The sequence below is a fragment of the Paenibacillus prosopidis genome, from assembly GCF_003337375.1.
In the GTDB taxonomy this organism is placed as follows: domain Bacteria; phylum Bacillota; class Bacilli; order Paenibacillales; family Paenibacillaceae; genus Pristimantibacillus; species Pristimantibacillus prosopidis.
Genome location: NZ_QPJD01000012.1, coordinates 1 through 230,686, shown reverse-complemented (window position 1 = coordinate 230,686; position 230,686 = coordinate 1). Strand labels below are relative to the sequence as shown.

At 47.6% G+C, this 230,686-nt stretch carries 232 protein-coding genes, 3 tRNA genes, 1 rRNA gene, 1 pseudogene and 1 other annotated feature (1 of these 238 cut by a window edge); of the genes and pseudogenes, 204 read left to right on the top strand and 33 right to left on the bottom strand.

Annotated features, from left to right (window positions below):
* The 4 genes from DFP97_RS19800 to DFP97_RS19785 form a co-directional block, all read left to right on the top strand.
* A tRNA-Asp gene (locus DFP97_RS19800) sits at positions 1–48 on the top strand (it extends 29 nt beyond the left edge of the window).
* A gap of 31 nt (positions 49–79) precedes the next feature.
* A tRNA-Gln gene (locus DFP97_RS19795) sits at positions 80–154 on the top strand.
* Between the two features lie 9 nt (positions 155–163).
* Positions 164–238: transfer RNA gene (locus DFP97_RS19790), tRNA-Gly, on the top strand.
* Positions 239–308: 70 nt separating this feature from the next.
* Positions 309–902 (top strand): P-loop nucleotide/nucleoside kinase family protein, encoded by a 594-nt coding sequence (locus DFP97_RS19785; RefSeq protein WP_114381912.1) that lies wholly within the window; start codon positions 309–311, stop codon positions 900–902.
* 30 nt (positions 903–932) lie between these two features.
* On the opposite strand, the gene DFP97_RS19780 is transcribed toward DFP97_RS19785, so the two are convergent.
* Entirely contained in the window at positions 933–2,318 is a 1,386-nt protein-coding gene (locus tag DFP97_RS19780) for a DUF5808 domain-containing protein (protein ID WP_114381911.1), read from the bottom strand.
* A 198-nt stretch (positions 2,319–2,516) separates the two neighbouring features.
* Here DFP97_RS19780 and DFP97_RS19775 point away from each other — a divergent pair, with 198 nt between their 5' ends.
* From DFP97_RS19775 to DFP97_RS19755, 5 genes are all read left to right on the top strand, one after another.
* Complete coding sequence (locus DFP97_RS19775) at positions 2,517–3,512, top strand: Gfo/Idh/MocA family protein (RefSeq protein WP_114381910.1); 996 nt, start codon at positions 2,517–2,519, stop codon at positions 3,510–3,512.
* Positions 3,513–3,665: 153 nt separating this feature from the next.
* Positions 3,666–4,448 carry a nucleotidyltransferase domain-containing protein gene (locus DFP97_RS19770; protein ID WP_114381909.1) on the top strand — a complete coding sequence of 261 codons (783 nt, stop codon included), beginning with the start codon at positions 3,666–3,668 and terminating at the stop codon, positions 4,446–4,448.
* Positions 4,449–4,512: 64 nt separating this feature from the next.
* Complete coding sequence (locus tag DFP97_RS19765) at positions 4,513–4,785, top strand: hypothetical protein (RefSeq protein WP_114381908.1); 273 nt, start codon at positions 4,513–4,515, stop codon at positions 4,783–4,785.
* 133 nt (positions 4,786–4,918) lie between these two features.
* Positions 4,919–5,728 (top strand): adenosylmethionine decarboxylase, encoded by an 810-nt coding sequence (speD, locus tag DFP97_RS19760; RefSeq protein WP_114381907.1) that lies wholly within the window; start codon positions 4,919–4,921, stop codon positions 5,726–5,728.
* Positions 5,729–5,735: 7 nt separating this feature from the next.
* The gene (locus DFP97_RS19755) at positions 5,736–6,605 is read left to right on the top strand and encodes an SDR family oxidoreductase (protein WP_114381906.1); all 870 of its coding nucleotides are present in this window, start codon (positions 5,736–5,738) and stop codon (positions 6,603–6,605) included.
* 52 nt (positions 6,606–6,657) lie between these two features.
* Here the strand turns inward: DFP97_RS19755 and DFP97_RS19750 are convergent, their stop codons facing one another.
* Positions 6,658–7,542 (bottom strand): SDR family oxidoreductase, encoded by an 885-nt coding sequence (locus tag DFP97_RS19750; protein WP_114381905.1) that lies wholly within the window; start codon positions 7,540–7,542, stop codon positions 6,658–6,660.
* 132 nt (positions 7,543–7,674) lie between these two features.
* On the opposite strand from DFP97_RS19750, the gene DFP97_RS19745 reads away from it, so the two are divergent.
* From DFP97_RS19745 to DFP97_RS19685, 13 genes are all read left to right on the top strand, one after another.
* Complete coding sequence (locus tag DFP97_RS19745) at positions 7,675–8,631, top strand: helix-turn-helix transcriptional regulator (protein WP_114381904.1); 957 nt, start codon at positions 7,675–7,677, stop codon at positions 8,629–8,631.
* An 88-nt stretch (positions 8,632–8,719) separates the two neighbouring features.
* On the top strand, positions 8,720–9,457 hold the full coding sequence (locus DFP97_RS19740; protein WP_114381903.1) for a YceI family protein: 738 nt from the start codon (positions 8,720–8,722) through the stop codon (positions 9,455–9,457).
* 219 nt (positions 9,458–9,676) lie between these two features.
* On the top strand, positions 9,677–10,900 hold the full coding sequence (locus tag DFP97_RS19735) for an NCS2 family permease (protein WP_245976452.1): 1,224 nt from the start codon (positions 9,677–9,679) through the stop codon (positions 10,898–10,900).
* A 147-nt stretch (positions 10,901–11,047) separates the two neighbouring features.
* On the top strand, positions 11,048–12,277 hold the full coding sequence (locus DFP97_RS19730; protein ID WP_114381902.1) for an aminopeptidase: 1,230 nt from the start codon (positions 11,048–11,050) through the stop codon (positions 12,275–12,277).
* 248 nt (positions 12,278–12,525) lie between these two features.
* Positions 12,526–13,581: a Delta(5) desaturase DesA gene (gene desA / locus DFP97_RS19725; protein WP_114381901.1), complete on the top strand. Its 1,056-nt coding sequence runs from the start codon at positions 12,526–12,528 to the stop codon at positions 13,579–13,581.
* Positions 13,582–13,669: 88 nt separating this feature from the next.
* The gene (locus DFP97_RS19720) at positions 13,670–14,788 is read left to right on the top strand and encodes a sensor histidine kinase (protein ID WP_114381900.1); all 1,119 of its coding nucleotides are present in this window, start codon (positions 13,670–13,672) and stop codon (positions 14,786–14,788) included.
* Between the two features lie 28 nt (positions 14,789–14,816).
* Complete coding sequence (locus DFP97_RS19715) at positions 14,817–15,416, top strand: response regulator transcription factor (RefSeq protein ID WP_114381899.1); 600 nt, start codon at positions 14,817–14,819, stop codon at positions 15,414–15,416.
* Positions 15,416–15,886, top strand: coding sequence for a YdeI/OmpD-associated family protein (locus tag DFP97_RS19710; RefSeq protein WP_114381898.1), 471 nt, complete (start codon positions 15,416–15,418; stop codon positions 15,884–15,886). Before DFP97_RS19715 ends, DFP97_RS19710 begins: the two co-directional genes overlap by 1 nt.
* Positions 15,887–16,099: 213 nt before the next feature.
* On the top strand, positions 16,100–16,657 hold the full coding sequence (locus DFP97_RS19705; protein WP_342773289.1) for an RNA polymerase sigma factor: 558 nt from the start codon (positions 16,100–16,102) through the stop codon (positions 16,655–16,657).
* The gene (locus DFP97_RS19700; protein ID WP_114381897.1) at positions 16,644–17,780 is read left to right on the top strand and encodes a hypothetical protein; all 1,137 of its coding nucleotides are present in this window, start codon (positions 16,644–16,646) and stop codon (positions 17,778–17,780) included. Before DFP97_RS19705 ends, DFP97_RS19700 begins: the two co-directional genes overlap by 14 nt.
* Positions 17,781–18,089: 309 nt before the next feature.
* Complete coding sequence (locus DFP97_RS19695; RefSeq protein ID WP_220271173.1) at positions 18,090–18,854, top strand: DUF4846 domain-containing protein; 765 nt, start codon at positions 18,090–18,092, stop codon at positions 18,852–18,854.
* Positions 18,855–18,909: 55 nt separating this feature from the next.
* Positions 18,910–19,113, top strand: a complete 204-nt coding sequence (locus DFP97_RS19690) for a hypothetical protein (RefSeq protein WP_114381896.1) — start codon at positions 18,910–18,912, stop codon at positions 19,111–19,113.
* A 6-nt stretch (positions 19,114–19,119) separates the two neighbouring features.
* The gene (locus DFP97_RS19685; protein WP_147275072.1) at positions 19,120–19,722 is read left to right on the top strand and encodes a hypothetical protein; all 603 of its coding nucleotides are present in this window, start codon (positions 19,120–19,122) and stop codon (positions 19,720–19,722) included.
* Between the two features lie 182 nt (positions 19,723–19,904).
* Here DFP97_RS19685 and DFP97_RS19680 read toward each other — a convergent pair whose 3' ends face one another.
* The gene (locus tag DFP97_RS19680; RefSeq protein ID WP_114381894.1) at positions 19,905–20,288 is read right to left on the bottom strand and encodes a DoxX family protein; all 384 of its coding nucleotides are present in this window, start codon (positions 20,286–20,288) and stop codon (positions 19,905–19,907) included.
* A 347-nt stretch (positions 20,289–20,635) separates the two neighbouring features.
* On the opposite strand from DFP97_RS19680, the gene DFP97_RS32135 reads away from it, so the two are divergent.
* From DFP97_RS32135 to DFP97_RS19645, 7 genes are all read left to right on the top strand, one after another.
* Entirely contained in the window at positions 20,636–20,845 is a 210-nt protein-coding gene (locus DFP97_RS32135) for a VOC family protein (protein WP_342773288.1), read from the top strand.
* 487 nt (positions 20,846–21,332) lie between these two features.
* Entirely contained in the window at positions 21,333–22,295 is a 963-nt protein-coding gene (locus DFP97_RS19670) for a sialidase family protein (RefSeq protein ID WP_114381893.1), read from the top strand.
* A complete protein-coding gene (locus tag DFP97_RS19665) occupies positions 22,295–24,046 on the top strand; it encodes a glycoside hydrolase family 35 protein (RefSeq protein WP_114381892.1) in 1,752 nt (583 codons plus the stop codon). Before DFP97_RS19670 ends, DFP97_RS19665 begins: the two co-directional genes overlap by 1 nt.
* A 28-nt stretch (positions 24,047–24,074) precedes the next feature.
* Entirely contained in the window at positions 24,075–27,212 is a 3,138-nt protein-coding gene (locus DFP97_RS19660; RefSeq protein ID WP_181873593.1) for a beta-galactosidase, read from the top strand.
* Between the two features lie 33 nt (positions 27,213–27,245).
* The gene (locus tag DFP97_RS19655) at positions 27,246–28,478 is read left to right on the top strand and encodes an alpha-L-fucosidase (protein WP_245976439.1); all 1,233 of its coding nucleotides are present in this window, start codon (positions 27,246–27,248) and stop codon (positions 28,476–28,478) included.
* Between the two features lie 28 nt (positions 28,479–28,506).
* Positions 28,507–29,817 carry a glycoside hydrolase family 125 protein gene (locus DFP97_RS19650; protein WP_114381889.1) on the top strand — a complete coding sequence of 437 codons (1,311 nt, stop codon included), beginning with the start codon at positions 28,507–28,509 and terminating at the stop codon, positions 29,815–29,817.
* Position 29,818: 1 nt separating this feature from the next.
* Positions 29,819–30,832 (top strand): asparaginase, encoded by a 1,014-nt coding sequence (locus DFP97_RS19645; protein ID WP_114381888.1) that lies wholly within the window; start codon positions 29,819–29,821, stop codon positions 30,830–30,832.
* A 238-nt stretch (positions 30,833–31,070) separates the two neighbouring features.
* Here the strand turns inward: DFP97_RS19645 and spoVB are convergent, their stop codons facing one another.
* A complete protein-coding gene (gene spoVB, locus DFP97_RS19640) occupies positions 31,071–32,633 on the bottom strand; it encodes a stage V sporulation protein B (RefSeq protein WP_114381887.1) in 1,563 nt (520 codons plus the stop codon).
* Between the two features lie 366 nt (positions 32,634–32,999).
* Here spoVB and DFP97_RS19635 point away from each other — a divergent pair, with 366 nt between their 5' ends.
* From DFP97_RS19635 to gcvH, 8 genes are all read left to right on the top strand, one after another.
* Positions 33,000–34,415 carry an alpha-L-fucosidase gene (locus DFP97_RS19635; protein WP_114381886.1) on the top strand — a complete coding sequence of 472 codons (1,416 nt, stop codon included), beginning with the start codon at positions 33,000–33,002 and terminating at the stop codon, positions 34,413–34,415.
* Positions 34,416–34,672: 257 nt separating this feature from the next.
* Positions 34,673–36,880, top strand: coding sequence for a helix-turn-helix domain-containing protein (locus tag DFP97_RS19630; protein WP_245976450.1), 2,208 nt, complete (start codon positions 34,673–34,675; stop codon positions 36,878–36,880).
* A 280-nt stretch (positions 36,881–37,160) separates the two neighbouring features.
* Positions 37,161–38,129, top strand: a complete 969-nt coding sequence (locus tag DFP97_RS19625) for an ABC transporter permease (protein ID WP_114381884.1) — start codon at positions 37,161–37,163, stop codon at positions 38,127–38,129.
* A 13-nt stretch (positions 38,130–38,142) separates the two neighbouring features.
* Positions 38,143–39,042: a carbohydrate ABC transporter permease gene (locus DFP97_RS19620; RefSeq protein ID WP_114381883.1), complete on the top strand. Its 900-nt coding sequence runs from the start codon at positions 38,143–38,145 to the stop codon at positions 39,040–39,042.
* A gap of 110 nt (positions 39,043–39,152) precedes the next feature.
* Positions 39,153–40,808 (top strand): type 2 periplasmic-binding domain-containing protein, encoded by a 1,656-nt coding sequence (locus DFP97_RS19615; RefSeq protein WP_342773287.1) that lies wholly within the window; start codon positions 39,153–39,155, stop codon positions 40,806–40,808.
* Positions 40,809–40,888: 80 nt separating this feature from the next.
* A complete protein-coding gene (locus DFP97_RS19610) occupies positions 40,889–43,204 on the top strand; it encodes a glycoside hydrolase family 3 N-terminal domain-containing protein (RefSeq protein ID WP_114381882.1) in 2,316 nt (771 codons plus the stop codon).
* Positions 43,197–46,352 (top strand): alpha-mannosidase, encoded by a 3,156-nt coding sequence (locus DFP97_RS19605; RefSeq protein WP_114381881.1) that lies wholly within the window; start codon positions 43,197–43,199, stop codon positions 46,350–46,352. The genes DFP97_RS19610 and DFP97_RS19605 overlap by 8 nt, the downstream gene beginning before the upstream one ends.
* 264 nt (positions 46,353–46,616) lie before the next feature.
* A complete protein-coding gene (gcvH, locus tag DFP97_RS19600) occupies positions 46,617–47,006 on the top strand; it encodes a glycine cleavage system protein GcvH (protein WP_114381880.1) in 390 nt (129 codons plus the stop codon).
* A gap of 112 nt (positions 47,007–47,118) precedes the next feature.
* Here the strand turns inward: gcvH and DFP97_RS19595 are convergent, their stop codons facing one another.
* Both DFP97_RS19595 and DFP97_RS19590 read right to left on the bottom strand, forming a co-directional pair.
* Positions 47,119–49,515, bottom strand: coding sequence for a beta-propeller domain-containing protein (locus DFP97_RS19595; protein WP_114381879.1), 2,397 nt, complete (start codon positions 49,513–49,515; stop codon positions 47,119–47,121).
* Between the two features lie 150 nt (positions 49,516–49,665).
* Complete coding sequence (locus tag DFP97_RS19590; RefSeq protein ID WP_114381878.1) at positions 49,666–50,055, bottom strand: (deoxy)nucleoside triphosphate pyrophosphohydrolase; 390 nt, start codon at positions 50,053–50,055, stop codon at positions 49,666–49,668.
* A 218-nt stretch (positions 50,056–50,273) separates the two neighbouring features.
* On the opposite strand from DFP97_RS19590, the gene DFP97_RS19585 reads away from it, so the two are divergent.
* Entirely contained in the window at positions 50,274–52,175 is a 1,902-nt protein-coding gene (locus tag DFP97_RS19585) for a sensor histidine kinase (protein WP_114381877.1), read from the top strand.
* Between the two features lie 49 nt (positions 52,176–52,224).
* On the opposite strand, the gene DFP97_RS19580 is transcribed toward DFP97_RS19585, so the two are convergent.
* Both DFP97_RS19580 and DFP97_RS19575 read right to left on the bottom strand, forming a co-directional pair.
* Positions 52,225–52,467, bottom strand: coding sequence for an NHLP leader peptide family RiPP precursor (locus DFP97_RS19580; RefSeq protein WP_114381876.1), 243 nt, complete (start codon positions 52,465–52,467; stop codon positions 52,225–52,227).
* Between the two features lie 114 nt (positions 52,468–52,581).
* On the bottom strand, positions 52,582–53,526 hold the full coding sequence (locus tag DFP97_RS19575) for a class 1 isoprenoid biosynthesis enzyme (RefSeq protein WP_114381875.1): 945 nt from the start codon (positions 53,524–53,526) through the stop codon (positions 52,582–52,584).
* Between the two features lie 373 nt (positions 53,527–53,899).
* Between DFP97_RS19575 and DFP97_RS19570 the strand changes: the two genes are divergently transcribed.
* The 13 genes from DFP97_RS19570 to trhA all read left to right on the top strand — a co-directional run bounded on the left by DFP97_RS19570 (position 53,900) and on the right by trhA (position 67,179).
* Positions 53,900–54,466 (top strand): hypothetical protein, encoded by a 567-nt coding sequence (locus DFP97_RS19570; protein ID WP_114381874.1) that lies wholly within the window; start codon positions 53,900–53,902, stop codon positions 54,464–54,466.
* 50 nt (positions 54,467–54,516) lie between these two features.
* On the top strand, positions 54,517–55,593 hold the full coding sequence (locus tag DFP97_RS19565; protein WP_114381930.1) for a Gfo/Idh/MocA family oxidoreductase: 1,077 nt from the start codon (positions 54,517–54,519) through the stop codon (positions 55,591–55,593).
* 102 nt (positions 55,594–55,695) lie between these two features.
* Positions 55,696–56,709 (top strand): substrate-binding domain-containing protein, encoded by a 1,014-nt coding sequence (locus DFP97_RS19560; protein WP_114381873.1) that lies wholly within the window; start codon positions 55,696–55,698, stop codon positions 56,707–56,709.
* A 90-nt stretch (positions 56,710–56,799) separates the two neighbouring features.
* Positions 56,800–58,593 carry a cache domain-containing sensor histidine kinase gene (locus tag DFP97_RS19555; RefSeq protein WP_114381929.1) on the top strand — a complete coding sequence of 598 codons (1,794 nt, stop codon included), beginning with the start codon at positions 56,800–56,802 and terminating at the stop codon, positions 58,591–58,593.
* A 15-nt stretch (positions 58,594–58,608) separates the two neighbouring features.
* Positions 58,609–59,829, top strand: a complete 1,221-nt coding sequence (locus DFP97_RS19550; RefSeq protein ID WP_114381872.1) for a response regulator transcription factor — start codon at positions 58,609–58,611, stop codon at positions 59,827–59,829.
* A 198-nt stretch (positions 59,830–60,027) separates the two neighbouring features.
* Positions 60,028–61,107: a multiple monosaccharide ABC transporter substrate-binding protein gene (gene chvE, locus DFP97_RS19545; RefSeq protein ID WP_114381871.1), complete on the top strand. Its 1,080-nt coding sequence runs from the start codon at positions 60,028–60,030 to the stop codon at positions 61,105–61,107.
* 91 nt (positions 61,108–61,198) lie between these two features.
* Positions 61,199–62,731, top strand: coding sequence for a multiple monosaccharide ABC transporter ATP-binding protein (gene mmsA, locus DFP97_RS19540; protein WP_114381870.1), 1,533 nt, complete (start codon positions 61,199–61,201; stop codon positions 62,729–62,731).
* A 5-nt stretch (positions 62,732–62,736) separates the two neighbouring features.
* A complete protein-coding gene (mmsB, locus tag DFP97_RS19535) occupies positions 62,737–63,900 on the top strand; it encodes a multiple monosaccharide ABC transporter permease (RefSeq protein ID WP_114381869.1) in 1,164 nt (387 codons plus the stop codon).
* 99 nt (positions 63,901–63,999) lie between these two features.
* On the top strand, positions 64,000–64,326 hold the full coding sequence (locus DFP97_RS19530; protein WP_114381868.1) for a LapA family protein: 327 nt from the start codon (positions 64,000–64,002) through the stop codon (positions 64,324–64,326).
* 26 nt (positions 64,327–64,352) lie between these two features.
* Entirely contained in the window at positions 64,353–65,270 is a 918-nt protein-coding gene (locus DFP97_RS19525) for a TRM11 family SAM-dependent methyltransferase (RefSeq protein WP_114381867.1), read from the top strand.
* A 32-nt stretch (positions 65,271–65,302) separates the two neighbouring features.
* On the top strand, positions 65,303–65,506 hold the full coding sequence (locus tag DFP97_RS19520) for a hypothetical protein (RefSeq protein ID WP_181873592.1): 204 nt from the start codon (positions 65,303–65,305) through the stop codon (positions 65,504–65,506).
* A gap of 253 nt (positions 65,507–65,759) precedes the next feature.
* The gene (locus DFP97_RS19515) at positions 65,760–66,455 is read left to right on the top strand and encodes a hypothetical protein (RefSeq protein WP_114381865.1); all 696 of its coding nucleotides are present in this window, start codon (positions 65,760–65,762) and stop codon (positions 66,453–66,455) included.
* Positions 66,456–66,534: 79 nt separating this feature from the next.
* On the top strand, positions 66,535–67,179 hold the full coding sequence (gene trhA, locus DFP97_RS19510) for a PAQR family membrane homeostasis protein TrhA (RefSeq protein ID WP_114381928.1): 645 nt from the start codon (positions 66,535–66,537) through the stop codon (positions 67,177–67,179).
* Between the two features lie 119 nt (positions 67,180–67,298).
* Here trhA and DFP97_RS19505 read toward each other — a convergent pair whose 3' ends face one another.
* Positions 67,299–68,114 (bottom strand): lipase family protein, encoded by an 816-nt coding sequence (locus DFP97_RS19505; RefSeq protein ID WP_245976436.1) that lies wholly within the window; start codon positions 68,112–68,114, stop codon positions 67,299–67,301.
* 151 nt (positions 68,115–68,265) lie between these two features.
* Between DFP97_RS19505 and DFP97_RS19500 the strand changes: the two genes are divergently transcribed.
* On the top strand, positions 68,266–69,234 hold the full coding sequence (locus DFP97_RS19500; protein ID WP_114381864.1) for a Gfo/Idh/MocA family protein: 969 nt from the start codon (positions 68,266–68,268) through the stop codon (positions 69,232–69,234).
* A gap of 90 nt (positions 69,235–69,324) precedes the next feature.
* On the opposite strand, the gene DFP97_RS19495 is transcribed toward DFP97_RS19500, so the two are convergent.
* Positions 69,325–70,512, bottom strand: coding sequence for a magnesium transporter CorA family protein (locus DFP97_RS19495; RefSeq protein ID WP_114381863.1), 1,188 nt, complete (start codon positions 70,510–70,512; stop codon positions 69,325–69,327).
* A gap of 190 nt (positions 70,513–70,702) precedes the next feature.
* On the opposite strand from DFP97_RS19495, the gene DFP97_RS19490 reads away from it, so the two are divergent.
* The gene (locus tag DFP97_RS19490; RefSeq protein WP_114381862.1) at positions 70,703–71,260 is read left to right on the top strand and encodes a general stress protein; all 558 of its coding nucleotides are present in this window, start codon (positions 70,703–70,705) and stop codon (positions 71,258–71,260) included.
* A gap of 92 nt (positions 71,261–71,352) precedes the next feature.
* Here DFP97_RS19490 and DFP97_RS19485 read toward each other — a convergent pair whose 3' ends face one another.
* On the bottom strand, positions 71,353–72,582 hold the full coding sequence (locus DFP97_RS19485; protein WP_114381861.1) for an NAD(P)/FAD-dependent oxidoreductase: 1,230 nt from the start codon (positions 72,580–72,582) through the stop codon (positions 71,353–71,355).
* A 110-nt stretch (positions 72,583–72,692) separates the two neighbouring features.
* Complete coding sequence (locus DFP97_RS19480) at positions 72,693–73,562, bottom strand: AraC family transcriptional regulator (RefSeq protein ID WP_114381860.1); 870 nt, start codon at positions 73,560–73,562, stop codon at positions 72,693–72,695.
* A gap of 204 nt (positions 73,563–73,766) precedes the next feature.
* Between DFP97_RS19480 and DFP97_RS19475 the strand changes: the two genes are divergently transcribed.
* From DFP97_RS19475 to DFP97_RS19460, 4 genes are all read left to right on the top strand, one after another.
* Positions 73,767–74,939: a galactokinase gene (locus DFP97_RS19475; RefSeq protein ID WP_114381859.1), complete on the top strand. Its 1,173-nt coding sequence runs from the start codon at positions 73,767–73,769 to the stop codon at positions 74,937–74,939.
* Between the two features lie 46 nt (positions 74,940–74,985).
* A complete protein-coding gene (galE, locus tag DFP97_RS19470; RefSeq protein ID WP_114381858.1) occupies positions 74,986–75,975 on the top strand; it encodes a UDP-glucose 4-epimerase GalE in 990 nt (329 codons plus the stop codon).
* A 32-nt stretch (positions 75,976–76,007) separates the two neighbouring features.
* Positions 76,008–77,594: a UDP-glucose--hexose-1-phosphate uridylyltransferase gene (locus tag DFP97_RS19465; protein ID WP_114381857.1), complete on the top strand. Its 1,587-nt coding sequence runs from the start codon at positions 76,008–76,010 to the stop codon at positions 77,592–77,594.
* Positions 77,595–77,901: 307 nt separating this feature from the next.
* The gene (locus tag DFP97_RS19460) at positions 77,902–78,354 is read left to right on the top strand and encodes a hypothetical protein (protein WP_114381856.1); all 453 of its coding nucleotides are present in this window, start codon (positions 77,902–77,904) and stop codon (positions 78,352–78,354) included.
* A gap of 120 nt (positions 78,355–78,474) precedes the next feature.
* Here DFP97_RS19460 and DFP97_RS19455 read toward each other — a convergent pair whose 3' ends face one another.
* Entirely contained in the window at positions 78,475–78,702 is a 228-nt protein-coding gene (locus DFP97_RS19455; RefSeq protein WP_114381855.1) for a DUF1128 domain-containing protein, read from the bottom strand.
* A 210-nt stretch (positions 78,703–78,912) separates the two neighbouring features.
* On the opposite strand from DFP97_RS19455, the gene yyaC reads away from it, so the two are divergent.
* From yyaC to DFP97_RS19355, 21 genes are all read left to right on the top strand, one after another.
* Positions 78,913–79,449: a spore protease YyaC gene (gene yyaC, locus DFP97_RS19450; RefSeq protein ID WP_114381854.1), complete on the top strand. Its 537-nt coding sequence runs from the start codon at positions 78,913–78,915 to the stop codon at positions 79,447–79,449.
* 15 nt (positions 79,450–79,464) lie between these two features.
* Positions 79,465–80,328: an alpha/beta fold hydrolase gene (locus DFP97_RS19445; RefSeq protein ID WP_114381853.1), complete on the top strand. Its 864-nt coding sequence runs from the start codon at positions 79,465–79,467 to the stop codon at positions 80,326–80,328.
* 61 nt (positions 80,329–80,389) lie between these two features.
* Positions 80,390–81,043, top strand: coding sequence for a DUF6483 family protein (locus DFP97_RS19440; RefSeq protein WP_114381852.1), 654 nt, complete (start codon positions 80,390–80,392; stop codon positions 81,041–81,043).
* A 10-nt stretch (positions 81,044–81,053) separates the two neighbouring features.
* On the top strand, positions 81,054–82,241 hold the full coding sequence (locus tag DFP97_RS19435; protein ID WP_114381851.1) for a class I SAM-dependent methyltransferase: 1,188 nt from the start codon (positions 81,054–81,056) through the stop codon (positions 82,239–82,241).
* A gap of 79 nt (positions 82,242–82,320) precedes the next feature.
* Positions 82,321–83,997, top strand: a complete 1,677-nt coding sequence (locus DFP97_RS19430) for a histidine kinase N-terminal 7TM domain-containing diguanylate cyclase (protein WP_245976447.1) — start codon at positions 82,321–82,323, stop codon at positions 83,995–83,997.
* Between the two features lie 57 nt (positions 83,998–84,054).
* The gene (locus DFP97_RS19425) at positions 84,055–85,137 is read left to right on the top strand and encodes an HD-GYP domain-containing protein (protein WP_114381849.1); all 1,083 of its coding nucleotides are present in this window, start codon (positions 84,055–84,057) and stop codon (positions 85,135–85,137) included.
* Positions 85,138–85,429: 292 nt separating this feature from the next.
* Positions 85,430–86,299, top strand: a complete 870-nt coding sequence (locus DFP97_RS19420; RefSeq protein ID WP_114381848.1) for a YitT family protein — start codon at positions 85,430–85,432, stop codon at positions 86,297–86,299.
* 76 nt (positions 86,300–86,375) lie between these two features.
* Positions 86,376–87,431: a thiamine-phosphate kinase gene (thiL, locus tag DFP97_RS19415; protein WP_114381847.1), complete on the top strand. Its 1,056-nt coding sequence runs from the start codon at positions 86,376–86,378 to the stop codon at positions 87,429–87,431.
* Positions 87,432–87,444: 13 nt separating this feature from the next.
* Positions 87,445–87,933, top strand: coding sequence for a tRNA (adenosine(37)-N6)-threonylcarbamoyltransferase complex ATPase subunit type 1 TsaE (tsaE, locus tag DFP97_RS19410; protein ID WP_114381846.1), 489 nt, complete (start codon positions 87,445–87,447; stop codon positions 87,931–87,933).
* Positions 87,930–88,748: a tRNA (adenosine(37)-N6)-threonylcarbamoyltransferase complex dimerization subunit type 1 TsaB gene (tsaB, locus tag DFP97_RS19405; RefSeq protein ID WP_114381845.1), complete on the top strand. Its 819-nt coding sequence runs from the start codon at positions 87,930–87,932 to the stop codon at positions 88,746–88,748. Before tsaE ends, tsaB begins: the two co-directional genes overlap by 4 nt.
* Positions 88,745–89,230: a ribosomal protein S18-alanine N-acetyltransferase gene (rimI, locus tag DFP97_RS19400; RefSeq protein ID WP_114381844.1), complete on the top strand. Its 486-nt coding sequence runs from the start codon at positions 88,745–88,747 to the stop codon at positions 89,228–89,230. Before tsaB ends, rimI begins: the two co-directional genes overlap by 4 nt.
* Positions 89,231–89,232: 2 nt before the next feature.
* Positions 89,233–90,291 (top strand): tRNA (adenosine(37)-N6)-threonylcarbamoyltransferase complex transferase subunit TsaD, encoded by a 1,059-nt coding sequence (gene tsaD, locus DFP97_RS19395; protein WP_245976433.1) that lies wholly within the window; start codon positions 89,233–89,235, stop codon positions 90,289–90,291.
* Between the two features lie 560 nt (positions 90,292–90,851).
* On the top strand, positions 90,852–90,998 hold the full coding sequence (locus tag DFP97_RS30850) for a hypothetical protein (RefSeq protein ID WP_181873591.1): 147 nt from the start codon (positions 90,852–90,854) through the stop codon (positions 90,996–90,998).
* 659 nt (positions 90,999–91,657) lie between these two features.
* Positions 91,658–93,211: a 2-isopropylmalate synthase gene (locus DFP97_RS19385; RefSeq protein ID WP_114381926.1), complete on the top strand. Its 1,554-nt coding sequence runs from the start codon at positions 91,658–91,660 to the stop codon at positions 93,209–93,211.
* 58 nt (positions 93,212–93,269) lie between these two features.
* A complete protein-coding gene (locus DFP97_RS19380) occupies positions 93,270–94,082 on the top strand; it encodes a class I SAM-dependent methyltransferase (RefSeq protein WP_114381841.1) in 813 nt (270 codons plus the stop codon).
* A gap of 538 nt (positions 94,083–94,620) precedes the next feature.
* On the top strand, positions 94,621–95,364 hold the full coding sequence (locus DFP97_RS19375; RefSeq protein ID WP_114381840.1) for an ABC transporter ATP-binding protein: 744 nt from the start codon (positions 94,621–94,623) through the stop codon (positions 95,362–95,364).
* A 45-nt stretch (positions 95,365–95,409) separates the two neighbouring features.
* Positions 95,410–95,637: a hypothetical protein gene (locus tag DFP97_RS19370; protein WP_114381839.1), complete on the top strand. Its 228-nt coding sequence runs from the start codon at positions 95,410–95,412 to the stop codon at positions 95,635–95,637.
* A gap of 48 nt (positions 95,638–95,685) precedes the next feature.
* Positions 95,686–96,615, top strand: coding sequence for a polyprenyl synthetase family protein (locus tag DFP97_RS19365; protein WP_114381838.1), 930 nt, complete (start codon positions 95,686–95,688; stop codon positions 96,613–96,615).
* Between the two features lie 127 nt (positions 96,616–96,742).
* Entirely contained in the window at positions 96,743–96,913 is a 171-nt protein-coding gene (comX, locus tag DFP97_RS30845; protein WP_181873590.1) for a competence pheromone ComX, read from the top strand.
* A 33-nt stretch (positions 96,914–96,946) separates the two neighbouring features.
* Positions 96,947–99,343 carry an ATP-binding protein gene (locus DFP97_RS19360; RefSeq protein WP_114381837.1) on the top strand — a complete coding sequence of 799 codons (2,397 nt, stop codon included), beginning with the start codon at positions 96,947–96,949 and terminating at the stop codon, positions 99,341–99,343.
* Positions 99,321–99,971, top strand: coding sequence for a response regulator transcription factor (locus DFP97_RS19355; RefSeq protein ID WP_114381836.1), 651 nt, complete (start codon positions 99,321–99,323; stop codon positions 99,969–99,971). The genes DFP97_RS19360 and DFP97_RS19355 overlap by 23 nt, the downstream gene beginning before the upstream one ends.
* A 98-nt stretch (positions 99,972–100,069) precedes the next feature.
* Here DFP97_RS19355 and DFP97_RS19350 read toward each other — a convergent pair whose 3' ends face one another.
* Together DFP97_RS19350 and DFP97_RS19345 are read right to left on the bottom strand one after the other, a co-directional pair.
* Positions 100,070–101,005, bottom strand: coding sequence for a phosphotransferase family protein (locus DFP97_RS19350; RefSeq protein WP_114381835.1), 936 nt, complete (start codon positions 101,003–101,005; stop codon positions 100,070–100,072).
* A 37-nt stretch (positions 101,006–101,042) separates the two neighbouring features.
* Positions 101,043–102,980, bottom strand: coding sequence for an ABC-F family ATP-binding cassette domain-containing protein (locus DFP97_RS19345; protein ID WP_114381834.1), 1,938 nt, complete (start codon positions 102,978–102,980; stop codon positions 101,043–101,045).
* Between the two features lie 152 nt (positions 102,981–103,132).
* Between DFP97_RS19345 and DFP97_RS19340 the strand changes: the two genes are divergently transcribed.
* The 18 genes from DFP97_RS19340 (at position 103,133) to groL (ending at position 122,538) form a co-directional block, all read left to right on the top strand.
* On the top strand, positions 103,133–103,741 hold the full coding sequence (locus DFP97_RS19340) for a 5-formyltetrahydrofolate cyclo-ligase (RefSeq protein WP_245976428.1): 609 nt from the start codon (positions 103,133–103,135) through the stop codon (positions 103,739–103,741).
* Positions 103,742–103,778: 37 nt separating this feature from the next.
* Entirely contained in the window at positions 103,779–104,258 is a 480-nt protein-coding gene (gene moaC, locus DFP97_RS19335) for a cyclic pyranopterin monophosphate synthase MoaC (RefSeq protein WP_114381833.1), read from the top strand.
* A gap of 27 nt (positions 104,259–104,285) precedes the next feature.
* Positions 104,286–104,780: a MogA/MoaB family molybdenum cofactor biosynthesis protein gene (locus DFP97_RS19330; protein ID WP_114381832.1), complete on the top strand. Its 495-nt coding sequence runs from the start codon at positions 104,286–104,288 to the stop codon at positions 104,778–104,780.
* Entirely contained in the window at positions 104,777–105,832 is a 1,056-nt protein-coding gene (locus DFP97_RS19325; protein ID WP_114381831.1) for a molybdopterin-binding protein, read from the top strand. The genes DFP97_RS19330 and DFP97_RS19325 overlap by 4 nt, the downstream gene beginning before the upstream one ends.
* Positions 105,833–105,888: 56 nt before the next feature.
* Positions 105,889–106,122 (top strand): twin-arginine translocase TatA/TatE family subunit, encoded by a 234-nt coding sequence (locus tag DFP97_RS19320; protein ID WP_114381830.1) that lies wholly within the window; start codon positions 105,889–105,891, stop codon positions 106,120–106,122.
* Between the two features lie 131 nt (positions 106,123–106,253).
* On the top strand, positions 106,254–107,006 hold the full coding sequence (gene tatC / locus DFP97_RS19315) for a twin-arginine translocase subunit TatC (RefSeq protein ID WP_114381924.1): 753 nt from the start codon (positions 106,254–106,256) through the stop codon (positions 107,004–107,006).
* Positions 107,007–107,120: 114 nt separating this feature from the next.
* Entirely contained in the window at positions 107,121–108,284 is a 1,164-nt protein-coding gene (locus tag DFP97_RS19310) for a YhgE/Pip domain-containing protein (protein WP_114381829.1), read from the top strand.
* Between the two features lie 71 nt (positions 108,285–108,355).
* Positions 108,356–108,946, top strand: a complete 591-nt coding sequence (locus tag DFP97_RS19305; RefSeq protein ID WP_114381828.1) for a TetR family transcriptional regulator — start codon at positions 108,356–108,358, stop codon at positions 108,944–108,946.
* Positions 108,947–109,104: 158 nt separating this feature from the next.
* A complete protein-coding gene (locus tag DFP97_RS19300; RefSeq protein WP_114381827.1) occupies positions 109,105–110,043 on the top strand; it encodes a carbohydrate ABC transporter permease in 939 nt (312 codons plus the stop codon).
* A gap of 15 nt (positions 110,044–110,058) precedes the next feature.
* Positions 110,059–110,898 carry a carbohydrate ABC transporter permease gene (locus DFP97_RS19295; protein ID WP_114381826.1) on the top strand — a complete coding sequence of 280 codons (840 nt, stop codon included), beginning with the start codon at positions 110,059–110,061 and terminating at the stop codon, positions 110,896–110,898.
* 170 nt (positions 110,899–111,068) lie between these two features.
* Positions 111,069–112,475 carry an ABC transporter substrate-binding protein gene (locus tag DFP97_RS19290; protein ID WP_181873589.1) on the top strand — a complete coding sequence of 469 codons (1,407 nt, stop codon included), beginning with the start codon at positions 111,069–111,071 and terminating at the stop codon, positions 112,473–112,475.
* Between the two features lie 106 nt (positions 112,476–112,581).
* Positions 112,582–114,405, top strand: coding sequence for a cache domain-containing sensor histidine kinase (locus tag DFP97_RS19285; protein ID WP_114381825.1), 1,824 nt, complete (start codon positions 112,582–112,584; stop codon positions 114,403–114,405).
* Positions 114,398–116,017 carry a helix-turn-helix domain-containing protein gene (locus tag DFP97_RS19280; protein WP_114381824.1) on the top strand — a complete coding sequence of 540 codons (1,620 nt, stop codon included), beginning with the start codon at positions 114,398–114,400 and terminating at the stop codon, positions 116,015–116,017. Before DFP97_RS19285 ends, DFP97_RS19280 begins: the two co-directional genes overlap by 8 nt.
* A gap of 20 nt (positions 116,018–116,037) precedes the next feature.
* Positions 116,038–117,870, top strand: coding sequence for a heparinase II/III family protein (locus DFP97_RS19275; protein WP_114381823.1), 1,833 nt, complete (start codon positions 116,038–116,040; stop codon positions 117,868–117,870).
* Between the two features lie 27 nt (positions 117,871–117,897).
* Positions 117,898–119,034, top strand: a complete 1,137-nt coding sequence (locus DFP97_RS19270; protein WP_114381822.1) for a glycoside hydrolase family 88 protein — start codon at positions 117,898–117,900, stop codon at positions 119,032–119,034.
* A gap of 45 nt (positions 119,035–119,079) precedes the next feature.
* Positions 119,080–120,267 (top strand): DUF2264 domain-containing protein, encoded by a 1,188-nt coding sequence (locus tag DFP97_RS19265; RefSeq protein ID WP_114381821.1) that lies wholly within the window; start codon positions 119,080–119,082, stop codon positions 120,265–120,267.
* A gap of 282 nt (positions 120,268–120,549) precedes the next feature.
* Positions 120,550–120,831, top strand: coding sequence for a co-chaperone GroES (gene groES, locus DFP97_RS19260; RefSeq protein ID WP_028609403.1), 282 nt, complete (start codon positions 120,550–120,552; stop codon positions 120,829–120,831).
* Between the two features lie 78 nt (positions 120,832–120,909).
* Positions 120,910–122,538 (top strand): chaperonin GroEL, encoded by a 1,629-nt coding sequence (gene groL / locus DFP97_RS19255; RefSeq protein ID WP_114381820.1) that lies wholly within the window; start codon positions 120,910–120,912, stop codon positions 122,536–122,538.
* Positions 122,539–122,622: 84 nt separating this feature from the next.
* On the opposite strand, the gene DFP97_RS19250 is transcribed toward groL, so the two are convergent.
* The 3 genes from DFP97_RS19250 to DFP97_RS31955 all read right to left on the bottom strand — a co-directional run bounded on the left by DFP97_RS19250 (position 122,623) and on the right by DFP97_RS31955 (position 125,365).
* Positions 122,623–123,798 carry a tyrosine-type recombinase/integrase gene (locus tag DFP97_RS19250; RefSeq protein ID WP_114381819.1) on the bottom strand — a complete coding sequence of 392 codons (1,176 nt, stop codon included), beginning with the start codon at positions 123,796–123,798 and terminating at the stop codon, positions 122,623–122,625.
* A gap of 84 nt (positions 123,799–123,882) precedes the next feature.
* A complete protein-coding gene (locus DFP97_RS19245) occupies positions 123,883–124,224 on the bottom strand; it encodes a LytTR family transcriptional regulator DNA-binding domain-containing protein (RefSeq protein ID WP_114381818.1) in 342 nt (113 codons plus the stop codon).
* Between the two features lie 790 nt (positions 124,225–125,014).
* Positions 125,015–125,365: a helix-turn-helix domain-containing protein gene (locus DFP97_RS31955; protein WP_114381816.1), complete on the bottom strand. Its 351-nt coding sequence runs from the start codon at positions 125,363–125,365 to the stop codon at positions 125,015–125,017.
* A 159-nt stretch (positions 125,366–125,524) separates the two neighbouring features.
* Here DFP97_RS31955 and DFP97_RS19230 point away from each other — a divergent pair, with 159 nt between their 5' ends.
* From DFP97_RS19230 to DFP97_RS19155, 16 genes are all read left to right on the top strand, one after another.
* A complete protein-coding gene (locus DFP97_RS19230) occupies positions 125,525–125,758 on the top strand; it encodes a helix-turn-helix domain-containing protein (protein WP_114381815.1) in 234 nt (77 codons plus the stop codon).
* Between the two features lie 51 nt (positions 125,759–125,809).
* On the top strand, positions 125,810–125,989 hold the full coding sequence (locus DFP97_RS30835) for a hypothetical protein (RefSeq protein WP_181873588.1): 180 nt from the start codon (positions 125,810–125,812) through the stop codon (positions 125,987–125,989).
* A gap of 13 nt (positions 125,990–126,002) precedes the next feature.
* Positions 126,003–126,743: a Rha family transcriptional regulator gene (locus tag DFP97_RS19225; RefSeq protein WP_181873587.1), complete on the top strand. Its 741-nt coding sequence runs from the start codon at positions 126,003–126,005 to the stop codon at positions 126,741–126,743.
* Positions 126,744–127,133: 390 nt separating this feature from the next.
* On the top strand, positions 127,134–127,310 hold the full coding sequence (locus DFP97_RS30830; protein WP_181873586.1) for a hypothetical protein: 177 nt from the start codon (positions 127,134–127,136) through the stop codon (positions 127,308–127,310).
* A gap of 5 nt (positions 127,311–127,315) precedes the next feature.
* Positions 127,316–127,516 carry a hypothetical protein gene (locus tag DFP97_RS19210; RefSeq protein WP_114381811.1) on the top strand — a complete coding sequence of 67 codons (201 nt, stop codon included), beginning with the start codon at positions 127,316–127,318 and terminating at the stop codon, positions 127,514–127,516.
* A gap of 1 nt (position 127,517) precedes the next feature.
* Positions 127,518–127,697: a hypothetical protein gene (locus tag DFP97_RS19205; RefSeq protein ID WP_114381810.1), complete on the top strand. Its 180-nt coding sequence runs from the start codon at positions 127,518–127,520 to the stop codon at positions 127,695–127,697.
* An 88-nt stretch (positions 127,698–127,785) separates the two neighbouring features.
* Entirely contained in the window at positions 127,786–128,034 is a 249-nt protein-coding gene (locus tag DFP97_RS19200; protein ID WP_114381809.1) for a hypothetical protein, read from the top strand.
* Positions 128,031–128,321, top strand: coding sequence for a hypothetical protein (locus tag DFP97_RS19195; protein WP_114381808.1), 291 nt, complete (start codon positions 128,031–128,033; stop codon positions 128,319–128,321). The genes DFP97_RS19200 and DFP97_RS19195 overlap by 4 nt, the downstream gene beginning before the upstream one ends.
* Before the next feature lie 166 nt (positions 128,322–128,487).
* Positions 128,488–128,793 carry a hypothetical protein gene (locus DFP97_RS19190; RefSeq protein WP_114381807.1) on the top strand — a complete coding sequence of 102 codons (306 nt, stop codon included), beginning with the start codon at positions 128,488–128,490 and terminating at the stop codon, positions 128,791–128,793.
* 155 nt (positions 128,794–128,948) lie between these two features.
* A complete protein-coding gene (locus DFP97_RS19185) occupies positions 128,949–129,149 on the top strand; it encodes a hypothetical protein (RefSeq protein WP_114381806.1) in 201 nt (66 codons plus the stop codon).
* A 3-nt stretch (positions 129,150–129,152) separates the two neighbouring features.
* Complete coding sequence (locus DFP97_RS19180) at positions 129,153–129,368, top strand: hypothetical protein (RefSeq protein ID WP_114381805.1); 216 nt, start codon at positions 129,153–129,155, stop codon at positions 129,366–129,368.
* Positions 129,361–130,011 (top strand): Rad52/Rad22 family DNA repair protein, encoded by a 651-nt coding sequence (locus tag DFP97_RS19175; RefSeq protein ID WP_220271172.1) that lies wholly within the window; start codon positions 129,361–129,363, stop codon positions 130,009–130,011. Before DFP97_RS19180 ends, DFP97_RS19175 begins: the two co-directional genes overlap by 8 nt.
* Positions 130,012–130,428 carry a single-stranded DNA-binding protein gene (ssb, locus tag DFP97_RS19170; RefSeq protein WP_114381804.1) on the top strand — a complete coding sequence of 139 codons (417 nt, stop codon included), beginning with the start codon at positions 130,012–130,014 and terminating at the stop codon, positions 130,426–130,428. It abuts the gene before it with no gap.
* Between the two features lie 12 nt (positions 130,429–130,440).
* On the top strand, positions 130,441–130,863 hold the full coding sequence (locus tag DFP97_RS19165; RefSeq protein WP_114381803.1) for a hypothetical protein: 423 nt from the start codon (positions 130,441–130,443) through the stop codon (positions 130,861–130,863).
* Between the two features lie 270 nt (positions 130,864–131,133).
* Positions 131,134–131,349: a hypothetical protein gene (locus tag DFP97_RS19160; RefSeq protein WP_114381802.1), complete on the top strand. Its 216-nt coding sequence runs from the start codon at positions 131,134–131,136 to the stop codon at positions 131,347–131,349.
* Positions 131,346–131,570, top strand: coding sequence for a hypothetical protein (locus DFP97_RS19155; RefSeq protein WP_114381801.1), 225 nt, complete (start codon positions 131,346–131,348; stop codon positions 131,568–131,570). Before DFP97_RS19160 ends, DFP97_RS19155 begins: the two co-directional genes overlap by 4 nt.
* Positions 131,571–131,704: 134 nt before the next feature.
* Here DFP97_RS19155 and DFP97_RS19150 read toward each other — a convergent pair whose 3' ends face one another.
* The gene (locus tag DFP97_RS19150) at positions 131,705–131,869 is read right to left on the bottom strand and encodes a toxin-antitoxin system protein (protein ID WP_114381921.1); all 165 of its coding nucleotides are present in this window, start codon (positions 131,867–131,869) and stop codon (positions 131,705–131,707) included.
* 116 nt (positions 131,870–131,985) lie between these two features.
* On the opposite strand from DFP97_RS19150, the gene DFP97_RS30825 reads away from it, so the two are divergent.
* From DFP97_RS30825 to DFP97_RS19015, 30 genes are all read left to right on the top strand, one after another.
* On the top strand, positions 131,986–132,135 hold the full coding sequence (locus tag DFP97_RS30825; RefSeq protein ID WP_181873585.1) for a ribbon-helix-helix domain-containing protein: 150 nt from the start codon (positions 131,986–131,988) through the stop codon (positions 132,133–132,135).
* 2 nt (positions 132,136–132,137) lie between these two features.
* On the top strand, positions 132,138–133,001 hold the full coding sequence (locus tag DFP97_RS19145) for a hypothetical protein (RefSeq protein WP_114381800.1): 864 nt from the start codon (positions 132,138–132,140) through the stop codon (positions 132,999–133,001).
* Positions 132,892–133,719, top strand: a complete 828-nt coding sequence (locus DFP97_RS19140; RefSeq protein ID WP_342773286.1) for a DnaA ATPase domain-containing protein — start codon at positions 132,892–132,894, stop codon at positions 133,717–133,719. Before DFP97_RS19145 ends, DFP97_RS19140 begins: the two co-directional genes overlap by 110 nt.
* Before the next feature lie 21 nt (positions 133,720–133,740).
* Complete coding sequence (locus DFP97_RS19135; protein WP_114381798.1) at positions 133,741–134,934, top strand: phosphoadenosine phosphosulfate reductase domain-containing protein; 1,194 nt, start codon at positions 133,741–133,743, stop codon at positions 134,932–134,934.
* Entirely contained in the window at positions 134,931–135,062 is a 132-nt protein-coding gene (locus DFP97_RS31950) for a hypothetical protein (RefSeq protein ID WP_281270985.1), read from the top strand. The genes DFP97_RS19135 and DFP97_RS31950 overlap by 4 nt, the downstream gene beginning before the upstream one ends.
* A complete protein-coding gene (locus DFP97_RS19130) occupies positions 135,055–135,354 on the top strand; it encodes a YopX family protein (protein ID WP_181873584.1) in 300 nt (99 codons plus the stop codon). Before DFP97_RS31950 ends, DFP97_RS19130 begins: the two co-directional genes overlap by 8 nt.
* 126 nt (positions 135,355–135,480) lie before the next feature.
* Entirely contained in the window at positions 135,481–135,699 is a 219-nt protein-coding gene (locus DFP97_RS19125; RefSeq protein ID WP_114381796.1) for a DNA cytosine methyltransferase, read from the top strand.
* Between the two features lie 150 nt (positions 135,700–135,849).
* Complete coding sequence (locus tag DFP97_RS19120; RefSeq protein WP_114381795.1) at positions 135,850–136,251, top strand: RusA family crossover junction endodeoxyribonuclease; 402 nt, start codon at positions 135,850–135,852, stop codon at positions 136,249–136,251.
* Positions 136,248–136,439 (top strand): hypothetical protein, encoded by a 192-nt coding sequence (locus tag DFP97_RS19115; RefSeq protein ID WP_114381794.1) that lies wholly within the window; start codon positions 136,248–136,250, stop codon positions 136,437–136,439. Before DFP97_RS19120 ends, DFP97_RS19115 begins: the two co-directional genes overlap by 4 nt.
* Positions 136,436–136,591, top strand: coding sequence for a hypothetical protein (locus DFP97_RS30820; protein WP_181873583.1), 156 nt, complete (start codon positions 136,436–136,438; stop codon positions 136,589–136,591). Before DFP97_RS19115 ends, DFP97_RS30820 begins: the two co-directional genes overlap by 4 nt.
* A gap of 243 nt (positions 136,592–136,834) precedes the next feature.
* Entirely contained in the window at positions 136,835–137,038 is a 204-nt protein-coding gene (locus DFP97_RS19110) for a hypothetical protein (protein WP_114381793.1), read from the top strand.
* A 192-nt stretch (positions 137,039–137,230) separates the two neighbouring features.
* The gene (locus tag DFP97_RS19105; protein WP_147275071.1) at positions 137,231–138,298 is read left to right on the top strand and encodes a hypothetical protein; all 1,068 of its coding nucleotides are present in this window, start codon (positions 137,231–137,233) and stop codon (positions 138,296–138,298) included.
* A 52-nt stretch (positions 138,299–138,350) separates the two neighbouring features.
* Entirely contained in the window at positions 138,351–138,704 is a 354-nt protein-coding gene (locus DFP97_RS19100; RefSeq protein ID WP_114381791.1) for an Acb2/Tad1 domain-containing protein, read from the top strand.
* 28 nt (positions 138,705–138,732) lie between these two features.
* Complete coding sequence (locus tag DFP97_RS19095; protein ID WP_114381790.1) at positions 138,733–139,188, top strand: hypothetical protein; 456 nt, start codon at positions 138,733–138,735, stop codon at positions 139,186–139,188.
* Positions 139,189–139,647: 459 nt separating this feature from the next.
* On the top strand, positions 139,648–140,079 hold the full coding sequence (locus DFP97_RS19090; protein ID WP_114381789.1) for a terminase small subunit: 432 nt from the start codon (positions 139,648–139,650) through the stop codon (positions 140,077–140,079).
* Positions 140,076–141,380, top strand: coding sequence for a PBSX family phage terminase large subunit (locus DFP97_RS19085; protein ID WP_114381788.1), 1,305 nt, complete (start codon positions 140,076–140,078; stop codon positions 141,378–141,380). The genes DFP97_RS19090 and DFP97_RS19085 overlap by 4 nt, the downstream gene beginning before the upstream one ends.
* An 11-nt stretch (positions 141,381–141,391) precedes the next feature.
* Positions 141,392–141,595: a hypothetical protein gene (locus tag DFP97_RS19080; RefSeq protein ID WP_114381787.1), complete on the top strand. Its 204-nt coding sequence runs from the start codon at positions 141,392–141,394 to the stop codon at positions 141,593–141,595.
* 3 nt (positions 141,596–141,598) lie between these two features.
* Complete coding sequence (locus tag DFP97_RS19075) at positions 141,599–143,329, top strand: portal protein (RefSeq protein ID WP_114381786.1); 1,731 nt, start codon at positions 141,599–141,601, stop codon at positions 143,327–143,329.
* A gap of 69 nt (positions 143,330–143,398) precedes the next feature.
* Complete coding sequence (locus tag DFP97_RS19070) at positions 143,399–144,250, top strand: hypothetical protein (RefSeq protein WP_114381785.1); 852 nt, start codon at positions 143,399–143,401, stop codon at positions 144,248–144,250.
* Positions 144,251–144,275: 25 nt separating this feature from the next.
* Positions 144,276–145,103, top strand: coding sequence for a major capsid protein (locus DFP97_RS19065; protein WP_114381784.1), 828 nt, complete (start codon positions 144,276–144,278; stop codon positions 145,101–145,103).
* 59 nt (positions 145,104–145,162) lie between these two features.
* Positions 145,163–145,591, top strand: a complete 429-nt coding sequence (locus DFP97_RS19060; RefSeq protein ID WP_114381783.1) for a hypothetical protein — start codon at positions 145,163–145,165, stop codon at positions 145,589–145,591.
* 13 nt (positions 145,592–145,604) lie between these two features.
* A complete protein-coding gene (locus DFP97_RS19055) occupies positions 145,605–145,793 on the top strand; it encodes a hypothetical protein (protein ID WP_114381782.1) in 189 nt (62 codons plus the stop codon).
* A 6-nt stretch (positions 145,794–145,799) separates the two neighbouring features.
* Positions 145,800–146,399 (top strand): phage adaptor protein, encoded by a 600-nt coding sequence (locus tag DFP97_RS19050; RefSeq protein ID WP_114381781.1) that lies wholly within the window; start codon positions 145,800–145,802, stop codon positions 146,397–146,399.
* Positions 146,384–148,000 (top strand): glycosyl hydrolase family 28-related protein, encoded by a 1,617-nt coding sequence (locus tag DFP97_RS19045; RefSeq protein ID WP_181873582.1) that lies wholly within the window; start codon positions 146,384–146,386, stop codon positions 147,998–148,000. Before DFP97_RS19050 ends, DFP97_RS19045 begins: the two co-directional genes overlap by 16 nt.
* A gap of 62 nt (positions 148,001–148,062) precedes the next feature.
* Entirely contained in the window at positions 148,063–149,367 is a 1,305-nt protein-coding gene (locus DFP97_RS19040; protein ID WP_114381779.1) for an O-antigen ligase family protein, read from the top strand.
* Between the two features lie 242 nt (positions 149,368–149,609).
* A complete protein-coding gene (locus tag DFP97_RS19035; RefSeq protein ID WP_147275070.1) occupies positions 149,610–150,962 on the top strand; it encodes a hypothetical protein in 1,353 nt (450 codons plus the stop codon).
* A complete protein-coding gene (locus DFP97_RS19030) occupies positions 150,963–151,787 on the top strand; it encodes a hypothetical protein (RefSeq protein WP_114381777.1) in 825 nt (274 codons plus the stop codon).
* Between the two features lie 22 nt (positions 151,788–151,809).
* A complete protein-coding gene (locus tag DFP97_RS19025; protein ID WP_114381776.1) occupies positions 151,810–152,013 on the top strand; it encodes a hypothetical protein in 204 nt (67 codons plus the stop codon).
* A gap of 13 nt (positions 152,014–152,026) precedes the next feature.
* Positions 152,027–153,322 (top strand): hypothetical protein, encoded by a 1,296-nt coding sequence (locus tag DFP97_RS19020; RefSeq protein WP_114381775.1) that lies wholly within the window; start codon positions 152,027–152,029, stop codon positions 153,320–153,322.
* An 11-nt stretch (positions 153,323–153,333) separates the two neighbouring features.
* Entirely contained in the window at positions 153,334–156,759 is a 3,426-nt protein-coding gene (locus DFP97_RS19015) for a hypothetical protein (RefSeq protein ID WP_114381774.1), read from the top strand.
* A 4-nt stretch (positions 156,760–156,763) separates the two neighbouring features.
* Here DFP97_RS19015 and DFP97_RS19010 read toward each other — a convergent pair whose 3' ends face one another.
* Entirely contained in the window at positions 156,764–156,964 is a 201-nt protein-coding gene (locus DFP97_RS19010) for a hypothetical protein (protein ID WP_114381773.1), read from the bottom strand.
* 226 nt (positions 156,965–157,190) lie between these two features.
* Between DFP97_RS19010 and DFP97_RS31195 the strand changes: the two genes are divergently transcribed.
* From DFP97_RS31195 to DFP97_RS18990, 4 genes are all read left to right on the top strand, one after another.
* On the top strand, positions 157,191–157,778 hold the full coding sequence (locus DFP97_RS31195; protein ID WP_220271171.1) for a hypothetical protein: 588 nt from the start codon (positions 157,191–157,193) through the stop codon (positions 157,776–157,778).
* Complete coding sequence (locus DFP97_RS19000; protein ID WP_181873581.1) at positions 157,741–158,493, top strand: peptidoglycan recognition protein family protein; 753 nt, start codon at positions 157,741–157,743, stop codon at positions 158,491–158,493. Before DFP97_RS31195 ends, DFP97_RS19000 begins: the two co-directional genes overlap by 38 nt.
* Positions 158,494–158,556: 63 nt before the next feature.
* A complete protein-coding gene (locus DFP97_RS18995; RefSeq protein ID WP_114381771.1) occupies positions 158,557–158,880 on the top strand; it encodes a hypothetical protein in 324 nt (107 codons plus the stop codon).
* 632 nt (positions 158,881–159,512) lie between these two features.
* A complete protein-coding gene (locus DFP97_RS18990; RefSeq protein ID WP_245976426.1) occupies positions 159,513–160,292 on the top strand; it encodes a TIM barrel protein in 780 nt (259 codons plus the stop codon).
* Between the two features lie 197 nt (positions 160,293–160,489).
* On the opposite strand, the gene DFP97_RS18985 is transcribed toward DFP97_RS18990, so the two are convergent.
* Positions 160,490–161,158: a FadR/GntR family transcriptional regulator gene (locus DFP97_RS18985; RefSeq protein WP_114381770.1), complete on the bottom strand. Its 669-nt coding sequence runs from the start codon at positions 161,156–161,158 to the stop codon at positions 160,490–160,492.
* 295 nt (positions 161,159–161,453) lie between these two features.
* Here DFP97_RS18985 and dgoD point away from each other — a divergent pair, with 295 nt between their 5' ends.
* From dgoD to DFP97_RS18965, 4 genes are all read left to right on the top strand, one after another.
* The gene (dgoD, locus tag DFP97_RS18980; protein WP_114381769.1) at positions 161,454–162,605 is read left to right on the top strand and encodes a galactonate dehydratase; all 1,152 of its coding nucleotides are present in this window, start codon (positions 161,454–161,456) and stop codon (positions 162,603–162,605) included.
* 424 nt (positions 162,606–163,029) lie between these two features.
* Positions 163,030–163,992, top strand: coding sequence for an ABC transporter permease (locus DFP97_RS18975; RefSeq protein ID WP_114381768.1), 963 nt, complete (start codon positions 163,030–163,032; stop codon positions 163,990–163,992).
* Positions 163,993–164,010: 18 nt separating this feature from the next.
* On the top strand, positions 164,011–164,919 hold the full coding sequence (locus DFP97_RS18970; protein WP_114381767.1) for a carbohydrate ABC transporter permease: 909 nt from the start codon (positions 164,011–164,013) through the stop codon (positions 164,917–164,919).
* 40 nt (positions 164,920–164,959) lie between these two features.
* Positions 164,960–166,573 (top strand): extracellular solute-binding protein, encoded by a 1,614-nt coding sequence (locus DFP97_RS18965; RefSeq protein WP_114381766.1) that lies wholly within the window; start codon positions 164,960–164,962, stop codon positions 166,571–166,573.
* 84 nt (positions 166,574–166,657) lie between these two features.
* On the opposite strand, the gene DFP97_RS18960 is transcribed toward DFP97_RS18965, so the two are convergent.
* Complete coding sequence (locus tag DFP97_RS18960; RefSeq protein ID WP_114381765.1) at positions 166,658–168,955, bottom strand: helix-turn-helix domain-containing protein; 2,298 nt, start codon at positions 168,953–168,955, stop codon at positions 166,658–166,660.
* A gap of 148 nt (positions 168,956–169,103) precedes the next feature.
* Here DFP97_RS18960 and DFP97_RS18955 point away from each other — a divergent pair, with 148 nt between their 5' ends.
* The 5 genes from DFP97_RS18955 to DFP97_RS18935 are packed head-to-tail and all read left to right on the top strand — an operon-like array spanning position 169,104 to position 176,053.
* Entirely contained in the window at positions 169,104–170,390 is a 1,287-nt protein-coding gene (locus tag DFP97_RS18955; protein ID WP_114381764.1) for an alpha-L-fucosidase, read from the top strand.
* Between the two features lie 33 nt (positions 170,391–170,423).
* Positions 170,424–171,302 carry a sugar phosphate isomerase/epimerase family protein gene (locus tag DFP97_RS18950; RefSeq protein WP_114381763.1) on the top strand — a complete coding sequence of 293 codons (879 nt, stop codon included), beginning with the start codon at positions 170,424–170,426 and terminating at the stop codon, positions 171,300–171,302.
* A gap of 41 nt (positions 171,303–171,343) precedes the next feature.
* Positions 171,344–172,369 (top strand): carbohydrate-binding family 9-like protein, encoded by a 1,026-nt coding sequence (locus tag DFP97_RS18945; RefSeq protein ID WP_114381762.1) that lies wholly within the window; start codon positions 171,344–171,346, stop codon positions 172,367–172,369.
* A gap of 6 nt (positions 172,370–172,375) precedes the next feature.
* The gene (locus DFP97_RS18940; RefSeq protein WP_114381761.1) at positions 172,376–175,000 is read left to right on the top strand and encodes a transglutaminase domain-containing protein; all 2,625 of its coding nucleotides are present in this window, start codon (positions 172,376–172,378) and stop codon (positions 174,998–175,000) included.
* A gap of 15 nt (positions 175,001–175,015) precedes the next feature.
* Positions 175,016–176,053, top strand: a complete 1,038-nt coding sequence (locus DFP97_RS18935; RefSeq protein ID WP_114381760.1) for a glycoside hydrolase family 18 protein — start codon at positions 175,016–175,018, stop codon at positions 176,051–176,053.
* A gap of 137 nt (positions 176,054–176,190) precedes the next feature.
* Here the strand turns inward: DFP97_RS18935 and DFP97_RS18930 are convergent, their stop codons facing one another.
* Positions 176,191–176,445 (bottom strand): hypothetical protein, encoded by a 255-nt coding sequence (locus DFP97_RS18930; RefSeq protein WP_147275069.1) that lies wholly within the window; start codon positions 176,443–176,445, stop codon positions 176,191–176,193.
* A gap of 212 nt (positions 176,446–176,657) precedes the next feature.
* Positions 176,658–176,880 (top strand) — a binding site (T-box leader).
* A 68-nt stretch (positions 176,881–176,948) separates the two neighbouring features.
* Between DFP97_RS18930 and tyrS the strand changes: the two genes are divergently transcribed.
* Complete coding sequence (gene tyrS, locus DFP97_RS18925) at positions 176,949–178,208, top strand: tyrosine--tRNA ligase (RefSeq protein WP_114381758.1); 1,260 nt, start codon at positions 176,949–176,951, stop codon at positions 178,206–178,208.
* A gap of 168 nt (positions 178,209–178,376) precedes the next feature.
* Positions 178,377–178,619, top strand: a complete 243-nt coding sequence (locus tag DFP97_RS18920) for a YolD-like family protein (RefSeq protein ID WP_114381757.1) — start codon at positions 178,377–178,379, stop codon at positions 178,617–178,619.
* A gap of 121 nt (positions 178,620–178,740) precedes the next feature.
* Here DFP97_RS18920 and DFP97_RS18915 read toward each other — a convergent pair whose 3' ends face one another.
* Positions 178,741–179,151: an ImmA/IrrE family metallo-endopeptidase gene (locus DFP97_RS18915; RefSeq protein ID WP_114381756.1), complete on the bottom strand. Its 411-nt coding sequence runs from the start codon at positions 179,149–179,151 to the stop codon at positions 178,741–178,743.
* An 8-nt stretch (positions 179,152–179,159) separates the two neighbouring features.
* Positions 179,160–179,585: a helix-turn-helix domain-containing protein gene (locus DFP97_RS18910; protein ID WP_114381755.1), complete on the bottom strand. Its 426-nt coding sequence runs from the start codon at positions 179,583–179,585 to the stop codon at positions 179,160–179,162.
* A gap of 321 nt (positions 179,586–179,906) precedes the next feature.
* Here DFP97_RS18910 and DFP97_RS18905 point away from each other — a divergent pair, with 321 nt between their 5' ends.
* From DFP97_RS18905 to DFP97_RS18900, 3 genes are all read left to right on the top strand, one after another.
* Positions 179,907–180,389, top strand: a complete 483-nt coding sequence (locus tag DFP97_RS18905) for a phage holin family protein (protein WP_181873580.1) — start codon at positions 179,907–179,909, stop codon at positions 180,387–180,389.
* Positions 180,390–180,509: 120 nt separating this feature from the next.
* Positions 180,510–180,674: a hypothetical protein gene (locus tag DFP97_RS30815; RefSeq protein ID WP_181873597.1), complete on the top strand. Its 165-nt coding sequence runs from the start codon at positions 180,510–180,512 to the stop codon at positions 180,672–180,674.
* 203 nt (positions 180,675–180,877) lie between these two features.
* On the top strand, positions 180,878–181,081 hold the full coding sequence (locus tag DFP97_RS18900; protein ID WP_114381753.1) for a hypothetical protein: 204 nt from the start codon (positions 180,878–180,880) through the stop codon (positions 181,079–181,081).
* A gap of 119 nt (positions 181,082–181,200) precedes the next feature.
* Here the strand turns inward: DFP97_RS18900 and DFP97_RS18895 are convergent, their stop codons facing one another.
* The 4 genes from DFP97_RS18895 to DFP97_RS18880 are packed head-to-tail and all read right to left on the bottom strand — an operon-like array spanning position 181,201 to position 185,112.
* Complete coding sequence (locus DFP97_RS18895) at positions 181,201–181,665, bottom strand: RidA family protein (RefSeq protein ID WP_114381752.1); 465 nt, start codon at positions 181,663–181,665, stop codon at positions 181,201–181,203.
* 20 nt (positions 181,666–181,685) lie between these two features.
* Positions 181,686–183,290 carry an N-acyl-D-amino-acid deacylase family protein gene (locus DFP97_RS18890; RefSeq protein ID WP_114381751.1) on the bottom strand — a complete coding sequence of 535 codons (1,605 nt, stop codon included), beginning with the start codon at positions 183,288–183,290 and terminating at the stop codon, positions 181,686–181,688.
* A gap of 23 nt (positions 183,291–183,313) precedes the next feature.
* Positions 183,314–184,456, bottom strand: coding sequence for an alanine racemase (locus DFP97_RS18885; RefSeq protein WP_114381750.1), 1,143 nt, complete (start codon positions 184,454–184,456; stop codon positions 183,314–183,316).
* On the bottom strand, positions 184,453–185,112 hold the full coding sequence (locus DFP97_RS18880) for a helix-turn-helix transcriptional regulator (RefSeq protein ID WP_114381749.1): 660 nt from the start codon (positions 185,110–185,112) through the stop codon (positions 184,453–184,455). Before DFP97_RS18880 ends, DFP97_RS18885 begins: the two co-directional genes overlap by 4 nt.
* Positions 185,113–185,346: 234 nt before the next feature.
* Here DFP97_RS18880 and DFP97_RS18875 point away from each other — a divergent pair, with 234 nt between their 5' ends.
* From DFP97_RS18875 to DFP97_RS18845, 7 genes are all read left to right on the top strand, one after another.
* The gene (locus DFP97_RS18875) at positions 185,347–186,411 is read left to right on the top strand and encodes a CobW family GTP-binding protein (protein WP_114381748.1); all 1,065 of its coding nucleotides are present in this window, start codon (positions 185,347–185,349) and stop codon (positions 186,409–186,411) included.
* A 142-nt stretch (positions 186,412–186,553) separates the two neighbouring features.
* Positions 186,554–187,093, top strand: coding sequence for a hypothetical protein (locus DFP97_RS18870; RefSeq protein ID WP_114381747.1), 540 nt, complete (start codon positions 186,554–186,556; stop codon positions 187,091–187,093).
* 297 nt (positions 187,094–187,390) lie between these two features.
* Positions 187,391–189,883, top strand: a complete 2,493-nt coding sequence (locus tag DFP97_RS18865; protein WP_114381746.1) for a bifunctional diguanylate cyclase/phosphodiesterase — start codon at positions 187,391–187,393, stop codon at positions 189,881–189,883.
* A gap of 161 nt (positions 189,884–190,044) precedes the next feature.
* Positions 190,045–190,572: a sigma-70 family RNA polymerase sigma factor gene (locus DFP97_RS18860; RefSeq protein WP_114381745.1), complete on the top strand. Its 528-nt coding sequence runs from the start codon at positions 190,045–190,047 to the stop codon at positions 190,570–190,572.
* A gap of 20 nt (positions 190,573–190,592) precedes the next feature.
* Entirely contained in the window at positions 190,593–191,726 is a 1,134-nt protein-coding gene (locus tag DFP97_RS18855; RefSeq protein ID WP_114381744.1) for a hypothetical protein, read from the top strand.
* Positions 191,723–192,679, top strand: coding sequence for an ABC transporter ATP-binding protein (locus DFP97_RS18850; protein ID WP_114381743.1), 957 nt, complete (start codon positions 191,723–191,725; stop codon positions 192,677–192,679). The genes DFP97_RS18855 and DFP97_RS18850 overlap by 4 nt, the downstream gene beginning before the upstream one ends.
* Positions 192,676–193,551 (top strand): ABC transporter permease subunit, encoded by an 876-nt coding sequence (locus DFP97_RS18845; RefSeq protein WP_114381742.1) that lies wholly within the window; start codon positions 192,676–192,678, stop codon positions 193,549–193,551. The genes DFP97_RS18850 and DFP97_RS18845 overlap by 4 nt, the downstream gene beginning before the upstream one ends.
* 68 nt (positions 193,552–193,619) lie before the next feature.
* Here DFP97_RS18845 and DFP97_RS18840 read toward each other — a convergent pair whose 3' ends face one another.
* On the bottom strand, positions 193,620–194,318 hold the full coding sequence (locus tag DFP97_RS18840; RefSeq protein ID WP_114381741.1) for a hypothetical protein: 699 nt from the start codon (positions 194,316–194,318) through the stop codon (positions 193,620–193,622).
* Between the two features lie 157 nt (positions 194,319–194,475).
* On the opposite strand from DFP97_RS18840, the gene DFP97_RS18835 reads away from it, so the two are divergent.
* Both DFP97_RS18835 and DFP97_RS18830 read left to right on the top strand, forming a co-directional pair.
* Entirely contained in the window at positions 194,476–195,513 is a 1,038-nt protein-coding gene (locus DFP97_RS18835; RefSeq protein ID WP_114381740.1) for a LacI family DNA-binding transcriptional regulator, read from the top strand.
* 33 nt (positions 195,514–195,546) lie between these two features.
* Positions 195,547–197,739 carry an alpha-galactosidase gene (locus DFP97_RS18830; RefSeq protein WP_114381739.1) on the top strand — a complete coding sequence of 731 codons (2,193 nt, stop codon included), beginning with the start codon at positions 195,547–195,549 and terminating at the stop codon, positions 197,737–197,739.
* 77 nt (positions 197,740–197,816) lie between these two features.
* Here the strand turns inward: DFP97_RS18830 and DFP97_RS18825 are convergent, their stop codons facing one another.
* Positions 197,817–198,110 carry a hypothetical protein gene (locus tag DFP97_RS18825; protein ID WP_245976423.1) on the bottom strand — a complete coding sequence of 98 codons (294 nt, stop codon included), beginning with the start codon at positions 198,108–198,110 and terminating at the stop codon, positions 197,817–197,819.
* A gap of 546 nt (positions 198,111–198,656) precedes the next feature.
* Here DFP97_RS18825 and DFP97_RS18820 point away from each other — a divergent pair.
* Positions 198,657–199,190, top strand: coding sequence for a type 1 glutamine amidotransferase domain-containing protein (locus DFP97_RS18820; RefSeq protein WP_114381738.1), 534 nt, complete (start codon positions 198,657–198,659; stop codon positions 199,188–199,190).
* Between the two features lie 93 nt (positions 199,191–199,283).
* Here DFP97_RS18820 and DFP97_RS18815 read toward each other — a convergent pair.
* A pseudogene (locus DFP97_RS18815) lies at positions 199,284–199,522 on the bottom strand (GMC oxidoreductase); the annotation flags it as partial.
* Positions 199,523–199,879: 357 nt separating this feature from the next.
* On the opposite strand from DFP97_RS18815, the gene DFP97_RS18810 reads away from it, so the two are divergent.
* The 32 genes from DFP97_RS18810 to DFP97_RS18665 all read left to right on the top strand — a co-directional run bounded on the left by DFP97_RS18810 (position 199,880) and on the right by DFP97_RS18665 (position 228,657).
* A complete protein-coding gene (locus DFP97_RS18810; RefSeq protein WP_425453538.1) occupies positions 199,880–200,932 on the top strand; it encodes an ABC transporter substrate-binding protein in 1,053 nt (350 codons plus the stop codon).
* A gap of 35 nt (positions 200,933–200,967) precedes the next feature.
* Positions 200,968–201,843, top strand: coding sequence for an ABC transporter ATP-binding protein (locus DFP97_RS18805; RefSeq protein ID WP_114381737.1), 876 nt, complete (start codon positions 200,968–200,970; stop codon positions 201,841–201,843).
* Positions 201,836–202,696 carry an ABC transporter permease gene (locus DFP97_RS18800; RefSeq protein ID WP_114381736.1) on the top strand — a complete coding sequence of 287 codons (861 nt, stop codon included), beginning with the start codon at positions 201,836–201,838 and terminating at the stop codon, positions 202,694–202,696. The genes DFP97_RS18805 and DFP97_RS18800 overlap by 8 nt, the downstream gene beginning before the upstream one ends.
* A gap of 40 nt (positions 202,697–202,736) precedes the next feature.
* A complete protein-coding gene (locus DFP97_RS18795; protein WP_114381735.1) occupies positions 202,737–204,095 on the top strand; it encodes an LLM class flavin-dependent oxidoreductase in 1,359 nt (452 codons plus the stop codon).
* Positions 204,092–205,042, top strand: a complete 951-nt coding sequence (locus tag DFP97_RS18790) for a TauD/TfdA dioxygenase family protein (protein ID WP_114381734.1) — start codon at positions 204,092–204,094, stop codon at positions 205,040–205,042. The genes DFP97_RS18795 and DFP97_RS18790 overlap by 4 nt, the downstream gene beginning before the upstream one ends.
* A gap of 266 nt (positions 205,043–205,308) precedes the next feature.
* A complete protein-coding gene (locus tag DFP97_RS18785; RefSeq protein WP_114381733.1) occupies positions 205,309–206,550 on the top strand; it encodes a DUF4367 domain-containing protein in 1,242 nt (413 codons plus the stop codon).
* 148 nt (positions 206,551–206,698) lie between these two features.
* On the top strand, positions 206,699–207,886 hold the full coding sequence (gene alr, locus DFP97_RS18780) for an alanine racemase (protein ID WP_114381732.1): 1,188 nt from the start codon (positions 206,699–206,701) through the stop codon (positions 207,884–207,886).
* A 227-nt stretch (positions 207,887–208,113) separates the two neighbouring features.
* Positions 208,114–208,395: a CopG family ribbon-helix-helix protein gene (locus DFP97_RS18775; protein ID WP_028609437.1), complete on the top strand. Its 282-nt coding sequence runs from the start codon at positions 208,114–208,116 to the stop codon at positions 208,393–208,395.
* A gap of 3 nt (positions 208,396–208,398) precedes the next feature.
* On the top strand, positions 208,399–208,749 hold the full coding sequence (locus tag DFP97_RS18770) for a type II toxin-antitoxin system PemK/MazF family toxin (RefSeq protein WP_028609438.1): 351 nt from the start codon (positions 208,399–208,401) through the stop codon (positions 208,747–208,749).
* A gap of 248 nt (positions 208,750–208,997) precedes the next feature.
* Complete coding sequence (locus tag DFP97_RS18765; protein ID WP_114381731.1) at positions 208,998–209,723, top strand: SAF domain-containing protein; 726 nt, start codon at positions 208,998–209,000, stop codon at positions 209,721–209,723.
* The gene (locus DFP97_RS18760) at positions 209,720–210,568 is read left to right on the top strand and encodes a CpaE/TadZ family protein (protein ID WP_114381730.1); all 849 of its coding nucleotides are present in this window, start codon (positions 209,720–209,722) and stop codon (positions 210,566–210,568) included. Before DFP97_RS18765 ends, DFP97_RS18760 begins: the two co-directional genes overlap by 4 nt.
* Before the next feature lie 44 nt (positions 210,569–210,612).
* The gene (locus DFP97_RS18755; RefSeq protein ID WP_245976422.1) at positions 210,613–211,944 is read left to right on the top strand and encodes an ATPase, T2SS/T4P/T4SS family; all 1,332 of its coding nucleotides are present in this window, start codon (positions 210,613–210,615) and stop codon (positions 211,942–211,944) included.
* Positions 211,937–212,872: a type II secretion system F family protein gene (locus DFP97_RS18750; protein WP_114381728.1), complete on the top strand. Its 936-nt coding sequence runs from the start codon at positions 211,937–211,939 to the stop codon at positions 212,870–212,872. The genes DFP97_RS18755 and DFP97_RS18750 overlap by 8 nt, the downstream gene beginning before the upstream one ends.
* Before the next feature lie 13 nt (positions 212,873–212,885).
* Positions 212,886–213,776, top strand: coding sequence for a hypothetical protein (locus DFP97_RS18745; protein WP_245976420.1), 891 nt, complete (start codon positions 212,886–212,888; stop codon positions 213,774–213,776).
* A gap of 40 nt (positions 213,777–213,816) precedes the next feature.
* Positions 213,817–213,966, top strand: coding sequence for a hypothetical protein (locus DFP97_RS30810; protein WP_181873579.1), 150 nt, complete (start codon positions 213,817–213,819; stop codon positions 213,964–213,966).
* A gap of 22 nt (positions 213,967–213,988) precedes the next feature.
* On the top strand, positions 213,989–214,156 hold the full coding sequence (locus DFP97_RS30805) for a hypothetical protein (RefSeq protein ID WP_220271169.1): 168 nt from the start codon (positions 213,989–213,991) through the stop codon (positions 214,154–214,156).
* Entirely contained in the window at positions 214,153–214,578 is a 426-nt protein-coding gene (locus DFP97_RS18740; protein ID WP_114381727.1) for a hypothetical protein, read from the top strand. The genes DFP97_RS30805 and DFP97_RS18740 overlap by 4 nt, the downstream gene beginning before the upstream one ends.
* A gap of 21 nt (positions 214,579–214,599) precedes the next feature.
* The gene (locus DFP97_RS18735; RefSeq protein WP_114381726.1) at positions 214,600–215,085 is read left to right on the top strand and encodes a hypothetical protein; all 486 of its coding nucleotides are present in this window, start codon (positions 214,600–214,602) and stop codon (positions 215,083–215,085) included.
* Between the two features lie 67 nt (positions 215,086–215,152).
* Positions 215,153–216,373: a M24 family metallopeptidase gene (locus tag DFP97_RS18730; protein ID WP_114381725.1), complete on the top strand. Its 1,221-nt coding sequence runs from the start codon at positions 215,153–215,155 to the stop codon at positions 216,371–216,373.
* Positions 216,374–216,394: 21 nt separating this feature from the next.
* Positions 216,395–216,874, top strand: coding sequence for a PH domain-containing protein (locus DFP97_RS18725; RefSeq protein ID WP_114381724.1), 480 nt, complete (start codon positions 216,395–216,397; stop codon positions 216,872–216,874).
* Entirely contained in the window at positions 216,867–218,384 is a 1,518-nt protein-coding gene (locus tag DFP97_RS18720) for a PH domain-containing protein (RefSeq protein ID WP_181873577.1), read from the top strand. Before DFP97_RS18725 ends, DFP97_RS18720 begins: the two co-directional genes overlap by 8 nt.
* On the top strand, positions 218,308–219,072 hold the full coding sequence (gene sigY / locus DFP97_RS18715; RefSeq protein ID WP_245976418.1) for an RNA polymerase sigma factor SigY: 765 nt from the start codon (positions 218,308–218,310) through the stop codon (positions 219,070–219,072). Before DFP97_RS18720 ends, sigY begins: the two co-directional genes overlap by 77 nt.
* Positions 219,059–219,397: a YxlC family protein gene (locus tag DFP97_RS18710; RefSeq protein ID WP_114381722.1), complete on the top strand. Its 339-nt coding sequence runs from the start codon at positions 219,059–219,061 to the stop codon at positions 219,395–219,397. Before sigY ends, DFP97_RS18710 begins: the two co-directional genes overlap by 14 nt.
* Positions 219,385–219,594 (top strand): sigmaY antisigma factor component, encoded by a 210-nt coding sequence (locus tag DFP97_RS18705; protein WP_114381721.1) that lies wholly within the window; start codon positions 219,385–219,387, stop codon positions 219,592–219,594. Before DFP97_RS18710 ends, DFP97_RS18705 begins: the two co-directional genes overlap by 13 nt.
* Positions 219,595–219,726: 132 nt before the next feature.
* Positions 219,727–220,107: an ATPase gene (locus DFP97_RS18700; RefSeq protein ID WP_114381720.1), complete on the top strand. Its 381-nt coding sequence runs from the start codon at positions 219,727–219,729 to the stop codon at positions 220,105–220,107.
* Between the two features lie 226 nt (positions 220,108–220,333).
* A complete protein-coding gene (gatC, locus tag DFP97_RS18695; protein WP_114381914.1) occupies positions 220,334–220,621 on the top strand; it encodes an Asp-tRNA(Asn)/Glu-tRNA(Gln) amidotransferase subunit GatC in 288 nt (95 codons plus the stop codon).
* 35 nt (positions 220,622–220,656) lie between these two features.
* A complete protein-coding gene (gene gatA, locus DFP97_RS18690) occupies positions 220,657–222,114 on the top strand; it encodes an Asp-tRNA(Asn)/Glu-tRNA(Gln) amidotransferase subunit GatA (protein ID WP_114381719.1) in 1,458 nt (485 codons plus the stop codon).
* 34 nt (positions 222,115–222,148) lie between these two features.
* Positions 222,149–223,588, top strand: coding sequence for an Asp-tRNA(Asn)/Glu-tRNA(Gln) amidotransferase subunit GatB (gatB, locus tag DFP97_RS18685; protein WP_114381718.1), 1,440 nt, complete (start codon positions 222,149–222,151; stop codon positions 223,586–223,588).
* Positions 223,589–223,736: 148 nt separating this feature from the next.
* Positions 223,737–224,444 carry an MgtC/SapB family protein gene (locus tag DFP97_RS18680; RefSeq protein ID WP_245976445.1) on the top strand — a complete coding sequence of 236 codons (708 nt, stop codon included), beginning with the start codon at positions 223,737–223,739 and terminating at the stop codon, positions 224,442–224,444.
* Positions 224,426–226,312 carry a DUF4097 family beta strand repeat-containing protein gene (locus DFP97_RS18675; RefSeq protein WP_114381717.1) on the top strand — a complete coding sequence of 629 codons (1,887 nt, stop codon included), beginning with the start codon at positions 224,426–224,428 and terminating at the stop codon, positions 226,310–226,312. Before DFP97_RS18680 ends, DFP97_RS18675 begins: the two co-directional genes overlap by 19 nt.
* 74 nt (positions 226,313–226,386) lie before the next feature.
* The gene (perR, locus tag DFP97_RS18670) at positions 226,387–226,818 is read left to right on the top strand and encodes a peroxide-responsive transcriptional repressor PerR (protein WP_114381716.1); all 432 of its coding nucleotides are present in this window, start codon (positions 226,387–226,389) and stop codon (positions 226,816–226,818) included.
* A gap of 114 nt (positions 226,819–226,932) precedes the next feature.
* Positions 226,933–228,657 carry a glycosyl hydrolase family 18 protein gene (locus tag DFP97_RS18665; RefSeq protein WP_245976443.1) on the top strand — a complete coding sequence of 575 codons (1,725 nt, stop codon included), beginning with the start codon at positions 226,933–226,935 and terminating at the stop codon, positions 228,655–228,657.
* Positions 228,658–228,750: 93 nt separating this feature from the next.
* On the opposite strand, the gene DFP97_RS18660 is transcribed toward DFP97_RS18665, so the two are convergent.
* A complete protein-coding gene (locus DFP97_RS18660; RefSeq protein WP_181873594.1) occupies positions 228,751–229,092 on the bottom strand; it encodes a YgzB family protein in 342 nt (113 codons plus the stop codon).
* Positions 229,093–229,253: 161 nt separating this feature from the next.
* Here DFP97_RS18660 and DFP97_RS18655 point away from each other — a divergent pair, with 161 nt between their 5' ends.
* Together DFP97_RS18655 and DFP97_RS18650 are read left to right on the top strand one after the other, a co-directional pair.
* A complete protein-coding gene (locus DFP97_RS18655) occupies positions 229,254–230,129 on the top strand; it encodes a nucleotidyltransferase-like protein (RefSeq protein WP_245976411.1) in 876 nt (291 codons plus the stop codon).
* A gap of 372 nt (positions 230,130–230,501) precedes the next feature.
* A 16S ribosomal RNA gene (locus tag DFP97_RS18650) occupies positions 230,502–230,686 on the top strand; the annotation flags it as partial.

The window sequence follows — 230,686 nt, the reverse complement described above, 5'->3', positions numbered from 1 at the left end:
TGCCTGTCACGCAGGAGACCGCGGGTTCGAATCCCGTCAGCTCCGCCATTTATCTAACGGTATGGCTAATAAAGTATGTTGGGGATTAGCCAAGCGGTAAGGCAACGGACTTTGACTCCGTCATTCTCAGGTTCGATCCCTGAATCCCCAGCCATTTATATATGCGGAAGTGGCTCAGCGGTAGAGCATCGCCTTGCCAAGGCGAGGGTCGCGGGTTCGATTCCCGTCTTCCGCTCCATCATTTCAAATTCAAGCATCTTGCGAAGCAAGGTGCTTTTTTGTATATATTAATACGGAGGGATTAGCGTATGAGAAAATTAGTGTTTGTTGTAGGTGGAGCCGGTGCGGGTAAGACGACGCTGGCGAAGGCTTTGGCGGGAAGGCGGGGTGCGGCTTTGCTGGATATGGATACGCTGCTCCGTCCGGCTGCAGTCGCGTTAATGATGCAGGCGGGACATGATCCCAATGATCGTGATTCTGCCGTTTACAAATCGCTTTGTCGTGATTTGGGTTATCGCATTACGATGGATGCGGCGCTTGAAAATGTCGCTATCGGAACCGATGTGCTCGTAGTAGGTCCTTTTACGAAAGAAACAGAGACCCCGGATTGGATCGAGCAGGAGCTCCTGGCAATCGGGGCCTCATTACGAGACGTAGAGGTTAAGGTCATATTCGTTTCATTACAAGACGAGCAGCATTACTATAACCGAATAGTGCACAGAGGGTCAGAGCTCGACCAGTGGAAGTTGGATAATTGGACTGATTTCAGCAGTTCACTTACGAAGAGAGAGCTGAAATGGAACATTCCAGCGTCTTCCGTGCTTTATTATGACAATTCCAAAGCATTAGATGATGAAGCACTAGAAGTACTTGAGAAGTTTATTTACGGAAAAATTGAATAACGTTATTATTTTCCGTTTATTATTTTCCGGTTATTTTGTTTTCAATGCATTCAGCTCATCATAGATAGCTTTCGTCGAGGCCGGATCTTGGTCATTAAAAATAACATACAAGCCATCTAGCTTAATAAAAATGTACGGCGGCGAGTTTTTAAAAATATAGAGCTTGGCGTCTCCCAGATTTTCAAGTGAGAAATGGCCTCGGGCATATTCGGCCGTCGCCGTGCCGTTCGTTCTAAAGCCTGTCGGCAGGGATTCCTCTAACGTTATTTCCTGTACATCGCTGATTGGAAAGCTGAAATCATACATAGGATAGTCAATCTTGACTACGCTATTTTCTTCGACATACAAGTAGGGCGATGTGTTATCGGACTGCACCGCAAATGCGGTAAGCGGCAATATGATAGCAATAGCAAGAACGATACCGCCGTATTTAATCCATTTTCCCGCCCGGGTTGCCATATTCACGGTTGTTCCTATTCCAATGCGGTTCGGTACCATGACTGATTGATCATTCGGATTATAGTAGGTCGAGCCATTGATCCAGTACTCATCATCATCCGTAATGATACCCAGGCCATTGGATATTGCAAGGCTTTCCTCGAGTGAACGCACCTTGTTATGTACGAAAAAGATGGCACCGAGCGGTACTAGCGAAACCATCACAATACCGATTATCCATAAGGTAAAGTCGGACGAGCTGCCTCCTGTCAAAATCGTATAAGCAACGATGGCGTTGAAGCTTTCGAAAATAGCCATGCTTAACCATAGGATAGACCAGTAACGTCTGCCAGCCTGGTTGATAGCTGCATTGATATCGTTATGTTCGCTATATACTTTCGGTTTCATTTTACGGAAGGCGTAATAAAAGACGAATAAAACGACGGTCATGATAAGCGAAGCGATTCCTGTCATTTTTAACAGTATGTTTTCATCCTGTATGGAAGCAATAATTAGGCTGACGGATATAAGGGCGGGAATCAAAAACCAGTAAGGAGAAAGAACCATCTTATTTTTTAAAATATTTACCTTGGTATCGATGCGAATGATTCGTTTTTGTCCGACAAACCAATCCTTTTCTCTTTTGAGCACGGCTGTTTGATGATGAAATCTTTTGAATGGAAGCTTTGATGTATAAATGAATGCTGTGAACCAAATAAACAAATAAATGAGAGCCATCGAGAAGTAGTCAGATAAAAAGAAGAGCGGTGTTAGTGAAAATAACGAAATAATGCCGAATATCGTGTATGATTTTTTGTAATTGATTTGAAGTTGCTTAATTGCTGAATCATTAAAGGCTTGCGCAGGAAGCGTTACTCCAAACAAGATATTATTGCCCGCCTTCGCTTGTTTCAAAAACATAACAAGAACAAACGTGTAAGCTAATAGCGCTGGTACGATCAAAAAAAGTGTGTTCATGAAATGCCTCCTATTCAGTTAAGGGATAAATCGAAAGCTGCATTTGTATCACAGATAGTAATACACATGCATGGGATTGTCAAAGAAAATGCTGGCAGTTTTGGACAAGGTATCCCCTGGAAGGCTATAATAAGGGAAGTACGTCATTCATTTGATCATAATAAATACCAAATAAATAACTTCAAGGAGCAACTACTTATGATACGATTTGGCATCATCGGAACGAACTGGATTACGGAGCAATTTATCGATGCGGCGCGCGAGGTTGAAGGCTTCACCTTAACTTCTGTCTACTCGCGTACGGCAGATACCGCAAGTGCATTTGCGGCGAAGCACGGTATCAATCATATTTTTACCAATATAGAAGAGATGGCTGCAAGCGGTGAGATCGATGCCGTGTATATCGCGAGCCCTAACTCCTTCCATGCGGCTCATGCCATTACTTGTATGAATAAAGGTATTCATGTGCTGTGCGAGAAGCCAATTGCTTCGAATGCGAAAGAATTAAGTCAAATGATCGCGGCGGCGAAGGAGAATGGCGTACTACTGATGGAGGCTCTCAAGTCAACGCTGCTTCCGAACTTTAAGGCAATTCAAGAGAATGTACATCGTTTAGGTACGAGCCGTCGTTATTTTGCAAACTATTGCCAATATTCCTCCAGATATGATGCTTACAAAGCAGGTACCGTGTTAAACGCATTTAATCCGATATTCTCTAATGGAGCGCTTATGGATCTTGGAATTTACTGCATATATCCGTTGGTGGTGCTATTCGGAAAGCCTGATGTCGTTAAAGCAACCGGCGTTATGCTTGAATCGGGCGTTGATGGCGAGGGCAGTATCGTACTGCAATACGCGAATATGGATGCGGTTATCATGTATTCAAAAATAACTCATTCGTCTCTCCCGTCCGAAATCCAGGGGGAAAACGGAAGTATCGTGATCGATAAGATCAACGATTCTGGGAAAGTGGAAATACAGTATCGCAACGGAACGGTAGAAGATATATCGCAGCCTACGGGAAGCAATTTGATGTATTACGAGGCCAAGGAGTTTATTGAACTTTTACAGGCGGGACGGACTGAGTCAGCCGTTAATTCCTTTGAGAATTCGTTGACGACCATGGAGATCATGGACGAAGCGAGAAAGCAGATCGGCCTTGTTTATCCGGCGGATACTGCTGGGAATAATTAAAGTAGGGATCATCCAGCCAAAATTACTACTAGCCACCACCATATTGTTTGATAAAAAGTTGATCAAATGATCGACTTTTTTACTTTTTTTGAAACAAAATAAATTTGAAAGCATTACTGCCCAGGCTGTGCTAACTCGGGAGGAGTGAAAGCCGTGTTTGAATTACAAGATGAAATAGTGAAAGAGCTGCATAACATCGAACAGGAGGAGCAGGTTCGTATCCTTTATGCATGCGAGTCCGGAAGCCGGGCGTGGGGATTCCCGTCCAAGGACAGTGATTATGACGTCCGCTTCTTGTACGTTCGTCCGGTGGAATGGTATGTATCGATCTTTGATAAACGAGACGTTATCGAGCGGCCAATTAGCAATCTGTTAGACATTAACGGCTGGGATCTGAGGAAAGCACTTCAACTGTTCCGTAAGTCGAACCCGCCGCTGCTTGAATGGCTGCAATCGCCGATTCCTTATTACACGAAGTATACAGTGGCGGAGCAAATCCGAAGTATATCTCCATTAACGTTCTCACCGAAATCTTGTATGTACCACTATCTCAATATGGCGAAGGGTAACTATAGAGATTATCTGCATGGGGAGCAGGTGAAAATTAAGAAATACTTCTATGTGTTAAGACCTATTCTGGCATGCGGCTGGATTGAGAAGTTCAATACAATGCCGCCGATCGAGTTTGACCTTTTGGTTGAAGCACTCGTTCCAAAGGTTGGCGAGCTGCACGCCATGATCGAGCAGCTGCTGATTCGCAAGAAAGCAGGCGAAGAACTGGATTATGAGCCAAAGCTCCACACCATTAATGAATATTTAGAGGAGCGAATAGCCCACTTTGAGCAGACTGCAACAGCGCTTAAGCAAGCTGATGGCGGGCAGGATAAGCAGCTCGACGAGCTGTTTCGGAAGGCGTTAAAAGAGGTGTGGGGTTAACGGTTAACGACGCTATTTTAATAATGTTTCGTATATGCAAAATTAAAGCAGGGGAGTGGCTAATATGAAGGATATCGTTAATAACTTTTGTGTAAAAACCTTTGGTTCGAGCAACTTGGTGACGGAGATCGGCAAAGTGACGAAGGTTGCCAGCAGAACGATTCATGTCGACTGGGGCATGAAAACATGGGTATATCAAAACAAAGATTTTAAATGGATTCCGCTTACGAAAGAGGAAGTGGAGAAGAAATACCCGAAATCGAAATTTACCGAGGATTCACTCAAGCGGGCGCTTGCTTTCGGTTTGGAAATCAAAGGAACGGAGCGCTTAACTTAATATTTCTTACGAACAAAGCATTTCGCATTCGGCAGTCGCCGAGTCCGAAATGCTTGTTTTTTGTAGAAAAAGGTTTAGTCGCATCGGTCGGCGGGTATTAGGAAATAGTAGTAATTGAAAGGGGTGATGCGCGTTGAAGTTAACGCCAGAACAGCGAATCCAACTACATGGCTTCAACAACCTAACGAAGTCGCTAAGCTTTAATATGTATGACATTTGCTATACGAGAACGAGGGAAGAGCGCGAAGCCTATATCGCCTATATCGATGAGCAGTATAATTCGGACAGGCTGACGAAAATTTTAAATCACGTGTCGGATATTATCGGGGCGCACGTTCTGAATATTGCGAAACAAGATTACGTTCCTCAAGGCGCGAGCGTTACTTTGCTTGTGTCAGAAGGGCCGGTTGTCGAGAACCCAACGGAGTCGTTCGAGGAGTCCCCGGGTCCTTTGCCCGAAGCTGTTGTCATGCATTTGGATAAGAGCCATATAACCGTGCACACGTATCCGGAATATCACCCGAATGAAGGGATCAGCACCTTTCGTGCTGACATAGACGTGTCCACGTGCGGTGAAATTTCGCCGCTTAAAGCGCTCAACTATTTAATTCATTCGTTTGATACGGACATTATGACGATCGATTACCGGGTGAGAGGGTTCACTCGCGATATTGTCGGCCACAAGCTGTTTATTGATCACGATATCAATTCGATTCAAAATTACATACCGAAGGAAGAGAGCCTTTTGTATGACATGATTGATGTCAATATTTATCAAGAGAATATATTTCACACAAAATGCAAACTGAAGCAATTTGATTTGAACAATTATTTGTTCGGCTACACGAAGGATGCACTGACTGCAAGGGAACAAGAGGAAATAACGCGCAGCTTGAAGACAGAGATGGATGAGATTTTTTATGGAAAAAACATAAGGAGCTGATTGATGTATGTCTAATTCATCCCAGAAGAAACCGGTATTTCCGCCCCAGAATCAAAACCGGCAGCCAGGAATTGAAGCGGAGATGAACCCTTTGCCGGTATTCGAATCGGGATCGTACAAAGCGGCCGGCAAGCTGAAGGGGAAAGTTGCGATTATAACCGGGGGAGACAGCGGCATTGGCCGTGCCGTTGCGGTCGCCTACGCGAAGGAAGGCTGTGACCTTTGCATCGTTTATTTGAATGAGCATGAGGATGCCAAAGCGACACAATCGGCCGTAGAGAAGGCGGGTGTGAAATGCCTGCTGCTCTCAGGTGATATTGGAGATGAGGCGTTTTGCAAAAATATTGTGAAGCAAACCATTGAGACGTTTGGAAAGCTGGACATCGTCGTCAACAACGCGGCTGAGCAGCATGTCCGCAAGAAATTGGAGGATATTACAGCTGAGCAATTGACAGCCACGTTCCGGACAAACGTGTTCGGCATGTTTTATTTAACGATTGCCGCGATGCCTCATTTAAAGGTATCCAGTACGATTATTAATACGGCATCCATTACCGCTTATAAAGGCAATCCAACCTTGATTGATTACTCGTCGACGAAGGGAGCGATCGTTTCATTCACGCGCGCGCTCGCCGCGAATTTGGCCGGACAAGGCATCCGGGTGAACGGCGTAGCGCCCGGCCCAATATGGACACCGCTCATTCCTGCTTCATTCGATGCGCAGTCTGTATCGACGTTCGGCTCCGATACCCCGATGCAGCGGGCCGGCCAGCCTTATGAGCTGGCGGCCGCATACGTCTATTTGGCCTGCGACGACTCAAGCTACATGACAGGGCAAATGCTGCATATCAATGGCGGGGAAATCGTCAACGGGTAGAGGCGTACGATGCTCGTCGTATCCCGGGGCGGCGGGGGTTGCTGTGGAAGTCTTACAGAAAGCCGTGCTGCTTGGCGTAATTTCCCCAATGGGGACGTCTGCCGTCGATGTCGGAGAAGCCGAATTCATCGGAGAGCTGCCAGCTAGGCAGTACCCGGCCGGTTTTCTCCGGCAAGCTTGTGCTCGCAGCTAATGCGGCGATACCGCGCCCGAGAAAATACGGCGTTTCCGATTGTCCGAAATGCTCGGCATGCGGCTTGCCGCTATGAACCGCATCCTGCCAATTGGCCTCCGTTACTCCGAAATGCTCGAGCATCTCTTCCGAACGGAGGAAGCCCGGCGTTACCGCGAGCGCCATGACACTGTGGGGACGTAATTCTTCAGCCATAGCAGAGGCCAGATGAATAGGTGAAATTTTCGCCAGACTGTAAAATAAATTGCCGCGATAACGATAATCGATGCCATCTGTCACTTCAATAATTAAGCCTTCTTTCCTCTTCACCATCATCGGCGCCCCGAAATAACTCGTTATCAGATGTGCCTTTACGGCACGCTCCTGTATGATCAGTCCGTTACGCAAGGAATGCTCCCAGAACGGAGTATCCCATTCCGTCAGCTTTTCTCCACCCCAGATATTGTTGACCAACACATCGAGACGCCCATTTTGTTCCCGGTTTACCCGCTTGAATAACGATTTTACGTCTTCCTCTACTGTATGGTCTACCCGTACCGGAATGCCCACGCCGCCAAGCGAGGTAACAAGCTCCGCCGTTTCCTCAATCGTCTCTGTCCGGTTCAAATCGGACGGATTACCGCGAACGCTTCTTCCCGTACAATAGACCGTCGCCCCTGCCTCTCCTAAGCTTGCTGCAATTCCTCTGCCTGCACCGCGTGTTGAGCCTGCTACTACAGCTATTTTTCCTTGTAATGGCTTCATCTGATCACTCCATTTCGATTTGTGGGTTTACTCTTGTAAGTTTAGCAAACGATATACGACATCTATTGACATATATTCATGTTACAATGAAAAAAAATGGAGCAGATTAGACCGGTTAAGGCGGTGAGGAGATTGAGAGCAGGACGATTAATAGCCATTGTGTTATTGATGCAAAACAACGGAAAGATGACCTCGAAGGCGCTTGCGGAGAAGCTGGAGGTGTCCGAACGGACGATTATCCGTGACATGGAGTCGTTAAGCGAAGCCGGCGTTCCGGTGTATGCGGAGAGAGGGCTGCACGGGGGCTGGAAGCTGTCAGAAGGGTACCGGACGAACTTAACGGGCATACATGCCGAGGAGCTGGCATCCTTGCTGATGTCCAATCATCCCGATTTGCTTGGTGATTTGGGCATCCAAAAGCATTTCGATGCTGCGTTCCAGAAGCTGCTGGCAGCTTCACCTGCGGAAGTCCGTTTAAGTGCTGCTGCGGCAAGGCAAAAAATTCATATCGACGGAGCAGGCTGGCATGCAACGAATGAATCCGTACCCTGCTTGTCGATTGTTCAAGAAGCCGTATGGGAGGAGCGAATATTGCGGATAAGCTACCAGCGTGACAATGGCGTTTTGGATCGAATAGTTCATCCGCTCGGTCTTGTAGCCAAGCGGAATGTCTGGTACTTCGTCGCAGAGGTTGAAGGTGAGCTCCGTACTTACCGCATTTCGCGTTTATTAGAAGCGGAGCAATTGGAGGATTCGTTCGTACGTCCGCCCGGTTTTGATCTGGCCAGCTATTGGGAGCAGTCAACCGAGGAATTTAAGCAAAGGCTGCCTCGATACCCGGCCAAAGTAAAGGTGCTTGAATCGTTGATTTCGAGATTATCTAAAGAGCGCTACATTAAAATCGGTCATCGCGAAGAACCAGCCAAAAACGGATGGATAGAGGTGGAAATCGAATTCGAAACTTTGGAATCGGCTTGCGAATTGGTGTTGAGCTTCGGGCCGCGCATCGAGGTGCTCGCGCCAGCGGAACTCAGAACGAGAGTCATGGCTGAAGTAAAGGCAATGAGCATGCTATACGCTCCCTTATAATTAATTTTCAGCAAACATTCAGCTAGAATTAATCTACTCCTCATTTCTCTCCTATAAACTGCAAATAGTTAATAGAGGAGGTTGGATTATGAAAATCGGAAAAGTAAAAGCAATGATTGCCGCGGCTGTTATTGTATTAGGTTTTGGAGCTTATTGGATGTACGAGGAAATGACCGGGAATCATGTGGAAATCGAAAGCGTAATTAACCAGTCGCCTGCAGAAGAGACAAGCGCCGAGGTTGCGGAAGAAGTAAGCGCTGACGCTTCAGAAGAAGCAGACGCTGATGCTGGCAATGCGGGAGAAGCTGCTTCGATCGATGGATTATGGAACATTTCTTCGGATTCAAAAGTTTATTTCTCGGTGACGACCTCGAAGGAGACAGTCAATTATGAAGTGAGTCAGGTAACCGGCTCATGGACCGTGAACGGGGCCGATCCGGCGCAGAACCAGGCTGAGGGGGTCGTCCAAATGGCGAGCATGGATTCAGGAAACTCCCAAAGGGACGGCCATATTTCAGGCGCTCAATATTTGGACATCGAACAATTCCCAACCGCAACCTTCAAAGCAACATCGTTTGAAGGCCTGCCAAGCGAATGGACGGATGGACAGATATATACGGTGAATATCAAAGGAGACTTGACGGTCAAGGGTGTGACGAAAGAGGTTGCATTCACCGGTCAAACGACCTATGACGGGGGCTTGCTAATGCTTGAAGCAAGTACGGTAGTTACGTTTGCCGATTTCGGCATGAAGAGCCCGCACAACATTGTAATGGATTCTGAAAATAACCTTAACGTTACATTGCGCTTAGTATTAAATAAATAAAATAGCTGATGAAGCACAAAGCATCTCACATTCGTTTAACCACGGATGGAGGTGCTTTTTTAGTTTATTTCGCAGCAAAACAAAGAAGGAGGTATAAAGATGGACATGTTTGCTAATCTTCTTAACGGGAGATTAGAAAGTAATGAGGTGCTGGTATTGCTTACTCGTTTGCAACATATTTTCGCTTTGGGCGGCCAAGCGGAAACGATTCGTACCGAAATGCTGGCAGGACTGACTTCCTTCATTACGGTTGCTTATATTATTGCAGTGAATGGCGCGATATTAAGCACGGTGGGAATGCCGTATGAGGCGGTAACCATAGCCACGGTCATCTGTTCCTTTATCGGCTGCATGCTGATGGCCTTCTGGGCGAACTCTCCAATCATTATCGTGCCGGGAATGGGGGATAACGCGTTTTTCGTCTATACCCTCGTCCTATCGCTCGGATTGACGTGGCAGCAGGCGCTTGCCGCCGTCCTTGCCGCAGGCATTGTATTCACGCTAACGGCGGTTACGAAAGGAGCGGCATATTTATCGCAGTCAATCCCAAAGTCCATTATTCATTCGATGACAGCGGGAATCGGTTTTTTTATCGCATTTCTCGGATTGAAAAACGGGGGGCTAATCACAGCCAGCGAGTCGACCTTCGTCCAATTGGCGAACTTAAAGGATCCTGCCGCATTAACGACTTTATGTACGCTGTTGATTATGGTGCCGTTATTCCTGCGTAACGTCAAGGGTAATTTCTTGATCGGAATCATTGGAGGCACCTGCATTGGAGCGTTATTAGGCATCGTCAATTTTTCCGGCTTACGCGATTACAGCTTCTCATTCGGCGGATTCGGCGAAGTGTTTCTAGCCTTTGACTTTAGCGGGATAGGGACCCTTCAGTATTGGATAGCCGTGTTCTCCTTATCGATCGTTATCATTTTTCAAAATATGGGAGCACAGCTTGGTCTGCTTCCCGATAAATCGAAGTTTAGAAAATCGTTTCAGGCGAATTCCTTTTCCGTCATTGCTGCGGGCCTATTCGGATGCAGTCCGATGACAACGGCGGCAGAGACCGCGACAGGAATCGCGGCGGGCGGCCGTACCGGACTCACCTCGTTGACGACAGGCTTTCTGTTTATTCCAGCCATTTTCCTCATTCCTATGCTGAAGATGATTCCAAACAGCGCGATTGCGGCCGTACTGATTATTGTCGGATGCTTGATGATTCAAAGCATAAAGGAGATTCCGCTTCAAGATTTTACCGAAGCGTTCCCCGCCTACTTGATGATGGCAATTATGCCGCTGTCCTTCAGTGTGGCGGATGGAATGGCGTTTGGATTTATCGCGTTTCCGATTCTAAAGCTGGCCACAGGCAGGCGCAAAGAGGTTTCAGCTGCCATGTATGTCATTGCCGCGTGTTTCCTGCTTTATTTTTTATTAGGCTCGCTATAAAAATAAGAAGGATCGCTCACCATTTTGGCGTTGATGGCGATTCTTTTGTTACGATGCAGCCATTTGACTATCGGCTTGTTAATTCGATACAATGCAAACAACAGCAAGGACTTACAGGACGTTTATTTAGAAGGGAGAGGACGATTAATGAGTGAATTTGAACATCATTTGGATAAGTATGCAGAACTAATCGTAAAAGTTGGCGTTAACGTACAGCAGGGGCAAGAGGTATTCATTACGGGCGCAGTCGATAATGCAACGCTAGTCAGGCTCGTAGCCAGCAACGCTTATGCAGCCGGAGCCAGCAACGTTCACGTCGATTGGACGGATGACTCGTTGTCCAGGCTGAAATATGAGAAGGCGGCGGATGACATCTTTACTCGTTACCCGGAATGGGAGACGGCGAAGCGCAATTCCTTCGTTGAGCGCGGCGCGGCGTTTATATCGATCGTTTCATCCAGCCCTGATTTGCTGAAAGGGATTGATTCGGGACGGATTTCAAACTTCCAAAAAGCATCCGGGCAAGGCCTGAAGGAATTCCGCAGAGCGATTCAAGCCGATAAAGTAAGCTGGACGGTCGTAGCGGCAGCCAGCAAGCAGTGGGCGGCTAAAGTGTTCCCTGAAGCCGGAGAAGAAGCAGTAGAGCTGCTGTGGAAAGCGATTTTCGACTCCGTAAGATTGCATGCGGAGGATCCGGTAAAGGCCTGGGAAGAGCATAACGCAACTTTACATACCAAAGGCGAGATACTGAATAAGAACCGTTTTAAAAAATTGCATTATACCGCTCCAGGTACCGATCTGACGATCGAATTGCCGGAGAATCATATTTGGGTCGCCGCTGGCAGCACGAACGTTAGCAATGTACCGTTCATGGCTAATATGCCTACGGAGGAAGTATTTACGGTACCGCTGAAGACCGGCGTGAACGGTTATGTATCGAGCACGAAGCCGCTTAGCTATGGCGGCAATATTATTGACCGCTTCAAGCTTACGTTCGAGAATGGGCGTATCGTCAAGGTAGAGGCAGAGGAAGGGCAAGAAATTCTTCAGCAGCTGGTAGATATCGATGAAGGCTCGCATTATTTAGGAGAGGTCGCCCTCGTGCCGCACGAGTCTCCGATTTCCCAGTCCAATATTTTGTTCTACAACACGTTGTTTGATGAAAATGCCTCAAATCACCTTGCGATCGGCAGCGGCTATGCGTTCAACATTGAGGGCGGTAAGAACATGTCGCCGGAAGAGCTTGAAGCGAGCGGCGTTAACGCGAGCATCACGCATAACGATTTTATGATCGGATCCGCTGAGATGGATATAGACGGTATACTTAGCGACGGTACGGTCGTGCCGGTATTCCGCAAAGGCAACTGGGCTATATAATATAGGAAACTTGGAAGAAGGGCTATCTTAAAGAGGCACATGCTTCTTTTAGACAGCTCTTTTTGTTGTTTTTTGGGAAACATTACATATTCAAGGACACTTTCCAGAACGCCATATGACATTTGTCATACTCCCGTATTGACGTTTATGACTACTATGACCTGACGCTTTTCTTTACAATAACATTAGAATACTGAGGTAGACGTCTAGATTACACTCTAAGCGTCATTTTGAGGAGGAACAATGCAATGACAGAGCCGAAACAAGCTCACTTGAAAAAAACGGTTGCCCCATTCGAGAAAACAGATTTGAAATCGAGTATCAGACAGCTTATAAACACCTTAGTGCCACTCGTTTTGCTCTGGTATGCCGCATACTTTAGTCTTTCGATATCGTATTGGCTTACAATTCCTCTGGCGCTGCTTACTTCGGGGTTCGTCATTCGGACGTTCATTATATTTCATGACTGCTGTCATGGATCGTTCTTCAAGAGTAAAAAAGCAAATGACATCATAGGAACCATTACAGGCGTTCTTACGCTTGTTCCTTATAGACAGTGGAAAAATTCGCATTCTATTCATCATGCGACGAGCAGTAACCTTGATAAGCGCGGCGTTGGCGATTTGTGGATTCTTACAGTAGAAGAATATGCTGCATCGCCTATGTTGCGCCGTATTGCATACCGTATGTACCGTCATCCGCTCGTTATGTTCGGACTAGGTCCGGTTGGCGTTTTCCTAATTCAATACCGCTTTAATGTTAAAGGCGCTAAACGCAAGGAACGGATGAATACGTATTTGACGAATGCATTGATTGTAGGCTTGTATGCATTACTCGTGTGGGCCATTGGTTGGCAAGCCTTCCTTTTGGTTCAAGGACCTGTATTCTTCATCTCGGGTCTGCTCGGCATTTGGCTGTTCTATGTACAGCACCAATTCGAGGATTCTTACTTTGAAAATGAAGATGAGTGGAGCTACGTGAAAGCTGCCGTGGATGGAAGCTCATACTATAAATTGCCTAAAGTTTTGCAATGGATTACGGGCAACATCGGATTCCATCACGTGCATCATTTGAGCCCTAAAGTACCTAATTACTACTTGGAGCAAGCGCATAATGCAAATCCGCCGCTTCATAAAGCGACGACCATCACGATTAAGGAAAGCCTGGAGTCTTTGCAATTTCGCCTATGGGACGAGACAGACAAAAAGTTTGTCAGCTTCAAAGGCATCAAGCACAGGCTTCGCAAGGTAGAGACAGCCGCAGAACAGCTGAAGACAACCCGTCCCAGTTTAAAATTTAAGTAAATAGAAGTTTCACCTTCGGTCTATGCTAAAATAAAATATAAACTTCATTAAGATTCAATCGAGCTAACGGGAAAAAGGGTGGACGACCATGAATAAGTGGTATCAGATTTTTCATAAAAACACAGGTCTAAGCCCTTACGTTTGGGTCGTCTTTTGTATCCTCCCTTTTTATTTCATCTTCCGGTCCTCCTCGCCGTACCAGGTGGTGTCCGGATTCATCATGATTATCCTCTTCTTCATTTGTTACCGGCTTTCCTTTGTTTCCAAAGGCTGGCTCGTATACTTCTGGACAAGTGTGCAAATTGCCATATCAATCGCGATGACCTTGCTGTTCAGCTACGTCTATTTCTCGATTTTTCTGGCTTTTTTTATCGGAAATATTCAAAATCGCGCCGGTTTTTTCACGCTGTACGCGATTCACCTTACAAGCACATTCGTCACCGTCAATTATGGCTTTGCAACGCGAAACACATTGTTTTTCACGCAGTTCCCGTTCATTCTTATTAGTCTGATCGTTGTTATTCTTCTTCCTTTCAATACGTATATTCGAAATAAGCAGGGTCAATTGGAAGGGCAGCTTGAGCATGCGAACAAGCGGATATCCGAGCTAGTGAAGCTGGAAGAGCGGCAGCGCATTGCGCGTGACCTGCATGATACGCTGGGACAGAAGCTTTCACTAATAGGTTTAAAGAGTGATTTGGCGGGAAAATTAATGATTAATAACCCTGCGCAGGCGCAAGCCGAAATGAACGACGTCCGTCAAACGGCAAGAACGGCGCTAAAGGAAGTACGGGAAATGGTTACGCAGATGCGCGGTACGAGACTCGAGGATGAACTGTTCCGCGTAAAGCAGATTTTAAAAGCGGCTCAAATTGAATTCGAGTTCGATGGCGATTTAAAGCTGGAAAACACGAACCTGTTAACTGAAAATGTGCTCAGCATGTGCCTCAAGGAAGCGGTGACGAACGTCGTTAAGCATAGCGGAGCAACTGCATGCTCCGTTGTTATCGAGCCCTCCCGAACCGAGCTCGTGCTCAGAGTGAAGGACAATGGCGTCGGAATTGCAGAGCAGGCAAGCCGCTACAGAGGACATGGTCTGCAAGGTATGAGGGAGCGGCTCGAATTCGTGAACGGGAGCCTCGAAATTGTATCGGATGAAGGAGCCATGCTCATCATCAGAGTACCGAATGTGTTAAGGCAGGTCTAACGTGAAGTTTACGAAGGGAGTGAGGGGTATGATTCGAATTGTCATTGCCGAGGATCAGCGCATGCTGCTGGGCGCCCTCGCTTCCCTGCTTGACTTGGAAGAGGACATGAAGGTCGTCGGAAGAGCAAGCAATGGCGAAGACGCGATAAAGCTCGTTCATCAGCATAATCCTGATATTTGTATTATGGATATAGAGATGCCGGCAAAGACAGGTCTTGATGCCGCTGAGGAGCTTAAGGGACATGGCTGTAAGGTGATGATTTTAACGACGTTTGCCCGTTCCGGTTACTTTGAACGTGCGCTTAAGGCAGGCGTAAGCGGCTATTTACTGAAGGATAGCCCAAGCGAGGAGCTGGCAAATTCGATTCGCAGCGTCATGGCGGGTCGGCGCATCTTTGCATCAGAGCTTGTCGATGAGGCGTACGGCCAAGAAAATCCGTTAACCGAGCGGGAGAAGGAAGTATTGAATCTTGTTGCCGACGGCAAAAATACGAAAGAAATCGCAAATGAGCTGTTCATTACGACAGGCACAGTCCGGAATTATATTTCCGTCATTCTCGATAAGCTTGACGTGAGCAACAGGATTGAAGCGATTACCCGGTTTAAGGAGAAGGGCTGGTTTAAATAATGGTGCATGAATTTGAAGCATTGCTAATAAAACCGGATGCCGTTGGAGCCTGGACGTATATTACGGTACCCTTCGATGTGGAGCAGCATTTTGGAAGCAAGTCCCGCGTCATGGTTAAGGGAACATTCAACGGGATCGCCTACAAAGGCACGCTAATGCCGCATGGTAATGGCGAGCATTATATGGTTGTAAATAAGTCGCTGCGCGAAGCGGCGCAGGTTACGGCGGGAAGTATGGCTAGCGTTACGATGGAACGGGATGCGGAGGCTCGCACAGTGCTGGTCCCGGAAGATTTGGTCCAGGAGTTAACGGCTAACCCGGAAGCCGAAGCTATTTTCAACCAATTTTCTTATTCCTGTCAGAAGGAATACGTGGACTGGATCGACACTGCCAAGAAAGCGGAAACCAGACAAAGTCGCATTCAAAAATCAATCGAGAAAATAACAGCAGGACAGAAGCTAAAATCCTAATACGCTGGCGAGACGTGCATTTTGCTCTCGACAGCGTATTTTTGTGTTTTGGAGTCAGGGGCTGCAACAATCCGTGAACCCTCTTTTGCAATTTTCCGTCGGGGTAGGTTAGTTTGTAATCAGACGTATCATGTTCAGGTATGTATATTCCCTACCGCATTTTTTTTCGAAAAATGGAACCAGAGCGGGAAGCGCATTGTCTAATCATAGGAGGTGGAGAGGTTGGAGGAATCCCATTGGAAACACTTGACGGGCATGGATGCCGGACTGCTGCGCGAGCTCATGGTCAAGTACGGGCAGGAAGTTTGGAACTTGGCCTATATCCTAACGAAGCGGTATGACATGGCTGATGACATCACGCAAGAAGTGTTCTTGAGTGCCTACCGGAATATCGGGCTGTTCCGCGGCGAATCTTCCATCAAAACATGGCTGCTGTCCATTGCGCGCAACACGTCCGTGAATTACTTGCGAACCGCGTTTATGCGCAAAGTGACCCTCATGGCATGGGTCAGCAGCAAGGAGACGAGTCCGTCTGCCGAACATGAGGCGCTGGAGCAATCCTTATCCGATGATATTTGGAGAATCGTCATGAAGCTGCCGCTTAAGTTTAGAGAGGTCCTCATTTTATCCGGAAAATATGATATGTCGATGAAAGAGATTGCGGGTGTGCTCGGCGTATCGGAAGGTACGGTGAAGTCAAGATTAGCCCGGGCACGGCACAAGGTTAAGGCTTATTGGAAGGAGGAGGGTACTGCATATGAACGACTTTGATCCTGAATGGATGCAAAAATTGAAAACAACTGACCCGTTGCGAGATAAAACCTTCACCCTTGAAAAAATGTCGGTGATCGAGAAGGCGGTCGAAAATAAGAACAAACCATCGAGAGGACGCAAGGGGAAGGTATGGATTCCGGGCTTCGCTGCAGTTGTCGCGGCCGTAATCTTCGTAAGCGGCATCCTGCCAAGCGGCCCTTATACGGGATGGCTTTCGGATCTATTCGAGAGTGAACAGATTGACGGCACTACGGCCAAACCGAATCCGACCCCTCCGGATCAGGCGGATCCGCAGCCGGAGATCGAGCCTCAGCCACCGGCAGAAAGCGTACCGTTGACCGGAAAACTGAAGGAACAGCTCCAATTCAGCACGGAGAGTGAGATGACTATTTCGATCCATGACGCGCAGAGCGGGAAAGACTTCGAAATTCCCGCCGATCGCGAGTATGTTATTCTGCAAAGCCTGAACGGAACCGACTTAACTGCGGCTAAAGCTCCGGAGGCCGCTTCATCCGGTTCTGAAAAGAGCGTGTTCCTCCGTTTTTCGGTAGACGGGAAAATCTATCAAATTCCTTATCGCCTGAAGACGAACACGATCGAATGGAAGGGACAATCGTTCTATGTGGACGACGGGACCATGCTGCTGATCCACGGACTGCTGCTGCCGGAGACGGAGCTCGCCAAGATCGACAGGGTCTTTGAGCAGGCACGTAAGGAACAGGCAAATGGCCAGGTGATCGAGCATGAAAAACTTTATGAGGGGGAAAGGCTGCAGATTGACGGGAAAGACTATGCAGCTTGGGGGAAAGAACTGAAGAACCTGCCGCTTGTCAGCGAGAAAATATACTATAATTATTTTACCGAGAAGATGGATAGTATCAGGCAGTACGAGCCAGGCATCACCGCGTTGAATCTAGCCATCCTTTTTGAAGATCCGAAGTATGGGACGAAAGACGGCATCCGTGTCGGACTGACCGAAGCGGAGGTTATTGGGAAGCTTGGCGAGCCGAACAAAAAGTCGGCTACAGAGTGGAGCTATAAGGACGGCGATTATTCCAAATTTCATCTCTATTTCGAAGATGGAAAGGTCCTTTATATTGTAATCACGATGCCGTTGTAAGCGGGAGTCTGTAAGCATAGGAGTAAGCAAAACATTCTTTGCTCAACGGAAACGCTAAGGCTGTCGGATCGTTCGACAGCCTTGACGCGTCAGTACCAGCGTAGTTGTTACCAAATACATATATATGGATAAAAATCTAAGGAGCAACCAAAGATGATCTTACCCGGCAAACGAATGATTTTTGCAGCGATATTCACAGTTTTGGCGGTCGGATTGGCGGCATGTAGCCCGGAACCTGACACTAAATCACAGGTGAACCCCCCTTCACTACCGGAACCCAACACCAAATTACAGGTGAGATCCCCCTCAATGCTGAACGAAACAGGCGATACGATCATCGAGCGATTCACTCTCCCGGAAGGATACGAGCGCACCGAACCGGAACCGGATTCGGAAAAAGGCACGTTCGCGGACTACCTACGTGATCTGCCGTTAAAGCCTCATGGCTCCAAGGTTTTTCACTACGACGGCACGGTCAAACAGAATACCCGAGCCTACACAGCCGTGATTGACATGGAAATCGGGAAGAAAGATTTGCAGCAATGCGCCGACGCGGTGATGAGGTTGAGAGGTGAGTACCTGTATAAAAGCGGACATTTTGATCTCATTCGTTTTCATTTGACGAACGGTTTTCTCGTTGATTATAGTAAATGGATGCAAGGGTACCGGGTGGCGGTGGAAGGGAATGAGACGGAATGGGTTAAGAAGGCCGGGGCATCGAACACTTATGAGAATTTCCGCAAATATATGGAGTTTGTGTTCATTTATGCGGGATCGCTGTCTTTGTCGCAGGAGATGAAATCCGTCCCGGTCAAGGATATGCGCATCGGCGATGTGTTTGTCCAAGGAGGGACTCCCGGCCACGCGGTCATTGTCGTTGACATGGCCGTCCACAAGGAGACCGGGAAGAAGCTGTACATGTTGGCCCAAAGCTACATGCCGGCGCAAAACATTCAAGTTTTGGCGAATCAGAACGACAAGGGATTAAGCCCGTGGTACGTGCTGGACGATCAACAAGAGGAAATCCGCACACCGGAATGGACGTTTACTATTCACGATCTTAAGCGGTTTTGATATACGCGCCACAGATGAAGGGGGAGAGCTTTGCATACGAACCAAAAGATGAGGCTTGGCAGTAAATTCAACCGCCGGGGATCAGCTGACGTTCAACTACAAATGGACCATACCGGAAGAAACGCCGGCAGCTTTCGAGGTGTATAAAGCGTACATTTTGCTTACCTTCAAGACAGAGGACGGAAGAACGGTAAACGATCGCATTCCTATAAATTTCAATCTTTATTTGAGCGAAGTGGATGGTCCACTCCGGAGGTGAGCTTTTTTGAACCCTTCCATGCGAAGCACATTAAGGAGGCTCGGCTGGGGTCTTGTGTTTCCGCTCGTTGATCTTCATTTGGGATCCTTCGATGTTCTCCCGGACATGATCGGATATATTATGATCCTTATGTCTTTAGCCCGGCTTGGAGCCGGGGATGGCGGCTTCAAGCTGGCAAGCTGGCTGGCTGCTGTCCTCATCTTCTTATCTTTGCCGCAGCTCGTTATCAAAACGAGCATTGAAATCAAGCAGTTAACCGCCACTCCGCTTGGCATGCACGCTTACGTGCAAGGAACGGCCATTCTGCATGCTCTGCTTGCCTATCTAATTTTTCGAGGGCTTTATACGATAGCAAGACCGATAGCCCCGCCGGAGCTACTGGATGCCATTGTCACCAGGCGGAAGCTCTACATGGACGTGTTTGCTGTACAGCTTATTTTTTATCCGTTTCTGATTAATTTGGACGAAAGCTGGCCGGCTCTACTCCTTATCATCGGGATTCTAATATTTGTTGCGGAGCTGCTGATGATCCGGATACCGTTTCGTTTATCGCATATAAGAAACACTCCTATCGATCATGACGATAATCCGGGAGCGGCACCGCTATAACGAAAAAAGAACGAACCGTCAGGAGCTGGCTCCCGGCGGTTCGTTTTAACTTTCAAACAAGAAGTATGATATAGTGTGCCTAGCGCACTTTTCCCTTTTCTTTGATTTGGGCTGCTTTTTTTTCAAAGAAAGAAGCGACTCTGTAAATTCGGTTACGGCGAAGCTAATCTTTTGCACCCATATTAATTTTTTGCTTTCAAAAGCGGTTTATAACTCTCAATATAACCAAAAAGAAGATATACATTTAGAAAACCGATCACCAGTGTAGGAAGAATGGATTTGATATCCAGAAATGCATGAAATAACACCATATTCACTGAAATAGACATGAATACTACAAGCGCTAATGGCACAAAGCGATTGATCAACATTGATACACCCACAAGGACTTTCAGGGAGCTTATGATTACTATCATATATCCTGTGTCTACAAGAGCTATCATAAATTTATTAGCAGGTTCAGGATATTGCATAGGAGGCATCGAACCTAATAAACCGGTTAAACCAGCTCCTAACAGCAAAATTCCAAATACAATACGTGCAATCATTCTGATTTTTTTCTTCAACACTTTTCACTCCTTGATTTGTTTTTTCTCTCCTTATGATCCATTTGCCCATTGCCAAAACCATTGTTAGTTTTAAAAAGGGACATAGGTTCCGGGATTCTACGGATGAATATATCAAAGGGCAAGGATTCACACTGAATATTGTATGTGAAACTGACAAATCTAAGACTATAAGGGGCAGCGCCAGGACTGGACCCCTTATTGTGCTTTTCTATCTGTTAACGTAATAGGCAGCCTCGCTGAGCTAACGAGCAGATTAACGCAGTAACAGAAAAAGGAAATTTGACAAATAAAACGAATAAATGGGGAAGTAAGATCTTTCACTAGTCTTAAATGAGGTGCTCACAATGAATCGAGTTGTATTGTTTGAACTAAGTAGTCAGAACCCTGAATTGCAAGCAAAGTTTTTCTCAACAGTATTTGGTTGGGAAGTATCGGAACCACAGTGGGCATATAGCACAGCTAAAACAGGCTCCGATGAAAAGCCAGGATTAGATGGTGGTATTGCCCAAGGTCCTGCAGAATTTCAGCAAGGCACTCGCATAAAATCCAAGTAAATTCAATTGACGAATCCATTGAAAAAGCAATTGAAAACGGAGCAAACGTTATACAAGCGAAAATGGATCTTGGGGATTTCTACCTTGCATATATTGCCGATCCAACAGGAGTGCACTTAGGCCTCATCCAATACAAATAAACTTGGAAGTTTTTAATTGAGCCGTATGAGGAAGCACCTCTGCGGCTTTTTTTGTTGGAAGCAGTCACTGGAAGGAATCAATACTTTCCTTAAGCCGTACTCCACCTTTTTCACCATTGTATTCGCCTTTAGAAAATAGAGAGGTAACATATTCGCAGATATGCGCCCGCAAAGGCCGAATCGTCTGGAAAAAGGAGAAAAGGTTGAAAATTTCCCGTTGAGTGCAGCGCAAAAACCGATTATGGTCAGAACAATCCGACGGATCTGTTTCGTTGGAATTCACTGCGAGCCGATGCAGCGCCGGGAAAGACGGCGTAATTCTTGTCTGCTTGCAAGGAGGTTGCGAATTGGCTGCACTAACGGGCACTAAGAGCTATATTTTTGAACAAAATGTTCCATTTTCAAGCTGCCATGCTTCAACGCTCGCTCTATTGTCTAATGGAGACCGGATAGCGGCATGGTTCGGCGGCACCTGCGAAGGCGATCCGGATGTGGATATATGGATATCCCGCTGCCATAAGGACGCTTGGTCTGGGCCTGTAAAAGTCGCGGAAGAAGAAGGATTGCCGCATTGGAATCCGGTTTTTTTCAAGGCGGATAACGGAATTGTTTATTTGTTTTATAAGGTCGGACATACATTTTCAGAATGGTATACGCGAGTGATCGTATCCGATGACGATGGGCATACGTGGTCACCCCCGAAGGAGCTCGTTCATGGAGATCGCGGCGGCAGAGGACCTGTACGGAATAAACCGGTTATTTTGCAAAACGGAGCTTGGGTGGCGCCGGCTTCGCTCGAACGGGAAGCGTGGGAAGCTTTTGTCGACATTTCCTTGGACCAGGGTGAGACATGGAAGAGCAGCGAAATGGTGCCTTCCCGAATTACGCGGGAGCCGGGAAAAGGCGTTATCCAGCCGACGCTTTGGGAATCGGCGCCGAATCATGTTCATATGCTGCTGCGCAGTACGGAAGGGTTCGTCTATCGCAGCGACTCAAGCGACGGAGGCAAAAGCTGGTGCGAGGCTTATGCGACCTCTCTGCCTAACAATAACAGCGGCATTGATCTTGCGCGGACAGCTGAGGGTGCGCTGGCGCTCGTTCATAATCCGGTCGGGGACAATTGGGGACCGAGAACTCCGCTTGTCGTCAGCCTCTCGGAGAATGAGGGAATAACGTGGAAGCAGGCATTGGTGCTGGAAGAGGGCGAAGGTGAGTTTTCGTACCCGGCAATTATTTCGGCCAACGGAAAGCTTTATATTACCTATACGTGGAATCGGAAGACTATCGCCTATTGGGAGCTGACAATGTGATGGGCAGGTTCAATTATAACGGAAGCGACTTTACGTATGAGGATAAGCCGGTGCGCATTATATCAGGCGCCGTTCATTATTTCCGGGTAGTTCCCGAATACTGGAAGGATCGGCTATTGAAGCTTAAGGCATGCGGATTTAATGCGGTGGAGACGTATGTTCCGTGGAATTTGCACGAGCCGCAGCCAGGCCGGTATTGCTTTAAAGGAATGGCCGATATCGAGAAGTTTATCGGTATTGCCGCGGAGCTGGAGCTGTTTGTTATCGTTCGCCCCAGTCCTTACATTTGCGCGGAGTGGGAGTTTGGAGGCCTGCCGGCATGGTTGCTGGCGGATTCGGATATGCAGCTCCGCTGCAGCTATAAGCCTTATCTGAAAAAAGTAGATGCTTATTTTGACGAATTGCTGCCGAGGCTGGCGCCTTTTCTTTGCACGAAGGGCGGTCCGGTTATAGCCATGCAGATTGAGAATGAATATGGCAGCTACGGTAATGACCACAAGTATTTAGAATACCTGAAGGAAGGGATGCGCCAGCGGGGAATAGATGTGCTGCTGTTCACCTCGGACGGTCCGACCGATGCTTTGCTGCAGGGAGGCTCCATTCCGGGCATCCTCTCGACGGTCAATTTCGGTTCAAAACCGGATTCGTCCTTTGCCAAGCTGCGCGAGTATCAAGCCGACCGTCCGCTGATGTGTATGGAATATTGGAATGGATGGTTCGATCATTGGGGAGAGCAGCACCATACGAGGGATGCTGCGGATGTGGCTGCCGTATTTGAAGAGATGCTGCAAGCGAATGCGTCCGTGAACTTTTACTTGTTCCATGGCGGGACGAACTTCGGCTTCTTTAACGGCGCGAATTGCCAGCTTTACAATCAATACGAACCGACGATTACGAGCTATGATTATCATGCATTGCTCGATGAATCCGGGCAGCCGACAGACAGCTATTATGCCGTCCGCGAGGTGCTTTCCAGGTACAAGGAGCTGGGTGAGCTGAAGCTTCCTGAGCCTGCGCCGAGGAAAGCTTATGGAAGGGTTCCTATAACCGGGCAAGCGGATTTATTCGGGCATTTGGATGCTTTATCCGCTGCGATTGCTTCGCCAACGCCGCTTCCAATGGAAAAGCTCGGACAAAGCTATGGTTTTATCGCGTACACAACCTGGATATCCGGGCCGAGGCCGATGGAGCAGCTTCATCTGCAGGATGTGCGGGACAGAGCCTTAATTTTCGTGAATAACGAATATATCGGAGTCATTGAACGTACGGGGGAGGAGCAAACCGTTTCCTTTGAAGTTCCGGCAGGCGGGGCCGAGCTCCGCATCGTGGTCGAGAACATGGGGCGAATCAATTACGGCCCCTATTTGAAGGACCGCAAAGGAATTACGGAGGGCGTTCGGCTTGGCTTTCAATTTTTATTTAATTGGTCGATCCACCCGCTGCCGATGGAGGATCTCTCCCCGCTTATTTATGATGCATTATCTGCACAGAAGCACCCTGCTTTTTATAAGGCCGGTCTTTTCGTCGATCGGCCGGAGGATACGTTTATCCATATGGGCGGTTGGACGAAGGGAGTCGTGTTTTTGAACGGGTTCAACTTAGGGCGCTATTGGAAAAAAGGACCTCAGCAAACGCTTTATGTACCGGCTCCGTTACTGCGTCAAGGAAATAACGAAATTGTCGTATTCGAGCTGCATGGAACGGAAGAAGCCGCGATTACATTCACGGATACGCCGGCGCTTAATAGCTGAGAAATAGAACAACCAGGAGAGTATGCGGATGAATAAAATAGTTATCTTTTACGATAAATCGTTTCCTTATGAGGGTGTTCGTCCGAACGCAAAGCAGCTGGCGGATCTTGCCGATTTCGGTTCGGTTACGGATGCGCAAGGATTGGCGGATGCGCTTCGAACGGCACAAGGATTGGTGCATTTGCACGGCCGTTATTTTCCGAAAGAAGCTTGGCCTGCTTTGCTCGATTACTTCAAGCAGGGTAGAGCCTTGCTGCACATGGGAGGAGCGCCGTATCGCGTTCCCGTCTACTTAGAGTCAGGACACTGGCGTGCAGAGCCGGAGCAAACCGCCTATCACCAGCAGCTGAATATCCATGAGATGCTGACCGTGGATGCGGGCCCCATCAAGGAATATGCGGCGAATCCGGACATTCCGCTGTTCGAAGACAAGCAGGCGATGTTCTCGGTACAGCCGACAGTAGGCTTTGTGCTTCATGCGACGAAGGCTGACGATCAACCCGGTCAAGGCGGCTCAAGCGGGCCGATGGATGCGCATATTTACCCGCTTCTGAAGGGCATTTCCGCTTCCGGGCGCGAGGTAGCCGCACCATGCGTGCTGCTGGAAAATACGAAGGGAGCTTTTGCCGGCGGCCGGTGGCTGTTCATCAACCAAACGCTGGAGGACCGTTTTTGGAGCGGGGGAGGGGCGGATGCTATCCGGGAGTGGAGCGCCTATTGCGCAAATGGCGTAACCGAAATTTGGTTTAAGCCGAACTATGGCTGCTACGATCCGGGCGATCGGCCGACACTGACGCTGCAGCTGCAGGAGCTGGGCGGGAGGAGAGCGGCAGCTACTGACTCGGGCGACAGCGAACGGCCGGCGGAATGGCGTTTCCATATCAAAGTGAACAAAGAAACAGCAAGCGGGTTTCATTCGATATGGAGCGGGGAATCGGAGCTTCAAAGCTCGCGTGAGCTGACATTTTTGCGAATTCCTGTGCCAATAGCTGTGGAGCAAGGGTTTTACGAGGCTGTTTGCGTCGCCGTATCGGACCGCGGTGAAACGCGCACCTACCGTCAAGGCTTTTGGGGCTTTGACGAGCAGCTGCTGCATGAGGGTGAAATGCTGACGTGCGATCGCGATTATTTCCGGAAAAACGGCCGGCCGCTGCCGATTGTCGGAATGACCTACATGACCTCCGATGCTGCGCGCAAGTTTCTGTTCATGCCGAACGTGTCAACGTGGGACCGGGATATGGCTCAAATGAAACGGGCTGGCATTAATTATATAAGAACCGGCATTTGGACTGCTTGGCGGCAGGTCATGTTCGTTGACGGACATCCGTCCGAGGAGGTGCTGCGCGCGATCGATGCCTTCTTATTGACAGCCAAAAAGCATGATTTGGAGGTCACCTTTACTTTTTTCGCTTTTACGCCGGAAGCTTGGGAGGGTGTTAATCCATACCTTGACCCGAGAAGCGTCGAAGCTCAAAAAAGATTTGTTGCGGCAATCGTATCGCGTCACGCCAATTCCACGCATGTTCATTGGGATCTCATTAACGAACCGTCAATGTTCCACCCGGACAAAACGTTCAGCGGGCCGCAAACCTGCGGCGATCCTTATGAGCAGGAACGGTTTATCGAATGGCTGCGGCTGAGACATAACGGTGACATTCGGCTGCTTCAGGAGCGCTGGAATATGACTCCGGCCGAACTTCCCTCCTTTCGAGCGGTAAAGCCGCCCCGCAAGGAGGATATCAATTTCAATACGACTGCCATTCATCCGAAAAAGAACGGACCGTTGCTGGATTACTGCTTGTTTACGATGGATATGCATAATCAATGGGCGCGGGAGCTCAGCGCAACGATTCGGCGCATACAGCCAAAGCAGCTCATTACGGTCGGGCAAGATGAAGCGCTTGCCGGTCAGAGGCCCTCTCCATTCTTTTATGAGGAGGCGGTTGACTATACGAATGTCCATTCCTGGTGGCTTATGGATGATCTTGTGTGGGACACCGTGTTCACCAAGTCACCGAATAAACCTAACTTAGTGCAGGAAACGGGCATGATGTACGTCGAAACGCCGGATGGCAAGGCGAAACGATCGGAGCTTGAGCTTAGAAATATTTTGGAACGGAAATATGCTTATGCTTTCGCTACAGGAGCGGCAGGAGCAGTGCAATGGATTTGGAATATTAACTTTTATATGCATAACGTGAACGAATCGAATATCGGTGCCCGAGCGGACGGTACCGAGAAGCCTGAGGCGGACGTTTCTTATAATTTCGGCCGCTTTATCGGCGCAATCGGTCATTTGTTTGAAAACCGGCGCTTGGAGGAGACCGCCGTCATCTATCCGTATTCGAATGACTTCTCCGCACGCGGTATGGCGCAGGCTGCAACGACAAAGCTGACAAGGACGATGGCTTATGAGCTGAAGCAGCCTTTCCGCGCACTCGGCGAGTATCAGCTTGAAGAGCTTGCCGAGCAGACTCCGAAGCTGATCCTTGTGCCAAGCGCGCATAATTTCAGCGGTGAGGCGCTTAACAAGCTGCTGAGCCATATCAGTCAGCATGGAGGTACGCTCCTGTTTACGGGACCGATCAGTATAGACGAGTATTGGCGGACGACAGACCGGATGGTTGGCATGATTGGCGAAACCCGGGTTGGCAACGTGCTTCGGGAGGAAGTATTGGAATTGGAAGGACGGCTCATTCCGGTATCTTTTGCAAATAACCGGATTGCAGAGGCAGCCAAAGAAACGGTTGTAACTGCTTCCATTACATCATCCTCTGCGCCGCTTACCTCCAGGAAGCTCGGAAAAGGCACCCTTCTTTGGTGCCCGCTTCCAATCGAATTAAACGACCGTTCGGATGCACTTACTCAGGTATACGACTATGCGATAGGCCTGGCCGGGGTAGCCGCTGAGCTTTTATGGCTCAAAGGCGGGGAGCTACCGGGCGTTTACGGACGCAAACTCTCTTTCGGAGAAGGGGCGCTGTTCATTTTTGTTTCTGAATATGCGGTAAAGGCTGAAGTGGAAATCACGGATCCCGAGTCCAGCATTTCATATAGCTTCGCATTGGAGCCAGAGAGAACGGTTATGTTCGCGACCGATCAAAGCGGAAAGCTGCTTGCCGTGTATCGTCCGGACGAGGTTGCGGTTACGATAAACGAACGATAAGGATAACGAAAGCTGCGAATGGAGGCAAATATATTGACGGAGCATACTTTAGCGAGGCCAAGCAAGCAGCAGTTGGCGTGGCAGGATTTGGAGCTGGGTTTGTTTTGCCACTTCGGCTTGAATACGTTTTGCGACCGCGAATGGGGAGAGGGGAGCGATTCCCCGGCGGCGTTCAATCCGGCTGCGCTTGATGCCAGGCAGTGGGTAACGACGGCTAAGCGGGCAGGCTTCAACTATTTCATGCTGACAGCCAAGCATCATGACGGCTTTTGCTTGTGGCCGACGGAGACAACCGATTATTCGGTCAAGTCGAGTCCATGGAAAAGCGGGCAAGGAGATGTCGTACGTGAGTGCGCCGATGCTTGCCGTGAGGAAGGGATGCGCTTTGGCCTCTATATTTCTCCTTGGGACCGGCATGATCCGCGTTATCCGGATGAGGCTGCGTATAATGATGTCTATTGCGCGCAGTTAACGGAGCTTCTTACCGGATACGGACCGTTGGTAGAAGTATGGTTCGATGGCGCAGGCTCCGAAGGAAGGCAATACGATTGGCCGCGTATTATGGGTCTCGTTAAGCAGTATCAGCCGGATGCCATGGTGTTTAATATGGGCGCGCCGACGGTGCGCTGGGTAGGCAATGAGGACGGCATAGCTCCTTATCCATGTTGGAATGCGGCGGAAGCGGCGCGAGTGAGCATGTTCACGAACGACATGACGGCGTGGCTGCCTGATACGCCGGAATGGGTGCCGGCTGAATGTCCGGTTCCGATACGGGGCAATCATTGGTTCTGGCATCCTAACGATGAGACGCCGCTTCGTTCCCTGGAAGAGCTGATCGGCATATACGAACGCTCCGTCGGCCACGGCGCGACGCTGCTGCTCAATGTTGCGCCGGATAACAGAGGCCTGTTCCTTGAAGAAGAGGTCCAGCGCGTGATCGAGCTGGGAGATGAAATAAAAAGAAGATATGCGGTCGCTCTCGCGGAGAGCAGCGGCGGCGGACGTTCAATAAGGATTCAGTTGAATCGGGAAGAAGACATTCACCGAATGGTCATGATGGAGCAGATCGAGCACGGCGAAAGAGTGCGGAGCTATGTTGTGGAAGCGGAGAGCGGAGGAGATTGGATCGAGATTGCGAGAGGCAGTGCAATCGGACATAAGAAGATTGACTCGCTGACCGTGCCGATTCGCACCTCGCACATTCGCCTAACGGTATTGGAAAGCGTCGGCGAGCCGCATATTCGTTCATTTTCCGTTTATAAATAACTACTAATTTAATGCTGAGGTGACTAATATGCAATTACCAAAGACTGTTCAAAAATGTATTGAGCAAGCAGAAACCGAGCTTGCCTATAACCCGAAGCTGCTGCGTATGTTCAAGCAATGCTTTCCGAATACGCTGGAGACGACGACCCGCTTGATGGACGACGGCTCAACCTTTGTTTTTACCGGTGACATTCCGGCGATGTGGCTGCGCGATTCCAGTGCCCAAGTAAGGCATTACCTGCCGCTTGCCGCGCAGGATCAGGAGCTGCAGCGCATGATCGAAGGATTGGTCAAACGTCAGCTTAAGTATATCCAAATTGATCCGTATGCGAATGCCTTTAATGAAGAGGACAATGACAACCGTTATGAGGACGATTTAACGGAGCTGAACCCTTGGGTTTGGGAGCGGAAGTACGAAATCGATTCGCTTTGCTACCCGATTCAGCTCAGCTACTTATATTGGCAGCAGACGGGAATAACCTCACTGTTCGATGAAACGTTTTTGGAGACCATGAAGACGATTATCAGCTTGTGGCGTACGGAGCAAAGGCATTTTGAGCAATCGCCTTACCGCTTCGCAAGGACGACAGGTCCGAAAACCGATACGCTGCGCAACAATAGAATGGGCATGCCGGTCAATTATACGGGTATGACCTGGTCCGGTTTCCGGCCAAGTGACGACGCCTGTACGTTCGGCTATTTAATTCCGGCTAACATGTTCGCTTGCGTCGTGCTCGGTTACATGGAGGAAATTGCGGACCGGATTTACGGCGATGAGCAGGTGAAGAAAGAGGCGGCGATTTTAAGAGAAGAGATCGATTACGGCATCCGGACGTACGGCATTTACCGGCATCCGGAATTCGGCGAAATGTTTGCTTATGAAACCGACGGCTTCGGCAATTACAACCTGATGGACGACGCGAACGTACCGAGCCTGCTTTCGATCCCCTATCTGGGTTACGCGGACAAGGATGATCCTATTTATATCAATACGAGAAAATTTATTTTGAGCAAGCACAATCCTTATTATTACGAGGGGAGTCATGCTAAGGGTATCGGCAGTCCGCACACGCCGAAATCATATATTTGGCACATCAGCCTATCGATGCAAGCATTAACGTCGTCCGATAACGAGGAAATCGCTGAAATTATCCGGACCTTGACAAGTACCGATGCAGATACCGGATATATGCACGAGGGCTTCCATGTTAATGATCCGAACGAATACACGAGACCATGGTTTGCGTGGGCTAACAGTCTGTTCGGCGAATTGATCTATAAATTAATGCAAGAGCAGCGTATGAAGGAGCTAGCCCTGGCAGATAAAGGGGAACGGTAGCATGGAATCTGCTGTTAGGCTGGCCGAACAATACCGCGGGGGACAGCTGGAAAATATTCATTTTGGCCATATTTGCGGAGTGGACGAAAGAGGCGGGATTATTTATCGGGCCGGGGATCCGGAATGGGTCGCTTTCATGCGGTCTGCAGCCAAGCCGTTTCAAGCGATTCCCGCGTTTATTCATGGCGTTCCCGAGACCTATGGCTTTACCGATAAAGAAAAGGCTGTCATGACGGCTTCCCACCGCGCGGAAGCTTATCATGTGGAAGCGTTAGAATCGATGCTGAGCAAGATCGGTGTGAGCGAGGAACAGCTTATTTGCTCGCATACATACCCGCTCAGCCCGGCAGCGCGTGATGAACTAATCATAGGAGATAAGCCGAAGAGGCGCATCTACCATAATTGCTCCGGGAAGCATCTCGGCGTTCTTGCGTGGAGCAAGGAGAAGGGGTATGCGCTGGAAGGCTATGCAGAGCCTGAACATCCGGCCCAAGCGGAAATAATGGACATCGTCTCTTATTTGTCAGACTGTTCTGTGGAAAGCATTCAGACCGGCATCGACGGCTGCGGGCTCCCGGTGTACGCTCTGCCTTTGCAAAATATCGCTCGCATGTATCTAAAGCTGGCTTGCCCCGATTTGATCGAAAGGCCTGAGGTCAGGGGTGCCGCGAGCGAGGTTTCCCGTTTAATGAATGACCATTACGAAATGGTTTCCGCTCCATGGTTCATTTGCTCGACTCTGCTGAGAGATCCGAACATCGTAGCCAAAGGCGGGGCGAAAGGCATTTATTGCTTCGGTCTGCGAAAGGAACGGATCGCATTCGCTTTAAAGGTGCTCGACGGCTCTGAAGAGGCTTGGCCGATCATCATTGCTTCGATTCTGGAGCAGATCGGTTATGACAATCAGGCTACGATCGACCGCATGTACGCCCTGACGCCGAAGGAGCTTCGCAACGACAGTGGCCAAGCGGTGGGAGAAAACAAAGCGGTATTCGAGCTGCATAGAAACAGTTGATATAAAACGGTAATAGAAGCCGGGAGTTGAACTACTCATTAATGCAGCTTGCATTGAGCCGTCCCAAAAGGCTGAACTGTGACCCGAAAGATAGACACTTTGCAAAAAGCGCCGTCGTTCGGGTCACAGTTCAGTCAAAGACTAGGGGCGGCTCTTTGTGCCTCAAAGTAACCTTGGAGGCACAGTTAGGTGCATAAATGGTAAGCGTGAAACTCAGCCAGTCGTCAATGAGATGCGGTTAACGAAGGGGATGAATCCCCGAACGCCGACTGCGAAGCGGACTTTTCCAATTCAAAGCACCCGTCAGGACGAGGGCAACGAAGTAGAGAAGCAAAGAAACGGCGATTGAAGCAATTACGCTCCATAACAGCGGCAGACCTTGGACGGTAAGATAGTCAAAGGTCCAGCGCCCGCATAACGCCATCAATACCATGCAGATACCGACCTTGATATACGGACGGATACTCCAATAAAATCCAATCGAGCTTGAGATCGAAAAAAAGTTGAGAAGCGTTTGCATGACAATGCCGATGCCGATGCCGTACGCGACGCCGGCAATGCCGAATTGGCTGCCGAACACGAAGATGGCAATAGCCTTGAATATCGTAGCCACCACGTAGTTCCAAAGCGTAGCTTTCGCGCGGCCAAGCCCGAGCAGGATCGCATGCAGCGGCGCGTCAAAATAATGCAGGAAAAACATCGGCGCCAATATTTTCAGCAGCAATCCCGCTTCCGGTGCGTTGTAGACAAGCGTCGTTAGCGGAGTTGCCCACTCGAACAGAATAACGGTCGCCGGCGCGCCAATCAGAAGACCCAAGCCCATCGCCTGATTCATCCGTTCATGCATAAGCAGGCCATTCTTGTTCGCCGCTGCCTCGCCGATTGCAGGAACAAGTGCGGTGGACAAGGATTGCGTAATAAAGCTCGGCATGAAAAGCAGCGGAAACGCATAGCCGGCCAGCATGCCGAATTGCTTCGTGGCTAACGCCGTGCTGATGCCGGCCAGCGCCAGGCTGGTTGTAATGAGAAGCGGCTGAAATGTGCTGTATAAGGATTGAATAACGCCGTGTCCGGTCGTCGGCAGGCCGATCTGCAGCAGCTCGGAGAGCGTGCTTCTTCCTTGTTTCAGGTGGCTCGCCCATGTCTCGCCTTTAATCTTCGATTCCCCGTACAGCTTGTAGCTTGCCACCAGAAATAAGAGACTGATCGCTTCGCTGACGACAGAGGCAGCCATTGCGCCCGCAGCCGCATACGCGACGCCGTAAGGCAGCAATAGGTGCACCAGCGCAAGTACACAGGCGATCTGCACCGTATGCTCCAGCACATCGGAAACGGCGATGGTCTTCATCTGCTGCATGCCGCGGAAGTACCCCTTTAACACCGCGGAGACGGCGACAATCGGCGCGATCGGCGTAATCGCGAGCATCGCGTAATAGGCGCGCGGATCACTCAGCAGGATGGATGCAATCCACTCGGATCCCAGCAGCGAGACGGTCGTAAGGGTTACGCTCAAGACACCTGTGACGGCGAGCGAGACGTGCAGGATGCGCCTTACTTTCACCCGGTCGCCGCGAGCGCAGGCTTCCGCTACCAGCTTCGAAATCGCCACAGGCAAGCCCAACTCCGTTATCGTAATGACGAGCGGCACGAGCGGATGCGCCATCATTAAGAGGCCGATTCCCTCCGCGCCCAGTACGCGAGCGATATACATGCCGCTGATAAAGCCGAGAATACGGTTGATGAAAGCGGCGGCAGACAAGACCAGCGTTCCCCTCATGAACGATTGCCCGTGTTGTGGCATAGCTTGGTTCCTCCTGTTTATCGAATACTTTTAATTGTATTCATTATTTGGAAAAGCATGCGAACAAGCTTGAGTAATAACATGACTAAGGCTCAACAAGGTACGGAATGACCTTATTCTACTTTGAACCCCTTCATAGTACCAAAACCGCCAAATAACCGCGCTTTTTCGAAAATGGAGAGCTTGGAGAAAAAAGAGTACTTTATCGCTCTAGTGTTTACAAGGCATTAATGAAAAAGGAGATTTTCGTGGAAAGATGGCAATTGCGGGCATTTGAGATTTCGTATTATACATGAATTAGTTAAGTGCGTCGCCCTAGCGGCTGCGCATATGAATATCCGCGATTAATAAGGAGGAACTGGCTGAATGAGCAACCAGGAGACGCATCTAATTGAGGAGCATCAGACGGAACAGGAAGCAAACGAAGTGGAGAATGGCGTTCATAATTTCAGCAGCGAAGAAGATTGGGTAAAGCCGGAGGATCCGCTTATTCTTGAACGGCTCGAATGGTTTAAGGACCAGAAGCTCGGCATCATGATGCACTGGGGCCCTTATTCGCAGCTCGGTCTCGTAGAATCGTGGGCGCTCAGCGATGAAGACGGCGACTGGTCCCGTGACGGAATTGACTGGGGCGTAGACAGCGAGGAGCTGAAGCGTCAATATTTCGATTTGAACAAAACGTTTAATCCTGTCCGGCTGCAGCCGGAACTATGGGCAGAGTTAGCCGCGGAGGGCGGCTTCAAATATTTAATTTTTACGACGAAGCATCATGACGGATTTTGCATGTGGGACACGCATACAACGGACTATCGGATTACCGGTTCGGAGACGCCCTTCCACACGCATAAGTACGCGGATATTTGCAAAAATGTGTTTGATGCCTTCCGGGACAAGGGACTGGCAATCTCGGCTTACTTCTCCAAGGCCGATTGGCATACGCCTTATTATTGGGCCAAAGGGATGGCGCGCGGCAATGAAACATGGCGCGGTCCTTCCTATGATCCGAAGCAGTATCCATGGCTGTGGGAGAAGTTCGTGCAATTCACGCATAAGCAAATGATGGAGCTTCTGACGAAGTATGGACGTATCGATGTGCTTTGGCTGGATGCCGGCTGGGTGAGAGACGGCGGAAGAGTGCCGCAAGATATTCGCTTGGGCGAATTGGTCGATCGTGCGCGCCGGATACAGCCTTGGCTGCTTTCGGCAGACCGGACGGTCGGCGGTCCTTATGAAAATATCGTGACGCCGGAGCAGACGATTCCGGACGGACCGATGAGTGTGCCTTGGGAAAGCTGCATAACGCTGGGGACTTCCTTCTCCTTCCGCTATGAAGACAAATACAAATCGCTGCGCCAAGTGGTCCGCATTCTGATGGAGGTCGTCGCCAAAGGAGGCAACTTAGCGCTAAATGTCGGACCTCAGCCTGACGGACGGCTTCCGGAGGGAGCGATCGCGACAATAAAGGAATTAGGCGCTTGGATGAAAACATACGGCGAGGCCGTTTACGGTACGAGAATTTGCGCCCCTTACTTTACGGACGGCTTTGCCTTCACTTCCAAAGAAGACAACGTATACGCAACACGCTTATATCCGTCTGAGCAAACGCCGGTCGCGGGGTCTATCACAATACCATATAAGGGACAGGTTGCAAGCGTCGAGCTGATCGGTTCAGGCGAAAGCTTGCCATTTGAACGGACGGAAGCGGGACTAAACGTAGAGCTGCCGTTATCCGAGCGGTCAGGCAAAGCGCCGGTGGCGCATGTTTTCCGGTTGCTTAAGTAATTAAATAATATCTCCGGCAGCTGGAGTGAAACTGACGTCTTCCTAAGACGTCAGTTTTTTAAAATACAAAAATTTATAACGGCGACAGCCGTTTAAGATTGGATACCCGCAATAAACCAATTATAGTCATTCGTCATTTAAAGTATAGTGGTGTATGATTAATGAGATACCCTATACATCTTATCGTACAGAAAAAACAAAACTAACGCTAACAGATAGATAAGCAAAAGGGGAAGGGGATACAAGGATTGAACAAAATGTGGTTTCGCCGTTTGTTGTTATCGTATCTGCCTGTCTTTTTTATCGTTACCATGATTTTGTTTGTTGTTTTTTTCCAAACCTTGAATGAGCAAACCCGGAGAGAAGCTATAAAAGCGAATGAATATTTGGCGCAGCAGGTCATTCTCTTTACGGATAATTCATTAAAGTCAATCGATCATCAAGTTGTCCGGGAAATATTGACGAATTCCGATGTAAGCCGTTTTTTTAGCAGAGACAGCGTAGACGTCATGACGAATATTCAAGCGATTAAGGTAATCGATGATTTGAAATTCAATTATCCCATTATTGACTCGATTTATTTTGTCCGCTTAAAGGATAGATTTATTTTTGGCGACGCGCCAAGATCGTTTGACGATTTTCATGATAAGGCTTTCATTAAACAGTATGAAGAACAAGAGATTTCGACAAAATGGACAGGCGAACGAACGTACAAAGCGTATTCCAATTCCGATGCCGCAAATGTGATCACCTTAGTCAGGGAAGCACCCTACAATATGCGTGTGAAGCAGGGCTATTTCGTAGTAAACGTCAGTCTGGCAAAGCTGAAGTATGCCATAGGCCAAATGTATAATTCGGATATCAGTTTTGTAAGAATGATCGATAAGGAAGGTCATAATTTGCTCGGGGACGAACTCGATCATTCCGGCACCGACACGATTTTATCCAAATACACTTCTCCCTATACCGGATGGGATATCAACAGCGGGATTCTTGACAAAAAGGGCATGAAATTTGCACTGACCTTTTATAACGTATGGGTCGTTTTTGCGTTAGCCGTTGTTATTTTCGGTATTGTATGGGTTATTTATGTAACGAAACGAAATTATAAGCCGATTCATCAGCTCGTGTCGCTCATTCAAGCTTATTCGTTGAAAAGTGACGGTACGGGATCAGCCAAGGAAGGCGAATTTGGCTTTATTCAAAATACGCTCGAAAGCTTAATGAGCGAGACGAAGCAGTACCAGCAGCAGTATCGGGAAAAGCTCATTTTGCAAAAAAAATATCATTTTCATCAGGTGCTTGAAGGCAACGTTCAGATAAGCGATGAAGAGTGGATTTCTGAGCTTAGAAATTATGATTTGGATGTGGCCGATAAAATATCGAATGTTTACGTTATGGAAATCGATTCCTATCTGGCATTTGCAGAAGCTTACAGTAACCGTGACCAATCTTTATTGAAATTTACCTTATACAGCGTTATTCATGAGATGGCCAAAAATAACGGCGCCGTCGTCTGGGCGGAATGGACGACCGATCGTCGGGTGTCCTTCATCCTATGGCTGCCGACATCGGCAGATGCTGCGGAGAAGAACGAATCCATTATTCAAGCTTGCCGCCTTTGGATTGAACAAAATGTCAGCTTTAATATAACGATTGGGCAAGGGGAACCGGCTTCTACGCTGGATGAGCTGCGCCGGTCCTACGAAATGGCGAACCATTGCTTGCAGTATAAGGCTGTACTAGGAAGTAACCGGATCATTACGGTAGAAGATACGGTAAGACCGCAGAAAGAGATTCAGGAATATTTCAAAACGATTTATTTGCTTTCCCAGTCGCTCCGCCTTGCAGAAGGTGATTGGACGAAGCATTTGACCGTGTTTTTTGATCAGATCAGGGAGTCATTGCTGCCGCGTAAAGAAATAGAAAGTCTGATGCAATTTTTCATCCACCATTTGGAGGGCGAATTACTGGAGTTGTCCAAAGAATACCGCAACATTTGGCGCAACATTCAAGCGGAGCTGCATGAACTCGCTAAACGGTGGGATAACGTGGACGAGCTTCAGCAAGGGTGCAGCGTCATCTTCGAAATGATGAACGAGAAAATGCAGTCGCAGCGGGATTCACACAGCAACAAGGCGCTCATTATCGAAATACGCTCGTATATCGAAGAAAATTACGCCAATTCAGAGCTGTCGCTCGATTATTTAAGCGCAAAATTTCAGTTGAATGCCAAGTATTTAAGTAAAATGTTCAAAGAGGAGTTCGGAGAGAATTTCGTCGATTTTCTGATCGGTCTTCGTATCAACAATGCGAAGCAAATGCTTCTTGAAACGCAAAAGTCGATGCAAGCGATAAGCAACGAGGTAGGTTATTATAATTACAACTCGTTCAATCGTGCTTTTAAAAATGTCGTCGGCCTTTCTCCGCGGGATTTTCGCAAGCAGCTTGGAGATGTGAACTAAATGAAAAAGCTTTATCGCTAAAAAAGCTTTGAGAGCGCGGTTTGCCGCATTCTCAAGGCTTTTTTGTATGTCATCTATCGAAGCGGGAATTATGAAGGAATAGTGAAAAAAGCAATAATCGGCTTATATCCTTTTAATAGCACAGGCTAGAAAAAGGATAGAAACACGAATCTTACGAATTGATGAAGATTTAGTAAACAGGCTAGAATCGAATTGTGGATCAGGACAAAATGGATAACGCAATAACGTTTCGTTAAATCGCTGCAAAGGAGAACTGCGAATGGGTCGTGCACAAGTGAATGTGTTAGAACAGTCAGTCATTCCCGAGAAATACTCAAAAAGTAAATTATCAGCAGGGAAGAAGATAGCGAGACATTGGGAATTGTATCTTTTGGTTCTTCTACCCGTCCTCTACTTAATTATTTTTAAATACGTGCCGATGTTCGGCGTCCAAATCGCATTTAAGGATTTTAACGTCGTGCAAGGTATCTGGGGCAGTCAATGGGTCGGACTTAAGCATTTTGAAACATTTTTCACCTCTCCGAATTTCTATCTGATCATTAAAAACACGATCGTAATCAGCTTCTATTCGCTGCTTGCAGGCTTTCCGATTCCGATATTTCTTGCTCTTGCTTTAAATGAAGTGCGAACGGGCAAATTTAAGAAATCGGTGCAAATGGTTACTTACGCGCCGCATTTTATTTCTACCGTCGTTATGGTTTCGATCATCATGCTGATGCTTACGCCGCATGTCGGCGTCATCGACAGAGTGTTTTCTTTCTTAGGCTGGGAAATGACCAACTTCATGGGCGTTCCGGAATTTTTTAAATCGATTTACGTATGGTCGGGGGTTTGGCAGGAAATGGGCTATGCTTCCATTATATATATTGCGGCACTCGCCAGCGTCGATCCTTCGCTGTATGAGGCTGCAAGAGTAGACGGCGCTTCCCGATGGAAGAAGATTATTCATATCGATCTGCCGTCGCTTCTCCCGATCGTGGTTATCATGCTGATTCTCAGCTTGGGAAATATCATGGGCGTCGGCTTTGAAAAAATATATTTGATGCAAAATCCGCTTAACCTAAGCTCCTCTGAAGTCATTTCTACTTACGTTTACAAAGTGGGACTCGTCGGCGCGAATTTCAGCTTCTCATCGGCGGTCGGCTTGTTCAACTCCGTCATCAATTTGATTTTACTATTGGCGGTAAATTTCTTCGCGAAGAAAGTTTCGGAAACAAGTTTATGGTAGGGGAGGGATGAACATGATAGCGGCAAAAAAAATTAAGGAACCTTTTGGAGACCGACTGTTTTTGTTAGGTATTTATATCTTTTTGACTCTGCTTATGCTAGCCGTTCTATATCCGCTCCTTTATATTGTAAGTTCATCATTTAGCTCACCTAGAGCAGTCGTATCGGGACAAGTATGGCTACTGCCCGTTGAGTTCAGCCTAAAGGCATATAAGTCGATCTTTAATAGCACCCAGCTTATGTATGGATACTACAATACAATCATTTACACGGTTTTCGGAACGCTGATCAATTTGGTGTTCACCGTACTGCTTGCTTATCCGTTGTCGGTCAAAAGTTTTTACGGTCGAAATCTTGTCATGATTCTAATGATGATTACGATGTTCTTCAGCGGCGGACTCATTCCAACCTATCTGCTCGTCAAAGATTTGGATATGCTCGACACCCGCTGGGCGATGTGGCTGCCGGGAGCTTTCTCAGTATTCCAGGTCATCGTGGCGAGAACGTTTTTCCAATCATCCATTCCAAGCGAATTATCTGAAGCGGCGCAAATTGACGGCTGCAGAGATACAAGGTATCTGGTCAGCATCGTGCTGCCTCTGTCTAAACCGATTCTCGCCGTTATGACCTTAATGTATGCGGTAGGCCACTGGAACGCGTACTTTGACGCTCTTATTTATTTAAGATCGGAGAAGCTGTTCCCGCTGCAATACGTACTGCGAAACTTACTTATTCTGAATGCGACAGATCCGGAAATGCTGGCCAACACCGCCCAGAAGATACGGGAGCAAGGGTTCGAGCAGGCGCTGAAATACGCCTTGATCGTCGTCGCTTCGGTACCGGTGCTCATTATGTATCCTTTCGTACAGAAGCATTTCGTTAAAGGCGTCATGATCGGATCATTAAAAGGTTAAGCGGATTTTCAATTATACTAAAGGAGGTGATGCGGCGGACTAGAAGCGCACGGATAGGTTTATTTGCAGGAAGTGCTGTTTGTTAAACAACCATTTTAGGAGGGGTCACATTGAAAAAAACGTTTTTCACCATGCTTGCACTCGTATTAAGCCTTACACTGGTATTGTCAGCTTGTGGAAAAAGCAATGAGGGTAATAATTCAAATTCTACAACTAACACCGGAGAGAAAAATGCAACCGAAGAAGCAGGACCGGTTACGATGACGTTTTTCGCTCCTCAAGGCAAAGCTCCCTTGGAAGACAACAGCTATACGAAGCACGTAGAGGAAAAATTCAATGTCAAAATAAAATGGGATCTCGCTCCTGCTGACGCGCTGGTAGACCGCCGTCAATTGCTGCTTGCAAGCGGCGATTATCCGGAAGTATTCCTGGAAGGCAAATTCTCGCATACGGATTTGCTGACTTACGGCAAACAAGGCGTGTTCCTGCCGTTAAATGATTTGATTGAAAAACATGCGCCGAACATTAAAGCAATGATGGAAAAGAAATCGTATTTTAAAGATGCGATTACGGCAACAGACGGCAACATTTACGCTCTTCCGCGTGTAAATGAATGCTACCACTGCACGTTCTCGCAAAAGTTTTGGATGAACAAAGAATGGCTTGATAAGGTTGGCTTAGCGGTTCCTACTACGACAGACGAGCTTTATACCGTATTGAAAGCTTTCAAAGAGAAGGATCCGAACGGCAACGGCAAAGCCGATGAGATCCCTCTTACTGGCGCACCGAACAAAAACGTATGGAACGGAAACATCGACGCTTATTTAATGAACTCCTTCATCTATAACGATAATGGCAAATACTTGACTTTAACCGACGGCAAGGTAGACTTTGCTCCTAATAAAGAAGGCTGGAAGCAAGGGTTGATCTATATGAACAAGCTGTACAAGGAAGGCTTAATCGATCCGGCTTCGTTCACGCAAAACGATCAGGCCATCGGTCAGCTCGGAAACCGCGAAGGCGACGAAATCGTAGGCTCGATTACGACAGCGCTCGTCAGCTACCTGGTCAATCCGTACGATGCTAAGCTTACGAGACACAAGCACTGGGTAATCGTGCCGCCGCTCAAAGGACCTGAAGGCGTGCAGCTCGCAGGCGCTTCGCAAGGCATTGGCGAATTCCAGTTTGCTCTAACGAACAAAGCATCCGAGGCGCAGCAAATCGCAGCGATCAAAATGATGGACTATGCTTTCAGCGAAGAAGGTGCAATTAAGAGCGAGTACGGCGCGGAAGAAGGCGTCGGCTACAAAACGGCAGAAGCTGGCGAGAAAAATATCGACGGCCAGCCAGCCAAATACAGCTTCAAAGGTTTGCCGGAAGCTGATCCGGACGTCATCCGCAACGACAGCTGGTCCTTGATGGGACCGAAGGATTTGACGAAGGAGTTCCGCGACCTGTTTGCAGTAGGACAGGATCCGCTCGCTGCAGATGGCTACGAAACGCGTCTTTCACAAGCGACTAACGCATATGCACCTTATTCGCCTAAAGAAATTTACCCGTCCGGCGTCTTTATCCGTCCGGAGGACACCGATGCCGCATCGCAGCTGACGACAGCGATTCAAGACTATGTAACAACCAACATGGCTCAATTCATTATCGGCAGCAAAGACGTTCAGAAGGATTGGGATGCTTACGTGAAAGGCTTTGACGGCTTGAACCTAGCTAAATATATTGAGATTTACAGTAATGCGATCAAAAAAGAATAGTGTTAACTAAATGCGAGCAGGAAGCATAGCCTTGGGGCTAGCTTCCTGCTGCTTATCTTTGAACCTGGAGGAGACTATCCATGAGCTATAAGGATTCATCGCGGCCTACCTTCGAGCGGGTAGAAGATTTGTTGAAGAAAATGACGTTAAATGAGAAAATCGGCCAGCTGCTGCAACCGTTTGGCTGGAAAACATATATGAAGGAAAATGGAAAGGTCTCGCTATCTGAAGCGTTCCAGGAGCAAGTGAAAAACGGCGGCGTCGGTTCGCTTTATGGCGTGCTTCGCGCCGATCCATGGACCGAGGTTACGCTGGAGAACGGCCTTTCGCCCGAAGAAGGAGCAAAGGCTATAAATGATATCCAGCGCTACGTCATCGAAAATTCCCGCTTGGGCATTCCCATTTTGTTCGGGGAGGAGTGCTCGCACGGGCATATGGCGATCGGTGCGACTGTTTTTCCGGTGCCGTTATCGGTAGGAAGCACATGGAATGTCGATTTGTACCGCGACATGTGCCGGGCAATTGCTCTTGAGACGAGAAGCCAGGGAGGGGCGGCAACCTATTCGCCTGTGCTCGACGTTGTGCGCGATCCGCGATGGGGCCGTACGGAGGAATGCTTTGCCGAGGACCCTTACTTGATCGGTGAGTTAGCGGTTGCGGCAGTGGAAGGGCTTCAGGGTGACCGCTTGGATGCTCATGACAGCGTTATCGCAACGTTAAAGCACTTTGTTGCTTACGGCAGCTCCGAGGGAGGAAGAAACGCAGGTCCTGTTCATATGGGCATGCGCGAGCTTCACGAATCGGATTTACTTCCGTTCCGGAAGGGCATAGAAGCGGGTGCGCTTTCAGTCATGACCGCTTACAACGAAATTGACGGCGTTCCGTGCACATCCAATCATTATTTGCTGCAGGAGCTTCTGCGTGAACAGTGGGGCTTTGACGGGTTTGTCATAACGGATTGCGGCGCCATTAACATGCTGGCATGGGGGCATGATATAGCCGAGAACGGCGAGCATGCGTCCGTACTCGCCTTAGAAGCCGGCGTTGACATGGAGATGTCGGGCGAAATGTTCGGCAAGCATCTGGAGTCGGCGGTAAACAAAAAGCTGCTTGACGAAAGCCTATTGGACGCTGCCGTAAAACGCGTATTAAACATTAAATTTAAGCTGGGATTATTTGAGAACCCGTATGTCGATCCGGCGAAAGCGGCTGAGGTTATCGGGTGCAGTAAGCATGTGGAGCTTGCGAGACAAGTGGCACAGGAAAGCATCGTATTATTAAAAAATGACGGGCGGACGCTGCCGCTAAGTAAAGAGACGCGGAAAATAGCCGTAATCGGGCCAAATGCCAACCATATGTACAACCAATTGGGTGACTATACGTCCCCTCAAAAGCGTGGTCAGATCGTTACGCTGCTCGATGGCATCCGCAATAAGCTGGGCAGCGGCGCGGAGGAGCAATTGCTCTATGCGCTTGGCTGCCGGATTAAGGGTGATTCGAGAGAAGGCTTCGAGCGTGCGCTTGCTTGCGCAGAGCAAGTGGACGTTATCATCATGGCCATCGGCGGATCCAGCGCGCGGGACTTCGGCGAAGGCACGATCGATTTGAGGACGGGGGCATCTGTCGTTACGGAACACGCATGGAGCGATATGGAATGCGGCGAAGGCATTGACCGCGCAAGCCTCAGTCTGCTTGGGGTTCAGCTTGAGCTCGTTCAGGAGATCCATAAGCTGGGGAAGCCGGTCATTGTCGTATATATCAACGGCCGTCCCATCGCCGAGCCATGGATTGACGAGCATGCCCATGCGATCGTGGAGGCCTGGTATCCCGGACAAGAAGGAGGAAATGCGATTGCCGATATTTTATTCGGCGATACGAATCCTTCCGGCCGCTTAACGGTTTCCGTTCCTAAGCATGTAGGGCAGCTACCTGTCTACTATAACGGTAAAAGAAGCAGAGGAAAGCGGTATTTGGAAATGGACAATAAGCCGCAGTATCCGTTTGGATACGGGCTAAGCTATACCGAATTTCAATACGACGGCTTGCGGGTCTCACCGCAGCATATTACGCCGGATGGCGAGGCAACCGTACAAATTGAGGTTACGAATGTCGGAAGCGTCGCAGGAGCAGATGTCGTACAGCTGTACATTATGGATAAAGTCAGCTCCGTTACTAGGCCTAATAAAGAATTGAAAGGATTCTGCAAAGTGCATTTAGCGCCGGGAGAGACGAAGACGGTTACATTTACGGTGACGGGAGAACATTTGCAATTGATCGATCGAAATTATGAGCCGATTGTTGAAGAGGGGGAATTCACTCTGATGGTAGGAAGAAATGCCGAGGAGTTCGTCAGCACTAATTTATTTGTTTTCAAAGAGGTGGTAAAGCATGCATAGAATTAATCGTTTTTTGAAAAAGCTGGCAAGCATGCAATGGCGGGAGGCAATCGAGCTTCCCGATTGGGAAATGAGAAAAGCCCGTTATATCCTGCCGGGCGTTTATGAATATGAGTCGGAAGAGTTTTCGCTGCAGTCGCTGGATCCTTTGAACAGTACGCAAGGGGTTACCTATTTTTTGCGGAAGCAGCTTGAAATTCCTTGCTCCTGGTGGTCCGATCCTATCGGTCTTATTGTAGATGGCGGGGGCGAGGGCCTGCTTAAGGTCGATGGCATTCCGTATCACGGCGTTGACCGCAATCATTCCTTCGTTCCGCTTCATCTTGGCGGCGTAGGATCCAGTCCGCTCATTGAAATCGAGCTGTATGATCCGATTCCGGAGCCGGCTGATCCGTTAAATGCGCAAGCAACGATAAATCCGCCTATTACATTTCTTCGAATGAAGCTCGTTCGCGTCAATAAATCCCTGCAAAGCCTGTTGTATAGCGCCCAAGCGGCTTACGAATCTATTTTGCTGCTCCCCGAACAGGATTTAAAGCGGCTGCGGATCAGGGATGCGCTGTATGAAATGATGGATGAGACGGAGCGGCAACTGAGCATCGAGTGTGTCGAAGGTGATTGGCCGCGCATATTGGAGGATAGGCTTGCAAAAGTCATAAAATCGGTTGCGCCTGCTTCAGGCTTGAACGGAACGATGCATTTGGTTGGACAGTCTCATATTGACATCGCCTGGCTGTGGCCGGTTCGGGAAACCGTTCGTAAGGTGAGTCGGACGTTCTCGACCATGAACACGCTGATGAAGGAATATCCGGATTTTGTTTATACGCAGAGCCAGCCGCTGCTGTATGCTTTTGCGAAGGAGCATTATCCTGAATTATATGAACAAATTAAACAAAGAGTAGCCGAAGGCCGTTGGGAATTGGTTGGCGGCATGTGGGTGGAGCCGGATTTAAATATTCCAAGCGGTGAATCGTTGGTACGGCAAATTTTGTACGGACAGCTGTTTTATAAGGAAGAGTTCGGCAAAACCTCTAACATTGAATGGCTGCCCGATACGTTCGGTTACTGCGCTTCACTGCCGCAGCTATTAAAGCTTGCGGGCGTCGATTATTTCATGACGACGAAATTAAATTGGAACGACACGAACGTATTTCCCTACGATTTATTCCATTGGGTCGGTATTGACGGCTCATCCGTCGTTTCGTATTTGAACCACGGCTTGAACGAGCATACGAGGCCGAAGGATATTCATGAGCATTGGCAATCTTACCGGCAAAAAGACAAGCTGGACGAGCTTATGCTGCTTTACGGTCATGGAGACGGCGGCGGCGGAGTTACAAGGGAGATGGTAGAGCTCGCCCGGCGCTCCTCGCTGATGGCGGATTTGCCGAACAGCCGTTTGAGTACGGCCGCCGAGTTTTTTAGAAGTGTTGGGGAGAAGAAGAAAGCATTGCCTGAATGGCATGGCGATTTGTATTTGGAGCTTCACCGGGGAACGTATACGACACATGCCCGCAATAAACGAAGCAATCGAAAAGCGGAAGTGCTATATCGCGAGGCGGAAGTGTGGAGTCGCTTGGCCTTGGCCGGAGGGGGGGTTGCTCTTGACCAAGGGGAGAGAGTGGATGCTAAGCTTCGCGAAGGCTGGAAGCTTATTTTGCTCAATCAGTTCCATGATATTATTCCAGGTACTGCTATTCCGGAAACGTACGTTACGTCTGCTGCCGAATATGAACAGGTGTTTCAGCTGGGGCGCGAATGCCTGGAGCAATCACTTGAAGCATTGGCAGGGCGAATTTCCGTACAAGGAGAAGGGGTTCCTTACTTCGTATTCAATAGCTTGGGCTGGGAAAGAGATGAAGTCGTTTATATTGAAGTAGATGAGGCGATGCAGGATTTCGCCGCATTCGATCAGAACGGTGCACGGTTGGAAAGCGATATCGTGCGGGAGGGGACCGCTACCGGTAAAGTGGCTTTGGCAGTAAGCGTGAAGAGCATTCCTGCTTTTGGTTATACAACGGTTTGGCTGCGCGCTTCTGAGCAGACAGCGCCGGAAACGACGGAGCTTACGGCGAAGCTGGAGAATACATGGGATACGGGGTATTACCGTATTGAATTTAATGCGGCAGGCGAGATTGTGCGCTGGTACGATAAATCAGCAGAACGTGAGTTGATTGCGGCAGGGAAAAAAGCTAATGAGCTTCAGCTTTTTCACGATAAGCCGCTTTATTGGGATGCCTGGGATATCGATCCCCGGTTTGATTCGCAGCGTGCAGGTTCTGCAAGGCTGCTTAGCAAGGAAGTGGTGCTTCAAGGGAACTCGCAGGACGTTCTCCGCTTTCAGTGGCAGCTTAACCGCTCTCTCGTTATTCAAGATATCGTTTTTTACCATGATCAGAAACGGGTTGATTTTAAGACCCGGGTGGATTGGAAGGAAGAGCATAAGCTGCTGAAGGTCGCTTTCCCTGTCGATATCGTTGCAAGCAAAGCGACTTATGAAATTCCGTTCGGCGCGCTGGAAAGGCCGACGCATTCGAATACGAGCTGGGAGAAGGCTCAATATGAGGTTTGCGGCCACCGTTTCGCGGATTTGTCCGAAGGTAATTACGGGGTAAGCTTATTAAACGATTGCAAATACGGCTACGATATTAAAGGAAGCACGATCAGGCTCTCTTTATTGCGTGCCCCAAGATGGCCTGATTTGACTGCGGATCAAGGAGAACACGAATTTACGTATTCGCTATATCCGCACGAGCAAGATTGGCGCGGCGCTCACGTCGTCCGCAGAGCGGCGGAGCTTAACCATCCGGTCCGGGTAGCGGCAGGCAGAAACGATACTGCAGATGCAGCGGGACGTGGAGGCAGCGATAATCTCCCTGTTCAGCTCGAAATGATGCCGTTTGAAAGCAAACATGTCATTTTGGATACGATGAAAGCTGCCGAGCGGGGAGAGGGAACGATTTTCCGCTTTTATGAATCTGCCGGAGGACGGGAGAAGATCACCATTCATCTGCCGTTTGCTGCGAGGGAGGCGTTCGTCGTCAATTTGCTGGAGGAGGAGCTGTACCGGTTGGACATTCAGGATGGGGCCGTGCAGCTGGACTTTAAACCGTTTGAAATTAAAAGCATTCGTATTTTCACGCTTTAATGTGAAGCTGTGATGGGCAGGTTGGTAAGGATATAAAAAGCGGGGTTAGCTGATGATGCTAATCTCGCTTTTTTTTAGGTAATTATCTCGCCGGCGCTATCGAGGAACGTTTGAGGGGGGTACAGGTGCACATTGAATCAAACTTTTTTCATTTTCAGAAGGTGTTAAGCATAGAGTTTGTTACTGAAACACACTGATAGATGCAGCACAAATTCCTTCCCGTTAATGCCAAACGAATATATCAAATGAAAAGAGGCGTTTGTAATGAGTGAAATCAGAGAGCAGCTGGTATACAGCGAAGAGCATGAATGGGTGTCGAAGGTAGAGGGGCAAACCGTACGAATCGGCATTACCGATTATGCGCAAAGCCAGCTGGGCGATATTGTATTCGTCGAATTTCCGGAGGCGGGAGCGGTGGTGACAGCGGGCGACAGCGTGGGCACGATCGAATCGGTAAAGACGGTATCCGAGCTTTACAGTCCGGTAACGGGAACGGTTACCAAGGTAAATGAGTCGCTCATCGGCCAGCCGGAGCTTTTAAACGAAGAGCCGTATGATGGCGGCTGGATTTTCGAGGTGGAGGTGGACGGAAGCGTGGAGGAAGCATTCGGCAAGCTGCTAACGGCAGATGCTTACCGCGCTCTTATCGATTAGAATTGCGAAAGATGTGTTTAGAAGGAAGAAGGTGAGCGAAGCCCGCTCACCTTTTTTCGCGTCCAATATAAAACTTTAACATCACAAGCAGCTCGTTACCCAGTAGGTTATATCATAATGGTTGGGCTGGATACTTTAATGCACCGCGTTCCTTCAAGCTGGATAGATCGTTTGCTTTTAGCATGTGTTCGGACAACGTGTAAAGAGTGTTACCCGCATACAGGATGCGCCGTACCGATTTTGTATAATCGAAGCCGTATTGTCCGCTCTTTGCCAGATCATCAGCAGTCAAATGTGTAATTTTGCCGCGCAGCGTGAAGCCCTTCTGCAGATCAACGTGATACACGTACGCTCCTTGATAAGCGAATTCCCCATAAGCTGGGATGTTATTAGAGTCCAGCTTCTCCTTGTTTTTAATTTCCATCACTTCGACAGGGAACGCTAGTAGCCCTTTGTCCTTCGAAAACAGCAGCGCCTTATGATCATACAGTAAAGCGGAATGTGTACCGCGGTCTCCGATAACCTCTTTAAATTTCTCTTTCGGATGGCTGACGTCCGAGACGTCGAACAGAGCTATTTTCATCCCTTGATAAAAGGCCATTGTTTCATCTGTGCTCATCCCCTTTGAAGGGAGCTCGATCGTTTCCTTACCGAAGCCAATAATGTGATTCTCGTCATAAGGATGCAAATAGTCGCTATAGCCGGGAATTTTCAGCTGTCCGAGGACAGCGGGCTTCGCCGGGTTACGCAAATCGATTGCGAACAATGGATCGACATTACGGAACGTAACCATATACGCGCGGCTTCCCATGAAACGGACCGAATAAATACGCTCACCCGGAGCAAGCCCTTCCAGCTTATCGATTGTACTTAGCTTCTCATCCAGCACATACAGGTTGTTCGTGGAGCTGGCTTCGCCGCTTGCCCACATGTCGCCTTTCGTAACGGCGATACGGAAAAAACCGTCATGCTCATCCATCGAGAATTGGTTCAAAATAGCACCGGGAACCAAGCCTGCGCCAATATAGACAACCCGTCCTTGATCGAGGCGGAATTTGTGAATTTGTGTTTCTTGCCGGTAAGTGTCACCAGTCGCCACATATTTCGGAATTGCCACGTATAAATGCTTCTCGGAAGCGTAGATCGTCTGACCGGATCCTAGATAGCCCGATACTTGCAATGGCTGCTCGGAAGCGTCGAGGTCGAGTGCGCCGACAAGCAGCATGCTGGTGTCCGGGGACTCAGGGAAGTAACGAATCTTATCGAGTGGCAAGGACATCATCTCTTTAGATGCCGCGGAGTCGCTGTACACCGGCTCAAAAGAACGGGCAAGGTCTGTGCTGGCTTTATCGCCGCCGCTATCTCCTTTCTCATATATAGCATACGTATAGTTATATTTGTTCGTCACGATATACAGGGCACTGGCGATTTTGCGAGAGGAAATATAGCTGCCTTCCTGCTCGGTCTCACGTACGAGCTTCGGCTGTCCGGCAGCATTTAGCTCGTAGATGAACGTCTTTACCATGGTACGGGACGGAAACGGCATTCCAATCCCTCTCTTTGCATCGGAGGAAGCCGCAATATCGGCACTTCCTTCGCTGCTTACAGTTTGATCCCCGCCGCTCGCTGGAGCATCATAAGGCAAGCTGACATGGCGCTGACCGATTACGACTAACTGCTTGTCATCGACGTATAGCTCCTGCGGGTAAAAGCTATTCTTCTGAGCATATTCAAGCTTGGCAACTAGCTTTGGCTTCGCGGGATCGGCAATGTCTGTAATAAGCACGCGCGAGCCGCTTAGCTGATAAATGAAGTGTCCGTCTGTTTTGGCCCAGTCGGCTTCATCCACACCTTCGACCTGCACATTCGTATTTGAGTAGTCAGCTTCATTAGAAGGAGCGGATGAGGTAGGCGCTGCCGCTTCACTACTATCTGCTGTAGCTGCGACCTCCGTCTTGGCGACACCATCCATGGCATTATTAATACCCAGAGCAAAGGCCGATTCCATGATCTCACGCAGCTTATCCGCGGAACCAATAGTCGGCAGCTCCGCCGGATCGTCAATAGTGACGATCCGTTTCACGCTATCCCAGGCAACGACAGCGCCAAGCGCTTCAGATAACGCACGCAGCGGAACCATCGTAACGCCGCCGAGCAGGCGGGCAGGTGCATCTAAATGAACAGGCTTACTATTTGCCGTCATTTGTGCCGACCCGATCGTGATTGAAGCCATACGGTCTGCACGCGTTAATGTCACCGTCTGTTTACCTTCCGCACCGGCATCATAGCCTACTTCAGCATCCAAAGCCTCTGCAATTTCCCGCAAAGGTACAATGGTTTTACCGCTCTCGATAAACGCCGGTGCCGATAATGCCAGCACGGCACCCCGCACAACAATTTGAATATCCGACTGCGCAGCAGCCCCATTGTTGAACACTCCCCCTCCAGCGGGTGAAATGAGCAGCAACACAGCAAGCAGTAAAGCTATAGCAGCTTTCTTCCGCATCATAAGTCCTCCTTCTCAGCATCAAAATGTCTCATTTCGATCATTGTCTTATTACCCTCATAAACGAGCTAATGGACATAATGGTTGCGCTAGAGAAGTGCTCTTCTTTATTAAATTTTCTTGCGCTGGCCGTGCAGCATCGGAGTCTGGAAGTTATTGTTCCAGTAACCGCTCAATCGTCGGCAAATCAGCCGGAGCCCATCGCAAGGCTGACAATTTATTGATCGGCAGCCAAATGAGCCTCTCATGCTCTTTGGCAGTGGGCTTTCCTGCCACTATTGTGGCAAAGTATGTAATGAGCCGGACGATAATCGCCGGATATTCATGAACAGCGTCTGCTACTAGCCCGCCAACCTTGATCGTACATCCAAGCTCTTCATTAATCTCTCGGATTAAACTGGCTTCCGGCGTTTCTCCGGGTTCTATTTTACCACCCGGAAATTCCCAAAGACCGGGCATCGACATCATTTGCGAACGAAGTGCGCATAGCACTTCATTCTTTTCGTTTAGGATCACGGCACCAACGACATCGATTTTTTTCATAAAAAAGCTCCTTCAATAGTAGTAAATTTTTCACCATAGTTGATGCATGTGTTATTAGTCTATCCAGTATATTGGGCAGCCTTATTTTTTCATCAAGACATCCTAATATTTTGTAATATTTTTTCGAAAATAGGCAAATGTTAGAAGGGACTCTATCGAAGAATGTCGAAATATAGTGAAGCATAACCATTTATATTATTGACCTTCTGAGGTGCTGAATGAAAGCTTTATATAAATTTTCGATCGCCTTCGTGCTTTCTCTATTCATCGCAATCCCTATTCTAGCGGCTCCAGCCTTAGCACTTACAGACGCTCCAACCACTGGGATTACGGAGTGGGAAATGAAATGGGAGGAGGATCCGGAAAGTACCGTCCAGGAGGCTTCTTCTCATCAGAGGTTTGGAGAGTGGCGAACCTTCTCTTATGGGGATGAATTGCCTGTAAAACCTGCCGAAATAAAATCAGCCTGGTTGAGATTTCAGCTTCCAGAGTTCGATTTTGCACGCCCATCGTTGTTGATTAGTAAGCTTACCGCCAAAGATGTTAAGATTTTTATTGATAATCGGCTCGTTTATGAATCTCGTAGAGATTATCCGTACAATAAAAATGAAATTTTGCTTTCTTTAAGCTCCAATGAATCCAATAAAATGGTTTATGTTCTTCTACATACCGATTCAAATTGGTTAGGATTAAAGGAACAAATTAAAATTGGTGAGAACCAGACGCTTAGCAAGGACTATATGAAGCATGATATGCTTGATGTAGTTTTGGGAGCGGCACTTTTATTTGTTTCGCTCGCTATGTTTTTATGTCTCATATTTTTGAATAAAACTTATTTGGCCGGTTGGAATTCACTTTGTATCGTTATTTTTTCAATTGGACTAATGATTCTCTCTCTCTCTCCTTATGTACATAACATATATCGGGAGCATGGATTTGCGATTTACTACTTGTTCGATATCGCTTCAAACTTAATTATGCCTTCTATGTTTTTCTTCTTTGAGAAAATATTCGGAAGGGGTCCTTTCGGACTTATTACTCGGTTTAGAAAGATCCTAGTTATTATTTCAACAGTTTCTATTTTATGGCTATTTGCTTCTTTTACATCTGATAAGATTAATAGCATATATACCTCGAGTACAATTATTTCTTTTGGTGGCTCTGTAATAATCGGAAATATGTTGCTTTTTATTTTTCTCATAAAATATTGTTTACAAAGAAATAGAGAAGCGATTATTTTAACTACAGGATTTGGTGTTTTCGCTGCCATCGGTGTCTCAGAAGTAATATGGTATTTTATTCAGGATAGGAATTACGATCTGTTTTTTTGGAAATGGGGCATTCTTAGTTTTATAGCATCACTGGCCATCATACTAGCAAGAAGAATATTGCAAAACTACGAACAGGTTGTGATTTACTCCAAGCAGCTTGAGGTGTTCAATAATGAGCTTCAACGATCTGAAAAAATGGAGATTATCAGCCAATTGGCTGCTTCAGTAGCTCATGAGGTACGCAACCCATTGCAGGTGACAAGAGGTTTTCTCCAGTTACTTCAAGACAAAACAACGAACGATAAAGAGAAAGGCTTTATGGTACTAGCAATAGATGAACTGGACCGGGCGTCAGAGATTATTACAGATTTTTTAACGTTCGCTAAACCACAGCTTGAACAGACAACACTTCTGAATATTGCAGAGGAGCTCCGGCAAATTGAAGGAATATTAGTACCTTTAGCGACTATGCAGGGTGGAGTCATTAAAGTCGATTTGGAATCTGATTTATACGTACGTGGAAATTCTTCTAAATTAAAGCAAGCGCTTATAAATATCATTAAAAATAGTATTGAAGCATTAAATGAAGAAGGAGCTATCTTAATCCGCGCATATATCGATGATGACACAAAAAATATTGTCATTTGCATAAAAGATAACGGTGAGGGAATGAGCGAGGCTGATCTTAAAAGACTCGGGGAACCATATTATTCCAAGAAAACGAAAGGCACTGGTCTGGGATTAATGGTGACATTCCGGATTATTGAAGTGATGCAAGGAAAAATTGAGTTTATTAGTAAAAAAGGTGTTGGTACGGAGGCTATAATTCACTTTCCTTCTGCAAAATAAAAGCGCTGATTGCTCATTTCTGAGTTAACCAGCGCTTTTTTGTATGAATTTATTCCCAAGCGGCGCCATTTACATTATTTATACTCGCAGCATCTGCAGGACTTTGCGGGATGACTAAGTAATATTTGTTAGCTGTTTCTTCCACAGCTTCCACTTCAATTGTATCCGGTATTTCAATACCAAAGGCATCTTTAACGGCTGCTTTCGGATTGGCGAGGAGTTGTTTTTTGAATTCGGCATCTTCCCAAGCTTTTTGAATGATTTGATCTTTTAACGTTTGCTCTGCGGACACAATAATCATCACCTTCCGAATATGTATAAGTTTACCATACTCAGTCTATCATGCCCGTTCGACAATTTCTATATAAAATTACAAGAATTCGACAAATTATGGTCAAAATAGAATCTATAGTACCTTTTTAATTGATTTAGTAGACAAAAAGTAATTCAGTCCGCCCTTCAGCAGCTGCAATCTATTTGTGTCTAAAGTCTCGGCAATCTGGTCCAAATGATTTACGAGATAGGCATGAAAGTCTAGTAGTTCGCCTGCTTCCACCCGCAACGAAAGCAGCTGCTCATGATTGTCAGAAGCAATATTCGCATATTGCTTCATGCAGCCACGGACATAGATCGACGATTCTACCTCCTGAAAAGTTAATGGTTCCTTCACAGCTCCACCCGCAGCGATCATCGCCAGCAAGCCATTGTAGCTGCCTTCCGTCAAATCCTCCTTCCAGTCCGCCCAGTCATCGGACATCTGCAGCGTCATGAGCACGATATCTACTGCTTCTTCCATGGTACCGATAAGCTCATCACGCCCGGATAGCAGCAGCGCTCCCGTGCTTGCGATTTTGACCGGACCCGCTTTCCCGGCCGTTCGGATCGGATTATTGACGAAGTAATCATCATTCTGTTCGTTCATTACGCTGTCCGCCCAGGTTGTCACATAACGGTTATAGTAATCCCAGAACGGTGAGTTCGAAGGGAACAAGGGACGAAATACGCTGAACATCTCAAGCACCAGCAGATTGCCGAGCGCGAGCTGCTCTTTCCAATTAGAGGAAGGACTGCTGTCCATTACGTCATCCTGTATAAAGAAATAAAGCATTCCATATATATTAGCTAATGCCAGCCGCTGACACTGCTCATCGCTGATCGCAGCCGGTTCTTTTATCCAAAAGGGGAGCAGGCAGCAGATGTAATCTTTACCGCTTTCATGTTTGACCGGATTGAACTTGTCCGCATATGCAAGACCAATCGTATTTAACGGTGAGGGAAATGCTGCGATCCGGCGCTCCGCCTCCGAATAAATGAACTCGAGCTGCTGCTTATAACGGTTATACCATTCCATTTCAATATCCTCCGTGACGACCGAATAGATTGTTTCGTTCATACTAAAATGCAATTTCGGGCATATAAATAGAAAATGAACGGTGTCAATTCTTTCCTACTATATCACGTCTCTCACAAGCAAAAGTTAACAATTTTTTAAAGATGAGACAGAAAAGGGCGATCTCCTTGTTGAGTAAAATGTGAATATCCAGTAAAATGGAGACAAGGTATAGTAGTTCGAAAGGTTGCGGGACAATCATCTGTCAAACTATGCTTACAAAACTGGACTAAGGTCGAGGATGCACCTATTACCTGAGCAGGTTTAGAAATTCCTTCTCCTGCATTAAAGTTAATACCTAGATGAAAGTTCTTTAATGTGGAGGTAGTACGGCATGAGTAGAGATGCTGAAATTTATGTGCTTTTGACGGATACAGGAACGTTATTTACTAGGACGATTAAGTGGTTTACGAAAGATCCTATGAATCATGCTTCTATAGCATTCGACCGGGATTTGAACGAGGTATACAGCTTCGGCAGGAAAAATCCGAACAATCCTTTTTTTGCGGGATTTGTGAAAGAGGACGTGCGCAGCGAATTTTTTGAGCATTCGACCTGCGCGCTTTACAGATGCACGGTTAGTCACGGCGCTTATATGAACATCAGAACGCAAATTCATCATATGGAACAAAATAGTGAGCTGTATAAATACAATTTGCTCGGTATGCTCGGCATTATGTTCAACATTGAGATGAAACGGGAACACGCATACTTCTGCTCCCAGTTTGTGGCATCGGTCTTCGAGCAAGGCGGCGTGAGTTTGGTGAATAAGCCTTCGCTCTTTGTAAGGCCGGGCGATTTGGAAAATACGGCAATGCTTGAGTTAGTATATCACGGAAAGCTGCATTCCTATACAGGCTGCAAGGAAATGCAAGCGACAGGAACATTTCAAACCGCTTAACGAAGATCTCTTATGTGGAGATCTTTTTTCTTTGGAAAGGATTGATGATCATGTCCATTATTAGTTTCGGTATTATCGGAGGCGGTTGGAGAGCGGAGTTTTACATTCGTATTGCAAATGCAATGCCTGAACGGTTTCGTATTCATACGATGCTTATTAGGGACGAGGAGAAAAGCCATGCGATGGAAGCCAAATGGGGCATTCCGACCGTTCGGACGCTGGAACAGTTTGCAGCGGAGTCGGCTCATTATAGCTTTGCCGTTGTTTCCGTGCCGCGAACAGCCGCACCGGATTTCATTCGCAGCTTGGCTCAGCGCAATATTCCGGTGCTGGCCGAAACGCCACCCGCAGCTGATTTAGTGGCGCTTAGCGCGCTGTATAGCTCGCTGCCCAGGGGAGCGAAGGTACAGGTGGCTGAGCAATATTTGTATCAGCCCATGCATGCGGCGCGCATCCAGCTTGCGCGCTCCGGCAAGCTGGGTGAAATCAAGCATGTGCAGGTTTCTGCTGCTCATGACTATCACGGAATAAGCCTCATAAGGCAGCTGCTTGGTATCGGCTTCGAGGAAGCCGTTATTAACGGGCAAAGCTTTGTTTCACCGATTGTGCAAGGCCCGGACAGGAAAGGAGATCCTTCTAAGGAGCACGTCATTCAATCGGAGCAGCATATCGTATCGCTGCGCTTTGGCGACAAGCTGGCCGTTTACGATTTTACGCGCGATCAATATTTCTCTTGGATAAGGCGCAGCCGAATTCTTGTTAGAGGCAGCAAGGGCGAGTTGGTTGATGCGGAAGCGAGTTACCTGCAAAATTACAAAACACCGGTCTATACGGAGCTGCGCAGAGTAGATACGGGTCATCATGGCAATTTGGAGGGCTATTATCATCGCGGAGTGATGGCGGACGGGGAATGGCTGTACCATAATCCGGCAGCTCCGGCAAGGCTTAGCGATGATGAGATCGCGATAGCGACTTGTTTGCTTAACATGGGTAAGTATGCCGCGGGTGAAGGAGCCTCCTTTTACAGCTTGGCTGAGGCGGCCCAGGATCATTATTTGTCCATATTGATGGGCAGGGCAGTAGAATCAGGAATGAAGATTACGACAGAAAAGCAAGTTTGGATGTAGCTGCAAATGTAGAGTACAATAATAGAATACCTATGAGTTATAAGCGGAAGCCGCTCACCCTTAGGGGCAGCGGCTTATTCATATGAAAGGGGTTACAATAAAATGAAAAGGATTCTCGTCATTTATGGCTTGCTCATCATTACGTTCATGCTGTTCGTTTTCTATAACCAAAATAATGGATCCCGTAATGCCGATTCGAATCCTTGGGAGCAGATGGATGAAGGGCTGCGCGGCACGATCGATGAGAGATACGTAATGGTCACTTTTCTCTCCGGCATCGAGTATTGGAAAACGGCGATCAAAGGGTTCGAGGATAGCGCCCAGGCGCTTAACGTATCGGTTGAATACCGCGGGGCGACGCAGTACGATGTGAATGAACAGGTTACGGTTCTTGAGCAGGTTATCGCCAAAAAACCGGCAGGTATCGCATTGTCGGTCATTAACGCGAATGCGTTGACCGATTCCATTAATAAAGCGGTAGAAGCGGGTATTCCGATCGTATTGTTCGATGCGGGCGCTGATAAGAGCAAGGCGTATTCTTTTCTTGCTACCAATAATTATAATGCGGGAGTTACGGCAGCGCATAAGATGGCCGAGCTGATTGGCAAGAAGGGGAAGGTCGCCGTTGTGACTCTTCCTAACCAGCTGAATCATCAGGACCGGACGGTCGGCTTCCAAGAGACGATTTTTAAGCAGTATCCGGAAATAGAAGTGGTGGCAATCAAAGACGGCAAGGGCGATCAGCTCGTTTCCGGACAGGCAGCCGCCGAGGTCATGAAGCAGCATCCCGATTTGCAGGGCATATTTGTAACGGAAGCAAACGGCGGAGTCGGTGTCGGACAATTATTCGAGTATAATCATAAAGTGAAGATCATCAGCTTTGATATTGACAAAGGTACGCTCGATATGGTGAAGGAAGGGACAATCTCGGCTACGCTTGCCCAAGGAACGTGGAATATGGGATATTGGTCGCTGCAGTTTTTGTTCCATCTCCATCACAACATGACAGAGCAGAGCGCAACTGATATTAAAGACGGATCGCCGCTGCCGAAATTCGTCGATACGGGCATAACCGTCGTCACGCAGCAAAATGTTGACAGCTTCTATGCGAAATAACGGAATCGCAGTTGAAATGAGAGGGTGCCATTGAAACAGCTAAAATCTTTTCAATTAAATAATTTGCCGATACGTTATAAGCTGATTATTATGTTTTTGCTTATTAGTATATTGCCCTCGATTGGGCTCGGGCTGCTCATCGATTATACGGTTGAACGAATTGTGGGCAAGGAGGTCAATGAAAATACGCTTCAGCTCATCGGCAAAGTGAATAAGTCGCTCGAGTTCTACGTCAGCAATATGCAAAATATGACCTATCTTATTGCGTTTGACCCCGGAGTGAAGAAATTTTTAGATGGAAACGACAGCCGGGCGGCCCAAGGGGAGCCGGCGGATGATGAGTATAGCATGCGTAAATTTTTGCAGGGCTTCACGACGTTATATTCGGAAATCGCCGGCATTATGGTCGTTAATAGCAATGGCGAATATATAAGCAACGAGCTGTACGCGCGCAGCGCCCAGCCTCTGACGGAGGAGAGCTGGTTTAAGGAGGCGGTTGCGGGCAAAGGTATTTTCAAAATTGTCGGTAAGCCGCACCAGCGTAACATTACGAGTCACGCGAATTACAAGGAGGAGGAAGTCATCTCCGTTGTCCGTGCGATACTCGATCCTGATACTCAGCAGGTGAAGGGCGTTGTGCTCATCGATCTGAAGCTGCGCGTCATCGCTGAGGCAGTGAAGGATGTCAGATTAGGGAAAACCGGTTATTTGCTTGTTATAGACAACAACAGAGGTCATATTTATTCTCCTGCAAAGCCGATTATTAGCGACATTCCGAGGCAGTGGGTTATGGAAGGCAACGCAGGCACGTTCTCCCAGTCTGTGGAAGGTGAAGAACTTCAATTCATTTACCGCAAATCAACCTTTACGGATTGGACGACCGTCGGTGTATTCTCCACGCAGGAGTCGGCGCTTGAGGTCCAGGAAATCCGCTTCTATGTCATTACGTTCGTTTTCTTCCTCTGCTTGCTAAGCATTGCAGCGGCTATCTATTTGGCGCACTCGATGTCCAGGCCGATTCATCAGCTCATGTCGTTTATGCAAAAAGCGGAGGGCGGAGATCTGACGATCCGCTATTGGGGCGATCGCGAAGATGAGGTTGGCATGCTGGGGCGCAGCTTCAATACGATGCTGGCGCAAATGAGCAAGCTGCTTAGCCTGACCGAGCTTCAGGGACTGCAGAAGCGTGAGGCGGAGCTGCGCAGCCTGCAGGCGCATATTAAGCCGCATTTTTTGTACAACACGCTGGATACGATCCATTGGATGGCACGCAAAAAAGGAGCCGAGGACGTGGCCGAGGTTGTACAGTCATTGTCCAGGCTGTTCAGGATCGGGCTCAGCAAAGGCCACGACATCATTCCGCTCTCGGATGAAATCGAGCATATTCAGAGCTATCTTGTCATTCAGAAAACCAGGTATAAGGATAAGCTGAACTATACGCTTGATGTGAGTCCGGACGTTCAACATTTATACGTACTCAAGCTTTTGCTTCAGCCTATTGTAGAAAATGCGATTTACCATGGTATTAAGGAACGGAGAGGCCCCGGCCATATCGCGATTACGGCGAAGGCGGATGACGGTATCCTTATTCTCAGCGTCAGCGATGACGGTGTCGGCATGCCGCCGGAAAAGGTAGAGCAGCTGCGGAAGCTTCTGGAAAGCGCGGCAGCCGCACCTGGCGATACGGATCAAGATCTGAAGGAGCCTAAGGATATCGTGAAATCAAGGGATTCCCAGGAGCAGCAAGGCTACGGCGTTCTTAATGTACAGGCGAGAATTCAATTGACCTTCGGCGACCGCTACGGCATGATCATTGACAGCGAGGAAGGCAAGGGCACGACTGTGACGATTGAGCATCCGATTTTGAGAGATATATCCGGGTAGATTGGAGGCGTTCCATTGGATAGCTTATTGAGAGTATTAATCGCCGACGATGAGCCGATTATTCGTGAAGGCGTACGGGACTCGGTCGATTGGCCGTCGCTTGGCATGAGTGTATGCGCGGAAGCGGAGGATGGAGAAGAAGCGCTCGAGCTGGCACTGCAGCATAGGATTCATATTGCGTTGGTAGATCTGAATATGCCCATTATGAACGGTATTACACTTATGAAAGAACTGCGTCAGAAGCTGCCGCAATGCCGGATAATTATCATTACAGGCCACGATGAATTCTCCTATGCGCAGGAAGCGATCCGGCTAGGTGTAGACGATTATATTTTGAAGCCGGCCAATGCAGAACAGCTGCGGCAGGTGCTTACACGCATCCGTCATGATCTGGAGACGGCTCAGCGGCAGGAGGAGCATTTGCAGCGGGCATCCAAGCAAATTGTCAAAAACTTTCCGCTCATGCGCGAACGTTTCTGTCTGGAGTGGATTGAAGGAACGATGACGGAGGAGGAGCTGGTGGAGCAGCTGGAGTTTTTACGGCTTCCGACACATGCTCCAACCCTGCTCGGCGTAATCCGTTGGCCTGAGCTGAATGCGAGCGTACCGCTGCGGAAGGAAAACGACCGTCAGCTCTTCTTGTTTGCCATTGAAAATATTGTGTCAGAAATACTGGTGGAATATGAAATAACGCTGTTCCGCGAACATGCAGGCTTAATTGTTCTTATTGTATGGGGCACGGTGCCTGAAGCGCTTATTTCTGATATGCAGCATGCGGTTCAAGCCTATCTGAAAATATCCATACAGGTACACATGCAGCCGGTCGAGGAAGGACTATTGTCCGTTCCGGCCGTCTACAGGCAATGCAAATCGAGCATCTACAAGGAAACGCAAATGTCTCCGCTTGTGCGCCGGGCGAAGGACTACATTCGGGAGACATACATGGAAGCGGATATGAGCCTTGAAGCATTTGCGAATTTGATGAATGTATCGCCGGTTTATTTGAGTCGTATCATTAAGCAGGAGCTTGGCACGTCATTTGTCGGCCTCGTGACCCAGATGCGCATCTCGAAAGCGATTCAATTGCTTAATGCGACTGATTTGCCAATCAATGAAATCGCGGAAAAGGTCGGTTATGATACGCAGCATTACTTCAGCACCGCCTTCAAAAAGGCGGTCGGCGTTTCTCCTATTCAATACCGCAAAGGTGCTGCCTTTCAGGAGGAGGACGGCTAAGCACAGTTAGAGCGCGATCGAATCATCAAAAGCCCTGTACGTGCCATTTAGGCGCTTACGGGGCTTTTTATATTTTTTTGTTCCAAGGTTGAATTTTTATAAAAAAGGTAGCTTTATTGCAAAGACGATACATGGCTCCCGATTGTATATTTAGTGTGCAACAGCAAACTTGATAGAGATGAAAGGGGATAGACACAGATGAAAAAAGGGTTGGCATTACTTGTTGTATCGGCACTTATACTCGTACTTGCAGCATGCGGAGGTTCAAATAATAGCGGAGGTAGCGGAGACAGCGGCTTTGTCGGCATCTCGATGCCAACGAAATCATCCGAGCGCTGGGTAGGCGACGGAGCGAACATGGTTAAGGAGTTCGAAGCACTCGGCTACAAGACAGATCTTCAGTATGCGGAAGACGTAATCGAAAACCAAGTATCCCAAATTGAAAATATGATTACAAAAGGCGTCGATATTCTCGTTATTGCGCCGATCGACGGCGAATCGCTGAGCGACGTGCTTGGCAAAGCGAACAAAGAAGGTATCGAGGTCATCTCCTATGACCGTTTGATTAAGAAAACAGAGCATGTTAGCTACTACGCTACATTCGACAACTTTAAAGTAGGCGTACAGCAGGCTTCCTATATTGAAGAGAAGCTTGGCCTGAAAGACGGTAAAGGACCATTCAACATCGAGCTTTTCGCTGGATCTCCTGACGACAACAACGCTTACTTCTTCTTCGACGGAGCGATGTCAGTTCTTAAGCCTTATATCGATAACGGCAAGCTTGTCGTTCGCAGCAAGCAAACGACAATGGACCAAGTAGCTACACTCAGATGGGACGGCGCGCTTGCTCAATCCCGTATGGATAACCTGCTAAGCGCAAACTACGCATCCGAGAAAGTACACGCTGTATTGTCACCGTATGACGGCATCAGCATCGGTATTTTGTCTTCCTTGAAAGGGGTTGGCTACGGTTCGGACAGCAATCCGCTTCCAGTAGTAACCGGCCAAGACGCTGAGCTTGCTTCCGTTAAATCGATTATCACAGGCGAGCAAACGCAAACGGTATTTAAAGATACACGTGAGCTTGCGAAAAAAGCGGTAGCGATGGCTGACAGCATTTTGAAAGGCACTGAAGTTGAAGTAAATGACACAGAAACTTACGATAACGGCGTGAAGGTTGTTCCTTCGTACCTGCTTGAGCCGGTTTCGGTTGACAAATCGAACTACAAGACAGCACTCGTTGACAGCGGCTTCTACACCGAAGACCAACTTAAATAATTCGTAATATAGAGGTGCTCCTACGATTTAGTGATGGTTGCCCAGACTGTCACTAAATCGTTTTTATTAACACTAAGGGCGTGATCATGACATGACGACAGGCATCATCCTCGAGATGAAAAATATAACGAAGACGTTTCCGGGCGTCAAAGCGCTTGAAAATGTGAATTTGCAGGTTAAGGAAGGCGAGATTCACGCGCTCATGGGAGAGAACGGCGCCGGCAAGTCTACGCTGATGAAAGTATTAAGCGGTGTATATCCGCACGGCTCTTATACTGGCGATATTTTGTATAAAGGACAAGTATGCGAGTTTAAAGACATTACGCAGAGCGAGCAGCTCGGCATCGTAATCATTCATCAGGAATTGGCGCTGATCCCTCAGCTTTCGATATCGGAAAATATATTTCTAGGCAATGAGCAATCGAGAAGAGGCATCATTAATTGGAATGACACCATCATTAAGACAAGGGAATTGCTGCAAACGGTCGGTCTGAATGAATCGCCCAATACGCTTATTTCGATGCTCGGTGTCGGCAAGCAGCAGCTTGTTGAAATCGCGAAGGCGCTATCGAAGAAAGTGAAGCTGCTTATTCTTGATGAACCTACCGCTGCGCTGAATGAAGAGGACAGCGAAAATTTGCTGAACCTGCTGCTTGAATTCAAGAAGCAAGGCATCTCCTCGATTATGATTTCGCATAAGCTGAATGAAATTACGAAGGTTGCCGATTCCATTACCATTTTGCGTGACGGCAAGACGATTGAAACGCTCGATATGTTGAAGGACAACATCACGGAAGACCGGATTATTAAAGGGATGGTTGGCCGTGATTTGACCCAGCGCTATCCGGTGCGCGAGCCGAAAATCGGCGGTACCATATTCGAAGTGAAAAATTGGAATGTGTATCACCCTACGCAGCAGGAACGCAAAGTCATCGACGATGTCAACCTGCGTATCAGCAAAGGCGAAATTGTAGGGATAGCAGGACTGATGGGCGCCGGGCGGACGGAGCTTGCCATGAGCATCTTCGGTAAGTCGTACGGCAAACGGATTAGCGGGGAAACGATTCTTCACGGGAAACGGGTACAGCTGAACACCATTAACCAAGCGATCGACCACGGCATCGCCTATGTAACCGAGGACCGCAAGCATTACGGCCTCATACTAATCGATGACATCAAACGGAACATAACGCTGACCAGCCTGAAAAAAATTTCGCGCAATTTAGTCGTGAATGATAATCAGGAAATCGTTGAAGCGGAGAGCTTCCGCACGAAGCTTAACATAAAGACGCCAAGCGTCCTGCAGAAGACGGGCAATCTAAGCGGCGGCAATCAGCAAAAGGTCGTGCTGAGCAAGTGGATCTTCTCTGAACCGGAGGTGCTTATACTCGATGAACCGACACGCGGCATCGACGTCGGCGCCAAATACGAAATTTATACGATCATTAATCAGCTTGCCATGGAAGGCAAAGGCGTGCTGATCATTTCATCAGAGCTTCCGGAGCTGCTCGGCATGTGCGATCGCATATACGTGATGAGCGAAGGAAGACTGACCGGCGAGGTAAGCCGTGAGGACGCCTCTCAAGAGACGCTGATGAAATTTATGACGAAGAGCAGGGGGTAGGACAGATGGAAGCACTAAGCAAGCTTTTCAAAGGCAATATCCGCCAATACGGCATGATTATCGCACTCGTTCTTATTATGGTGCTGTTCCAAATATTAACCGACGGCATTTTGTTGAAGCCGCTTAACATTACGAATCTTATTTTGCAAAACAGCTACATTCTTGTGCTCGCTATCGGCATGCTGCTCGTTATCATTACCGGGCACATCGATCTATCCGTCGGTTCAGTTGCCGCCTTCGTTGGCGCGATCTCGGCCATATTGATCGTAGATATGCAGATTCCCTATCCTGTTGCTATCGTACTGTCGCTGCTATTCGGCGGACTCGTCGGTGCTTGGCAAGGGTTCTGGGTCGCCTATGTACGAATACCATCGTTTATCGTGACGTTGGCGGGAATGCTATTGTTCCGCGGCTTGACGATGGTCGTGCTGGACGGACAGTCGATTTCCCCTTTTCCAAAAGGGTTCCAAAGCATCAGCTCCGGATTTATTCCGGATTGGTTCGGCGGCGGTGACATTCATGTACTGACGATTATTATTGGACTTATGCTTTCGCTTGTACTGGTATTTACAGAATGGCGCAATCGGTTGACGCAGCAGCGTTATCAGTTTGGTGTCATTCCGGCACCTCTGTTTGCACTGAAGCTGGTTGGAATCGTAGCGATCATCAACTTGTTCACCTATGTTCTGGCAGCCTACGAAGGTATTCCGAATATCCTTATCGTATTGTTCATCCTAGTTGTCGTTTACACTTTTGTTATGAATAAGACGGTTATGGGCCGCCATATCTATGCGCTCGGCGGCAACGAGAAAGCAGCTAAGCTTTCCGGCGTCAAAACAAAACGAATGACGTTCTGGGTGTTCGTCAATATGGGCGTGCTCGCTGCGCTATCTGGTTTATTGTTTGCGGCTCGTCTGAACGCGGCAACGCCGAAAGCGGGCGTCAACTTCGAGCTTGACGCAATTGCAGCCGTATTCATCGGCGGCGCGTCGGCAACCGGCGGTATCGGTACGGTTATCGGGGCTATCATCGGCGGTTTGGTTATGGGCGTCATGAACAACGGGATGTCGCTTGTCGGGCTTGGCATCGATTGGCAGCAGGGGATTAAGGGCATGGTGCTGCTGATGGCGGTTGCTTTCGATATTTACAACAAAAATAAAGCTTCATAGGTAGAACGGAGGGCGTCCGACGAGTCGGGCGCCCTCTTTTTTGTTTTAGGCGAACGGATGAGGTTTGTGTTATGATTTCTGGAAAGGGAGGAATCCGACATGAAGGGACAAGGGGTACTTATATCCGCGTTAGTGTTTGCGCTTATTATTGCGATATTCGCCGTTATTAATGTCGAGCCGGTAGAAGTAAATTTCCTGTTTACGAAAGCAACGCTTCCGCTTATTCTCGTTATTCTGGCTTCGACATTACTTGGCGGTCTTACGGTAGGGCTGCTTGGCCTGATCCGTCAAATCCGTTTGCAGCGCAAGGTGAAGATGTTAGAGAAGCAGGTGTCTGAGCTGACGGCTGAGACGGAGCTGTTCGGAATACATGCAGCTGTACGCACGGAATCGAAAGAGTCGGCGCCAGTCCCGTCTACCGAATAGCTCAGGCTTAGATTGCGAGGACATTGATGTTTATTTATACATATGCAAGCCACGAAGATGAAGCTTCATTATGCGAGCTTGAGCTGCGAACCCTGTTTGGGCAGAAGGTCGGCGGCGGAATTATTATTAGCTCATGTGGGCTTTCGGTGGATCGCAGTCCTTTCATAAAACGGCGTATCAAGGTCATGCTTGAGGCGAACAGCTTAGAGGAGTTGGCTTTAAAGCTCACGTCGATTGAGCTCGATGAAAAAACGTTTAAGGTATTGTTTACTTCCGGCGATGAGCCGTTTAGCTATGAGGAGCGGCGGCTGCTGGAGCGGACCGCGGGTGCGGCGATTAAAGGCAAAGCAGATATGCGGAAGCCGGAGCGGCTGTTCGGACTGACAAAGCTGAACGGAATATGGCACTTTGGGCTTTGCGAGGAGAACGGCGCAATCTGGCTGAAGCACCAGAACAAGCCGCAAAACTACTCGACGGCGCTCCCGACACGAGCGGCCCGGGCAATCGTTAATATAGCAGCCGGACAAGAGGATCAGGGTATACGTATGATCGATCCTTGCTGCGGAATGGGGACGGTTCTCATAGAAGCCATGTCTATGGGCATGGATATCGAAGGCGTTGATCTCAATCCGCTCGCGGTGCGCGGCGCTCGGGTGAATCTGGCTCATTTTGGCTATCCGGATCGGGTCAAGCTTGGTGATATGCGGCAGCTGGAAACCAATTATGATGCAGCAATTGTAGATATGCCGTACAATTTATGCTCGGTGTTGCCAGAGGACGAGCAGCTTGCTATGCTGGAGAGTGTGAGGAGATTGGCTAAACGAGCGGTCATTGTTACGACTGAACCGATCGGACGTCAGCTGGAGCTGGCTGCATGGCGGATCATCGATTTCACAACCTTGAGTAAAGCCTCTTTTACCAGATATATAACTGTAGTAGAATAAGAAGTATGTAGTGCATGAAGCGAGGTGAACCTATGTCTACAATTGATCAAAACGAATCTGCGGAACAGCCGAAAAAGCTGACGCAAGCAGAGAAAGCGAAGCAGTTGCTCGCTCAGAAGAAGCAAGCGCAGGCTGGCGTAGTGCCAGGCCAGAAACACCTATCCACGGGGACGCAGGCGATGAAGAGCCAGAACACGAAGAAAGTAAACAATCAGCGTAAAAAAATGGGTGTATAACCGCTGGATTGAAATTTTCCGCACCGCATAGCAATAAGACAGGGCGCTTTAGCTGGCAACAGCTCGGCGCTCTGTTTTTTGCGCACATTTACGGTAAACGGATATGGAATATCCATCAAAATAAAAGCAAATGCTGAGGATATGTCACCAAATAAATTAATTTTACGTAAAATATGGACAGGTACATTTAGAATGAATCGCGCTGTGCCCCCACATAATGAAGATACATTAATTTATTGCGGAGGGATTCGTTATGACGGCGATCAAACCATCACCAATCAGCATATACTTGCTTGCCGGTGTGGCAACATCCAACAGCATATTTAACGAATGCAAAATAAAGCTGGAAAAATTGTTCCAATCAGACGGGATAGAATCTGCTATTCATGTGGTTTTCCCATACGGTGATGCCAGCCGCAGCGTAGTCAGACAAGTGCTCGAGGTAAAGAGCGACTTGTCCAACCGAATGAGGGCAGGACGAATCGGTGGACAAATTGCGCTTCGAAAAATAAAACAAACGTTAACCTGCGATCGTATGCTGCTGATCGGACACAGCGGCGGCGGTGCGGCTGCTTATCAGGCCGCGAAAATGCTGCATGAAAATGGCGAAATTAATGACTTTCGCATTGTACAGGTCGGTTCACCGAGAAATCCTATTGACCCATTGCTGCAGGACCGTGTCAGCTATTTTCATTCCGTTAACAGCCTGGGCAAGCTGAATGATCCGATCAGCCGCATTGGCACTTGGGGAGGATGGAGCAGAGACAGGTATGCGATGCCCCGCTGGAACAGCTTGAAGTATGCGCCCGGCTACGTAGAGGGAATTCCGACGGTAGGCGGCCACGCCGATTATTTTCGCCATACGAAGCCGTATACAGATCAGGAAGCAGTCTGTAATTTAGACAAAACGATTGATCGAGTACGCGTGTGGTTGAAAGGATGGGTCTGATCCTTTAAAATAAGGAGCAGGTTAGCTGGTGCTTACACAAAGCATGGAAAAGGCTAACGAAGCAGGAGGTGAGCCGCCTATGGCGAATACCCATACGTACTCTAAACGGGAGGAAATCGCGAATGCCGTCACACATGGCATCGGGGCTGGACTGAGCGTCGCGGCGCTTGTATTGCTTATCGTGTTCGCGGCAACGAAAGGAACGGCTTTTCATGTTGTAAGCTTCACGATATACGGCTCTGCGATGCTGCTGCTGTATGCCGCATCTACGCTCGTACATAGCTTTCCTGAAGGGAAGGCAAAGCGGGTGTTTGAATCGCTTGACCATTCGTTCATTTATGTATTTATTGCAGGAACGTATACTCCGATCTTGTTCCATATTGTACAGGGAACGCTCGGCTGGGTACTCTTCGGAATCGTGTGGGGAGCTGCGGTAGCCGGTGTCGTATTTAAATCGTTTTTTGCATCAAGATTTCTGTTTACATCAACGCTGATCTATATTGCGATGGGCTGGATTATTGTGTTTGCCTGGAAGCCATTGACGACTCACCTGGCTCCGGGAGGGGTGCAGCTGCTTGTGACCGGAGGCGTGCTGTATACGGTTGGTACTGTATTTTATATGTGGCGGAGCTTTCCGTATCACCATGCGGTATGGCATTTGTTCGTACTCGGAGGCTCCATTGTACATTTCTTTGCGATTTTGCTGTATGTGCTGCCGTCGTAAAGAATCAATAAACAAAAAATAGTGAGGACAATCTCACTCGCCGTGAAGCATCGCGGCGAAGAGATTGTCCTCACTTTTTTGTGCCGCAAAAAAAGTGGTCGGCCATCCTGCAGCCGCTTTTAAGTTTCAATATCGGGGCACCAGCCGGGTGGTTCCGCGCAGATGGAGACGGCAAAAGCCGGGTCCTCACGTGACAGGTCGGCAAAATAGCTCGACAGAACATGGTTTCCGGCAATCGAGCCCATACGGAACGAGCGCTTAACCTCGCCTTTTACGTGCATGTAATAGTAGGTTTGCTTCGTTTTGGGCGATTGGTAAACGAGTGTCGGCAAATGCGGAACGATATCAAATTCATTTTGAAAACGCCAATGCGTGCCGACGATCGAATTATAATTGCGGACGAATTTCGGGTCGCCGACTCTTGGTGCGCCGAACGTATACACAATAGGCGCCGTAAACCCGGAATTGCTGGCAATATCTATGGAGGCAAGCGTAGCGAGTGCTCCGCCGAGGCTATGGCCGGTCAAAAACAACGGTTTGTCGGTAGGAAGCTGCTTCAGGATGTCGAAAATTTGATTACGGGCGGACATGTAAATATCGGTAAATCCTTTGTGAGTAAGTCCGATATTTTTGACGGGACGATAGGCCGTTTGCTGAGCAATGAAATCGGATACCCAATCCACTGCAGAACCGCTGCCGCGAAACGCAAGGATAGAGGCGCGGTCCGATGTCAACACAAAGCCGAACCTGAGCTCGCTGCTGTCATAAGCTTTGGCTGTGAATTCGCCTGCAATACTGTAAGCTTTGGGTACAAGAAATAAACCGTCCTTATTATTGAATTGCATGTAAGTTTGTCCGCAAACCGCAGCCAAAAACAGGGCAGACCGAAGATCCAGCTCCTGCGTTACAAGCGTATTCCGCATGTTTGTTCCCATATCATCCCTCCGCTCATGCGACGCGATTATATCGATGTTTTATTGTATGAAAGCGCAGGCTAATGGGTACCAGCGGATTATTAATGGACTTCACTCTTAAAGGACAAGTATAATCAGGAAAGTAAAGCCATTTCTGAAAGGGGAACCAACAATGACGCTTCAGGTAGGAATTGTCGGAACAGGCTGGTTTGGCATGATGCATGCGGAGAAGCTCTCCAAAATCGAAGGCGTAAAGGTAGCCGCATTCGGAGCAACGACCCAGCAGAAAGCGGAACGCGCGGCGCAGCAATACGAGGGGGCCCGTGGTTACGACTCCATTCACAATTTGCTCGATGACCGCAAGCTTGATGCGGTGTACATATGCGTACCGCCATTTGCGCATGGAGAAATTGAAACCGCATTAATCGAGCGGAATATCCCTTTTTTGGTGGAAAAGCCGATTGGATTAGACGAACAAATACCTTCAGCTATTTTGAAGGGAATCGAGGAAAAGAAGCTTATTACGTCGGTTGGGTATCATTTTCGCTATATGGACGGAACGGATCGTGCGAGAGAGCTGCTGCATGAGCGGAAGGTCGGAATGGCCCTTGGCTACTGGATGGGCTCCATGCCTGGCGTAAGCTGGTGGAGGAAAATACACGGCTCCGGCGGTCAGTTTGTGGAGCAAACAACACATATTGTGGACCTGCTCCGCTATACGGTTTGTGAAGTAAGTGAGGTATATGCAGCCTATGGAGGCCGAATCATGGGGAGCATTGAGGAGGGAGTCTCCGTTCCTGATGTAGGAACGGTTACGCTTAAGCTTGCCTCGGGTGCGGTTGCGACGATTAGCAATACTTGCGCTATTCCGGCAGGTGATCGTGCAGGGCTGCATATTTATACGGATAAAGGTGTACTTGAGTTAGGTCATAGCGGTTTGCTGGACGTGGAAGCAGGGCGTAAGACGGAATATGCGAACCAAAGCAATCCATACGAGCTGGAAAATGAAGCTTTTCTCCATGCGGTCAAGACGGGGGATACGTCGCGGATTCGCTCGACTTACGCGGACGCATGGCTAACGCATAAAGTGACAATTGCTGCTAATGAATCTGCACGCACTGGATTGCCGGTAAAGCTGTAAGCCAATGAAAAAGTCCGTCTAAGAAGGTTAATTGTCACTTCTTTGACGGACTTTATTTACGCAGCCGGGACGCAGCATCATTTGCGAATGTTAAGTCCGCTTTCTTCTAGAAAGCGGTTCGGTGACGGACGAAGCCGTTGCTGAAGTATGTTTAGAATGTTTTTTGCTTGATTTCGAACGGGATTTTCGCGTGCGTCCCGATGTCGATGTGTCGGCAACAATTTCCTGCGGCTTACGTCCGTTCAGCAAATCGCCTGTCCAGCCCTTCCTCCACAGCCATATATAAATAATGATTGTAATGACGGCAATGACTGAAATCAAACCGACAAAGCCCCATTTATGTTCCTTCAACGGCAAATGATCGAAATTAGAACCCCATATTGCACCTGCTACCGTAGCAGGAAGAAACAACACAGTGAATATCGTTAGCGTCTTCATAATATCGTTGCCGCGAAAGCTGGAGATAGCGTCATCCATTGATATAAGCGTATCGATCTCGAGCGCGTAATGCTTCAGAAGCGCATCGATCCTCTCTAGCTTGTGCGTTATCCGCTTAAAGCCTTCCGTATCGATCAGCTCAGTCATGAACGCTTCCTTGGCAGCGCCATGCAGTTCTCTTACCGGAATGAACAGATGGCTCCAATGCAGCAACTCATATCTTCTCTCGAAAATGACATCAATCAGACCCGTACGGTTTTCTTTGCGCATCGTCGATTCCAGTTCGCCCAGCCGTGTTTCGAAACCATCTAGACCCGAATGGAATGTTTCGAGAATGATGCTGAGCATGATGAATAACGCCTCTGGGGCTGTATCGCAGCTATCAAGCTTTTGCATATGCTCCACGGATTGCAGCCGCAGGGGAAGGCGCATATCTTCATGCATCGTGATCAAACGCTCGTTCGTAAGCCAGAAGTGAAACGGCTGCGTATCAGACTGGTCATCCGAAACCTGGAATACTAGTGTACCGTAGAGCATTTGAACAGATCCCGCAGCATTCCCGACGGAAATTTGATTCGTCCGTCTGCCCTCACATTCATCAATCCATGATGCGCATTCGGGAAAAAGCCGTTTTAGCTTATCGGCATGCTGCTCAGCTGCATCCTGTTCTGTTGTTTTTGCGTTTATTTTGGTTGCTCTTTGCGCGTCACCCATGACAGCCGTTTGTTTAAGCATATTTTTTCTGCTAGGCAAAGGCTCTTGCCTTGCAGCTTGCTGCCTAACTTGCTGCAGTACATGCCATTCCCATCCTGCGGGATAGCGAAGCATCCGATGGAACATCGCTTTGCCTCCTGCTTGTCCGATTTTCCAATACTTATTCCTCCATCATAACCCGAACGGCAATGATGCACAACCTGTGCTGCGGATTAAAGAAGTCCATAAGGTACTCCGGGCTACATGCCTGCAAAAAGCGACTTAATCCGTAAAAAATTGGGCATACCAAGCATAGCTTGGTTAGGAGGGACTTTATATGACGAGAAAAATTGGCGTGTTCGATACACAGCAGCAAGCGATAGAAGCCATTCAGCAGTTGGAACAAGCAGGCTTCGTTAAAGGCGAGCTGAAGGTGCTGGCGAAGGATTCGGAGCATTCCAGGCGTATTGAGGCAGAAAGCGATGTGCACGTAGATGAGGTCAGAGAGTTGGAAGACGCTTCAGATCATGGTCGTGGACTAGGAGCTTTGGGTATTGCAGCGGCTGCCGGTTCCAGCGGGACTGGAATGGCAGGTGCGTATGCATTAGCCGGATATGGAACTGCTCCTTATATAGGCAGCGGATATTCTTACGGCGCTGCCGCGTTATTTGATGAAGACGAGCATGAGGAAGTGCTTCAAGCGCTGGGGCTTGATGACGAGGAGGCGCATATTTGCAATCAGGCGCTGCAAAGCGGCTCCATCCTTGTCGTTGTTGAAACCGATGACAGCAAGTCGCTGCTGGACAAAGAAGGCGGGCCGGATTTGTCCAGGCTAAGCGCAGCCGAGGCGGTATTTCGCAGCTGCAATGCATCGGCAATTGCTGCCGGAGCTTAACGATCAGTAAACGACGATAGAAAGAAAAGCCTCACTTTGAGCTGTTACCATGCAGGCTGCTCCAAGTAAGGCTTTTCTTTAATTAAGCTTGTTTAAACACTTGTTAATGATTTTCTGTCCAGCTTAACGATGTTCGTTAGCGGATTTTCATACCCGCAAATGAGATCGCGTAAAATGTGGGCGGCGAGCATGCTGAATACAGAACCATTACCACCGTAGCCCAGGCAGTAATAAACATTTTTCCATGCCGGATCCGCTCCGATAAACGGCAATTGATCACACGACTCGCCGAAGGTGGCGCTCCATACGTATTCGATAGGAGCCCGCAGCTCCGGGAATAGCGCTTGAAGCTGCTTATGCAGCATTTCGCCTTTATTGTACCGTGCTTGCTCGCCGTGAAGCGGCTCCCCGGGTTCTTCATCGAGTCCGCCGATGACCACCCGGCCGTCGACTGTCGTGCGTAAGTATAAATAAGGGCGCGCCGTTTCCCAAATGAGAAACCGCTCATGCCAGCTTTGAAGGTCTTGCTGTATGCCGGTAACCATTACGAATGACCGGTTCAAGTTCGCTTTAATCAACTTGCCGCGAAGCTCCTCCGGTTCATAGCCAACGGCGTAAACGACATGCTCTGCCTCTAGTTCGAATCCGTCCGCCGTTCGAAGGCGATGAAGGCCGCCAGGCAGCGTAATATGCTCCACAACATCGGTTTGCTCATGGACCTCAACACCGGCATCGGCTGCCGCTTTCGCTAAAGCGTTAACGAATTGATAAGGATTCACTTCGGCGTCGCCATGTGACACGATAGCGCCGGACTTGCGGAAAGGGAAATGCTTGGCAATGTCGTCCGCATTCCAAAACTGTGCATCGATACCGCAGGCGCGAAGTGTTTCGTACTCTCTTATGAGCTTGGGGAAATCCTGGTCGGTTGATGCAAAATATAGACTGCTTCTTCTTTTGAATGCTACATCGACGGACAGTTCCGCCGCCTCCGCAGCCAGTAAGTCTACTGCATGATTGCAAGCTTTGTAAAAGCTTATCGCATCACGCTCTCCGATCCGTTCGATCAAATCGCACAGCATGATGTCATTGAAGGATTGCAGCATACCCGTATTCGCCGATGAACTCCCGCCAGCAACTTGTCCGCGCTCGAGCATAATAACAGACAAGCCGCTGCGGATAAAAACGGTGCTGCATATTGTACCGGACATACCGCCGCCGATGATCGCGACCTGCGCTTTTTTATTTTGCCTCAACGGCGGATAGTCTCTTTTTTTGCTTAGCGTACCCGGCCAAAATAAGCTGCCTGAATAGAGCTCCTTCATTGGTATCACTCCCTGAGCTATTATACCCATTTTTAAGAATATGAAGCGTACGGAAACCGATCAAATCGTCATGGTTCATCGAGCTCATCCTAATTGCCACTCGCTATCATTTACTCCCGCAAGGACCGCATCGCATCGCGATAAGCGGTAGGCGACTGGCCGTGCAGTCGGCGGAACTGCTTGGAGAAGTAGAGCGCATCCTGCAGGCCGACGGATGCGGCGATTTGCTCGATCGTCAGCTCCGGACGCTCGCGCAGCATATGCCGCGCTTTGTCTATGCGCAGCTTTAGAAGGAAGGTAACCGGAGACACGCCGGTGCGCTGCTTGAACAAGCGTGACAAATAAGCTCTGTTGTAGCCTAGCGATTCGGCCATATGCTCGATCGACACCGGATGCGCGTACTGCGTCGATAAGTAATGGACAACCTGCTGGAGCAGATGATCGTTTTCTGCCTGCGCGGTGCGGAGCGAGCTGCCGCTTAAGGCGTGCAGCAATGCTTTATATTCAGCCAGCAGCAGATGCATATAGCCGGCAGCCTTTAAATCCGCAGCTGCACCGCTGCGGCGAAACGTCTCGTAGATTTGCCGGAATAAAATGCCGGCTCGCCGTCTGTCGGCTGAGAACACAACCTGCTGCTCATGCGAAAATCCTGCGGCAGCTATAAGCTCCGCCGCATGCGCGCCGTTAAAGGCGACCCAGCGGTAACGCCAAGGATCGTCGCTGTCCGATTCATAGCTGATCAGCTGCTCCGGCTCTATCAGGAAGGTGTGACCCGCATGCAGCGTATGCGTTTTGTCGTTACAAACGAAAGTTCCCTTGCCTTCAAGTACGATATGCATTAAATAGAAGTCGTAAACCTTCGGTCCGAGTCGGTGCAGCGGCTTGGTCTGACTCTCTCCGGCAAACAATACATTCAACTGATTGTTCGCCCCTTGCGTGATAATAGGGTTTGAAGCCACCGTGTACATATCCTGCCGCATTTTACTTTACACCTGCTTTATATTCGAATTGAAATGTTATCACTTGCAGTGTTTTCACTATCATAGCATGTCCAGCAATCAGTAGAGAAGTCACATAAATCCATATAATGAGCACTTTGCGCCATTTCGTTTTTGAGGGGCTTACCTTATACTGAAGTAGAATTAAAATACACACTATAATGATAAAAAGGAACGTGATAGCAAATGGCAAACATTGAGGCGCTAACACAGCAATTTATACAGCAATACGGGGGAGAAGCGGGCGATATCGCCGTATTCCATGCTCCAGGCCGTGTTAACCTGATCGGAGAGCATACGGATTATAACGGCGGCTACGTTTTTCCGGCCGCTTTAACCTTCGGAACGACGCTGCTTATCCGCAAGCGCTTAGATAACCAGCTAGGTCTGGCGACTACGAACTTTCCGTCATCCAAACAGTTCTCGTTGGAATCGATCGTTTATGATGAAGCAGATGATTGGATGAACTACCCGAAAGGGATCGTATATGAGCTGCAGCAAAGCGGAGTTACATTTAAAAACGGCTATGACCTGCTTTACCATGGAGAGATTCCGAACGGCGCAGGCTTATCATCATCCGCTTCAATCGAAGTCGTAACGGCTTACGCTTTGCAAACACTTGAAGGTCTTCCGACCGATAAGGTGAAAATCGCGCTGCTTTCCCAAAAATCCGAAAACGAGTTCAACGGCGTCCAATGCGGCATCATGGATCAGTTCGCGGTAGCAAACGGCAAGAAGGATCACGCCATTCTGCTCATGTGCGATACGCTTGAATATGAGCTTATTCCGTTTCAATCCGGCAGCTACAAGCTTGTAATCGGCAATACAAACAAGCGCCGCGGGCTGGTGGATTCCGCCTACAATGAGCGCCGCAGCCAGTGCGAGCAAGCGGTGGAAGATCTGAAAGCCGCATTCCCTGAGCTGAAGCTGCTTGGTCAAATCAATCTGGAGCAGTTCAACTCCGCGAAGCATTTCATCAAAGACGAAACGGTTCAAAAACGCGCACAACACGTAGTGGAAGAAATAGACCGCGTACTAAAATCAATCAAAGCGCTGCGAGCAAACGATCTCGAACAGTTCGGTCAACTCATGAACGGCTCACATGATTCTTTGCGCGATCTGTACGAAGTGACAGGACATGAGCTGGATTCGATGGTAGCAGCGGCGCGTCAAGTACAGGGCGTACTAGGTTCCCGCATGACGGGCGCAGGCTTCGGCGGCTGCACGGTATCGCTTGTCCATGAAGACAGTATTGAGGCATTCCAAGAAGAGGTAGGTCGCAAATATACCGAAGCGACAGGCCTTATAGCTGATTTCTACGTTTGCAGCATCGGTAACGGCGTTGAACGACTCGTTTAAATAGTAATCACTACTCATACTCGTAAGCGGAGAGGGGAAATAAACAATGGCAGTACTTGTAACAGGTGGAGCAGGATATATTGGTTCGCATGCAGTAGCAGCATTGCAGGAGCGCGGCGAGAAAATCGTTATCATTGACAATTTGCAGCAGGGGCATCGTAAGGCGTTGCTCGGGGGTAAGCTGTATGAAGGCGATCTTCGCGATGCGGCTTTCATGGATACTGTTTTTCAAGAGAACGATGATATCGACGCGGTTATTCACTTTGCAGCGAACTCGCTCGTAGGCGAGAGCATGAAGGATCCGGGCAAATATTATCATAATAACGTCTTCGGCACGCTTTGTCTGCTGGAGAAAATGAATGAATACAACGTTCGTAAAATTGTATTCTCATCCACGGCGGCAACCTACGGCGAACCGGAAAATGTGCCGATCGATGAATACGACCGTACGCTTCCAACAAATGCTTATGGTGAAACGAAGCTGGCGATGGAGAAAATGATGAAATGGTTCGATGTCGCCCACAACATCAAATTCGTATCGCTCCGTTATTTCAATGCGGCAGGCGCGCACGAAAGCGGTAAAATCGGCGAGGATCACAGCCCGGAAACGCATCTTATTCCGATCGTGCTGCAAGCGGCGCTAGGTCAGCGTCCTCACATTTCGGTGTTTGGCGAGGATTACGATACGCCGGACGGAACTTGCATTCGCGACTACATTCATGTCAGCGACCTTGCTGACGCCCATGTGCTGGCCGTTGACCGGCTGCGCACCGGAGCGGACAGCTCCGTTTACAATCTTGGCAACGGCACAGGCTTCTCCGTCAAAGAAGTGATCGACATCGCCCGCGCGGTAACGGGCAAGGAAATTCCAGCGGTCATGGAAGCCCGCCGTGCCGGCGACCCAGCCGTGCTGGTTGCTTCTTCCGATCGCGCTCGTCAGGAGCTCGGCTGGAATCCGAAACGCAACAAGCTGGAAGACATCATTAAGAGCGCCTGGAGCTGGCATGAAGCCAATCCGAACGGATACAACGACTAAGCAAGCTGCTTAAGTGAAAGGAGCAACACCCCGTGGCAAATGAAACACAGACAACGTCATCAAACGATGCGTTGCTTCTCATAGAACGGCTGGTGCAATTCGCATTGGAGCGCCGTTTAATTGAACCGCTTGACTGCGGCGCTGCACGCAACTCTCTCCTCGATTTGTTCCGCTTCACGGAGCCTTTTGAAGGAGACGTGCCGGAGGAACGCTTGGAAAGCGCGGTAGAGCTGCTTGAGCCGCTGCTTGATTACGGCTTCGAGATCGGCCTTATACCTGACAATACGATTACTTTCCGCGACCTGCTCGATGCCCGGATTATGGGCTTGCTGCTGCCGCGTCCATCCGAGGCGAGTAATTCATTCGAGCGGACCGCACGGACCGAGGGCTTGAAAGCAGCGACAGACGCCTTTTATAACCTGAGCATTGATTCCAATTACATTCGTATGGACCGGATTCGCAAAAATCAATATTGGCTGCACGAGACTGATTTCGGGAAGCTCGAAATTACAATCAACCTGTCGAAGCCGGAAAAAGATCCGAAAGAAATCGCGCTGCTCAAAACGATGCCGCAGGCTCATTATCCGAAATGCCTGCTTTGCATCGAAAATGTCGGCTACGCAGGCCGCGCCGATCACCCGGCACGTCAAAACCTGCGCGTGCTGCCCCTGGAGCTGCAATCCGAGCAATGGTATTTTCAATATTCGCCGTATGTTTATTACAACGAACACAGCATTATCTTTAAGGGCGCGCATGAACCGATGGTTATATCGCATGCATCCTTTGCGCGGCTGCTCGACTTCGTAGAGCAATTCCCGCATTATTTCATCGGCTCCAATGCCGATTTGCCGATCGTCGGCGGTTCCATCCTAAGCCATGACCATTTCCAAGGCGGCCGTCATGTGTTCCCGATGGAGGCAGCTGCTACGGATACGTTATTTGTTGATCCGCAGCTTCCGGGCGTACGTTTTGGCATTGTAAAATGGCCGATGTCTGTAGTGCGGATCAATGGTTCTTCTAAAGCCGACGTTCATAGCGCAGCATGCCGTTTGCTTGACGAATGGCGGGGCTACAGCGATGCGGCAGCTGACGTGCTTGCGTTCACAGAGCAAGCTGACGGAACGCTTACGCCGCACAATACGATCACACCGATTGCAAGGCTGCGGGACAATGGAGAATATGAGATCGACCTGGTGCTGCGAAACAACCGTACAAGCGACGAGCATCCAGACGGTATTTTCCATCCGCATCAGAATCTGCACCACATCAAGAAAGAAAACATCGGTTTGATTGAAGTGATGGGGCTTGCCGTATTGCCCGGCCGTTTGAAGGAGGAGCTGGAGCAAATCGCTGCTTATTTGACACCCGCTTCAGCAGCAAATGCAGATGAGGTGCAGCAGGCATCGCATCCGCTGAACAAGCACGCAGAATGGCTGAAGTCACTTACAGAAAAGTTCGGCACTTCATGCTCTCCCGAGCAAGCGAAGTCGATCGTCCAATCGGAAACCGGCGCCAAGTTTCTTGAAGTGCTTAAGGATGCGGGCGTTTATAAACGTACTGCAGACGGCAACGCAGCATTTGAACGCTTTCTTGCATCGATCGGACTTCGGAAAGCTTAACGGGTTTGAGCCTCCTTTAACGCTGGGATTTCAGCGGAATTGGAGGTTCTTTTTTTAATTCTAAGAATTTATAAGTTTCACACTTATATGTGCTTAGAATTCTCCGCGAACGAAGCTTCTCCGCCAGAGGACGGCGAAGCCGTTTACGCTTGTGCAAACGGTTTGTCAAAAATGTATTGAAACCATATTTGTTAAATTATATTAATTTGTAAACAGTCAAAATTTATGGTATTTTTTATATGATATAATCAATGCTTTTTGAAATATTTTTTTAATTTGCTACAAACTATTTATCGGAGGGGTCAAAATGCCCGAAAAAATGTTGCCGCTGGACGATTTTTTGCAGCTAAGCACCGATGAGCAAGTAGAAAAGCTGAAGCGATGGAAGATGGATTATACGCTTAAGGACATTCGTGAGGCGTGGAATTTCAAGCATTCCGCGCAGTATTATATGCTGCTTAAGAAGCTGCGTATTTACGAAAGAGTAGTGAACAAGTCAGACAAATTTTATCCGGTACAAGAGCATTTATTAACTCAAACGAGTGCAGGCGGAGAACGCGGCTGGAGAGGCCAGAACGGCTATTCAGACCGGAAGCTGCCTTCCGACAGCTTTGATTATCATTTGAATACGACGCTGAGCGGTCCGGAGCTGGCGGACAAGCTGGAGAGAATCGCTCACTTCCTTAAGGGCGAGCGTAAGGATGTATCTATCAAGCTGTCAATCGAAGCAGCGGAAGTTCAAGAGGAAGAGCAGGAATAATTAATCACACTGGCAAAAAGAACCGAGATCGGCGAAGGCGTCGATGCTCGGTTCTTGTTTTTTTATCGAAAAATGCAAAGAAATGTCTGATACTGGAATAATTTGCTTTAAAGAAATTGTTTATTTTGAACGCAGCTTACCAAGCTCCGATACGAGCGCTTCAACCTCGCTGATGCTGAATTTATCCTTTGATGCAACTACTTCATATAGATCTTTAATATCCTCGTATTGGTCAATGTTGAAATGGGAAGCCTGCATGGCGGCAGCGGAAGCCATTTTCAGCTTTGTTTTGATGACTTCGATCATAAATTCTACATTTTCCTGCGTTTGCGCTTGTAAATTGGACATGGGGTGCCTCCTAAATGTATTGCCATGCAAAATGGCGTCTTAAGCACGGGCTTATTCGTACGTTTGCTTTGCAGCAATTGTACCATGATTCAAATGACAAAGACCACAAATTGAACAGTTCCTTAAAATTGGATACAATTGAAAGGAGAAACGAACCATAATGGTTTATGTATAAATAGAGCATGAGGCAGGTGCGGTACAACGGAACAAATAGTTAAGAGCGAGCTGGAGCAGTTTTTTGAATCGATTGCGGTTACGCATCCCAATCGCAGCCGTATCGTATTTGTGTGCATCGGGAGTGACCGCTCCACCGGTGATTCATTCGGCCCTTTAGTGGGTACCATGCTTCAGGAGCGGGGATGGCCGCATGTCATCGGTACGCTTCAGAAGCCATGTGATGCCCATGCCGTTGAGCATGCAGCAGCAGCGGTAAGTGAGGATTCGATTGTCATTGCCATAGATGCCTGCTTGGGCAAGATGAAGTCGATTGGCCGCTATATCGTAACGGCTGGACCGCTGCAGCCGGGAAAAGCCATAGGCAGACGATTGCCGGCAATCGGCCATTATAGTATTGCAGGCGTTGTGAATGCAAACGGACCGAAAGCCTATTGGATGCTGCAAACGACATCGCTTTATCTCGTTATGCAAATGGCAAAAGAAGTGGCGGGCGCAATTGATGCGGCATGGGCCACGAGTGCTATGCTTCCGGCATCCGATAATAATGATCTAGAAATTCATATCGTATAGAGGAGAGTGCAGACTATGACTGGACATGCAGACGAACATAACCGCTCGATTACACAGCGAAAGCTGTTTTTGAATAACGGTGTGGAGCTCGCTTATTATGACTCGCATCCCGAAGATGGAGGCGCTGAAGCCGGAGTATCTGATGTTGTCGTGCTATTGCACGGGTATTGCGGCAGCTCGGCTTATTGGGAGCATATTGTACTAGAACTTGAACAGTCGGTTCGCGTAATTGCGCCTGATTTGCGCGGACATGGACGAAGCTCGGCACCTGGCGATGTAACATATACGATGGAATTGTATGCGGAAGATATTGCTCAAATGCTGATTCAGCTGCAAATAAATAACTCGGTTATGCTGGGACATTCGTTAGGCGGGTATATTACGCTTGCTTTTGCAGAACGTTATTCGAAAAAGCTGTCCGGTTTTGGCCTCATTCACTCCACGGCGCTCGAGGATAGCGAGACGGCAAAACAAAATCGCGACAAAGCTGTTGCCTCCTTGGAGGAAAATGGCGTGCGAGCATTTGTCGATGGCTTAATTCCGAAGCTGTTCGCGCCTGCGAACTTGGATGCGCTGCAGTCTGAAGTGGAGAATGGCAAGCAAATTGGCTACGGAACGGCGCTGCACGGGGCAATCGCTACAGCGAGAGGGATGAAGGCCCGCGCAAACCGCAAGCAAATCATCGAGCAGGCCGAGCTCCCGGTGCTGCTTGTAGCAGGGGCGAATGACAAGGTCATCCCGGTTGAAAGCACATTTGCCGCTGTAGGATCAGCAACCGTAAAAGTGCAATTGGACGATGCCGGGCATATGGGAATGCTAGAACAGCCGAAAGAGTTGATAGCGGCTATACTTAGCTTCGTGAAGTCGGTTCGCGCCTAGCGGACTATTGAGTTAAGAACTTGATATTCCGGGAGCAGCAGCATGCGGGGAGGGAAGCCAATTGTTTCAGCGCGACTATTTCATGAGAATGATTGAACAGATGACCGAAGCGGTAGGTCAAATTTTGAACTTGAGGCGGGATCGCAAGCACGAGGAGGCGCTTCTCGTTATCGATGACTTGCTTGACAAGCGATTCCGGTTAAGCAGCAAGCTCATTCGTTCGTTATCTGACGAGGACTTAATGAAAGTTATGACGACGAACGGCATGCTGGAGACCGACCATTTGCAAGCTATCGCTATTCTGATGAAGCAGGAAGCCGAGCTTCAAGACGAGCTTGGACGGGAAGACGAGGGCTTCGCAGCTTACGTCAAGTCGCTGCAATTGTTCATGCGCCTATCAATCGCCCGCGCTGAGCCAACCATTGTCGAGCCGCGGGAGCAAGTAGAGGAACTGCTGGAGCAGCTGCGTCCGTATGAGCTGCCTACGCAGACCAAACGGCTTCTGATGGAGTGGCATGAAGCGGAAGGACGCTACGACTTAGCGGAAAATGTTATGCATGAGCTGCTAGAGGATAACGCACTCTGGGCAGCGGAGGCTGCGGATATTTACAGACGCATGCTGCTGCTGACCGATGAACGGCTGGAGGCGGGCGGCTTACCGCGCGAAGAAATAGAGCAAGGGCTTGCCGAGCTGTTTGCGGCAGAGAAGGAGTGAGTGTGAAGGCATGACGGAACAATGGCAGCAAGACATTCATAATTGGCTTAGCAACGGAGAGCTGCTGCAGGCAACGCTTAGCCAGCTGCGCCGCAAGGACGGCGATGCTTCTCCCAAAACGGTCATACGTCCAGTTCAGTTGAAAAATGGGCTTCATTATCAGTTTGAATATCATTTTGCGAACAAGGTAACGCATGATAATGTTGCGTCAGACTTGGCGGCCGATCGTTTCATTGAGCTGCTGCAGCAAAATTATCGTCAAGCGCTGGTGAAGACGCCAGAGGCGGATGTGCAGCTGTTATTCAATAAGAAAGGGAAGGCGACCTTGCTCGCCAAACCGCCGACTGGAGGCTCGCGCACTGCCGGCTTGCAGCATAACAGGCAGAAGCAGCGGGTGCTGGAAGAAGGCAAAGCTGCCCCGTTTCTGGTTGAGCTTGGCATCATGACGCCGGAAGGTCTCGTTCATGCGAAGAAGCAGGACAAATATCGGCAAATCAACCGGTTTCTTGAGATGGTTACCGATGTGCTCGCTTATTTGCCGAACGACCGTGAGCTTACTATCGTTGATTTCGGCTGCGGAAAATCATACTTAACGTTTGCGCTCTATCACCTTCTGGCAGTGGAGCAGCAAAGGGCTATTAACATTATCGGCCTTGATTTGAAAGCCGATGTCATCGCATTTTGCTCGCAGCTTGCGGACAAGCTTGGCTATGATCGTCTTCGCTTCCTAGTAGGCGATATTGCCGAGTATGAGGAGCTGCAGGCGGCTGATATGGTCGTCACGCTGCATGCGTGCGATACGGCAACGGATGCAGCGCTTGCAAAGGCGGTAAATTGGGGAGCATCCGTCATTATGTCGGTCCCGTGCTGTCAGCATGAGCTGTTTCGCCAAATTAGCAACGACACGTTATCGCCGATTTTGTCGCAGGGCCTTCTAAAGGAACGGTTTGCCGCGCTTGCAACCGATGCTGCAAGAGGCACGCTGCTCGAGGTTCTCGGTTACAAGGTTCAAATGCTGGAGTTTGTAGATCCGGAGCATACGCCCAAAAATCTGCTAATTCGTGCAGTAAGATCGGAGAAGCAAGGGCTTTCCATGAAAAAATGGGAGCAATACGAGCAATTTCGTCAGTTTTTAAATATTTCACCGGCATTCGAGCATATTTTAGCCGAACGTTGGCCTAATCGTTTAGAAAAATAAGCGATTGTCGATACATTTAACATTTGCTACAATGGAAGAAGATGGCTATCAAATGAATGGGTGAACCGTATTGGAATGGATGATCTGGCTAGACTTTAGTATGTTTCTAGTACTGTTCGGCTTGTTTTTCTACGTGTTTGCTTCAAGCTCCGTTACGGTATTGCACCGCATATATTTGTTATTGCATATTGTCTTTATGATATGGCCTCTTTTCCAGTTTGCTTCGCAGACGACTTCTTCAACAATGTACAGACTCTTTTACCTCTCAATTTCCTATATTGGACTTTCGTTGATAGGTGTAGGGTGGTTTGTTTTTATCGTCTTTCTTACCGGCCAGTCGTATGTGATACGGAAGAGCCGGTTGTTCCTTTTGTCTACGCCCGCACTCGTTTCCGTTGTTGCGGTAGCTATAAATCCGAATGGCATGTTTTTAACGATTAATGACCGGTTAGATCCATTGAAACAGCTTCAGCATGGACCGCTGTATTGGATCATGATTGCACAGCTGCTGGTATATATGGCCGTCTCTGTTATCATCATGGTGTACAAGCTGAGCAAGGATGAGTCTGCAAGGCAGCGGACTCTCATAAAAACAGCGATGAACGGTATGTTCGTTCTGTTCTTGTTTTCAATAGGCGATTTGGTCATCAACGTGTTGTTTATTGATTATTTTACCCGATATATTCCGCTCATTTCCGTCGGCATGGCGTTAGCGGCCGTTTATTTAGTTCATGCAATCGGGCGGAACAAGGTGTTTGATATTATTCAAACCGTTCAGCGCGACGTGATGAACACGATGTCGCTGGGTATACTCGTGCTTGATGAGAACGATACAGTCATTGAAGTGAACAAAGTGATCAAGCCGATTATTCGGCTTCGGATCGGTGATACATTTAACCCTTCATTTATAGCATCGCAATTTAAAGAAGAGACGGCAAGGGAGTTTGCTGCATTCTTTGAAGTGCAAAGGAAGCGGCCGCTTGACCGGCTGGAATTCGAGCTGACGGTTGATTTTGACAGGTACCGCCATATTATTGTGCAGTCGGCGCCTATCTTGAATCAGAAGAAAATACCGGTTGGGCGCGTGCTCACCTTTCAAGACGTCACGGAGCTCAGACTGCTCGTTGAAGAAACAAACAGTCAGAATGAGCAGCTGCAGGATCGCAACCGCGATTTGCTTATCATGCAGGACGAGCTCTTTCAAGCGAATAAGAAGCTGGAGCAAATGGCTATCACGGATGGCTTGACCGGATGCTTCAACCGCCGTTATTTACTGCATCAGCTGGAGCAAGAGGTCGTTACTAACATTCGTTACGGAATCCCGTTCTCCATTTTTCTGTTTGATCTTGATTATTTCAAATCGATTAATGACAAGTACGGCCATTTAGTAGGTGATGAGGTGCTGTGCAGCACCGTTGAAGCTGTCCGAAGAACGCTGCGGCATACGGACATACTGGCTCGATACGGCGGCGAGGAGTTTACCGTGTATTTGCCCCATACGAATCGGGAGCAGGCGGATATTATTGCCGAGATGGTAATGGAATCGGTGGAGCAGAACAAGGTGTATACTGGAATAGGCGATCATGCGCTATCGGTAACGATCAGTATGGGTGTTATTTCTATTGAACATTTTGAACCGTCTGACGTGTCAGATCCGAAAGCGTTTTTACGCGAACTGCTGGCGCAAGCCGATGCCGCATTGTATGAAGCCAAATATGACGGACGTAACCGGATTGTGAAACGCAAACTAGCCTAAAAGCCCAAAAGGTCCGGTTTACAAGCGCTATAACTATCGAAGGCGGGATCTTATCTAATGAGAAAAGTGCAAATTGGAATGGTCAAGCCGGGAGACAAGGTTGCAAAGCCCATTTTTCAAGAGAACGGTCACGTGCTTCTTGGCGAAGGGGTAGAACTGAATGAGCGTTACATCGATCGGTTGCTTAACTTGGGCATCGATTTTTTGTTCGTTGAGGACGGTCTGACGACGGATCTTATTCCTGAAGACACCATCCTCGATGAGACGCGCAAGCAAGCGGTCGAAACTATATATAAGACGATGAACTCCTTAAAAGACCAATCCGCAACGAGAGGACGAACAATTGCACCGGATATGGGTCGTAATTTTCGTGCTGTATTTGGGCAAATCATGCAGGATTTAGCAACAAGACCCAATATTCTTGTCAATTTAACCAGCATTCATGCGATGGATGCCTATTTGTTCCAGCATTCTTTTAACGTCGCGGTACTCGCAGGCATAATGGGCATAGCGAAGGGGTTCAATCGAAATCAACTGGAGGAGCTCGGTATTGGCGCGCTGCTCTTCGATATCGGCATGACCAAAATTCCGGCTAAACTGCTTGCTCACACAGGCATTTACTCCGCGGAAGAGCGAACCATCGTCCAAAGCCATACCAAAGAGGGCTTCGATATTTTACGCAAAAATCATGAGATATCTATCGTTTCCGCACATTGCGCCCTTCAGCATCATGAACGCTTTAATGGCTCGGGTTACCCGCGCGGTCTTAAGCAGGATGAAATTCATATGTACGCGCAAATCGTTGGATTAGCCGATACGTTCGATGCATTAACATCACCGAGGCCTTACCGGAAACGGTTTACGGCGAGTGAAGCGATCGAATTTTTGTTTGCGGCAGGCGGAACCTACTTTGACTTGGAATTAATAAAGCTGTTCTGCCGGCATATATCGATCTATCCGATAGCAACTACCCTTCAGCTCAGTACCGGTCAGGTTGGAGTCGTTTCGGAAAATACCGAGCTGGCCGTACACCGTCCGCGCGTGCGGATTATTAAGGAAAAGGACGGAAGCGAGCCGAAATCACCTTATGAAATTGAGCTAAAGAACGAGCTTCATATTACGATTGTGAAAGAGCTTTAAAGTGTATAAAATAATCATTTGGCATAGGAGCTTGGCCCTGCCGGTAATTCTCCTCTCGTATCGTATACGATCCAGACTTTCGATAGCGCGGGCAGATTGTTCCGGACGAGAACAATTTCAGCAGGCGTAGAAGCTTACGCGATTATCGGATAAAGACCTAAACCTTCCGTTAGGCGATTATTTATCGCTGATAGGGAGGTTTCTTTTTGTAATAATGGGAGTTTTACTTTGAATATGAGACCGGTTAAGGTAAAATAATGAGAAATAGACCACCTTAAGGGATGTGTTTAATATGGGATCACAACAGCACCATAAGCTATCTAAGCTCGAGGTGCTGCGAAGAGTACTATTTATTACGCTCGGAGCAGTCCTGGTCTCAGTTGGACTGGAAATTTTTCTGGTACCCAATCAAATTATTGATGGTGGTATTGTCGGTATTTCTATTATCAGCTCTTATCTATCCGGTTTACCGCTCGGACTGTTTTTATTCTTATTAAACCTTCCGTTTCTCGTTCTCGGTTATAAGCAAATCGGCAAAACGTTTGCGATATCAACGCTATATGGCGTAACGGTCATGTCGATAGGAACGTTTCTGCTGCATCCGGTGCCGCCGCTGACGGTAGAGCCTTTTTTGGCTGCCATATTCGGCGGGGTCATATTAGGCATTGGCGTCGGGATGGTCATTCGGTTCGGCGGCTCGCTCGACGGCACGGAAATCGTCGCGATATTATTTAATAAGCGGCTTCCGTTCTCGGTGGGCGAGACGGTTATGTTTTTCAATTTATTTATTCTCGGCAGTGCGGGCTTCGTATACAGCTGGGATCGGGCGATGTATTCGCTTATCGCGTATTATATTGCATTCAGAATGATCGACATTACGATCGAGGGTTTCGACGAATCGAAAGCCGTCTGGATTATTAGCGAGGAATCGAATGAGATCGGTGATGCCATTATGAGCCGGCTTGGCCGCGGCGTCACTTATTTGCACGGAGAAGGCGGCTTTACGGGCGGCAGCAAGCGGGTTATTTTCTGCGTCATTACGCGTCTCGAGGAAGCAAAAATGAAGTCAATCGTCCATGAGCTCGACCCTGTGGCGTTTCTCGCAGTCGGCAATATTCACGATGTGAAGGGCGGACGGTTTAAGAAGCGGGATATTCACTAATGATGATGGTAGGAGATGAATCGCGTTTGTGAAGCGAGTAATTGACCTATCCTGAAGGGATGAAGGAGATAACGAGTTGGATGAGTTTGCGAGTATTCATCATTGGACGGACGCGCGGCAAGCTGCCGAATGGCAGCGGCAGCGCGGTGTAATTATCGGCATCGGTGATGATGCCGCTGTTGTTGATCCGGCCGCGGCGGCGGATGGCGTAGCTGAGCCGAAGCGGCTGCTGCTGGCGGTTGACACGATGGTGGAAACCGTCCATTTCAATGAGACGACGATGCGGGACGAGGATGTCGGCTATAAGGCGCTTGCCGCGAACATAAGCGACATTGCCGCGATGGGAGGCGTTCCGCTGCATGCGCTCGTGTCGGTCAGCGTACCGCCATCGTACAACCCGGAGCGAATGCGCCGGTTGTACGATGGGCTGTACGAGTGCGCCGAGCGCTATGGGGTTGCTGTTGCTGGTGGCGATACGACGTCGTCGCCGCAGCACTTGGTTGTCGCTGTAACGGTGACGGGCACCGTTGAAGCGGGGCGTGAGCTGCGGCGTTCGGGAGCTATGCCGGGCGACGCCGTGTTTGTGACCGGCGCCGTTGGCATGGCGGCGGCTGGGCTGCATGCGCTTCTGGCGGATGCCGGGCTCGCGGGAGCAGCTTCGCTGGTACAGGCGCATCGTAGGCCGAACCCGTCGGTACGGGCTGGCCGGCTGCTCCTGGAGCGGGGGACATGTCGCTCATTAAACGATGTGAGTGATGGACTTGCAAGCGAGGCATGGGAAATTGCCGAGGCGTCAGGGCTGCGGCTCGTGCTTAACGAGCAGCTGCTGCCGAAGAGCGGCAGCATGGCTGCTTATGCTTCGCAAGTCCATGTGGATCCGCTGGAATGGATGCTTTATGGCGGAGAAGATTATGCTCTGCTGGGAACGATGGCTGCTGAAGACGTGGAAGCAATGCAAGCTGCTTTCCGTCAAGAAGGCATTCCTTTCTTTGTCATTGGGGAAACCGAAGCCGGTCTGCCGGGAGTCGAGCTCATATGCAATGAACAAGCATACCAAGGCAAAGGGTCTGGTTCTCGTCCGGTTAAGCGAGCAGCACTTAGTAAACGCGGATACAATCATTTTTCAACATGAACGGGTGAAGAACATGCAAGAGCGGGAAGGCCATGCCGTTTGGCTGGCACATACGGAACAGGATACGATAGACTTGGCGCAGCAGCTTGCTGCTTGGGTGAAGCCGGGCGCGCTGTTAGCGCTGGACGGTGATCTCGGAGCGGGTAAAACTAGATTTTCGCAAGCATTTGCAGGAGCAATTGGCGTGGAGGGCATAGTGAATAGTCCGACCTTCACGATTATCAAAGAATACAAAGGGGAGCAGCTTCCCTTTTATCATATGGATGTATACAGGCTATCGCTTGAAGAAGCGGACGAGCTTGGTTTAGACGATTATTTTTATGGTAACGGCGTGACGATCGTGGAATGGGCAAGCTTGATTAAAGAGCTGCTCCCGCCTGAGCGGCTGGAGCTATTCATAGAACACCTTGGCGGAGATTCGCGGCGTATTCAATTGACCGGCATCGGAGAGCTATACGCTGATTGGTGCAAAGCATTGAACGAGATTGGAGCAGGCAGATGAGACTAGAGCAGAAGCATCAAGCGGGACCGATATTAGCGCTGGATACATCGACGGCATCAATGGCAGCCGCAATCGTAAGCGGTCATGAAGTGTTGGCTGAAATTCAAACGTTGGCGGAAAGAAACCATTCGGTTCATGTCGTGTCGCATATGAAAGAAATGCTGGAAAGCAGCGGCGTTACGGGCAGTGATTTAGAAGCGATTGCTGTCGGCAACGGCCCTGGTTCCTACACAGGCATGCGAATTGCGGTGTCTGTGGGGAAGACGCTTGCCTGGGTTTGGAATAAGCCTCTAGTTGCTGTGTCAAGTCTTGAGGCACTCGCTTATGGCGCTTGGCAGCAAGGTTTTGATAAAGAAGCTGGTGAGATAAGGACTATAGAGGGCGAGCATTGGGTGTTCCCTATTATGGATGCCAGACGTGGACAAGTATACTCGTCTGGATTTGCTATGACAAATAATGAGCAATGGAGCCGCTTTGCAGATGACGGCGTCCGGCTTATGAAGGATTGGGTTGACCGGCTGGCAATGCGGCTAACTAATCAAGCAAATGGAGCTGTTAGCAGCATCTCGCTCGTCGGTGATTTATCGCTGCATGAAACGGAAGCGGAGCGGTTAATGCAGCTTGGAGCAGCAGCTGGCGTAAACGTTCGGCTGCAGTCTTTTGTCCAAGAAGGACGGTGGATTGCGATGCTCGGCCGCACAAGGCTGGAGGCGGGGCTAACCGAAAATCCGCATACCTTTATTCCAAACTATACGCAATTAACCGAAGCCGAAGTGAATTGGAAGGCGAAGCAAGCAGGTGAGGCAAAGGCATGACAGTTGATACGAATAAACTCGTTTATCGTGCAATGACTATGGCGGATATACCCGCAATTGTTGATATTGAGCTGGAGGCGTTCTCTAGTCCTTGGACAACCGAAGCGTTTACGAATGAGCTGATAAATAACTTATTCGCTCGTTACTTGGTAATGGAATATAGAGGTGAAATTATCGGTTATGGCGGGATGTGGGTCATAATGGATGAGGCGCATGTGACGAATATCGCGGTCCGATCAGATTTTCGCGGACAAGGGCTAGGCCATCGTTTGCTTTTTGAGCTGCAGCGGACGGCGGTATTTTTTGGCGCCGTAAAGATGACTTTGGAGGTTCGGGTGTCAAACGAAATTGCGCAGCGGCTTTACCGCAAGTTTGGCTTTGAGCCGTCCGGTATCCGGCCGCGCTATTATTCGGATAATGAAGACGCGCTTATTATGTGGGCGGAGCTTGACCGTGAGCGGTTGAAGACAGGGGAGCAATGAACGTGAGTAACTCAGAACATACCGTAAATTATGAATTGGCAAACGATATTATTTTAGCTGTGGAGACGAGCTGCGATGAGACGTCAGTAGCTGTTATTCGCGGCGGCAAACATATATTATCTAATGTTGTCTCGAGCCAAATCGAGATTCATGAGCGCTTCGGCGGAGTTGTGCCGGAAATTGCCTCACGCAAGCACGTGGAGTCGATAACGCTCATTATTGAGCAGGCGGTAAAGGAGTCTGGTTTAACGTTAAAGGATATGTCGGCCGTAGCTGTGACTCAGGGTCCAGGGCTCGTGGGAGCGCTGCTCGTCGGGATCGTAGCCGCCAAGAGTCTGGCGATGGCACTCGATATTCCGTTAATCGGAACGCATCATATTGCCGGACATATTTATGCAAACGAACTCGTGCATAACATTGAATATCCTTGTATGGCGCTCGTTGTTTCCGGCGGTCATACCGAATTGGTGCTGCTCGAGCGCGAAGGCGAATTCCGTTTGATCGGCCGTACGAGGGATGACGCGGTAGGTGAAGCATATGACAAAGTGGCGCGCGCGCTTCATTTGCCGTACCCTGGCGGACCGCATATCGACCGGCTCGCAGTCGGTTCGGAAGAAACCATAGATCTGCCTCGTGCATGGCTGGAAGCGGACAGCTACGACTTTAGCTTCAGCGGCTTGAAATCGGCGGTGCTCGCTGTTATTAACCAAACGCGGATGAAGGGGCTGCATTTGAATGAAGCTGCTCTAGCGCGCGGATTTCAGGAGTCGGTTACGGAGGTGCTGGTCACAAAAGCGCTGCGTGCTGTTCATCAATACGGTGCTAAGCAATTGCTGCTTTGCGGCGGTGTTGCGGCCAACCGTGGCTTACGAGCTGCATTGACAGAACGGTGTGAGTCGGATGGCGTTCCGCTGCTTATTCCTCCGAACTCGCTTTGTACGGATAACGCGGCAATGATTGGCGCTGCCGCACAACTCAAGCTGAAACGGAAGCAGTTCAGCGATCTTGATATGAAGGCCGATCCCGGATTTTCACTGGAAAGCTGGTCTGTTGGAAGCTAGAGGCGGGAAGCTGGAAGCTAGAAGCTAGAAGCTAGAAGCTAGAAGCTAGAAGCTGAATGGTGCACCTTCGCCCGTGGTAAAATGAACAGGAAAAGCTCCCTCTATTATTCTATATACGATGTTTGTCTCTGGTTTAACGGGAATTTCTCCCGCTGATTCGGCACGTTACCTGTGCAGGAGGGATTTTCCACAAGATTACCGGGAGGTTTTCCTGTAAAATGACCCCAAAGAAAGTATTCGAACAAGATTAGCAGGAGCTTTTCCCATTCGTATTATCTTCTTGTGCTATTGTGATTACGGGCAGTGTACGGTCGCCAAGCCGTTTCGACAGAGTAATTAATTTTTTGAATTGACAGACTATTTATAAGAGCATATAATAAGCAACAATACTTTAAACTTCATACGTTACAAACGCAAAGAACAGGATTAGTAAAGTTTGTCCGGGATTGTCGGCAGCAACGTAATGGATGATATTCATTCTTACCGGGCTGTGACACAGAGAGCTGCGGGTCGGTGCAACGCAGTCGAAGGATACTTGAAACTCGCCTGGGAGCGGAGCAGTGGAAGCAGAGGCAGCGCAAGCAACGGAAGGCATGCCCATGCAGTACATTGGTACGGTTAACCCCCGTAATCGGGTGCATGTGAGTCAACATCCGGAGTTGGCCATATGCTTAAGGTGGGCGTCCTGCTCGTTTGCGAACGTATAGGGTGTCAACAAGGGTGGTACCGCGCGGGTCATTATAGCCTGTCGTCTCTTGAATTTAGAGACGACAGGCTTTTCTTGTTGTCCTGGAAGTGAAGTATGTGAATGGAACTACCGTAGGCAACAAATAACATAGTGTGGAAACGCAATGAACAGGAGCAGTAGAACATTAGGCTGGCAAAGCGAATTCGAAGCTTTCCTAACTCACTAATCGGTGAGCAGGAGAATCGGAATAGCGCAGAGAGCTGCGGGGTGGTGCGACGCAGTCGAAGCTGAAGTTTGAATCTCGCCTGGGAGCGGATCGATGGAAACGGGTTGTCTTTCCGGCAGCCAAGCGTACATCGTTACGGCTAGCCACCGTCATCGGGCATTTAAGCGGGTACGGACCCGCAGTAAGCAACATGGATGTCTTGAAGAAGACAACTGTAAACAGCTTCTGCATCAAGGTCCGGCCAATTAGAGTGGCACCACGGCAGCGTATAAGCTTGTCGTCTCTTACAAGGAGACGGCGAGCTTTTTTTTGTAAATATAAGAAAGTATAAATTTGAACCTTATACGATGCTTATATTTCACCGCGAAACGAGCTTATGCCGTCAAGGACGGCGCAAGCCGTTTACGCTTGATCCAAAAAAATTCAGGAGGTTAACGACTATGACAAACGAAATGAAAAAAATACAGATTTTTGATACGACATTAAGAGATGGCGAGCAATCGCCGGGTGCATCGCTGGATTCCGAGCGCAAAATTGTGATTGCCCGTCAACTGGGGAAGCTGGGCATTGATGTCATTGAGCCGGGATTTGCCGTTTCGAGTCCAGGTGAATTTGCGGCTATTCAACAAATTTCAAGGGAACTGCAGCATGTAGAAATTGCCGGTTTTGCCCGGGCGGTAAAGGTAGACATCGATGCTGCAGTAAAGGCAACGCAGGATGCGGCACGGAGAAGGCTTCACCTGTTTATCTCCTCATCGGATATTCATCTGAATCACCAGCTGCGTAAATCACGCGACGAGGTTGTAAAGATTGCTCGCGAGATGGTCGCCTACGGTAAACAATTTGTTGATGAAATTGAGTTCTCGGCGATGGATTCTACGCGTTCAGGCCGTGACTTCGTCATACAGCTTGTAGAAGCGGTTATTGCCGAAGGCGCCACTATTATTAATTTACCGGATACGCTCGGTTATGCGATGCCGGATGAGATGGCAGAGCTGTTCCGTTCGGTTCGAAAGCAGGCGAGAGGAGGAGAAACGGTAAGGTATAGCGCACATTGCCATAACGATCTTGGACTCGCGGTAGCAAACAGTCTGGCGGCAATTAATGCCGGCGCAACGCAAATCGAAGTAACGATGAACGGTATCGGCGAACGAGCGGGTAACTGTTCGCTTGAAGAGCTTGTTATGGCTATTGAAACGCGCAAGGATGCGATGCAGGCGGAAACAAATATCGACATTAGTGAAATCTATGAAACATCACGTATGGTCAGCCGCGCGATGCATTTCCCGATCGCTTACAATAAGCCGATTGTAGGCCGCAATGCCTTCCAGCACGAGTCCGGTATTCATCAGGATGGTCTGCTGAAAAATCGCAATACGTACGAAATAATGGATCCGGAAGCGATGGGTATTCCACGTAATATGATTATACTGGGCAAGCATTCCGGTCGCCATGCCATTAAGCATCGGCTGTCTGAATACAGCATTGAGGTAACGGACGCGCAGCTGCAGGATGTTTATGACAAGTTCAAAGAGAAGGCTGACGCGCAAAAAATCGTAACCGACGATGAGCTGATTCGTATTGCAGGCGAGTTAACCCACACACAGCCGGATCCTTATGTACTCGTTGATCTGCAAGTATATGCAGGTACACAACGTTCCCGGACGGCAACGGTAACGATTCGTGAAAATGAGTTCGGAGCAGAGAAATCGTATATCGCAATGGGAGCAGGTCCGCTTGAAGCAGTTATCCATGCGATCCAGCAGGCGATTCCAGTCGCCGCCGAATTTGAGGATTTGGAGCTGCACTCTTTATCCACAGGCGAAGATGCTCACGGAGAGGCGGTTGTCAGCATTGTTCACAAGCAGCAGCGCTTCCGGGGCACTTCCATACACAACGACATTGTTTTAGCAGCGGCGCAAGCGTATGTTGCGGCTTGTAATCAAGCGGTTATGACAACGGGCAGCAGAGTCGTCGACTCGAGCTCAAGCAGAGCGGCTAACTAATCGATGATCGATTCAAAGCGTTACCATTCAAAATAATCTTTATTGGGAGAGGATCGTTTTGAATAAAATTATTGATTATTACAACCAATTTGATGAATGGGGGCGTCTCGACAGAGAGCCCCTTGAATTCAAGGTGAACTGGCATTACATCAGACGGTTTCTACCGGAAAGCGGCCACATTTTAGATAATGGTGCGGGTCCGGGAAAATACGCAATGGAGCTGGCGAAATGCGGATATGATGTTACACTTACGGACTTGACTCCAAGGCTTGTCGAAATGGCTCGCGATAAGGCGGTCGAGCTCCGTCTAACAGAACGCTTCAAAGGCTTTTATACTGCGAATGCAATGGATTTGAATAGGTTTGCGCCCGAGCAGTTTGATGCTTCTCTTATGTTGGGTCCGCTGTATCACTTGCAGCAGCTGGACGATAGAAGCCGTGCTGTAAAAGAGCTTTTCCGCGTTACGAAGAGCGGTGGCGTCGTTTTTGTAGCCTTTATGACCCGAATCCGGCATTTAATGACCTCACTCGCACATCCGCAAAGTTGGAAGCCTAACGATAATATCGATGACATTCAAACTTTTTTGGAAACGGGTCTATTTAATCATTCGGACGAAGGAAGGTTCACAGGCGCTTACTACTTTAATATAGAAGACATAAGACCGTTCATGGAATTACACGGATTTGAAAGTGTTAAGCTGATCGGATCATCGGGCATAGCTGGTTCTCTTAAGCAGGAGCAATTCGACTATTGGCGTTGTTGTGGAGATGAGGTATATACAAAGATTATGGATCTTATCTATAAGTCAGCCGAAAATGTGAATATATTAGGTGTTTCCTCACATTTGTTGTATATCGGGAAAAGAAAATAACTCGTTTTCCTTCCAAAATTAGTGTTGTGCACAAAGTTATCCACAAACGGTCGCGTTTTTGTGAATAAAGTTATTTAATGCCCTAAAACACTGGGTTTACGGCAGCTTAACATTGTGAGTGAAAAGGGGATAGAATTTTCAAAAATGCATTGTGAATATTGTGGATAATGTGGATTAATGCCGCCGTCCTGTGAAAATGGACCTACAAATGTCGGATTACCGCGAAAATAGTACGTCATTACTGGATTGCTTTCGACAGAATTAACTAACAATTTATTCAGTGTTGTGGATATTTCTGTGTATAAGTGTGGATAGAACTTTATCCTTCTTTTCAGCGATATTCGTTCAGTGGAGGCCTCTATTTTGCGCTTGCGTTGCGGAGCGCAAAAACTTTGCGTGAATTACGAGTGAAGTTTTCGGTGAAAAAGCGATTGGCATACGTTATCGTAAAACTATAACGCATACCAATTACATAAATCTCACCTTGCAACGGTAAGCTCTCGCAGGCGTTAAAGTGTGAATGGAGGTTATCCACGGAATGGAGAAGCAAACGGTCATTCAGGTAAGCTCGATCAGCAAGTATTATGGTGCGAATACAGCAGTCGATCATGTATCCTTTCAAGTAAAACAAGGCGAAATTTTCGGTATAATGGGAACGAATGGCGCAGGAAAAACGACGCTGCTGGAAATGTTAATGGGCCTTCGTACGCCGGATACGGGAAGTATTGAAGTACTGGGATTTGATGCGCTCCAAGAAGCAGAACGTCTGAAGGAAGAAATCGGGATCCATCTGCAAAGTACGTCCTTAGTCGATAAAATGAATGTGCGTGAAGCGCTGGAGGTTTTTCAAGCCTTTTATAAACGTAAAAGCGATCTGAATCGTATTATCGAGCAATTCGGGCTCGGTCCTTATTCAGATAAATTGATTAAACGATTGTCAGGCGGTTGGAGGCAACGAACGGCACTTGCAATTGCGCTCGTGAACGATCCGAAAATTATTTTTTTGGATGAGCCAACAACCGGCTTGGATCCGCAAACCAAAAAAGATTACTGGTCATTATTGGTTGACTTAAGGAAGCAAGGCAAAACCATAGTGGTAGCTTCACATGATATGGAGGAGCTTCAACGCAACTGTAATCGTGTAGGAGTCATGCGAAAAGGAGAGTTCATTATATGCGACAATCCCTCAAGACTTATCTCGGAGCTGCCGGGCGGCGGATTGACGATGGAAGCGGTCTATATGTATTATGCGGTAGATATACAAGGGAGTGTTAGCGTATAAACGATCCTGTGCAGAAGCAAAACCTCAAGGAGGTCTTTTCAGGTCATGGATCATCGTAAACGCATCGAAAGTCCATCAGTCGAGCGTAGAAGACTAATCGAGAAAAGGATGGAGATGATTGCGTTTTTAATTAACCAAATGAATGAGGAGGAGAATAACGAGAAAAGCAGCAAAGAAGAAATCAAGCGCAAAAGCATAAAGGACTACAGCCGGATCATAAGATTGAATTGGCTAAGCCTGGTTGTTAATAAAGTTCACCGTATGTTTCCATAACCAAACATAGTATACTGGAATTATGTTGAAATATGCGGAGGAACGATTGTGAACGATTGTATTCCACTCATTGGACAGCAAATGCGCAAGCTTGTTCAGCGCTGGTTTACAGCTGAGCCGCTTGTGCGTTATGCTGAGCTTTTTATTGAGGACAAGCTGCAAGAATCGACGAAGTTCGGTCAACTGACCATTATTCACTATCGAATGTTCGGCGGTACGGAAGAAGTCGTCTATCAAGCGGCGGCAGCAGTCGAACTGTTTATTCTGGCATCAGACATATTAGATGATTTACAGGACCAAGATGCCCCGGCTAAAGTATGGATGCAAGTACCGCAGCCTGCCGCGATTCATGTCGCATCGGCGCTTCTTACGTTATCGCAGCAGGCGATGCTTGAATGCGCAATGGACAGTGAGACTCGAATTGCACTTGCGGAGATGATGAATGGCCAAATCCTCCGGGCTGCCAATGGTCAAATGATCGATATTATGAACGAGATTACGGATGAGCAGTCATATTTTGACATGGTCAAACAAAAATCAGCGGCATTGCTGTTATTTGCTTGTATGACAGGCGTTATGCTTGCCGGCCAATCTTGGCATTCCACCGTAGCGGAATATGCGACGGAGGTGGGCATTGCCGCGCAAATCCAAAATGACCTGCGGGATTTGTTGCGCTGGGATGACAAAAGCGACTTCTTGAAGCGCAAGCGTACGCTTCTAACTCTTTATTTAATAGAAGGGGAAGCGGAAGAGGATCGTTGGATTAATGATTATTTTCAAGGCAAGTTATCTGTCGATGATGTAGCACTAAACCGTGAGCGCTTCCGGGAAGCATGTGAACGGACAGGAGCTATTTTATATGGATCTGTCATGAGCCGCATGCACTATAACCGTTTTGAAGAATTACTAGGCTCTATACAGGAAGCAAGTCCTTGGAAATCGACATTTTTACAGATATTAAACCAAGAAACTGCATAATTACAAACCACGCAAAAGCTCTTTCGGTAAATACGAATCAGTTTTGCGTTTTCTGTCGATTCTTTTCCTGTTATAGTAGAAAGGTATTATCTATAGCAAATTTTAGAAGAGAAGCGGAGGAGTTACAATGTTGAAAGAAACAATTCGTCAATTGGTAAGCAGTACGGAGAAGATGTCCATGGCCATGGGTGGACAACTCCAATTAGCGGGTGTATCTGCAGCCGAACAAAAGGCTCTTCTTGGTGAACTAAACAATAAAAACAAAAAAAGCAGCGGCTACGCTTACGTTTGGAGCTAAAATTTTCATTTTGTTCGGAGGGAAGAGGACTTCATGAGATCAACTCTATCAAACCGCATCCTATTAATCCTCTTCCTAGCAGTTCTAGCAGCTTCCCTTTTATACCTGACAGCTGTTATTGTACGAATTCCAACGATAGGGGCGGTTTTGTCAAAGGAGCCTGATAATCGCTATATTGTCAAATCGATTGAACCGGCTGGGCAAGCTGAATTAAAAGGTATTCGAGTTGGCGACCAAATTTTAGAGGTAAATGACCGCCCGGTCGATGAATTTCAAAATGTTTTAAAATATAATTCTATTGAGTATGCCGACCATGTACTCGTACTACATAAAGATAAGGTGCAGCAGCTCATATCTTTTCCAAAAGGATGGTCGGGCGAGCATTCTGTTTGGGAATTGATGATCCAATTGTATATTCCGGGAATTTCACTTGTCATTTTTTGCGCTTTTTCAGGATTTCTTTACGCTAAACGCAGAAATGACAAAGCGGCTATCATGCTCATCCTGTTTTTTATTTCAATTGGGATTAGCTATTATAGTTCAGCTGCTTCGTATCGAAGAGATCCTATAGGAATATCGGTTATATATGCTGTCCTTCCTAATATTCCTTTGTTGTTTATGAGCTTTATGAATAATTATTTGCAAAGATTTGATGTTCATTTTATTAGCAAGAAAGCCTTGCGTGTTTTATTTGGATTAGTAGGCTTAGTGAGTATTGTAAGTCTGTTATATATTTGGACAAACCTATTTTCGATTAAAATGTATAACTATGTACAAGCGGCCTTTAGCGGAGTGGTGCTACTAGGTAATTTGATATGCGCTTATAAGCTGATACGCAAGTTTATTAAGCATCGTCACACGAAAATGCATTCACTTTTTACAATTACATTGATTTCACATCTTGTCGCATTTACACCATTCGCAACGATGAATTTGCTTCCTCAAATTTTTGGCGAGAGGCAGATTTTACCTGCTGCATTCACAGCGCTCTTCCTATTCGTACTTCCTATCGTATATTTCTATTTATCGACCTCCAACCAGCTGTTTGATATCGATTTTATTTTAACGAGATTTAAGTACTATACAGCGTTAGCTTTGATTCCATCTATTCTTATAGCGGCATTGGTGGCATTTGTAGTATTAGGAGAGAACAATCCGTCTTGGTCCGTATGGTTTGGCATATTTATTGTCATTTACATCGGAATGACGTTGTTTTTATATGTGAAGGAGCAGATTGATCAACGGTTTCGTCCGAAGCTGTTTAAGGCGATGTACAGTTACCAGGATAGCCTTGACCGATTTTCACGTAAAATTGCGAGGGTTATGAAGCAAGCGGACTTGGAAGATGTATTGAAGCAAGAAATAACAGAGCTGCTTCCGGTAAACCGAATTACTTTTTTGGTAGTTGAACAATCGGAGAATATTGTATTTCCGATAGGTGAACAGCCAGAGGAGCTCATTACAGCTGAATTTTTGCTGGGCACTGTTAGTTCGCTTCAGCTTGGCGAGCTGATTGAATTGCCTTACGGATTGGGACTCGTTATTGGCAGACAGCGTTCACGATACCACATATTATGGATTGGAATGAAAACAAACCATACCCGATTTAACTCGGACGAGCTTCGTTGGTTAAAAACGATGTCTAACTATGCGAGTATTGTTTTTGAAAATTTATATCTAATTGAAGGGCTGATTGAGGACTTGGAATCTGAGGTTCGTAAGGAGCATTCCACCTCGCCTTGGGTGCTTCGCCTGCTTTTCTGTTTGTCAGAAAACGAGCGTAGAAAGCTTGCTGCAGATTTGCATGACTCAGCACTTCAGGATCAGCTGCTCTGGTACCGTAAGCTTGAAGCTGTAATGATGGATCATCCGATTTCCACTAAGCTTGGACATGAGCTGGAAGACATTAAAGAAGGCTTGCTTGATGTTATACACCAAATTCGTGAAACCTGTAATGAGCTTCGTCCGCCGCTCTTGAAAGAAATGGGCGTTGTAGAAGCCGTGGAATCAATCATTGAGCATACTCAAATGCGTGTGAATTTTGCTGTCGATTTTCATGCTAAGGCGTTTAGCGTGGAGCTTAATGAGGAGCAAATTACGGCCATTTATCGGATCGTACAAGAATTGCTGCGCAATGCGGACAAGCACTCGCAGGCCAAGCTCGTTACGCTTGAGCTGGAGCAGCGCAACGACATGATTTATTTCCGCTATCAAGATGATGGCATCGGAATGGATGTTAATCATATGATTGCATCGTTCGAGCATATGGGCTTGTCAGGAATTAAAGAGCGTGTAACGGGCCTTGAAGGTGACATTTCATTTTATTCTCAGCGCGGTAACGGCCTTGAGGTTGTTATTATGTTACCGGAAATGATGACAACAGGCCGATCAGAAAGGGGGATATCGCGTGATTCGTATCTTATTAGTTGATGATCATCCTTCTGTCGGTGAAGGTACAAAGACAATGATTGAACAGGATAGCGAGATGTCAGTATCGGTTGTTTTATCTGCGATAGAAGCACTGGAAATTATACAAACCGAGCGGTTTGACCTTATTTTGTGTGATTTGAATATGCCGGGCATTAGCGGATTAGAGCTAACGAAGAGATTGATTCAACAGGATCCTGAACGGAAGGTCATTATTTATTCCGGTTACGAGATTGGTACACATTTCAATTTACTAATTGAATCGGGCGTATCCGGCTTTATTTCAAAGACGGCTTCAAGAGAACAGCTTCATAATGCGATCCGCTGTGCAATGCGGGGAGATGCCGTCATTCCAATTTCCTTACTAAAGCAGCTTAAACGGAATGAAGTAACGATTGGACGTACGGAAGTGTCTATCGAGGATGTTTCCATTACGGAAAAAGAGCAAATGATTTTGCATGAGGTCTCAACGGGAATAAGCAATAAAGAGCTCGCGGTTATGCTTCATGTGAGTCAGAGAAATGTGGAATATCAATTATCACGTATTTTCGAGAAGCTGAATGTACGGTCACGTTCTGAAGCGATAAAAGAAGCGCAGCGCCTGGGACTAATAAGCGTAGAGCAATATTAGCGGCATCATGGAAATGGAAACGGCAGGTCAAGGAAATCCTTGACCTGCCGTTTTGTATACGAGTACATAAATGAATGCCTCGCCTTAATAGGTCGCCGTCATCTGTTTAAAGCTTTGCTTAGCAGGCTGGTCATATAGCTGTCCAATCGTTCTATCATTAAATCGTCCGTTAATCCGGTTACACCGAAGGCAGTCCAGCCTGGGTATACGGTGGGCGGGCCAAAAAGAATATCAATTAACGATAAAAGATCCCAGAAAGGCTCATAGTGAAACGAAGCTCCGGCATGCCTCTGATAAGCAGACAAAAAACGGTCGGCAGTTGGAACATCATACAGCAAGGCTAAATTTAACCGACAGTGACCGATATCTATTCCGGCAGGGCCTTGGCAAGCGTTGACCCAATCTACAACACCGCTAACCTTATTCTGATTCCACAAAACATTAGTTGGATGATAATCCCGATGAATAAAGCAAGGTTTGTAGTTAGGGCGAGGTCCTCTGACAAGTTCAATAATATTATCCCAAAGGGCAGGATATTTCGACCAAGTTGGAGCCTGTAAAGAAGCAATGTCATTATAAGTAAAGTAGATCCATGGGTAATGATCGGCTTCAACTGCATGTATACGTACGAGAGCGTCGGCCATGCCGTTTAGCCACTGATCGACATTTGGCGGTTGCAATACAACGGAGCCATCGAGCTGTGTCATAAGGACGGAAGGCATCTCACACTCACTTCCGGTTTCATCAAAAGCGATAATTTGCGGTGTTTGTACAGCAACCTTCGCGGCGAAGCGAAGGCTTTCCGCTTCGTGCAGCGGCAAGTCAGGTTCATTAAGCAGCCATTCCTCATTGTCGAACTGCCTTAGGACAACTTTTATTTCTTTTTGATTTACTAGAAGCGAGATGCTATGAACGATGGACGACATGCCGCCGTGGAGCCGGTTAATGGATTGAACAGCAGCAGTAGAGTCAACGGATTCGATGACCCAATTCAGTACTTGATCCGATAGCGTATGCTCTGAGCTTGGCATCATTTGCATTCTCCCTTTCCAAATAGCTGCATGCTTGTTGTTACATATATTGCTCCCATTCTTCGTAGGCGGCAGTAAGAGAAGCTTTACGCTGTTCAATAGCTGCTTGAATTTCTTGAATCCGGATGTAGTCGTTGAAAATGGATGGATCAGTCAGCTGCTGCTCCAGCTCTGCAATTTGCTGCTCTAATGTTGCGATTTCCTGCTCCAATTGCTCTAGCTTCCGCTGGCGGTTGCGTTCTTCACGCTTCGCTTGTTTATCTGCTTCATAGGAGCTTGCCGGCATATTCTCGGAGGATGCTGCTGCTTTGGAGCTGATTGCCGTTTGTTTTGACAGCGTTTCCAGTCGTTCCTCTTCTATTTCACGTTTTTTCTCTATCATTTCGTCATAATTTCCTAGGAAATGATCGGTTCCCGACGGTTTTAGTTCGACAATACGCTCAGCCATCTTATTTAGGAAGTATCGGTCATGAGAGATAAAGAACAAGGTTCCTTCATAATCAAGCAATGCGGCTTCCAGCACTTCTTTGCTAAAAAGATCGAGATGGTTTGTCGGCTCATCCAAAATGAGTACATTTGCTTGTGCCAGCATAAGCTTGGCGAGAGAGACACGAGCTTTCTCGCCGCCGCTTAGCGATGAAATCCGTTTTAAAACATCTTCGCCACTGAATAAGAAATTTCCAAGAACGGTGCGGATGCGTGCTTCTTCCATATGGGAATAAGTTCCCCATACTTCTTCGAGAACCGTATTTTGTGGATTAAGACGCGTTTGCTCTTGGTCGTAATAGCCGATTTTGACGTGGGTGCCAAAACGAATCGTTCCGCTGGTAGGTTCATTTTGACCGACAATAACTTTTAACAGTGTTGATTTTCCAATTCCGTTAGGCCCTATTAGAGCAACGGTCTCGCCACGCTTAAGCTGGAACGATACGTTCTGGAACAGAGGCTTTCCGTGCCCGGCAAACGTAACGGATACGTCATTGACGTCAAGCACGTCTTTGCCTGTTGAACGTTCGATTTCAAAGCTGAAGTGAGCTTTTTTCAAATCGCCGAGCGGCTTATCCAGACGCTCCATCTTGTCCAGCGTCTTGCGTCTGCTCTGCGCACGTTTGGTTGTTGAGGCCCGCACGATATTGCGTTGAACGAATTGCTCCATGCGGGATATTTCGTCCTGCTGCTTCTCGTACTGCTTCATATTAATTTCGTATTCTGCCGCTTTCAGCTCCATGTAACGGCTGTAATTCCCGGTATACCGTTTGGAGGAGCGACGCTCGATTTCAATAATGGTTTGGGCTAACGCATCAAGAAAATAGCGGTCATGGGATACAACCACAATGGCGCCTGAATATCCCCGCAAATAGGATTCCAGCCATGTCAGCGTCTCGATGTCCAAATAGTTGGTTGGCTCGTCGAGCATAAGTAATTCAGGAGATTGCAGCAAAATACGCGCTAACGCAAGCCGTGTCTTCTGGCCTCCGCTAAGCGTTGAAATAACCGTATCAGGCGGAAAGCTGCCAAAGCCCATTCCGTGAAGCACGCTGTTTATTCGCGTATTCATTTCGAAACCGCCTTGCTCACGGAACCAATCGGAGCGCCGGGCGTACCGCTCCAGCGTATCCGTATACCGCTTTTCATCTTCATGCAGCGCGGGATCAGCAATTTTCATTTCCAATTCACGAAGCTCCTGCTCGGCTTCGATTAAATGTGAAAATACAGCGCGCATCTCCGCTTCGATCGTCCTATCGGAATTCAGGCCGCTGTTTTGTGCTAGATAACCGATTTTAGTCTCTTTTGCTTTATGAATATCACCGGAATCAGCTGACATCTCGCCTGCAATAATTTTTAACAACGTTGATTTGCCTGCGCCATTTACGCCGACGAGTCCGATTCGTTCCCGCTCCTGTACCTGCATTGAAATATTGGATAACACGACATTGACGCCGTAGCTCTTAGTAATGTTTGAAACCTGCAGCAGCATTTTGAAACCTCCACCAAATAATTGTAACGAATGGAAACTTCCATTCCTAAATAGTGTACCATAAACGAGCGCCGGCATTGGCGAAAGTTCCATAACAGTGGTAAACTAAAAGTAATGAAATAAAAAGATGGAAGTAGAATAGGTGACTGCTTTTGGCTGAATGGAATCAATCAGGCGATAAAGCGTACATACGCAATCAGATGGCACAGAAGCGCAACAGCTTATCAGCCCTGCAGCGCGAACAATGGTCCAAGGCTGCTTGCATGAATGCGGAGGCTTTGCTAGAGAGCAGATCAATAGCAGCATTCATGGCATACGTGCCGTTTCGAAGCGAGCTCGATTTAACGAAGCTTATCGAGTGGGGCTGGAAATCAGGACGGGAGATTATCGTACCGCGATGCATCGCGGCCGATCGTTCGATGACGCTTCATTATTTGCAAAGCTGGGATCAGCTTGCATCAGGAGCTTATGGTATTATGGAACCGGACCCGCTTGCGGCTCCGCCCTTAGAAAAAGGCTTTGTTCCGGATATCGTATTTGTTCCGGGCTTGGCGTTTGACCGAAAGGGAGGCCGGCTCGGTTACGGGGGCGGCTATTATGACCGGTTTGCGGCATCGCAGCTTGAATTGGCTGGTGAAGCAGCCCAAACCCTTTGGATAGGAACGGCATTCGAGGCGCAGCTTGTCGATGAAGTACCGCTCGAAGAGCATGACTTGCCGATGCATGGACTTATAACAGAGCGAGACGTTTACCTATTTTAGAGAATGCTTACGAACTTTATAAAAAGGAGCGATAATAGTGGAGCTGACGCATTTTAACGAGCAGGGCCGGGCGCGTATGGTGGACATCTCCGATAAGGAAGTCACTTCACGCACTGCAATCGCTCAAACGATGGTTAAGATGAACCCCGAGACATTAACGCAAATCAAGGCCGGCAAGGTAGGGAAAGGCGATGTGCTGGCAGTAGCTCAGGTTGCTGCGGTTATGGCTGCCAAAAAAACATCGGAGTGGATTCCTATGTGCCATCCGCTTCCGCTTACAGGCATTAATGTTGTGTTCAGCGATAATGGAACGGATGAGCTTTATATAGAAGGAACCGTGAAGACGACAGGCAAAACAGGCGTGGAAATGGAGGCGCTGACTGCAGTGTCGGCTGCTGCTCTAACCGTGTACGACATGTGCAAGGCGCTGCAAAAGGATATGATCATCGGCCCGACGCAGCTCGTATCAAAAACAGGCGGCAAAAGCGGCGATTATCGAATGTCGTCAAACCCATGATCGGACTAGGGATGGGAGGAATAGTAGATGCGGTGGAAGGTAGCGATATTAACAGCAAGCGATAAAGGTTCACGCGGGGAACGTGAAGATACAAGCGCACAGGTTATTCGTGAGTTAATAGAGGAAGAGCTCGGCGGCGAAATTATCGACTACCGAATTGTTCCGGATGAGCAGGATGAAATTATGGCCGCTATTATTGAGATGACTGAGTATTTCCATGCCGATCTCATCCTTACGACAGGCGGCACAGGTCTAGCTCCGCGTGATGTGACACCTGAAGCGACGCTTAAGGTAATCGATCGTGCGGTGCCCGGCCTGGCAGAAGCGATGCGAATAGGGGCGCTTCAGAAGACGAGAAGAGCGATGCTCTCGCGCGGTGTATGCGGAATTAGAGGCAGCTCGCTTATTGTCAATTTGCCAGGCAGCCCGAAAGGCGTTCATGAAAGCCTGATGGCGATTATGGATCAATTACCGCATGCACTGGGCATTTTATCCGGGCAACTGGGGGAACATAGCGTATGACTCATCCGCAGCATAAAACAGATGAAGCGGTTGAACAGCATGGTTCGACCGTACTAAAAGAAGTTTCTGTGTATGATGCGATTGGCATGCGGCTGGCGCATGATTTGACGCGTATCATACCCGGTCAGTTCAAGGGCCGTCTGTTCAAAAGAGGACATGTCGTTACGGAAGCAGATATTCCAAGTCTCCTCGATATCGGCAAAGAACATATTTATATTATGGAGCTGGGTGCGGACGAGCTTCATGAAGACGATGCGGCTATTCGAATGGCTGAAGCGCTTTACGGAGACGAGCTGCAATTGTCGGAGCCGCATGAGGGCAAAGTTAGCATAAAGTCAACGCTGCTTGGCTTAGCGCAGGTTGACGCAAGCATTGTCGAGGCCATTAATGGTCTGGGTGAAATAGCTCTTGCCACAGTTAAGACAAATACAGTGGTTAAACCGGGTGAGCCGATTGCTGCGACAAGAGCGATCCCGCTTGTTGTGCCGAAGACAAAGGTGGAGGCAGTGGAGAGGCTGGCTGCCGAATACCGGCATGCGAACGCCGGAGCGGCACCGCTGCGCGTACGTCCTTTTCGCAAGCTGCGAGTCGGGCTGCTGACGACCGGCGGCGAAGTATTCAACGGCAGAATCGAAGATAAATTCGGCCCTGCTGTCAGAGGCAAGCTTGAGGCATTTGGCTCCGAGGTTGCCGAACAGCGGTTTGCTCCCGATGACCGACAAACAATTGTCAAGGAAATACACTATTTGCTTGAACAACGGTATGATATGATACTAGTGACTGGCGGAATGTCGGTTGATCCCGACGACCGCACACCGGGCGCAATTAAAGCTTCAGGAGCGGATATTGTAAGCTATGGCACGCCGATGCTGCCAGGCTCGATGCTTCTTATCGGTTATTTGAACGGAGTACCGATTATGGGCTTGCCAGGCTGCGTGATGCATGATCCATATACGTCCTTTGACGTTCTTCTGCCGCGTATTCTCGCAGGAGACATCATCGTACGTGATGATATTATCAGCATGGGATACGGCGGTTTGTACAGATGTTAGATGCGAATGATAGCGAAGCTCATTTTACTTCGTAAATGATAAAGGAGGTTAACCATATGTCAGGCATAGGTGCAACGGGCATTATTTTGCTCGTACTAGTTGCTTTACTGCTGTTCGGACCGAATAAGCTGCCGGAGCTTGGCCGAGCGTTTGGACGTACGCTGCGCGAATTCAAATCCGGGGCAAGAGAAATGATGGATGAGGAAGACCGCAAGGATAAAGATTCTAATCGTGTAGAAGTAAACCGGTCGGAAAATAATGATAGAGACAATAAGCGGCTACCGGACTAATCGGGCCCGCTTTTTTCTTGAAATAAAAGGTTGGTAAGGCAAGCGTAAGGAGGTAAGCGCAGGTGGGAACGGAACCAAATAACAAGTCGGAGCAGACGTCCAGGAAACGGCTTATCCGTGAAGAAGGCCTGATGCCGCTTTTTGAGCATCTGGGAGAGCTGCGGAAGCGGCTCGTATATGTTCTAATCGTGCTTACGATAGGATTAGTAGTCGGTCTGATATTCGCAGAGCCCGCATATAACTTTCTGATGAGCCAAGAGCCGGCAAACACGATTTCTTTAAATACGTTTTCTCTATGGGACGGAATTGGCATGTATATGAAATTTGCGCTCGTCATCGCATTGATATTGGCGCTTCCCGTCATTGCTTATCAGCTATGGGCTTTTGTAAAACCGGCGCTTCGTAAGAATGAACAACGTTCCACGCTGAAATATGTGCCTTTTGCTCTACTTATGTTTTTAATCGGCTTGGCTTTTTCGTATTTTGTCGTATTTCCTTTGGCATTCAGATTTACAAGATCCGTTTCACAGCATTTAAACCTTGTAGAAACGTATGGTATCGCGCAATACTTTTCGTTTATGTTTAATTTACTCATTCCGATTTCGCTGCTATTCGAGCTGCCGCTGGTCATTATGTTTCTAACGGCAATCCGTCTGGTGAATCCAAAGCGGCTTCGCAAAATGCGCCGCCTCGCTTATTTCATCATGGTGCTCATTGGGGTTATGATTACCCCGCCGGATTTTATATCCGACGTGTTGGTTGCGATACCTTTAATTTGCTTGTATGAGGTAAGCGTGTTTTTGTCTGGAACGGTATATAAGAAGCAGCTTGAGGCAGATGCCAAGTGGGAAGCGGAATACGGGGAATCATTAAATAATGCGTAACGGAAGAAGAGGACAGGTCCTCTTCTTTTTTTGTTGACAAAACTAGACACCAGAAGTAATATTTAAACAATCGTTTAAAACAGTTGTTTAAATAGAGAGTGGGAGTGGTGGATCATGAAAAATGCTTTGCAAGCTTTTATGAAACGTCCGACAACATGGGTTGGAATTATTACCGCGTTAATGTTTCAAGTTATTTTCTCGGTCATTTGGATGACGGGCTATAGCGGGGTGACTGACCGCGTTGAGCAGCTGCGTATAGCGGTTGTTAATGAGGATCAGCAGATGGGACAACAGATTTCGAGCGGCCTGATTCAAAATCTGCCCTTCGATATGACTCAAGTAGACAGCATAGAAGAGGCAAAACAGCAGCTTGACGAGCGTGCTCTTCAAATGGTTGTGTTCTTGCCTGCCGATTTCTCGCAGAAGGCGGCGGCAGCAGATGCATCTGCTTCAATTCAATATTTTATTAATGAGTCGAATCCTGTACTGATCAAAAGTATGATGAGCGGCGCAGCGGCGCAAATTACGGCAGAGGTTAACCGGCAGGCGGTAGCTGCAGGCGTTCAGAACGTTCTTGGCGGCATGAACATGCCGGCTGAACAGGCAGCGGCGGCGGCCCAAGGGCTTTCTGTGCGGGTAACGTCGGATATTCAATCCACGAATGTGGTGCAGGGCATGAACAATCAGATGGTACCCATGATGATGGTGCTCGCTTCCTATGTCGGCGCGATGATTATGGGAATGAATCTTGAGCAATCTGCGATGGCGGTACGGGCGAGCGTTGGCAGATGGGGACGTTTTGCCGCTAGAAGCATCATTAATGTAGTTGCAGCTGTATTCGTATCACTTGTCGGTTCGTCGCTTCTTGCTTCCCTTGGCGGACAAATGGAGCAGGGCTTCCTGCAGCTGTGGCTGTTCCAAATGCTGTTCCTGCTTACCTTCATGTTCGTTTCACAATTATTCCTTTACTTGTTCGGCATGGCCGGAATGCTGTTTAATATTATGGTGTTATCGGCGCAGCTGGTATCCTCCGGGGCAATCGTGCCGCGTGAGCTGCTCTCCGATTTCTACATTAATCTGGGTAACGCACTTCCGGCAACGTACGCGGTAGAAGGCAATATGAACTTATTGTTCGGCGGCCCTGGTATTGGCGCTGAGGCACTGGCACTTAGTATTATTGCAGTCGTTGCTATAGCGATTAGCGCATTAGCTGTTACGTTGAAACGGCAAGCTGTTCAGCAGCCTTCTGCCGTGATCGCCGGTCAAAGACAATCATGATCAGCCTGGCTTGCCGTTTCACCGGCTTTGCTTCAAAATAAGAAGAAATATGCTTTGTTGGGGGACCAAAGATGACAGCAGGAGATGCGGACATAAAAATAAGAATACTGTTAGCGGCCAAAAAGCTGTTCGCCCAATACGGCTTCGAAAAAACGACCGTTAGGCAAATATGTGAAGAGGCGGGAGCCAACGTCGCGCTCGTGTCGTATCATTTTGGCGGAAAAGAAAATATGTTTGGCGCTTTGTTTGAAAAATTTTTTCCCAATGATCAAATTGCCAAGGTAGATCCCAATGAAGATCCGGTTAAGGGTGTTGAGCTCCTTATCCACGAGGTGACGAAGTTTCGTTGCGCGGATCATCAGCTTGTTACTATCATTCAGCATGAAATTATTATGAATACCGGGCGCATTCAAAAAATAAGGGAGCATGTGATGCCGACGTGGAGACTGCTGCGCCATTGGCTTGAGCAGGGCCGGGAGCAAGGGCTGTTCCATTTTCGCTCGTTAGATACGACTTTAATGTCAATTGTCGGGATGCTGATCTTTCAAAGGCAAAATGCTTATTGGGGAGTTTTGCTCCAAGAGGAGCAGCCGGCGCTTGAAACGATGATTGAAGATTTGACGACGTTCATCATGGCCGGACTGCAATGCAAGGACAAATAGCAGGAAGTAAAGGATACCGTACGCGAGAATTCGCAGTACGGTATTTTTTTGCGAATATAAGAAAGTCAAAATAGCGGCATAGGTCATCAAAATACCGTTAATGAATAGATCATTCATTTTTTATAATAGGGGTATGACAACAAACCGAGGTGAAGAACATGCAGGATATACAAACCGCGCCGAAGACTTCTAAGACGGGGCTGAAACAAAAAAATGGTTCCTTGCAAATGAAAGAGACGATAGCAGGAATATTGTTCGTTGGGCCGATGCTGATTGGCGTTACGGTGCTGACAATCATTCCAATCTTGGCAACGTTTATGTTGTCGCTCGCGGATTGGAATTTTATTGCAGGCTTCAAAGATATAAGGTGGGTAGGCTTCGACAATTTCGAGCGGTTGTTTCAAGATGACGCATTTTTGAAATCGCTCAAAAACAATGCCTATTTCTTGCTGACTGTGCCGATTTATTTGGCGGTCTCGATGTTTTTGGCGATTATAATCGACAAGCAAGTGTACATGAAAAGCTATTTTAAAGTCGCTTACTTCATGCCTTATATTTCCAGTATCGTTGCGGTTGCGATAGTATGGCAGGTGCTGTTCCACCCATCGGCGGGACCGGTTAACCAGTTGCTCTTATCGCTCGGCATTGACAATCCGCCGAAGTGGATCGCCGATCCGAAGTACGCGCTGCCTTCTCTCATGATGATATCGGTGTGGGTTTCCATCGGATTTAATATGATCGTCTATATTGCCGGTCTGCAATCTATCCCGCGCGATTTGTACGAGGCGGCTGATATCGACGGGGCAAATGCTTGGAATAAATTCAAAAGCATCACCTTTCCGCAGCTTTCATCGACATCCTTTTTTCTACTCGTGACCGGGATTATTTCGACGTTCAAGGTTTTCGATTTGATTGCTATTTTAACGAAGGGCGGACCGATCTCATCGACAAGCATGATCGTCTGGTATTTGTACGACACCGCCTTCGTCAATTTGAAAATCGGATACGCATCCTCGATGGCAGTTGTATTATTTGCATGCGTCATGCTCATTACGCTGCTGCAATGGATCGGACAAAAGAAATGGGTCAATTATTAAGGGGGAGCAATTCAAATGACGGTGAAAAATATAGAGCGTATTAGACGGGGAGTCATAACGGTTCTCATGTTCGCGGTTAGCGTCATGTTCCTGCTCCCGTTCATCTGGATGCTGTCGGCGTCCTTCAAAATTGAAGCGGACGTATTCACGTATCCCATCCAGTGGATTCCGACAAAATGGCATATCATAGAGAATTATAAGGAAGTGTGGGTAGGCAAGTTCCCCTTCTATAAATATTATTGGAATACGGTTAAGGTGACCGTATTGACGACAGCCACGTCGGCGTGCGTGTCGGCGCTTGCTGCTTATGGTTTCTCAAAAATTAATTTTGCCGCCAGCAAATATTTATTTCTAATCGTGCTTGCTACGTACATGATTCCGCATCAGGCTATTCTCGTGCCGCAGTTTATTTTGTACCGTTCGATCGGTTTTTTTGACAGCCATCTGGGTCTGATATTTCTTAGCAGCTTCAGCGTTCTCGGCACTTTCATGCTGCGCCAGTTTTTTATGGGCGTTCATAATGAATATATGGAATCTGCTAAAATAGACGGGGCGGGGCATTGGCGCATTTTTTGGAAAATCGCGTTTCCGCTCGTTCGTCCAGCAGTCGCTACCTATGCGATATTACGTTTTATTTGGACATGGAACGATTATCAGAATCCGCTCATCTTCCTGCGGACGGACAACCTGTATACGATTCAGTTGGCGATGCAAAAATTTACGACCATAAACGGCGAATTCTACTCGCTTATTATGGCGGCCGCCGTGTCGGCTATTTTACCTCTGCTGCTCGTGTTTATTGTTGGCCAGAAGAGCGTTATTGAAGGAATTGCGCTTGGAGGGGTAAAAGGGTAGCGTGTTTGGTATCCTCATAAGAGAAGTCAAAATAGTATTAATTGTAGTCAATATAGTGGTATGGATACGAATGGCACCGTTGCTACAATGGTATCGAGAAAGCGGATACATCATAGATAAGTCAACGCTTTCCATGAGGTAAGCTTCACAAACATTTGAGGAGGGTTACGATGTACAAACAGATGAAATTATGGTTCATTCTTACCTTGTCAGTCATCATTGTTTTGACGGGTTGCTCGGGCAATTCAGGAAATAAGGAAGAGACGGCAAACAAAGGGGAAAGCGGAAATACGGAAACCGCTACAAATGCGCCGGAAGTAGAGAAGCCGGTTACGATCAAGGTGCATACGTTCGGTAACGAAGCAAGCTATAACTGGGAGAAAACCATTGCAGCTTTTAAGGAGAAATATCCTAACATCATTCCGGAGGTGATCGTGCTAAGCGAGAAGGGCGACACGCAGGAGGCGCTTCAAAAGCTTGATTTGGCCGCATCCTCCAGTGAGCAGATGGACGTTCTCATGTTCAGCGATCCAGCAAGCTATGCGCAGCGCGTCGGTCTGGGAATGGTAGCCAAGCTGGATGAATTCATTGCCAAAGACGGCTACACCGTAGCGGAGGACTACAAAGTCGATACGACTTTAAATGGCAGCGTTTACGCATTGCCCGGCAAATTTAATCCATGGTATGTATTATTAAACAAAACACATTTAACGGAAGCGGGCCTTGACGTACCGACGGATTGGACATGGGATGATTTCACTTCGTATGCGAAAAAGCTAACAGCGGGCGAAGGCGCCTCGAAGCATTACGGCACATACTTCCACGGACCTCAAAACGGCGGATGGATGGAATTTATGAAGCTGGCGCTCGCAAATCAAGCCGAAAATAGTGAATTTCTCAAAGCGGACGGAACGTCTAATTTAGATAATCCGTTATTCCGCAAAACGCTGGAGCTTCGCCTGCAAATGGAGAAGCAGGACAAATCGGCAACGCCTTACACGGACATGATGTCGCAGAAGCTGCACTACCGAAACCAATTTTTCAATCAAGCGGCAAGCATGATCATGATTGGAAGCTGGATGAATACCGAGCTTGGGGGAACCGAGCAATTCCCGCTTAATTTCGAAGTGGCGGTAGCTCCGATTCCGAAAAACAATGCCGGCGACGAGGGCGGCTACACGATGGTGACGACCGACTATGTTGGAGTTGCCGAAAGCTCCAAAAATAAAGAAGCGGCGTACACGTTCGTTCGCTGGTACACGACCGAAGGACAAATCGCGCAGGGTAAAAATATCCCGGCATGGAACGGCGTAGACGACTCGCAAATGGCATCGATCATTGATATCATTCTCAGCGGTACAAAAAATCCGGAGAAGGTAGACAAAGCGTCGCTATTGAACGTTCTCTCTAACGCGAAGTCTTCAAAGATCATCCCTCCGGTTACTTATCAATCGGAGATGTATAAAGTCATTAACGAGGAATATGAAAAGCTTATTTTTGATCAACAGGATATCGATAAAACAATCGCAGCCATGCAAGAGAAGGTTCAACAAATTATTGACGCCAACAAAAAATAAATAGAGTATAATTTATGAGATATTCGTTCACGAATCAGGGGTGCAGCTTCCAAACTGCGCTCCTTTTTGTACAAATCCAAATAGGCAACCGGATGGAGGGGCATATATGTTAAATCGCTCGAAGTCTTTAATACGGCCCCGATCGTTCCGTTTTAAGCTGATGGTGACTTCGATCGTATGCATCCTGCTGCCAGCATTTATTACGCTAGCCGTATACAACATGCTTACGAAGGATGCCGTAAAGGAAGAAGCGGTGTCGCAAGCCGAGCAAAAGCTGGAGCTCGTCGACGGTTTTGTGACCAATCTGTTTCATTATATGCTCTATATTGCAAACAACGTACAAAACGATTCGGAAATGAATGTCATATTGAAGGCGATTGCAGCGGGAAAAACGTATGAGGGCCCGAACGCTGAATATGAGCGGTATATGGACCGAACGAAAATTACCAATAAAATTGATAACATGACGGTGCTTGGCGATAAAGCTTATGTGACGATTTTGTTGAAAGACGGCACGTATTTCGCCAATTATCCGCTGTACGAATATAATCCTAACCTATTCCGTGAGGAGTCCTGGTTTGAGCATCTCAACCTGCTTAAGGGTCTGGAGTCGTCGTGGATTGGTACGACGCCTACTGTTTTCTTTCAGGACAAGCTCCGCAGCCCATACCAAATATCGATGGCGCGGACCTTGCGCGGAGGCGGTGTGACTCCTTACGGTTATGTCATCGTGACCATACTGGAAGATCAGGTAAGCAGCGTTTTTAAGAAGCTTGCCTCGGAACAAGAAACGATGCTGCTTGATGGAAATGGACTTATTTTGTCCCATCCGAATTTGGAGCGGATCGGCGGTGAATTTCCCTATGCGAGCCTGGCGAAGCAGCAGGATGATCCGGACATTATGCGCTTGGACGGCGAGAATTATATTATATCCGCACATAAGCTGCCACTCACCGGCTGGGAGCTTGTTTCTTTAACGCCCTATAAGAAAGCGGTATTCAAGCTGAATGCCATTTTTAATCGCGTATTTATGTTCCAGCTGATCTCGTTTTTCATATTCCTGCTGTTATTCGTTTATTTAATCGGGACATTTACCAGACCTCTGGTAAGGCTGGGCAGAGTGGCGGAGACGGTTCAGCGCGGTAATCTGGAGGTACGCTCGAACATAAGGGGAAGCGACGAGATCGGATATTTGGGTGAGTCCTTCGATCATATGCTGGACCGGGTGAAGACGATGATTGCTGAAATAACGATGACACAGGCCCGCAAGCGAAAGGCGGAGCTTGCCATGCTGCAGGCGCAAATAAATCCGCATTTTTTGTTTAATGTGCTAAACTCGATTCGGATGAAGGTGATGAGGAAAGGCGATATGGATAGTGCTGAGATGATCAGTTCATTATCCAAGCTGCTGCGGATGACCATTAGCCAAGATAAAGGAACGATTCCGCTTCATGAAGAGGTAGATACGATCGCCGATTACGTCAAGCTTATGAATATGAGGCAGAAAGAAAAGGTTCAACTGCGGCTCGATTTGTCACGTGATACTTTAATGACCGCTGTTCCCCGTTTCTTCTTGCAGCCCATAATTGAAAATGCGCTTATTCACGGATTAAGCCAAAGAGCGGGCATGATTCATATTTGTTCCGAAGCAACCGGGAGTGAAATTAGGGTTATCGTCCGGGATGACGGTCAAGGGATGGATGCCCCGGAACTGGAAAAACTTAGACAGGAGCTGATGCATTCAGCAGATAAGGAAGACAAAAGCATAGATACCGGGGGAAAATTTTCAAGCATAGGGCTTTCTAATGTCTTCGAACGTATGGCGATAACGTATGGGGATCGATTCTCGATGGAAATAAACAGCGATGCTGCCGGCGGAACTGAAATTACGATGTACATTCCGAATCAGGAGGCGAGAGACGATGTATAAAGTGATGCTTGTCGATGATGATTATCCGGTGCTTGAGCTGATCCATTATGCGATTGATTGGGAGGCGCTCGGCCTTCGGGTGATCGGCCTCCATGAGAACGGAGCCAGCGCTTTGGAGGCCGCTATGAAAGAAATGCCCGACATCCTGATAACCGATATCGGGATGCCCAAGATGGATGGTTTAGAATTAATTAAACGAATGAAGGACCTGAAGCCGGATATTCGGGCTGCCATTCTTTCTTGCCATAGCGAGTTTCAATATGCGCAGCAGGCGGTTAAGCTGCAGGTTCAGGATTATTTGCTGAAAGATACGCTTGAACCTTCTTCTATCCACAAACTGCTGTTACAATTTATAAGCGGCTTGAAAGAGGAAAATGAGCACCAAACGAAGCAGCTGCAGATGGAGCACTTGGTTGATCGCAATAAAGCGTTAATGAAGGAAAAATTTATTCGTTCGACCATACATCAGCCATTACTCGATTCGGATAAATGGAGGAAGGAGCTGCTATCGTTCGGGCTTCCGTTCCATTCGGGTGAGATTATTATACCGGTCGTCGGCATTGTGGATGATTACCGCTTGGCGAAGCATCGGTACCTGTCTGATGACGTGCTTCGATTTGCCGTTGATAATGTGGTGGAGGAAGCGATTCGAGCCGACGGGATGTTGTCCGTGCATTTTAACTATAATCCGCAAGAATCGGTATTGCTCCAAACGTTTCCCGCAGGCCTGAAGGTGAACGGCTATGATGAAGTAAGAGGCATGATGAGCAGGATTCAACGCGCGGTCAAGCAATCGCTTAAGCTGTCGATGTCATTCATGATCGGCGACAGCTGTACGACGCCGGAGCAAATAAAAGCATCGATTGCCGGCATACGCGCAAATGCAATAGGGCGGTTTTACCGATCTTACGGTTCGATAACCAGATCCGTTCCAGCCTCTGCGGGAGAGGGCGATATGTTTGACAGCTTTAATCAAGCCAGTGAACAGCTGCGGGAGCTGCTGCTTGGGAGAGACGGCGGCGGATTTAGAGTGACTGTCATGAATTGGCTGGCAAAGGCTGAGCAAGAAAGGTACCCGCCTGAAATGGTGAAGGATTGGATACTGAAGCTGCTCCTCGATGCCAAGCTGAAGCTGCAGTCGATCCTTCATTATCGTTCAGCACAATGGATTGACGTTAACCATAGCGAGCTGCTAGAGATTGACAGCCATGCGGAACTTATGGAATGGTTAATTGGACATTGCGTGTCGGCGATTACGGCAGCGGATCAAACCGGCGGACAGAGCCGCAGAACTGAAGTGGCGGAAGCGTGCCAGTTCGTGTCTCTCCATCTTGACCGCAAGATTAGCTTGGAGGAGGTTGCCGAGCAGCTGTTCATGAATCCAAGCTATTTTAGCCGATTGTTTAAGAAAGAGACTGGAGAAACATTTATTGAGTATGTAACGAGGATGAAGATGCACCGGGCTAAAGAGCTGCTTGACCAGACGGATGCTCCGGTCGGGAAAATATGCGGAACATTAGGCTATGATAACCAAAGTTACTTTATTAAGCTGTTCAAATCGTTTTCGGGCGTAACGCCTGTCGAATACAGGAGCCAGCAGAAGCGGGTATAGAATAGGAGCGGAAAACAACAATGAAACCCGAGCTTATAAAAGAAGTGCTGGAGCAGAGCAGAAAGCGGGGGCTTACGCTGCTCGCTCCGGACAGCACGACCGGGGAGTTGACGGCGCGTCTGCTTGGGTCCAAAGCTAATCAGACGCTGCTTGAAGAAATAAAGACGGAAGCCGACCGTTTTGTGCAGACGCCTGATCCCGAGCTTACGTATTCGCTCTTTCGCGTATATGGCGATACAGGAGAGCGCTTAACGTATGAGCGCGTTTATTTTGAACGGCGCAAGCGGTTAAACGCTTTTGTCATCATGACGCTGCTTGAGCCGGACAATGCGGAATATCAAGCCGCGGCTTTTAATACGATTTGGTCGATTTGCAATGAGTTTACATGGTGTTTGCCGGCACATTTTAATGCGGGAGCAGCGAAATTAGACATTGATTTGTTTGCTGCAGAGACAGGCTTTGCCCTGAGTGAGATCCTTCTTTTATTAGGTGATAGAATACCAGATTTACTGCGTAAGCGGATAGAGGGCGAAGTGGAGCACCGGCTGCTGCGTCCGTTTTTGGAGGAAGGCCCTTACGGCTGGGAGACAGCTGACCACAATTGGGCTGCGGTATGCGCAGGGTCAATTGGGGCTGCTGCCATTTATCTTATCGAGGACGACGCGCGGTTGTCCGAAGTGCTGAAACGTGTGCTTGATGCGCTCGAATGTTATTTGACCGGCTTCGGCGATGACGGCGCTTGCGCGGAAGGCTATCTTTACTGGCAGTATGGCTTTGGATATTACGTTTATTTTGCACAGCTGCTAAAAGCCGCGACGAATGGCGGAATCAATTTATTTGCTTCGAACAAGGTGAAGGAAATTGCGCTCTTTCAGCAAAAATGCTTTACAGACGGCAATACGGTCGTAAATTTCTCCGATTCGCCATCCGAGTCCGGCATTTTTATGGGGCTTAGCTGCTGCCTGCATGGCGAGTATGATGAGGTGGCGGTGCCCGATGCGAGTCTTAGGGCCGGCTATTCTGCGGATCATTGCGGCCGGTGGGCACCCGCGATTCGAAACTTGATCTGTCTTAAGGAGGAATGGATCGAATCCGTTCATGACAAGCCGAAATGGCCTGCCGAATCGTATTATTTGCCGGATGTGCAGTGGCTTCTGTCCCGTCATATTACGGAAGATGGAGGCAGCTATAGCTTCGCGGCAAAGGGCGGTCATAATGAGGAGCCTCATAATCATAATGATGCGGGCCATTTTATCGTGCATGCGGATGGGCAAGCCTATTTAGCTGATTTGGGCAGCGGGATGTATACGGCGCAATATTTTGGCCCGGATCGGTATACACTTTGGTGCAACGGTTCCCAGGGACATTCGGTCCCGATTATCGAGGGCCTTTATCAGCAAAATGGAGCTTCATTCCTTGCAACGGTCAAAGAAGCCTATTCCAGCGAGCGATATGATCAGCTGGTACTGGAATTAAGCTCGGCTTACGGGCATCCCAAGCTTGAGCAGCTGGAGCGTCGATTCCGCTTTGTGAAAGAAGGGCTGCCGATCTTAACGCTGACCGACACTATTTTGTTTGCGGAGAGCAGCGGCGAACCGGCAGAGCGGTTCGTTACGGAGCGTTTTATCACGTTTATGGCTCCCGAGCTGGCATCAGAAGGGCGAATCCTTATAAAAGGGAAGCGTCAGCTGTCTATTTTTTATGATTATAAGGTATGGGAGCCTATCGTGACTTCCCGAAGCGATATCGATCATTTCGGTCGCGAAAGATTTTGGTATACGCTGGATTTTCATGCGGCTGCAACAGCTGGGCGGCCCTTGGCTGCTCCGTTTATTTTTCAATTTGACTCATAAAATGTAGAATGGCTGCGAGGAGAGGGAATGGGAATGGAAGAGATTAACTGGGTAAACAAAGCTTGGGAAAAGGTTCATGAGAAGGTAACGAGAACGAGTAACCGCATTGGCGCCGGATTCCCGCATGCAAGCGTGGACGGAACCTATGTGCTGGAAGCGCCCCACTGGTGGACGGCCGGCTTCTGGCCGGGATTGCTGTGGCTATTGTACCGCGATTCCGAGTCGAGAGATGAGCGTTATAAAACGATTGCGGAGGCATGCGAGCAGCAATTGGACGAGGTGCTGACCGGATTTGACCGGCTGGATCATGATATCGGCTTCATGTGGTCGCTCACGAGCGTAGCCAGATATAAGCTGCTTGGCGAGGAGCAATCGAGGAAACGGGCGCTGCTTGCCGCGAGTGTGCTAAGCGGCAGGTTTAATGTGAAAGGGAATTACATTAGAGCCTGGAATCCATGGAGCGAGAAAGACCGCAATGAAGGCTGGGCTATTATAGATTGCATGATGAATTTGCCTTTGCTCTATTGGGCAAGCGAAACGACCGGCGATCCGAGATTTAAGCATTTGGCGATGGAGCATGCCGATACGGTTCTGGCGCATTTTATCCGGACGGACGGCTCTGTGAACCATATTGTTATCTTTGATCCGCAGACGGGGGAGTTTGTAAGCGTAAACGGCGGACAAGGGTTTGCGCCGGATTCGGCTTGGTCGCGCGGAGCTTCGTGGGCGATATACGGGATGGCGCTAAGCTACCGTTATACCGGCGAGACAAGATACTTGGACGCTGCGAAGCGCGTCGCGCATTTCTTTATCGCCAATCTGCCCGAGGATGCCGTGCCGCATTGGGATTTCCGTTTGCCGTCAGACGTCGAGCGGTATCGTGACACTTCGGCAGGCGCATGCGCGGCATGCGGCTTGCTCGAGATCGCCAGGGCTGTCCCGGAAGAGGAGTCTGCCCTTTATAAGGATGCGGGAGAGAAGATTTTGTTGTCCATGTACGAGAACTACGGAGCTTGGGATGACCAGGCTGAAGAGGGCTTGATTTTGCATGGTACAAGCCATTATCCGGAGCGGAGAAACATAGATGTGCCGCTCATATACGGCGATTATTTCTTCGTAGAAGGACTGGCGCGGCTAAAAGGGAATTCCGCAACGTTTTGGTAGGATGGAGCTGCAGCATTACGGAGCAGAAAGCAGGTTGAGAATAGAATGACTGACCGCAATTATTGGCTGGAACAGATGCTGGCTATTAGCGATCCTGTACTCCGCGCACTCGCAGAGCGTCGTCTCAAAGAAATGATGCCGATTGAATGCGCAGCAGCTGCCGGAACGAATGGTGGAGATGCAGCTGCAGCATCGGCGAGCCTTTTGGCTGACCGGGCTAAGTATACGCATTTGGAGGCGTTAGGACGACTCCTTTCCGGAATGGCGCCGTGGCTTGAGAACAAGCAATTGGACGGAACCGAGGAAGTGATGCGCAGTCGTTATGCCGCGCTTGCCCGAGAGGCTATCGATGCCGGAACGGATCCGGAATCGCCTGATTACATGAACTTTAGCGATGGTTTTCAGCCGATTGTCGATACGGCTTTTTTGGCACAAGCACTGCTTCGGGCGCCTGTTCAGTTATGGGAGAAGCTGGAGCAGCATGTGAAAATAAATGTGATTACGGCGTTAAAGCAGACTCGGACGAGGAAGCCGGTTTTCTCTAATTGGCTGTTGTTTGCGGCAACGATCGAGGCAGCATTATTCAAGCTGGGGGAAAGAGACTGGGATCCGATGCGGATCGATTACGCATTAAAGCAGCATGAGCAGTGGTATTTGGGTGATGGAGCTTATAGCGACGGACCGGAGTTTCATTGGGATTATTACAATAGCTTCGTTATTCAGCCCATGCTGGTCGATGTGCTGGATACGGTAGGTGATCAGTACGAGGAATGGAACGCGATGCGAGAAGCAGTAACGGGCCGTGCCCGGCGGTTCGCCGCAGTACTGGAGCGTTTAATCGCATCTGACGGAACGTATCCGCCGCTCGGACGCTCGCTTGCTTACCGCTTCGGTGCTTTCCATAGCTTGGCTCAAAGCGCTTTGCGTGAACAATTGCCGGAGGGAATAAGCGCTGCGCAGGTACGCTGTGCACTGACGGCAGCCATACGTCGAACGCTTGACATGCCGGGCAACTTCACACCGGAAGGCTGGCTGACGATCGGCTTCTGCGGTCATCAGCCGGATGTAGGGGAGCGTTACATATCTACAGGGAGTCTCTATTTATGTTCGGCGGTATTTTTACCTTTGGGGCTACCGGGCGTACATCCTTTCTGGAGCGGAGCGGCCGAGGATTGGACCTCTCGAAAGGCATGGTCAGGTCTGTCTTTTGGAATAGATACGGCTTTGAAGTAAGGAGCGTCCGCGCTTGCAAGCAAACCTATTCTACAGCATACGATTCATAAGGAAAGGCAGACCATGGAGAAGTCCATGGCCTGCCTTCTTGCATTTAAGCATGAAGAATATTCGGGAATGGATGTCGATCCATTGGGTATTGTGTAAATTAACAGAAAATTGATTTTAAGCACTTGAAATTGAAAGCGAAAATGAGTATGATAAAAATGGTTGTTAGCACTTCAAGCTCATGAGTGCTAACGAAATAAAATAAGCGACAAATTTAGAAGGAGGCTATTTTCAATGATCAAACCTTTGGGTGAACGCGTATTGATCGAACCAATCGCGAAAGAAGAAACGACCGCTAGCGGCATCGTATTGCCGGATACGGCGAAAGAGAAGCCGCAAGAAGGTAAAGTGGTAGCAGTTGGCAGCGGTACGCTGAAGGATGGCGTTCGTGTTGCTTTGGAAGTGAAAGAAGGAGACCGCGTTCTTTTCTCCAAATATGCGGGTACAGAGATCAAATACGAAGGCAAAGAGTATTTGATTATGAAAGAAAGCGACATTCACGCGATTTTCGGATAAGCAGCCCAACTTGGGTCACATAGAAGGTAAAACAGTACAGAATAAAAGTACTTAAACTATTTTGGGAGGTTACTGATAATGGCTAAAGAAATTAAATTTAGTGAAGACGCTCGCCGCGCTATGCTGCGCGGGGTTGATGCGCTTGCAAATGCGGTTAAAGTAACACTCGGTCCAAAAGGCCGCAACGTAGTATTGGAGAAAAAATTCGGAAGCCCGCTCATCACGAATGACGGTGTATCCATTGCAAAAGAAATCGAGCTTGAAGACGCTTTTGAAAACATGGGCGCTCAGCTTGTTAAAGAAGTAGCAACAAAAACGAATGATGTAGCTGGTGACGGTACAACTACAGCTACCGTTCTTGCACAAGCGATGATTCGCGAAGGCTTGAAAAACGTAACAGCGGGCGCTAACCCTATGGTTATCCGCAAAGGTATCGAGAAAGCTGTTAAAGCTGCTGTTGAAGAGCTGAAAGTAATCTCCAAGCCAATCGAAGGCAAACAATCGATCGCACAGGTTGCTTCGATCTCATCCGCTGACGATGAAGTTGGACAACTGATTGCAGAAGCTATGGAGAAAGTCGGCAACGACGGCGTTATCACTGTAGAAGAGTCGAAAGGCTTTGTTACAGAGCTTGAAGTGGTTGAAGGTATGCAATTTGACCGCGGATATGTATCGCCATACATGATTACGGATACGGACAAAATGGAAGCGGTTCTCGACAACCCTTACATCCTTATCACGGACAAAAAAATTGCGAGCATTCAAGAGATCCTTCCGGTTCTTGAGAAGGTCGTTCAATCCGGCAAACAATTGCTTATCATTGCAGAAGACGTAGAAGGCGAAGCGCAAGCTACACTCGTAGTGAACAAACTGCGTGGAACGTTCACTTGCGTAGCTGTTAAAGCTCCTGGCTTCGGCGACCGTCGTAAAGCGATGCTGCAGGATATCGCTGCCTTGACTGGCGGTCAAGTGATCACGGAAGAGCTTGGTCTTGAGCTGAAATCGACTGGCGTTGAGTCGCTCGGTTCCGCACGTCAAGTTCGTATCACGAAAGAAACAACGATCATCGTTGACGGCAGCGGCAACTCCGCTGACATCGTTGCCCGCGTGAACCAAATCCGCGCTCAACTGGAAGAAACAACTTCCGACTTCGATCGTGAGAAGCTTCAAGAGCGCCTTGCAAAATTGTCCGGCGGCGTAGCAGTAATCAAAGTCGGCGCAGCTACAGAAACAGAATTGAAAGAGCGCAAGCTCCGCATCGAAGATGCCCTCAACTCCACTCGTGCAGCGGTGGAAGAAGGTATCGTATCGGGCGGCGGTACAGCCCTCATTAACGTATTTAAAGCAGTTGCTGCTGTTAAAGCAGAAGGCGACGAGCAAACGGGCGTTAACATCGTGCTTCGTTCCCTCGAAGAGCCGCTTCGTACAATCGCGGCTAACGCAGGCCAAGAAGGCTCCGTTATCGTTGAGCGTCTGAAAAACGAACCAATCGGCGTAGGCTACAACGCAGCTACCGGCACATGGGTAAACATGTTTGAAGCGGGTATCGTTGACCCTGCAAAGGTTACGCGTTCGGCTCTTCAAAACGCGGCTTCCGTAGCGGCTATGTTCCTGACAACTGAAGCTGTTGTTGCTGATAAGCCGGAAAAAGACAAACCAAGCATGCCTGATATGGGCGGCATGGGTGGTATGGGCGGAATGATGTAAGAATCCCCGAAATCCCTTGATATATAAGGGTTTCGAGGACTAGGTTGTCCATATTGGTCACAATTTGGTCACGCTGGAATGAATTTAGAGGTTTCGCATGAGTTCTCCGAACTTTTGTGAAGCCTCTTTTTTTCGCGTTTTGGTCACATGGAGATACACTTGTTTGGTAGTATCATCATCCTTGTGACCGAGCCTGTCCATAATCTCCTGCAAGGGTACGCCAGCTTCAGCCAAAAGCGATGTATGCGTATGTCGAAGGGAATGGGGAGTAAGAGCTTCGTTTAAGCCGGCAAGCTTTAACAACCGGTTCATGCGAGTTGCATAATGTTTAATCGTTTTTGGGTATCCCATATGCTTATCTTTGCTTGGCATGATATAACCTTTGTCGTAATAAGTTGTGCGATAGGCCATTTTAAGCTCTTTAGTTTTGGAGACATAGGACTTAATAGCATTGGTCACCATTTGGTCAACCTCGATAACCCGGGTTGATTTTTTGGTCTTGGGCGTTTGCAGTTTGTAATTAACCATATTATTTGTTGGGTTATAATATGTTTTCGTGATGCTGATCGTACTTTCTTCAAAGTTTATATCAGACTCACGCAGCACAACGAACTCTCCGATCCTCATGCCGGTATAGGCTAGTGTGAGGAATGTTTCGTAATCTCCATCAAACCCCTTCTCCAAAGCCGTTTTAAGGAACAGAGCCAACTCTTCCTTCTCCAAATACTTCGGAATGTCCACGCGGTTCTCCAGGTCATCTACAGTGGTCACCGTTCGAGGTAAACGAGTGAACTGTGTAGGATCAGCTTTAATCAAATCCTGTTCCATTGCACGCTTAAAGATCATCCTTCCAGCTCCATGCACGCCGCTGATGGTGTTATCTGCTAACCCAGACTTTTTCATATCTGTAATCGCGGTTTGGTACATTTTCTTCGTGATGTTCTTTATTGGAATCTGATTGAAATATCGGAGTAAAATAAGAACCTCATTATTACGCGCTCGAACGGTGCTCTCCTTCACGCCTCCAAGATGGGCATAGTCACTTATCCATACTTTGCTGAACGCTTCAAATGACATGTCAGTCTCTTCTATGTGCGTCCCCTTGGTCAACTCATGAAGAAGCGCAGCAGCCGCAGCTTGTGCGTCCTTCTTCGTCTTGAATCCCCGACGCTTCGCTTGCCTTCTCTTATTGGTCACTGGATCTCGCGGCAAGTCCAAGACAAATAACCACGAATCTCCATCCTTTTTTATACTGGCCATTGTATCCCTCCCAATGAATTCCTTTGCTTTATTATAAGTAGGATACGTACAAATAGAAAAGCCCCCAAGTTATGGAGGCTTACTTCAGTATGTCATAAACCATTTTTTCACCTTGGATCTATTGTCTCTTGAAACGTAACATGATGATATTTGCTCTGAACCGGAAGGATCAAATGAGAGTGTGTATTCTTTAGGATTGTACTTAGCCCGTTTCATGTTTACAATGATGTCCTGATTCACGCGAAGAAAATCTGTTCCATCCAATGCAGCAGACATTTCTTGAATATTCCGCACTAGCCGTAATGTGCTACTTTGCCTGGCAAACAAGAGATCCCTCCTATTGGCACCCAAGTGGATAAATGTTGCCTCCGACATATCCAACATAAATGCATTTTTTATGGACGTATCGATTACCGGTGCTTGCATAAATCCAAGGCCCCTTTGTTATTTGTTACAATGAGTCCAACTCCCCATTATACATTAGGTATTGTTACCCCGAATATAACGGAATATGCGCACTATTCCGTTCTTGACTGGGATTGATTTCCGTTCCATACTGTAGACAAAAGTCGAATATTAGAAATATTAGAAGAACCATGGAAGTTTATCCGATAGGTACGAAAGGGGGAGAATACGGTTATCTTAAGGGTTGTATACGCTTACAAATATGAGGAGGTTAAGAGCGGTCAGCTGTGGAATTACTTGCAACATACACGGACATTGAAACGTTTGTTCAGGTCGAATTAGGCATCTTGTACTTCATTTCGTGTACACGTCTCGGGAAGTAGCAATGCTACTTCTGCTGCCATTCCCATACATATATATCATCAATTTCACATTTGAGATAATAGGCCAGTAGTGCGGCTGTCCTAATATTCATTATGGACCTCATTGTGCAATAGTCAGATATTTTTTGTCTGCCTTTACCGGACTTATCAGCAAGCCATTGTTGATCCTTTCCCATCCGGTAAAGCAGTTCAGGAACTCGGCAGCGGACGGGTACAAGTTCCATATCCGTGCCACCTTTTTCAATTTTACGAACAAAAATAAGAACAAACGTTCCTATTTTTCGGTCGATATGCTATCATGTACTTACTAATAAGCGGCTGCATCAAAAGACAAGGGGTTGCGCGAATGGATGATAATTTACGTAAGCTGGCTTTGAATATCATTAATAAAACAGAAATAAAAGAAACGAAAAACGGTCTTATAGACTTTATTGCTTTGACTTTGCAATCCCCAGTATCAACTCGCGTAGTGTTGCATTTACAACCGGATCATCCCGGAGGTTGACGCCATATTTTTCCTCTGCCTCTCTGATAACATGTTCATATACACTTTCAGGGAGCGAAAACTCGCTCTCTTTTTCATTCCTTCCCAGCAACCAATTCGGAGTAACATCATATAAAGTAGCAAGTTTATTAAGCGTATCTGTATCAGGATCCCTGTAGTTTCTTTCGTATCCCGAAATAGCACCATTAGATATATCTAATTTTTCGGCTACCTCGATTTGTGTATACCTTTTCTTTTCTCTCGCATATTTCAATCGTTCCCCAAGCGTCTTCAACTACGGTCACACCTCCTTGTTTCTATTATCAATATATCAACATTAAGCGTTACGAATAAGTTATTGAGCGAAAAGCCTAAATTTGTTGTTGACTAAGCGAAACGCTTAATGTATATTTAACCCATGGCTAAGCGTAACGCTTAATTGGGAGGTGAGAAAATGAATAAAGTTGTCAATCAAATTGAGAAGCTTCGTAAAGAAAAAGGTATTACAAAAACACACATTGCAGAACACTGTGGACACACTGTTGCATGGTATAGCGCGATCACAAAAGGTAGACGCGGTGTTAACTCAGAAGACTTATTGTTGATTGCTGATGCCATGGGAGTAGAAATGAAGATTTCTTTTTACCCCAAACTAAGCGAAACGCTTAAAAAGGAAATAACAGCCTAATATCCATTAGTTTACGACACTAATGAAATTTATGGAAGGTGGTAATTAACAATGGGATATTTCAAGAAGACGAAAGAGGAAGCTTTATCTTATGCCCGTGAACGTGCGCAGCGTTTAGGTAGCGACCAAGTAATTATGGAAGTTGATGGCGGCTTTAGAGTTGGTTCAGAAAAGAAGATGTACTTCTTTTATCCAAAGTCACTATTCTGGCACGTTAGAACCATTTATTAAAGGAGGAATAACCATGAAGTTAGTATTCATCGAAAACAACCGACCAGTTACAGACAGCCTCACGGTAGCTGAGACATTCGGAAAGCGACATGCAGATGTGATGAGGGATATACGAAACCTCGAATGTAGCGAAGAATTCAATCAACGCAATTTTGCACAGATCAACTATCAAGATGAAATGAACCGTTCTTACCCAAAATATCTTATCACTCAGGATGGATTTTCTTTTCTCGTAATGGGGTATACCGGCAAAGATGCGGCTCGCTTCAAAGAAATGTACATCGGTGAGTTTAATCGGATGCGTGACGGGCTTAACAACGACATTGAAAAATTCCTGTACAACCCTGACACGATAATCCAAATCGCTCAGAACTGGAAAGAAGAGAAACAACTCAGGCTGCAAGCGGAGGCAAAGATTGAATCGGATCGTCCTCTTGTATTGTACGCCGAATCGATGCAGGTATCGAAGGACGCCATCCTCATTAACGACATGGCAAAGCTTCTGAAACAAAACGGAATCGACATTGGTGAGAAGCGACTATTCCAATACCTTCGAGACGAAGGGTACCTCATTAAGGGTGGCAGCGAATACAACATGCCGACTCAGCGATCAATGAATCTCGGAATTATGGAAATCAAGTTAGGCCAACGATCAAGTGCCAGCGAAGGCGTTAAAATGACTCGCACAACCAAGATTACAGGCAAAGGTCAGATTTACTTCATCAATAAATTCCTGAAAAAAGAATCTGCATAAGGAGGCCCACCCATGAAAGAGTATCCACTACTACTATCTGCATCCCACGTTGCTGAAATCTGCTCCTGTCACCGCTCGACAGCTTACGAAATCATGAAGGAGCCGCACCGTCCGGTATGGAGACACGGCAGCAAGGTTCGCTTACACCGTGATCTATTCTTCGCTCAACTTGAGGAAGAATCCCAAGCTAACCGAGTAGGATGAAACACGCAATTCACGCCATACGCACCTTCCTATCTGACATAAGGTATATGGCGCAACACAGCAAACTGAATCGCATCATCGACTTTATCGAAAAAGAGTTACCCATTATCTACTCAGAAATGGTGAAAGGGCAGCAGAGAATTGAAGAGCTTGAATCGAGAATACGGGAATTGGAGAGTGAACGGAATGATTAGCGGATGGAAAGCAAGTGAATTAAGAAGCGAACTTATTGATGCTAGAGAGTTAGATACTTGGCTTAGAAACAGCGGCGACGAAATAATCATCGATATCAATTTTTGCATGGTGGATACATCCCATGCTGGAGTATTACCTCAATGCTTAATCATCTACAAGGAGGCTTGAACAAGATGATTTTCAAGAAAGGTGACAAAAGGCTTTTAACAAGTCCGCTGACGATTAGATCATCTTATTCCATTGGAACAATACCAGCTGGCGAAATCATCGAAATTCAGCAGGTAAACGAAAGTAATCGTCAAGTTTTGGTTGATAACGTTTGGATGCATCAATCACGAATTTATGAGTGTTCAATACCTGTAGAGGAGGACTAACATGGAAAACCCAATCATAACCGCAGGAGAGCGCCATAACAACAGCATCCCTTATCGCCGTCCAATCGATCTATTCAAGCCCTGTGAATGCGGCCGCTTTGAAAGTGTAGCGCTATTCAAAGGCAAGCAGCACCTTTGCGAAAAGTGCCTAAAAGGAATATTGGAGGTTGAGCTCTTATGAACAAAGTCCAGCCCGTATTCGGTCCTAGACCAATCGTGCGCAATCCCCAACAAGGGCAACCATTCGAAAGAAAAGGAGAGATTCGAGTATGAGTGAAAAGATGAAGCTTCCGCGCGAGGTTGCAGAAGCGATTGAACATATTCGCACAGCTGACCTGACAGATTACTACATCATCGGTGAAGCATATCGAGGGGTAAGCCGCAACCCTCATATTAAGACGATCATTAGTTACATTCGGGCCAACACTGGCGATTGGGACGAAGAGCACGAGAAAGGTTACACACACATCATGAAAGCACTGGTCAACGGATATGAGATTGAGGGGGTAAACGCATGACATACATTCCAAGTCTAAACAAACCGGTTGAAGCCGACGAAATTAATCAGCACATCAACACTCTGTACCAATGCAAGAAAACAGGAGTATGGGACATGGAAGCCGTTATGCGCTGGCTAAAGATTAACCTTCCTCAAATGGCAGATGCAGCGGATTGCATGGCAGGGTTCATTGATGATCAATTCCCAGGTGCTGAGTATGAAGCAGAAGTTGTAGCAGCTGAAGGGCAAAGAGAGCTTGTGTGGGGCATGAACAGAGTGATTGATAAGGAGAGTGGGGCAGCTTGAGGAAGTGCTACAGATGCAAAGGTCACGGCGGAGGTTATGAAACGTGCTACGGCATATACCCTGACATAACTTACGACTACGTTGAAATAGGAGATTGTGAACGATGCAACGGAACTGGCGAAATTGAGGATGAACAAGAAGAATGGGACGAATTGGAGGTAAAAATATGATAAATCCACGTTTTCAACCAGGCGGCGATAAATACGAGTCAATCCGCGAAGACGAACGCCGCGCCTTTTACGATCGTGTAGAAGCTGAGAAAGAAGAAATCAGATCCGCGATAAAAACCGTAGTCAGCTGCTGGACTGAAAATGAGATCGAAGCCGGCAACGTTCCAACGTTTGAACATTTCATCGATGAGTATTTCGAATGGGATCACCAAGAGTTATACCCAATAATTATCGCTGAGATGGAAAGGGTGGAAAAGATCATTGAGAGTGAAAAACGAGGACGTATATCGGGAGTTAGCTAAGCTATCAAAATCAGCAATAACTCGCATGGTTTACGCTAAAAATCACGCTAAATGGTATAAGCAGGCAAAGAAAAAAGAGCAGTTGCACCTGCTCTCAATCGGACAAGAAATAAATTAATGTACGTCCATCCTACTATAAAGGCAGGCGAATTTCAATGACATTTGTTGAGTATCACGGTGAGCAGTATATGCAAGTAATGGAACACTCCGCTATTCGGCCACATGGAAGAGATCGGGTAAAGGTGCTGACGTTTGAAGAGGATGGCACGGTGCTATGCAAGTTGCGGACGGTTAAGCCAATGTTTTACGACACGGTAACGAGTGTGTTTGTGAGAGCGATTGTTCAAGGAGGTTAGGCGATGGAAACATATATGTCCTACGTTGTTAAGCACAAAGACGGATACATGGTCAACGTTCATTTTAAATCAGTTGAATCTATAAAGTTTGCGCTCAGATTCAATCACGTAGAAGACTTTAAAAATTTTATGATCGGTCACTATAAGCCAGAGAATCCAGAAGATTACTATTTACAGCCAATTAAGACCACATATGAGGAGGTAGAAAGCGATGGATGATCGCGAGATTATGAAACGGCTGCAGGATCCGTTCCTGCCAGATGAAATTGAGTGGCGTGTAGGCTCCACGAACGGCGATAAAACGAAAGGAATTGCACTGGCATACGTGACTAACCGAGCGATTCAAAACCGCTTAGACGAGGTGTTCGGCGTGTTTGGATGGCGCAATGAGTTCCGGGAGTGGAAGAACAACAGCCAGCTATGCGGAATCAGCGTGAAAGTGGATGGCGAATGGGTGACAAAGTGGGACGGAGCTGACGACAGCAACATGGAAGCCGTTAAAGGCGGTCTGTCGGATGCGATGAAACGCGCTGCTTACCAATGGGGAATCGGGCGTTACCTCTACAACTTGGAAAGCGTATGGGTTGATCTTATACCGGCTGGTAAATCACACAAGATGAAAGCTCCTCCTAAACTTCCTGCATGGGCGTTGCCTGAAGGATATTCATATGGCGTTAAGCCAGTTGTTGAACCGCATCAGGATATACCGCCGCCAGCATTAAAAGCAAAGTACGAATTGTTCAAAGGCAGCATGGAAGGGTTTGAATCTTGGGTATCCATGATGCAAGAAAAGGGCCGTAATTACCGTGAAATGGAACACATATTGCAAGAGGGATTGAACAAGAAAAAGGAGAGTGCTTAGATGTTGAACCGCGTTATTTTGATTGGCAGACTTACGAAAGATCCTGAGATGCGGTACACCCCTGCGGGGGTGGCCGTAACTCAATTTACTCTAGCGTGTGATCGTCCGGTATCGCAAGGCAAAGAAAAAGAAGCGGATTTCATCAATATTGTTGCATGGCGGCAGCTTGCAGAAACGTGTGCGAATCATCTGAAAAAGGGTCGTTTAACCGCGGTCGAGGGGCGCATACAGGTCCGGAATTACGAGAACAACGAGGGCAAACGGGTATACGTCACTGAGGTAATCGCGGACAACGTGAAGTTTTTGGATACGAACAAGGACGGATCGCAACGAGCTGATAGACCGGATACAGCAAGAGACCCGTTCCAAGACGATGGAAAGCCAATCGATATCAGTCCGGACGATTTGCCATTTTGAGGAGGTTAATCTATGAACCTTGAGTCTCACATTTTTGAGATTAGTAGATTGCGAAGGGAAGCCGACAAGCTTCCCGACGACAATCCCGGCGCACTCATGAGCAAGATTGAATTGTTAGCACGCTGTCTCGTTTTCATCGGTCGCCTCTCAAGCCACCTAGACGGTACATACAAGCGCATTTACGCCAAGAGGAAGTATGAGCAAGCGTTAGCGGTCACAAGGGCTACAAAGGACAAGCAGGCGCATGCAGAGATCGCAGTTAAAGAGTTACGTGAGGAAGAAGCACAATCATACGAGGATATGAACCGCTGGCGTAATGCATTCCAAAGCACGACAGAGGAGATCCACTCGCTCAAGATGCGAATGAAGCAAGACTTCCAGATAGAGGGGGCTAACCATGTTTCAACTCAACGCGGTTCCCAAACCTCAGCATAAACGGAACAGGCCGACAGCTAAACAAAGGGGTGCGATAAGTACCCCGGTTCGTCGGCAGTTGCGCGAAAGATCGCTTGGAGTATGTGAACGTTGCAAATACGCACTAGCAACCGAAGCAGCTCACACGCTCAGACGATGGAGAGTAGAGGAACGAACCACTGTTCTGGAGCTCGTACATTTATGCCACGATTGCCATTACCACTGTGATAATACGCACGATGGACGCAAGTTTCTGGAACAATTCCGCATTTCAAGAATGGAGGAATCGAAATGAGCGCAATCAACCATAAACGGATCATTCACCAAGCTTCTCAAGATCATATAGAAATGGCCTCAAATGGACTGAAAAATTATCTTGAACGTGTAGAAGCGTCATTCCTTATCAAAGCTATGTGCGACAGTCTGATACTGGCATTGAAGGACAAAAATCATCTAGTAACGGCCTTGTATGAAGAGATAGACAAGATGAAGGAGCTGGCGAAATGAACCAATTAGAAGAAGTTATAAAGAGAGCAAAAAGGGATATAGAACTCAAGTACGTTTACGTGATGATGCCGATTCCGCAGTTACAGACTCTATTAACTGGATTGGAAGAGTTGCAACGAGAACTAGAAGAAAAAGACGATGCGATTGCGTACGCTATGAATCAAATTCAGATTAAAGAATCACATATCCGCAAGATGGAGGAATCACATGAGCCATCCTGACGAGTCCGGTAATGTTCAGTATTACAAAGCACCACTTTACATTACCATTCGAATCCATGTGAAAGCGCACTTTATACGATTCTTAGCGAATGCTGATGCAATTTGGTGGATGTTGAGGAATAGGAGGTAAGGGGCTACCCTTCCTCCTTATCTGTCAAATTCGCCTTAATCCATTCTTTCAATGCTTTATTAATTTGCTGGCTGACGGATCGATCATCCTGTTCGGCCAGCTTTACCATACACGCATGAACCTCTGGATCGAGCGTTATGGCGGTTCTCACCTTATTAAACTGTTTCATTGTCATCACCTGTATCATATTTTATCACACCAAAAAAATTTTATGCACAAATATCAAATTGTATATACAAAAGTATGATAGTATATGATACAATCAGATCAAAGGAGGCGAACGATATGAAAGAAACAGCTAGTGTCGTGATGCGAGTGGACAAAAATTTTCTAGAGCGCATCGATCAGAAGTGCAAGCGTGACGGGTTCCTGACTCGCACCGAGTACATTTTATACCTGATTCGCAATGATGTAGCGGAAAATCGGGCGGTGTAGCCGTGTCGGGATACATAAGCCTTCATCGGGATATTCAGAAGCATTGGCTCTATGAGGAAGAAAGGGTATTCAGTAAGTATGAAGCGTGGCTAGACATTCTGATGCGAGTCAATCACACAGAAGGAAAGGTAACGCATAACGGTACGCTGGAGATCGTGCAGCGAGGTTCAACGATTTGGTCAATGGGCGATATGGAAAAGCATTGGGGATGGTCAAACCGAAAAGTTAAGCGGTTCTTAGATTGTCTCGTTGCTGACCAAATGCTGACCTATAAAAGCACCACCAAAAAAACGTATCTAACCGTTATAAACTATGACATTTATCAAGATACAGGGAAACCAAAAGCACCACCAATGCACCAACAAAGCACCGCTGAAGCATTTCAAAAGCATACAAACAATAATGTTAATAATTTAAATAATTATTCTTCTGAAGTAGTAGTAGAGAAAAACGATCCCAAAACGGCAATGGATGCCTATATCTTTTCATTCAAGAAATTGCAATACAACGGGCACATTCAAAATTACGTCATGAACCTTTTGGGCAGGGGTTACAAAGATCCATTTATCCGCGAGGTTTTCATGCAGATGGGCGCAAACGGGGTTACAAATCCTAATGTCGAGTACATGAGAAAGATTGCGGAGGATTGGATCACGAAAGGAATCAGTAACAGAGAAGAAGCTGCTAAACATAAAGAAGCTCAGAGGGAAGGTGTGAACAGTGGCAGGGCTACAGAAAGCATTCGACAAGGACCTCATGTTGGAAATGCTAAACCGAGCGAGGGCCAATCAGGAGTCCTCCCGAGCAAGTGGGTTAAGTTCGATAAAGACGGAAACCTCCTACCAGTGTCAGGAATGCAAGGATAACGAAGGCTATTTCGTCAAAGTAGAAGAAGAAATGTCCGTTAAAGGCGTTCCAACTATGGTTCCTATGGATCGGTGGGTAGATTGCAAGTGCAAGCGGAACCGGGATATAGGGCGAACTTTCAAGAGCAGCAAGATAACAGAGGAATTTCTACTCAAACGGTTTGAAAATTTCGGTTTAGAACGCAGGCCTGCCATCATTCGCTCAGCATTCCAAACGGCTAAAGTATATGCGGACAACTTTCAACAGTTGCGGAATTCGAGAGAGAACAGCATTTGCTTACTCGGCAATCCTGGCAGCGGAAAAACTCACCTACTAATGGCGGTGGCAAATGAGCTGATGAATCAAAACGTCAAGGTTCTGTACTTTCCATGGGTGGAAGGATTCAACGAGATCAAAGACGATCTTAGCCAAATGGATGAACGGATAAGCCGGCTTCAAAAAGTGGATGTGCTATTCATCGACGACATGTGGAAGGGTCGCAAGTCTCCGACAGAGTTTCAGATCGAACAAGCCTTTGCAATCATCAATTACCGTTACATGGAGAAGAAACCAATACTTATATCGAGTGAACGCAGCATTGACCAGATGTGCGACATAGACGAAGCGTTAGGCAGCAGGATCAACGAAATGTGCAAGGACTTCCGCATCGTTATGAAGGGTGGTAGGGAACTGAATTACCGCTTGAGGGAAGAAGAAGTCCAATGGGAGCTGCTTTAGCAGACTGAGGGAGGAAAAGTAATGGATTACAAAATGAAGAAGATGGAGTCAATAGCAGAAATTCTTAAATCATATACACAAGACAACGAAGGACCGTGGCAGGTTGCCTATAGCGGAGGGAAAGATTCAACAGTAACTCTAGCGCTGGTCATAAGAGCTCTGTTGATGCTAAAGCCTGAACAACGAAATAGAACGGTTTATATCACATCAGCTCAGACGCATTTAGATCTTACAACGGACCCGACAAAACAAAGGGAATTTGAAAAAATACAGGCATTGGTAGACAAGCATAACCTTCCAGTTGTGATTAAGGAGGTAGAAGCCAAACCGAGCAGCAGCTTTGTATATTGTGTGCTGGGCCTAGGCTACCCACTCCCAAGAAACGATAGTCGCGAGAGATGGTGTACACATAAGATCAAAAAAGAACCACAAGCCAAGTACATGAAAGAGCTCAACCCGTCTTTAGTGGTTATCGGTGTTAGAAACTCGGAAAGCGCAAGTAGGGAGAGGAAGATAAAAGAACTACTTTCTGAGGGATCAGAGTATTACGGAGATAACGGTACGTTCATGCCGGTTGTTAAATTCACAGTCGAAGATATTTGGGAATACCTCTCAAACGATAAAACACCTTGGGGCGATGCTGAAGAAATAAGCCAACTATACAAAGATGCAACAGGCGAATGCGGTTTGCGCGGTAAACGGGCCGGGAAAGACGAAAACAACAAAGACGTGTGCGGCGCTAGGTTCGGTTGTGTTATATGTCCGGTTGTGAAGATTGACCATAGCACGAAAGAAATGGCAAAGAAGAAACCGTGGTTTGAGCCGTATGTTGAACTGAGAAATATCATGATCAAAATGTTCGATGTTCCTCATAACAGATCGGGGTATCGTCGAAACGGTATAAAAATGGGATACGGAAAAGGGACATTCTCCATCAAAGCAAGATCAGAATTGCTAGAACACTTTTTAAAGGCGCAAGAAGATAATCGAATCCTGTCACTGATGCACGGAGTAGAACCGCAGCCAATCATAAACGACGAGATGCTACAGGCCATATACGATCAATGGAAAAAAGATGCATCTGAAAAACCATGGTTGGAAGACGCTGAAGAGTTGGGGAGATTTTTCGAGGCATTCAACAAGAAAGCGAATGCTGAGGGTTACCAAATAGTATGGAATCACTTGTACGACACTCCACAGGAGGTAAGTGTGTGAATAAATCAGATGATTATGAATTATACGACAAAAACTTTGATGAATGGCTGCGGCGAGGATTGGAAGCGTTCGGGCTAGAGGATCATCCGGGTAGAGTAGAGCAGAAGAGGAGCGATGAATATGCGTGAGATTAAGTTCAGAGCGTGGGATGGTAAGGTGATGCGCCAAAATGTTGTGTTGGTTGATGGAAATGCCTTCAAAAATGAAGTTAGGGCAGGAAAACCAATGCAATACACAGGCCTGAAAGACCGCAACGGAGTGGAGATATACGAATCAGACATCATCCATTACGACAATGAGCGTTATGAGGTCTACTGGTCCGAAGATTGGGCAATGTTCACCGTCAAGGGATGCCAAGTCCAGGCGCTAATGAGATATGCATCATATGGAGAGGTGGTTGGAAATGTCTATGAAGCCTGAAACACGAAAGAAAACAGTTGAACGTGAAGTAGATAAGGCATGGGAGTCGTGGGAGCTGCTCCTGTACAACCGATTAATCGAGTTCGACCACTTCCTTGAAGCGATTTAGCACCAACTTTAGGGACTATGCAAGGCGGAGGACAGGAACCGAAACTATTTGACGGAAATAGAATCCGCAAGGTAACGCCTCTTGAATGCTTCGGGCTCCAATCCTTCCCGGACGAATGGTATTACAAGCTAAACGAACACGGTGTATCAGACAGCCAATTGTATAAGATGGCCGGAAACGCAGTTACGAGTCGAGTGGCTTATGAGATTGGAAAACGTCTAATGCAAGCCAATTAACCCAAAGAAAGGATGATACCCAATGACTACGCATGTGGTTATAGCAAACGATGGCGCAATGACAGGTCCAATGAGTTTATACGAAGCGTCTAGATATGCAAAGGAATTGAGAAAGCGTGGGAACTATAACGTTTACGTGAGGATGCTTACATGAAAATCACAGTAGACATTACCCCGATGGGCGCGGTTCGTATGACCGGTAGAGGAAAGTTTGTAAAGACGGATGCACAACGCTATCTGGCATACAAAACCCGAATCGGCTGGGCAGCAAGGGAGCATATTAAAGTCGCGATAGACGGACCGGTCAGCGTGAAGCTGAGATTTTACTACCCGATCCCAAAGGATTGGTCCAAAGCGAAGAAGGCCGAAGCGAGAGAGGGAACACGCCGGCCGATAGTTAAACCGGATATCGATAACGTGGTGAAAGGTTGTTTCGACGCTCTAAACGGAATCGCCTGGAAAGATGATAACCGAGTGGTGGAGGAATCAAGCAGCAAGTGGTATAGCGATCAGCCGAGGATTGAAATCGAGATCGAGGAGGTTGGGGCATGAAAGTAAGGATCACAGGACATACAGACTCAGATACAATGCCATGGTGGTACATCGATCACATCGGCGAAACGTTTGAAGTGGTCGAAGACGAAGAAAAACCGCAATACTACCTTACAGGGATACTAGAGATCGAAGGAACCGCATACCAGCGACATATTAAGAAGGTGGATTGTGAGGTGGTTGAATGACACCGATCGACGAATTAAAACAATACCTGACCAAAATGCGCCAACATGGGCTACCTGTAGTAAGTGTTGATTATGTTTTGGGTAAGTTGAGAGAGGCAGAGGTGCAGGATATGCCACTCAGACCGCCAGAAGAGTCTATTAAAGCGATTTGATAGAGTTGGACGGATAAATCTAGGGTAGAAATCTAAAGCGTCTGTATGAGGCGTATAGGAGGCGTTCAAGAGATGGATTTTAAAAAAGGTGACATAGTTAATGACGTTGAGTATGGGCAAGGAAGGATATGCTTCATTTGGTTGACGGGCAACGTCGACATTGATTTCGGTGATGGGAAGAAACTTTTAAATTGTCCGACTAAGTTCTTGAACAAAGTATCTGAATGAATAGGGAGTGTGTTCATGAAAATGGAACAATGGATTGAACAACAGATCGATAAGATTAAGAAAGATATTGAAAATCATCCAGATACGTTAAAAATTCCTGATTATACACTTGGGTGGATTGCAAGCATGCTTGAATCCGCTTGGTCACGTGGAAGGAATCAGGGTTCTAACGAGGCCTATGAGAATGTTCAAAAGTGGCGAGAAGAAACGAATGAATAAAACGTTACATAGGAGATGATCAAAGTTGAGGGACCCACCTGAGTATCGTATGGATTTTTGTGACATTATTAAGGATATAAATTAATTGTGTAAAAATGCCATAAACCCTTGATATTACTGGATTTTTTACAACTTTTGTGGTAGTATTATAGTATGGATAAAAGTACTTATCATATGGACGGAGGAATGAAATTGAGAGAAATACTAGTGGCTGAAATGGCAGAACTGGAAGCGAAAAAGGGCGAGCTGCAAGCGCAGTATTCCGGCAGCACGAACATACAGGAACGGCAGAACATCATTGACGACATTAACAAAATCGAGAAGAAGATAACGGGACTTCGCACGCAGCAGGAGATCACGCAACAGCATGAGGATCGTATGGAAGAAGCGCAGGAACGAATCAATACAGCTTTTGATGAGGTAGAGTTCGACGGTGAAAAGTACCCTATCCGCGTATTCACCAAGGACGAAGGATCGGCGCAAGTTCTACGAATCCATTTCACCAATATCCACCTCTCCCAGGAAGATGAGAACGGTAAGCGAGTGCTGGAGCTAAAAGCAGGGTACGAGGCTGATAAAAACCAGCTTAAGGAAGAGTTGAAAGAATCGAAGGAAATGGTTCAATCGCTGAAGGAACAACTTGCTCAAGCGATTATGGACAAAGAAGACCTGGAGCAGAAGCGTGATGCAGCTGTCCGGATGGCAGAAGACGCAGTACGAGCAAAAGCAGCAGCTGAACTTCTGGCAGATGAGAAGCAGAAGCACATCGATAAACTTCGTGAAGAACAAGCGATCGGAGCGAGTGCAGCGGTTCGCATTGTGACGAACGTTGAAGGTGATATGGCTGATGCTATGAAGGCTTGGAAAGAGCAGCGTCCAGCAATATATGATGTACAGCCGACTGATCCGCTGAAGAAAGTGGAGTTTAGAGCCAAACTTGCTGAAACAGACGAGGAAATCACTGACAAGTACATATACATCGGCAAGTATCGCCAACTGGACGAAGCGGAGGCCGGCCGATTTCGCCTTGAGCGAGAAGCCGCAAAAGCTGCTGCAGAAGTTGTTGAGCCCGATACACACGTTGAAGCAAATATTCCACTGGTAGTACCGCCGGTATTCCCCTTTCAAGAGGAGCCAACCACTGGATTGGTTGAACACGGCGTTGTATCAGAAAGCGATGCGCCGGTTACTCGCCGGGAGTTCAACCAGCTCACAGCCCGAGTCGCACAGCTTGAACAGTCGAAAGTAAATGCAGCTTAATATACAAATGGGGCGCTCCTGATCGGGGCGCTCTAAACAAAGGAGAATTGCAATGGAAATGGTCAAGCTTACAAGTGGGCTGCTTACTGAGAAGTACACGACGGTACATCATGAGAAAGATTACAAATTCAATGCTCCGCATACATTCGAAGTCCGGAGTGAAGATGGGGTTCTAGCGAAGATCCATTTCCAAGAGGGGCCTATCAAAGAAGCCGGCATTAACGGCGTTAACAATGAGGACTTGATCAATATGGTTATCCGCAGGCTGGAAGGGTTCCAGAATAGTGAGTTCCGTTGCCGCGAGAATGCAGTAGCGATCACCAAGCTTGAGGAATCTCTTATGTGGCTGCGCAAGAGGACGATGGACCGGGAAGCGCGAGGCGTAGAGGGAACACACACCGTTTAAATACAAAACTAAATAGGGGGAATCCGGCATGAGTAACTTCGATTGGGATAGAACGTACAACGATCTGTGTAATGAGATTGAGATTTTGGATATCCGGAAGAATGAGCTCGAGTTAGAACTAAAGATCGTCCAGCGCCGCATATTTGCAGGAGGGCCGAGAACTAAACTTGTAGCGAGTTATAGCGGTATGCCATCAGGCAATTCGGATGATACACCATTAAACCAGTTGTGGCCAATGGCTCAAACCATTCAAGCGACGATTGATGATGTAATCGACATTCTAAGCCTCAAGCGTGAAGCCAAGAGACGCATGGAGGAAAGGATGAGTAAGTTCGATACACTGGAGTACAGAGTCGCTTATATGCGAGATGTGGAACGTAAGACGATAGCGGCGATAGCTACCGAGCTCCAATACTCATACGATTGGATAGCGAGGATCAGCAGCAAATTGAAGCGCATGAAACAAACGGCAATGATAGGATAAACTGTACAAGATAGTACAATCCGGCGTAGACAATTTGTGTTATTCTACTTATAGGTCATTCATGCCGGATGAACCAAATGCGGACGCGGATTGGGATCACAGGCCGACCGCGTTTGCATATTATGATGGTGATAGGCACATAGTGCTTCACATATAAAATTCAAACAATCCTGCAGCCAATGTATCCCAATGCATTGACGCGACAAGTAATGCTCTCGCAGTAGCCGCCAAATGGCGGTTATTTGCGTTATAAGGAGTGGAATACAATGCGAACAAAACAACCGTTATCTTTTTGCATTATTGGAATAGCTGCAATGATCATAGGTGTAGGAATTGGAGTAAGTTACGTTGTTAGGAACATGTAGTGACCGACCTGGACGCCATTAGCATATATGCAGTATGTAATCTAATCCTGTGGCGTATAGCCATGTGGGCATTCTTCGGGAGAGGAGATGATGAATGATGGCATTGACTGATAAGAAGAAGCTATTCGCTGACCATTACTTAGTTCTTCTCAATGCCACAGAAGCTGCGGTAAAAGCTGGATACAGTGAGAAGACAGCTTACAGTCAAGGTAGCAGATTGTTGAAAGATGTTGAGGTTCACGCGTATATAGAGGAAAAACAGCAGGTCAGAGCTGAAAAACTATCTGTTGACGCTGATTGGGTGTTGAAAAGGTTGATGGAAATATCAGATCGTTGTATGACAGCTGAACCGGTTATTGAGTTTAACCCCGATACTCGGCAGATGGAAGAATCGGGAGAATATAAGTTTGATAGTACAGGAGCCAACAGGGCGACTGAGTTGATAGGAAAACATTTAGGGATGTTTAAGGATAGTCCTAATGTGAATGTGAATGTAGGCGTCACAATAACGGATGATATCAAATGACCAGGCTATCTAGCGTCATTGCTCCATCGTTCCACACGATCCATAAAGACATTAAAGCCGACGCTCACACTCATTATTGGCTCGGGGGCGGTCGTGGATCCACAAAATCCTCTTTCGTGGCGATTGAGATCATCTTAGGCATCATGTCCGATTCAAATGCAAACTGCATTGCCTTGCGTAAAGTTAAGGACACGCTAAGAGATTCCGTTTACGAGCAGCTATCATGGGCCATTGAAGTGTTAGGCGTTGACGATTACTGGCATAAGAGTATCAGCCCGTTAGGGTTAACATACAAGCCAACTGGACAGCAAATAAGGTTCAGAGGCGCTGATAAACCAAAGAAGATTAAGTCCATTAAGTTCTCTAAAGGTTATTGCAAGTTTCTGTGGTATGAAGAAGTCGATGAATTCACCGGCATGGAAGAGATCCGGATGATTAATCAGTCTCTAATGCGTGGTGGCAAGAAGTTCACTGTATTTTATTCCTACAATCCACCGAAGTCAGCTAACAACTGGGTCAATGCTGAGGTGCAACTCACTCGTTCAGACCGTGTAGCGCATCACAGCACCTATTTAAGCGTTCCGCGTGAATGGTTAGGTGAACAGTTCATTGTCGAGGCCGAACACCTGAAATTGACGAAGCCAACGAGCTACGAGCATGAATACTTGGGATCGGTAACCGGTACAGGTGGTGAAATCTTTGATAACGTCCAATGTCGCAAGATTAGCGACGAAGAGATCGAGGACTTTTACAACATCAAGCGCGGCCTTGACTATGGTTATGCGATTGACCCGCTAGCTTACGGCGTGATGCACTATGACCGGAAGTACAAGCGGTTGTATATATTCCATGAGCTTTACAAGGTTGGGCTATCCAATCGGGCAGCCTATGAACACATCAAAGAAGAGAACAAGAATAACGAAGAAATCATAGCTGATTCAGCGGAACCAAAGAGCATTAGTGAGATGCGGCAATATGGTTTGCGGATCCGTGGCGTGAAGAAAGGGCCGGACAGTATTGAGTACGGCATAAAGTTCCTGCAAGACCTGGAAGCCATTATCATTGATGATACACGTTGCCCGGAGACAGCGCGGGAGTTTTTGACGTATGAGCTTGATAAAGATGCTAACGGCAATTTCAAAGCCGGTTACCCGGACAGAAACAACCACAGTATTGATATGGTTCGATATGCCATGAATGACGAGGCAAGAGAGTTCAGGGATCGCAAACCAGCGGACGAGAAGAAAGAAGCTCGGAGGCAGCGCGGATATCAACAAATGGATGCGTTTATCCGGTTCTAAGGAGGATCAATATGGAATTACTACTAGGCGCGGCGATTATGCTTGCGCTTCTTTTGTTGTGTGCAGGGAGCTTCTACGTGGGCTATACAACGGGCAGGAAGCGCACACCTGATAAAGATCTAACACCCGATCAGCAAGATCTTAAACGGCGGCGTGAGCGGTTTGAAGATCATTTTAACCGCATATTCGCATATAGCCCAAGGAAAGGAGGGTAAAGATTGGCAGACGCACAGAGCATATACAATCTTTATCAGGCAGGCGTGAACTACAACAATCGCTTGGAGCCAAACTATTATGATGATGTTGATACGAGCGTGGACATGTTCCAGGGCAAGCAATGGCGAGGACTTGAGCTAGACGAGGATAGCGACTTACCGCAGCCGGTCCTAAACTTCATACGAAGGTTTGTCACGTTCTTTGTTGCATCGTTAACCACGTCGAACCTAAAGATTCACCTATCGCCTTACCTTCAATCAACCGGCGTGACCATCGAAGGCATGTCGAACGTACAGGTTACCGAAATGGTGAACAGCCATATCGAATTCTTGCTAGAGAAATTCAAAATGGAATTCAGGTTGCGTGAGGCATCCTTTGACAGCGCCATAACCGGCGACGCTTGCGCTCATTTTTACTTTGATACATCGATCAAGCCATATGGGGCCGAATCGGGAGACATTGAGGGCGAGATCGTCATGGAGCTGGTTGATGGCATTAACATCATATTCGGCAATCCGAACTGCAACGAAACCGAGCCGCAGCCTTATATCTTGGTTGTGGGACGTGATACCGTTGACAACCTTCGTAAAGAAGCAATTGAACAAGGCATGAGTGAAAATGAAGCCGGTCAGATTGTCTCTGACAGCGATTATCAGTGGCAGTTAGGCGCAAACGGACAGATCGAGAACGAAAACGTAGACGAATACGGTAAAGCATTGTTCATTTACTGTTACAAGCGTAATGAGAACGGCACGATCAGCGTAGCCAAGAGTACTCCGACTGTCATGATCTTTGATGAGATTGACACTGAACTTTCGTATTATCCGATCGCGTGGCTAAATTGGGAGAAGCAAAAGAACACCTATCACGGACGTAGTTTGGTCACTGACTTGATCCCGACGCAGATATTCATCAATAAGATGGCGGCAATGATCATGTACCACTTGATGATGTCCGCATTCCCGAAGCTTGTATATGACGAGAACTTATTGCCTGATGGCGTAGATAATCGCGTAGGGCGCTCCATTGCCGTTGATAACATTGGAGACAGGCCAATGAACACGATCATTGACCAAATTCAGCCGGGCAATATGTCGCCGCAGATCATCCAAGCGCTGGATACGATTGTCGGTTATTTCAAGGAGACAGCCGGCATATCTGACGCAAGCATAGGTAATATAGAAAACCCGAAGAACACCAGCGCACTCATAGCTATTCAGGAAGCAACGTCTATTCCGCTTGGAAATGTTGCAGCTAACATGAGCGAGTGGATGGAGAACGTCGGTCAAATCCTTATTGACATGATGGGCACCTATTACGGCATCAGGCCACTTGTCATGAAACAAGAAGGGCAGAGGTCGCTCCACGAATTCGACTTTAGTCAACTTAAAAGCATGTGGCTGAACGTTGGGTGTTCCGTTGGAGAATCGACGAAGTACAGCGAGATCACAGTTATTCAAACGCTGTCTAATCTTCTGCAAGGCGGTTATATCGACTTCATGCAATTCCTTGAGCGTGTACCGGATGGTTACGTCACGCAGAAACAGGAATTGATTGACGATATTAAGATGCGCATGGGTATGCAGCAGGAGGAAGCAGAGACGGAATCCGAGGAAACTGCACAAGCGCAGGAAGATCCGCTGGCATCGTTGAGCGACGAAGAGTTGGTGTACTTTAGCCAGCAGCCGCCGGAGGTTCAAGAGCAATTACTAGCACAGGCAGCAGGAATGTAAAGAAACCGTCATGTCGTATGACGTAAAACTAGGCACAACAATCCCTCACCATGGGACGGAGGAATAAGCGTGGACGAAGACGTAATTAACATTTTTGAGGAAAATGACTTCCCTAACGAGGAAATTGAAGATACCAACGACAATGAATCGGAGGGCGAAGAAGAGGAAGACGAAACGGAAGAAACCGACGGCGAAGAAGATGCCAAGGAAAACGATACCGACGATGATGACGAGGAAGAAAGCGAAGAGGAAGAGGATACCACACCGAAAACCTACCGCCTGAAAACCAAGGAGAATCATCAAGAGGTAGAGGCCGAGTACAGCGAGGAAGAACTTGTTTCTCTTGTTCAGAAGGGCAAGGACTATGAGCGCGTAAAGCAGCAGGTCAACGATTACAAGAACGATCCGCGCCTGACGTTTATCGGTCGGCTGGCTAACGAGCAGAACATGACCGTTGAGCAGTATATACGGTGGCATGACGATCAGCAGTACAAGAACCAGCTGGAGGAACTGCTTGATGCTGGCGTTCCGGAAGATGTAGCCAAGGAAGTTGTCGAGACGCGCCGAAATAAGAACACGCCGGAGCCGGAGCAGACGCAGGACGAGAAGGACTTGCAAGAATTCTTGACCTATTACACCAAGGTTAACGGGCGAGAGTTCGGAGAAAGCGACACTCTTCCTGCCGATGTAGTTAAGGCTGTACAAAGCGGTACGCCGCTTAAGATCGCATACATGGAGCATCTGATTGAACAGAAAGAGCAAGCGAAAACCGAGCAAAAGAAGCAAGCGGAGAAGCAGGAAAAGAAGCAAGAGCACAAAGAGAAAGTCAAGCAGAAAGCACCGGTAAAGGGCGTTGGCAAGAATGGAAACGGTAAGAGTCCGAAGAAAGATGCACTCTTTGATGGACTGTTCGATGAATAAAAATAACACACGGGAGTGGTAAAAAATGGCTGTAAATTTAGCTGCGAAATATTCAAGCAAGGTAGACGAACGATTTAAACTTATGTCGCTGACGGAATCGGCAGTAAATAAAGATTATGATTGGGTCGGCGTACAGACGGTTAAGGTATACTCCTTCCCGACTGTAGCGATGAACGATTACGCAAGAACGGGCACGAACCGTTACGGCGTGCCTACGGAGCTGCAAGACACTGTACAAGAAATGACACTGGCGAAAGACCGTTCCTTCTCCTTCACAGTGGATAAAGGCAATGAACTTCAATCTGCAGGCGCGCGTAATGCAAACAAAGCGTTGTCCCGGCAGATTGATGAAGTGGTTTTGCCTGAAATCGACATTTACCGCCTCAGTGTCATGGCTACCCAGGCAACTACAGCCGGCGGCACGGCATTAGCTGTAATCACGGCTTCGAATGCGTATTCCAGCCTGCTTGAAGCTACCGAGTATTTCGGTGACAACAAGGTTCCGCAGGGTGGCCGTATCGCCTTTGTTAAGCCGTCGTACTATAACTTCCTAAAGCTAGACAACAGCTTCATCAAAGCGTCTGAGATTGCTCAGAACATGTTGATCCGTGGTCAAGTGGGCGAGGTAGACGGAATTAAAATTGTCATGGTTCCGACATCGTACCTGCCAGCTAACACGGAGTTTATCGCGGCGCATCGTTCAGTTATTACAGCACCGGAGCAGCTGCGTGAGCTTAAGATTCACACGAATCCTCCAGGCATTAATGGCCAATTGGTAGAGGGCCGCGTCATTTACGATGCATTCGCTCAATCGCAAAAGACGAAGGGTCTGTACGTACACAAGAACGCATAATTAACGGGGCAGGGTGTATAAACGCTCTGCCCTTTTTTTATTAAGGAGGAGTGAATTAGATGTATGTATATGGCGAATTAGAGATAAAGGCCGGCACAAGTCAAATAGGTTCGGTTGACGTAACAAGTCTTCCAGCACTTCCAGCAGGAACGAACAATATCGGTGACGTAGATCTAGCAAGTGTTCCAGTTGTCGGCGCACATGGGAATGCGTGGAATGCGGCGGCGGTATTGGCCAACGGAACATCACCGGGAATAGATTGTCAGTTTACCGCCAACGTGACAGCGTTTGGCAGTGTGGACGCTGCGACAGATATTAGCGTCGAGGTTTCACAAAATGGGGTTAACTGGTATAACTCATTTCTAAAAGCGGTATTAGCAGGTGCAGGACACTTTTATATATCTGTGCCCAATCTAGGAGCACGGCATGTAAGACTTTCTTCGTCTGCTGCAGCAACGATCACTGCAACGATTGCCGGTAAAGGTTAAAGGAGGGCGCATCATGAGAACATTCAAAGCAGAAAACGGAAACACATTAACGGCTATCGACGATATTCAAGCGTCTGCTATGATTCGCGGAGGCATGACTGAGATTGCGGGCGAGGAATTCTCCTGCAAGCATTGCGATTTCATGACGGATAGCAAGGGCCAGCTAATGACCCATTACCGATCTAAACATCCCAAGGGGTGATAACCAATGACACTACAAGAAATACTGGACATGATCGCGCTTAAGTACCCGCATGCACTGACAAATGCGCAGGTAATCAGCATGATCAACGACGTTCAACGGCGGCTATTCCGCACGATATATAAGCCGGTCACCGCAGACGTGTACGACATCATAGCAGACAATCCCTTTTATCCGGTTGATTATTCGTCGCCAAGCCAAACCACACTCGATGTGGTGGTCAACGGCAAGGAATACCCTTACCAGGACATCAACCTTTCCTCTCAGAGCTATTACTATTACATCGAGGACGATAACACCATAGGGCTTTATCCAACGCCTACAACGAGCATTACAGCTGGTCTGACGGTGTTTCACTATAAAGACCCGGCGACGCTAACAGAAAGCAATCTAAGCGCCTCCCCTGACTTTGATGCAGATTGGCATATGATCATTGTTTATCGTGTATGCCGTCAGATTGCCGAGATTGCGCAAGACGGTGATATGGTTCAGAACTTTACGGCAGATAGCAACACAATCGAGACGGAATACAGACGGTCAAAGAGGGCGCGGCAGACGCGCGTACAGGACGTATACGGAGTAGGAAGGCGGTGGGCCAGCAGGTGACACAGGCATCGGAACAGATTGCAAAACAGTTTGCGGCGGCAGCTAATGTTAAGAATATATGGGGTAGTATCCTCTACAACGTTAAGGCATATGGCGCTAAAGGCGACGGGGTAACGGCCGACCAAGTTGCAATACAAGCTGCGATTGATGCTTGTACTGCTGCAGGTGGAGGAGTTGTTTACGCACCTCCTGGGACATACTTTATTAGCGCAGATAACTTTATAAACGTGAAGCCAAACGTAGTACTTCGTGGTTCTGGATATTCAACTCGTTTCGTTTCGGGAACGGGAGGGAAATCCGGCAATCACATATTTGTATACTTAAAAGATAATGCAGCTATTGAAGATTGTCGCATCTCTGGTTCGGATTACGTAAAACAATCCGGCGGCGCTGATTTCATTGGATATAACAAAATAGGGATTGGTACTCAAGGTGCGGCTATAGGTAAAGGGTTCATGGTAACGAGAGTTGGATTCGAAAAATTCTTAAACAGTCATGTTTATGTGCATGATGGTCATTCAGATGTATTAGTTGAGAACTGCTATACTTTCGGTCAACAAGTAGGAGTATATGCAGACGTAGATTCAACAAACCTTGTAACGAATTGGAACGCAACGAAAGATACAAATAAATTAACAGCCGGAACACAAGTGTATTGCTTAACAAACTTTTACAATTCAGGTAGTGCAATACCTTCAACTGACGTAATTATTAAAAACGGAATCCATTTCAATATAAACGATGCATTTGCAGGCATCAGTAACAACGGAAAACGCCATGTGTTTTCAGGGAATATATCGGTAAAGAACGTAACGGGATATTATGGCGGATGGGGAATCGATATAAATGGCGGCGACGAAGTAACGGTAACTGGTAATATACTCGAAGGGTATACGGCAGGATGCCATTTGCTATCAGCCGTGAATTGCGTGGTTACTGGAAACCTGTTTAAATCCGATGTTGGTGTGTGGATTGAAAATATTGCATCTATAAAAAATACTGTCACAGGAAACACAATAAGGTTGACTGAAAATAATGCAACTATCCCCAATAAAATGGGCGTTCAGGTTACAGCGGCACTAAACAATACAATCTCTGGGAATACAATCGATGGAAACAGCATAGCCAATTCAAGAGGAATATACTTCGAATCATCTGCAATCGGCAATAACGCAACAGGTAACACAATAGCGAATACAACTACAGGAATAGAGTCTGCAAGCTCTGGAAGTGATTCGAACTACGCATACACAAACGTATTTAGGTCTGTTACGACGAGGTTTCCGAGAGCGATATTCTCTAACTTTTTTCAAAATGTTCGCGGTATTTCAGGGACAGACTCCAACGCAAACAACTTAGGGGGAAGCGTAACGGTTTCCGATGCAAACACAAGTCAGGCTGTTACGTTTACTAACGCAGAGCCGGATACGAGCTTTCGCATCATGCTCACCGTTCGTAGTGTATCAGGAGCCCCGGCAAGTGGCGCTTATGTTCCTGTTGCGCCAAGCGGCAAGGCAACGACAGGATTCACAGTTAACCTTCAATCGGCACCGGGTGCAGGAACTTCTATTACTTACGAGTGGTTTCTTTTTAGAGCGTAATCCTTTCCAGACACAAAATAATAGAGTATGATTGAGGTAAAAATTAGGTTAGGGGTCTATAAATGTTAATTAATAATAAGATCCCCATGGTAATTATCTTCGTCGCACTCTCTATTTTTGTCGGAGCATCAGTAAGTGCCATAGGGGTAAAATCTCTGTACATCATTCCCGTCATTATTCTAATGATGGTTGTTCCAAAATTAACAAAAGATGCAGGTAAGATATCTATAATAGGCATATTGTTTTTCCTGCCATTTCAAAATGTACTGGTATTTGATGTAGGTCTATTCAGTCTGAAAATGTCTCAAATCTTTTTGTTTATCGGGTTGTTATATTTGTTTATGACTAAACAACTATCAAATCAAATGGTTCCTGTGATGCTAGTTGTACCAATTCTGATGTCATTATTTAATTCCATTGATATAAATCGCAGTGTCACACTACTATTTGCTGTTATATTGTTAATCGGAATGTATATTGTCATTCGAGATATTGCCAGGATCAGCAAGAAAGAAACCATATTGAAGGTAATCATTTGGTCGGGTGTGATCTCTTCCTTGTACGGGATTTATCAATACATCGGTTTTTATATGGGCATAGATACAGGGATTCATTACTATGTGTGGGACCCTAGACCGAAAGTTAATTCATTTTCTGTACCAAACCAGTTTTCTAACTTCTTGTTGCTACCGATAGCAGTTTCCATGTATGCAATTAAGGTGTATGGGAAAAAATACATTTTGCCTTTATTGATATGCAGTTCCGCCTTAGTGTTAACCTTTTCAACAGGTGCAATCATATCACTAGTACTTAGTGTCATCATTTACGCGCTGATAGTAAGTAAGACAATGAGAAGAGTGTCACTTGGACTCGGAGCGATTCTTTTTGTTATCACATCCATTGCGTATATAGCAGATCCGGGCATTTTTAATTTAAACAAATACCAAGGTTTTATTGACGGAAGAACTACCGAACGTATCTTACTATGGGATGTAGCAACAAAAATGTTTTTAGAGCATCCGATAGTTGGGTCCGGTCTAAATACGTTTCCTCTTCACGCCGTTTATGAAATAACCTATCTTACATTTGAGCGTAACAAAGAGGTTCACAACACATTCCTAACTGTACTAGCCGAGCTTGGAATTGTTGGAATGCTATTCTTCGGAACGGCTGTAGGTTTTATCTTTTTCCAAGCGATTCGGAGGATTAAGCATACAACCGGAGAACAAAGGATTCTCGTTTCGTGTTTGTTAATCGCATCTCTGACAATGTTGATTCAATACTTTACTGATAACGGACTGTATAGTATGCATTTATGGGCAACATTTGCTTTATTGAAAGTCTATTCGGAGAAGGTCGCTAATTGAGGATCTTCTTTTTTATTTCCATTGTAATGAAGGCATAGAGGGGGCGATATCATGAACTTTCTCTCATATCACTATCACCGAATAATGAAACGAATACACAAAAGACCAGGTTCTTGGCAGACTCGGTCTTTTTTGCGTCACATGATCAAGATGAAAGAGTACGAAAGAAGGAGATACATTTGAACTACTGGCCTTCAACCAGAAAGAAACTACCGTCCCTTACCTTGCGGGAATTCCGGGGCGTGAACAAACTTGATCCTTACTCCATCAATGACGTGTTCTCACCTAACCCAATCAACCTAACATCATCCAAAACGCCTGCACTCACGGTTAAGCCGGGGTATACGCAACTTGGATCAACAATCGGAACGCGGGTACTAGGATTGGCCGCATGGAAAAACACGGAGTTACACGCTGTATTCAATGACGGCACATGGAGAAAATGGGACGGAAGCACATGGACAACGCTCAAGAGTGGACTTAACACGTCTGCAAATTGGGCGTTTTGTAATTTCAAAGCCAACTTAGGCGCGGTGAATCTCATCGGATCCAACGGAGTGGATGCGGTACAGCGTTATGACGGCAGTACCGTTCAGAACCTTTCAAACGCTCCTGCAGGCGCTAAGTTCATTGACCAACACGATAACAGGCTTTATGCTGCCGTTGGCAATATGGTCCATTATAGTGGCCTGTCGTTGGCTGATTCATGGACGCTGGTCGGCACGCCTGATGATAGTTCGCCAGGAAGCATCACGCGTGAGACGAACGACGGCGAGGACATTATCGGACTCAAGTCCGGTACCGGACATTTGACCGTATTTTTCCCGAATTCAAGTCATGAACTATACGGCACAAGCCCGAGCGACTTTGAATTCATCACCGTTGCCGAGGACATTGGGGCGATCAATGACCAAGCTATTGTAAACCTTAGTGGCGTTCTGTACTTCATCGATGAAACGGGAATCTACCAATACAGCGGCGGTGTACGGCCCCGTAAAGAGTTTTCGCGGCGGGTTCAATGGTACATCGACAACATGAACAAGACAGGAAAGAACACGGTAGCAATGGGCTCTGATGGACGTTACCTTTATGCGGCTTTCCCTATGACTTCAACAACCGCGCCGGACACGATCCTAGTCTATGACACAATTGAAGATCAATGGGACGTATGGACAGGACTCAACGCCGTACACATGCTGAAAATGGGCGACGATCTATACATGGCTGATGCGCAGGGACGTGTATATAAGATCGGAGGCACAACAGCAAACGGTGCGGCAATTAGTTGGAAGTGGGAAAGTAAGCCGCTGACAGGGCAATCCATTAGTCAGAAAATGCGGTTTACTAAGGTTTGGTTGACGTTGGATAAGCCTTCCGGCAGTACGGTAACGGTATCGATTACAAATGTTCCGGAAGCAGACAGTGGATGGACGGAAGTCGGAAGTATAAGCGTTAACGACATATCAAACAAGCGGATCCCGATAGCGCCGAGCAAGCTAGTTTGGGGCAGTTACCTGAGAATCAAGATCGAGGGTACAGGGCCATGTACGATCAGGGAAGTATCATGGGATCAAATCGAAAGTGCGGTGACATAGATGCCTGGACAGACGCCTAGTTTCAACGGATTACGCGGCGACGAATCCATAGAGGAATTGCGGGATATTGTCGCCCAGATGATGAAGACTATGAACCATATGCTTAGACACCTCAGCAGCAAGAACATAACCGAGGTTGGCGGTTGGTTCGTAGACAATACGGAGCTTGTTTCCAAAGACGGTGACGTAGGCATGTCCACAGACGATACAGGTTCCGATCCTGTGCGTTTTTTCGCCGGAGGGGTAGACAAGGAAACAGCTCCTTGGAAAGTCCGTCAGAATGGCGTCATGGAAGCCATAGGAGCGATCATAGGCAGCGCATCATCAGGGATGCGTGTCGTAATCAACTCAACGGGATTACATGCCTATGACGAGAATGGAGTTGAGCGGATAACGATTGGAACAACTCCCGCAAAAGGGGCGAAAGCTCTAATATTCAGGGATTCTACAGGGGCAGAACAGACCGTTATGACGCACGACACAGAGTCGGTTGACGGCGCTTCTCGTACCGGACAATACATCACGGCTCACGGTGCATACATTCTTCTAGGCAATGACGGAGACGTGCGAATACAAGCATCAGACGGAAAGGGTTTCCGTGCCGTATCGGGTACTCCGGAACTCAATGACGGTTTCGGCTGGAAAGTTATCGCCACTCAAGACGAAGTTGATACAAAGGCTACGGCCGGGGCTTCAACAAGCTCTAATGGAGCGCAAAGTTTGAATGGCGGCATACCAATCGGAACCTCATTAGCTACATCTAGCGGCGGTTCCGTGACATGGAATGGAATTAGCTTTGGGGCGCATTCTCACACACAAAACTAGCTTTTTTATTAGGAGGGATAACATGACAGTCGATCAAATCTCCATGCTCTGGAATGCGGTGTTTATCGCTATTCTTATTGTCGTTTGTATCATATTTGGTCGGATTCACTTAAAGATAGCAGGAATATTCACGAAATGGCGTTGGCTATTTACTTCTGTATATTTCGTTTCGATATGTTTTGTCACGATCCTATTGTGGTATGTCACGATAGGATTTTCATTTTGAAGGAGGGGTTATCATGGCCGCACTAACAGCAGAACAACTTGAAGCTGAGCTGAAACGTAAAGCCGCTGCCGGAATAGCGCCGACCAATTCGGCAAACACGGAGCGATATAATCAAATCAAAACATCTATTCAAAATCAGGTACAGCCAAAACCGGCGCAACCAGCACAACAACCATTCCGGCTTGATCCCGGTCAGTCGTATGTACGTAGAGAATTAGAGGGCGCAGGCTTTACCAATATCGGCTATGACAAGGGCCGCAACATGGTCACAGCTGGGGGAATGGACGTACTGCAGCCTGACAAGGTTGTGAATGGCTCGTCGATTGCAAGCGGCGATAGACTGAAACAGGCTATATCGCAAATACGCGAACGAGAGAATCAGAAGAAGCAACAGGACTTGTACACACGCTTAGAAAGCATGCTAGGTAGCGCGCCGAAGCCGCAGGAATTCAACTATAATGCAGAAGCCGATCCTGTTTATCAGGCCGCATTACGACGCGCAGGAGCGAATGCACAGACCGCTACAGGTAACGCTATGGCAGAAATGAACCGCCGCGGGCTTCTGAACAGTACAATCATGGGCGATAGAGCCGCACAAATCCAGCAGGGAGAGTACGGACGCGTGAGTGATGAAATACTACCGCAGTTGATTCAGCAGGCTTATGGGCGGTATAGAGACACGTATAGCGACCAATACCAGCAATACCGCGATCAGGTGGGGGACGTTGGGAACCTACTCTCTACAACGAATCAGTTAGGGCAACAGGCGCTTGATAATCAATTCAGAGATCAAAGCTTTGACCGCGGGGTGCTTGAATCAGATAGAGCATTTGACCGGGGCGTATTGGAATCCGATCGTCAATTTGAATTCGCTAAAGGCCAACAAGAATGGGAAAATACCTTCAACTCCAAGCAATTCGATTGGCAGAAGGCACAACAAGCTTGGGAGAATACGTTCCAAGAGAAGAACTTCCAGCAAGAAATGAAAGAAGCGGCAGCAGCAAGAGGTCTTCAATGGGCAAATTTAAAACAGAATCAAAAAGAATTTATAGCTCAACAAGCATTCAGAGAAAAAGAGTTTAAGTATCAACAGGATCAAGATGTAATTGCAAACGATTTAGCTAAGCAAAAACTAAACAGCCCCGGAGACTATGACTATAAATCTGATCCAGATTTTGCAGAAGATGCGGCAGCAATGGTACAGGAGCCTATTAAAGCAAGAGAAGCATTGCGGGCTAATGCACAGGCATACATCGATAAATACGGCGTTGAAGGGTATAACTACTTGATCACCACAGTTAACAAATAGGAGGGTTGAACATGCCGGGATTATTCAATTCAAGCAGTACTAAAAAAGAAGAAAAGAAAAAGACAAGCGGCGGTTTGTTCAATCCTTCCACAAGTAGTGCGAGTACTAGCAAAAAAAGTTCTGGTGGAGGGCTGTTCAAGCCTTCCTCAACTTCTTCTCCTGCAACAAATGCATTAGCGCCTAACCCATTGATGAAGCCAAACCCATTCGACACAGCCGCAACAGATAGATCAATCGCTAATGCGAAGCTGCGTATTGAAAACTCAGGTTGGGCGGTAAACCCGGATAAGCGGAATCCTGTAGAAAAGGCTCTAAATTTGCCACAGGATCAAAACTGGTTCTTTGATACGTTAGACGTTCTAAATCGCCCTCAACAGGCTTTGTTTGGTGGGATGGATGCAATACTAAAGACAGCTAACGGAACGCCTACAGATCGGGAAGACGCGTTTATGAAGGGTCTTACTGGTAAGCAAAAGGTTAGAGGTTCCGATTTAATGCAAGGATTGGGCGTGACAAACAAGCCGACGAAGGCTGTAACTGGATTCATTGCCGATGTTGCTACCGATCCACTCAACCTTATACCCGGGAAGTTAATAGGCGGTGCGGTAAAGGAAACTGGCGGTCTGTTCAAAAAAGGTTTAGATGCTGCCGAAAGCGTTGCTCCACCTCTTAAAACATTGCGTGAAACTAAAGTTCAACCCGCATTAGAAGCAGGAAAAGACGCATTAGGAAGAATATTCGTCCCTAAATACAAATGGGATGAAACGTTAACAGGCGGCAGTGACCCCTTCCTAAAAGACCGTTACATTCAAACTGAAAACGATATTCGGTACATGACAGATGAAGCCCTAAAAGGCATTACTGATGCCGCTAGAAAATCGGGTGGTTTGGATACAGGTACAGACGTAGGGCGCATCATGGAAAAAGATTTGAGACAGTTTGAAGATAATCCTATGTTCGAATTTCCTGATGGTGTCCGCAGAACAACAAGTAAACGAGAATTGGATAACGAAATTATAGGCAATAAACAGAGAATTAAAGAGCTTGGGCAAGGTGTACGAGAGACTAACAAAGCCATGGACAAACAAATATCCGAAGTCGCTCAAGCTTTGGATAAGAATGATAATGCTTTACGCAGAATGTTCATGAGTATTGAAAATAAAAAGTTAAAGTCATTGCAAAAAACTGATCCTAAAGCATTGAACAACCCTAAAGTAATGCCCGGATTTTTGCCAAATAGTCCTGCACTTAATCTTCTTATTAAAATACAGGATGAAACAAAAGCACAAATAGACGATATGCGGACTGAGTTAGGTTTGCCCAAGGTTAGAAAAAAGAGTTATACACCCGAAGAAATGCAGAAGCTTGCAACAGATCGGACGTTCAAACAATTATCTCCAAGTCCTGCTTTCAATCTTCTCTTACAAAGAAGTAAAGACTTCAAAGCTGAATTGGATGAACTGAGAGAACTTAGAAAAACATCCGGACAACAGGAGATTGCAGATATTCAACGATTAGTTGATGAGAATGCAGCGATTAAAGAAGCCGCTAAGAATCCTGTAATGGTTCCTAGGGAAATACCTAGACCAGTCAGGGATATGACAACAGATGCTAAGATCGTTCAGGCTGCTGATACTTTAATCAAAAGCAATGATGATATTAGACAATGGGCTACTGCTAACGGCATACCTGTAGGCGAAATTGAAGGGTATATGCGTCACATACTTAGCGCCGAGGAACAAGCAGCCCGGAAAATAGTCAAACCTAATGCAGTTGATCGTTCTTCTGCAAGCATGAATAACCCAAGTAAGAGCATATTGAAAGCCCGTAAATTAACGGGAAGCGTTGAAGATATAAACGAACAAATAGGTCGAAAGTTTTTCGAGCCAAATGCGTTTTTTGCTTCCGCTCTAGGACAAAAGAAGCTTATCGAATACGGTAATGCCGTTAATTTCAGGCGTGAAGTATTGAGTAATCCGCAATTTGCAAGGCCATATGTACCGGGAAAAAGTCCTGCTCCGGGAAATGGGCAGACCGTTATCAATACAAATAATTATAAATTCTTGAATGATCCTACAAATCCTGCTATGGCTGATGAAATTGGCGGCGATTATGTCGTAACATCAGGTGTTAAACAGGCGTTAGACCGCTATCAAAAGCTAACTAGTGATGAAGGTATACACGCATTCCTAAAGGCTTACGATGCCGCCACAAGCGGCTGGAAAAAGCTTACGTTGCTTTCGCCTGAATACCACGTTAGGAACGATTTGGGCGCAAAGTTCAATAATTATGTTGGAGGCATGAATCCCGTAGATATTGCAAAGTATACGGCTTCTGCTACAAAAGATGTGACTAATGCTTTGGCAAGGAGCAAAAACACACCTCTATACAACGAGTTTAAACAACAGGGTCTAGGTTCTAACTCTCAATTAGCTGTTGAATTTGCAAGACATGGTAACGATGCTGAAAAAGCTTTTAGGGAAGTTGTTAAAGATGAAAGTCGCACAGCGTTGCAAAAGGGTTTAGGCACTATTAATCCGTTAAGAGTGTTCAAAACTTCTCAGCAGCTTGGTACGGCTATAGATCAAATTAACCGATTTGCATTGTATAAGTGGGCGAGAGAAACTAAAGGAATGAATCCAAGGCAGGCAGCGGATAAAGTTAAAGAGGTTCAATTCGATTATTCCGATTTAACGCCAACCGAGAGAGAATTGTTTGTTCGTGCCGTGCCATTCTACAGATGGAGCCGTAATAACATTCCATTCCAGATTAAACAGCTTGTAACCAATCCGTTGAAATATGAGAACGTGAACAAGGCTAAAGAAGAAGCGCAGAACTATTTCGGCATGGATCCTGAAAAGGAATCAGACTTCACCAAAAATAGCTTTGCTTTCCCGGTAAGTGGTGACGGTCTAGGTACTGGATCGATGTTAGGTCTCAACCTTCCGCTATCTGATTTAACGAAGCTTAATGAACCGGCTAAATTGTTTGCAGATTCGCTCAGCCCAGTTATTAAAACACCAATCGAATTGGGGACGAATTATAACCTGTTCAAAGGCCGCGATATTGAACAATTCAAGGGCGAACAGAAGAAGATGCAAATACCTGAGAAAATATTGGGTTTAAATGTTCCTGGAGGTGGTACTCCACTTGGAGGAATACCAGTAAAAACGGATCATGCGCTGAGACAATTGGGAGGAAATCCAGCCCGACAGTTTTTAAATGCAGCTACAATAAAGACAGAACGAGAAAAAGAAGAAGCAGCAACAAAGCCAGCGTTCGGCATAACGAACATGTTGAAGCGGTACGATATTAACGAGACAAACTTTTATGAGAAGAAAGCAGAATTGCGGCGGTTGATGGAACTGATTGATTACATTGAGCAGGAAACGGGTAACAGGCCGAAATCAGTAACAGACATAAAAAAAGGGCGGTAGTTTTTTACCGTCCTCCGTATTGTTGGCTTTGGTCAATGTCTGGATCGATACCGTTAATGTAATAGTCGTATCCTTCTTCATAGTCTTGTTGCGTCAGAGTATAGGATTCGTCAGGCGGTTCCGATGTTGTAAAATACGAACCGATAAACATTACCCAGAATACGATCGTAAAAATAGCGAACGACACTTTTTTAATTACAACCATGGTTAACAACTCCTTATTGGTTTATTAACATTATCTGTTATATCGAGAAAAAAGTGAAGTCACTCATTGAGTGGCTTTTTTTATTGGAGGTGATGCAATTGATTGAAGTTTTGAACGAATCATGCGTTGTATCGTCCTTTGCATACCAAGCCTTAGAGCAGCTATACCACGACGATCCAGAACTATTAAGCAAACTATGGTATGCAGGTGATGCAGAGGTGAATATATGTACGACTTCGCGATCGGAGTATTCGAAAGCATTGTAAAGCACGGCTTAAGCTGGTCAACAGCTGCAGCTGTGCTTTTTCTAATTCTCAAGCAGCGTGCAATGAAGAGGAAGCTTAAGCGGTACCTGCCGTACCTGTTCAAAGACGAGGAAGTTAATCCAACCTATGTATCGAATCAAGCTAGGATCGAGTCAAAACTTGATGCCATTATGAAGAAAGAGGGAATTGAATGGAATGCAGCTACTTTAACAACAAATTCGGAGTCTACAGCGAAGAAAAACGAAAGCTTATCGGTATCGCACTCAGTAATGAATACTATTGTCCGCGGTGTCGCCAAATTCATAAAATCGAGGAGGAAATTAATCATGAGAAAGTTTAAATCACGTAAATTTATTTTGGCCCTTGTCGGTGCCGGTCTTATCATCGCAAATGACGGTCTCGATCTTGGTATCGATTCTGAAACGGTTCTTGCATTCGCCGGACTATTAGCAACGTGGATCGTAGGTGAATCGGCGGTGGATGCGCGCAGAGCCGGGAAGGAGAAACCAAATGATGACTTTGAAGTTCCCATCGAACCTAAGCTCTGATTTCCAAGGCGTTCAGTTCATCGATATTCGCGATCAATTGCCGGTTAACCCTAATTACACTTGGACGCAACTGGCAGGTGTGAGAGATGATGAAGTGCTAAATACGCTTGTATGTCACCATGACGCTATCCCTAAGCGCATGACGACGAAATACAGCGACATTAAACTTGCTTCGAGGATAGCCACGGCCCATATAAATTCCAAAAAGAACCACCCAAAAGGCGATGCCGGTTTTCCGTATGATTTGTGGATCCGCAATGGCAACATATACTGGTGCAATGACATTGAGCAACGAGAATACGGAGTAGCTTCGAACAACGGTTATACGGTCAATGTGTGCGTCTCAGGGGACTATTTTCATGGGGATACGTTAACGCCAGAAGATAGAAGGGCGCTATACGTAGCAATCATTATATTGAAGGAAGCATTACCTGCTATTGAGAAAATTAAGGGTCATGGGGAACTTGTTCCGACCAATTGTCCTGGATATGGCATGAATCACGTACGAGAGGATGTATCAGCATTGGAAATAAAACTAGAACTAGAAGAAGAACTAGCTAACAACCTGCAAGGCCAACTCTTAAACGCCGCGGCACTCAATACACGGGTGAATGATCTTTATGGAAAGGCTACGGCACCGGGGAAATTTCAGGAAGAGGCAATACGCAAGCTTTCTAGGGTAGCAGACATTATGCGTTCAGAAGGGCTCCTGTAATGGGAGCTCTTTTTTTATTTGTCTGCTATAATAGAGATAAATGGAAATAAACGGAGGATACATATGAATATTGAAGATTTAATGAAACCAGCTGCGGATCGCAAGGACCATCTTGATAAGCTTCTATTAGAAGAACGTGATGGTTTACACTATGTTGAGCTTTTTGATTTTATCAAAACACAAGGAATAGATAAGGTCACCACGAAAGATATGAACCGTCTTGTTGAAAAATACGGGAGGGGAGTCATGGGGATTAATGGATTTACAGATTACTACAGCATAATTTCTAGTAACGAATCAAATAAAGTCATGAAAGATTGGACAAAAGCAATCGGGATCATGACAATTGTGGTAATGCTTGCAACATTAATCATGTTGTTTAGGTGAAAAAAATGACCGAACCAATCAAACCAGCCGACCTCTACAAAAACGGCCTATGCGAATGCAAGGTGAATCTCAAAGGCAAGCACCTATGGTTCAACACTGTACTCCATCCCAGTAAACAGTTTAGTGCGTATATGTGCATCAAATGTAACCGACCGGTTTATCATACGTTGAAGCCACCGGTTTCTTAATCCCCAACTATACACAGTTTGGGGATATTTTTTGGCCCAAATGGTCACTTTGGTCACACGGTGGTCACAAACCTATCTCAACGTATCCTACATATACGACAAATAGGGGTTAATCCATTGCCAGTCATGGACACATTCCGATGAAAAAGGACGCAAAAAACATGATTGCGAAATGGGCGGAATGATGTAGGGTTTCAGACCTTACATTTGTGAAGTAGTCTAGACTATTTCAGTCCAGTTTGAGAATTGGTCACGTTAAAAACTTTTTCTAAAGTGAAGACTACCTCCTAAATCCAAGGAGGTAGTCTTTTTTATGCTGGACGATTTGTTCTAAACGGCCCCTGCCAAGTAAGATTGGTGACAACTTAAGTTGTTTGACCATTAAACCGGGAACTACATGAATATTTGAAGTTATGGTACTATAGGGCTCATGGAGGTGTTTCCGTGAGCCCTTTTTATCGTTTGAAAACGAACATGGAACGAAGTAACGTAGACAATCGTTTGCAATATAAGCCGGATATTGTGGAATTTTATTTAAGTGAACGGGATTTGGAGAATCCGCTCCTGATTCGGGAACGTATCCGTGAGCTGAAGGAAAAGAACATCAAAGTGTATCTGCATCACCCGCCCCAATATAAAGGGCGTTATCTTGACATCTTAAGCTCGGATTCAGAAGCAAAGCGCTTCTACATGGCCTCCTGTGAAATACTGGCTGCCATTTGTGAAGAGGAAGGAACCCGCTGCGTTGTCCATGCCCATTATGCCGGCACAGAAAGCTCGTCGGACGTGAGTCTGGCATCCATCCGGAAAATGCGCAGAGAAATCGCAGCGGTTCTGGAATTTTCGCGGGAATTATTTGTTTGGGAGGATACCATTGAAGGGTTATTCTGCCATGCCAATCCGTATTTGCTGGAGGAATTGATTGTTCCTCTTGAGCTTCCGCTGACGGTGGATGTCAGTCATACTTTCATAGGCCATCGTGGGAATAATGAGAAGCTGATCGAAACCCTCGGCGCTACTGAGAACTATGCCCGGTACTTCCATCTGGTGGACAGCAAAGGAAAGTTTCATGATTCGTTACCTCTGGGAACAGGCCTTATCGATTGGAAGGCCGTAAAGCCTTTTGTAGAAGGGAAGGATTATATTTTTGAGATTCAGCTGGAAGGTAATCATTCGGACTGCACTCCGATGATTGAAAGTGCCCGTTTTTTTTCGGAGATTTAAAGACTGCTGAATATATTGAACTGAAGCACCATACCCTGCGGTGGGCGGGGTATTTTTTATGTTACCAGAACTGCACAGTTCAATCGGTGGAAACCCAGGTTGACCACATTTGTATAAACTAGAGGCCTCTCATGAGTTCAACTTATCCATCCGAGGATGAGAAAGCAGCAGCAGGCTTTGAATCAGAAGGTAAGTTGTTACTTTTTTAATGCTTCAAGCATGTCGTTGATATGACTATGCATGAGCTGCCTTGCCTGCTCACTATGCCGTTCCTCAATGGCGATCGCAATTAAGATGTGATAATTGGATGCTTTGGTACGCATATGAGGCAAGGTGTTGGTCTGCTTGCGACCTTCTGAGAGAAGCGGATGGATTGACTCCAGCATGCGAAATAGGACAGGATGCTGTGCTGATTCTGCAATGAGATGATGGAAGGAAAGATCGGTCTCCAGAAATGGCCCGCCTTCTTCCATCTGGTTAACCATAGAGTCGGCCAGCGCACGAAGCTGCTTGACTTGGGAACGCGTAGCATGCTCTGCACTTAGGGCAGCCAGCTCTGGTTCAATAAGCAATCTTGCTTCCAGTAATTTAACAAGAGAAATATCTCCCAATTCCTTAAGGTTTGCAGTTGGGTCTTCTAACAATAATGGATCGTTGCGTACATACATTCCCCGTCCATGCTCAATGCTGACGTTCCCTTGGCTTTCCAGAGTCCGCAGCGCTTCTCTTACAGTGGATACACTAACGGACAGGTCCTTAGAGATCTCTTGCAGCGTTGGTATACGTGATCCGGGCGGCCATTCCCCGCTAATAATTTTCTGTTTAAGTATGTCTATTGTCATTGTAAAGGTCGTTTTTTTTATCATTACAATCCCCTGTGTATCTTCATATTAGGTTCATATTATCATAATCGTACAAGTTTCTCCTAATCTTAATTACGTATTGACATCCAGAAACATAGATACTATGATACCTCCATAAAGATCTGATCTTTAAATGATATAAATCATTAAATGAGTTATTACCGGTTATATCTTATCGTTAGATCTGATCTATAGATATAAATCTTAGATGTTTATAATATAGATATGATCTATAAAGAGAGTAACCGTCGTTGTGGCGACAATTCAGACTGGAAACCAAAATAGGGAGAGGGTAAAGTTGAAAATTACCAAGTTTGAGACTTTTATAGTACCACCCCGGTGGCTGTTCTTAAAAATTGAAACGGATGAAGGGATAGTTGGATGGGGAGAGCCTGTAATCGAAGGCAAAGCCCATACGGTACAAGCAGCTGTAGATGAGCTTATGGATCAATTAATCAGGAAAGATCCGCTTCGCATTGAAGATCATTGGCAAGTAATGTACCGTGGGGGGTTCTACCGTGGCGGATCCATACTGATGAGTGCGATTGCGGGGATTGATCAGGCGCTGTGGGATATTAAAGGAAAATATTTCAATACTCCAATCTATCAGTTGCTTGGCGGGGCATGCCGGGATTCGATGCGTGTCTATTCCTGGATCGGTGGGGATCGGCCAAGTGATGTCGGACAAGCGGCATTGGAGAAACAGCAGGCAGGTTTCACAGCAATTAAGATGAATGCTACCGAAGAGATGCAATATATTGATAGCTATCAAAAGGTGGATCAGGTCGTGGAACGGGTAGCGGCGATCCGTGCTGCAACCGGTCCAGACCTTGGCATCGGTGTAGATTTTCACGGTCGTATTCATAAACCAATGGCGAAGGTACTTGCCAAAGCATTAGAGCCTTACAGACTGATGTTTATCGAAGAGCCCGTGCTTCCAGAAAATAACGAAGCCCTCCGGGATATTGCTAATCATACAAGCACGCCGATTGCGACGGGTGAAAGAATGTTCTCACGCTGGGATTTCAAATCCTTACTTGAAGATGGCTATGTGGATATTATTCAACCGGATTTATCGCATGCAGGCGGAATTACAGAGTGTAAGAAAATCTTCGCGATGGCGGAGGCTTATGATATTGCAGTAGCCCCTCATTGTCCTTTAGGCCCGATTGCACTTGCTGCCTGTCTGCAAGTTGACGCAACAGCTCACAATGCCGTCATTCAGGAACAGAGCCTCGGCATTCATTATAACCAAGGGAATGATCTGCTGGACTATTTAACGGAACCCGGCGTATTCTCCTACGAGGATGGGTATGTGAAGATTCCTCAGGGCCCGGGACTCGGTATTACCGTTAATGAGGAGTACGTCCGTAAAATGGCGTCGGATTCTCCGCATCGGTGGAGAAATCCGATTTGGAGACATAAGGACGGATCGGTGGCCGAATGGTAGGACGGAAGGTTCTTTTCGATTATTAAATAAAAAACCGGAGGCTTCGCAAAAGTTCACCGAACTTATGCGGAGCCTCTTTTTTACGTGAAAACGCATACATGTCATTCTTGACTATTCAATTTTCTCCTATTCTAAAGGCTTGTCTGTCCGTATTAAAGCGATAGGTAATATTTGCGGATGCCGACAAATGGGGGGGGTTACTGCAAAAATGACACATAATCACAATTGTCAGAAAAGTCTGAGTTATTTGCAATTAAGCATTCCTCCATTAGAGTATGCGCTTTCATGCGAAACTGAAAATGACATATTTACGGATTTTCCTTTTATCGGCTATCGTTGGATTTGTAAGCGATAGCATCATTCGAATCCTGTCACGGATCACGAAGCTATAGCAACTATAACGAAACCGGGAAGGGGTGATGCTATGCAGGAGGCTAAAGGGATTGTAACGGGCAGCGTGCTTCCGGTACCGGATAAGTTGAAGAGCAGAGTGTGGAAAAGAATTGTCCAGAACTGGGAACTTTATTTATTTATTGCACCCGCATTTTTCTACTTTCTTATCTTCTCTTACGGTCCGATGTACGGCATTCAAATTGCGTTTAAGAACTTCATACCTACGAAAGGGATTTTGGGAAGTCCTTGGGTGGGATTCGATCATTTTGTCCGTTTCTTTGATTCCTATTACTTTTGGGACTTGATATGGAACACATTGAGTATTAGCCTGTATGAACTCGCCATCGGTTTTCCGGTTCCGATTATACTGGCACTGGCTTTTAATGAATTGAAGGCTGGGTTCTTCAAAAGGACAGCCCAGACCGTCACTTATGCGCCGCATTTTATTTCAGTCGTCGTTATGGCGGGGATGATCATTACGTTCTTGTCGCCTTCGACCGGGATTGTCACACACTTTATTGAATGGATGGGCTTTGACGCACCTGATTTTCTGACGGACCCTAAGTGGTTCAAGACGATGTATGTATTCTCGGGTGTCTGGCAAAGCGCAGGCTGGGGAACGATCATTTATTTGGCAGCGTTATCGGGTGTAGATCCGGGCCTGCATGAAGCAGCGATTATTGATGGAGCTTCACGTTTCCAACGAGTTCGCCATATTAACATCCCGACGCTTGTCCCTACGATGACCATTCTATTGATTCTGAATATGGGAAGTCTGCTTGGGGTAGGATTTGAGAAAATACTACTGCTGCAAAACTCGCTGAACATGGAGTCTTCGGATGTTATTTCGACTTTCGTGTATCGTTCGGGGCTAGTGGATGCCCAGTACAGCTTCTCGACGGCGATCGGCTTGTTCAATTCCGTTATTAATGCGATTGTGTTAATTGTCGTGAATCAGATTGTACGGCGCACAAATGAAAACAGCTTGTGGTAGAAGAAGGGGGTTCGACCGATGACTTCCGCCGTTAAAGAGTCCGGACGGGATAAACTATTTCTTATTTTCAACTATATTTATGTATTCCTGGCCTTTATTATTGTGGCTTATCCTGTCATTTATATGATTAGCGCCTCCATTAGTGATCCGAAGTTAGTCGGTTCCGGTGAAATGTGGCTGTGGCCAAAAGGCATTACGTTTGAAGGCTATCAGAGAGTGTTCCAGAACTCGAGTATATGGACTGGATACGGAAACACCATCCTCTATACGGTGGTGGGTACGGCGATCAATTTATTTGTTACACTGCCGGCAGCTTATGCGCTAAGCCGCAAAGACTTTTTGGGACGCAACTTTTTTATGGGAATGTTCCTGGTTACGATGTTCTTCGGCGGCGGCCTCGTGCCAAGTTATTTGCTCGTCAAGGAATTAGGAATGGTCAATACGATGTGGGCGATTGTCATTCCTTCAGCCGCATCGATCTGGAACATTATCGTATCCCGTACGTTCTTTCAGTCTTCGATTCCGAAAGAGCTGCAGGAGGCTGCACAGATCGACGGGTGTACAAATTTACGCCTGTTCATGAAAATCATTCTGCCGTTGTCTATGCCGATCATCGCGGTTATGGCTTTGTTCTACGGGGTGGGTAACTGGAACAGCTACTTTTCGGCCCTCATTTATTTGAACGAAGCTGAGAAATACCCGCTGCAGCTTGTCCTGCGCCAGATTCTTGTTCTGCAGGAGATGTCGGCTCAGGGCGGGGGCTCAATGGATGCTTCAACTGCGTCGGCCCTCAACAACAAGGCAGAGATCGCTGCGCTCGTCAAATACGCCGTTATTATCGTAGCGACAGCACCGATTATCGCGATTTATCCGTTCCTTCAGCGTTACTTTGTGCAAGGTGTCATGATTGGTTCCGTTAAGGGCTGATCTTGCTCATACATATTATGAAAAGGGAGAGGGATTTTGGATGAAAAAGCTACATAAGGCATCATCGTTATTGTTGTGTATCACGCTGCTCATCTCCGTATTAGCGGCTTGCGCTTCACCGAACGATGAGGGTAAAACGAATGGCAGCAATGCCGGTTCCGAAACGCCGGCATCCAATGAGGCTGAAGGGGTCAGCAAAGAAGGGTTTCCGATTGTCAGTGAACCGATTACGCTCAAAATGATGTCACAGGATGTCGGCGTCGCGGATTGGAACAAAATGCCCGTACTGCAAGAGATGGAGAAATTGACTGGCATCAAGCTTGAATTCCAGAACGCCCCGCTTGACAGCTTTGCAACCAAGAAAAATCTTGTATTTGCCAGCGGAGATTTGCCGGATATGTTCTATGCAGCGGATCTTAAACCGGCAGAACAAGTCACTTACGGTTCGCAAGGTGTTCTTATTCCTCTAGAAAAATACATTGATGAAGGTTATGCGCCTAACATCAAAAAAATCTTTGATGACCATCCGGATATCCGCCAGTCGTTCACAACGCCAGACGGTCATATTTATGCACTGCCGAACATCGATTTAGCAGCAGTCTGGTATCGCGGTCCGATGTGGTATAACGGCAAGTTCTTGAAATCCCTTGGAGCAGCGGAGCCTAAGACGACAGAAGAGTTGTATGCCTATCTGAAGCGTGTGAAGGATGAAGATGCGAACGGGAACGGGAAGCAGGATGAAATTCCGCTTACTTCCGTCAAACTGGATGATTTGCGGATGTACTTCCTCGGCTTCTGGGGCATTTACGATGAAGTTATCTATGCCGATAAGGATGGGAAGGTCCACTACACGCCTCAAGAAGAGGGATACAAGGGATATTTAACGTTCCTGAACCGTCTATGGAAAGAGGAGCTGCTGGACCATGAGACATTCTCGCAAACGGATGAACAGAAGAAGGCGAAAGGGAAAAACAATCAACTTGCTTTGTTCAACGACTATTTCCCTTACTTTACGCTAGGCGGCGAACCAAGCCAAGACAACCCGTTGATGACGCCTGTGAAAAGCGAAGTAGCAGATTCTCCTGTCTATGGCAAGCACCCTGGTATATCAGCGAACGGTACCTTCGCCATTACGAGCAGCAATCCGGCTCCAGAGGCAACCATGCGTTGGGTAGATTACCTGTACAGCTATGAAGGAGCTACCTTGTTCAATCAAGGCCCCGAGAACCTGCTGTGGAAATATAAAGACAAGGCAAAGCACGAGAAGGAATGGCTTCCTGTTCCGGGGGGTATCGATCGTGAAGAATTCCGTGGAACAATTACACCTAACTACGGTATCCTTACGCCGGGTATGAACTCAAGCGAGCTTGCCATAGGACTTCGGAGCGATTTCGACCTGTGGATCGATAAGCAAAATGCGGAAAAGCTTACGCCAATCGCAAAATCTCCTTACCCTAACGTTTATTTGACAAATGAAGAGCAAACCGAGGCTTCTGCTTTGTTATCGGATCTGAACACTTACGTTCAGCAGATGGAAGCGAAGTTCGTCACCGGCCAGGAGTCGCTGTCCAATTGGGACAAGTATCTGGAACAAATTAAAAAAATGGGCGGCGACCGGATCGCTGAGCTTTATCAAAGCGCATACGACAGATAGAACAGAGGCAGCTAATTCTATCCGAGCATGAAGCAAGAAACGAGCAACACCCGGTCATGCGTGCTGATGACCGGGTGTTGTCTATTATTCATCATCCAGATCGGACACCGGTCGGGCATGCCCATTCTCCCAAAATAGCTTGCGGTATTGGCCAGGTGTATAACCGGTTTCCTTCTTGAACTTCCGGATAAAGTTAGGTGTATCCAAATATCCGACTTGAATAATGATGTCTTTAAGCGGGGCATTCGTCGTTTTTAAAAGACGCGTAACCTCTTCCAATCTTTTTTGCCAAATATATTGGATGAAGTTGAGGCCCATCTTTTCCTTGAATGACCGGCTTACATGCGAAGGAGAAATAGCGAACTCAAAGGCTATCGTCTCGAGACTGAGCGTATGGTCCATATAGTGATCATCGATATAGGACACAATCTTATCGATCTGAGATTGCTCTTCTTTCTGATTGTTACGTTCCACTTGATTGCAGATTCGGGAGGCGAGATTCAGGAAGCCGATCTCCATTTCATCCAGTGAATGGGTATAAATCATATTCGGAGCCATTTCCTGTATTAAATTATGAATACCGAGCTCGGATGCGGTTTTCAGCATCGTATTTAGAATGTCAAAGCAAATGCAGCGTTTAAGCAAAGCGGATAGCTCGGAAGATTGCAGGCTCCGGATTGACGGACTGATCATTTGCGCAGCCACATCATAGCTTCCCTGCTTCAGACTTTGAGAGAGCTTCATCAGCGAGTTATTAGGAATCCAGAACGTATGATCCGGCGTATCGAGCAGCTTCTCGAAATAAGTGACGGAGCCGTGGCCGCCGGATGCCCGCAGCTCGAATGCGGAACAAGCTTCGATAAAGGATTGATTCAGCTGGTCCGGACTAAAATAACAGGTTCCGACGCCAATCGTGGGAGTGACATCGAACGTTTCCAGCATGCTGCTGCGTACCGCTTCGACAATGTGACGAATAGGAGTGAATTCCTGCTCCGCCTGGATCATATTGAAGCTGATAATCAGCGCGAGCTGATCCAGCTGAGGGAGTTCCACCCCGTAGGCATGAGCAGCCAGTTCCGGGAATTCGATCTGGGCAAGCAGCTCGATCATTTCTTGCCGTTCCTGCCGATCGTCCTGCGTATCCATTTCGTCCCATCCTATGACGATAACAAAATGATGAGTCCGGTCGAAATGAAGATCGAAGGCTTCTTGAAGCTCTGGCGTAAGGCTCTGCGCATTCCCGTATTTGAGCAGCATGGACAGAAAATGATTGCGGGCGTATGGCTCTTGAAGGTCTACACGCGAGCTGTATTCCTGCAGAGCTGTCCGGATTCGGTCAAGCTCGTTGCCGGCTGCCGCAGATTCGTCTGCCGTATGTTTCGGTTTGGATTTGGAATTTGCGAACTCGACAAGCGTAGAGATCGGCTGATACTGCATTCTGGCCAGCATGAGAGCAATCGCAGCGCCAACTAGAACGACGATCATGAATAACATGATGATGAAGCTGCGAACATGCACGACACTGCTGAAAAATTGCGCGCTCGGCATAACGGTCACATATGTCCAGCCGTTATTCTCTGACGTTACGGATACGATCGAATGCGGCTTTCCATTCAATATTTTATCGTGAATGCCGGGCGAGAGACCGAATAAGGACTTCGCTTCCGCATTCGTTAAGGCTTCTCCTTGTCTATTGTCGACAAGAATTTGGCCCTTGTTATCAAGAATATAAGTCAAGCCTTGATAATTGCCCAGAACCGAATCGATTAAACTCGTAAGCTCGGATTCTTTGATCAAATACATGATCGTTCCATGCGGGTTAGGGCTGTATGGTGTGATAGGAACAAGATACGCCAGCATCGAATCCTGCAGATAGGAGTTGCGGATGACGGTATCGGCTGGACGCATCGTTGGAAACTTGACGCTGTTCAAATCTTGGAAGATGGTTTCCTTGTTCCAGTTGCGGAAGCTGAAGCTGCCGGCGAATACGTCAAGACTCGACAAACCTTTTGCAGAGTAAATGTTATTATCCTTGTGAAAGTATAAGAGCATTTCGCCAATGATAGAGCTTGTCGCTTTATATTGGTCCAATGCTTGAATAGCTTCCCCGCTAAAATAAGGATCATGAACGCGATAGGGAGTCAGCCTTTTGTCATAAGACACGCGGGAGGCGATTTCACTTAATTCCTTCATCCGGCCGTCAATAATCACTTTCGTTTGCGTTAATTGATTGAGACGGGATTGTTCAATTTCGGAACGGAGATTAGTGACTGCGTTTTGATAGATGAATATCGTCATAAGGACTAACGGGATAAGTAAAATGAACAAGTAGGACCAGATATATTTTAAGAACAGTTTGGATTTGAAGTAGTTCCGTTTCATTTATTCTGCCTCCCGTTATTGCCGATCCATTTAGTTGATTCTTATCATACCAACAAATTTACAATTTGGACATAGAGTGGAAGAATACTAGAATACTCAGATAGCGATGGTCCTATTACGGGTTAAATTAGCGGAAGGGGAAGTGGTTATGCAAGAGTGGTTCAAGGAGGCCAAGCTCGGAATTTTTATTCACTATGGCATTTATGCCGTAGATGGGGTCGCGGAGTCATGGTCCTTCTATAACGGGAGAATGACCTATGAGGCTTACATGAAACAATTAGACGGCTTCACGGCATCGAAATTCGGCGCGGACAAATGGGCTGATTTGATTGAACGATCAGGCGCCAAGTACGCAGTTCTTACAACGAAACACCATGACGGGGTAGCCTTGTGGGACACCCAATATAGCGACTTAAACGTTGTGAAGAAGACACCGGCGAAACGGGATCTTGTTAAAGAATATGCGGAAGCCGTTACGAAAAGAGGAATTCGCCTCGGGATGTATTATTCGTTGATCGACTGGTCGCATCCCGATTATCCAACGGTTTATGAAGGCGGCAAGGTACCCGATGATTTGAGCAAGGTGAACAAATTTTCAAGTCCGGATGGCGGCATTCAAGATGAAGAGAGGTGGAATAAATTTCTGCAGTTTAACAATAATCAGCTGCGGGAGATTTTAACGAATTACGGGAAGGTTGATCTGCTCTGGTTCGATGGAGATTGGGAACGGAGCGCCAAGCAGTGGAATTTGCCCGAGTTCAAGCAATACCTTCAATCGTTCAATCCGGATATTATCATCAACTCGCGTCTGCAAGGTTATGGGGATTACAAAACGCCGGAGCAAGGGATTCCGATTACGCGTCCTGAGGGACCATGGGAGTTCTGCACTACAATCAATAGCTCTTGGGGATATGTGCCATCTGATCACAAGTACAAATCATTAAACCAGATTATTCGGATGTTCTGTGATTGCATCACCTTGGGAGGCAACATGCTGCTCGATATCGGGCCTATGGAAGATGGAACGATTGATAAGAGACAGGAAGAAATTTTACTTGGATTAGGGGAATGGATTCGAACGCACGAAGAAGCTGTGTTTGGAACAGTTGAAGGCATTTTGACCAGGTATTATTTAGGAGGCAGCACCGTCTCGAAAGACAGAAAGACATTGTATCTCTTTGTTTATGATGATCCGAAAGAGAATGTATGTCTGAAAGGACTATCCAATCCTATTAAAAAAATTACTGTGCTTCATTCCGGTAAAGAGCTTACGCATGAAATTCATGGCGGCGTGCCTTGGTTCAATATTCCAGGAACGACATGGATTCATATGACAGCGGAAGATGCTCATAAGCAGGTCACTGTCATTAAGCTGGAATTTGACGAAGAGCTGGATATGTACGGAGGTTCCGGAGCAGTTGTAACGCATAACTAGTAACTTATAATTTTTTCCAAGGAGGAATAAACGATGAAAATTGGATTAAGCTCTTATAGTTTATTAAAAGCTATTAAATCCGGAGAGATGGGCATCCTTGATGCCATCGCTTGGATTGCGGATAACGGCGGGGAGCATATGGAGATCGTCCCTTACGGATATACCCTGGTGGACAACCCGGAGCTGGCGGATGCCGTCCGGGAGAAAGCGAAGGAAGTTGGCATTGCCCTGTCCAACTATTCGATGCCGGCAAATTTCGTGCAGGATACGGATGAATGGTTCGACGAGGAAGTGGCTCGGGTCAAACAGCACGTTGATCTTGTGAACCGGCTCGGCATGAAGCATATGCGGCATGACGTTACCGCTTTTACCATTCCACATGAAAAAATGAGTATCAAGTGGTTCGAGGATCATCTGCATCACATGGTGAAGGGCAGTCAGCTCATCGCGGACTATGCATCGCAGTACGGCATAACGACGACGATTGAGAATCACGGGTTCAGCGTACAGTCCAGCGACCGGGTACAGCGTGTCCTGCATGCGGTAGACCGTCCGAATTTCAAGACGACGCTGGATATCGGCAACTTTATGTGTGTGGACGAGAATCCGATTATCGGCGTCAAGAAGAACTTGCCCTATGCATCGCTCATTCATTTTAAGGATTTTTATTTCCGTCCTTATGATCAGCACCCGGGCGAAGGCGATTGGTTCTTGACGTCGAACGGTAACCATTTGCGCGGAGCTATAGTAGGGCATGGGGATATTGAGATCCGTAAAATCGTAAAGCTCATCAAGGAATCGGGTTACGACGGATATATCACCATTGAATTCGAAGGCATGGAAGAATGCAAATCGGCTTCCCGCATCGCAATGGACAACTTGCGCCGCTTCTGGGATGAATGTTCACTTTGAGATTTTAATAGATTCATACAGTTACGTCCGGAGGGGATAAGATGAATGTAAGCGGAGTGCCGGAGCCTAAGATCGAATACGCTCCCAAACATTATATATGCGGGCGCGCGAGGGAGACACTCGTTCTTGACGGCCGTGTCGATAAGCCATTCTGGGCAGCGGCAGACTGGACGGACGATTTCGTCGATATCGAAGGCGACCTAAAGCCGAAGCCCGCGAAGCAGACGCGGGTAAAAATGCTGTGGGATGATGAATATTTTTATTTCGCGGCGGAATTGATTGAAGATCAGATATGGGCGACGTTGACGGAACGGGATTCGGTTATTTTCTATGATAATGATTTTGAAATTTTCATTGATCCCGACGGAGATACCCATCAATATTACGAGTTCGAAATCAATGCGCTGAATACCGTCTGGGATCTGCTGCTGGTCAAGCCCTACCGTGACGGAGGCCCTCCGGTTAACGGCTGGGATATTAGCGGACTTCAGACGGCGGTACACATTGACGGCGAGCTGAACCGGCCGGGTGCAGCGAATCGGAAGTGGAGCATCGAGGCGGCAATGCCTTGGAAAAGCCTGCGCGAATGTGCGGCTGAAGGCCGTCCGCCGGTGCAGGGGGAGTTTTGGCGCGTCAATTTCTCCCGCGTCGAATGGCGCGTAGAGGTGCAGAACGGCGAATACCGCAAGGTCGTCAATCCGGATACGGGGAAGCCTTATCCGGAAGATAACTGGGTATGGTCTCCGATGGGGCTTATTAATATGCATTATCCGGAGCTATGGGGTTATGTCGTGTTCGCAGGTGAGGACGGGCCGGAATCGTTCGAGCTGCCGCCGGATGAACGCATCAAGTGGGAGCTGCGCAAGCTCTATTATCGTGAGCGCAATTACTTCGCTAGTCACGGTGAATTTACCAATGATCCGAAATTATTAATGAATGACGGTGAGCATTGGAGCATTACACCTGTGATTGAGACGACCTGCAGCTTATTTCAGATTTCAACGCCGTCAACGGACAGGCAGTCCATTTTCTGCATCCGAGAAGACGGAAAGCTATGGAAGGAGTGAAAACGAATGAATCTGCAGACCCCCGTCTTCTCATTGGATCATGAAGCAATGGAGATTATCGAGCGTAAGTTCCGTCAGAAGCAGCTGCTCGCTCAGGCAAGAGCGCATGAGCTGTTCGATATTTTTAAGCAAAGGCTGACCGAAGAAGAGACTTGGGCGCTCAAATATTTATTCGCCTATATGCCGGTGAACGATTTGGCTGATTATGACGGATCATTATTTTTGAGCCATGTGCGCCGGACGTTGGACATCCGGGGACGGGTACCTTGGGGGAAGAACGTTCCTGATCATCTATTCCTGCATTTTGTACTGCCGTACCGGGTAAATACAGAGGATATCGAGGATTCCCGCGGTATTCTGTATAGCGAATTGGCTGATCGTACCGCGCTCTTGCCGATGGCGGATGCGATTCTAGAGACGAACTACTGGTGTCAAGAGAAAGCAGCCTACATTGGAAGCGATTTGCGGACGATCTCCCCGCTGACGATGATCCGGAATGCGCGGGGCCGCTGCGGCGAGGAGTCGACGCTTGCAGTTGCCGCGCTTCGCAGTATCGGCATTCCTTCCCGTCAAGTGTATACGCCGCGCTGGGCGCAGTGTGACGATAACCACGCATGGGTGGAAGCATGGGCCGACGGCAAGTGGTATTACATCGGCGCTTGCGAGCCGGAACCGCGTCTGAATCAAGGCTGGTTCAGCCCGCCTGCCCGGCGGGCGATGCTGATCAACACGCGGATTTTCGCGAATTACCAGGGACCTGAGGACATCACGCTTGCTGACGAGTGGTTCACAGAAATCAATTTATTAGAAGGCTATGCGCCTACTCGGACCATTACCGTGCTTGTGAAGGACGGGCAGAGCCGGCCGGTTAGCGGGGCTGACGTTTATTTTGAATTGTACAATATGGCTGAATTTTACCCGATTGCTATACTGCCGACGAACGGGCAGGGTGAGGCTTCATTCAAGACAGGGTTCGGGGATCTGTTGATCCGCGCAGTAAAGGATGGACGATGGGGAGAAGTGAAGATCTCGGTCGCAAACGGCGAGCGCTTCGAGATCGTGCTGGATTATACGCAGCAGCAAAGCGGAACTGCTGAATTTGACATGGTTCCTCCGCCGGACCTTAACGGAGGGGCTTCCGAACCGCTTTCCGAGGAGAAAATCCTGCGTCACAATCACCGCCTCGAAGAAGGAACGAAGATCCGGAACAGCTATGAGCATACGTTTCTAGACGAAGAAAAAGCGATGGAGCTTGCCGGGGCTGCCGGTCTTCCGCCGGAGCGGGTATGGGATGTGCTGCGCAAGGCGCGCGGGAACAGCCGCGAGATAGCGGCCTTCATTGAGGAACGCTCCTCCGAATATGGAGAGTGGCCGCTGAGGCTGCTGGAGAGCTTGAACGAGAAGGACCTTATCGATACGTTCCGACCCGCGCTTGACGATCATCTGATCGGCTCCCTATCGCAGCGCGGAGAGCTTCCAGAAGATATATTCGTCCAATACGTGCTTTGTCCGCGTGTATTATATGAGATGATCGTGCCCTATAAGCGGTTCTTCCAAGATACGTTCACCGAAGAGGAAGCGGCAGCGTTCCGGGCAGATCCTTCTGAGCTTGTCCGCAGACTGGATAAGGAGTGGGATATATGGGAGGACCTCCCCAATTTGAAGGGCAAGGGAAACCCGGCAGGCACCTTCAAAATCAAGAAGGGAGACCGGATTTCCCTGGATATCCTGTTTGTGGCGATCTGCCGCAGCCTAGGTATTCCGGCACGATTGCATCCGAGCGAACAGAAGCCGCAATATATGGCGATCGGCAGCTGGCAGGATGCGTTATTCGTGCATGGAACCATGCTGCAGCCGGAGAAGAAGGACAACGGCACATTGAGGCTCCTTCGGGATAGCGCATCATCAGCAGCCGCTCCCTCAGCCGCGTACTCCGAAAATTTTACGTTTGCCCGGCTGGAGAACGGAATCTACAAAACGCTGTTCTACCCTAACGGGAAATCGGATGTATATGATGAACCGTTCGAGGTCGAACAGGGCTCTTACCGAATGACATCGGGCATACGTCTGAAGGACGGCACGGTACGGGTACGCTTTACTTATTTCACGGTACGCGCAGGTGAACAAACCGATATTCCGCTGACATTCCGCGAAGCGATGTTCGATATTCCCGTGCTTGAGTCCATGATCCGGAACAATCCGGTCACCATGCTGGACGGAACCCATAAGACGCTCGGGGAACTTATCGGCATGAACGGAGCGGTTGTAGCCTGGATGGAACCGGAACGGGAGCCGACCAAGCATTTGATCCGTGAAATCAGCGAGCTTGCCGAGCCGTTTGCAGAGCTAGGAGCTCCGATCGTTCTCGTTGTCGGCGATTCCGAGTGGACCGCTTCATTCGATGCTTCCAGCTACACTAAGCTGCCATCATGCGCCATGTTTGTTCGGGATTCTACCTATGCTTCGTTGCCGGACTTTATATCCCAGCCGCCGGCCAATGAAGCGGGATTCCCGCATCTCTTCGTGCTGGACGGCCAAGACCAGATCCGATACACAGCATCAGGATACAAGATCGGAACCGGGAAGGAAGCTTTACAGATTCTTACCGGCGTATGGCAGCAGCCTACTTAAAGGAGTGAGCACTAGGTGACGAATCAAAAGTATATCGTGGCGGGTTACGCCGTTGATTCCAAGCTTCCTGACATCACGCGGGAAGATTTGATGAAAATAACTCATCTGAATGTGGCATTCGGCCATGTACGCAGCGACGAGATCTCTACGGACCATTTGAAGCATATGGATGTTCTTCGGAAAATCAAACGCGAGCATCCTCAGCTTACTATCCTATTGTCCGTCGGAGGCTGGGGCGCCGGCGGGTTCTCCGAAGCGGCGTCTACCGAAGCGGGGAGAAACCGCATGGCGGATTCAGCGGTTCGCGTATTGACCGGCTTTCCGTTCGACGGAATCGACCTGGACTGGGAATACCCTTGCTATGGTGAAGCCGGCATTGCTTCAAGCCCTGATGATAAGTCGAACTTTACTTTGCTTTTAAAAACCATTCGCGAAGCATTGAACCGTAAAGGCATGTATGACGGGCGGCATTATTTGCTTACCATTGCCGCGGGTGCTGACCAGTATTACGTAGATGGTACGGAGATGGACCAAGTCCAGCAATACTTGGATTTTGTTCAATTGATGACCTATGATATGCGCGGAGGGTTTCAAATATTGACGGGGCACCATACGAATCTGTATACACCAACCGGGGATTTGTTTCGTATCAGTACGGACGCATCCGTTAACCTATTTATCCGTGCAGGCTTACCGAAGGAGAAGATCGTGATCGGCGCGGCATTTTACTCCCGGATCTGGAATCAAGTTCCGGGCCGCAATAACGGGCTTCACCAAATGGCCGGAAGCACGGGCGGATATGGACCGGATTTCACAACCCTTGCAGCGGAATACATCGATAAAAACAATTATATCCGATACTGGGACAGCGAAGCGAAGGCGCCGTACCTCTTTAATGGAACCAGCTTCATCTCCTACGACGATGAACAATCGCTGCAGCACAAATGCGATTACGTTAAGCGTGGCGGTCTGGGCGGCATCATGTTCTGGGAATACGGCTGCGACGGGACACACCGGCTGCTTGACGCGATTTATAAAGGACTTAAGGATTAGTTCTCTGATTGTTTCCTTTTACGGATAAAGCACATGAATCAAATACAGAGAGACCTCACACAAGTTCATTGAACTCGCGTAAGGTCTCTTTTTTCAGACGCTAAAATGTTTTCATTACTTTCTGTACTCTAAGCTTCCTATTCACTGCTTTCCCGCTGTTTGATTTTCGCAAGCTGCTGCCTCAGCTCAGCGTTCTTAGCAGCCAGCTGTTTGGCTAAATCAGCCTGGGAAGCATCAATTCTGGCTACTTCATCGTTTAATTTTGTGATTTGCGTCATTTTACTGCTTAGATCACTGGGGGAGGAGCTCATTTTGATATTTTTTTGCAGCTGCTTTATTTTGGAGAGAGCCTTTTCTTTTTTACTCTTATCGTTAGCGCTTTGCTTTTGCATTTCAGCGATTTCTCTTTTTAACCGGCTAGTTATTGATGTAGTGAAGCTAATGGACATGGGGCACCTCATAATCGTATAGTGTCGCGTCGTCCCATTTTACTATAAAAAGCCCGTTTAAGCGAGAAAGATTGGCCCGAAAGAACGGGAGCTTCAGGCAAGGCTTACTTGACAATGATTTTACAGTTCGACTATACTGTCTGTAATCTTATAGCTGATATACGTTGAATGAGCTCAGTAGCAGAATTGTCACTGTTCCAGAAAGTCAGGGGTTGATGGAACCTGATACACACAATGACTGCGAATTACACTCGGGAGTATCTTGGGTAATGCCAAGCGGAGTAGCGAACGATATCTCGCTGAAAGCGGCATGAACGGCGCCTTTATGGGCTGTTGGTGCAATCTGGGTGGTAACACGGTTATTCGATCGTCCCTATGTCTACAATAGACAAGGGGCGATTTTTTTTATTTCATAGAGATTAATGAGCTAAAGGAGCTGTTTTGCTATGAATATTATTGATGAACTCGAATGGCGCGACGCGATTAACCAGCAGACGGATGCGGAAGGCTTGCGCGAATTAACGAATACGAAATCAGTATCGCTCTATTGCGGCGTTGATCCGACAGGCGACAGCATGCACATCGGACATTTGATTCCGTTCATGGTGCTGAAGCGGTTCCAGCTTGCCGGACATCGTCCGGTCATTCTGATCGGCGGCGCAACCGGCACCATCGGCGATCCGAGCGGCCGTCAGACCGAGCGCTCCCTGCAGACGATGGAGCAGGTGCAGGCCAATGTCGATGCGCTGACTGCACAGATGAAAAAGCTGTTTGTTACTGAAGGCGACAATCAAGTTCGCATGGTGAACAACTACGACTGGACGCATAAAATTAATGTGATCGACTTTTTGCGCGACTTCGGAAAAAACTTCAGCATCAATACGATGCTGGCTAAGGACGTCGTATCGAGCAGGCTGGACAGCGGCATCTCCTACACCGAGTTCTCTTACCAAATCCTTCAATCGCTCGACTTCCTGCACTTGTACAATCATGAGGATGTTCAACTGCAAATCGGCGGTTCCGATCAATGGGGCAATATTACGAGCGGACTGGATTTGATTCGTAAAAAAGAAGGCGCAGAGGCGAAAGCGTTCGGCCTCACTATTCCGCTTATGCTGAAAGCGGATGGTACGAAGTTCGGCAAAACGGCAGGCGGCGCGATATGGCTTGATTCTAACAAAACGACGCCGTTTGAATTTTACCAGTTCTGGGCGAACACAGATGACCGCGATGTCGTGAAATATTTGAAATACTTTACGTTCCTGGAGAAGCAGACAATCGACGGATTGGCGGAAAAAGTGCAATCGGAGCCGCATAAGCGCGATGCGCAAAAGGCGCTGGCAGAAGAAATGACGAGATTCGTTCACGGTGAAGAACTGCTTGAGCAAGCAAAACGCATTACGGCGGCGCTCTTCAGCGGCGATATTAAATCGCTAACCGCAGACGAAATCGAGCAAGGCTTCAAGGAAATGCCGACTTTCCACGCTGGCAAAGAAACGAAGAATATCGTCGACTGGCTGGTCGATCTCGGCATTGAGCCTTCCAAACGTCAAGCGCGCGAGGATATTACGAAAGGCGCAATATCGATGAACGGCGAACGCGTAGGCGATATGGAACTGAATGTAACGGCTGAGCATGCCATCGGCGGCCGGTTTATTATTATCCGCAAAGGCAAGAAAAACTACAGCCTCGTGAAATTAACGTAGAGATTTGGAACGAATGAAAGCTTAACAGTTTTCATTATCGCAACCATACTACAGCGTGATATAATAGTATAGCGAAACCGTTCATATAACGAGATAGAGCTCTCTTTGCGGAGCTCTTTTTTAATTGAGTAAGCGAGTTGAACGAAGCAAGATTAGGAGGCGAATGATGTGGCAAAGGGACCTAAGAGACCGACTAGGGATGAATTTGAATTAGAAGAGCTCGGTGAAAGACTTGTAGAGGCGAAACAAGAGGGCAACGAGCTGCTGCTGACCGTATGGGGAGCGGGAGAAAAAGTGAGAGGTGTCATTACAGAGCTGGACTCAAGAACGAAAAAGGTTCATGTCGAGTTTATGGGAAGCGTAACTAAAGTACCATTTTTAGATATTATGAAAGCAGAAAGTCCAGGTTAAGCAGCTGGAGAGTACAAGTAGCCTATTTATCCCCTAAATTAGTACGAGAAAAAGGGGCTGTCAATGAGGGTCTATAACCTTTGGGACAGCCCCATCTATATCATTTGCACATCCTCTACCTTCAAAAATAAAACATATGCATTTCCTTCGGCACGCCATTTCGCATAAGGAGTTCTTCCAGCGTCTCGTTGCGAGCAGGCGTATCGCCGGCGGTAAGCAGCCGAACGGCAAATTTACTCGCTTGCCTCTCGTATTTTCCCACATTAAAAAACGATTGCTCATCTAACCAAAAACGGTTGAATCCCGGATGCAGCCTATCGTGGCCCAGCTCATGGGCACACACGAACCGGCGCCAATCGTCAGGCAGCCTCTCGTGGATGACGATAAAGCGCCTGCGCAGCTTTTTGAAATAAAGGCCGCGCGTTCCTTCGCCCAAATCCGCAAAGCGTATATGAATACCAATACCTTCGGCAATGATATAGGGGTCGTTGGTTTTGAATTTTCGGATGAGCTTTAAAATCATTTTATCCATAGCAACACCTACCCATTGGCATCATCAGGAGCATCGTTTGTCGGCTCGGGCTTTTTCTTATGCTTATTCATTTGCTTTGCCTCCCAGAAAAGTCCTGTTAACACGTCCATGACGCGCCTGCGGTCAGTCTGGCTTAATGGCACGCCATCGAACATAATTTCCCCGTCTTCCTCCAGCAGCTTCTTGAAATCCCGCTTATCTTTATACGTTGCCCATTCCGGAACTGTTGCTCCGGAAAAATCGCGACCAAGCAAATAATCAGTGGTTGTATTTAAAATATCGGCGATTTTTTGCAAATCCTCGCTGGTAGGGGTTACCCGGTCGTTCTCGATATGCCCGAAATTAGACCTTCCCATTTCAAGCTGCGAGGCGATGTCTTGCTGGGTTAATCCCCGTTCCGTTCTTAAATGTTTAATGCGTGTGCCTAACGACATTACCATTACCTCCAATATCAATATGGTATTTTAAATACTTGACGGTATTATAAATACCAAATACAATGAGATTCAACAGATGATAGCCTATTGCAGACGATAGGAAAAGAGCCGGATGCTATTTTCGCTACTTCAAAGCTAGTATATTTTTCTTTGTGGGTATTGTCAATACCAAATAGCGGCGATTCTACAGCATTTGAATGGTATTTTAAATACCTAAAATCAAAAGCGTGAGGGGGAATATAGCGGACGATTAAGTATTTTGCAGTTACAGCTAAGTAGATTCTATTAAGAGAGGAAGCTGGTAGGAATATGGTAAATATGAATAACAAATTGTTTAGCTCGGACATTGGAGCTTCTCTAGTACCTTGGATTAATACCATTTATGGAGAGGATCGAATGCTGCCGTTAGCCTTGCTGCTCGTTGCAATCATACTGGATTGGATTACGGGTATGGCTTCATCGCAGAAGGATTCTCGTTATTCACAGGAATATGGCAGGCTCGGAGTGCTTCGAACCTTATTTTTATTGGTGCTTCCCATGTTTGCGAAGCTGCTGGATTCTATGCTGGGAATGCCAGGCCTGTTCTTTTATGCTATTACGATAGGACTTATCTATAAGACGTGGCAGTCACTCACCGTAAATGCTTATCGTGCAGGGTGGGGGAAGTGGATTCCAAGCTCTGTTATTCATTACATTGATAACGAATTAAAAGCGAAGACCATTGCGCCTTCCAAGGAGGGGGGAGATACTGAATTAAACGATGAAACTGCGGCGGATATAAAGAAGTCAAAGAATGGCTAACGCCTCTGGGCTGTTCGCCTGCTATGAAGATTGAGTCAAACGTCCATTTTATCCGTTTGCCCATACCCTTTTTGTCCTGAATCATAGGATACTGTACCTTAATATAAAGGAGATGAACAAATGAGCTATGGAGTAGCAGGTGCCGGCGCAGGAAAATACGGACCTAATCAGGTGGCAGGAGCAGGATATTGCGCGCCTGTAGTTGGCGGAGCATTCACAAACGTAGGCAGTATTCTCGTACTCTTCATTCTACTAGTCATTATCTCGTGTGCTTGCTTGTTTTAGTCCTACCAAGGCTTACTTGTAAACCAATACAGTAGCGCATCCGCTAACTAAAGCAAGACTCTCCCTTTACTCATAAAGGTATAGCTTGTCAAGGTTCGGGCTGCCTTCGAAAAATGAGCAAGAGCACAATTTTCTGAAGCGCCTATACACGTTTCTCAATGAATCATAGGATATTGTACCTAAACAAAAAAGGAGATGAACAAATGAGCTATGGAGTAGCAGGTGCCGGCGCAGGAAACTACGGACCTTATCCGGTTGCAGGAGCCGCCGAAAACGTAGGACCTTATCATCCGGTAGCAGGTGCTGGATATTGCGGCCCTAAAGTTGGCGGAGCATTCACAAACGTGGGAGTTATATTGGTTCTTTTCATTTTGCTTGTAATCGTTGCCCGTGCATGCTTGTTCTAGTCAACAAAGCTTACTTGTAAATCGTATTCATGCGTGTCCACTAACTGAAATAGTATGACAATCCCCAAGTGCCTGAGCCTTGGGGATTTGGCTTAAAACGAGATAGACTAGCTGTTGGCCTAGCCGCTAACTTCCGCGATAAGCTCAATCTCAACTGGCGTATGGAAGGGCAGGTCGCTTGTTCCTATAGCGGACCTTGCGTGGCGGCCGTTTTCGCCGAATACTTGAATGAGCAGATCCGAAGCTCCGTTAAGTACATAAGGCTGATCCCCGAAGCCTGGGGCGCTGTTGATGAAGCCGAGAATTTTGACGATTTTCACGACGCGATCCAAATCTCCCAAATGAGCTTTCATTGCCGCAAGCAAATTGATCACCACCTGGCGGGCGGCTTGTTGACCTTGTTCAATCGTAAGATCAGATCCGACCTTGCCCTCGAACATAAGAATGCCATCGATACGGCAGTCGAAGCCTGATGTATAGATGAGGTTGCCGGTTTGGTTCACGGGAATGTAGGAGAACTTTGGTGCTGTCGTCTCAGGCAGTGTAATGCCGAGCCCGGCAAGACGTTTCTCAATGATAGACATAATAATATCACTCCTTAAGTTTAATGCGAGCAGCAGTGATGAGCTCGGATGAGTTGTCCTTCACGCTTGTGCGTGTGGGTGCCGAACTGCATCGTGAGCTGCCCGGCGACGATGACATGCGAGATGCCCTTCGGATATTGGCGCGGCGCTTCGAAGGTTGCCGTATCCTGGATTGCAGCCGGATCGAATACGGTTATGTCGGCAGCATAACCGGGAACAAGCAGGCCGCGCTTACCGAGCTTGAAGCGCTGCGCAGGGAACGAGGTCAGCTTGCGAACCGCTTGCTCTAACGATAACACCTTCTCATCGCGCACATATTTGGCCAAGACGCGAGGGAAAGTTCCGAACGTTCGGGGATGCGGCTTACCTGTCTCACAGTTTAGACTGTCGGAGGCGATCAGCGATTTTTCGTAGCTGACGACCTGCTTCACATCGTCATCCGACATGTGAAAATAGACGATAGCGATCTGACCGTTCTCTTCCAGCAGCAAATCCATCATGCAATCGACAGGATGCTGCCCCCGAAGCTCCGCGGCTTCGGCAATCGACTTCCCTTCAAGCACTTTGTTCGCACCCGACTGAATGGCCGAAATGATAATGCTTGACCAGCCGGTTGAGCAAACGAGATTGTCCCAAGTATCCTGCTCATGGCTGAGCTCCTCTTTGATTTTGGCGCGTTGGCTCTTATCACGGAAGGCTTCAAGCGTTGCTTCAATGCCGCCCTCGAGTACCCAAGGAGGCAGAACGGTCGTCAATGTCGTCGATCCTGCGGCATAAGGGTAAACATCGACCGTTACGTCCATGCCGCGGGCACGCGCTGCTTCCACAAGCTCAAGCGCATCAAGTGCCTTGCCCCAATTGGCACGGCCGGCCGCTTTCAAATGGCTGATATGCAGTGAAATGCCAGTACGCTCGGCGATCCAAATAACTTCAGCGACAGAGGGAAGCAGGCTGTTGCCTTCACCGCGAATGTGAGTAGAAAGCAGACCGTTATACTTCGGCAGTACGCTGCACAGCTCGGCTAGCTCTTCACGTGACGTGTAGCTGCCCGGGGCATAGAGAAGTCCAATCGATAAACCGATTGCTCCTGCACGAAGTCCTTCTTCCAGAAGCTCCTTCATCCGTGCAATCTCAGCAGTTGTTGCAGGACGGTTCTCAAAGCCCATCACCGCGATGCGCAGGGCGCCATGCGCAACATAAGCAGCGATATGCCCGGACGGATTCGATCGGCTGATGAAATCCATATATTGACCGACGGTTTCCCATGGCCACTCCCAGCTCGTGCTGCCGAGTACGGGCTGCACGTATGTCTGAAGCAGCTCAGCTTTATTCCGGACGAACGGAGCGGGAGCGAGCCCGCAGTTACCGACAACCTCCGCCGTAACGCCTTGTTGAAGTTTAATCTCACTGTATGGATGATCGATAATCATTAAGTCGGAGTGGCAATGCCCGTCGATAAAGCCGGGAGCTATCACTTGGCGCCCGACATCAATTACGAGAGCAGCCTCTTGGTCGACGCGGCCGATGGCTGCGATAATCCCGTCCTTCACGCCAATATCGCCCTGAAACCAAGGATTGCCGCTGCCGTCAACGATTTTACCATTTTTAAAAATGAGATCGAGCATGAATGAGGGGTACCTCCTTGTCATTATTCCAGCATGCCGCGGGCAGCGACTGCTGCCTTGCGCAGCTGCCCTGCAGCGTCTGCAATGTATACGAAGCTGTGCAAGTTGACTGTGCTGCAAATGTGATTAGGGATGATGCGAATGACATCGCCTACCCGATACACAGCATCCGTCCGCACACGAATCATGCCATGCTCTTCAGTCATTCGCTCCAATACGGCATCGGGAGCTCCGACAATATGACCGAAGCCTTGGAGGTAAAACGGAGAGGTACCCGGTTGTACGTCGGTGGCAAACGTCTTGCTGCCGCCGTCGATGACGATTAAATCGTCTGATGGACGGCTGATAACCGTTGCCATCACCGCTCCGGCACAGTCATCGATCGTACTAACGCCGAAAGCAGCTTGCATACGATCTTGGTAAATATAAGTGCCGGGCCGAATTTCCGTCACTCCACCTACTTCGGCCGCGTATGCGGCCGTCGGTGTGGAGCCGACGCTTACGTCTTGAATGGCAAGTCCTTCGCTTCGCAAAACTGTCGCGACACTAGCCATTATAAGACCCTCCTCATGACCTGCTGCCCGCAAATCGAGCGTTGGAGTTCCATTATACATAGCGCCCCGGTATGTATATATGCCTGTAAGCCGAATACCGTCAAGCGCCGCGATCTGTTTGGCCAGCTGCACCGCATCGTCTATCCTAACACCGGTTCGACGCAGTCCTGTTTCAATTTCAAGCCTAATCTCGAGCTTTACGCCTTCTCGCACAGCAGCATCGGAAATTCGCTTCGCCCCTTCGAGGCTATCAGCCCCAACGATAAGTCGAACTCCAGCTTGACTTAGCCGTACAGCCCGTTCTATCTTCGAGGCAGCAACCAGCGGATAAGCAACGAAGATGTCCGTAATACCGCCTTCCGCCATCACTTCAGCTTCGGAAATTTTCGCAACGGTAATTCCGGCTGCCCCCGCAGCGATTTGCCTTGCAGCCATTTCCGGCAGCTTATGGGTTTTCGCATGAGGGCGGAGTTGAACGCCGTTACGTTTTGCAACCTCGGACATGGCGGCAATGTTGGCATCAACTACGCTGCTCTCGATGACGAGGCAAGGCGTTTCAAGCCCGCTGCCAGCACCCCATATAGCCAAATCCGGATTCAACTTCTCATTCATTCTGCCGCGCCTCCTTCGTGGTCTGCCGCTTTGGATTCCTCCAGATAGCTATAGAGCGTATACTTTGAAATGCTCAAATAGGCGCAAACCTTCTCGCCTGATTTTTTGATCAGAAAAGCACCCTTTTGATCAAGAAGCTGAATGATTTTAATTTTATCTTCCTTGGTCATCAGGGCCGGCGGCTTGCCGACCGTTTCTTGAGCCTCTTGAATCAGCGTGTCGAGCAGATCGTTAACATTGCTGACGAATGATTCCCGAACCGGCTGCAGCCCGCTCGCCGTCAGCGATTGGAGCGTTTTCTCCGCTACCATCAAGTCGGTAATGTCGAAGTTTATGCACATTGCCCCGATAATGGCGCCAGCGTTATTTTTCACATACATGGAGGTCGAACGGAGGATGCGCCCGTCCTTGGTCTGCGTTACATAGTTATGCCGGTTGCCGCCCTCCGATGTGCCCCGCATAATTTCGAGCCCCAGATTCGTACCTGGGTCGCCTACTTTGCGTCCTGTTACATGGCCGTTCTCGATGATGACGATCGTGCTGTCAACCGGCTTTGACCAGTCATGCACGACGACCTCGCAATTGTCTCCGAACTGCGCGGTTATTCCTACGGCCATCTCTGTCAAAAACGACAGCTCCTGCGATATCGATTCCATTTCTCTCCCGCTTTCCTTGCAGCCTTAATGCCCACATGGTACTACTACGCGCCTAAAAAATCAAACAAAAATTTTGTTTACCTAAAAAAAAGTATGCCAGGCTGTTTTTATCCGTAACATGCAGCGTTGCAGCATCACTTCTAAAAAGATGAAAGAGCGTAACAATTACGATATAATAGAAGGGATATTACTAAAATGCTAATTATAAATCGATAACAACGGGAGAACTCTGCGATGAACAACAAAGAACAAAGCATTCCGGTACATTTACTGTCGGGCTTTCTTGGAAGCGGCAAGACGACGCTTCTGGGAAGATTGCTTGATTACTATAAGGGACAGGGGAAAAAGCCGGCGGTCATTATGAACGAGCTCGGCGATATCAATTTGGACGGACAGCTGCTTAGCGATGAAGTGCCGATGGCGGAAATGCTAAGCGGCTGCATCTGCTGCACGATGCGCGGCGATCTGGGGATGGAGATCAGCATGCTTATTGACGAGCATCAGCCCGACGTTATATTCATCGAATCGACGGGCGCGGCCAACCCGATGGAAACGCTGGACGGCGTAACGGAAGCGGCTATGTATAAGGCGATTGATCTCCGCAGTATCATTACGGTTGTCGACGGACCGGAGCTTCTGAAGCGCAGCCGCGAGGGAAAAAGCCGCACCTTCAAGCTGATGCAGGAGCAAATCCGGTGTGCAACGGTTTTGCTCCTGAATAAGGTCGATAAGCTGGAGCCTGAGCAGCTTGTAGAAGCGCAGCAGCTGCTGCGGGATTTAAATCCGCATACGCCGGTCATCGCGACGGTTCGCTGCACGCTTGACGATTGGAGCTGGCTCGACGCCGAGGCGGCACGGGCAGCGAATGCTCATGAGCATTCAGGTGGTGAAGCTGCGGATGCCGAGGGTCATGTATGCTCCAGTGACGGCTGCTCGCATGATCACGGGCAAGCGCATGCACACTCGTACGATGAGCATAACCCTGCCGGTCACCATCATTCGCATGATCATGTCATGGTTGTCACTCACTATTGGCGCAAGCCGGTAAGCAGCACAGCTTTTGAGGCGCTGCTGCAGCGGCTGCCGGACCGTATCTATCGCGCGAAGGGAATCATGACGTTTACGGATACGCCGAGCCGTTTTCTTTTCCAATATGCGTACAGGGAATCTGATTTCATGAAAATTGAACCGCAAGGGCATGTGAACGATGTAGCGGTGTTTATCGGGGAGCATTTCTCTAAAGACTGGCTGCTGCGCGAGCTGGAACTGCTCGAGCAAGCAGAGGCTGCAGAGGAATGAAACAATAGAGGCAGCTCCCTGTAGTTTTTTTGTCGAAATCTGCTGTTGCAATGTCTATTCACGTGTATGGATGGGTAAAATAATCCAGATGAGGCTTGCCGGGCCTTGACATCACGATAGCAATAGAAGGGTGTGGCAGTGAATGGTTCGAAAATGGTTTATCCCAGCGTTAGCGCTGGCTGTGCTGTTGTCGGTCGCTCCCGTCTGGGCCGCGCAATCGGTAACGGCTTTGCCGGAAGTTTCAAAAGCAGATGAAAACCCTAAGCAATCGGAAGAAGACAGCAACAGCAAGCATAAGCATCACAAGGGACATATGACACGCAAAGATTTTGAAGTGTACCGTCTGGAGAAGCTGAAGGAAATTGCGACGTACTTTGGCATTCAAACCGAAGGCAAGTCCGCTCAGCAGCTTAAGAAGGAAGTAGAAGCAGCGAAGGTCGCCAATAAGGACAAGTGGGAAGCTTTCAAAGCGGAGCATAAAGCGAAGCGGCTGGAGCATTTGCGCAAAATAGCCGAAGAGCATGGTATTAAGACAGAGGGCAAAACAGCTGAGCAGCTGCGCGAAGAGCTGTTTAAGCTGCATGGCGGCAAAGGCAGACGTCCCCATCGTTTAGAGGACAACAACCAAGCCGGTGAAGACGACGGCGATAAGCAGCAGAAGGACAAGCAAAATCAAGTTTAAGTTAACAAACGAAGAGGGGCCGTCCCGAAAGGTCATTGACCGGGGACGGCCTTTTTTTGCAGCCATGGAACGTTAGCACTTTTAATACCTCGATTGCTGGTGAGTAGGGACATTGATCCTTTAGTAGAAATCGATCGACCAGGCCAAAAGTAGGATTTTGTCGAATTATATAGTATTAAATGACTATGTTTATCATTGTGCTCCGTGCGAAGCGTCAAGTATACTAGAACCATATCATAAATTGATGGATCATGTCGTTTTTTTTGCTTTGTCTAACAACAAGGGGCTGATAGAGAAGTGAGAAAGATTAGGCTAAGCATTGCTCAAAAATTAATACTTTCACTGGGCCTGCTTATTATTCTTTCATTTGGCATTTTAGTAACAGCTCATCTGGTTAAGCTTTACAATACGAATCTGCGTGAAAGCGAGCTGCTCGCGCAAACGCAGTCTATGGCATACATATCTCCGTTCTCTAAGACATTGGATCAAACGATTGCAATGATCGATACGCTTAAAGCGGCCATGCTGCAAATGCGCAGTGACCAAATGCAGGATCGTGAATACATCGTCCGGTTAATGAAGCAGATTCTGAACGAGCATCCTCAATTATTAGGTGTCTATACAGTGTGGGAGCCTAATGCCTTCGACGGTCAGGATGCACTCTATCGGAACAAGAATAGTTCTGATGACGATACGGGCCGCTTCATCCCATATGTGATTCGTAAAGATGGCTACACTCAGGTTCATGCGGTAAAGCATTATGAGGATGAGACAAAGGGAAGCTATTATCAAATTCCGAAGCGTACAAAAGCATTTTCGTTGATAGAGCCGTATTCGTATGAAATTGACGGTAGTCCGTTTCTGATGACATCGCTCGTGCTGCCTATTTTGGATGAACAGGGCCATTTTTTGGGAATAGTAGGAGCCGACATATCCCTCGATTTGGTGCAGCGGCATATAGAGGACGCCCGCCCGCTAGGCGGTTACGTTAATATTATTACGGGCAAAAACAACTATTTGGCCAACGGCCGCAATCCGGAGCTGGTGATGCAGCCGTATAAGGCATGGTCAGACAACAGCCAGCTGGAAGCGATGAAGGGTACGACACCGCATTTTCGATATACACCGGATGCCGGCGGTAACGGGACAGTTCTGCGTATGTTCTACCCTATTAAGTTTAAGAATGCCTCTTGGTACATTGAGACGGTCATCCCGAAGAAAAATATGCTGTCCGATTTCTACAATAGCTTAAAGGATTCGATAGTTATAACAACAGCAGCCCTTCTTTTCATGACGATCATGATGGGACTGCTCGTTCGGAAAATTATTTTGGTAAACATTCATAAGGTTGTCCAAGCGACCTCCGCTGTTGCGATAGGAGATGAAGGACAGAAGCTGAATATTCAAACGAACGACGAGTTTGAATTTATGGCGAATCACTTTAACAATATGATTGAGCACCGCAAGGAAGCCGAGCAGCTTATCGAATACCAGTCGACGCACGACTTAATGACAGGTCTGCCCAACCGGTATGCTTATCGCCGCCATATAGAAAGTAAAGCGGCTGCGGGTGTTTCCAACGATGGTCATATCGCATTGCTGTTTATTGACCTTGACCGGTTCAAAATTATAAACGATACGCTCGATCATGTGATGGGCGATCAGCTGTTGAAGCAGGTAGCCGAACGCATCGTACAAACGGTTGCCGACAAGGGCATCGTTTTCCGGTTCGGGGGCGACGAATTTGTCGCACTGCTTGATAACGTAAGCCATTTGAATCAAGCGCTTCTCGTTGCCGATGATATTTTGTCGGTCATCGCAGAGCCGATTAGGCTGACGGATCGGTTGTTCTATATTACGGCAAGCATTGGAATGAGCCTGCATCACCAGCTTACGCCATGTATTGGAGATCAGCTTGTGAAGGAATCCGATATTGCGATGTATGTGGCTAAGAAAGAGCGGAACACTTGCAAAATATACATACCTTCGATGAACGATGTGCCGCAGAAGGAGCTTATGCTCGAGAACAGCTTGTTCAAAGCGCTTGAGCAAGGACAATTCATGCTCTATTATCAGCCGAAGATTGAGGTAGCCACCGGTTCCATTTATGGAGCGGAGGCGCTTATCCGTTGGAAACATCCGGAGTTTGGCATGGTGTCTCCGCTTGACTTTATACCGCTGGCCGAGAAGACCGGATTTATTATTCCGCTCGGCGAGTGGGTGCTTCATACCGCTTGCCAGCAGATTCGCGAATGGGACCGGATGGGACTGCCGCCGCTTTCCGTAAGCGTCAATATGTCAATGATGCAATTCCAGCAGAAGCAAATTGTCTATACGATTGAACGAATTATCACAGGTGCCGGCATTCGGCCGGAGCGGATCGAGCTTGAACTGACGGAATCGATCTTTATGGACAATCCCGAGCATACGCTCAAAATATTGCATGAGCTGCAGCAGCTCGGAATTAAGCTGTCTTTGGACGATTTTGGAACCGGCTATTCATCGCTGAGCTATTTGCAAAATATTCCGCTGCATACGCTTAAGCTTGATAAGTCGTTTATTAATAATATCGTGAACGATTTTAAAAAGCAGATGATATTCAAATCCGTCGTAGTCATCGCACATAATTTGAATTTAAAGGTTGTAACCGAAGGCGTCGAGACAGAGGATGAAATGCGCATCATTCGCGAACATAATTGCGACGGCGTCCAGGGATACATTTATAGCCCTCCGGTAACTGCAGCAAAGTTTGCCCAGCTGTATATGGAACAACATTTAGAACAAGCTTGAGGATATACCCGTCTTCCGTTTACAGCGGAGACGGTTTTTTTATATTCCGATGTGAAAAGGATTAAGGATGTATTAAACTTTTTTTGCAGAAGGTGTTACAAAATAATAGGAAGCATCGTCTTTCTTATAGCTTGAGCAAATAACGCAAGGAGGACAACGGAATGGAACATTCGGCGCCGGATTTGTTTCGTCAACAGTTTAACCAGCACTACCCTTCGGTTCGACGCAAGTTATTTGCGCTCATTCGGGATGAGGCAGCTGCTGAAGATCTCGCCCAAGAAACATTTCTAAGGCTTTACCGCAATCCGCCGGATCAGCCTGAAGCAATTGGAGGTTGGCTTCATCGGGTATTAACTAGGCTGGCCTATGATTATATGGATAAGAAAGCGCGTGAGCGAGCAATTACGCAAAAGCAGGAACAGAACATAATGGCACAGCCGCACGCGGTGCAGTCGAACGAGCAGACGGTAATCGCTCTAGATGAGCGTGAACGCGTACAAGGATGGCTGGAATCCTTGCCGGAGAGAGATAAACAAATGCTGCTGCTGCGATATGAGGGTTACAGTTATGCGGAAATTGCGGAGCAGCTTCAGGTGCGGCAGCCACAGGTCGGTACGATGCTGCGCAGAGCCGGCGAGCGGCTAAAGCGGCATGCCTTGCAAGCAGAGGGTGCGATGTCTCATGAATAGAAGAAAAGGAGGAACACGAAATGACAACCAATGATTCTTTAAATCAGAAAGAACAAGAGCAAATGTCAGCTGCATGGGCGCGCTTGGAGAAGCAGCTGCAGGCAGTGGAAGCTTCACCGATCTGGAAGCAATGGGAGGAAAATGGGGAAAGCAAGGAAGCTGCGGCTGCTGCGCCGGCAGCAGAAGCTGAACAATTGCGCCAGCATGATAATATCGTTCCTATCCAAGGACTCCGCACTGCGGTTGAGGCAGAGTACACGTCGCCAAAGCACGGAGCGGCTCGGCGATGGATAAGAAGAAATGCCGGCAAAACCGCAGCGGCATGCGCCGCAGTGCTTATCGCAGTCGTTATCGCGACGCCTTCTACCAATCAGGTGCTTGCCTCCTGGCTGAACACGTTCCGGATGGATAACGTGATGGTCGTTCAAGAAAATGATTTGGAATCGCTCATGCAGAGTTTCTTGCATGAAGGCGAGACTTTAGAGATGTCTAACCGTTTCGGCGATTTCGAGCAAACGTCAGAAGGCAACTGGGAGCAGCTCTCCCCCGAGCAGGCTAAACAGCGAATAGGCTTTGACATTCCGTCCATACATGTTGCGGAAAGCACTACAGTCGATATTTCATCGATGAGCGCACAGTCGTTTACCTTCCGCTTAAATGTAGATGAAGTAAATGGTGCGATGCGTAAGCTTGGCGCGGAGAAGCTGCTTCCAGCTTCAGTAGACGGGAAAGCCATAACATTTAGTACGGGTAATGGCGTACAGGTTAATTATCATCCGAGCGAAGGAAGCAGCCCCAAACAAAGCCTATGGGTCACTTATGTAGAGGCCCCTACGATTCAAGTGGATCCTTCTGTTGACGTAAAGGATGCATTCGAGGCAGTCGTTCGTTTCCCTGCGCTGCCTGACCATTTACGCAAATCACTCTTGCAAGCGTCCAGTCTGGAGGAGGGCGAAATCCCATTGCCTCTTATAACTAATGGCGAACCGGAGAAGGTCGTCATTGAAGGTACCATGGTGTACGTCGAGCAGGATGAACAAAGTAAGTACTCAACTGCAATGTGGCTGCAGAATGGGTATGTTGTGTCAGCGAGCTTCCATGGCTATGATGCGCAAAAGGTACAATCGCTTATTGCAGAGATGATTCACTCATGACGATTCCTGCTATCGAGACGAACCGGCTGACTAAAGATTACGGGGACGGACGCGGCTGTCGCGACGTTACGCTTACGATTGAGGATGGGGAAGCCTTTGGCTTCCTCGGTCCCAACGGAGCGGGCAAAAGCACGATTGTCAAAATGCTGACGGGACTCATTCAGCCAACCTCAGGTAAAGCCCAAATTTTCGGATATGCTTCGGGAACCATCGAAGCAAGGCGAAGAATGGGCTATTTACCTGAGTTGTTTCGTTATCCTGACTGGCTGACCGGTGATGAGGTGTTAGCTTTCCACGCTAAGCTGTGTGAGCTTGATCGCGTGATGGCCAAAAGGCGCATTCATCAGCTGCTCGATGAAGTCGGAATCGGCAGCCGCGGACGGGACCGGCTTAAAGGATATTCCAAGGGAATGCAGCAGCGGCTTGGTCTTGCATGCGCCTTGCTTGGCAATCCTGACATCGTTTTCCTGGACGAGCCGGCTTCAGCTCTTGACCCGGTCGGCAGACATGAGGTACGTGAGCTCCTTGCAAGGCTTAGAAGTCAAGGGAAGACGATTTTTCTCAATTCGCATCTGCTTGAGGATGTTGAGCTGCTGTGCGACAAGGTTGCTTTATTGAATAACGGGAAAGTGCTGGCAGAAGGCAGGGTGTCTGAGGTGCTGCGTATGCAGTCGAACTGGCGTATTCGCGTCAATGGATATACTCCGTTTGCGCTTGAGAAGATAAAGCAATTGCTTGGTGTGAATGCAGTTATTCAAAGCGGGACAGCAGCGGTTGACGAATCAGTCTGGCTTGAGGTAGAGCTTGAGGATGACGAGCAGATTAGCTTAGTTAATTACTTGCTTATTGAGCTGGGCTTGACGATTTATGAAGTAGGAAAAACGAAATCGCGATTGGATGAATGGTTTTTGCAAGCCGTGTCAGGCCTTGAGCATAGGGGGGAACGCAGATGACCGCGGTTTGGGGCTTAACGTGGAAGGAGCTTATTCGCAAGCGCGTAACGCTTATGACGATCATTATGACCGTCCTGTTCTGGATTGCTTTTTGGTTCGTATCTGGTGCTATAGCCGGCACTCAAGAGCCTGTTGATTTCAGATCCACTTTTGATTTATTTGGAAACTTCGCTAATGCTGCAATGGTGCTGACGCTTGGTTTTTTCTTCGGCGCGTTCGCGGTCGCTTTTCTGGCGATATTCAGTTCGGTTGCCGCTGTGACAGGTGAAGCCGAGCATGGCGTATTGCAATCGGTGCTGGCAAGGCCTCTTCCAAGGTGGAAATGGTATTTAGGCAGATGGCTCGGTTTTGTAAGCTATGGCGTTCTGTATGCTCTCATACTGTTTATATCTATTATTATCATTTGTTGGATGAAAACAGGGGTTATGATTGATGGAAGCGTGCTGCTCAAATCATTTGCGCTGTTTGCCTCCGTCGTTCCGCTGCTCATATCGATGACGATGCTGGGATCTTGCTGGCTGAGTCCGCTAGGCAACGGAATCGGCATGACCATGCTGTTCGGAATGGGCTGGCTTGGCAGCACGATTGGGCGTCTCATGAACGGGAGAATGCTGCAATCGGATGGAGAGAAGACGCTGGAGACGATCACTGGATTAATAAAGACAGCTATGCCGGCAGACGCTCTGCAGCAAAGGATGCTGAGTGAACTTTTCTCCATTTCAGAGCTGGCTGGTTTGTTCGACATCAACAGATCGCTTAGCTATTTCTCGATTAACGGTGCGCCGTCGAATGCATTTTTATTATATAGTGCGATCTATACGGCAGCTATGCTTGTAACAGGTTTATTGGTTATTAGACGAAAAGATTTTTGAGCGATGCTGCCACCCGATTCCAGGGAGGCAGCATGCCGCTGTTCAAGCCGCTAAAGCGCGCGGCTCTATTATATCGTCCACTGGGAGTGGACGATGGCGCTCACGTACCAAGCTCCGTCCAGCTCCTCGAGTACTAGAATGAGGCTCTCCCAATCCATTCCGTTATACTGCGCGTCAAAGCCGCTGAAATAATAATCCATTACATAGCTGTTTGGAAACACATCTTTAATATTAACAAGCGTGTTCCCCTCGCCTTTTATTTCGTCAACACCGATTGTCTCCGGTTCAATAAAATCTTTGTCATATACGAATTTGTCAAAGTACTGCTGAAAAGTTAGCTCAATGGGATCGCCGGTTCCGTCATAAGAACCCCATGTGTAGACGGTTGGATCCGTTAATGCCGGCAAGCCGGCTGCCGGAAAAACTTTGGCGCTCGCTGTATCGATATGCGCATAAGGAGAGAATAACAGTCCTTTGTCAGGATGAATATAAGCTGCCAGTGCCGTCATATCGGCTTCCTTCAAAGCAAGAATAACAGCTTCCGCCGCCTCTTGCTCAGTAGTTGCCGCAGCAGGCTCTTCCTCTTCTTCAACCTTGTTGCTTGTATCGGTTTCCTCAGGAGCCGGCTCAGAAGGATCCGGTTGATTACCTTGGCCAACATTCGTGCTCGGGTTGCTGTTATCTGGCGTGTTGCCGACATTATTATTGGCTGCACTGCAGCCCGACAGAAGCAAAATCAATGTTAAAACCATCATTATTTTATTCATGATTCGATCCCCCTGGATTGTTTAGATTTTAATGTGCTGTTGTGAAGTAAGACGCGATTTATCCGAAAAGGTTGCATAGGTGCTTGTGGACATTCAGCATGTCTGCTAAAATGTAGTTGTTGTTAAGTAAATTTATTAACTAAACACGGAGCGTGAAATGACAAGGATAAAAGATATTGCGCTAGAGGCGGGAGTTTCAGCTGCTACCGTATCAAGAGTATTAAACAATGATGTTACATTGGCGGTAAGCGATGAGACGAGAGCACGTATATTTAGCATTGCCGAACAGCTGCAGTATAAGCCGTCCAGATTGCGTAGGATGAAAAAAGAAGAGCGGCTGTCCCGTCAACAAATTGGTTTATTGATGTGGTCCTCGCTACAGGATGAGCAAGACGACCCTTACTTTTCATCGATCCGCAAAGGGATCGAAACGCGCTGCGAGGAGCTCGGGATCAGCATTATTAAAGTGCTTCGCGGCAATAATCGTACAGAAATGCAGCCAATACACGAGTTGGATGGTTTAATCGTTGTGGGCTCGATCGATGATAATGATGTCAGTCAATTGTACAAACATAGCAATCGACTCATATTCGTCAACCATTCGAATGAGCTGAATGACTTTGATACGGTGAAGGTTCATTTTGAACAAGCAACAAGAGCCGTAATCTCGCATTTAAGGAAGCTTGGGCATAAGAAAATCGGCTACATTGGCGGAAATGAACATGTCCATCGGCTTAGCCGCCAGCATGCTGATATTCCCGTTGTTGAGCCGCGTCGCGCCTTTTTCGAGAAGGCACTCAGCGAGGCTGGGCTTTATCATGAGGAGTTTGTTTGGCAGGCGGATTGGTCATCGAATGGCGGGTATGAGTCAATGAATAGGCTTCTTCAGCTGGATTCACGGCCGACAGCCTGCTTTATCGGGAGTGATCCGATGGCGGTTGGCGCACTTCGGGCCCTTCACGAGCACGGCGTGAGGGTGCCTGAGGATATGGCGGTTGTCGGCTTCGATGACATTGAAATATCGGCTTTTCTGAATCCGCCGCTTACTACCGTTCGCGCGCATACGGAGCATATGGGAAGAACAGCGGTTCAACTGCTGCTTGAAAGAATGGAAGGGCGGGAAGCGGCCGTTCATATTACCATTAATACGACACTGATCGTTAGAGAAAGCTGCGGCAGCACATTACAAAAATAAGAGGCTCTATAACCAAAATCGGAGGGATTTATTTTGTCTATTCAATATGATCAGCAACGTTCGCTATTTCACTTGCAAGCACAAGATACGAGTTATGTTATCCATGTAACGAAAACAGGTTATCCCGCGCATTTATATTGGGGCAAAAAGCTTCGTGGCATGCAGCTGGGGCGGCTCCTTGAGTTAAAGGAGCGCGCCTCCTTTAGTCCGAGTACGGAGCTTGATCAATTGGCCTTGTCGCTGGATACGCTCCCGCATGAATACCCAGGGTATGGCAATTCCGATTTCCGTATGCCTGCTTACCAGGTTATGCTGCCTAACGGCACTACGGTGACGGATCTGCGCTATGAATCGCACAGCATTCGCAGCGGAAAGCCGGCACTTGCCGGATTGCCGGCTACTTATACCGAGAGCGATGATGAAGCCGCTACGCTGGAGCTGACGTTGAAGGATGAGCTTACCGGATTGACCGTTATTCTTTCCTATACCGTATTTGAAGCGTTTAATGCCATTACCCGTTCGGCAAGATTGGTTAACAATGGAACGGATACGCTGCAGCTGCTTCGGGCATTCAGCTTGAGTCTCGACTTTGCTCATGACCGTTTTGAAATGCTGCAGCTTTCGGGCGCTTGGACGCGCGAGCGTTATGTGCATACGCGCAAGCTTGAGCCGGGTCTGCAATCTGTTGAGAGCCGCAGAGGCTCCAGCAGCCATATGCAAAATCCGTTCGTTGCGCTACTCTCGGAAGGCGCAAACGAGGATCATGGCGATGTATACGGGGTGAACCTTGTATACAGCGGCAACTTCACAGCTGGCGTAGAAGTGGATCAATTTCATTCCGCCCGGTTGTTCATGGGGCTCAATCCGTTCGACTTTAATTGGAGACTTGAGCCAGGCGAGCAGTTTCAAACGCCGGAGGCCGTAATGGTCCATTCCGGGCATGGCCTCGGCGGCATGTCGCGCAGCTTCCATGATCTATACCGCTCTCGATTAATTCGCGGCACGTTCCGTGATCAAACGCGGCCGATTCTCGTCAATAACTGGGAAGCGACCTATTTCAATTTTAATGCGGACAAAATCGAGTCGATCGCGCGTACCGGCCAAGAGCTCGGCATCGAGCTGTTCGTGCTTGATGACGGCTGGTTCGGCAAGCGCGACAATGATACGACCTCGCTGGGTGACTGGTTCGTAGACCGCAGCAAGCTTCCGAATGGTTTAGAGGATCTTGTGAGCCGGGTTAAGCGCCTTGATATGCAGTTTGGGTTATGGTTCGAGCCGGAAATGATCTCCCCTGAAAGCGAGCTGTACCGCGCGCATCCTGACTGGTGCTTACATGTGGAAGGACGCAGACGGACACAAGCGCGGCATCAGCTCATACTAGATTTATCGCGTACTGATGTTCAAGATTACATTGTGAAATCGGTCTCGGATATCTTGTCGAGCGCGCCGATTACGTATGTGAAGTGGGACATGAACCGGAACATGACGGAAATCGGGTCGGCGCTATTGCCGCCTGAGCGTCAACGGGAAACGGCTCACCGTTATATGCTTGGCCTGTATGCAGTGCTGGAGAAGATTACGTCTGCCTTCCCGCAAATCTTGTTTGAGAGCTGCTCCGGCGGCGGCGGCCGCTTCGATGCCGGTATGCTGTACTACATGCCGCAAACGTGGACGAGTGATAACACCGATGCGGTGTCGCGTCTGAAAATTCAATACGGTACAAGCATCGTCTATCCGGTCAGTTCAATGGGTTCGCATGTATCGGCAGTGCCTAATCATCAGGTTGGCCGCATCACTTCCTTGGAGACTCGCGGAAATGTCGCGTTGTCCGGTAACTTTGGCTATGAGCTGGATCTTACCCGGTTTACGGACGAAGAGAAGGAAACGGTTAAAGCACAAGTGGCCTTGTATAAAGATGTGCGCCACCTCGTGCAATTCGGCGATTTCTATCGCTTGCTCAGCCCGTTCGAAGGAAATGATACAGCTTGGATGTTCGTTTCCAAAGATCAAAGCGAGGCATTTGTCGTATATGCTTCGGTGCTTCAGGAGCCGAATCCGCCTCTTAACCGTTTCCGTTTGAAGGGGCTTGATGCTAAGCGCGACTACAGACTTGATGAGCAAGGAACGGTATACGGCGGCGATGAGCTGATGTACGCAGGTCTTGCGACGCCGCAATTCCATGGCGATTACGCAAGTAAAGTGTATCGCTTCCGCGCAGTGGAATAGCTTGATGATTTTCAGTTGCAGTAACAAAGAAGCCCTCTCCATTCGGAGAAGGCTTCTTTGTTGTCCACGTCGGTCTTTTAGCTAAACGACGTGGAAGCAGCAGCTGCGATAACGATAATGAAAACAACAGCATATATGGCAATAATGATGGCTGCCCACAACAAAGAGGCTTTAAAATAGTTTTTCTTCGTCGGATTGCCTTCACCGAAAGCCCATACGAACATCATAATAATGTTTACGATCGGGATGATCATGACGAGTGTCATAAGCATCCATTCTTTTACGGAAATAACAGGAGATACCTCCTGCCCGGGATTATGGCCGTAACCATTGCTGCCGGGATGCGCCGGAGGTTGTTGATAGTTATCCATTGTTATCGCTCTCCTTTATTTATTTATGTATGAATGTGTAATACATGGATCACAAATTCATTATATATAAATTCCTATTGTTTACAACCTCTATTTTGTAAAATATAAAAATTTAATTAAAAATATATTTTGCTTGTCCTCTATTTTTTGGGATAATAGAAATATTTTAATTAATATATATGTTCGTTAAAATAATTGGTGTTGTTGTGAGAATCTGTTGTTAAATAAACCGGCCACCAGGTCATGCTTATGCACATGCGGACATAGGAATCGCTATTTGTGTGAAAGAGGCCTAAAATGCAAACTGTGCGGACATTGGATCTGCTATACGCCTTAAAATCCACTTAAAAAAACGGTTTTACGGCAAATAACGGATTCCATGTCCACAAGTATCTCAAAAGTGGGGTAAAACGGGAAAATAACGGATTCCATGTCCGCGTACCCCTCGCCATGGGCGTTGGATTTTTGCCAAGCCCAATAGCTTACAAATCATTCTAGTGGGGTAAAGTAATGTATGCATTGAATTTCGAAAGGAGCGTGCTTTAAATGAAGCAGAATACGAAGAAAGTTGCTTTTTTGCTGGCAGATGGCTTTGAAGATTCCGAGATGAAAAACCCGTATGATGAGATGGTAAAAAACGGCCACGAGGCTGTCATTATTAGTTTGAAGGGCAGCGAGGAGCTGAAGGGCAAGAAAGGTACGATCACTTATACGTCGCATTTAGGGATTAAGGAGGCGAATGCGGAAGATTATGCTGCCGTTATTATTCCCGGTGGCAAATCTCCGTCACACCTCATGAATAATGCAGACGTACAAGCTTTCGTGCAACAGGCTGATAAATCTGGTATTACAATCGCAGCTATATGCCATGGTCCACAAGTTTTGGCTGCTGCCGGTCTGCTTAAAGGAAGGACGCTAACGTCGTATCCTGGGATCTCCGGAGAGATAGAAGCGGCAGGTGGTCATTTCGTGGATAAGGAAGTCGTCGTCGACCGCAATCTGATAACTTCCCGTACACCGGTGGACGAGCCTGCCTTCATAGAGGAAACGATCGATAAACTTGGCGTTAACGCCTGGTAAAGTTCGGTTGTAGCTTTACGGTAAACAATCAATAGACGCTTTAGCGATTAAAATCGTCCCTATTCATTTTATATGATGGAATAGGGGCTTTTTTTACTGCTCTGCGTGAATCGATTGCCGGACGATATGGTCTGCCGTGCGAATCGCCAAGGCTGCGGTTGTCAGTGCAGGATTTACCGGACCCACGCGGGAATCAGGTTGTTATCAGCTACATATAAGCCGGATATGCCGTGAATTTGACCGTAACGGTTCGTTGCCGAAGTCAAAGGATCCTTACCCATGCGGCATGTTCCCGCATCATGATTATCCGCTCCGGGAGGCCAAATACATATTTCCTGCCTATTAGGAATGGTTGGTCAGATAATATCCGATCGCTCGCCGAGGGATCCCGGCAAAGAGCAGCAGGCGAGGAATGCGCGGAGTCGTAAATGCCCAGAATAGCGTTCTCCCGCCAAGAGCGTACACCAGTCTAGCGCACGAAAATAACTGTTGACAAAGTTTAGGTAGAAGGGTATTATCCTAATTAATCATAGTATTTCAATAGGTATTTAAGGATATTGAATCGACCGGTACTCCGGAGAGACGATTTTCATCATGAGATGAAACACGTCTTTTTTTTATACCTGTTTATACCCATTTGTTGTAATTATGTCCATTTTATGAAAACTAATTAAGTGGAGGTATCCAACATGATGAAAAGAGTCAGCAACATCGCAAGCATGGCAATCCTTCTTCTACTCGGTTCTTCTCTTGTCCTAACCGGCTGCGGCAATCAAGAGACATCGACATCGGCATCGGCAGCTGCGAATATTGGCGGGCTTGAAGTAAATGAGCTTCGTTATCAGGGGGGGATTGGTTCTGTAACGTATCCAGAGCTTGCCGAGGATCTCGGTTATCTGGCCCCGCTTAAGTTGAAATTCATTGGGAATACAATCAGTGGACCACAGGATATTCAATCCGTAGTAACCGGAGATACCGATTTTGGCGGAGCATTTAACGGCGCCATCGTGAAGCTGCTTTCTGCGAAAGCGCCTATTACACCGGTCATCGCCTATTACGGCGTTGATGATAACACCTGGTCAGGCTACTACGTACTGGATGGCAGCCCCATCAAAACAGCTAGAGATTTAATTGGCAAGAAAATCGCAGTCAATACATTAGGTGCGCATCACGAGTTTGTTATTAAAGAGTATTTGAACCGGGAAGGATTGACGGCAGATGAGATTAAGCAGGTGACGCTTGTCGTAGTGCCTCCGGTTACGTCTGAGCAAACCCTTCGTGCCAATCAGATTGATGTGGCGACATTAGGCGGCGTCCTGCGTGACAAAGCGCTTGAACGCGGCGGCATCCATCCTCTGTTCACGGATAAGGATTTGTTTGGTGTTTTCAGCGCCGGCAGCTATGTGTTAACGAATAAATTCATTAAAGAAAATCCGAGGGCAACGAGGAAGTTTGTTGAAGCGACCGCCAAAGCCATTGAATGGGCACGTACAACACCTCGTGAGGAAGTGGTGGCCCGCTTTGAGAAAATCATTAATAATCGCGGCCGTAAAGAAGATGCATCAACGGTAAAGTTCTGGAAGAGCACCGGGATTGCTGGTAAAGGCGGTCTAATTTCAGACGTTGAATTCGAGACTTGGGTAAATTGGCTTATTAACGAAGGAACCATTAAGGAGGGAGAACTGAACGGCAAAGACCTCTACACGAATGAATTCAATCCGTACTTCAATGAGAAGAAATGAAGTTAATCCAAATGTGAAGGGAGCAAATCAAATCTATGACGACAAAAATCAGTATTCAGCAGGTTCATAAGTATTTTCGGGTTAAACGGAATCTAGGACATCTTAAAGAAACCGTTCAGCCCATATCGGCACTCCAGGATATTAACCTCGAGGTGAAGCAAGGTGAATTCATGGTCATTGTCGGACCAAGCGGCTGTGGTAAATCGACGCTGCTTGACCTACTAGCAGGCTTATCCAAGCCTAATAGAGGTCAAATCCGATTAGACGGAAATGAAATTGCAGGGCCCAATCTGGATCGCGGCATTGTGTTTCAGCAATATGCCCTATTCCCATGGAAGACAGCACTGGCTAATGTTGAATTCGGGCTTGAAGCCAAGGGAGTCGGACGGAAGGAACGCAGAGCAAGCGCGCTTGAATATATCCAACTCGTTGGCCTTGCTGGCTTCGAGAATCGTTATCCGCATGAGCTTTCCGGAGGTATGAAGCAGCGGGTAGCCATTGCCAGAAGCTTAGCCTATGATCCCGAGGTATTGCTGATGGATGAGCCCTTCGCTGCACTTGATGCACAAACCCGTGAGACGCTGCAGAGTGAACTGCTTCGCATCTGGGAAGCAACGAAGAAGACGATTATTTTCATCACGCACGGTATTGAAGAAGCAGTCTACTTAGGACAGCGCGTCGCGGTGATGACCTCTCGTCCAGGACGGATTAAGCAAGTGATTGAAGTACCCTTTGAATCGAGAACGTCAGAGGACGATTTGCGGTCTAATCCTGAATTTGTGAAGATCCGGCATCAGATCTGGGATCTGCTCAAGGATGAAGTTCAGAGAGCGCAGGAGCAGGAGAAGAGCAAGACACTACATGCCGGCAACTTGAAATCGAATGCTAAAGGAGTGGCAGCAAATGGCTAACGTTAATGTGAGTACAGGGAAATTGCTGACTCGTTATGAGAATAACCAATCAACCTCTCGTGAACGAGTTGACTGGCTGCACTGGACCATTACGAAGCTGCATCACGTGTTCAAGAACTCTATTGTTATTATTACCTTTCTCGCGCTTTGGGAAGCGGCTCCTAGACTTGGTCTAGTTAACGAAACCTTCTTCCCTCCTATAACAGAGGTAGCTAAAGCATGGTGGGGGCTTCTATTATCCGGTGATTTTGTTGATCATACCGTAACGAGTCTGACCCGTTCCATAGGGGGTTTCACACTAGCCATTCTAGTTAGTATCCCGCTTGGCTTGGCCATCGGCTGGTGGAAGACGGCAGCGGAGTATCTCAATCCGTTACTGGAGGTATTCCGCAACACGGCTGCACTTGCTATACTTCCTGTCTTTATTCTTCTGCTCGGTCTGGGTGAAACCTCGAAGATTGCAATTGTCTTCTATGCTTGCGTGTTTCCTCTCTTGCTCAATACGATTAGCGGGGTTCGGAATGTAGACCCGCTCTTAATTAAATCAGCACGCTCTATGGGTCTTTCGCCGATAAGCCTGTTCCGCAAAGTGATTATCCCTGCGTCTGTTCCAACGATATTTGTCGGCATTCGGCAAGCAGGGGCAAGCTCCATTCTCGTGCTAGTAGCAGCAGAGATGGTAGGTGCTAAATCTGGTCTAGGTTATCTGATCCAATATACACAGTTCAGCTTTCAGATAACAGAGATGTACGCGGGTATTATTTCGATTTCAGTTATTGGCTTAATTATTAACTATTTACTTGTTCAATTAGAGAAGAGATTAACGTCGTGGAAGCAGGTCTACAGCGAATAACACGTAAATCCAAACCAAATATAAAGGTGTGTGATGAATAATGAGTAAGGGCAAGCGGCAAATGAATTTGAATCTATTTATTATGAATGCGGGTCATCATGAGGCAGCATGGCGTCATCCGGATACAGAACCGCATAGTATTACGGATATTCGATATTTTCAACGATTGGCGCAAACAGCTGAACAAGCCAAGTTTGATTCTCTCTTCTTGGCGGATGGGTTGGCAATCAATAAGAACATTAAACACGGAGCCTTCGTTGGACTTGAACCTTTTACCTTGTTATCTGCATTAGCAGCCGTTACAGAGCGGATTGGTCTTATCGGAACCGTATCCACGACATATAACGAGCCTTTCCATGTGGCGCGAAAATTCGCTTCCTTGGATCATATCAGCAATGGACGCGCAGGCTGGAATATCGTCACCTCTGGCAGTGAATTCGAAGCGAACAACTTTAACAAAGACACGCACCTGGCGCATAGTAAACGTTATACACGTGCCAGAGAATTCCTTCAAGTTACGACCAGCTTATGGGACAGCTGGGAGGATGATGCGATCATTATCGACCGTGCCTCGGGTGCCTTTGCGGACAATGGCAAGGTTCACGAAATCAATCATGTCGGAGATGAATTCAAGGTAAGAGGACCACTAAACACTCCACGTTCACCGCAAGGCTATCCTGTTCTTGTGCAAGCAGGCTCCTCGGAGGATGGTAAGGAGTTTGCGGCGCAATATGCGGAGGCTATATTCACTGCCCAGCAGACGCTGGCGGAAGCGCAGAAATTTTATGCGGATGTCAAATCGCGTCTAGCTAAGTACGGCCGTCATCCGGAACAGCTGAAAATATTGCCTGGCATCTGCCCGATTATTGGGCGGACCGAATCAGAAGCGATCGAAAAAGAGCAGGAATTGAATGAATTGACCGTTCCCGAGTACGGGCTGAATCAATTGTCAACGATGCTGAAGATGGATTTATTCAACTATCCGCTCGACGGCCCGCTTCCTGAATTGCCTGGTGTGGATGAGATTAACGGCAACAAGAGCCGCTATCAGTTGGTCGCTGATTTAGCTAAGCGTGACAACTTGACGATTAGACAGCTCATCCATCGCCTAGCTGGCGGGCGGGGTCATCGTACCTTTGCCGGAACTGCGATACAGGTTGCCGATCAGCTGGAGGAATGGTTCACCCAAGGCGGAAGTGATGGTTTCAACGTCATGCCGCCGTATCTACCTGGCGGATTGGAGGAATTTGCCCAGCATGTCATCCCTGAACTGCAGCGTAGAGGGCTTTTCCGCACTGAATATGCAGGACGTACGCTGCGTGATCATTTTGGTCTTCCGAGGCCGGTCAATTCTTTCTCAATCCGCAGTTCATCCACATTTAAGGAGGTTATCGTATGAGTACATTGAATCCGAATCATGTCCATGAAACAGAATTGGAAGTGAAGCCTGTCGCAGGGCGAATTGGCGCAGAGATTATTGGTGTTCGTCTAGGGGAGGACTTAAGTGAGCAGACGATTGCGGCAGTAAGGCAAGCTCTACTAAAGCATAAGGTGATCTTCTTCCGTGGGCAGTCACATCTGGATGATGCAGGGCAGGAAGCATTGGCCCGCGTATTGGGCAATCCGATTGCTCATCCAACAGTACCGGTTAAGCAAGGGACGGAATATGTTTTGGAGCTGAATTCCGATCATGGCGGGCGCGCGGATTCATGGCATACCGATGTAACCTTTGTCGCTGCCTATCCGCAAGCATCGATTCTGCGTGCAGTTGTTGTACCGGATGCAGGCGGTGATACGGTATGGGCGAATACCGCGGCCGCTTATGAGCATTTGCCGTCGGAATTACAGCTTCTCGTGGATCGGCTCTGGGCCGTTCACACGAACGAGTACGATTATGCCCAGCATCGTTATGTCGTTTCTGAGGAAGCAGTGCGTCATCATAAAGAAGTGTTCGTCTCCGCTCTATATGAAACCGAACATCCACTCGTTCGTGTTCATCCCGAGACCGGAGAGCGTACTCTCGTGCTTGGACATTTCGCTAAGAAAATCGTCGGCTTCTCCTCAGCAGATTCGAAACAGTTACTGTCATTGCTGCAAGGACATATTACCCGGCTGGAGAATACGGTTCGTTGGCGCTGGTCGGCTGGGGATGTTGTTATTTGGGACAATCGCGCTACTCAGCATTATGCAATCAATGATTACGGCGATCAGCACCGCGTCGTGCGGAGGGTTACGGTGGATGGCGATATTCCAGTCAGCATCGATGGGCGACAAAGCTTTACACGCAAACATGTGCCATCTAGCGCATCCTCTCAACCAGATGAGGATGTTGCATCGGTATCGTAATCTATGAAAATAGACTGTCTAGGCAACCTTATTCCGGTATCAATTGGGGTAAGGTTGTTTAGTTTAGCCACTGTGAGTTTCTACAGTGTTTCATGATTATAGAAGCAAACGCTCGTTCTGTGTCGTAATAGGTCTCGTAACATTTCACCAGTTAATTTAGAAGTTACATTACCCTAAGCTTGTCATGCTAGTCTGCATAATTGGTCAAGTCCCCTCATAGACATGTTATCAGCCAGTAAAAAACAATGTGCAGAGGGGATGATCACATGCGTCGCATTACATGGACCGCGGCAATTTTATTGTGTTTATCATTAGTATTAGCCGCTTGCGGTACGAAGGACGCCGAGTCCGTGGTTAAGGAGCTCGACAAGGTTGTAAACAATATGGAGAGCTATCAAGGGAGCGGGACGATGACTTTGCATACAAGTCAGCAGCCGCTCAAGTATAACGTGGAAGTGTCGTACCAAAAGCCGCAATATTATCGGATCAAGCTGACGAACGAGGAGAAAGATATCACACAAATTGTGCTCCGCAACGATGACGGCGTATTCGTTCTCACACCGAAGCTGAATAAAGTATTCCGCTTCCAAAGCGACTGGCCGCAAAATCAAGGCCAGGTCTACTTGTACCAGACGCTCATTCAAAGCATTCTGGTGGATGGATCACGGCAGTTTGCAGTGGATGAGGATGCTTACGTTTTTGACGTGATGGCCAACTATAACAATGGATCGCTAGCCCGTCAGAAAATTTGGTTGAATAAATCAGACTACAAGCCGGTTCAGGTAGAAGTCAGCGATACGAATGCGGCAGTAATGGTGGATGTGAAATTCGATAAGTTTGAATTCGGACCGAAGTTCGATAAGACCGTATTCGAAACCGAGGCGAATATGAAGACGGAGCCATCCAGCCAATCGACAGAAGAGCCTACGATGACTGTGCCTGAGCAAAATGTGGGCGATGATGCTTCTGCTGGTAATACAGGTGATGACGCAGCTGCAGGTAATACTGGTGGTGATGAAGCGGCCGCACCAGACGATAAACCGGATGCAAGCGGAAATAAGCAAGAGGACGAAAGTGCAGTTGACGGCGATGATCAAACAGATAACAGCAGTAATAACGATGAGAATGCCGATGATGATGCCTCTGCAGAAGCACCGGGCGGAACAGATGCCAAATTTACAGCGATGAAGCCTTCCTATACACCTGATGGTGTTACGGAACAGGATTTGGTAGACATCGTGTTCGGCGGAAACCCTGGCTTGATGATTCGTTACACCGGCGATTATAGCTATACGCTCATTCAAACGCAGCCGGATGATGTAGCGTCATCTTTTGCACCTGGGATGATGGTTGATCTAGGCTTTACGATGGGCCAGCTTACCGGAGACGAGCAGCAGACGCTTACATGGACGTATGAAGGACATCAATTCCGCCTAACGAGCGCAAACCTGCCTGAATCGGAAATGATTAAGATCGCGCAATCGGTGCAGGGCGAAATTGGAAAATAAAGCTTGTAATCAGCAGAATTTCCAAGACGTACTAGCCTTTTCAGGGGCTCATTTCATTGACAGTATCAGCAGCAACGTTTAACATTATTTCTATTGATGTTTGCTGCTCGGACTGTTGTGGCTGCCAGATGAGGAGAAGGTGAACGGCTTGGATTCGTTTTATCGCCCGACAAGGGCTGAAATATCATTAGATGCGCTAAGACATAATTTACAAGCATTTCGGAATGTAATTCCGGAAGGCTGCAGGCTTATGGCTTCGGTCAAAGCCAATGCCTATGGGCATGGTGCAGTGGAGATTGCGCGTGAAGCGGAGCGCTTCGGCGTTGATTATTTAGGAGTCGCTTTTCTGGATGAAGCATTACAATTGCGGAAGGCTGGCATTCAAACCCCGATTCTTGTACTTGGCTTCGTGGCTGCGAATGCCTTGTCTGCCGCAAGAGATAATGATGTTGCCATAAGTTTGTTTCGAGAAGATATTTTACAAGCCGCTGCCGAGCTTCCGGCTGACGTTGCCGGCCGCAAGCTCAAGGTTCATATTAAGATTGATTCCGGTATGGGACGGCTTGGTGTGCTGGGTCAGGATGCTGCAATATCGTTTATCGGAAAGGCTTTAAAAGTGCCGCAGCTCGACGTTGAGGGGCTGTTTACGCATTACGCCCGAGCGGATGAAGCTGACAAGAGCTATACAAAGCTTCAGTATGACAGATTTCGTGAGGTTGCTTCGTATGTGGAGCAGCAGGGACTGCCAATACCGATCATTCACGCTGCCAACAGCGCTGCCGGTATCGATACACCCGAATGGGGCGGCAATATGCTTCGGCTCGGAATAAGCATGTACGGTTTATATCCCTCCGCGGAAGTCAATCAGCAGCGTATTGAGCTCGAGCCGGTCTTGACGCTCAAAACGGAAGTTGTCATGGTCAAAACAACGCCTGCGGGTTGGGGGATAAGCTACGGCACACGTTATGTTACCGAAGGCGAAGAACAAATTGGAACGCTGCCAATTGGTTATGCGGACGGCTTCAGCCGTATGCTTACCGGTAAAGCACATGGACTGGTTCGCGGTGTTAAAGTGCCCATTCGCGGTACGATTTGTATGGATCAATGTATGATTGCATTAGATGCAGCGGCTTCGGGAGCGAATTCAATGCCGGTAGAGACCGGTGAAGAGGTCGTGCTTATCGGTCGTCAAGACGATGCAGTCATAACGGTTGATGAGGTTGCGCAGCAACTGGGCACGCTTAACTATGAAGTAACGTGCATGCTTGCAGCACGTGTACCACGCGTATATGTAAGCAGTGGGCGCACAACAGCGATCTATAACCCATTAGCGTAAAAACAACTCGAAATGGTAAATGTTTCAACTTACAAATTTTCGTAAATGAAGAGGATTTTCGCCAAATATCACGAATGTAGTATGGCAGTTCATCTGTAGAGGTTATACATGGAAACATACAGCATATTTGATATACGGCGAACATAGATATGTTTGAGTATAGCGACGGCAATATATTGTCATAATGTGTATTAAGGTTTTGGAAAAGTTTTGGGGGTGCGAGCTCGGTGGCCAATGTACAAAATACCAAGAGGATCATGATAAGCCTGCCAGATCATCTGCTTGAGGAGGTTGACGGGATTGTTGCCAAAGAAAACTCCAACCGCAGCGAATTTATCCGGCAAGCCATGAAGCTGTATCTGGTGGAACGTAAAAAACGTCAAATCCGGGAATCGATGCAGCGCGGGTATATGGAAATGGCGAAAATCAACCTGAACATGGCCTCGGAAGCTTTTCAAGCGGAGGAAGAAGCAGATCATACGCTTGGCCGTCTCGTTAGCGGGGTGTAGAGGTTGATCGTAAAACGCGGAGATGTGTTTTTTGCGGATTTGTCGCCGGTCGTCGGATCGGAGCAGGGCGGTGTTCGCCCCGTACTGGTCATTCAGAATGATATCGGAAATCGTTTCAGTCCGACGGTAATTGTTGCTGCGATCACAGCTCAAATCCAGAAAGCAAAGCTGCCCACTCATGTTGAAATGGACGCAGCGGCGCATGGTTTTGACCGCGATTCCGTCGTGCTTCTAGAGCAGATTCGGACGATTGATAAACAGCGGCTAACCGATAAAATTACGCATCTGGACGATGAAACGATGCGTAAGGTAGATGATGCCTTGCTAATCAGCGTCGGATTAATCGATTTTTAAATGGAGCGGCAAGCTATTTGGCTGTAGAAGGAAGTTTCCTTTGTGCCGAATGGCTTTTTTGTCGATATTATCCGAATTTTGATGCAATTAGGAAAATAATGCTAGACAATTGAAATGCCTATTTGCTATTATTAACTCAATTGATTGATGTAATCTTATATGAGAGCATTATTATGCGAAGAACGCACGTAGTGAGCCTTAGGTGGCTGCTGGTGCGTTCTTTTTTTTATGCTCGGAGAGGAGTGGCGATGAACAGGAGAAGGAACATAGTTATAAGCTTGACGGCCGCAATGTTATCAGCATCCCTGGTGTACGGAATGTATAAGCTTCAGCGCATTCAAATTGAGCGGCAGGAAACGGTTGCAGTGCTTGTGCCAAAACGGTTTATCGCAGCAGGCGAGCGGCTGCAGAAGAGCGACTTGGAGTATAAGATGGTGCCCAACTCCGCCTTCATGCCTGAAATGCTAGTTGATACTGACTATGCCGCAGGGATGGAAACCGTCATACCTCTGGGCAAAGGCGAGCCGATTTTGGACTGGAAGGTGGATCGTTACTATTTGCAGCCCAAACGCACTGAATCGACATTTCAAATTCCGAAGGAGTATATCCGTTCGATTTCTAACGGAATTAGAGCAGGTGATAAAGTGCTGCTGTACGCTTCTGGAGACGGTTCTCCTTCCCAGCGCCTCTTTAAAGAAGCGGTCACCGTTGCATCGGTCAAAACATCAGGAAACGTAGAAATCGATAGTATTGAAAATCCGAATTTATTGTCATTGGCTGACGGGAATAAAGAGCAAATGTATGCGGCTAGGCGTGAAGCAAACGGAATGATTGAATATTTGAATTTAAATTTGTCGGAAGCGCAGTGGCTCCAAATTGACAGCTTGTGCAAAAATGGCGCTTTAAAGCTAGTCGTTGCTTACAGCCCGGAATCGCTTGATTTACTTGCTGAAGGGGAGGTCGGGGAGCCGTGAACGGTTCTAACGCGCCTCTCGCCGCCTTTATAGGCACGACCCCTAATATAGGAACGACTGCAGCTGCATTTGCAACGGCTTATCGGATAGCAGAAATAAGCGGTAAACCGATCGGATACTTATGTCTTAACCTGAAAAGTGCAAAGATACATCGTTATATCGGCGTTGATGAACCGGTAGTAACGCTGGATAAGCTTCGTCCCGAGCTTCGCTCGCATACGCTGACACCGGATAAGCTGCGCAGAGCGGCATATTCGGTACCGAAGCAGCCGAATTTGCATGTGCTGTTCGGTAATATTTTGAGAGACCAAGCAGAGTATTTCACTCCGGAGGAGGCGGATCACTTGCTTGCGGTTGCCGGGCAAGCCTTTGCATTCGTTGTGCTTGATGTTAGCGCGTATTGGGACAATGCAGCTACGATTTGTTCCATTCGCAGAGCCAGCTCGCGGATTCTTGTTACAACGTCAGCCCTGTCGCATTTTCAAGAGGACGGCCGGCGTTGGATTGGACAAGTATCTCCGATCTTCGGAGTTGCATCTGATCAATACGATTGCATCGTACTTAATTCACCCTGGAGAAATGGAGGCTATCACATGAAGCATATTTGTAAAGAGACGGGTACAACGGCACTCGGACAATTTCAACTAAGTGAACCAGTATTCAGCCAATTAGACAGTGGTACGTATGCAGAATGGTTGAACGCGGACGTAGAGGGCAAACAAGCGATGCGGACGCCTGCGAAAGCGCTCATGCAGCGCCACGGTATGCGCAGCATGACATCGTCCATTTCCGTTCAGCCCTGGTATCGTAAGCTGCTGAGTCACCGTAACGGTACAAGCTCTTGATGGCGCCGGAAAACCGATTTTCACCCTCGGAATTTGCGGCACAGATGGTATCGGAACGTGAGATTCGGGAGAATGAGCAGGCGCTGCCTGAGGGTGGGCCTTCAGGCAGCAGTGAATTTGGTCGGCTCGCAGATGATATAAGAACTTACTTAAGTTCTCCCCATGGGCTGGGCGAGGAAGAACGAAGACAGTACAGCGAGACGCTAAATCGCGCTGTGCTCGGGTTTGCGCAAGAGCGGGAGCAGGTGCTCGCGGTTATAACAGACCGTTTGATTAGACTTCGAATCCATGGACTCGCTAATTTGCAGCATCCGTATCAAACGCTGGCGGAGGCATTGTTCGCGGAAGTAATCGGCCTCAATGTCCTCGAGCTGGTACTTGTGAATAAGGAAGGGCTTGAAGAAATTCAAGTGGTCGGCGAACGGATTTTTATCGTTAAGGATGGGGTCACGGCACTTTCTGCTTACCGGTTTGATAGTGTTCGAGAGGTGGAGCGGATTCAACAAAATCTAGTTCTCTATAATAATGACCGCATTAATCCACGCAAGCGCTGGGCGGAAGTCATGCTGCGGGACGGCTCGCGGGTAACGATGACCGGCTTCGGCTTCACGGCTTGTCCAACCTTGACGATACGATTTTATACGGTGCGAAGCTTTAGCTTAGAGGCATTATGCTCTTCATTCTATAGGACGATGAATCACCATATACAACGGCTGCTTAGAGCCGTGTTGGCCGCAAGATTTAATCTTGTTATTATCGGGCCGACTAATTCCGGTAAAACGAATCTCATGAAGGCCTTAATAGCCGAGCTGCCCGATGAGGAGAGAATCATTACGATTGAAGGTCGATTCGAAATGATGCTCGGGCGGGATTTTCCAAACAAAAATGTGGTGGAATACGAGACGGAGGAAGAGGATCCTTATCACCGGTCGGATCAAGCCTTTAAGCTGGCGCTTAGGCAATCACCGCAGCGAATTATTCATGCCGAAATTCGGGATTTGGACGCCAATATTTATGTGCGTGCATGTACGAGGGGGCACTCCGGCAGTATGACGACTGTGCATGCCAACAGCCTTGAGGATGTGCCGGAAGCAATAACGGATATGTGCATGCTGGATGGCAGAGGGATGAATGCCGAACGATTGACGAAGCGGATCACACAATATGTAACTGAGGTTGGCATTGAAATGGGATATGTAAATGGACGTAGAGTTGTTAAGCGCATTGGAGAGCTGAGTTGGGAGGCTGGGCATGGGCAGACTCAGATCAGGGATTGGGTAAGGTTCGACGAGTCTTTGGGTGATTGGGTATATCCATCAGAGCCTTCACAGAAGGCAGCGGCACGAATGGCTTTTTACGGTGATGCTAATGAATAAGCTGTCGACAGCTGCAGCAGTAATCTTGCTGTTTTGGTTATTGTTTATCGTCCTTTATAACTTGTTCATTATTTGGTCGAAGGAACAGCATCTCAGGAGCCGGCTAATCTACCGGGCAAAATCAGGCTGGCGATACCGCGTGGCCGAACGATTCAAGCGATTCGAAAAGCTGTACAGGCATTTGTCTGAATTATTAGAAACGCTGCAGCTTAAGGTGACGTCAGGTGCCTTCGCAACTTTATCCGGATTGCTGCTGCTTGGAGGAGTCGTTGCGGGCGGTGTTTTCTTTCAAAGTGTAAAGGGCACTCTGCTATTCGGCGGGTTGCTTGGTTTCTTGCCTTATACGATTTTGAGGGCAATGCTCGTTCATCGCCGCATGCAGACACAAATGGACTTCTTGCCCGCTGTTGAGCTATTTTATCAATGCTATCTTGTCACCGGTGAACGTCAGGTTCGGGTTGCTTTACAGCGCACAGTCGAGGAGAGACGCCTGCTCGGTCCGATGCAATCGGTTTTTGAGCAGCTGTATCGCAACCTTTCGGTTCGCGGTGACGATGAAGCGAGCTTGAGACTGCTGGCGGCATCTCTTGGACATTTATGGGCTGATTATTTCGTTAATATTTTGAGGGTGGCACTCGTAGAGGGCGTTCCCATTTCCGGCAGCCTGAAGGAGCTGCTTTCAGACATGCGGAAGGCAAGGCGGGCTAATGAGCAGGAGAGAAACCGGCTGCTTGAGATCCGGGTAGCAAACTTCTCACCGGTGCTGTTCCTTGCTTTATTTATCGGAATCAATCTTCGTTATAACAAAGACAACTCGTACTACTATTACGTGGTTGATCCGCAGGGGCGAGAAATGCTGCTCAATGCAATGGTGCTTATTTTTGCTTCGTTTCTGATGGGATTGTGGCTGTCTCGCAAAAAAATGTGAATGGAGGACGAGGATGCACGAATGGACAGGAATGGCCGTCCGGATTGCCGTATTGGCAGGGCAATATGTTTTCGGTGCAGCTGCTATTTATGCCGTTCTGCAGCTGCTGCCGAGACGGCCTGCACGGTGGAAGCATCTGGCGTTTTTAAGCTGGAGAACAAGGCTTGTGCCGGATAAATGGCTGAGGCTGTTCCGTATTTCGAGGCAGAAGCCTTCTTTCGCGGAGCGGGAGCTGCTGCTTGCCGGTTGCGGTGTAACGGCGGATGCAGCATGGTATGTACTGGCTAGACGGCTGCTGCAAGGCTTCTTCTTTATTGGTGCGGTTTTGTTGGTGGCGCTGCTGCGGGTACATTTGAGTGAGCACATCCCCGTATCCTTTGTTTTGCCTGCGCCGCTTCTGTTCATGCTGGTGTATTGCGATTTGACATGGCTGCGCTCCATTCGTAAGGTTCGCGGATTGCAGATGACCAAAGAAATATTCGTAGTAAGCAATCAATTGCTTTATCTGTCTGATTCCTCGCTTCATATTCACGCAAAGCTGATGCGGTGCGTACCTTTCACGAGGCTGATGAGGGGGGATTTGGAACGGTTGCTGGCAGAATGGTATCACGATGCAGGAGGAGCGCTGCGGCGGTTCAAGCAGCGGATCGGTACCGATGAAGGGCTAAGCTTTGTCGAGACCCTTGATGCCATTCGGCTGCATGAAAGTGAGCAATATTACGAGCTGCTGCGGATAAGGATCGAAGACTACAAGGAGAAAATTGAGCTGGCCAAAGAAAGCCGCAAGGAATCAACCTCTTATTTCTTGTTTGTTATTGCGGGTATTCCGATTTTGTACACCTTCCAAGTATTTATTTATCCGTGGGTGCGAGAAGGCCAGAAGCTGTTTCAGTCGCTCAGCTGATTATAGAGAGCCGTTTGAATAATGGAAGGGAGGTGCTCGAATGCGTAACATTTTAATGACCGTCATGATGCTGGTTGTCGTTATCGTACTGTTCAATACAATCATCGCTAAAGATACGACAGGGACAAGAAGCCAAATCGAATCGCAAGGCAGTTCGGCAAACACGAAAATCGGTCAACTTCTGCCGTAATGTCCTCTTAAGGCAAATGGAAATGAGAGTGAGGTGCGGACTTGTGCGCGGTATACTCGTCTCGATGCTGCTCCTTATAACAGTCATATTCTTGTACCAAGCGGTTGCTGAAGGGGATGCGGGGATGAAGCGGCAAATACAAGGTGCGGGCGGAACGGTCAGTGAGCACATTCGGGGAATGAGTCCATGAAACAAATTTTAATATTCGTATTGTTTTCGGCGCTGCTTTGCTGGCTCATGTTCTCCCCTATTTATAAACATGTGCTCATCGTCAGGCAGGCCGTACTTCAGCAAGAGGTTGATTATTTGCTTGAAGTAGGTGCCAGCGGGAGCTACGGCTATATAAGCGATACGATGCAGGAGCAGTCACGCCAGCGGATGGCGCGGTTCGGGATGCAGCCTGACGAAATCCTCTTTGAGTTAACGACGACAAGCGGAGTTGATGCATCTAATCCCAGCGGTCCAGTGCCGCGCGGAACGGGCATATCGTTAACAATGAGCTATCCGTATGAAAACTTATTTGAAATTGATCGTTTAATCGGTTTAACACCGCCTTTGCCGAGCGAAAGGATGAGGGCTTTTGGAATGAAGATGAGCGAATATGTGCCTTAAGCGCAGGAGGCGGTTGAATCGATGTACAAGCTTTTGCTCATCGTAGTTATGATGTCGGTATGGATCTCGATTCATTTGCTGCAGATCGAGGAGGAGCTGGCGATGCAAACCTTGTTCCTAGGGAAGCACGCCGTCAATCGAGCCGTGCATGCGGCCGCGCAGCAGCTTGATCCGGAGGCGTTTGGCGACGGCCTGCTTCAAATAGCGCCAGATGCGGCGGCAGAAACGGCAGCCCGTTATTTGCGGGTTAATTTGAGGCTGGATGAGAATGGAATGCCTCTTTCAGATTCATTATTTAAACATCCAGTGGAAGTGGTTGTGTTCGAGGTCGTGAATGACGATCGCATCTTTCCCTATACTTACCGCAATGATACTTACCAATATGAGGTCACACTGCAGCGCCCGGGAGTCGTTATGATTGCGCATGTTATATACCCGCGCGCCTTTCAGCTGCTGGATTCAATTGAATGGCATATAAAGGGGGCGGCCGAGCTCGTTACAGGTTGACGAAAAATTGGAAAATTGGTGTAATAAGAGGAGGGAAATTGAAATCTAGGAGCTGATCCTCGAGATTATGAACATAACAGCGGATATTCCTGCCGGGCTCGTGCGGCAACGGATTGAACGTCTGCAGGAAGCGATGCAGACGGAGCATATAGACGCATTTCTTATTACCCAAAATATCGACTTATATTATTTCAGCGGGTCCATGCAGAATGGATATCTCTTTATTCCGAGCACCGGCGAAGCTACCTTTTACGTTAGGCGCAGCTTTGAACGGGCGAAGCTGGAGACTGCGGTTCGGGTAGCGGAGCTTGGTGTTTTTCGTCATTTTGGGCAGACTCTGCTTCATGATTATCCATCTTTATTCCGTGACGGGGTGGAGCTGCGAATTGCAGCCGATCTGGATGTTCTTCCAGCCCAGACGTTTCATAAGCTCTCGGAGCTGCTTGGAGCATCGGGTCGCTGCTCGCTTATTGACGGATCCGCCCACATCCGCAGGCTGCGAATGATAAAGGATCCATTGGAAATCAGCAGAATCGAAGCAGCCGCAGAGGTTGTTGCCGAAGCGCTCAATGAATCGCTGAATGAGCTGCGTGAGGGTGTCAGCGAGCTTGCTTGGATGGCTCGCGTTGAATATGAATTACGCATCCGCGGTCATATCGGTCAAATGCGTATGCGCGGCTATAATCAGGAAATTACGACCGGAATGGTCATTTCGGGAGCAGCCGCGGCCGTTCCAACTTATTTTGACGGTCCGGCTGGTGGCCTTGGCCTTGGAGCAGCTTCGCCGCAAAGCGTCAGCAGATCGATTGTAAAGCGGAATGAGCCGATATTAATCGATATCGGCTGCTGCATCGATGGTTATGTCATTGACCAGACTCGAACGGCTGTGATTGGGGAGTTGCCCGTCACGCTAAAGCATGCGTATGAAGTTTCTGAATCGATTATCCTGGCAACGGAGCAGCGTATGGTTCCCGGCACCCTATGTTCGAAGCTATATGAGGAAGCACTCGCGAGCTGCGCCGCTTCAGGGCTGTCGGATCATTTTATGGGCTATGGGGCGGATCAAGCAAAGTTTTTGGGTCATGGCATCGGACTTGAGATAGACGAATGGCCCGTGCTCGCCAAAGGCTTTCATATACCGCTGGAGCCAGGCATGGTAATAGCCGTAGAACCAAAATTCACGTTTCCGGGACAAGGCGTAGTTGGCATAGAGAACAGCTATCTTATTACGGAGCATGGTGCCAAAGCGTTGACACGTTCAAAAGCGGAGCTTATAGTGCTGCCTTAAATGAATGAAGGAGATGGGTTAATGGATCGGCAGTTAACGAAAAGGCTTCATCGCGACTATATCAAGGTGTATCGGATAAGCGATCTTATATCACACGGGATATTTCTAATCTTTATAATCGCCTACTTCATTTTCGCGGCATGGAAGGATTGGACTTTGGTACCCGGATGGATCGCATTGTCTATTTTTTGCATCACGTTCATATTGTTTACTTGGATCATACCGCATATGAAGTATGCGAGATTTCAATATGAGCTGTTTGACGATGAGCTGGAAATTCAATCCGGACTTATCTTTATGAGCAATGTACTCGTCCCGATGGTTCGCGTCCAGCATGTCGAGCTGGAAAGCGGACCGTTGATGCGTAAATTTGACCTTGCGAGCGTATCGATCGTTACGGCTGCGACTACGCACCGCATAAGCGGTCTGAAACAGTCGGAGGCACAGCAGCTGAAGCGGAGAATCGGCATTCTTGCTAAGGTGGATGATCAGGATGAGTGAACGCCGAAAGCTTCATCCTGTTTATATTCTGTTCGGACTGCTGAACACGATTCAAGGGTTTATCCCTTTTATTTTAATTGCACTATTTAAAGGCATTGACTGGTCAGAGCTGCGTTGGTATTGGTATGCAGGCGTTGCGGCAGCTGCGGTCAGTATTTTGTTATTTAGCTTTCTAGAGTGGAAGAAATTCGGGTTTTGGCTGGAGGAAGACCGAATTATTATTCGGAAGGGCCTGCTGTTCCGCGATGAGAAGACTATTTATTACGGCCGCATCCATTCGGTTAATGTAGAGCAGCCGCTCATCCAGCGTCTGCTCGGGGTAGCGCAGGTGAAAATTGAGACGCCTGGAGGCAACAAGAAAGCAGATGGGGTTTTGCCTGCACTTTCTGTAAAAGAAGCTACCCAAATTCAGCTTATGCTAAGAGGGCAAGCGAAAGCGAGCGTTCAGCCGGAGAATCAGCTGCAGACAACTTTAAAGGTAGAATCAGATGTGAAACCGCTAGCTCAGATGAACTACCCGGCTTTTAATCCGGTAATAACAACTGAATTTCAACTCAATACGCCAGCATTTCGTCTTAATACGGCTCAGCTGCTTCAGGCTGCTGCGACTTCAATGAATTTTGGACTAGTGGCCGCATTTATAGCAGGCTTGTATTCACTGGCAGACGATTTTATTGATCAACTGCTCCCCGAGCATTTTTTTGAGACGGTCGTTGAAGATTCCGTAAGCTTGATGCCAAGCTATATAATCATTGCGTTTATCATTGTGTTAGGTCTGGGATTTGCCTGGCTGCTCTCGATCGTTCTGTACATACTGAAGTACAGCGGCTTTACGGTTAGAAGAGACGGCGCGCAAATATCGGTTTCCTATGGCTTGCTCGAGAAAAAAACACATGTATTTGATCCGAAAAAAGTGCAGGCAGTCATTATAAAAGAAGGCCTTCTGCGTCAAACAATCGGTTACGCGGAAGTTCAGCTCCAGGTTATTTCGTCGGATAAGAAGGAGCAGCTTATGCTGCATCCATTCGTGAAACGATCGGATGTGCACAAGGTGCTAAGGGCTTTCGTTCCGCAGGTGAAGCTCCCTTCAAATGACGAATTGACGGGCGCGCCGAATCGGGCGTTACTCTATTACGTTAGAATTGAACTAATGATAACGATAGCTGTATGCATGGCGCTGATCGTACTCTTGAATGCTGACGGCTTGTGGTCGCTGCTGCTCATTCCGATCGTCGTTTGGTGGAGGAGAAGCTGCTACAAAGCTGCCGGCTTGAAGCTCGAAGACGGTCAGCTAACGCTCCGGCGCAGGTTCATATCACGATCAACCTATTTGATCCGTCGGCCGCAAATCGTTACGATGCGGGTGAACCGCACGACCCAGCAGCAGCGCAGGAAGCTGCTTACTCTTTCGGTCCATGCGATGGGCAGTCCGTTTGATTACCGGGTTTCTTGTATGGATCAAGCGGATGTGCTGCCGATATGGCAATGGTACAGCCGCAGCAAACAATAGAATAGAAGCTTCACTTCAACAACTGCAGGTGGGAATGACGCTCCTGCAGTTGTTTTTTGCAACTATTAAAAAAGTTTTTTACACCAATGAACGAAACAAGAAGTTTAACCGTCTTAGCTATAACATCAACAACATGAAGGGGGCATTCACGCTCGTGCAAGACGAGACGATACTGATCAAGCAGGCGATTCGCGGCGATTCGCGAGCGCTCTCCGAACTGCTGCGCCAACACTATTCTTTTTTGTATCAATACGTCCTGAAGGTAACGATGAACAAAGCCCGCGCAGAGGATGTCACGCAAGAGACAATGCTCAAGGCCATTGAGAAAATATCGACGTTCCAAGGGAAAGCAAAATTTTCGACTTGGCTCATTACTATCGCATCCAGGCTTGTCGTTGACCGGATCAGACGAAATGAGCGGGAGAAGCAGTGGCTGCAGGAGGAGCAGTCGCTGCGGGCCATGCGCTACGACACGCTGCAGCGGATGAATGAATGGCCGGAAGCACTTCAGGCACTAGGTGAATTGCATAGCGATATTCGGATACCAGTGCTCCTCAAGTATTATTACGGCTACGCGCAGGAGGAAATTTCCACTATGCTGGACATTCCGGTAGGAACGGTAAAATCGAGGCTGCATAACGGGTTAAAGCAGCTGCGGAAGGAGCTTACGGAGCATGAAGAAGCATAAAACGGAAAATGGCGATCAGCAATGGTTCGATAATCAGATCGGTAAAGCGGTGAAACGGTTTGATGACGTTCACGAGCCGTCCGTGCCTGAGCTGCATGCATTCGAACAGCTGGTGCATGAGCATAAGCGCGAGGTGAAGCGGAAGCTATGGAAGGAGCTCATGCTGTTCTGGTTAGCGGCATGCTTCATTTTTGGTTTCATGATGTGGATAGTGGACCGTAACTGGGTATGGTTCGCTGTCTTTCAATCCGCTATTGCAGCAGGAGGAATCGTATTTGCCGGTATGACGTTTGGCAAAAGGGTGGGGCGCGAATGGAACAGGTAATCCGCGAATCGGTTTGGTTTTGGGTGCTGCTCGCGTCAGTTCTGATTACACAATCGACTTGGTTGTTCATTGATGCGCGCAAGCGGAACAGCATGCCTTGGTTTTGGGGCATATGGGGATTAATCCAAGTTCCGATGCCGCTAATCTTTTATTTTATTTTTGTCCGAAGCGGGTGGTTCCGGCGAGGAAAAGGTTGATTTTATGAACGGCCCTGCAGTTGATTAACGATGCCGATCCGTAAAGTTCTCTCTCCCGATTGGACACCGCTACTATTTTTTAGTAGGATAGTAGTGATAGAATCAGCGGCGAAGAAATAGGAGTTGAGGACGATGCTACAATTAGGTACAAAGGTCGTCATAGTGGCTGACCAATATGAACAAAACCTTCCCATTGGGGAATATGGTTATATAATTGCTTACGACCGTAATGCGGATAATGTATTTGATTATGTACTTCGTGTACCGACGGCTAACCGTAACTTCCTTATACCGGATGAAGATGTTGAGCTCGAAGAGGTGCTCATTCAGGATGAGGTTGACCGTATAGAGCGAGAGGCGCTTATCGATTTTGCGCTCGCGACGCATAACGAGGAACTGTTCAAGCGCATTATGAACGGTGACGACCCGGAGCCCGAACCGGAAAATGCAGCCAAGGAACCGCTCAGCCAAGCGGATTTTATACGCCAGGTTAATTTGAAGGCATGGATTTAGCTGCTCGAAGACGTATAGAGGACCGTCCTGTCAGTCATTGCGATGACGAAGGACGGCCTTTTTACATTTTCGATTACATTGATGTTAGCCGTATATGTAAGCTATAATAGGAAGAATGATTACCGGGAGTAAAGCTTACTTAGCCGGTTTTGCTTCGGAACACTTAAGTTAGATGCTTACGAAGCGAGATTTGCTGCACAAAACTTTTAGAAAGGACGATATACCGATGAGCATTACAACCAAGGATGTTGAGCATGTCGCCAATTTGGCGCGGCTCGAGCTGTCTGATTCGGAGAAATCACAGTTTACGGAGCAGCTCAATGCTATTTTGAAATATGCGGAAAAGCTGAATAGTCTGGATACCGATAATGTCGAACCGACGAGCCATGTGCTGCCGATTACGAATGTTATGCGGGAGGATGAAGAGCGCCCGTCGCTTCCGATCGAGAAGGTGCTGCTAAATGCGCCTGATGAAGAAGATGGACAAATTAAAGTGCCAGCGGTGCTTGAATAATAAGAATGGGTTTTATTTGAAGGGAGGAACTACTGTTGGCACTGTTTGATTTGCGCCTGCAGGATGTACATAACAAGCTTAACAACAAGGAGCTATCCGTCTCCGAGCTGGTTAGCGCATCGTATGCGAGAATTGCGGAAACTGAGCCTGCTATTAAGGCTTTTATTTCATTAAATGAGGAGAACGCACGCCTGCAGGCTTCTGAACTGGACAAGCTGTTGCAAGAAGGCGGAGAACGCGGTCTGCTGTTTGGTTTGCCTGCGGGTATTAAGGATAATATTGTGACGGAAGGGTTGCTTACGACTTGCGCGAGCCAGTTCTTAAGCAATTATAATCCGATCTATGACGCAACTGCGGTTCGTAAATTGAAGGCGGCGCAATCGGTTACGATTGGAAAGCTAAATATGGATGAATTCGCAATGGGCGGCTCGAACGAGAACTCAAGCTTCTATCCGACCCGTAACCCTTGGAATACGGAATACGTGCCAGGAGGTTCAAGCGGCGGTTCGGCAGCATCTGTGGCTGCGGGACAAGTATATTTCTCGCTTGGCTCTGACACTGGCGGATCGATTCGTCAACCGGCTGCTTATTGCGGTATCGTTGGACTTAAGCCGACCTACGGCCTCGTTTCGCGCTTTGGACTTGTCGCTTTTGCTTCTTCACTGGATCAAATCGGTCCGCTTACGAAAAATGTTGAGGACTCGGCTTATGTTCTTCAGGCGATTGCCGGTTATGATGCAGGCGACTCAACCTCTGCAAATGTTGACATTCCTGATTACACATCCGCATTAACAGGTGATGTTAAGGGGCTGCGCATCGGCGTCCCGAAGGAATATCTTGGAGAGGGTATCGATCCTCGCGTAAAAGAAGCAGTCCTGAAAGCCCTTGCTGTCTACGAATCGCTGGGCGCAACATGGGAAGAAGTATCGCTGCCGCATACCGAATATGCCATTGCTACCTATTATTTGCTTGCTTCTTCAGAAGCATCCTCGAACCTGGCCCGCTTTGACGGCGTACGCTACGGCGTTCGGGCGGACAACCCGTCCAACCTGATCGATTTGTACCGCAAATCGCGCAGCCATGGCTTCGGCCCCGAGGTGAAGCGCCGGATTATGCTTGGCACATACGCGCTTAGCTCCGGTTACTATGATGCTTATTACTTGAAAGCACAGAAGGTGCGGACACTTATTAAGCAGGATTTTGATCAAGTATTCAGCCAATATGATCTGATTATCGGCCCAACGGCGCCGACACCGGCATTCCGCATCGGGGAGCAGGTTGGCGATCCGCTGACGATGTATTTGAACGATATTTGTACTATACCGGTTAGCTTAGCAGGCATTCCTGCGATTAGCATTCCATGCGGTTCCGCTGAAGGCTTGCCGATCGGGCTGCAAATTATCGGCAAACCGTTCGACGAATCGACGGTGCTGCGCGCCGCTCATGCGTTCGAGCAGAATACCGAGCATCATAAACAACGTCCGCAGCTATAAGCGGTTATATACGTTTACGAAGGGATCGATACGAATGTCTGAACCGAATAAATACGAAACGGTGGTCGGACTGGAAGTCCATGTGGAGCTGCATACGAATAGTAAAATCTTTTGCGGTTGTTCAACGGCTTTTGGCGCCCCGCCGAATACCCATACTTGTCCAATCTGTCTTGGGCACCCCGGCGTGCTGCCGGTACTGAACCGCCAAGCGGTAGAATATGCGATGAAAGCGGCAATGGCTATCAATTGCCAAATCGCCGATGTCAGCAAATTTGACCGTAAAAATTATTTCTATCCTGATTCGCCAAAGGCGTACCAAATTTCGCAATACGATCAACCGATCGGCGAAAATGGCTGGATCGACATTGAAGTGAACGGCGAGACGAAACGAATTGGTATTACCCGACTGCATCTTGAAGAAGATGCGGGTAAACTGACACACGTAGACGGCGGCTATGCGTCGCTTGTCGATTTTAACCGCGTTGGTACGCCGCTGATCGAAATCGTATCGGAGCCGGATATTCGTACGCCGGAGGAAGCAAAAGCTTACCTTGAGAAGCTGAAGGCGATCATGCAATATTGCGACGTATCCGATGTGAAGATGGAAGAAGGAAGCTTGCGCTGTGATGCGAATATTAGTCTTCGTCCGTACGGTCAGAAGGAATTCGGTACACGGGCAGAGCTAAAAAATATGAACTCCTTCCGGGGCGTTCAGCGCGGTCTCGAGTATGAGCAGTTCCGTCAAGCGGAAATTCTTGATAGCGGCGGAGAGGTTGTCCAGGAGACGCGCAGGTTCGACGATACGCTAGGCAAGTCGTTCTCGATGCGCGGTAAGGAAGAAGCGCATGACTACCGTTACTTCCCGGACCCGGATCTCGTCAGGCTTCATATAAGCGAAGAGTGGAAGGAAAGCATCCGTTCAACTATTCCAGAATTGCCGGATGCCCGCAAAGCACGTTATACAGCTGATTACAGCCTGCCTTCCTATGATGCTGAAGTCATTACTTCCTCGAAGAAACTTGCTGATTTCTTCGAAGAAAGTCTCTCGTATACAAAGGATGCCAAAGCGGTTTCCAACTGGATCATGGGCGATCTTCTCGGGTATTTGAATGCGAACGGTCAGGAAATAACGGATGTGAAAATTACCGGTCAAGGGCTGGGCGAAATGATCGGCTTGCTTGAGAAAGGCACGATCAGCGGTAAAATCGCAAAAACCGTATTTAAAGCAATGCTCGAGACGGGCAAGCTCCCGCAGCAAATCGTTGAAGAGCAAGGGCTCGTTCAAATTAGCGATGAAGGCGCGATATTATCGATTGTCAATCAAATTGTCGAAGCGAACCCGCAATCCGTAGAGGATTACAGAGCAGGCAAAGAAAAGGCAATTGGTTTCCTTGTCGGTCAAATTATGAAAGAAACCAAAGGTAAAGCAAATCCGGCACTCGTTAATAAGCTGCTGTTAGAGCGGTTAAAATAAACACAGCTGCAAGTGAAGACGCGGTTCATCGTAGCGATGAGACGCGTCTTCATTTATTTTCAATAATGGCTAGTGGACTTGTAGGATCTATTCGCTGCATACAATTATGTTACAATAACGTATAGAGAAAGGTCGGGATAACACGATGATGAACACACCAATTAATGATCCATGGTACATTAGTGAGCTGCAAATTCTGCTCCGGCTGCTTCTCGCTTTATTGTTAGGCGGTCTTATCGGATTCGAACGGGAATCATCCAATCATGCGGCCGGCTTGCGCACGAATATACTTGTCTGCTTAGGCTCTTGCTTGCTTATGCTGCTTTCGATGTATGGTTTTGCTGCCTTTGTCGACGAGCCGAATGTAAGGGTTGATCCCGCTCGTCTTGCGGCCGCAGTCATTACCGGCATCGGTTTCCTCGGCGCAGGCACGATATTGTTTACCGGCAAATCGATTACAGGACTAACGACGGCTGCCTCTTTATGGGTTGTATCTGCAATTGGATTAGCAGTTGGAGCGGGTTTTTATTTCGCTTCCGCAATAACGACTTTTATGGTACTTCTTACCTTATGGGCTTTTAACAAGCTGGAGAAGAGATATCTCAGCGCCAAGAAAGAGTATCTGCTCAAAATAAAAGCTAATGATTTATCGCAAGCCTTACGCAGCATTAACGGGTTTATGTCAGAGCGGAAAATTTTGATCCGAAAAATGCTGTTGGAGGAGTGCGAGGATGAGGGAAATGCAGGTCAAGTCATACTACAGATCTATGTGACATTACCGAAATCGGAAGCACTTCTCTCGATACTCGATCAATTAAAGCATTTGGAGGGTGTACGTTGGGTAAGCTCGGAATAAAACGAAAAAAAAGCAGGCTGCTTGCAGTACTTTTCGCCTTTCTGATGCCGGGTGCTGGCCACATGTATACGGGGCAACATCCGAAAGGCTTGCTGTTAATAGCCTCTTTTTTGCTTGATTTAACGGCAATCGTACGTCTTGCGGATTCTGATGGCGGCAGACATTTGCTCCTCATCGTTTATTTAGGTATTATGCTTCCCGTTTTTTATTTTATAAGTGTATTTGATTCCCTCCAAAGCATGGAAGTGGAAGATGACAGTCCAGTTCCGTTAGGCCTTATACACGGTATATTACTTTTGTTCGCAGGTACGATCATGCTCATATTGTTGAAGCCGCCTGAAGTCATTTTGCCATGGATGAATGAGCTGGCTGAGCTGTGTGTAGGCCCAATTATTATAGTTACTGCAGTATTGCTGCTTCGTTTACGGAAAGGAACGGTGTCAATGTATAAGCTGGGGAGATTTACTGCAGCGGCGCTAGTCCTCACGGTCGGTGCATTGCTGCTGTGGGATCAAATACAAGGCCGTAACGATATTTCGCTGCTTGGACAATGGTGGCCTGTCCTATTTATTTTACTTGGCATAGAAATTATATTGTTTAGTTTAAAGTTCAGAGGAATGGAAAAAAAGCTCCGACTTGACATTGTAGGCGGAATGATTGCGTTAGTTATTACCACGACCGCATATGTCGTTACGCAGTATGCCGATATTCCATTTCGTTGGCTTGATCAATTTAATGTCGACTTGAACGGTACGGCGGAGTATGGGGAAGAGAAAGGCTTTCGTTTTGACAAAGCTGTAATAAAAGTTCCTCTGGACGAATCGGCTTCTCTTATTCGAGTTGTAAATCCGAATGGACAAGTTACAATCCGATCAGCGGATGTACAGGAAATTGAACTTCAAACTGCCGTATGGGTTGATTTAACGGAAGAATCCGAAGCTGAAACGGTTGCCGAACAGTCAACAGTTAAGATAACTCCCGGTAATGAGGTAACTCTTGAAGCAAAAGGGCAAGCCTACGGCGCTAATGGAGGCAGAAAGCCGAGAATGAACATGATAGTTACGGTGCCTCTGTCCATGTCAGACCAATTAGAGGCAGAGGAAACGACGCTAATCGAATCGACATTGCCGGTTTATTCGGTAACACAGAACGATCAGAAGATGCATATAAATACTGAAGTGCGAATTGATCCGGATACTGGGTTAGAGACAGAGCTTGAATCGACACCTGAAGCCCAGCTGGAGCAGAAGCCAGCCGTGAAGTTGAAAGTGGAATCCGGAAACGGACCTGTAGAAGTTATGGGATTAACGTTACATGGCGGGCTTGAGATAAAGAGCAACAGCGGGCTTGTAACAATCGGGAACATAAACGGTCCAGTGTCCGTAAAAGGAAATAATGGCGGCATACATGTGAATGCCATTACAGGAGACAGCAATCTCGAAACAAAGAATGGAACGATAACCGCTGCTGCGGTCCAAGGGAAGCTCTATGCAAATACGCTTAACGGCAGCTTGGAAATAAAACAAATTGAAGGTGACATCGAAGCTGAGACGAAGAACGGTAAAATTAAAATCGACGGCGCCGGAGCATCGGTAAAGGCGGATACCCTTAATGGCAGTATAGAGCTAAACAGCGGCACGGTTGGGGGCGACTGGGATTTGGACAGCTCGATTGGCGAAATAAAGCTTTCGATGCCCGAGGACGGTAATTTCACTATTTACGGATCGGTAACTTTCGGTAATATCACAACCGAGCTGCCGTTAGAAGCAAGCAAGAAAACAATAAGAGGCACAATGGGTGAAGGTACTTTCCGTGTTCAAATTAATGCAACGAACAGCATTGCGATCAAGCGATATCGGCCTTCCTAAAAAGGCGCTTTCATTGACAAATTCTTAAACTAGAACGTACAATAGTTTTAACTACATTGAAAGGCGTGAGGGGAATGGGAGCCAACGTTAACTTAGCACTTGAGCAACTGAAGATGAATGGCGTCCGAATGACCCCGCAACGTCACGCCATATTAAGCTACTTGATGGACTCCATGTCACACCCTACAGCAGATGAAATTTATAAAGCGCTCTCTCCAACTTATCCGAGCATGAGCGTAGCTACGATATATAACAATCTGCGATTGTTTGTTGAAGCTGGCTTATTGCGTGAATTGACTTATGGCGATGATTCAAGTCGTTTTGATTCGGATTTATCCGATCATTACCATGCCATCTGCAAAAATTGCGGGCAAATCGTCGATTTTGACTATCCGCCATTGCTTGAGGTGGAAAAAGCTGCGTCTCGAGTGACGGGCTTCGTAGTCGAAGGACATCGAATGGAAATATATGGCTTGTGCTCGAACTGTAATGTAACAACGAAGTAAACGGCCATAAGCCTACATGAACGTGCTGGGAAGCGATTAAACGCTAATCCGCACGTTTTTTATTAATGACAACAATTGCATGCTAGCATACAGGAGAGTGATGACTTGGAAACGATGTACAACCGGGCACCGCGCCGGAGACGCGGCCGAGGTGTTCGGAGCATGTTGTTTTTGTTTATTGTTGCAGCTATTGCTTCTATGGGTTGGTTTGGATATATGCGGTTTATACCAAATAGTGAAATGGTTGATCCAATATATAAGTCAGAATATCCGATCATGGTTCATGGTATGGAAGCCGAGCAAGGGGCAGTTATAGATAATAATGAAGTGAAGCTGCCGCTAAACGTGCTTCAGCAGGTGCTTGGACAGGACAAGCCTATCCGGTATGAGCCGGAATCCGGTTCGATTATTTTTACGACAGCCAATAAAGTGCTTCATCTGAAGACAGACTCCTTGACAGCCACCATTAACCAGAAGCCCTATGACTTAACGGTTACTGCTGAGACGTCAAACGGTACCGTTTATATTCCTTCAGCGCCGCTCGAAGAACTGTACGGCATTAAGGTGGAATTCGTAGAGGATACAGGCATTGTGACCCTCTTGTCAGCCGGGGATACGATACAGCTAGCTGAAGCAACGCCGGAAAAAGGAGCGGCGCTGCGAACTGAAGCGACGATTCGGGCTCCTTTTATAGAAAACATTCCTCAGACGAGTACCGTACGAATTTGGAAGGAACAGAACGGCTGGCTTCTTGTGCAGAGCGCAAGCGGAAGAGTCGGATTTATTAACAAAACAGATGTAAAGCTCACCACGATTGATCAAGTGCCTGAGCCTGTTCGTGAACCAGCCTTTATTGCTTGGAAGGTACTGGGTAATAAAATTAATATGACTTGGGAAGCAGTGTATGATCAAAAAATAGATACGGCCCAAATTGGACCGATGCAAGGTGTGAATGTAGTTAGTCCGACTTGGTTTGAATTGGCAGACGATAATGGGACGATTAAAGGGAAAGCTGATCCTGCTTATGTGAAATGGACGCATCAGCAAGGATTGCAAATATGGGCATTGTTTAGCAATAACTTTGAGCCTGATCGAACGACGAAGGCATTGGCAACAGTCGAGACACGATTTTCTATGATCCAACAGCTCCTTGCTTTTGCTGAAGTGTACGGCTTGCAAGGTATTAATATCGATTTTGAAAATGTTCACACTTCCGATAAAGAAAACTTTGTACAGTTTGTCAGAGAGCTTACACCGCTCCTGCACGAGCAAGGACTAGTTGTTTCAATTGATGTAACTCCAAAATCGAACAGTGAAATGTGGTCGTTATTTCTTGATCGAGCAGCGCTGGGCAGTGTCGTAGATTATATGATGGTCATGGCATACGATGAGCACTGGGCATCAAGTCCGAAATCAGGCTCAGTTGCTTCCTTACCATGGACGGAAAGCTCGATCGTACGTATTATGGAGGAGGACGGCGTGCCTGCGAGTAAGCTCATTCTTAGTATGCCCCTATATACACGAATTTGGACGGAGAAAAAGGGTACTGACGGCAAAGTTGCTGTAACCTCTAAAGCGGTTGGTATGGATAAAGTGAAGGGAATTATCTCTGAGAAGAAGCTAAAACCTGTACTCGATGCTGCCGCTGGACAAAATTATGTCGAGTATACGGAGGGCGGAGCGCTAAACCGAATTTGGATAGAGGATGATGTATCGATGCAAGCGCGTGTAGCAATCGTCCGAAAGTATGATTTAGCCGGAGTTGCCACGTGGCAGCGATCATTCCAAACAAAATCTATATGGAAGACCATTGATGACGCTATGAAGAAAAGGCCATAATTTTTTTTATTACAATAAATTGATTCATGAATAATAAGAGAACGCCCCTTCCGATTAATTAATATGGAAGGGGCGTTCATTGTTTTATGTTAGTTATTCAGATGGACTTTGCGTTGCTTGAGCAGGATCTAACGTAAGCATTGTTTTACAGAACATGCAGCGATCGGTTTTTCCAAGCATTTTGGTTTGACGTCCACATTCCGGACATTGCAGCATCGTAGCGCTCGTGGACATCATGCCAGCCCAGAAATACACGGCAACGCTAATGAGCAAGGAGATCATGCCGATAACCATGAAGATAGCTGCAATGATTTTTCCTGCTTGTCCCCAGAAAACGATACCGGCGGTACCGAGTATCATAACACCCATACCTACGAGGGTGAAAACAAGCCCCCAGAGACGGAACTCATTAATTTTAGCAGATTTAAAGAAAATTTTGTTCATGCGTCCAAACCCTTCCTATGACTAATGACTTATGAAATTGAGACTGTTTTTCTACGGCAGTAAGCAGGAATGTGCCTCTGACTTGTCGAAAAAGAATTAATCTGTAGATTATTATAGCTTAATAAAATGGGATTAGCTATATGGAGGAACTAGTGGAACATATAAATGCACGCATCGCAAGCAGCTATCGAGGACAGCCTGATTTAATCGGTTTAGCTGTTATAGAAAATCCATATCCTTACAATCCACTCATTGATGGATTGGATTTGTTAGTACTCGTTATAATGAAGAAAGACATCGCTCTTAATGAAACGGAGCATGTACGACTCGACGGCAAGCGGGTATTAATACGTACGATTGATCCGAATAGTTTGAACGAATGGGTATCAGGCGGAGAAAATCGTAATATTATTGAGTGGCTAGTGCGGGGGGAGATTTTAGTGGATCGCGACGGCTATTTGAACGGTGTGCGTGAACGTCTTCTTCAGTTTCCGACTTCTATGCGGGAGCAAAAGCAGTTTACAGAGTTTGCTGGTTTCTTAAGGACCTATTTGCAAGCAAAGCAGGACCTATTGGACGGCAATTTGCTGGATGCATACAGTCATGTGCTCACGGCACTTCATCATTGGGCTCACATTGTACTTATAGAAGAAGGACGTCATCCAGAGCTTACCGTATGGAAACAGTTGAAACGCGTTCATCCCGGCATATATAAGCTTTATGAGGAGTTAACCGTCAGTCCCGAGACACTAGAGCAAAGGGTGCAGCTAGTTATGTTGGGGTGTGAGTTCTCCGTAATGAATAAAATGAAATCTAGCTGCTCCTTGTTGTTTGATATATTGGCAAGTCGTGAGGAACCATGGAGTATTGCGGAATTACAGTCGCATTCCTCTATAAACGTATTGCATGTTGATTTGTCGCTAGTTCTGCAAAAGCTGGTGATGCGGGAATACATTCGCGAAGTTGCTGTTATGCCTGAGTCAGGTGATATAGGAGCGCTGGAGCTACGGTATATGATCGCGAATTAAATCTATTTAGGAAAGAAGCGGTTGCTTTGCTCTCATTTTGAAGAGCAGACAATCGCTTCTTTTATTAAATAAACAAAACGAAAAAACATGCTTGACGTAAATGAGGGCCGTATGATACATTAGAACTCGCCGCTTTTGCAGGATGCTTAAAACACTCAATCGACAAACTAAAAAAAATGTCGAATGACGAAAAAAAGTGCTTGCAATGAGATAGGCAAATGTGATATATTATAAAAGTCGCCGATGAGAAACACACGGTTGACGCGAAAGAAAAGATTGTTCTTTGAAAACTGAACAACGAGTAAAAACTGCCCCGCAAATCCTAACGGATGAGCGGAAAAAGCGATAAAAAGTATTGAGCAATCAAACACCAATTTGGAGAGTTTGATCCTGGCTCAGGACGAACGCTGGCGGCGTGCCTAATACATGCAAGTCGAGCGGATCTTGTCCTTCGGGATAAGGTTAGCGGCGGACGGGTGAGTAACACGTAGGTAACCTGCCCGTAAGACTGGGATAACATTCGGAAACGAATGCTAATACCGGATACACAGCTTGGT

What these genes read in the sequence shown, in the direction of transcription:
- DFP97_RS19785 (WP_114381912.1), top strand. Translation starts at nt 309, where the DNA reads ATGAGAAAATTAGTGTTTGTTGTAGGTGGAGCCGGTGCGGGTAAGACG.
- DFP97_RS19780 (WP_114381911.1), bottom strand. Translation starts at nt 2,318, where the DNA reads ATGAACACACTTTTTTTGATCGTACCAGCGCTATTAGCTTACACGTTT.
- DFP97_RS19775 (WP_114381910.1), top strand. Translation starts at nt 2,517, where the DNA reads ATGATACGATTTGGCATCATCGGAACGAACTGGATTACGGAGCAATTT.
- DFP97_RS19765 (WP_114381908.1), top strand. Translation starts at nt 4,513, where the DNA reads ATGAAGGATATCGTTAATAACTTTTGTGTAAAAACCTTTGGTTCGAGC.
- DFP97_RS19755 (WP_114381906.1), top strand. Translation starts at nt 5,736, where the DNA reads ATGTCTAATTCATCCCAGAAGAAACCGGTATTTCCGCCCCAGAATCAA.
- DFP97_RS19750 (WP_114381905.1), bottom strand. Translation starts at nt 7,542, where the DNA reads ATGAAGCCATTACAAGGAAAAATAGCTGTAGTAGCAGGCTCAACACGC.
- DFP97_RS19740 (WP_114381903.1), top strand. Translation starts at nt 8,720, where the DNA reads ATGAAAATCGGAAAAGTAAAAGCAATGATTGCCGCGGCTGTTATTGTA.
- DFP97_RS19735 (WP_245976452.1), top strand. Translation starts at nt 9,677, where the DNA reads ATGCTGGCAGGACTGACTTCCTTCATTACGGTTGCTTATATTATTGCA.
- DFP97_RS19730 (WP_114381902.1), top strand. Translation starts at nt 11,048, where the DNA reads ATGAGTGAATTTGAACATCATTTGGATAAGTATGCAGAACTAATCGTA.
- desA (WP_114381901.1), top strand. Translation starts at nt 12,526, where the DNA reads ATGACAGAGCCGAAACAAGCTCACTTGAAAAAAACGGTTGCCCCATTC.
- DFP97_RS19720 (WP_114381900.1), top strand. Translation starts at nt 13,670, where the DNA reads ATGAATAAGTGGTATCAGATTTTTCATAAAAACACAGGTCTAAGCCCT.
- DFP97_RS19715 (WP_114381899.1), top strand. Translation starts at nt 14,817, where the DNA reads ATGATTCGAATTGTCATTGCCGAGGATCAGCGCATGCTGCTGGGCGCC.
- DFP97_RS19710 (WP_114381898.1), top strand. Translation starts at nt 15,416, where the DNA reads ATGGTGCATGAATTTGAAGCATTGCTAATAAAACCGGATGCCGTTGGA.
- DFP97_RS19700 (WP_114381897.1), top strand. Translation starts at nt 16,644, where the DNA reads ATGAACGACTTTGATCCTGAATGGATGCAAAAATTGAAAACAACTGAC.
- DFP97_RS19695 (WP_220271173.1), top strand. Translation starts at nt 18,090, where the DNA reads ATGCTGAACGAAACAGGCGATACGATCATCGAGCGATTCACTCTCCCG.
- DFP97_RS32135 (WP_342773288.1), top strand. Translation starts at nt 20,636, where the DNA reads ATGAATCGAGTTGTATTGTTTGAACTAAGTAGTCAGAACCCTGAATTG.
- DFP97_RS19665 (WP_114381892.1), top strand. Translation starts at nt 22,295, where the DNA reads ATGGGCAGGTTCAATTATAACGGAAGCGACTTTACGTATGAGGATAAG.
- DFP97_RS19660 (WP_181873593.1), top strand. Translation starts at nt 24,075, where the DNA reads ATGAATAAAATAGTTATCTTTTACGATAAATCGTTTCCTTATGAGGGT.
- DFP97_RS19650 (WP_114381889.1), top strand. Translation starts at nt 28,507, where the DNA reads ATGCAATTACCAAAGACTGTTCAAAAATGTATTGAGCAAGCAGAAACC.
- DFP97_RS19645 (WP_114381888.1), top strand. Translation starts at nt 29,819, where the DNA reads ATGGAATCTGCTGTTAGGCTGGCCGAACAATACCGCGGGGGACAGCTG.
- spoVB (WP_114381887.1), bottom strand. Translation starts at nt 32,633, where the DNA reads ATGCCACAACACGGGCAATCGTTCATGAGGGGAACGCTGGTCTTGTCT.
- DFP97_RS19635 (WP_114381886.1), top strand. Translation starts at nt 33,000, where the DNA reads ATGAGCAACCAGGAGACGCATCTAATTGAGGAGCATCAGACGGAACAG.
- DFP97_RS19630 (WP_245976450.1), top strand. Translation starts at nt 34,673, where the DNA reads ATGTGGTTTCGCCGTTTGTTGTTATCGTATCTGCCTGTCTTTTTTATC.
- DFP97_RS19625 (WP_114381884.1), top strand. Translation starts at nt 37,161, where the DNA reads ATGGGTCGTGCACAAGTGAATGTGTTAGAACAGTCAGTCATTCCCGAG.
- DFP97_RS19620 (WP_114381883.1), top strand. Translation starts at nt 38,143, where the DNA reads ATGATAGCGGCAAAAAAAATTAAGGAACCTTTTGGAGACCGACTGTTT.
- DFP97_RS19610 (WP_114381882.1), top strand. Translation starts at nt 40,889, where the DNA reads ATGAGCTATAAGGATTCATCGCGGCCTACCTTCGAGCGGGTAGAAGAT.
- DFP97_RS19605 (WP_114381881.1), top strand. Translation starts at nt 43,197, where the DNA reads ATGCATAGAATTAATCGTTTTTTGAAAAAGCTGGCAAGCATGCAATGG.
- gcvH (WP_114381880.1), top strand. Translation starts at nt 46,617, where the DNA reads ATGAGTGAAATCAGAGAGCAGCTGGTATACAGCGAAGAGCATGAATGG.
- DFP97_RS19595 (WP_114381879.1), bottom strand. Translation starts at nt 49,515, where the DNA reads ATGATGCGGAAGAAAGCTGCTATAGCTTTACTGCTTGCTGTGTTGCTG.
- DFP97_RS19590 (WP_114381878.1), bottom strand. Translation starts at nt 50,055, where the DNA reads ATGAAAAAAATCGATGTCGTTGGTGCCGTGATCCTAAACGAAAAGAAT.
- DFP97_RS19585 (WP_114381877.1), top strand. Translation starts at nt 50,274, where the DNA reads ATGAAAGCTTTATATAAATTTTCGATCGCCTTCGTGCTTTCTCTATTC.
- DFP97_RS19575 (WP_114381875.1), bottom strand. Translation starts at nt 53,526, where the DNA reads ATGGAATGGTATAACCGTTATAAGCAGCAGCTCGAGTTCATTTATTCG.
- DFP97_RS19570 (WP_114381874.1), top strand. Translation starts at nt 53,900, where the DNA reads ATGAGTAGAGATGCTGAAATTTATGTGCTTTTGACGGATACAGGAACG.
- DFP97_RS19565 (WP_114381930.1), top strand. Translation starts at nt 54,517, where the DNA reads ATGTCCATTATTAGTTTCGGTATTATCGGAGGCGGTTGGAGAGCGGAG.
- DFP97_RS19560 (WP_114381873.1), top strand. Translation starts at nt 55,696, where the DNA reads ATGAAAAGGATTCTCGTCATTTATGGCTTGCTCATCATTACGTTCATG.
- DFP97_RS19555 (WP_114381929.1), top strand. Translation starts at nt 56,800, where the DNA reads ATGTTTTTGCTTATTAGTATATTGCCCTCGATTGGGCTCGGGCTGCTC.
- chvE (WP_114381871.1), top strand. Translation starts at nt 60,028, where the DNA reads ATGAAAAAAGGGTTGGCATTACTTGTTGTATCGGCACTTATACTCGTA.
- mmsA (WP_114381870.1), top strand. Translation starts at nt 61,199, where the DNA reads ATGACGACAGGCATCATCCTCGAGATGAAAAATATAACGAAGACGTTT.
- mmsB (WP_114381869.1), top strand. Translation starts at nt 62,737, where the DNA reads ATGGAAGCACTAAGCAAGCTTTTCAAAGGCAATATCCGCCAATACGGC.
- DFP97_RS19530 (WP_114381868.1), top strand. Translation starts at nt 64,000, where the DNA reads ATGAAGGGACAAGGGGTACTTATATCCGCGTTAGTGTTTGCGCTTATT.
- DFP97_RS19525 (WP_114381867.1), top strand. Translation starts at nt 64,353, where the DNA reads ATGTTTATTTATACATATGCAAGCCACGAAGATGAAGCTTCATTATGC.
- DFP97_RS19520 (WP_181873592.1), top strand. Translation starts at nt 65,303, where the DNA reads ATGTCTACAATTGATCAAAACGAATCTGCGGAACAGCCGAAAAAGCTG.
- DFP97_RS19515 (WP_114381865.1), top strand. Translation starts at nt 65,760, where the DNA reads ATGACGGCGATCAAACCATCACCAATCAGCATATACTTGCTTGCCGGT.
- trhA (WP_114381928.1), top strand. Translation starts at nt 66,535, where the DNA reads ATGGCGAATACCCATACGTACTCTAAACGGGAGGAAATCGCGAATGCC.
- DFP97_RS19505 (WP_245976436.1), bottom strand. Translation starts at nt 68,114, where the DNA reads ATGGGAACAAACATGCGGAATACGCTTGTAACGCAGGAGCTGGATCTT.
- DFP97_RS19500 (WP_114381864.1), top strand. Translation starts at nt 68,266, where the DNA reads ATGACGCTTCAGGTAGGAATTGTCGGAACAGGCTGGTTTGGCATGATG.
- DFP97_RS19495 (WP_114381863.1), bottom strand. Translation starts at nt 70,512, where the DNA reads ATGTTCCATCGGATGCTTCGCTATCCCGCAGGATGGGAATGGCATGTA.
- DFP97_RS19490 (WP_114381862.1), top strand. Translation starts at nt 70,703, where the DNA reads ATGACGAGAAAAATTGGCGTGTTCGATACACAGCAGCAAGCGATAGAA.
- DFP97_RS19485 (WP_114381861.1), bottom strand. Translation starts at nt 72,582, where the DNA reads ATGAAGGAGCTCTATTCAGGCAGCTTATTTTGGCCGGGTACGCTAAGC.
- DFP97_RS19480 (WP_114381860.1), bottom strand. Translation starts at nt 73,562, where the DNA reads ATGCGGCAGGATATGTACACGGTGGCTTCAAACCCTATTATCACGCAA.
- DFP97_RS19475 (WP_114381859.1), top strand. Translation starts at nt 73,767, where the DNA reads ATGGCAAACATTGAGGCGCTAACACAGCAATTTATACAGCAATACGGG.
- galE (WP_114381858.1), top strand. Translation starts at nt 74,986, where the DNA reads ATGGCAGTACTTGTAACAGGTGGAGCAGGATATATTGGTTCGCATGCA.
- DFP97_RS19460 (WP_114381856.1), top strand. Translation starts at nt 77,902, where the DNA reads ATGCCCGAAAAAATGTTGCCGCTGGACGATTTTTTGCAGCTAAGCACC.
- DFP97_RS19455 (WP_114381855.1), bottom strand. Translation starts at nt 78,702, where the DNA reads ATGTCCAATTTACAAGCGCAAACGCAGGAAAATGTAGAATTTATGATC.
- DFP97_RS19445 (WP_114381853.1), top strand. Translation starts at nt 79,465, where the DNA reads ATGACTGGACATGCAGACGAACATAACCGCTCGATTACACAGCGAAAG.
- DFP97_RS19435 (WP_114381851.1), top strand. Translation starts at nt 81,054, where the DNA reads ATGACGGAACAATGGCAGCAAGACATTCATAATTGGCTTAGCAACGGA.
- DFP97_RS19430 (WP_245976447.1), top strand. Translation starts at nt 82,321, where the DNA reads ATGATCTGGCTAGACTTTAGTATGTTTCTAGTACTGTTCGGCTTGTTT.
- DFP97_RS19425 (WP_114381849.1), top strand. Translation starts at nt 84,055, where the DNA reads ATGAGAAAAGTGCAAATTGGAATGGTCAAGCCGGGAGACAAGGTTGCA.
- DFP97_RS19420 (WP_114381848.1), top strand. Translation starts at nt 85,430, where the DNA reads ATGGGATCACAACAGCACCATAAGCTATCTAAGCTCGAGGTGCTGCGA.
- tsaE (WP_114381846.1), top strand. Translation starts at nt 87,445, where the DNA reads ATGCAAGAGCGGGAAGGCCATGCCGTTTGGCTGGCACATACGGAACAG.
- tsaB (WP_114381845.1), top strand. Translation starts at nt 87,930, where the DNA reads ATGAGACTAGAGCAGAAGCATCAAGCGGGACCGATATTAGCGCTGGAT.
- rimI (WP_114381844.1), top strand. Translation starts at nt 88,745, where the DNA reads ATGACAGTTGATACGAATAAACTCGTTTATCGTGCAATGACTATGGCG.
- DFP97_RS19385 (WP_114381926.1), top strand. Translation starts at nt 91,658, where the DNA reads ATGAAAAAAATACAGATTTTTGATACGACATTAAGAGATGGCGAGCAA.
- DFP97_RS19375 (WP_114381840.1), top strand. Translation starts at nt 94,621, where the DNA reads ATGGAGAAGCAAACGGTCATTCAGGTAAGCTCGATCAGCAAGTATTAT.
- DFP97_RS19370 (WP_114381839.1), top strand. Translation starts at nt 95,410, where the DNA reads ATGGATCATCGTAAACGCATCGAAAGTCCATCAGTCGAGCGTAGAAGA.
- comX (WP_181873590.1), top strand. Translation starts at nt 96,743, where the DNA reads ATGTTGAAAGAAACAATTCGTCAATTGGTAAGCAGTACGGAGAAGATG.
- DFP97_RS19360 (WP_114381837.1), top strand. Translation starts at nt 96,947, where the DNA reads ATGAGATCAACTCTATCAAACCGCATCCTATTAATCCTCTTCCTAGCA.
- DFP97_RS19350 (WP_114381835.1), bottom strand. Translation starts at nt 101,005, where the DNA reads ATGATGCCAAGCTCAGAGCATACGCTATCGGATCAAGTACTGAATTGG.
- DFP97_RS19345 (WP_114381834.1), bottom strand. Translation starts at nt 102,980, where the DNA reads ATGCTGCTGCAGGTTTCAAACATTACTAAGAGCTACGGCGTCAATGTC.
- DFP97_RS19330 (WP_114381832.1), top strand. Translation starts at nt 104,286, where the DNA reads ATGCGGTGGAAGGTAGCGATATTAACAGCAAGCGATAAAGGTTCACGC.
- DFP97_RS19325 (WP_114381831.1), top strand. Translation starts at nt 104,777, where the DNA reads ATGACTCATCCGCAGCATAAAACAGATGAAGCGGTTGAACAGCATGGT.
- DFP97_RS19320 (WP_114381830.1), top strand. Translation starts at nt 105,889, where the DNA reads ATGTCAGGCATAGGTGCAACGGGCATTATTTTGCTCGTACTAGTTGCT.
- tatC (WP_114381924.1), top strand. Translation starts at nt 106,254, where the DNA reads ATGCCGCTTTTTGAGCATCTGGGAGAGCTGCGGAAGCGGCTCGTATAT.
- DFP97_RS19310 (WP_114381829.1), top strand. Translation starts at nt 107,121, where the DNA reads ATGAAAAATGCTTTGCAAGCTTTTATGAAACGTCCGACAACATGGGTT.
- DFP97_RS19305 (WP_114381828.1), top strand. Translation starts at nt 108,356, where the DNA reads ATGACAGCAGGAGATGCGGACATAAAAATAAGAATACTGTTAGCGGCC.
- DFP97_RS19300 (WP_114381827.1), top strand. Translation starts at nt 109,105, where the DNA reads ATGCAGGATATACAAACCGCGCCGAAGACTTCTAAGACGGGGCTGAAA.
- DFP97_RS19295 (WP_114381826.1), top strand. Translation starts at nt 110,059, where the DNA reads ATGACGGTGAAAAATATAGAGCGTATTAGACGGGGAGTCATAACGGTT.
- DFP97_RS19290 (WP_181873589.1), top strand. Translation starts at nt 111,069, where the DNA reads ATGTACAAACAGATGAAATTATGGTTCATTCTTACCTTGTCAGTCATC.
- DFP97_RS19285 (WP_114381825.1), top strand. Translation starts at nt 112,582, where the DNA reads ATGTTAAATCGCTCGAAGTCTTTAATACGGCCCCGATCGTTCCGTTTT.
- DFP97_RS19280 (WP_114381824.1), top strand. Translation starts at nt 114,398, where the DNA reads ATGTATAAAGTGATGCTTGTCGATGATGATTATCCGGTGCTTGAGCTG.
- DFP97_RS19275 (WP_114381823.1), top strand. Translation starts at nt 116,038, where the DNA reads ATGAAACCCGAGCTTATAAAAGAAGTGCTGGAGCAGAGCAGAAAGCGG.
- DFP97_RS19270 (WP_114381822.1), top strand. Translation starts at nt 117,898, where the DNA reads ATGGGAATGGAAGAGATTAACTGGGTAAACAAAGCTTGGGAAAAGGTT.
- DFP97_RS19265 (WP_114381821.1), top strand. Translation starts at nt 119,080, where the DNA reads ATGACTGACCGCAATTATTGGCTGGAACAGATGCTGGCTATTAGCGAT.
- groES (WP_028609403.1), top strand. Translation starts at nt 120,550, where the DNA reads ATGATCAAACCTTTGGGTGAACGCGTATTGATCGAACCAATCGCGAAA.
- groL (WP_114381820.1), top strand. Translation starts at nt 120,910, where the DNA reads ATGGCTAAAGAAATTAAATTTAGTGAAGACGCTCGCCGCGCTATGCTG.
- DFP97_RS19250 (WP_114381819.1), bottom strand. Translation starts at nt 123,798, where the DNA reads ATGGCCAGTATAAAAAAGGATGGAGATTCGTGGTTATTTGTCTTGGAC.
- DFP97_RS19245 (WP_114381818.1), bottom strand. Translation starts at nt 124,224, where the DNA reads ATGCAAGCACCGGTAATCGATACGTCCATAAAAAATGCATTTATGTTG.
- DFP97_RS19230 (WP_114381815.1), top strand. Translation starts at nt 125,525, where the DNA reads ATGAATAAAGTTGTCAATCAAATTGAGAAGCTTCGTAAAGAAAAAGGT.
- DFP97_RS30835 (WP_181873588.1), top strand. Translation starts at nt 125,810, where the DNA reads ATGGGATATTTCAAGAAGACGAAAGAGGAAGCTTTATCTTATGCCCGT.
- DFP97_RS19225 (WP_181873587.1), top strand. Translation starts at nt 126,003, where the DNA reads ATGAAGTTAGTATTCATCGAAAACAACCGACCAGTTACAGACAGCCTC.
- DFP97_RS30830 (WP_181873586.1), top strand. Translation starts at nt 127,134, where the DNA reads ATGATTAGCGGATGGAAAGCAAGTGAATTAAGAAGCGAACTTATTGAT.
- DFP97_RS19210 (WP_114381811.1), top strand. Translation starts at nt 127,316, where the DNA reads ATGATTTTCAAGAAAGGTGACAAAAGGCTTTTAACAAGTCCGCTGACG.
- DFP97_RS19205 (WP_114381810.1), top strand. Translation starts at nt 127,518, where the DNA reads ATGGAAAACCCAATCATAACCGCAGGAGAGCGCCATAACAACAGCATC.
- DFP97_RS19200 (WP_114381809.1), top strand. Translation starts at nt 127,786, where the DNA reads ATGAGTGAAAAGATGAAGCTTCCGCGCGAGGTTGCAGAAGCGATTGAA.
- DFP97_RS19195 (WP_114381808.1), top strand. Translation starts at nt 128,031, where the DNA reads ATGACATACATTCCAAGTCTAAACAAACCGGTTGAAGCCGACGAAATT.
- DFP97_RS19190 (WP_114381807.1), top strand. Translation starts at nt 128,488, where the DNA reads ATGATAAATCCACGTTTTCAACCAGGCGGCGATAAATACGAGTCAATC.
- DFP97_RS19185 (WP_114381806.1), top strand. Translation starts at nt 128,949, where the DNA reads ATGACATTTGTTGAGTATCACGGTGAGCAGTATATGCAAGTAATGGAA.
- DFP97_RS19180 (WP_114381805.1), top strand. Translation starts at nt 129,153, where the DNA reads ATGGAAACATATATGTCCTACGTTGTTAAGCACAAAGACGGATACATG.
- DFP97_RS19175 (WP_220271172.1), top strand. Translation starts at nt 129,361, where the DNA reads ATGGATGATCGCGAGATTATGAAACGGCTGCAGGATCCGTTCCTGCCA.
- ssb (WP_114381804.1), top strand. Translation starts at nt 130,012, where the DNA reads ATGTTGAACCGCGTTATTTTGATTGGCAGACTTACGAAAGATCCTGAG.
- DFP97_RS19165 (WP_114381803.1), top strand. Translation starts at nt 130,441, where the DNA reads ATGAACCTTGAGTCTCACATTTTTGAGATTAGTAGATTGCGAAGGGAA.
- DFP97_RS19160 (WP_114381802.1), top strand. Translation starts at nt 131,134, where the DNA reads ATGAGCGCAATCAACCATAAACGGATCATTCACCAAGCTTCTCAAGAT.
- DFP97_RS19155 (WP_114381801.1), top strand. Translation starts at nt 131,346, where the DNA reads ATGAACCAATTAGAAGAAGTTATAAAGAGAGCAAAAAGGGATATAGAA.
- DFP97_RS19150 (WP_114381921.1), bottom strand. Translation starts at nt 131,869, where the DNA reads ATGAAACAGTTTAATAAGGTGAGAACCGCCATAACGCTCGATCCAGAG.
- DFP97_RS30825 (WP_181873585.1), top strand. Translation starts at nt 131,986, where the DNA reads ATGAAAGAAACAGCTAGTGTCGTGATGCGAGTGGACAAAAATTTTCTA.
- DFP97_RS19140 (WP_342773286.1), top strand. Translation starts at nt 132,892, where the DNA reads ATGTTGGAAATGCTAAACCGAGCGAGGGCCAATCAGGAGTCCTCCCGA.
- DFP97_RS19135 (WP_114381798.1), top strand. Translation starts at nt 133,741, where the DNA reads ATGGATTACAAAATGAAGAAGATGGAGTCAATAGCAGAAATTCTTAAA.
- DFP97_RS19130 (WP_181873584.1), top strand. Translation starts at nt 135,055, where the DNA reads ATGCGTGAGATTAAGTTCAGAGCGTGGGATGGTAAGGTGATGCGCCAA.
- DFP97_RS19125 (WP_114381796.1), top strand. Translation starts at nt 135,481, where the DNA reads ATGCAAGGCGGAGGACAGGAACCGAAACTATTTGACGGAAATAGAATC.
- DFP97_RS19120 (WP_114381795.1), top strand. Translation starts at nt 135,850, where the DNA reads ATGAAAATCACAGTAGACATTACCCCGATGGGCGCGGTTCGTATGACC.
- DFP97_RS19115 (WP_114381794.1), top strand. Translation starts at nt 136,248, where the DNA reads ATGAAAGTAAGGATCACAGGACATACAGACTCAGATACAATGCCATGG.
- DFP97_RS30820 (WP_181873583.1), top strand. Translation starts at nt 136,436, where the DNA reads ATGACACCGATCGACGAATTAAAACAATACCTGACCAAAATGCGCCAA.
- DFP97_RS19110 (WP_114381793.1), top strand. Translation starts at nt 136,835, where the DNA reads ATGAAAATGGAACAATGGATTGAACAACAGATCGATAAGATTAAGAAA.
- DFP97_RS19100 (WP_114381791.1), top strand. Translation starts at nt 138,351, where the DNA reads ATGGAAATGGTCAAGCTTACAAGTGGGCTGCTTACTGAGAAGTACACG.
- DFP97_RS19095 (WP_114381790.1), top strand. Translation starts at nt 138,733, where the DNA reads ATGAGTAACTTCGATTGGGATAGAACGTACAACGATCTGTGTAATGAG.
- DFP97_RS19090 (WP_114381789.1), top strand. Translation starts at nt 139,648, where the DNA reads ATGATGGCATTGACTGATAAGAAGAAGCTATTCGCTGACCATTACTTA.
- DFP97_RS19085 (WP_114381788.1), top strand. Translation starts at nt 140,076, where the DNA reads ATGACCAGGCTATCTAGCGTCATTGCTCCATCGTTCCACACGATCCAT.
- DFP97_RS19080 (WP_114381787.1), top strand. Translation starts at nt 141,392, where the DNA reads ATGGAATTACTACTAGGCGCGGCGATTATGCTTGCGCTTCTTTTGTTG.
- DFP97_RS19065 (WP_114381784.1), top strand. Translation starts at nt 144,276, where the DNA reads ATGGCTGTAAATTTAGCTGCGAAATATTCAAGCAAGGTAGACGAACGA.
- DFP97_RS19060 (WP_114381783.1), top strand. Translation starts at nt 145,163, where the DNA reads ATGTATGTATATGGCGAATTAGAGATAAAGGCCGGCACAAGTCAAATA.
- DFP97_RS19055 (WP_114381782.1), top strand. Translation starts at nt 145,605, where the DNA reads ATGAGAACATTCAAAGCAGAAAACGGAAACACATTAACGGCTATCGAC.
- DFP97_RS19050 (WP_114381781.1), top strand. Translation starts at nt 145,800, where the DNA reads ATGACACTACAAGAAATACTGGACATGATCGCGCTTAAGTACCCGCAT.
- DFP97_RS19040 (WP_114381779.1), top strand. Translation starts at nt 148,063, where the DNA reads ATGTTAATTAATAATAAGATCCCCATGGTAATTATCTTCGTCGCACTC.
- DFP97_RS19030 (WP_114381777.1), top strand. Translation starts at nt 150,963, where the DNA reads ATGCCTGGACAGACGCCTAGTTTCAACGGATTACGCGGCGACGAATCC.
- DFP97_RS19025 (WP_114381776.1), top strand. Translation starts at nt 151,810, where the DNA reads ATGACAGTCGATCAAATCTCCATGCTCTGGAATGCGGTGTTTATCGCT.
- DFP97_RS19020 (WP_114381775.1), top strand. Translation starts at nt 152,027, where the DNA reads ATGGCCGCACTAACAGCAGAACAACTTGAAGCTGAGCTGAAACGTAAA.
- DFP97_RS19015 (WP_114381774.1), top strand. Translation starts at nt 153,334, where the DNA reads ATGCCGGGATTATTCAATTCAAGCAGTACTAAAAAAGAAGAAAAGAAA.
- DFP97_RS19010 (WP_114381773.1), bottom strand. Translation starts at nt 156,964, where the DNA reads ATGGTTGTAATTAAAAAAGTGTCGTTCGCTATTTTTACGATCGTATTC.
- DFP97_RS31195 (WP_220271171.1), top strand. Translation starts at nt 157,191, where the DNA reads ATGTACGACTTCGCGATCGGAGTATTCGAAAGCATTGTAAAGCACGGC.
- DFP97_RS19000 (WP_181873581.1), top strand. Translation starts at nt 157,741, where the DNA reads ATGATGACTTTGAAGTTCCCATCGAACCTAAGCTCTGATTTCCAAGGC.
- DFP97_RS18995 (WP_114381771.1), top strand. Translation starts at nt 158,557, where the DNA reads ATGAATATTGAAGATTTAATGAAACCAGCTGCGGATCGCAAGGACCAT.
- DFP97_RS18985 (WP_114381770.1), bottom strand. Translation starts at nt 161,158, where the DNA reads ATGATAAAAAAAACGACCTTTACAATGACAATAGACATACTTAAACAG.
- DFP97_RS18975 (WP_114381768.1), top strand. Translation starts at nt 163,030, where the DNA reads ATGCAGGAGGCTAAAGGGATTGTAACGGGCAGCGTGCTTCCGGTACCG.
- DFP97_RS18970 (WP_114381767.1), top strand. Translation starts at nt 164,011, where the DNA reads ATGACTTCCGCCGTTAAAGAGTCCGGACGGGATAAACTATTTCTTATT.
- DFP97_RS18965 (WP_114381766.1), top strand. Translation starts at nt 164,960, where the DNA reads ATGAAAAAGCTACATAAGGCATCATCGTTATTGTTGTGTATCACGCTG.
- DFP97_RS18960 (WP_114381765.1), bottom strand. Translation starts at nt 168,955, where the DNA reads ATGAAACGGAACTACTTCAAATCCAAACTGTTCTTAAAATATATCTGG.
- DFP97_RS18955 (WP_114381764.1), top strand. Translation starts at nt 169,104, where the DNA reads ATGCAAGAGTGGTTCAAGGAGGCCAAGCTCGGAATTTTTATTCACTAT.
- DFP97_RS18950 (WP_114381763.1), top strand. Translation starts at nt 170,424, where the DNA reads ATGAAAATTGGATTAAGCTCTTATAGTTTATTAAAAGCTATTAAATCC.
- DFP97_RS18945 (WP_114381762.1), top strand. Translation starts at nt 171,344, where the DNA reads ATGAATGTAAGCGGAGTGCCGGAGCCTAAGATCGAATACGCTCCCAAA.
- DFP97_RS18940 (WP_114381761.1), top strand. Translation starts at nt 172,376, where the DNA reads ATGAATCTGCAGACCCCCGTCTTCTCATTGGATCATGAAGCAATGGAG.
- DFP97_RS18930 (WP_147275069.1), bottom strand. Translation starts at nt 176,445, where the DNA reads ATGCAAAAGCAAAGCGCTAACGATAAGAGTAAAAAAGAAAAGGCTCTC.
- tyrS (WP_114381758.1), top strand. Translation starts at nt 176,949, where the DNA reads ATGAATATTATTGATGAACTCGAATGGCGCGACGCGATTAACCAGCAG.
- DFP97_RS18915 (WP_114381756.1), bottom strand. Translation starts at nt 179,151, where the DNA reads ATGGATAAAATGATTTTAAAGCTCATCCGAAAATTCAAAACCAACGAC.
- DFP97_RS18910 (WP_114381755.1), bottom strand. Translation starts at nt 179,585, where the DNA reads ATGTCGTTAGGCACACGCATTAAACATTTAAGAACGGAACGGGGATTA.
- DFP97_RS18905 (WP_181873580.1), top strand. Translation starts at nt 179,907, where the DNA reads ATGAATAACAAATTGTTTAGCTCGGACATTGGAGCTTCTCTAGTACCT.
- DFP97_RS30815 (WP_181873597.1), top strand. Translation starts at nt 180,510, where the DNA reads ATGAGCTATGGAGTAGCAGGTGCCGGCGCAGGAAAATACGGACCTAAT.
- DFP97_RS18900 (WP_114381753.1), top strand. Translation starts at nt 180,878, where the DNA reads ATGAGCTATGGAGTAGCAGGTGCCGGCGCAGGAAACTACGGACCTTAT.
- DFP97_RS18895 (WP_114381752.1), bottom strand. Translation starts at nt 181,665, where the DNA reads ATGTCTATCATTGAGAAACGTCTTGCCGGGCTCGGCATTACACTGCCT.
- DFP97_RS18890 (WP_114381751.1), bottom strand. Translation starts at nt 183,290, where the DNA reads ATGCTCGATCTCATTTTTAAAAATGGTAAAATCGTTGACGGCAGCGGC.
- DFP97_RS18885 (WP_114381750.1), bottom strand. Translation starts at nt 184,456, where the DNA reads ATGAATGAGAAGTTGAATCCGGATTTGGCTATATGGGGTGCTGGCAGC.
- DFP97_RS18880 (WP_114381749.1), bottom strand. Translation starts at nt 185,112, where the DNA reads ATGGAATCGATATCGCAGGAGCTGTCGTTTTTGACAGAGATGGCCGTA.
- DFP97_RS18875 (WP_114381748.1), top strand. Translation starts at nt 185,347, where the DNA reads ATGAACAACAAAGAACAAAGCATTCCGGTACATTTACTGTCGGGCTTT.
- DFP97_RS18870 (WP_114381747.1), top strand. Translation starts at nt 186,554, where the DNA reads ATGGTTCGAAAATGGTTTATCCCAGCGTTAGCGCTGGCTGTGCTGTTG.
- DFP97_RS18860 (WP_114381745.1), top strand. Translation starts at nt 190,045, where the DNA reads ATGGAACATTCGGCGCCGGATTTGTTTCGTCAACAGTTTAACCAGCAC.
- DFP97_RS18855 (WP_114381744.1), top strand. Translation starts at nt 190,593, where the DNA reads ATGACAACCAATGATTCTTTAAATCAGAAAGAACAAGAGCAAATGTCA.
- DFP97_RS18850 (WP_114381743.1), top strand. Translation starts at nt 191,723, where the DNA reads ATGACGATTCCTGCTATCGAGACGAACCGGCTGACTAAAGATTACGGG.
- DFP97_RS18845 (WP_114381742.1), top strand. Translation starts at nt 192,676, where the DNA reads ATGACCGCGGTTTGGGGCTTAACGTGGAAGGAGCTTATTCGCAAGCGC.
- DFP97_RS18840 (WP_114381741.1), bottom strand. Translation starts at nt 194,318, where the DNA reads ATGAATAAAATAATGATGGTTTTAACATTGATTTTGCTTCTGTCGGGC.
- DFP97_RS18835 (WP_114381740.1), top strand. Translation starts at nt 194,476, where the DNA reads ATGACAAGGATAAAAGATATTGCGCTAGAGGCGGGAGTTTCAGCTGCT.
- DFP97_RS18825 (WP_245976423.1), bottom strand. Translation starts at nt 198,110, where the DNA reads ATGGATAACTATCAACAACCTCCGGCGCATCCCGGCAGCAATGGTTAC.
- DFP97_RS18820 (WP_114381738.1), top strand. Translation starts at nt 198,657, where the DNA reads ATGAAGCAGAATACGAAGAAAGTTGCTTTTTTGCTGGCAGATGGCTTT.
- DFP97_RS18810 (WP_425453538.1), top strand. Translation starts at nt 199,880, where the DNA reads ATGATGAAAAGAGTCAGCAACATCGCAAGCATGGCAATCCTTCTTCTA.
- DFP97_RS18805 (WP_114381737.1), top strand. Translation starts at nt 200,968, where the DNA reads ATGACGACAAAAATCAGTATTCAGCAGGTTCATAAGTATTTTCGGGTT.
- DFP97_RS18800 (WP_114381736.1), top strand. Translation starts at nt 201,836, where the DNA reads ATGGCTAACGTTAATGTGAGTACAGGGAAATTGCTGACTCGTTATGAG.
- DFP97_RS18795 (WP_114381735.1), top strand. Translation starts at nt 202,737, where the DNA reads ATGAGTAAGGGCAAGCGGCAAATGAATTTGAATCTATTTATTATGAAT.
- DFP97_RS18790 (WP_114381734.1), top strand. Translation starts at nt 204,092, where the DNA reads ATGAGTACATTGAATCCGAATCATGTCCATGAAACAGAATTGGAAGTG.
- DFP97_RS18785 (WP_114381733.1), top strand. Translation starts at nt 205,309, where the DNA reads ATGCGTCGCATTACATGGACCGCGGCAATTTTATTGTGTTTATCATTA.
- DFP97_RS18765 (WP_114381731.1), top strand. Translation starts at nt 208,998, where the DNA reads ATGAACAGGAGAAGGAACATAGTTATAAGCTTGACGGCCGCAATGTTA.
- DFP97_RS18755 (WP_245976422.1), top strand. Translation starts at nt 210,613, where the DNA reads ATGGTATCGGAACGTGAGATTCGGGAGAATGAGCAGGCGCTGCCTGAG.
- DFP97_RS18750 (WP_114381728.1), top strand. Translation starts at nt 211,937, where the DNA reads ATGAATAAGCTGTCGACAGCTGCAGCAGTAATCTTGCTGTTTTGGTTA.
- DFP97_RS18745 (WP_245976420.1), top strand. Translation starts at nt 212,886, where the DNA reads ATGCACGAATGGACAGGAATGGCCGTCCGGATTGCCGTATTGGCAGGG.
- DFP97_RS30810 (WP_181873579.1), top strand. Translation starts at nt 213,817, where the DNA reads ATGCGTAACATTTTAATGACCGTCATGATGCTGGTTGTCGTTATCGTA.
- DFP97_RS30805 (WP_220271169.1), top strand. Translation starts at nt 213,989, where the DNA reads ATGAGAGTGAGGTGCGGACTTGTGCGCGGTATACTCGTCTCGATGCTG.
- DFP97_RS18740 (WP_114381727.1), top strand. Translation starts at nt 214,153, where the DNA reads ATGAAACAAATTTTAATATTCGTATTGTTTTCGGCGCTGCTTTGCTGG.
- DFP97_RS18735 (WP_114381726.1), top strand. Translation starts at nt 214,600, where the DNA reads ATGTACAAGCTTTTGCTCATCGTAGTTATGATGTCGGTATGGATCTCG.
- DFP97_RS18730 (WP_114381725.1), top strand. Translation starts at nt 215,153, where the DNA reads ATGAACATAACAGCGGATATTCCTGCCGGGCTCGTGCGGCAACGGATT.
- DFP97_RS18725 (WP_114381724.1), top strand. Translation starts at nt 216,395, where the DNA reads ATGGATCGGCAGTTAACGAAAAGGCTTCATCGCGACTATATCAAGGTG.
- DFP97_RS18720 (WP_181873577.1), top strand. Translation starts at nt 216,867, where the DNA reads ATGAGTGAACGCCGAAAGCTTCATCCTGTTTATATTCTGTTCGGACTG.
- DFP97_RS18710 (WP_114381722.1), top strand. Translation starts at nt 219,059, where the DNA reads ATGAAGAAGCATAAAACGGAAAATGGCGATCAGCAATGGTTCGATAAT.
- DFP97_RS18705 (WP_114381721.1), top strand. Translation starts at nt 219,385, where the DNA reads ATGGAACAGGTAATCCGCGAATCGGTTTGGTTTTGGGTGCTGCTCGCG.
- DFP97_RS18700 (WP_114381720.1), top strand. Translation starts at nt 219,727, where the DNA reads ATGCTACAATTAGGTACAAAGGTCGTCATAGTGGCTGACCAATATGAA.
- gatC (WP_114381914.1), top strand. Translation starts at nt 220,334, where the DNA reads ATGAGCATTACAACCAAGGATGTTGAGCATGTCGCCAATTTGGCGCGG.
- gatB (WP_114381718.1), top strand. Translation starts at nt 222,149, where the DNA reads ATGTCTGAACCGAATAAATACGAAACGGTGGTCGGACTGGAAGTCCAT.
- DFP97_RS18680 (WP_245976445.1), top strand. Translation starts at nt 223,737, where the DNA reads ATGAACACACCAATTAATGATCCATGGTACATTAGTGAGCTGCAAATT.
- perR (WP_114381716.1), top strand. Translation starts at nt 226,387, where the DNA reads ATGGGAGCCAACGTTAACTTAGCACTTGAGCAACTGAAGATGAATGGC.
- DFP97_RS18665 (WP_245976443.1), top strand. Translation starts at nt 226,933, where the DNA reads ATGTACAACCGGGCACCGCGCCGGAGACGCGGCCGAGGTGTTCGGAGC.